Origin of the sequence: Sphingomonas aurantiaca (genome assembly GCF_003050705.1) — a bacterium.
Lineage (GTDB): Bacteria > Pseudomonadota > Alphaproteobacteria > Sphingomonadales > Sphingomonadaceae > Sphingomonas > Sphingomonas aurantiaca.
Genome location: NZ_QAOG01000001.1, coordinates 223,873 through 417,006 on the forward strand (window position 1 = coordinate 223,873; position 193,134 = coordinate 417,006).

Consider the following 193,134-nt stretch of genomic DNA (forward strand, 5'->3'; position numbering starts at 1 on the left):
AGCTGCGGCTTATCGACCGCGTGATCGATCCGACCGATCGACGGCGTGTCGAAATCTCGCTGAGCTACGATGGCGAGCAGGCGATGCGCGGTTATCTCCGGGCCCTGCTCCTTCGCTGACAAGTTCATTCTGGGGCAAGCCTGGTCTCGACTGCCGAGATCCGGTTGATGCCGGTCGCATGGCAAATCGGATCAAATGTTAGTCACGAAGACACTATAACCGGTTTAGTATCAAATCTGCAATTTTTGCTATTAAAACATACCGTTACGATTTTGTAGCATTTGATTAAGCTCGAATGCTCGATTTGTTCCCCCAACAACAAGTGGGGGGCACATTGCGTTCAGACGTCGTCTTGAAGGTCCGTGACACCGCACGCCGAGCATGCGCCGACGTCGCCGCGCCGGTTGCGATCGTCATGGCGGCGAGCGTCTTCGCCGTTGCGGTTCGCCCGTCTATAGTCCGTGCGGAGACGCTGGCGGGCACGCCGATCCTCAACACCGCCAATCTTCGCTACGATCTGGAGGGCGCGTCGCGCTCCATCGCGTCGAACACGGTCACGCTGATCGTTGCCGAGCGGCTCGACACCCGGCTGGTCCGCGAAGGGCAGGGGGCGGTCGTCGTTGCGCCGTCGCCCGCGGCGCCGACGATCGTTCCGTTCGTGTTGACCAATGCCGACAACGGCACCGAATCCTTCGTCCTCGAAACGCGGCTGTCGTCCCCGGCGATCACGCTGCAGGCGCTCGCGATCGATGCCGATGGCGACGGACGCTATGATCCCGCGGTCGATACGGCGCTGGTCGACGCGACGGTGCCGGCGCTCGCCCCGGGCCGGTCGATCACCGTGTTCGCGATCCTTGCCGGCACCGCGGAGCGCCCCGCGGCGGATGCCACGCTGACCGTTACCGCGCGCGCGCTGACCGGATCGGGCGCGCCCGGCACGGCCTATGCGGGACTCGGCGACGGTGGCGGCGACGCAGTCGTCGGGCCGACCGGGGCCAGCGCCAGCGTCGTCGTGCCGCTGACCAGCGCGATTGCCGGCCCCGTGCTGGTCAAGTCGCAGTCGGTCCGCGCGACCGACGGATCGCAGACCGCGGTGCGCGATTCGGTCATCACCTACACGCTCGAGGCGCGCTTCACCGATGCGGTCAGCGGCGCGCGGATCGCCGATCCGATCCCGGCCGGCACCGCCTTCGTCCCCGGCAGCCTGACGCTCGACGGCGCGCCGCTCAGCGACGCCGCCGACGACGATGCGGGCCGCTTCGACGCCGCCGGCGGCACTGCCCAGGGCCCGGGCATCGCCGTCGCGCTGGGGCAGGTCGCCGCCGCGTCGGTCCACGTCGTCCAGTTCAAAGCAAAGATCCAATGAGGAGCAAAGTCATGATTACGCGTCCGATGATTGCCGCCGTCCTGGTGGCCACCACGGCGGTCGCTTCCGCCGCGGCGGGGCCACTGCAGGTGACCAGCAGCATCCTGGTCGAGGCGCGCGCCGCCGCCGCCGACGGCACCACGCGGATCGCGCTGGTGAAGCCGTCGAAGGTGACGCCGGGCGACAAGGTGATCTTCGTGGTCAGCTACCGCAATACGGGCACGCAGCCGCTGGGCAACGTGGTGCTCGACAACCCGCTGCCGCGGCAGGTCGCATATCGCTCGGCCAATCCAGGTTCGCCCGCGCCCGACGTGTCGGTCGACGGCAAGACTTTCGGCTCGCTCGAAACCCTCCGCGTCCGCAGCCTCGACGGCAGCACGCGCGCGGCGAGCCCGAACGATGTCACCAGCGTCCGGTGGCGCCTCGCAAGCCCGTTGGCGGCCGGTTCGCAAGGTCAATTCGCGTTCCAGGCCGTGCTCAAATGATCGCGTCTCCCACCACCACCACCACCACCACCACACCACCCACACCAACCACCTAAGAGGTAGATTTAGACATGCATGCAAAAGGGGTAATTCGCACGCTGATGGCCGGTACGGCCGCCGTCGTGGCAATCGGCATCGCGACCGGCACGGCGAGCGCACAGGCGCAGGCACCGGGGCCCGCGGGCACCGCGGCCGGCACGACGGTCACCAACACCGCGCAGGCCAGCTATTCGGTCAACGGCGTCCAGCAATCGGCGACGTCGAACGCGGTCAACTTCGTGGTCGATCGCAAGGTCAACCTGACCGTCACCGCCAACCAGCCCGCCAACACACCGGTCTCGATCGGCCAGACCGCGGCGGTGACGACGTTCAAGGTGACCAACAACACCAACGGCACGCAGGATTTCCTGCTCTCGCCGACCCAGCTGCCGATCCAGAACCTGTTCGCCGGCGACAATTTCGACGTGGAGAACATCAAGATCTTCGTCGATTCGAACGGCAACGGCACCTATGACGCCGGTGTCGATACCGCGACGTACATCAACGAACTCGGGGCCGATCAGTCGGCGATCGTGTTCATCGTCGCCGACATACCCAACAACCAGGCCAATGTGCTCGCCGGCGTCACGCTGATCGTACAGGTCGCGGCGGGTGGCGATGCGGCGGCGCAGGGGCTGCCGCTGGCGGTCAGCGTCGGCGCGAACAACGACACGGTCGTCGACGTGGTCTTTGCCGACAATGATTCGGACGGTCTCGGTCTCGACGTCGCGCTCAACGGACAGGGCCGCGCGTCGCTCGGCTATGAGATCACCACGCGCAACGTCGCCTTGACCGTCGCCAAGTCGCAGCTGGTGCTGTCCGATCCGATCAACCTGGCCATCGCGCCAAAGGCGATCCCGGGCGCGGTCGTGCAATATTGCCTGATCGTCAACAACGGCACGGTCGGCACTCCGGCGTCCAACGTCACGCTGAGCGACGTCATCCCCGCCAATACCACCTATGTCGCCAACTCGATTTCGATCGGCGCGCTCGCGCTCGGCCAGACGTGCCTGCTGACGGGGATCGTCGGCGGCGTGCCGCTGGCGGACGATGGAACGATCACCGTGCCGGTGCTCAACTTCACCGGTTCGTACAATGCGAACACGAAAACGGTGAATGCGACGATCCCGACGCTGCTCGGCGGTACGTCGGTCGCGGCGACCTTCCGGGTCACCATCAACTAAATCCCACCCCTCGCGAACAAGGAACGACCGATCCCGGCGCGTGGCGACGCGTGCCGGGAAAGGGGCCCTTATGTCCAGCTCCCGTCGCCTCTTGCGCCTGTGCGCCCTCATTCCGACGCTGTTGCTCGGCCCCGCCCTTGGTGTGGTCCCGGCGACGGCGCAGACGATTCGTGTCCAGAATACCGCAACGCTGTCGTTCGACGACGCGGCCAGCGACTCCGGGATACGAACCGTCCCGTCCAACACGGTTTCGCTCGACGTGAACCGCGGCAAGCGTCCGACGACGCTCTCCTTCCGGCTGGCACCGCCCAATTACGCGTTCACCGGGGCAAAGTGTCAGACCGCGCCGACCTATGCCTTCACCCCCGCGCCGATCGACGGGGCCACCTTCGCGGCGGCGCCCCGGGTCGCGGCGCTCGACGTCAAGGCGGACATGATCCTGGTGCTCGACAACCAGGCCGGCAACCGGGATCCCGCGGTCCGTGAAACGTCGATGATCACCGCCGATATCGGCGAGAACAAGGTCATGCTGACGCTGACCGAGACCACGCCCGACAGCGGCATCTTCGCAGGCGGCGTTCCCTCGACCGAAACCGGCCGATACCCCGAACTCGAACCCTGCGAAGTGCGCACCCGCGGCGCAAAGATCACGCTCAGCTTCACCGAGGACGAGTTCAGCTTCGGCTCGACCGCGTCGATCCTGATCGATCCGGCCGGCTATACCTTCGATTCACGCACCGGCGCGCTGGTCGACGGCGCGACCGTGACGCTGGTCGACGAGGCCGGGCAGCCCGCCACCGTGTTCGGCGACGACGGCGTCAGCCGCTATCCCTCGACGATGGTGACGGGCGAGAGCGTCACCGATGCGAGCGGGCGAGTCTATCCCGGCGAAACCGGGCGCTATCGCTTTCCGCTGACCGCACCCGGCCGCTATGCCCTGAAGGTCGCGCCACCCGGCACCTATATCGCGCCCTCGACCGCCGATCGCGCGGCGCTGGCGGCGCTCAGGGACCCGAAGGGCGCCGCGTTCATCCTCAAGGACGCCAGTTTCGGCGAGATATTCACGCTGTCGACGCCCGAGCCCTTTTCGGCGGACATCCCGCTCGACGCCCCCGGCAGCGGCGCGCTGCTGCTGACCAAGATCGCCTCCGTCCGCGAGGCGGCGCCGGGCGATTTCGTCCAGTATCTGCTGCGCATCACCAACCGCGATTCGGTCCCCGCGCGCGGACTCCGCGTCGCCGACACGCTGCCGCGAGGGTTGCGCTACGAGCGCAGGTCCGCGCGCGGCGGTGACGAGCCGACCGTCTCCAGCGACGGCCGCACCCTCGATTTCGCGATCCCCGTGCTCGCCGCGGGGGCCACGACCGAGCTGAAATACGTCGTCAGCATCGCCCCCGGCGCCCCCACCGGCGAAGCGCTCAATCGCGCGCGCGTCATCGGGCAGGGCAGCGTCGCCAGCAACGAGGCGGCGGCATCGGTCCGCCTGCGCCCGCTGCTGTTCACCGACGCGATGACGATCATCGGCCGCGTGACCGAGGGGAATTGCGGCGATCCGGTCGACAAGCGCAAGGGCGTGCCCGGAATCCGCCTGCTGATGGAGGACGGCACGTTCGTCTCGACCGATCGCGACGGGCTGTACCATTTCGAGGGCGTCCGCGCCGGCCGTCACGTCGTCCAGATCGACACGTCGAGCATCCCCGCGACGCACGAACCGGTCGCCTGCGACATCGATACGCGCCAGGCGAACAGCCCGATCTCGCGCTTCGTCGAGGGCGATGGCGGCCTGCTCAAGCGCGTCGACTTCCAGCTCAAGCCGACCGGCAAGGTCGCCGCTGCGAACGCCGCGCTCCCCGTCGCGATCCTCGACGACGCCACCGCCGCGGGCAGCCGCGACTGGCTCGGTGCCGGCCAGACTCCGGGAATCGACTGGCTGTTCCCCGCCGCCGACCACAACCCGCGCGCGCCGATCGTCCGTGCGGTCGTCAAGCACATGCCCGGCCAGCGTGTCGCGCTCACGATCAACGGCAAGCCGGTCGAGCCGCTCGCGTTCGACGGCACCGACCTGCGCGACGGGACCGAGATCGCGGTCTCGCGCTGGACGGGTATCCCCTTGATCGATGGCGACAATCGCATCCAGGCGCGCGTGCTCGCCGCGGACGGCAGCGTCGTCAAGACGATCGACCGCAGCGTCTATTATGCGGGTGCAGGCGTCCGCGCGGTGGTCGACGCGGCCAGCAGCCGCCTCGTCGCCGATGGCCTCACCCGCCCGCTGATCGCGGTGCGAGTCACCGACAAGACCGGCCGTCCGGTCCGCGCCGGTACGCTCGTCCCGTTCACCGTCGACCAGCCCTATACCGCCGCGGTCGAGGCCGAGCTCGAACAGGGCCGCCAGCTTGCCGGTCGCGAACGGTCGTCGACGACCGCACAGGTGGTCGGCGATAACGGCCTGGCCTTCATCGCGCTCCAGCCGACGACCCAGGCGGGCGCGGTCCACGCGATCGTCTCGCTGACCGAAGACAAGGTCGTCCACCGCAACGAGATTCGCGCCTGGCTCGCCGCGTCTGCGAAGGACTGGGTCGTGGTCGGGTTCGGCGCGGGCTCGATCGGCTATGACATGCTCAGCAAGCGCCAGTCGGGCCTGCCGCGCGCGCAGCGCAACAGCGTCGTCACCGACGGCCAGCTCGCCTTCTACGCCAAGGGGCGCGTCAAGGGGTCGTGGCTGGCGACGATCGCCTATGACAGCGACCGCAAATACGACCCCGATCGCGGGCTGCTCGGCACGATCGACCCCGATCGCTATTACACCGTCTATGGCGACGGTTCGCGCCAGGGCTATGACGCCGCGACCCGGCGCAAGCTGTACCTGCGGCTCGAGCGTCGCGAATTCTACGCGCTGTTCGGCGATTTCGAGACCGGCTTCACCGACGCGCAGCTGACCCGCTACAACCGCACGCTCAACGGCGTGAAGACCGCCTATGAAGGCAAGCGGGTGCGCGCGACCGGGTTCGCCGCCAACACCGACACGCTGTATTCGCGCGACGAGATCCAGGGCAACGGCCTGAGCGGTCCGTATCGCCTGTCGGGGCGCAACATTGTCCCCAACAGCGACAAGCTGCGGCTCGAGACGCGCGACCGCTTCCGCTCCGAGCTGATCGTCGCGACGACGCAGCTCACCCGTCACATCGACTATGACATCGACACAGGCATGGGCACGGTCCGCTTCCGCCAGCCGATCCTCAGCCGCGACAGCAATCTGAATCCGGTCTTCATCGTCGCGGATTACGAGGTCGAGGGCGGCCGTTCGGCCAAGCTGGCGGCCGCCGCGCGCGTCGCGACCAAGCTGGCCGAGGGCCGGGTCGAGGTCGGCGTCGCCGCGATCCGCGACGAGACCGCCGGCACCAACGCGACCGTCCTCGGCGCCGACATCAAGGCGCGCGTCGGCGCGGGCACCGAACTGCGCGGCGAGATCGCCAAGGGCGGACGCGGCGGGCTCGGGCAGGGCTTGGCGTATCTCGCCGAGGTCGATCATCACGGGACCAGGCTCGACCTGCTCGCTTATGCCCGCCAGCAGGATGCATCCTTCGGCGTCGGCCAGCAGAATCTGGTCGAGGCGGGCACGCGCAAATTCGGGCTCGACGGCCGGTTGCGGCTGACCGACCGGATCAGCGTGACGGGTCTCGTGTGGCACCAGCAGCAGCTCGCCAGCGCGGGTAACCGGACCGCAGGCGATGTTCGGATCGAATATCGCCGCGACACGGGTACGATCTTCGTCGGCGGGCAATATGCGGCGGATCGTGGGCTCGACGGCAAGGACCGCGACAGCCGGTTGCTCACGCTCGGCGGTACGCAGCTGCTGTTCGGTGACAAGGTGACGCTGACCGGCCAGACCCAGTTCGCACCCGGCGGGGATGCCGACAGCGTCGATTTCCCGGTTCGCCACCAGATCCAGCTCGCCTACCGGATCAAGCCCGGCATCCGCCTGATCGGCGGGTATGAGATCGCCAATGGCGACGGCTATGTCGCGCATACCAAGCAGTTCGGCGTCGACGTCGCGCCCTGGACCGGCGCCAAGCTGATGAGCACGCTCAACCAGCAGGCGATCGGCGAGAATGGCGCGCGGACCTATGCGCAATACGGGCTCAGCCAGTCGGTGCCGCTCGGCAAGAACTGGACGGTCGACGGGACGCTCGACGCCAGCAACACGCTCAAGGGCGCGATACCCGAGGGCGCGGTCGTCAACGCGTTCCAGCCGGTCACCTCGGGCGGCTATGTCGGCCAGGACCAGACCAATGGTGATTATGCCGCGGTGACGCTGGGGGCGACCTATCGCCAGGCGCGCTGGTCGGTGAATGGCCGGCTCGAATATCGCAACGCCGACAGCGGCGATCGCTGGGGGCTGACCACCAATTTCCTGCGCACGCTGGGGCAGGGCAAGACGCTCGCGTCGAGCATCAAGGCGTACACGATCACCGACCGGAGCGGCGCCGTCGCGACCTATGCCACCGCCGACGTCGCGCTCGCCTTCCGGCCGCTCGACAGCCGCTGGTCGCTGCTTGAACGGCTCGAACTGCGGCATGAAAGCGCGGATGCGGGGTTCTCGGACTCCAACGTGCTGGGCGTGCCGGCCTATGGCGGCGGCCAGCAGGTGACGTCGCGGATCATCAACAACCTCGCGGTGAACTATCGCACCGGCCCCGAAGGCCTCGGCCATGGCACCGAGGCGACGCTGTATTACGGCGCGAAATACGTCGCGGGGCGGTTCGCCGACGACACCTATGACGGGTATATCGACGTCACCGGGTTCGAACTGCGCCACGATATCGGCACGCGGTTCGACGTCGGCGTCAGCGGATCGGCGCAGCATGCCTGGTCGCGCGGCGCCTGGTCGTGGAGCGGCGGGCCGTCGGTCGGCGTGTCGCCGGCGCAGAACACGTGGATCAGCGCGGGCTACAACGTGTCCGGCTACCGCGACCGCGATTTCGAGGACGACCGGTACACGCGGCAGGGACCGTACGTCACGATGCGGCTGAAATTCGATCAGGCGACGATCGGCGGCGCGACGCGCGCGCTGTTCGGCGGACGGCGATGATCCACAGGGAGAGAGACAGATGACGCCACCGCGCGATTTCGCCGATCACGGCCCGTGCGTCGAGGAGCTTGCCCGCGAATTCGCCAAACAGGATGCGGCGAGCAGCGAGGCACTGATCGAGACGCTGGCGACCCAGGCGATCCGGCAATGGCGGCTCGACGATGCGACGTTCTGGCAGCGAGTGAAGTTCCAGGCCCGGATGATTCGCGCACGGCATGGGTCGGGGGCTGCGATAAGCCGGCACTAGATCCTCCCCCTTGCGGGGGAGGATTGCAGCGCGACCTAATCTTGTCGGTGGTAAGCTTTACTGAGGCCTCCGTCATCCTGACGAAAGTCAGGACCCAGGGTTCCAGGCGTCGTCCTTCACGACACTGGATCCTGACTTTCGTCTCGATGACAGTCGTTTGAACCGAGACCGCCACTCTACCGCGCCGTCTACGTCCCGTCGGTGGTGAGCTTCACCGTGCTATCCGTCATCCTGACGAAAGTCAGGATCCAGAGTTTCGAGGCGTCGTCCTTCACCGCCCCGGATCCTGACTTTCGTCAGGATGACGGTGGCTTGGAACGAGGCCGCCGCCCTACCGCGCGACCTACACCTCGTCGGTGGTCAGCTTGACCGTGCTCTCCGTCATCCTGACGAAAGTCAGGATCCAGAGTTTCAGGCATCGTCCTAACGGCTCTCGGTCCCGACTTTCGTCAGGATGACGGTGGCTTGGAACGAGGCCGCCACCCTACCGCGCGACCTATACCTCGTCGGTGGTCAGCTTCACCTTGTTGGGCAGCTTCTTCCCCTTGGTCCGGCGCGAGGGCAGCTGGACGGGGTTCTTCTTCTTCCACTGTGCGAACGTCATCGGGCCCTCGGGCGTGTCGATGATCGTGTCGTCGATCGAACTCATGGCTGTTCTCCTCCCGAGACCGGAACGAAACGGGTGGCCCTCGAAAGGGATGCTCTATCTGTCAGGAAAAATGGTGCGGCCAAGAAGACTCGAACTTCCACGGGCTTTCGCCCACAACGACCTCAACGTTGCGCGTCTACCAGTTCCGCCATGGCCGCCCATGAAACATAACCGGGCGGACCCGGCAGCTGGTAGGCGAGCGCCACTAGCAAGGCTTTCGGGTTCACGCAACGGCCTTTGCGCGCGCTTTGCGATAAAGTCCGCATCCGGTACCGCAAACCATGCCCAACGTCCTTTTCTCGACCGATACCAGCGCCGAAACGCGACGTTTGCTGGCGCTCGCCTGGCCGGTGATGCTGACCAGCCTCAACTGGACGATCCTGCATGTCACCGACGTGATCGTGGTCGGGCTGGTCGGCGCGCATGAGGTGGCGGCGCTCGGCGCGAGCCGCTCGCTGACGTTCATCGCGATCGTCACCGGGCTGGCATGGCTGTCGGGCGTGCTCGTCCATGCCGCGCGCGCCGATGGCGCCGGCGATCTGCCGCGTACCGGGCAGGTGCTGCGCGAGGGCCTCGTCCTCGGGCTGCTGCTGGGGCTGGTGGTGGGCGGCGTCATGCTCGCCTTCGCGAACGCGATGCTGGCCGGGATCGGCGTCGCGCCCGCACTGGTCGCGCCGGCAGGGCGAGTCGTGCGCGTGATGGCGCTCACCTATCCGCCGCAATTGATGATCGTCGCCGCCAGCTTCTTCCTGGAGGGTGTCAGCCGGCCGCGCCGGGTCGCGGTGGTCAACCTCTCGATCCTGCCGCTCAATGCGCTGCTCGCCTGGGCGATGTCGGGCGGGCATCTCGGCTTTTCGCCGATGGGCGCGGTCGGTGCCGCGACCGCGACCGCGATTGCCTCGGGTCTCGGCGCGGTCGGGATGATCGCCGCCGCCCTGAGCGTGCCGCGCGCGACTGAGCGCGGCGTCCGGCGGCTCGACCTGGCGGCGTGGCGCGGTGTGCCCGCCGGGATCGTCGCGCTTGCGGTGTTCGGGATCGTGCCCGCGATCGCCTCGGGGTTGGAGCTTGCGGGCTTCTCGATCCTGATCGCGCTGTCGACCCGGTTCGGCGACGATGTCGCGCATGCGTTCCAGATCGTCTTTTCGGTCCACAACGTGACGTTCGGGTTGGCGTTGGGGCTCGGCTCGGCCTGCGGGGTCCGCGTCGGCAACGCGGTGGGCGAGGGCGATCCGAAGGCTGGGATCGTGCGCGCGCTGATCGCCACCGGCCTGTCGATGCTCGCGCTGGGGCTGTGCGGGATCGTCCTGGTCGTCGCGCGCGGGCCGATCGTCGCGGCGTTTCCGGCCGATCTCGCCACCCACGGCGTCGCGCTGGCGATGCTGCCTTTATGGGCGCCGTTCATCCTGTTCGACGGCGCGCAGGTCGTGCTGGTCTATGCGCTGCGCTCGCTCGGCGATCAGGTGGTGGCGGGCGCGAACAGCATTATCGCCTATTTCGTCGTCACCGGCGGCGCGGGCTGGTGGATGGTGCATGCGGGCGTCGGACCGATGGCGCTCGTCTATGCCTCGGGGCTGGGCATGGTCACCGCCGCGCTGCTCCACGCAGCCCGGTTCTGGATTGTCCGCCGCCGACTGCACATCGACTAGCGGGTCGCCTCGCCCGCAAAACTCAGCTCCAGCCGCTTCGAATTTGCGGGAACATTCAGTGTCGCCGAATTAAAATCAATCGCCCCACCCGGCGCCAGCGTCCGCTGCTGCGGAGTGATCGTCCAGCTGTACACGAGCCTGCCCTGCGCATCGCGGAGTTCCGCGCGGATGTCGGGGACTCGCTGGCGCTGGTCCGAAGGATTGGTGACCTGCCCACTTACCGCGAACAGTTCTGAGCCATTGTCCAGCTCGCGCCGTTCGATCGGGTTGTCGCGAAGCCGGAGCGGCGTTTCGTCGCTCTGGCTGCCGAGGCCCAGCTTGGCCGCAACGCCCGGTGCGCCGAGATAGACGATCGCCGACGCCGCAATCAGCATCAGCAACCCGGCGAGCACCGCGACGATCGTCCAGCGCCGCGTGATATTGCGGCGCGGGCGGAACGCAATCTGGTCGGAAATCGGCGGGAATGTCGGCGCGTCATAGCTCGGTGCCGCAAAGGCCGGCGCTTCATAGGACGGAGGCGTAAAGGCGGGCGGGGTGGCAGGAGCAGGCGTCACCGGCGCCGCGGCCACGGGCGTAGCGGCGCCGAATGGCACGAATCGGTCAGCAGGCTCGGTCACCGACGCGCGCGGCAGAGGCGCCAGCGGCGGCGGTGCGGGCGCAAGCGGGGTTGGTTCGGGCAGGTCGAGCGCATCCTCGGCCGCCGGCGTGGCGGCCTGGAACCAGCTGTGCCGGCAATTGGCGCAGCGTACGGTCCGACCCTCGGTCCCGATCGCGCTGTCGGGCACCAGATAGCGGGTGCTGCACTCGGGACATTGGAGGATCATGGATACGCTTCACCAGCGGCCGCCGGAGCGCGACCGTTCTTGTGCCGAATAAGCACGCTGTCCGCATATGTGGCAAGCTTGAAGCGGCGCGCGCTTTCATGCGAAAGCGCCGATACGGGCATTGGCACGGGCATCAAGCGGGCGAGAGCGGGCGCAACCACGTCATGGCGAATATCGTCCAATTCGAAAATGTCGGGCTTCGCTACGGCACGGGACCGGACGCTGGGCCGGAGACGCTGTCGGACGTCAGCTTCACTCTGCGCAGCGGCGCGTTCTATTTCCTCACCGGTGCCAGTGGTGCCGGCAAGACCTCGTTGCTCAAGCTCCTGTACCTCGCGCAACGCCCGACCCGTGGCGTCATCCGGCTTTTCGGCGAGGATGCGGTGGTGTTGTCGCGCGATCGTCTGCCCGGATTCCGGCGACGGATCGGCGTGGTGTTCCAGGATTTCCGGCTGGTCCCGCATCTGTCAACCTGGGACAATATCGCGCTGCCGTTGCGCGTGGCGGGGATGCCCGAGGCGGATATCGAGCAGCCGGTGCGCGAGATGCTTGCCTGGGTCGGGCTCGGCGATCGTGCCGATGCGCGCCCGGCGACGCTGTCGGGTGGCGAGCAGCAGCGGGTCGCGATCGCGCGCGCGGTGATCGCGCGGCCCGAGATCCTCGTCGCGGACGAGCCGACCGGCAATGTCGATCCCGATATGGCCGAGCGGCTGCTGCATCTGTTCGAATCGCTCAACAAGCTGGGCACGACCGTGGTGGTCGCGACGCACGACTTCCACCTGCTCGGGCGGATCCCGGGCGCGCAGATGATGCGGCTCGATCGTGGGCGGCTCCTCGATCCGACGGGCTCGCTGCGCTATCCGCCGACGCGGCCCGATCCATGAGCGGCGCCACCAAGGCACGGTCCTCGGCCGAACGGCGCGTGCTCGACGAAGCGGGCGGGCTGCGCGCGATGACATGGGTGATGGCGATCATGCTGTTCCTGACGATGCTCGCCGCGGCGCTGGGGCTGGCGACTGCGGGGGCGGCGCGGCTGCTGGATCGGCAGCTGGCGGGGCGGTTGACGGTGCAGATCGTCGAGGGTGATCCGGTGCGACGGGACGGTGCCGCGGCGCGGGTGCTCGCGGCGTTGCGGGCGATGCCCGGGGTGGCACGCGCCGTGCCCGTCGACCGCGCGGACCTCACGCGGTTGCTGCAACCCTGGCTTGGCGCGGACGGCGCCGATCCGCAATTGCCGGTGCCGGCGATGATCGATGTTGACCTTGGCGATTCGGGTGAGGCGGCGGCCGTGCGCGTCGCCGCCGCATTGCGCCGGTTCGGGCCGGCGATCCGAGTCGATCGCCACGAAAGTTGGATGTCGCCGGTCAACGACGTGATGCGCACGCTCACCTTTCTCGCGCTCGCGCTGGTGATGCTGATGGCAAGCGCGACGGCGGCGGTCGTCGTGCTCGCCGCGCGCGCGGGGCTCGAGACGCACCGCGCGACGATTGGGGTGATGCACATGCTCGGGTCGACCGATCTTCAGGTCGCGCGGCTGTTCCAGCGGCGGATCGCGCTCGACGCGATGATCGGCGGCGTCGGCGGCGGGCTCGCCGCGTTGCTGGTGGTCGCGTTCATCGGCGTCCGGCTGCACGGCCTTGGCTCCGAACTGCTCGGCGGGGTGACGCTCGGCGGGATCGACTGGATCGCGCTTGCGCTGCTGCCGGTCGCGTTCGTCGTGCTGGCGACGCTCGCTGCGCGCGTGACGATCGTCCGCGCGCTGAGGCATATCCTGTGATCGTCCGGCTGCTTGGCATCATGGGGCTTGCCTGGGCGTTCGGTTTTGCCGTGTTCATGCTGATGCTGCCCGAGCCGCTGAACGGCTTCACCTCCGACGCGATCGTCGTGCCGACCGGCGGGCCGGGGCGGATCGACCGTGGCCTCGCGCTGTTGCGCGATCACCAGGCTAAGCGGATGCTGGTTACCGGCGTCGCGCCCGGCGTGAGGCCGATCGACCTCGCGCTCGAATATCGCACGTCGCCGGCGGTGTTCGATTGCTGTGTCGACCTGGGTCGCGAGGCGGTCGATACGCGGTCGAATGCCGAGGAGACCGCGCGGTGGGTGCGCGTGCACAAATACCGTTCGGTGCGGCTGGTGACGTCGGACTGGCACCTCGCGCGGGCGCGAATGGAGTTGGCGGCGGCGCTTGACACGTCGGTGGTGATCCTTGGCGACGGGGTGCCCGGCACGCCTCGGCTGGGGACGCTGGTCAACGAATATAACAAGTTGATCCTTCGCCGGATCGCGTTGTGGATTGGATTTGGCGGATGATTTGGCTGCGCAACTGGGCGTTCATGCTCGTTTTCTACTCAGGATCGGTGCCGATCGTGGTGAGCGTGCCGATCTCGGCGCTGTTCGGGTCGCGCGCGGTGATCGTGCATTCGACGATCTGGACTCGGTTCCACCGCTGGTGCGCGCGCGTGATTCTCGGCGTGCATGTCCGGATCGAGGGGACCAGGCCGACCGAGCCGGCCTTTTATGCCTGCAAGCACCAGGCGATGTTCGAGACGCTCGAGCTGCAGCGAATGCTCGACGGCCCGGCGATCGTGCTCAAGCGCGAGCTCGCCGATATTCCGGCCTGGGGGTGGGCGGCGCGGCGCTACGGCGCGATCGTCGTCGACCGCGAGGCGTCGGCCAAGGCGATGCGCAGCATGATGCGCGAGGCGACCGCGGCCAAGGCGACGGGCCGCTCGATCCTGATCTTCCCCGAAGGCACGCGGGTATCGCCGGGGGAGCATCCGCCGCTCAAGCCCGGCTTTGCGGGGCTGTACCGCGCGCTGAAGATGCCAACGGTGCCGATCGCGTGCGACAGCGGGCTGGTGTGGCCGAAAAAGGGGCTGAAGCGGCCCGGGGTGATCACCTTCCGCTTCGGCGAGGTGGTGCCGCCGGGCCTGCCGCGCGAGGAGGCGGAGGAGCGGGTCCATGCGGCGATGAACGCGCTGGATTAACATCCCACCACCCCGGCGAAGGCCGGGGCCCAAATGGGGGACGTGGCGAACGGGCGTTGCGCGTCGTTACATGGGCCTACCCAATTGGGCCCCGGCCTTCGCCGGGGTGGGGAATTTCACTCGTGCGTGCGGCCGAAATCCTGGACGTCGTCGTCCTGGCCCTGTTCGACGATGCTCCGGCGGATCGCGCGGGTCCGCGTGAAGAGGTCGAACAGCGCGTCCCCGTCGCCCCAGCGGATCGCGCGCTGGAGCTGGCTCAGATCCTCCGAGAAGCGCTGGAGCATTTCCAGCACCGCCTCGCGGTTGTTGAGGAAGATGTCGCGCCACATCGTCGGGTCCGACGCCGCGATCCGCGTGAAATCGCGAAAGCCGCCCGCGGAATATTTGATGACCTCCGACTGAGTCACCTCCTCGAGGTCACCCGCGGTGCCGACGATCGTGTAGGCGATCAGATGCGGCAAATGGCTGGTGACGGCGAGGACGCGGTCGTGATGCTCGGGCGCCATCGTCTCGACCTGCGCGCCGAGCCGGCGCCAGAATTCGGCGACGCGCTCGACCGCGACCGCATCCGCGCCTTCGGGGGGCGTGACGATGCACCAGCGGTGGCGAAACAGCGTCGCAAAGCCCGCTTCGGGGCCGCTCCGTTCGGTACCGGCGACCGGATGCGCCGGGATCACCGTCGCGCCCGGCAGCGCGTCGGTCAGCGCGCGGACGATCTCGGCCTTGCAACTGCCGACGTCGCTGACGATCGCATCCGTTGGCAGTTCGGCCACGAACTCGCGCGCGACGTCGCCCATGATGCCGACCGGCACGCAGAGGATCACGAGGTCCGCGTCGATCACCGCGGCCCCCGCCGAGTCCGCGACGTCGTCGCAGAACTGCAACCGGTCCGCGGCTTCACGCACGCCCGCATCGGCGTCGTAGCCGGTGACGCGGACCGTCGGCATCGTTTCCTGCACCGCGCGCGCCACCGACGAGCCGATCAGCCCCAGCCCGATGATCGTGACGCGCGCGAACGGCAGCATCAGGCCCGCTCGACCAGGTCGCGCAGCGCCGCGGTGACGCCGCGCGTCTCCTCTTCGGTGCCGATCGTGATGCGCAGCGCGTTGGGCAGCCCCTGGCTTGGCAGCCAGCGGACGATGTACCCCGCCTCCATCAGCCCGTGATAGGCGGCGTCGGCGGTCAGGTTGCCCTCGAACAGCACCAGCACGAAGTTCGCCTTCGACGGCACGCAGCGCAGCCCCGCATTGCCCATCTGGCCGATCTGCTCGACGAACCAGCCGCGCCACGTGTCGTTGTGCGCGCGGGTCGCATCGACGAAGCCGGTGTCGGCGAGCGCGGCGACCGCGGCGGCCTGGCCGGCGGTGGTCACGTTGAACGGCGCGCGAATGCGGTGCATCGCGTCGATGATCGGCGCGCAGGCATAGCCCCAGCCGATCCGCTCGGCGGCCAGCCCGTGGATCTTCGAGAAGGTCCGCGTGACGAGCACGTTTGCCTCGGTCATCGCCAGCGCGAGCCCCGCATCGTCCTCCTCGGGCGACAGATATTCGGCATAGGCCTGATCGATCACCAGCAGCACCGACCGCGGCAGCCCGGCATGCAGCCGCGCGATTTCCGCGCGCGGCGTGAACGTGCCGGTCGGGTTGTTCGGGTTGGCGACGAACACGACGCGGGTGCGCTCGGTGACCGCGGCCAGGATCGCATCGACGTCGGTCGCATAGTCGCGGTCGTCGACGATGACGGGCTCGGCGCCGACGCGGCGCGTCGCGATCTCGTACACCGCGAAACCATAGCGGACATGGATGATCTCGTCGCCGGGGCCCGCATAGGCGCCCGCGACGAGATGCAGGATCTCGTCGGAGCCGGTGCCGTAGATGACGCGCGCCGGATCGAGGTCGTACTGCGCCGCCAACGCCTCGCGCAATTCGACCGCGCCCGCATCGGGATAGCGTTCGAGCGTCCGGTCGGCGCCGTCGAACGCGGCCTTCGCGGCGGGGCTGGTGCCGAGCGGATTCTCGTTCGACGACAGCTTGATCACCTTGCGGCCATCGTCGGTCGTCGAGCGGCCGGGCGTGTACGGCGCGATCCCCATGATCCAGGGCTTCGGCGCGGGTGCGGGCATGATGTTTGTCATGGCCGCGGGGCATAGCGGGCACGGTGCCGCGGTGGCAAATGCTTGTGTGTCCCGGTGGCCTCGCGGACGCGAGGTTTCGCTCCCGTCATCCTCTCTCCACGGGGAGGATCGCGGATCTGGACGCCGCGCTGGTGTGACAGCCGCCGCTTATGGTAGCGCGCGGCATGCTCGATCCTGCGACCATCGACCCCGTGACCGACCGCCGCTTCGGCCTCGCGCGCCGCGTCACTTTGCCGGGGCCGCTCAGGCTCGATGGCGGCGTGCTGCTGTCGCCGGTCGATATCGCGTACGAGACCTATGGCACGCTGAACGCCGACGCCTCGAACGCGATCCTGATCTGCCACGCGCTGACCGGCGACCAGCACGTCGCCTCGAACCACCCGCGCACCGGCAAGCCCGGCTGGTGGACGCGCATGGTCGGCGAGGGCAAGCCGATCGACCCCGCGCGCCATTTCGTCGTCTGCGCCAACGTGCTCGGCAGCTGCATGGGCTCGTCCGGCCCCGCGACGGTCAACCCGGCGACCGGGCGGCCCTGGGCGATGGCGTTTCCGGTCATCACGATCCGCGACATGGTCCGCGCGCAAGCCATGCTGCTCGATCATCTCGGCGTCGGCGTGCTCCACGCGGTCGTCGGCGGATCGATGGGCGGCATGCAGGCGCTGAGCTGGCCCGCGACTTTCCCCGAGCGCGTGAAGGCGTGCGTCGTGATCGCCTCGACCGCGCGCCACACCGCGCAGAACATCGCCTTCCACGAGGTCGGGCGCCAGGCGGTGATGGCCGATCCCAATTGGCGCGGCGGTGACTATCACGACGATTCGGCGCCGACCGCGGGGCTCGCGGTCGCGCGGATGGCGGCGCACATCACCTATCTGTCCGAAGCCGGCCTGACCGAGAAATTCGGCCGCCGCCTCCAGGCGCGCGACGCGAAATCGTTCGGGTTCGATGCCGATTTCCAGGTCGAGAGCTATCTGCGCCACCAGGGCCTCGCCTTCACCGACCGGTTCGATGCGAACTCGTACCTCTACATCACGCGCGCGATGGATTATTTCGATCTCGCCGAGGAGCATGGCGGGCTGCTCGCCAACGCCTTCCGCGCGACCAGATCGCGGTTCTGCCTCGTCAGCTTCGACACCGATTGGCTCTATCCGACGGCGGAGTCGCGTGCGATCGTCCAGGCGCTCAACGCCGCCGGCGCGCCGGTCAGCTTCGTCGAACTGTCTAGCCCGTATGGCCACGACGCATTCCTGCTCGAGGCGCCCGATCTCAACCGGGTCGTCGACGGATTTCTAAGGGCGGGGCGATGACCATCATCCTTTCGGACGACGCGAGCCGGTTGCAGATCGACCGCATCCACGGGTGGCTGGCGAGCAGCTACTGGTCGCCGGGGATCGAGCGCGCGCTCGTCGAACGCGCGATCGCCGGATCGCACTGCCTCGGCGCGTACCGCGACGACGAACAGGTCGCCTTCGCGCGGATGATCACCGATCATGCGACGTTTGCATGGCTGGCGGACGTCTGGGTTGAGGAATCGGTGCGCGGGCAGGGGCTGGGGCGGCGGATGGTCGGCTGGTTCCTCGATCATCCGTTATTTGCCGGGCTGCGGCGGATCGGGCTCGTCACCGCGGATGCGCACGGCGTCTATGCGGGGCTCGGCTTCCACCCGCTGGTCCGCGCCGATCGCTATATGGAGCGCCTCGCCCCCGGGCTTGCCGATCAGTTACGGACCGCACCATGACGTTACGCACCGATCTCGCCGTCATCGCCGAGCATGTCGCGCAGGGCAGCCGCGTGCTCGATATCGGCTGTGGCGACGGCGCGCTGATGGCGGCGCTGCGCGACACGCGCGGCGTCGACGCGCGCGGGCTGGAGCTCGACGCGCGTAACGTCGCCTCCGCGGTCGCCCGCGGGCTGTCGGTGATCCAGGGCGATGCGGACATCGATCTGGCGGGCTATCCCGATGCGAGCTTCGACTATGCGATCCTCAGCCAGACGCTGCAGACCGCACGCGCGCCCGATCTGGTGCTCGATCATCTGCTGCGGATCGGACGGCGCGCGTTCGTCAGCTTCCCCAATTTCGCGCAGTGGCGAGTCCGGCTGTCGCTGCTGTGGGGGGGCCGGATGCCGGTGACGCGGCAATTGCCCGAAAGCTGGTACGACACGCCCAATATCCACCACGTCACGATCGACGATTTCCGCAGCTTCGTGAAGGCGCGCGGCATCATCGTCGAGGACGCGTGGTTCCTGTCGGGCGAGACGCGCACCGGCGCGGGCACCGCCAATCTTCTGGCCGAGCACGCCGTCTTCCTGCTGCGGCGGTGAAACCGCTGCGGCAAAAATGTAACACGCCGCCGGTAAATACTGACTTATGTTAAGATTGACAGGGAACTCATCGGTTAGCGACTGGTTACCTCGCCGATGACCAACACCGCCCTCATTGTCGAAGACGAGATTTTCGTCGCACTCGACCTCGAGAGAATCCTCACCGACGCCGGGTACGACGTCGCGGGAATTGCGGCTGACCGCGAGAGCGCGATCGCGGCGGCGCCCGGGTGCAGCTTCGCCTTTGTCGATATCAATCTGCGCGACGGACCCACCGGTCCTGAAATCGCCAGGCGGATGGCGGCGGATTACGGCGTCAAAGTCGTGTTCGTGACGGCCAACCCCTCGCAGATCGGGGATGCGGAATGCCTTGGCTATATCCGCAAGCCGTTCAGCGATGCCGCGATACTCGCCGCCGCCGCGCTCGCCTGCGACGAGGAGAGCGTCGTCCATGACGACGTCATCCGCATCCTCTAACGGCTGAACGCCGCCTTCGGGATATCCAGCGCGACGGTCAGGCCCGACCCGTTCCACCGACGCTCGATCGTGCCGCCAAGCTGCCGCACCGCGCTCATTTCGATGAGCTGCGTGCCGAAACCGGCGGGCGTCGTCGGTTCGGTCACGACCGGCCCACCCTCCTCGCACCAGGTCAGCGTCACGGTGGCGTCGTTCGCGGCCACGGTGATCCGTACCCTGCCGAGTTCGGTGGCGAGCCCGCCATATTTGGTCGCGTTGGTCGCCAGCTCGTGGAACAGCAAGGCGAGCGGCGTGGCCGAGCGATCGTCGATCGTCACATCGTCGCCCGATACCGTCACGCGCCGGCCATCGACACGCTGATAGGGCTCGAACAGCTCTTCGAGCAGCCCGTGCAGGCTGTTCTGCGCAGCGGTGGGACGCGAGTTCGCGCTGTGCGGCCGGACGAAGTCGTGCGCCCGGCCCAGCGCGGTGATGCGGTGGCGCAGGTCGGTCGCGATCGGTGCGAATTCGGGCTTCCCGCGCGCGGCGAACGCGATCAGCCCGGCGATCACCGCGAAGATGTTCTTGATGCGGTGGCTCAGCTCCTGGCTGATGACCTCGCGCTCTTCATAGGCGAGCTTCTGTTCGTGGATGTCGGTGCACGTCCCGAACCAGCGCAGGATCGCGCCGCTCTCGTCGCGGACCGGCAGCGCGCGGCCCAGCACCCAGCGATAGGTCCCGTCGAAATGCCGCAACCGGTATTCGATCGCATAGGGCGCGCCGGTGTCGAGCGACTGGCGCCAGATCGACCATGCGCGATCCTGGTCTTCGGGGTGGAACATGCCGTTCCATCCCTCGCCGTCGGTGGTGCCCGCGGGCGCACCGGTAAACTCGTACCAGCGCGCGTTATAATAATCGTGGAAGCCGTCGGGCAGCGTCGACCACACCATCTGCGGCATGGTGTCGGCCAGCGTGCGGAACTTCAGGTCGCTCGCTTCCAGCGTGCGCCGCGCCTCGGTCTCGGCAAGGGCTTGCTCGCGTGCGGTGCGGCGATCGTCGAGCCGCCCCATCGCCGCCTTGGCGAGTAAGGTCAGCCCATCGCGCTGGAACCGCGTCAGCCCGTCGCGGGCGTCGGGCGCCAGCACGCACAGGGCCCCGAGCGGAACGCCTTCGCTCGAGACGAGCGGCGCACCGGCATAGAAGCGGACATACGGCGCGCCGGTCACCAGCGCGTTGTCGGTGAAGCGCGGATCGGTGCGCGCGTCGGGCACCTCCATCACGTCATGATGGTGCATCGCGTGCGCACAGAACGACATGCTGCGCGGCGTCTGTTCGAGATCGGTGCCGGTGCGCGAGAGGAACCGCTGATATTCCTCCTCGACGAGGCTCAGCAACGCAACCGGTGCGCCGCACAATTCGGCCGCGAACGACACGATGTCGTCCAGCTGGCCTTTGGCACGCGCACCGGCGATGTCGTAGGCCGAGATCACGCGGGAGCGCTCGGCCTCGTCGAACAAAGCGGTCGTTGGAACGGAATACGGCGTCGTCACGGACCTTAGAACGGCACGTCGTCGTCGAGATCGTCCGAGAAGCCGCCGGTCTGGCCGAAGCTGCCGCCGCGCGCGCCGCCACCGCCGCCCGAGGGTGCGCTGCCGCCACGGCCGCCGCCGCCGTAACCGCCGCCGCCGCCCGACGAACCACCGCCGAAGTCGTTGCCGCCGCCACCACCGGCCCAGTCGTCGCCGCCGCCGCGGCTACCGCCGCCACCGCCGCCGCCGCCGCCCTGGCCGCCGTTCGGGCCGTCGAGCATCGTCAGCACGCTGTTGAAGCCCTGCAGCACGATCTCGGTCGAGTATTTGTCCTGGCCCTGCGCGTCCTGCCATTTGCGGGTCTGGAGCGCGCCCTCGATATAGACCTTGGAGCCCTTGCGCAGATACTTTTCCGCGACGTTGGCGAGGCCCTCGTTGAAGATGGCGACCGAATGCCATTCGGTCTTTTCCTTGCGCTCGCCCGACATCTTGTCCTTCCAGGACTCGGACGTCGCGATGCGCAGGTTGACGACCTTGCCGCCGTTCTGGAACGCCTTGCTTTCCGGATCGCGACCCAGATTGCCGACGATGATGACCTTGTTGACGCTGCCTGCCACGAACCCAGGACTCCACTAGTAAGGTTTGATTGCTCCAACGAGCATGAACGCATAGAAGGTAACGGCGTAGGACCTGGGTGCAAATTACCCGATGGATTGGGTGATCGCTTCTGGGGAGAAGGACCAGGACCTACGCCTTGAACGGATTTGGACTCCGCTCAGTGCATCACCTACAAACCAGCGGCTACCGCTAACCAGTATGTGATACCGGCCATGATGTACGCGGCGGCGAACAAATAGCCAACCATGAACGCCGGCCATTTCCACCCGTTTGTCTCGCGGCGGGTGACGGCGATCGTCGAAATGCACTGCGGCGCGAACACGAACCACATCAGGAAGGCGAGCGCGGTGGGCAGGCTCCAGCGGCCGCGGAGGTTCTCGACCATCGCCTTGCCGCCCTGGTTGCTGTCGGGATCGTCGATCGCATAGACCGTGCCGATCGCCGCGACCGCGACCTCGCGCGCGGCCATCGCCGGGATCAACGCCAGCACGATGTCGCGATTGAAACCGATCGGTGCGAACACGGGGGCGATGCCGTTGGCGATCCGGCCGGCGATCGAATAATCGACCGCGGAGATCTTCGGCGCACCCGCGGGCTGTTCAGGCGGCTTGGGGAAGCTCAGCAGCACCCACAGGATGATCGTCGAGGTCAGGATGATGCCGCCCGCGCGCTTCAGGAAGATCTGCGCGCGGCTCCACAGCCCGATGCCGACGTCGCGCCACTGCGGCCATTGGTATTTGGGCATCTCCATCATGAAGCCCGACGACACGCCCTTGGTGACCGTCCGGCGCAGCACCAGTGCGGCGACGAACGCGCCGACGATCCCCATCACGTAGAGCCCGAGCATCACCAGCCCCTGCAACCCGACGAAGGGGAGGACCTGCGTGTTGGGAATGAACGCGCCGATGATCAGCGTGTAGACGGGCAGCCGCGCGGAGCACGTCATCAGCGGCGCGATCAGGATCGTCGTCAGCCGGTCCTTCTCGTCGTCGATCGTCCGAGTCGCCATGATGCCGGGGATCGCGCAGGCAAAGCTCGACAGCAGCGGGATGAACGCACGCCCCGACAGCCCGACGCTCGCCATCACGCGGTCCATCAGGAACGCCGCGCGGACCATGTAGCCGCTCGCCTCGAGCACGAGGATGAAGAGGAACAGGATCAGGATCTGCGGCAGGAACACGATCACCGCGCCGACCCCCGCGATCACGCCGTCGACCAGCAGCGAGCGGAGCAGCGACGGGGCGAGTTCGGCCGTCAGGAACGCCTGCAACGCGGTGAACCCTGCGTCGATCGCGTCCATGAACGGCTGTGCCCAGCTGAACACCGCCTGGAACATCAAGAACATGATCGCGAGCAGCAGGATCGGCCCGGCGACGGGGTGCAGCGCGACCGCGTCTAGCATGTGCGTCCAGCGGCGGACGGTCGTTTCTGATACGGTCGCGGCGGTTGCGATCTGGCGCGCGCGGCGCTGGAGCGTGACGATGTCGTCCTGCACGCTGCCGTCGGACTTGCGCAGCCGCATCGGGCCGTTGATGACGATGCCGGAGAGCGCGGCCTTGAGTTCGTCGAGGCCCCGTTTGCGCACCGCGACGGTCGGGATCACGCGCACGCCAAGTTCGCGTTCGAGCACCTTGGGATCGAGCTTCAGGCCGTCGCGCTCCGCGAGATCGACCATGTTGAGCGCGACCACCACCGGCAGGCCGAGCGCGATCAGTTGGAGCGTGAAGCGCAGGTGATTGTCGAGATTGGCGGCGTCGACGACGACGACCAGTGCGTCGGGCAGGCGCTCGCCATCCTGCGTGCCCGTGACGACGTCGCGCGTGACGCGCTCGTCGGGGGAGGAGGGCTCGAGGCTGTACGCGCCGGGCAGGTCGACCAGTTCGACCGGCCGCCCGTCGTCGAGCATCAGCCGCCCGACCTTGCGTTCGACCGTGACGCCCGGATAATTGCCGACCTTCTGCCGCGCACCCGTCAGCGCGTTGAACAGCGCACTCTTGCCGGCGTTGGGATTGCCGACCAGCGCGACCAGCGGTGCTGCGTTCATTCTAAAGGATTATTCGGCCGCGGCAGGCATCGGAGAGACCTGGATCGCGCCCGCGACGGCGCGACGCAGCGCGACGGTCATGCGGCCGATCCGGCAGGCGATCGGGCCCTGGCCCAGCGTCGCGCGGTGCAGCACCTCGACATCGACACCCTCGTCGAAACCGAGTTCGCGCAGGCGGCGCGCCTCGGGCCCTGCGAGTCGCGCCCATTCGATGGCGGCGACAATCGCATGCTGCTTGCGCGGCAGGGTTTCGAGGCTGACGGATCGATCGGGGCGCATGTCCATGATGCGAGTGATTATCAGTAACGCTCGGGGAAGGGAAGCCCTAACCGCCGCTGGTTACCATCGCCTCGCCGTCCCGCCATCCTGACGAAAGTCAGGACCCAGAGCCACTTAGCGCACCCTTCGGGGTTCTGGGTCCTCGGTCGAGCCCAGGATGACGGGGTTCGGTACCGCGCTCAAGCCGTCGGATAGCGCAGGCGACCGACGAATCGCGACAGGCTGAACCCATGCTCGGTTCGCTTGAGGAAACCGGACTTGGCCTTTTCGAACTGCATGATCCCATTGATGCGGCGTCCGAGGAAGGCACGCGTTTCGGCGAGGCCTTCGCTCTCGTCGTCGAGGAAGATCGTGATCGTCGAGGCGTACACGCCGAGCAGGATCGTCCGCTTGGTGTAGTAATTATAGTCGGTCGCGACGTCGCCCGCCGCGTGCCAGATCGTGTCGACCGTCCGCCAGCCGAGCCGCGTCGCCTTTGCCAGGTTCTGCGGGAGCGCGAGGATCGCGAGCGCGCGCCGCAGCGATTCGCGATCCGCCGACGTCGCATCGAGCCGCGCCTCGACCAGTACGGTGATCTTTTCGCGGACCTTCATCAGCGCGAGACGTTCGGGGGGCACCGCGGCGAGCATCACGCCGTCGATATGCGCGAACCACGCGTCGATCATGTCGACCGGCCCGTCCTTGAACGCGAGCGCGGCGATGTCAGTATCGACCCGCTCGGCCTGCGCGGCCATGTCGCGGGCGGCGTCGCTCCAGCCATCGAACGCCGCGTTGGCGGCGATGCCGGGCGCGAGCAGGGCGCGGATTTCGTCGAGCGTAAGGTCCTGGGTCATACCGTCTCCTGCCGTTCAAAATCAGGCGTATCAAGCGTGTCTTCAAGAGGGGCGCCTCGCCGGACGAGCACCAGCGCCGCCGCGACCATCACCACCCCGACCAGATCCGCGGTGCCGAGGCGCTCGCCATAGACGAGCCAGCCGACGATCCCCGCCACCACGGGCTGGATCAGCAGCGCGATGCCGATCACCAACGGCGTGAAGCGACCGAGCGCGTAGATCATCAGGCCTTGCCCCAGCACCTGGCTGCACAGCGCTAGCCCGATCAGCGGGGTCCAGTGAGCCGGCAGCACGCGCTCGCCCATCGCCAGCGCGAACAGGAGCAGCGGCGCGATGCCCGCCAGCGTCGACAGCGTCAGCGCCGAGACCGGCGCGAGCGTCGCACGCGCGCGCGCCATCAGGATGAAATAGACCGTGTAGAGCACGCCCGCGAGCAGGCAGAACAGATCGCCGGCAAGGTTCTTCGCGTCGAGCTGATACGAGCGGCCGAGCAGCAATGCGCCACCCGCCGCCGCCAAGGCCAAAGCGAACGCCTGGGTCCGCGTCGGCCAGCTGCGCGCGATCAGGAAGCCGTAGATCGGGAAGATCAGCGTCGCGACGTTACCGAACAGCGTCGCATTGGCGAGTGTGGTGCGCAGGATCCCGAGATGCCAGGTGCCGAGATCGGCGGCGAAGCACACCCCGCCCGCGAGCAGCCCGGCCCACAGCTTCCAGCCAAGCCGCATCGGCCGCGCGCCTTGCTGGACTGCGAGCACGACCAGGAACGGCACCGCCAGCGTAAGCCGCCAGAACCCTGCGGCGACCGGCCCCACCTCGGTCGCGCGGACAAACCACGGCCCGAAAGCGAGCGCGACGTTGGCCACCACCAGCGCCGCGAACGCGATCAGGCCGGGTGCGGCGATGGCCGGCGCAGCAGGCACACCGTGTGGCGTATCGGGCGGCGTATCGGGCACGCTAGATAATCTTTGCGGGTCAGGGCGATGCATGCCGCGCTGTAGCCTCCTATCTTTGCCCCGTCAGGCCAATAAGGAGCTTCCATGCCTAGCCTTTTCGATCCGATTACCCTTGGTGCCGTCGACGCGCCGAACCGCATCCTCATGGCGCCGCTCACGCGCGGCCGTGCCGACCGCGACGCCGTCCCGAGCGACATGATGGTCGAGTATTACACGCAGCGTGCGAGCGCCGGGCTGATCATCTCGGAGGCCACCGGCATCAGCCGCGAAGGTCTCGGCTGGCCGTTCGCGCCGGGTCTTTGGACCGACGCGCAGGTCGCCGCCTGGAAGCCCGTCACCGACTCGGTTCATGCCGCGGGTGGCCGCATCATCGCGCAGCTGTGGCACATGGGTCGTCAGGGCCATTCGTCGGTGTACGAAACGCAGCCGGTCTCGTCCTCGGCAACCAAGACCGAAGGCCAGGCGCACACCTTCGAAGGCAAGAAGGACTTCGAGGTCGCGCGTCCGCTCGAGCTGAACGAGATTCCGCGCCTGCTGAACGATTACGAGCTGGCGACGAAGAACGCTCTCGCCGCGGGCTTTGACGGTGTCCAGATCCATGCCGCGAACGGCTATCTGATCGACCAGTTCCTGCGCGACAACGCGAACAGCCGCACCGACGAATATGGTGGCTCGATCGAGAACCGCATCCGCCTTCTCCGCGAAGTCGCCGAGCGCGTCATCTCGGTCGCGGGCGCGGATCGCACCAGCGTCCGCCTGTCGCCAAACGGCGATTCGCAGGGTGTCGACGACAGCAACCCGGAGCCGCTGTTCACCGCCGCCGCCAAGGCGTTGTCCGATCTGGGGATCGCGTTCCTCGAACTGCGCGAGCCTGGCCCCGATGGCACGTTCGGTAAGACCGACGTACCGAAGCTCAGCCCGGCGATCCGCAAGGTGTTCACCGGCGTGCTTGTCGTGAACTCGGATTACGACACGCCCGAGAAGGCGCAGGCCGAACTCGACACCGGCATCGCCGACGCGATTAGCTTCGGTCGTCCGTTCATCGCCAATCCCGATCTGCCCAAGCGGCTCCGCGACGGTGCGCCGCTGGCGAAGGATGACGCCAAGACGTGGTACAGCCAGGGTCCCGAGGGCTATATCGACTACCCGGCGCTGCAGACCGCCGACACGTAATCGGGTGAGCGCAGGCTGATTGTCACCGGTGACGCCATCGCCTAGCAGCGCGCTTCCGCGCCGCTGAGGGCGCACCGGTGACGACAGGATGACGCATGACCGACGGTTGGCCGAGCGGGGGCAGGGGAACGGGGCCGCTGATGCCGGGCACCGCCGACCGTGCCGCGCGGCGTGCCGAGGAGCGCGCGAAGGACCGCGAGCAGCGCGCGAAGGAGCGGCTTGCCGCCTCCGAACAGCGATCCGAATCCCGCGCCGCCCAGCGTGACCTCCAGTCGCAGGAGCGCGAGCGCGCGCGAGAGACGCGGCGGATCGAGGAGGGACAGCGTATTCAGGCGCGGCTCGATGCACCGCCGACCAACGACGTCGAGGCGCTGAAGATCTCCAAGCGCCGCAGCTCCGGCGCGCTCGCCCGCAGCGGTGAGGAGACGAAGAAGGAGCGCGATACCCGCAGCTACAAGACCATCGTCGACACCGCACGGATCCGCACGCTCGCCGATCGCGGCGCGTCGGTATCGGGGCTGGCCGGCGCGTTCGGCATCACGGTCGAGGAGGTCGAAGCGGCGTTGCGGGAAACGGCCCCGCAGGACTAGGCTTCGTCAGGCGGGGTGGTCGTCGCTCGCCAGCCAGGCGCGCGCTGCGTCGATATCGAGGAACGTCCGGCAGTTCGCCGCCTTCAGATAGCGTTCGGTCTGAAGCTTGGCCAGATGCGAGGCGACGACCGCCGCGATCGGCGCGGACGTCACCTTCAACGCCTTGGGCATCATCGCCTCGAGCGCATCGACCACCTTCAACGGCTGGATCGACGCCTTGCGCAGATCGGCGAGCACGACGAACCGTCCGTGATATAACCGCGCCGCGGTGCCGCGCGCGAGCAGTTCGGCGGAGAACGCTGCGGTCGTCGCGATCGACCAGAATCCCTCGGTAACGATCGTCAGGGTCTTGCTCGGGACGTCGAAACTGATCGTGTACATACAGCCCCCTAGCATCCGCGCCTTAACAATCCGCTATCGGCTTGCCTCAATCGGTCCCGGGCAGGTCGACATGGAGCCGGCGAAAGCGCGCCTCGATGAGCGAATAGGCGCCGAACAACGCCAGACCGAGCCCAGTCAAGGCGAGCAGCCATTTGCCGCCCGGCTGCGATTGCAGCTTCTCCAGCGCGTCGGCCACACCGCCTGCGTCGCTGGCATGCGCGCTCCATGCGGCAAGGCCGAACAATCCGGCGACGATCAGGAACACGAGCGCGCGCGCGCCGTAGCCGATCCGGCCCATCGTGCAGACATAGCCGGGGGCAGGCGCGTCGCCGCGCAGGTCGCGGATGAAATCGCCGCGCCACGCCTTTTGTCCCTGCTGGAACGCCGCGACCAGCACGCCGATCGCGACCGCGCCGACCAGCAGCCGTCCGGCCGGCTGGTCGAGCAGCAACGCGGTCCAGTCGCGCGCGCTCTCGTCGCCGGGTGAGACCGCCGCGTCGCGTGAGCCGGTCTTCAGCGCGAGCTTGGCGGCGGTCCAGGCGAGAATGAGGTGCGCGATCCCGCTGACGACATGGCCGATCCGCTTGAGGCTGCCCTTGACGTCGCGGCCGATCTGCTCGGGGTTCGCCGCGGCCTCGGTCAGCCGCCACACCGCATAGCCGAGCAGTCCGGCGGCGATGATCGCGAGCAGGACCGGCCCGAACGCCTCGTCCGCCATCGACCCGATCGCGCCCTGGTTGTCCGCGACCTCGCCACCGCGCAGCGCAGCATCGACCGCGAACCATCCGACGAGGATGTAGACCACGCCGCGCGCGGCAAAGCCGAGCTTTGCGAGCCATGTCGCATTTGCATCCGAGATCATGAGAGCCCCCTTGTTACGCAGGCACAACAGTTCGTCGGGCGGGACGTTCCTGTGGAGGGCGCGATGAGGCGCCGGCGGGGGATGAGGCTTAGAGGATTGCACTATGTTCTACGGCCGATCCGGCACGCATGCGATCCTCCCCCGCCAGGGGGAGGTGGCGCCGTAGGCGACGGAGGGGGCGGACACGGGACAGGCGTTTCGCCTTCCTCCCCCTCCGTCAGGCTGACGCCTGCCACCTCCCCTGGCGGGGGAGGATTTCGGGGTTTTGCGAAGTACCAGCGAGCTCGACAAATCGCGCCTCGCTACCGATGGGGGAGGGACGGGGCCCGCCGCGGGAAGCGTCAGCGTGCGGCTATTGAACGGGGTTGTCGGGCTCGGGAGTTTCGAGTCGCGCGCCGTCAAGCGTCGCCTCGATCCGCGCGTGCTCGGCTGCATCCCTTGTCTTCTCCGCCGCCGTCCGGCCAAACAGCTGCCGGTTCTGGTCGGCGCGCGCGGAAGCCTCGGCCCGCGCCCGCTGCTTGCGCGCGCGCCGCAGGTTGATCACCTCACCCACGCACGTACCTCATGCGAGGAAGCGGTCCTTCAGCGCCAGCATCGCCAGCGCCGCGTTCGCCGCGCCACCACCCTTGTCGCCTTCGGTCGGCTTTGCCCGCGTGAGCGCCTGCGCCTCGTTCTCGGTGGTGAGGATGCCGTTGCCGATCGCCAGGCCGTCGATCGTCAGCTGCAGGATACCGCGTGCGCTCTCGCCCGCGACGATCTCGAAATGATAGGTCTCGCCGCGGATCACGACGCCCAGCGCGACGTACGCGTCGAACGTCTCGCTCTCGGCCGCCAGCGCGATCGCACCGGGGACTTCGAGCGCACCGGGCACGGTGATCGTCTCGTGCGTGTGGCCCGCGGCTTCGATCGCCGCCTTCGCGCCCTCGACCAGCAGGTCGTTGAGGTGATCGTAGAACCGGGCTTCGACGATGAGGAGATGGGCCATCAGTTTGAACTCTCTTCGGTATCCAGGGACGCGATCCGCCGCTCGCCGACGATCGACAGGCCATAGCCATCGAGCCCGACCAGCGTGTGATGCGTGTTGGTGATCAGCACCATGTCATGCACGCCGAGCTCGGTCAGGATCATCGCGCCGACGCCATAGTCGCGCAGTTCTTCCATGTCGGGCGTGATCTCGGCACCGGCCTTTTTCAGGACCGCCGAGGTGAAGGTGTTGCTGCGCGGGCGGTTGATGACGACGATCACGCCGGCGCCTTCGTCCGCGATCATCTGCATCGAGCGCGCCAGGATACGGCCGCGATCGCCCGATTCGCCGAAGATGTCGGCGAACGGCGACAGCGCGTGCATCCGGACGAGCGTCGGCGTGGCGGGGTCGATCCTGCCCTTGACCAGCGCGACCTGTTCGGTGCCGGTCGCCTTGTTCCAGAAGGTCAGCGCGGTCCAGTCGCCACCCCATTCGGAGGTGAAGCTGGCCTCGGCGCGCTTCTCGACGAGATGATCGTAACGGCGGCGATACGCGATAAGGTCGCGGATCGTGCCGATCTTGACGTTGTGGAACTGCGCGAAGGTGACGAGATCGTCCATCCGCGCCATCGTGCCGTCCTCGTTCATGATCTCGCAGATCACGCCCGAGGGGTTGAGCCCGGCGAGCCGCGCGACGTCGACCGCCGCCTCGGTATGCCCGGCGCGGACCAGCACGCCACCGTCGCGCGCGACCAGCGGGAAGACGTGGCCCGGGGTGACGATGTCGGGCTTGCCCTTGGTCGCATCGACCGCCACCGCGATGGTGCGCGCGCGATCCGCCGCGGAGATCCCCGTGGTGACGCCTTCGAGCGCCTCGATCGACACGGTGAACGCGGTTTCGTGGCGGGTGCCGTTGTTGCGGCTCATCAGCTCGAGCCCGAGCTCCTCGGTGCGGTCCTTGGTCAGCGCAAGGCAGATCAGGCCGCGACCGTATTTGGCCATGAAGTTGATCTTCTCGGGCGTCGCCATCTGCGCGGGGATGACCAGGTCGCCCTCGTTCTCGCGGTCCTCGTCGTCGACCAGGATGAACATACGGCCGTTGCGCGCCTCGTCGATGATCTCTTCGGGGCTGGAGAGATAGCCGTGCTTCAGACGGGCAAGCTCAGCGGGCAGAGGCACGGTAATGCTCCATTCTTTGGAGGTAGCGGGCGAGGACGTCGATCTCGATATTGACCGACTGTTCCACGTGGATCGTTCCGAGCGTCGTGACCGCCCAGGTATGCGGGATGATGTTGAGCCCGAATTCGACCTCTCCATCGACGTCGCGAACGGTGTTGACGGTGAGCGAGACGCCGTCGATCGTGACCGACCCCTTGGGGGCGATGAACGGTGCGATGTCGGCGCCGGCGCGGATCGTGACGCGGTGCGAGCCGCCTTCCTCGCTCACCGCAACAACGGTGCCGAGGCCGTCGACATGCCCCGTGACGATATGCCCGCCGAGTTCGTCGCCGAGCTTCATCGCGCGTTCTAGGTTGAACTGGCGTCCCTGCGTCCACTGATCCGTGGCGGTGCGGCTGATCGTCTCGCCCGAGACGTCGACCGCGAACCAGTTCGGTCCCTTGTCGACGATGGTCAGGCAGACGCCCGAGCACGCGATCGACGCGCCGAGATCGACGGTGGCGGTATCATAGGCGGTCGAGACGACCACGCGCGTATCGCCGGGCGATTCCACGGTGGTGACGGTGCCGATGTCGGTGACGATTCCGGTAAACATTATCCCTCGTTTCGTTCGCGCTCGTAGACCTCGAGCCGGTCGCTGCCAAGTTGCCGCGAGTCGAGCTGTGTCCAGCGTTGGTGCGCCTCGGCCAGGTCGGTAAGGCCGATGTCGCGGAGTGCGTGGCGGCCGCTGCCGATCAGGATCGGCGCGCGGTAGAGCAGGAGCCGATCGACCAGATCGTCGGAGAGGAACGCCGACGCTACGGCCGCGCCGCCTTCCACGAGGATGTGATCGACGTGGGGGAGGGTGGCGATGGCGCCCGGCTCGGCGATGACGGTCCAATTCCCAATTTCGTCAGCCCAGCGAAGGCTGGGGTCTTCCGGTGAGGCTCCGTCGGGGGCTTCAACCGAGATATTCCAGCTTTCGTTGGAATGACGGGGGGAGGGGGACGGAGGCGGGGACGGGGCGGCAGCGAGGGTCGTGGATAGCAACACGCGGAGAGGCGCGCGATCTTCCAGACCTGGCACGCGCACGTCGAGTCGCGGCGCGTCCGCCTCGTACGTTCCGCGCCCGACGAGGATCGCCTCGTGCCGGCTCCGCTCGAGATGCGCATGCGCGCGGGCTTGCGGGCCGGTGATCCAGCGGCTCGATCCGTCCGCCATGGCGATGCAGCCGTCGAGTGAGGTCGCGAGCTTCAACGTGACATGGGGGCGGCCGAGCGCCTGCTGGGTCAGGAACCCGGCCATCGAGCGTCGCGCCTCGGCCGAGCGGATGCCGCGCGTCACGGTGATGCCAGCCGCCTCGAGGCGGGCAAACCCCTGGCCGGCGGTTCGGGCGTCGGGATCTTCGAGCGCTGCGACGATGCGCGCGACGCCCGACTCGACCAGCAGGTCGGTGCAGGCGGGGCCGCGGGGCGACTGGTGCACACAGGGTTCGAGCGTCACGTAGGCCGTTGCACCGTTCGCCTTCGCGCAGGCCTCGGCCAGCGCCATCGCCTCGGCATGCGGTCGCCCGCCTGCTTGCGTCCAGCCGCGTCCGACGATCCGATCGTCCGCGACAATCACGCACCCGACATTGGGATTGGGTGCGGTCCGCCCGCGGGACCGCTCGGCCAGCGCCAGCGCGGCACCCATCCACCGCGCATCGCGAGCGTGCGTCAGATCCCCATCGCCTTCAGCTTGTCGTCGAGCCGCTTGAACGAGGCGCGCTGCGCGTCCTCGCGCGCCTTCTGCTCGGTGAGCGCCTTGGCCTTGATCGGGGCGTCGATCTTCTGTTGCGCGATGATCTGCGCATCGGTGCGATCGGCGGGCCATTGTTCGACATAGATGATCTTCGGGCGATATTCCTGCTCGACGTACGAATCCTTCATGAACGCGTAGATCAGGAAGGTGGTGACGCAGAGCGCGGCCGCGAGGAAGAAGAACTCGTATGGCTGGCGCTGGCTCAGGAAGAGCCGCAAGTCGCGATAGGCGACGATCGGTGAGAAACGACTGAATAAGCCCATGCGCGCCAAGATAGGGGGGCAGGGCCGCCTAGGCCAGCCCTGCCCCGCGAAGGTTTAGTTCTGCAGCACGAACGTCAGCGCCATCGATCGCCATGCCTCGACCGGAACACCGTCACGCGTCGCCGGCTTGAACCGCCACTTCGCCAGCGCGCGGTCGAGCGTGGCGCGGTAGAAGGTGTCGGTGGTCGCGCTGACCCGCTCGACCTGCTTCACGCGCCCGTCGATCCCGACCAGCACGCGCACCACGACCCTGCCCTCGCGCTCGGCACGGCGTTCCTCCGACGGATAGCTTGGCTGGAAATCGGCGGCATAGCGCGGGTCGATGCCCGGCTGGACGAACACGGGCGCAGGCTTTGGTGGATCGACCGCGACGGTGCCGGTCCCGCTGCCCTCGACCCCGATCGGCGGTGTGACGGGGAGCGGATCGGGCGTGACGGCGAAGCCGGAGTCGGTGGACGTCGGCACCAGCGGGATCGGTGCATCGGGACGCGGTGCGGGGCGCGGTTGCTGGCGGACCAGCGGATCAGTGGGCGGGACCGGCTCGGGCGGGGGCGGCGGTGGATACGGCACATAGGTGATGAGCGGCCCGTCGGGCGGCGTGAATGGCAGCAGTTTCGGCGCTGCGAAGAACAATGCTCCGATCACGGCGCCGTTGACCAGCAGCGCAATGCCAAGGCTGCCGGGATTGAATCCGCCGGTCCGGTTTGGTCGATCCGCGTACATGTCCGTCTCCCGTTCGTCTCCTCGAGGATGGCGGCGCGATAGATGCCGCCGATAGTTATGGTACATCATCACATTGCGAGGGCAAGAGAGTTTGAGGGGAGGCAGCGACGTTCGCGTTGGGACGGACATAGCGGATTGGGCTGACGTATCGGTCCGGCCAGTTCGGCAGCCTCTCATCGTCGACATATCGACCACCCCGGCGAAGGCCGGGGCTCAGTTGGGAGACGTTGCTAACGTAGAGAGGCGCTTTATAACTGCGACCTTTCCAAATAACTGCGACCTTTCCAACTGGGCCCTGGCCTCCGCCGGGGTGGTGTTTGGGGGGAGGGCGGTGCTTCTCTTGGCTGCCGCGAATATCAGGCCGGTTGGTCGACCGCTGGCCGGCCTCTTGTTCTCCCGCGAAGGCGGGAGCCCAGACTGGACTCCCGCCTTCGCGGGAGAACATACTGTTCGCGAGACGGCGGGGTTCCCGGGGGGGCGCCGTTACCGCGCTGCCAGTCGCTCCAGTGCCCGCTCCCGGCCGATCAGCGGCAGCAGCGCCGCCATGTCGGGCCCGTGATCGCGCCCGGTCAGCGCACGCCGCAGCGGCAGGAAGAGCGCCTTGCCCTTGCGCCCCGTCTCGTCCTTCAACCGAGCGGTCAGCGCGTGCCAGGGGTCGCTCGACCAGTCGATCGCCCGAGCCACAGCCACGGCGCTGTCGAGATACGCGACGTCCGTATCGCCCTCGACCGCGATGGGGCCTTTGATCACGCCCCACCAGTCCGCGGCGTCGGCCAGCGTCACCAAATTGGGCCGCACGGCCTCCCACGCCGCCGCGCCCATCCCCGCCGGCAACCGCGCGGCGACATCGTCATACGGCAACGTGTGGAGGATCCGCGCGTTCAGTTGTGCGAGCTCGGCTTCGTCGAACCGTGCCGGCGCGCGTCCGAACCGGGCGAAATCGAACCCGGCGATCAGCGGCGCGGCGTCGGCGATCGGCTCGACCGGATCGCTCGTCCCGATCCGCGCGAGCAGCGCACGCACCGCCTGCGGCTCGATCCCGACTTCACGGAAATGATCGACGCCGAGCGAGCCGAGTCGCTTCGACAGCTTGCCCTCCGCCCCCGTCAGCAACGCCTCATGAGCGAACCGCGGCGGCGCGACGCCGAGCGCGGCGAACATCTGTAACTGGAGCGCGGTGTTCGAGACGTGATCTTCGCCGCGCACGACATGCGTGACGCCCATCTCGGCATCGTCGATCGCCGAGGGGAGCATGTAGAGCCACGACCCTTCCGCGCGCCGCACGACCGGATCGCTCATTGTCCTGGCCTCGAAATGTTGCGGTCCCCGGATCAGATCGTCCCAGTCGATCGCCGAGTCGTGATCGAGCTTGAACCGCCAATGCGGCCGCACCCCATCCGCCTCGAGCTTCGCGCGCGCGGCGTCGTCCAGCGCAAGCGCCGCGCGGTCATAGATCGGCGGCAGCCCGCGTCCGGCCTGGATCTTGCGCTTGAGGTCGAGTTCCTGCGTCGTTTCATACGCCGGATAGACATGACCGCTCGCGACCAGCGCGGCGAACCGCGACTCGTATAGCGCGAACCGGGCCGACTGCCGCTCCTCCGCATCGGGCGTCATGCCGAGCCAGTCGAGATCCGCGCGGATCGCATCGACGAACCGTTCTTCGCTGCGTTCGGGATCGGTATCGTCGATCCTGAGCACGAACTTGCCGCCGTTCGCGCGCGCGAACATCCAGTTGTGGAGCGCGGTGCGGATGTTGCCGACATGCAGCCGGCCGGTGGGCGAGGGGGCGAAACGGGTGATCACGGTCATGCGGATCGCTGTAGGTAGCCGCGCGCCGACGGGCAAACGCTTCCAGGCCATCCGGCCTATGTGCTGGCCCGCCGCCCCGGCCCACCACCCCGGCACGCAACGCTTCCAACCGGCGATTCGTGCGCCTAAGGGGTGCGCGTGATCGAGCGGGGAAGACTTTCATGAAACTGATGACCGGCAATTCGAACCTGCCACTCGCGCAGGAGATCGCCGCCTATCTCGAGACGCCGTTGACCGACGTCAGCGTCCGGCGCTTCGCCGACGAGGAGGTCTTTGTCGAGATCAACGAGAATGTCCGCGGCGAGGACGTGTTCGTGATCCAGTCGACCGGCTACCCGGCCAACGACAACCTCATGGAACTGCTGATCATGATCGACGCGCTCAAGCGTGCGTCGGCGCGCCGCATCACCGCGGTAATCCCGTATATGGGCTACGCGCGGCAGGACCGGAAGCCGGGCCCGCGCACGCCGATCTCGGCCAAGCTGGTCGCCAACCTGATCACCGTCGCAGGCGCGAACCGCGTGTTGTCGGTCGACCTGCATGCCGGGCAGATCCAGGGCTTCTTCGATATCCCGACGGACAATCTGTATGCCGCGCCGGTGATGTCGGCGGACATCCTGGCGCGCTTCGGCGGCAAGAACCTGATGGTCGTGTCGCCCGACGTCGGCGGCGTGGTGCGCGCGCGCGTGCTGGCCAAGCGACTCGACAACGCGCCGCTCGCGATCGTCGACAAGCGTCGCGAGCGCGCGGGCGAGTCCGAGGTCATGAACATCATCGGCGAGGTAGAGGGTCGCTTCTGCATCCTGGTCGACGACATCGTCGATTCGGCGGGGACGCTGTGCAACGCCGCTGCTGCGCTGATGGAGGCGGGAGCCGAGGGCGTCGTCGCCTATGTCACGCATGGTGTGCTGTCTGGGGGCGCAGTCGCGCGGGTCGAGGGCTCCGAGTTGCGCGAGCTGGTGATCACCGATTCGATCGGCAATCACGACGTCATCAAGGGCGCGCATGGCAAGATCCGCCACCTGCAGATCGCGCCGCTGCTCGGCGAGGCGATCAAGCGGATCGCGGACGAGACGAGCGTGTCGAGCCTGTTCGACTGAGATCGGGGGCAGGGTGTTTGAACGCGAAGGCGGTGACCCGGACCGGGTTTCCGTCTTTGCAAGAGACCGTCGTGCTTAGCGCTGCGACAGTGCGACGATGTGGTCGAACACCGCGGGATGCAGCGGCTTGGCGAAGGCGCACCCGTATTTGAACTTGTCGCGCCATGCGACCACCGCCTCGAGCGCCGCGAGCCCGGGCAGCGTCAGCCAGACCACCGTTCCGGGCCACAAGGTAAAGCTCGTCTCGGCGCGGAAGCCGGAGAGCGAGAGGTCGGTGACCTCGATCTCGAATCGCGTCTGGCCACGGTCGCGCAGATGCGCGCGCATCTTGACGGCCTTGCGGAACGCCTGACGAAGCTCCTCGCCGGTCGAGTCGGCAGGGGGAATGGGGACGGGCTGTGTCATGTCCGGGACACTGCTCCCAAAAGGGTTACTTTTTTCCGAATCCATCATGATTCGACCGCTGGAGCGTGCGTACCGGCCTGCGTCTCACGCGGCCGTGCAGGCGCCCGGATGCCGGCACGCGCGCGCCGCTTAAGTTCGGCCTTGAGCATCTCCGGCTTCGGGGCGACGAGGAAGCCGAAGCTGACATTGCCCTCGCGCGTCTCGACGACGTGGTGCAGCCGGTGCGCCTGGACGATGCGTTTCATGTATTTGGACTTGGGCAGATACCGGTTCGGGATGCGCTGGTGCACGATGACGTCGTGGAACCCGAAATAGATCATGCCGTAGGTCGCGACCCCCGCGCCAATCCAGGCAAAGCCCGGCCACCAGCCGAGGTTCAAGCCGCCGAACACCAGCACGAAGGACGGTACCGCGAAGATCGCCGCGTACAGGTCGTTCAATTCCCAGTGGCCGCGGCGTGCGCGATGGTGGCTTTCATGCAAAAACCAGCCAAAGCCATGCATGATCCAGCGGTGCGCGGCATAGGCAAACGCCTCCATGCCGATCACCGTGCCGAGAAACAGGAGAAGGCCGAGCCAGATCGCCATTTCCACCATATAGAGTCGCGAAGGCTGCACGGCAAAAGGCGAATTGTCCTAGCAGCGCTTTCGCGGAACCCCTGAAAAACCAGTGCGCGACACGCTCTATTGAGAACGAGACGCAAGTGCAAATGCCTTAAGGGTGGATTTGCGACCCGCCCTGTGCTTTACGCCGACCAATTCCCGAGTTTCCTAAAAATTGCGTGGAGCCTTCCCGATGAACATCCATGAATATCAGGCCAAGGAACTGCTGGCCAAGTTCGGCGTCCCCGTCCCCGCCGGTTTCGCGGCGCTGACCGTCGAGGAGGCCGTCGAGGCCTCGAAGAAGCTCCCCGGACCGCTCTATGTCGTCAAGGCGCAGATCCACGCCGGCGGCCGCGGCAAGGGCAAGTTCGTCGAGCTCGGCCCCGACGCCAAGGGCGGCGTCCGCCTCGCCAAGACCGAGGACGAGGTTCGCGCGGCGGCGACCGACATGCTCGGCAACACGCTCGTCACCATCCAGACGGGTGACGCGGGCAAGCAGGTCAATCGCCTGTACGTCACCGACGGCGTCGACATCGACAAGGAATTCTACCTCGCGCTCACGCTCAACCGCACCACCGGCCGGGTGATGATGGTGGCCTCGACCGAAGGCGGCATGGACATCGAAGCGGTCGCGCACGACACGCCCGAGAAGATCCAGTCGATCGACATCGACCAGGCGACCGGCTTCATGCCGCATCACGGCCGCGCCGTTGCCGCAGCACTCGAGCTGACCGGCGATCTCGCCAAGCAGGCCGCGAACACCGCGTCGAAGCTGTATGACGCGTTCATCGGCACCGATGCCGAGCAGATCGAGATCAACCCGCTCGCGGTCACCAACGACGGCAAGCTGATGGTGCTCGACGCGAAGGTCGCGTTCGACGGCAACGCGCTGTTCCGCCACAAGGACCTGCTGCAGCTGCGCGACGAGACCGAGGAAGATCCCGCCGAGCTCGAAGCGTCGAAGTACGACCTGGCGTACATCAAGCTCGACGGCGACATCGGCTGCATGGTCAACGGCGCGGGCCTCGCGATGGCGACGATGGACATCATCAAGCTGAACGGCATGTTCCCGGCCAACTTCCTCGACGTCGGCGGCGGCGCCAACAAGGAGAAGGTCACCGCGGCGTTCAAGATCATCCTCGCGGATCCGAACGTGAAGGGCATCCTGGTCAACATCTTCGGTGGCATCATGAAGTGCGACATCATCGCTGACGGCATCGTCGCGGCGGCGAAGGAAGTGAACCTGTCGGTCCCGCTGGTCGTCCGCCTCGAGGGCACGAACGTCGAGAAGGGCAAGGAGATTCTCGCGAACTCCGGCCTCGCGATCGTTCCCGCGAACGACCTTGGCGATGCCGCCAAGAAGATCGTCGCAGAGGTGCAGAAGGTCGCGGCGTAACCGCTGCCCACTGCATACTGATTCTGCGAAAAACGGGGCTCGGACGGAAACGTCCGGGCCCTTTTTCGTTGGTGTCGCGACTGGTCCGGTTGGTTGCCCGCCGTGACGCTACGGCAAGGCGATGTTTCCATACCGGACTTGCGAAAACGGCGCGAAACCGCCATCTGTCGCGCCAACGCCGTCACGCTGTGACCCATAGCGCGACGGTGATCGAATTATGAGATTCACCTTGGAAGGAACCCCGATGAAGGTGCTGGTGCCGGTCAAGCGCGTGCTCGACTACAATGTGAAACCCCGCGTGAAAGCGGATGGAACGGGCGTCGATCTGGCGAACGTCAAGATGAGCATGAACCCGTTCGACGAGATCGCGGTCGAAGAGGCGATTCGCCTCAAGGACAAGGGCGTGACGGAGATCGTCGTCGTCTCGATCGGCGAGCAGAAAAGCCAGGAAACGCTGCGCACCGCGCTCGCCATGGGCGCCGACCGTGCGATCCTCGTCGTCAGCGAGACCAAGGTCGAGCCGCTGGGCGTGGCCAAGATCCTCGCCAAGATCGTCGAGGAGGAAAAGCCTGACATGGTCATCCTCGGCAAGCAGGCGATCGACGACGACAACAATCAGACCGGGCAGATGCTCGCCGGACTCCTGAACTGGGGCCAGGGCACGTTCGCGTCGAAGGTCGAGATCGCCGACGGCTCGGTCCACGTGACCCGCGAAGTCGATGGCGGCGCGGAGACGGATACGCTCAAGCTGCCTGCGATCATCACCACCGATCTTCGCCTTAACGAGCCACGCTATGCCTCGCTGCCCAACATCATGAAGGCCAAGTCGAAGCCGATGGCGCAGAAGACGCCGGCCGATTTCGGCGTCGACGTGACGCCGCGCCTGACCACGCTGAAGGTCGTCGAGCCCGCCAAGCGCTCGGCCGGGATCAAGGTCGCCGATGTCGACGCGCTGGTCGGCAAGCTCAAGGAAATGGGAGTCGCCAAGTGAAGACGCTCGTCTGGGTCGAACATGACGGTCAGGCCGTCAAGGATGCCACGCTTTCTACCGTAACTGCGGCGAGCCAGCTCGGCGAAGTCCATCTGCTGGTCGCCGGCCAGGGCGTCGACGGCGTCGCAGCCGAGGCCGCCAAGATCGCCGGCGTCGGCAAGGTGCATGTCGCCGACGACGCCGCGTTCGCGCATGCGCTCGCCGAGAACGTTGCGCCGCTGATCGTTGAGTTGATGGGGCATCACGATGCGTTCGTTGCGCCGTCGACCACGCACGGCAAGAACATCGCGCCGCGCGTCGCCGCGCTGCTCGACGTCATGCAGATCAGCGACATCCTGTCGGTCGAGAGCGAGGACACGTTCACGCGCCCGATCTATGCGGGCAACGCCATTGCAACCGTACAGTCGTCGGATGCCAAGAAGGTGATCACGGTGCGTGGCACGGCGTTCGCCAAGGCTGTGACCGAGGGTGGTTCGGGCGAGATCGAGGTGGTCGCGTCGACCGGCGACAAGGGTTTGTCGACCTTTGCCGGCTCGGAAATCGCCAAGAACGAGCGTCCGGAGCTGACCAGCGCGAAGATCATCGTGTCGGGCGGCCGTGCGCTGGCCTCGAGCGATCAGTTCCATTCGCTGATCGATCCGCTCGCCGACAAGCTGGGCGCGGGCGTCGGTGCCTCGCGCGCCGCGGTCGACGCGGGCTATGCGCCGAACGACTATCAGGTTGGCCAGACCGGCAAGATCGTCGCCCCGGAAGTGTATGTCGCGGTTGGCATCTCGGGGGCTATCCAGCATCTTGCGGGGATGAAGGACTCGAAGGTCATCATCGCGATCAACAAGGACGAGGACGCGCCGATCTTCCAGGTCGCGGACATCGGCCTAGTCGGCGATCTGTTCAAGATCGTGCCGGAGCTGACGGAGAAACTGTAAGCCCGAGCGAGGCGTGCGAAAGCGCGCCGCTGCGAACCAGCGCAGCGCAGGTTCGCACGCGACGGGCCGGCCGGCGGCTCTCCAGCGCCGACCGACGCCGCGGGATTTACTCCCGCGGCGCGCGCCAAGTACGGGCGGTGTGACTACGGTCGCACCGCCCGTTCTCGTATCATCGCCAGCGCACCGCCCGCCCAATCACGCCAAGCGCGTTCCGGTATCCACTGTTCCGCACCAACCCGACATAGGTCTCGGGGGAACAATAGCCCCCGACCCCGTCATTGCTTGTCGCCGTCACGAAAGGTCCGGCCGCGATCGAGCGACAGTCCGCTCCTCCTTGTTCTCCCGCGAAGGCGGGAGCCCAGTCTGGGTCCCCGCCTTCGCGGGGAAACAAGGCTACCGTTGTTCCTGGGGAATAAGGGGCGAGCAAGTCCGGGGGCAGCAGCCCTTGACTGAGACGTATCGCAAGTGCCGGCGGCCCAACCCCAATTCGCGGAGTTGTCGCCCACCGTCGCCCTCCCCAATTAGCCGGGATGTACGGTGTCCATCCGAACCCGCGCGATCGCCTGATATCCGCGGGCGGTGCCACGATCCTGTGTGGCGTCTTGGGCTACGCGCTGATCCTCGGTCTCGGTGTGTGCATGCCCGTCGCCATCCCCGACGCGCTGAAGACGTTCGCAATCGGCCCCGCCCCGCCCCCGCCCCCGCCGCCGCCGCCGCCGCCGCCCGAAACGATCATCCCTCGGCCGGCGACACGCCATCGTCCCGAAGGCGCGGCGGCGCCCGCCAACCTGCGCGCGAACGCCACCGACACCGTCGTACCCACGCCGATCGTGCCGCCGCCCGTTCCACCGCCGCCGGTCATCGTCGCGCTGAAGCCCGGCCCCGGCAGCGAGGCCACCACCGGGGCCGCGCCCATCCTAGGCCCCGGAACCGGCGCGGGTGGCTATGGCGACGGCAGGAGCAGCGGCCGCTCCGGGTATGGCGACGGCGATGGCGGCGCCGAGACCCCGCCAAAGCTGCTCAACGGCCGTTTCAAGACCAAGGACTTCCCCAATGCCGAGGCGGTGATCGGCGCGGGCGGGATCGTCGGCGTGCGCTACACGGTCGAGACCGACGGCAGCGTCACGCACTGCGCGATCATGCGCTCGAGCGGCAATGCGGTGCTCGATGCGACCACCTGCCGCCTGATCGAACTGCGCTTTCGCTATCGCCCGTGGCGCGATGCGGCGGGGCGGCCGGTCCGCTCGACCGTCGTCCGCAACCAGTCATGGGTCAACCAGCGCGGACCGCCGTCGCGCGGCGACTGATCGAAGCCTCTACCGCCCGAGCCGTCCCCCGCTCAGGACCCGCGCGGCGGTTGGTGAAACCGCCATCAACGCGCGTCCCAGACCGATCGTGACGGCGAACACCAGCAAAGGCTGGACCAGCAGATACGCCGGATACAGCCCCGCGCCGAGCGCGCCGGTCACCAGCCCGATCACTGGCCCGAACAGCCACAACAGCACGAGATGATCGCAAAAGGCGAGAAATCCGTAGCGCTCGATTCCCCGCAAGCCCTCTGCGCAGCGGCTCCCCGCCAACGCCCACGCCACGCGCCAGAAGAGCACCGCGGACGCCAGGCGAAACACGATATCGAACGCTGCCATCGCGTGCGGATGTGCGTCGAAGAAGACATTTCCCAGCAACGCCGTCCAGAGCCGCGGCGCGATCAGCACCACGAACGGCAGCGCGCACAGCGCGACCGGCCACCGCGCGACCGCCTCCGGGACGCCGAACCGCCGCGCGGCGATGCCCGCGGTAAAGAAGAGCAGGATCTGCGGCCGCAACAGCAAGGGCACGTGCACCCCGGATACACTCCACGCGACGACTATGATCGAAACCACCGCCAGCCATCGACTCGACGCCCGGACCAGGAGCGGCGCGATCATCATCGCGACGAACAGGTCGCGCAGGAACGGCATCTGCACGTTGATATCATTGGCATGGACGAGCGGAACGAGTTCGTTGATCGTCCAGCCGATGCTCGACGGCGTCGGCGCCTTCAGGTTGCCGAACGTCGCCGCGGCACCGACCAGCAGGATCGCGATCGCGTTCCACAGCAACATCGGGAGCAGGATCGTCCGCGCCTTGCCGCGCAGGAACGTGCCGTAGGGCTGGCGCATCGCGGTCGAGACGACCAGCCAACCCGAGATCATGCCGAGCAGCGGCACGGCGCTGCGTCCGAACACCTCGCCCAGCACGGTGCGCAGGATCGCCTGTCCGGCGAACGCCACCGCCGCGAGCTCCTCGGCGGTTCGCCCGGTCCAGGCGTGGACATAGACGATCCCCATGATCCCGATCAGCCGCGCGATCGCGATCGCGGTGGAAAGTCGGCTCTCCGCGCCGCGTGCCGGTTCGGCGGTCCCCATGTTCAAATGCGCCCCTCCGCCTGCGTGTTGCGCGCGCCTTACCCGGCTTGTCGCGCGCGAACACTGTGTTCAGGATGGAGCGGACGTTACGGGGGACAAAGACATGATCGCCGCTTTCCTGCTTATGGCTGCGCAGGCGGGGCCCGACGCGGTCCTATCCCGCCGAGTCGAGCGCGTGCTGAAGCGGAGCCCGGTCATCGACGGTCATAACGACCTAGCCTGGGAGATCCGCGAGCTGCACGACGCGAAGGTCGAGGCGGTCGATCTGTCGGTGGACACCGCGCAGCTGCCCAATCCGCTCCAGACCGACATTCCCCGTCTGCGCAAGGGCCATGTCGGCGGCCAGTTCTGGTCGGTCTACATCCCCGCCGACGCGCAGCGCGCGGTGGAGATGACGCTCGAGGAGATCGATATCGTCCGCCGCTTCGTCGCGGCGAACCCGGCGACGTTCGAACTGGCGACCACCGCCGCCGACATCCGCCGGATCGAGAAGGGCGGGCGGATCGCGTCGCTGATCGGGGTCGAGGGCGGGCACCAGATCGACGGTCGGCTCTCTGTGTTGCGCCAGTACCACGCGCTCGGCGTCGCCTATATGACGCTGACGCACGGCAAGAGCCTGAACTGGGCGGACAGTGCAACCGACGCACCGCGCGCCAACGGGCTCAGCGACTTCGGGCGCCAAGTGATCGCCGAGATGAACCGGATCGGGATGATCGTCGACGTCAGCCATGTCTCGGACGCGACGATGGCCGCGGCGCTCGCCGCGACCAGGGCGCCGGTGATCGCCTCGCACTCCAGCGCGCGCGCGATCGCCGATGCACCGCGCAACATTCCCGACGCCCTGCTCCGCGCGATCGGCGCGAACGGGGGCGTGGTGATGGTGAACTTCTACCCGTCGTTCCTGTCGGGTGCGTGGCGGGGCTGGGACGGCGCGCGAACCGCCTATGCCAAGGGCATCGGCGTGCCGGCGGGGGTGTATGGTTCCAAGTCGCCCGCGCCTCTTGTCGCGTGGGACGCCGCGCATCCCGAACCGCATGTCACCGCCGCGACGGTGGCCGATCATGTCGAGCATATCGCGCAAATCGCTGGCCACGATCATGTCGGGATCGGGGGCGACTTCGATGGCATCCAGGGCACCGGGCCGATCGGGCTGAAGGGCGTCGACGGCTATCCGCTGCTGTTCGCCGAACTCGCGCGGCGGGGGTGGAGCGATGGCGATCTGGCGAAACTGTCGGGGGGCAACGTCCTGCGCGTGATGGAGGCGGTGGAAGGCGTTGCGAAGGCGATGGCCGGGCTACCGCCCGTCGATGCGACCGATGTGGCGTCGCGATAGGGTCTTGGCCTTCGCGCAAGCCGCAACCGTGACGGCCAAACCTCGTCGCCCCAGCGAAAGCTGAGGTATCCTTCCGTATCAGGCAACGCGTACTTAACGGAGATATCCCAGCGTTCGCTGGGATGACGGTGGGAGGAGTGTCAGGGATCCGGCATTCGCTGCGGCACCGGCGGCTCCACCACCAGCGGCGGTACGGTGCGCAGGACCAGCCCGATCACCAGCGCCGCCACGCCGAGCACCAGGCAGAACGCGGTCACCCCCGGCCAGCCGGCATGCGTCCACGCGACCCCGCCGGCGGACCCGAGCACGCTCGACCCCATATAGTAGAAGAACAAGTAGAACGCCGCCGCCTGCCCGCGCGCGGCTTGCGCGCGGCGGCCGACCCAGGCGCTGGCGATCGAATGCGCGCCGAAAAAGCCGATCGTCACCACCGCGATCCCCGCGATCACCAGCGCCAGCGGAGTCATCGCAGTCAGCGCGACGCCGACGATCAGCAGCACCACCGGGATCCAGAAGATCGTCCGCCGCCCGCGCCGCCCGGCGAGCGTGCCGAACTTCGCCGAGCTGACCGATCCCAGCACATAGAGCAGGAACACCGCCCCGACTGCCGCCTGGCTGAGGCCGTACGGCGCGCGTATCAACCGGAAGCCGGCATAATTGTAGATCGTGACGAACACGCCCATCAGCAGGAACGCCTCCAGATACAGCAGCGGCATCGCGCGGTCAGTGAACAGCGATCCGGCACTGCGCAGCAACGCCCCCGGCCGCCCCACGCTCGGCGTGAAATTGCGCGAGGGCGGAGACAGCCGGCGAAACGCCTCCGCCATCGCCAGCCCGGCGATCCCCACCGAGGCGAGCGCCCAGCGCCAGCCTTCGAGATCGGCGACGACGCTGACGACCAGCCGCCCCGCCATCCCACCAAGCGCACTCCCCGCGATATACAGTCCCATCGCCGCGCCGACCGCGCCCGCATCGACCTCCTCCGCGACATAGGCCATCGCCACCGCGGGCACGCCTGCCAGCGCGACGCCGGTCAGGAAACGCAGCACGAGCAACCCGCTCCACCCCGGCACGACCGCCGCCGCCACGGTCAGCGCACCCGCCGCGAACATCGCCGCGATCATCAACGGCCGCCGCCCGACCCGGTCCGAGACGAACCCGGCAAACAGGATGCCGATCGCCAAGGGCCCGGTCGCGAGCGACACCGCCAGCGAGGCGGCCTCCGCGGTCAGGCCATATTGCGCGGCGAACAGCGGCAGCAACGGCTGCACCGAATAGAGCAGCGAGAAGGTCGAAAAGCCTGCAAACAGCATCGCCAGCGTCAGCCGGCGATAGGCGGGTGTGCCCAGAGAAATTGGCGCCTCAGAAGCCACTCAGGAAACTCGCGACGTTGTGGCCCAGCGCGTCGACCGCATAGCCGCCCTCCATGACAATGACGCTCGGCCAGCCACGGGCCGCGATATCGGCGGCGAGCACGGCATAGTTGGGCGTGGTCAGCGCGAAGTGCGAGATCGGATCGCCCTCCCACGTATCCGCGCCGAAGCTCACGACCAGCAGGCCCGGATCGAAGGCCGCGATCGCGTCGAGCGCGGTGCTCTGTGCGGCGCGAAAGGCCTCGATCCGCGTGCCGTGGGGCAAGGGCAGGTTCAGCGTCGTGCCGAGCCCTTCACCCTCGCCGGTCTCGTCGGCATGGCCCCAGTAGAAGGGATAGTCGGTCTTCGGATCGGCATGGACCGAGGCATAGAAAACGTCGCCCCTGCCCGCGAAGATGTCCTGCGTGCCGTTGCCGTGGTGATAATCGATGTCGAGGATCGCGACGCGCGCGATCCCGGCGTCGCGCGCAGCCTGCGCGGCGATCGCGGCGGTGTTGAGATGGCAGTATCCGCCGCAATAATCGGCACCCGCATGATGACCGGGCGGACGGCACAGCGCGAACGCGGCGCGCTCGCCGTCGAGCACCGCGTGCGTGGCGGCGAGCGCGGACTGCGCGCTGCCGTACGAGGCGGCCCAGGCTTCGGCGGTGATCGGCGTGGTGGCATCGAAGCTGTGCGCACCGATCAGCGCGTCGATCCGCGTGAGATCGAGCGGACGGCGGCCGCGAACCGGGAACGCGTAGGGGATCGCATCGCCTTCGCGCCCCGCGTCGCGCCACAGCCGCGCGGCATCCTTGAGGAACGCGGCATAGGCTTGCGTATGCACCGCCAGGATCGGCGCCTCGCCGCGATCCTCCGGCGCCTCGACCGGGCCGATCGCGCGGAGGATCGCATCTATGCGCGCGGGCGTCTCCGCATAGGCGGTGAACGCGCCGTTGTGCAGTTCGCGGGCTGGCGCATGGGTCCGCTGGGCATCGTCGAAGAACAGCCGCATGTTTGCTCCTTGGTGCGCGGTCACGAGGGAAGAACCAACCGATCGCGCTGTGGGTCCTACCGGGTCCCGCGCGTTCGACCAATTCGACAGCCTAGAACAGCGCCAGCTGCCGATCGTCCACGCCGTTCAGGAGCCAGCGACCGATCACGTCGTGCCGCATCTGGCCGACCCGGCTGTGGACCAGCACGAACGCGTCCGCGGTCCAGCCGATCGGCGCGATGTCGTGCGTGAACGGCGCGCCGTCGCGGTAGCCGAGCGTCATCCGCGGACTGGACCGGTGGCCTGCGCGCGCGGACAGCCCCGCCGCCTCGCGCGCCACCGCGATCCGCTGCCGCAGTGCGTCTAGCGAGGCGTTCGGGTGGCGCGAACACAGCGCGACGGATCGCTCGGTCCCGACCGCGATATCGAACCGTAGCGCGAACGGTGCGGCCTCGACCGCATCGCCGATCGCCTTGAGGTCGCGCTCGAGCGCGGTCGACACGCGGTCATGGTCGTCGAGGATGTCGATCGTGACGTGGAGATGGTCGGGGCGCCGCTTCTGCCCCTCGGTCTCGAACCATGACGCCGCCTCGTTGATCTGGCGCGCGAGCGGTAGTGGCGGGCGGATCGCGAAGAACAGGCTGTGACGGGCGATCGGTCGATGAAACATGGCCACTTTCCGGGTCGGGTGAAGGTGATCCTGTTGCTATTATGTTCTATAATTCTTGTCGAGATCGGATGCGAGATGCCTGATCGAAGTACCACCCCGGCGGAGGCCGGGGCCCAGTTGGAAAGGTTGCAGTAACGAAACGCCGCACGCCGTTATGCAGGTTCCCCAACTGGGCCCCGGCCTCCGCCGGGGTGGATGGCTGTCGGGAGGTACGCCCTTACCGCGCCAAGGCCTCCGCGATCAGTTTGCGCGAGTTCGCCACGCCGTACAGCGCGATGAAGCTGCCCATCCGCGGCCCTTGCTCGGAGCCGAGCAGCGTCTCGTACAGCGCCTTGAACCAGTCGCGCAGGTTTTCGAACCCGCCGGTCTTGCCGATCTCGTAGACGATGTTCTGGATGTCCTCGGCACTCGCCTCAGCGGGCAGCGCGGCGAGTTCGGCGTCGAGCCGCTCGAGCGCCGCAACCTCGTGCGCCACGGGCGCGCGGCGGTTGAGCGTCGGCGCGACGAAATCGCGCCCATAGGCCAGCGCGTGATCGATCAGCTTGTCGAGCTCGGGATAGCTCTCCGCCGACGCATCGGGGACGTAGTTCGCCAGATACCCCCAGACCTGCGCCTTGCTCGCATCGCCCATCACGCCGACGAGGTTGAGCAGCAGCCCGAACGTCACCGGCAGCTCGCCCTCGGGCAGCTTGCCGTCATGGATGTGATGCACAGGATTGCCGAGCTTCTGCTTCAGATCCTGGGCCGCATAATTGCCGCGGAACTGCCAATATTCGTCCACCGCGCGCGGGATCACGCCCATGTGCAGCGACTTGGCCTTTTTGGGCTCGCGATACGCGTAGAACGCCAAGCTCTCCTGCGGGCCATAGGTCAGCCACTGGTCGAGGCTGAGACCGTTGCCCTTGGACTTCGAGATCTTCTCGCCATTTTCGTCGAGGAACATCTCGTAGTTGAAGCCCTCGGGCGGGCGGCCGCCGAGCACGCGCGCGATCTTCGACGACTGCGTCACCGAATCGATCAGGTCCTTGCCCGCCATCTCGTAATCGACGCCGAGCGCAACCCAGCGCATCGCCCAGTCGACCTTCCACTGGAGCTTGGCCTTGCCGCCAAGCACCGACTGCTCGATCCGCTGGCCCTCATCCTCAAACGCGATCAGTCCGGCCTCGGCATCGATCACCTCGATCGGCACTTGCAGCACGATGCCACTGGTCGGCGAGATCGGAAGCACCGGCGAATAGGTCGCGCGGCGCTCGGCGCGCAACGTCGGCAGCATCACGTCCTGGATGCCCTGGAAATGCCGGAGCACGCCCTTCAGCGCCTCGTCGAAGCGGCCGCTGGTGTAATATTCGGTCGACGACGCGAATTCGTAATCGAAGCCGTAGCGATCGAGGAATTCGCGCAGGATCGCGTTGTTGTGCGCGGCAAAGCTCGAATGCGTGCCGAACGGATCGGGGATCTGCGTGAGCGGCTTGCCGAGATGCTCGCGCAGCATGTCGCCGTTGGGAACGTTGTCGGGCACCTTGCGCAGCCCGTCCATGTCGTCCGAAAACGCGATCAGCCGCGTCGGCGTGTCGCTCAGCGCGTGGAAGGCGTTGCGCACCATCGTCGTGCGCAAAACCTCGTTGAACGTGCCGATATGCGGCAGCCCCGACGGCCCATAGCCCGTTTCGAACAGCACCGGCGCGCCCGTTTTGCCGCTCGGATACCGCTTGAGGAGCTTGCGTGCCTCCTCATACGGCCAGGCTTTGGACTCAAGGGCGGCGGTGCGGAGTTCATCAGTCATACCGCATCGCGATTAGCGCGTGCGCCGTTGCCCGTCACCCCCACACCGCCGCATGGGTCTCAGCGGCAACGATCCTTCGCGGTGATCGTCCGGTCGATCGCGCGACCGCCAAGTGCACCCGCTGCACCACCGGCGAGCGTGCCGAGCAGGCCACCACCGACGGCATTGCCGAGCACCGCGCCACCGACGCCGCCGGCAACCAGACCGGTCGTGCCGCTCGAATGGCGGCAGCGCCGCGCCTGATAGCGGCGGTTGTGGCCGCGATATTCATGCCGCGAGCGCGCTTCGGCCTTGCCCGTGGGGATCACGGCGGCGGCGGGAATGGCGAGCGAGAGCGCGCTGAGCGCCATGAGAAACTTCTGCATGATCATCGTCCCTGTTGATGTAGGTAAAGCTCGGTATCGATAGGGGCGCAACGCACGTAAACCGTACCGGTTGCGTAACGGCGACCTAGGATGATGAGATCGCTGAAAAGTCTCTCTCAAACCCTCCCGTCGTCCCAGCTTTCGGTAGGATGACGGAAGAGCGGAGATTGTCCAGCCACCGCACAAAAGGTTGCCCTTTCGTTCTTCGTGCAGCAAGGTCGTGCAGTGCTTCCCTATCCCGCCCTCCACGCCAGCCACGCCGGCATCTGGATCGCGAATGCGGAGGGCGCGCGGCCGATCGGGCGGGGCGAGGCGATCCGGATCGCCGCCGATACGCCCGTCATCATGCTCAACGCGCCGCTGATCGGGCAGCGGCTCGGCTATCCCGATCTGTCGGGGCTCGACCTGCTCGAACTTTACGCGTTCCTGCGGCCTGGGCAGTTCGCCGTACCGACGCCGAAGGGGATCGCGCGAGTCACCGGTCTGGACGTCCCCACCGAGGATGCCGAGGTCGCGTCGTTCCTGCTGCGCGCGGCCGAGGCGATGCTCGCGCTGACCGATAGCGACTGGCCCGAGCGCGAAGGCGCGTGGACCTCGGCGCAATCGCTGTTCCGCCTGCGCTGGCCCTGGGCGCCGGTCGTCGCCGAGCGGCTGAAGAAGCCGTCCGTCAACGAACGCTGGCTGTTCTCGGTGCTGCCCGAATGGGAGGAGCATGCCCCGCGCCCCGCGCCGCGCGCCGTCACGATCGAGCCCGGCGATGCCGAAGCGCGGCTCGTCGATCTTACCGGGCACGGCGCGGAGGAACGCCCCGGCCAGCGCGCCTATGCCGGCGCCGCGACCGCCGCCTTCGCGCCGCGCGCGATGCGCGACACGCCTAATCTCGTCCTCGCCGAGGCGGGCACCGGGATCGGCAAGACGCTCGGCTATCTCGCGCCCGCGTCGCTCTGGGCGGAGAAGGCGGGCGGCGCGGTGTGGATCTCGACCTACACCAAGACGCTGCAACGTCAGTTGGGGCAGGAAACCGCGCGGCTCTATCCCGACGCCGCGATCCGCAAGGCCAAGGTCGTCACGCGCAAGGGTCGCGAGAATTACCTGTGCCTGCTCAACCTCGAGGACGCGCTGCAGGGCGGGTTCGCGGGCCGCGCGGCGATCCTGGCGCACCTCGTCGCACGCTGGGCCGCGTATAGCGCCGACGGCGACATGGTCGGCGGCGACCTGCCCGGCTGGCTGCCGACCTTGTTCCGCCGCAACGGCTCGACCGCGCTGACCGACCGGCGCGGCGAATGCGTCTATGCCGGCTGCCCGCATTACCGGAAATGCTTCATCGAGCGCGCCGCGCGCGCCTCGTCCGACGCGGATATCGTCATCGCCAACCACGCGCTGGTGATGGTCAACGCCGCGCGCGGGCGCGAACTCGCGACCCGGCCGACACGCTATGTGTTCGACGAGGGCCATCACATCTTCGACGCCGCCGATTCGATGTTCGCGACCGCGCTGACCGGTGCGGAGACGATCGAACTGCGCCGCTGGATCCTCGGCCCCGAATCGGGCGGGCGTGGCCGGCGGCGAGGCCTTGCAGCACGGCTGTCCGATCTCGCCAGCTATGACGAACAGGGCGCGCGCGCGATCAGCGACGCGGTCACCGCGGCGGGGGCGCTGGCGAGCGACGGCTGGCTGCAACGGCTTGGCGAAGGCGCGCCGTTCGGACCGATCGAGACGCTGCTCGCCGCCGTCCGCGGGCTCACCTACGCGCGCGCCGAGCAGCCCGGCGATGCGGGCTACGGGCTGGAGACCGAACTCGCCGAACCCGACGCGACGCTGATCGAGGCCGCCGCCCCCGCCGCCGCGGCGCTCGACGCACTGGTCCGCCCACTCGTCACGCTCGGCCGCCGCCTCGAAGCGGTGCTCGCCGAAGCGCCCGACTGGATGGACGGCCCCGCCCGCGCGCGCGTCGAGGGCGCAATCGCCTCGATCGGCTGGCGCGCGGAGACGGTCGCGGCGTGGCTGTCGCTGCTCGCGCGCGTCGGCGGCCCCGTCGACGGCGATTTCGTCGACTGGCTCGCGGTCGACCGGATCGAGGGCCGCGAATTCGACATCGGCCTTCACCGCCACTGGCTCGATCCGACGCGCCCCTTCGCCGAGATCGTCCTCAAGCCCGCGCACGGCGCGCTCGTCACCTCGGCGACGCTAACCGGCGGTGGCGACTGGGAGGTCGCCGAAGCGCGCAGCGGCGCCCCGCACCTGCTGCGCCCCGCCGCGCGGTTCGAGGCGAAGAGCCCGTTCGACTATACCCGCCAGGCCGAAGTGCTGATCGTCACCGACGTGAAGCGCGGCGACATCGGCGCGCTTGCCAACGCCTATGCGCAGTTGATCGTCGCCAGCCGCGGCGGGACGCTCGGGCTGTTCACCGCGATCCGGCGGCTGCGCGGCGTGCACGGCCGAATCGCCGATCGGCTCGCGCGGGAAGGCCTGCCGCTCCACGCGCAGCACGTCGATCCGATCGATACCGGCACGCTGGTCGACATCTTCCGCGACGATCCCGGCGCGTCGCTGCTCGGCACCGATGCGCTGCGCGACGGCGTCGACGTGCCCGGTGAGTCGCTGCGGCTCGTGGTGATGGAGGGCGTGCCCTGGGCGAAACCGTCGGTGCTGCACGCCGCGCGGCGGCTTGCCGGCGGCGGCTCGGCCTATGACGATCGGCTCGTCCGCGCGCGGCTGGCGCAGGCGTTCGGCCGGCTGATCCGCCGCGCCGACGATTCGGGCGTGTTCGTTATGCTGTCGGCAGCGATGCCCTCGCGCCTGCTCGCCGCGTTCCCGCCGGGCGTGCCGATCGCGCGCGTGACGCTCGAAGAAGCGGTGGCCCGAGTGGCGAGCCGGCTTTCCTCAAGGGCTCCGGTAGGGCATGAAAGCCGCGAACCGGCTTGAGGATCGCCATGAAGACGCTGACGCTGTTGCGCCACGCCAAATCCGGCTGGGACGATCCGGTCGCCCGCGATTTCGATCGCCCGCTCAATGCCAAGGGCAAGCGCGCGGCGGCGATGGTCGGCCGGCACATGCGGACGCTGGAGCTGGCGTTCGACCATGCGATCGCCTCGCCCGCGGTGCGCGTGGTCGAGACGCTCGCACAGATCGAATCGGGCTACGGGCGGACGATCGCGCCGGCGATGGATCGCCGCGTGTATCTGGCCTCCGCGGTGACTTTGCTCGACGTGGTGCACGGCTTTCCGGCGGAGGCGGCGCGCGCGCTGCTGATCGGCCACAATCCCGGCCTCGAGGATCTCGTGCTGATGCTCGTCGCCGACGGTGCGGACCCGCTGCGCGATGCGGTGGAGGACAAATACCCGACCGCCAGCATCGCCGAACTCCAGTTCGAGGGCGACTGGTCCGATCTGGCCACCGGCACCGCCCGGCTGACCCGCTTCGTCCGCCCGCGCGACCTCGATCCGACGCTGGGTCCCGACGCGGACTGAGACGACGCGACTCCGCGTGGCGGGCGCGCTTACGCCGCCGTCATTTGCCTTGTGCGCGCCACCGCTGGATCGTTCGGCCGATGATCTGATCCTCGCCGCCGATATCGCGCCACAGTTCGGAGAACAGCGGATCGGTCGACGCGGGCTGCTTGGCCTCTTCCAGCGTGTCGAAGGCAACGCGGATCGGAATCGTCACGCCTTCGCCGCAGATGATGCATTCGCGGTTGCGCAAGGCCGGGATCGAATCGAGAAAGCCGCGCGCGCCTTCGGGCATGGCGGCGCGGACCAGCGCCTGGTCGCGCTCGTTGTTGAGGCGCATCGCGATGATCGTGCCGCACTGCGACAGCACGCCCTCTGCAAGATCCGACGGACGCTGTGTGATCAGGCCGAGCGACACGCCGTATTTGCGGCCTTCCTTGGCGATCCGGCCGAGAATGCGGCCGACCGCGCTGGTCGCTTCCTGGCCTGCGGGAATGTAGCGATGCGCCTCCTCGCACACGAGCAGGATCGGGCGTTGCGGTTCGTTGCGCGACCAGATCGCGAAATCGAACGTCATCCGTGCGAGCACCGCGACGACCACCGCGGTGATGTCCGACGGCACGCCCGAGACGTCGATGATCGAGATCGGCTTGCCGTCGCCGGGCAGGCGGAAGATGCGGGCAAGGAAGCTCGCCATCGTGTCCGCGACCAACATGCCTGAGAACATGAAGCCATAGCGCGGATCGGCCTTGATCTCGTCGATCTTGGTCTTCAGCCGCAGATATGGCGCGGTATCGCCGGCACGATCCATCTTGCCCATCTCGGCGTTGATGATCGTCGTCAGATCGCTCAGCAGATACGGGACCGGCGCGTCGACCGTCAGCTTGGCGATCTCCTGGCCTAGCCGGCTCTTGGCCTTGGCGGCGAGCAGGCATTTGGCGAGGATATCCGCATCGAATTGCCGCGCGGAGCCGCTGCTGGTCAGGAAGACCTCGCAATGCTCCTCGAAATTCATCAGCCAGTACGGCATCTGCAGGTTCGACACGTCGTACAGCGCGCCGTTCGATGCGAATGCCGCGGCATATTCGCCGTGCGGATCGATCATCACGACATGGCCCTGCGGCGCCAGTTCGCAGATCCGGTGGAGGATCAGCGCGGCGGCGGTCGATTTGCCCGTGCCGGTCGACCCAACGAGCGCGAAATGCTTGCCGAGCATGGGATCGACATACAACGCGGCGGGGATGTCGGTGGTCGGGTACACCGTCCCGATCGTGATGTTGGCGCGATCCTCCGCTGCGTAGACCTGTTGCAGATCCGCGGTCGTTATCGGGAACACCTCGCAGCCCGGCATCGGATACCGGGTCACGCCGCGCCGGAACCGGTCGAGATTGCCGGTCAGCGGCTCCTCGTCGCCCTCGCCGAGGAAATCGATCTCGGCGGCGATGCAGGTGCCGGCATTGTCCTCGAGCTTGAGCGACCGGACATTGGCGACCAGCCACGTCGTGCCGACGCGCATCTTGACCTGGCTGCCGACCTGGCCCGCCGCCGCGACGACGCTGTCCGGATCGTCGCACAGCGCACCGATCGAGGCACGATCGAGCAACACGCGGCTGCTCGACCCGGCGATCGCGTACACGACGCCGATCGGGGCAGGCGGCGCGGCAAAGCCCGCGATGCCACCGGTTAGTGGTACGGCGCGCAAAAACGCATCGGGTCCCGGCATTTCACTCATTCTGGCAAGATCCCCAGTCATTTACCCGACCTCTTGCGCGCAAGAGCGTAAACATCCGGTGACGATGGTGAACCGACGCTAAACCCTGCGCGCGATCCAGCCAGCGGCCCAGCCGAGAAACACCGACAACGCGACCGCGGCCAGGCCATAGACCACCGACGAGCGATCCGCCGCGCGCGCGACGAATCGCTCGAAGCCCGATTTACGGATGTCGATGTCGCGCACCGCCGCCGCCAGCACGCGCCCGTCGCGGATCAGGAACGTCTCTGCAGTGAAGCGACCGACCGGGACGCGCGCGGGGATCGACACGCGCGCGCGGTAGAGGACGCCGTCGGTGATCTCCACCGCGCGCGGCGCTTCGTAGTAGAGGCCGGCATTGCGCTTCAGGTCGACGAGTCCTTTCTGGAACCGGTCCTGCGTGTCGGCGGGCGCGCTGGATGCGGGCGACAATTGCAGGCTGTCGAGCCCGAGTTCGTAGATCGCGCGGGTCCGATCGTCGACGAGCCGGGCGATCGGCTTCGACGAGGCGATCGCGTAGAAGCTGGGGGCGGAGCGATAGCGCAAGCGCGAGGCGTTGACCCAGATCCCGGCGACCTTCTCCTTCTCGCGCATCAGGATCGACTGGGTGGGGCCCTTCACGACGACGACAATGTCGGTGGGCTGCTCGCCGGTCGGCAGCCGGCCGCCGGGATACAGAATCGCGCCGAACAGCAGGAGCTCGGCGCCGGTGAAGCTGTAGGCGATCTCGATATTGCGCTGCGACACGTCGGGGACGAGCACGGGCTTGGCCTGCGCCATCAGCAGCGGGGCCAGCAGGACGAGCCAGGCCCTCACGACAGCGTGACCGAGAAGATTTCCTCCGGCCGCCAGACGAGGCCGAGCAGGATCCGCACGCCGATCAGCAGCACCATCGTCGCCAGCGCCAGCCGCAGATATTCGGGGCGGAACTTGGTCGCGAACCGCGCACCGATCTGCGCGCCGACGACCGAGCCGAGCAGCAGCAGCCCGGCCAGCACGATATCGACCGCCTTGGTCGTCGTCGCATGCACCATCGTCGCGACCGCGGTGACGAACAGCGTCTGGAACAAGGACGTGCCGACCACCACCGAGGTCGCCATGCCGAGCAGGTAGATCATCGCGGGCACGAGGATGAAGCCGCCGCCGATGCCGAGCAGGATCGTCAGGATGCCGGTGAAGAAGCCGAGCAGCAACGGCGCCAGCGGCGAGATATACAGCCCCGACGCGTAGAAGCGCGTCCGCAGCGGGAGTGCGGCGACGAGTGGGTGATGGCGGCGTTTGCGCGCCTTGGGCGGGCGCCCGGTGCGCGCACGACCGATCGTGCCGATCGATTCCTTCGCCATCATGCTGCCGATCGACCCGAGCATGACGACATAGACGATCGCGATCACCGTATCGATCTGGCCGCTCTGCTGGAGCAGCCGGAACAGCCAGGCGCCGAAGAACGAGCCGAGGATGCCGCCCGCCACGAGCACCCCGCCCATCTTGGTATCAACGCCCTTGCGGCGGAAATGCGCGAACACGCCCGAAACGCTCGCGCCGGTCACCTGGCTTGCCGAGGAGGCGGCGGCGACGGTCGGCGGGATACCGTAGACGATCAGCAGCGGCGTGGTCAGGAAGCCGCCGCCGACCCCGAACATCCCCGACAACAGCCCGACGCCGCCGCCGAGCAGGATGATGACGAGCGCGTTGACCGACAGGTTGGCGACGGGGAGATACAGATCCACGCGTGCAGCGTTACACCGGATTGCGCGCGCGGGGCTAGGCTCGACTCGGTACCGATCGCGTTGTTGGGGAAAGGCCTCAGAAGTCGCTGCCGATCGAAAGCGCCGGGCCCGATCCGGGACGCGCATTCCCCGCGACCCGCTCTCGCCAGTCGAGCGTCAGGCGAAGTGATTTGCGCGCGATCGGCACCGTCGCGACGACCGATGGTCCGACATCGAACCGCGCCGCCGCACGTTGCGCACTGCCCCATGCACCGATTCCCATATCGATGCGCGCCTTGCCGATCGCGCCGAGGGGATGGGTAACGCGGGCCGATGCGTCGATGAATCCCTCAAGCCCCTCGCGAAGGATCGCGCCGCCCTGGCCATACGCCTCGATCCGGATGCCCGGCGCGATGTCGGACGGACCATAGCCGGCGATCGCGCCGATCGTCGGCCCGCCGCGGCCGCCGTCGAGGACGAAGCGCTGCTCCGCGACGAGGTGGATCGGCAGCCGCGCCGGCTGCCAATCCACTCCGAGCGCGGCTTCGCGGCCGCGGCCCTTGAGCGGGGTGGCGAGCCGTGCGGACAGCGCGAACCGGCGCGCCGCGTCGATCGCATAGGTGATCCGCACACCGGCCTGCGACGCGCCAAGCTGGCCGCCCGAGACGGTGCCGGCGGGGCCACCGCGCACCAGCATCCACGCACTCGCGTTCAGCCGACCCCCGCCGCGGACCGTGAACGGCCGCGCGATCAGCAGCGGCGGTGCGTCGGGTCGACCGGGTGGTTCGCGCCACACGTGAGGCGACGTGACGAATGCTGACCGCGTTGCGGGAAGCGCCGCATGGTGCTGGGGCGGGACGAGTGGCTTGCGCGGCTGTGCGAACAATACGGCCGGGTGCGGGATGGCAATCGCGACCGTTTCGATCGGAGTCGGGCCGGCGAATGCCATCCGCGCAGGAGGGGGGTGGGGATCGGACGAAGGCGCCGCGGCGGCAGGCGGGACGATGATCTTGGCGAGGGCCGGGAGGTCGGCAGCGGGGGAAGGGGGCTCGAGCTCGGACAACAGCACTGCGATTCTGACCAGGATCCAGCCGCCGAGCGTCAGTGCGAGGAAGCGCAGCGGCCGGCCGCCACTCATCCCGGTGACGAAACGCTGGGATCCAACGCGCGACAGGTACCGACCGGCACCGCACGTAGATCGGGGGGCAGATCGGGAAATTCGTGACGGGTCTTGTCCCATACCGGCGCTGCGCCGCGCAGCATGCCGATGTAATGCACAACCGCGCAGGGGGCGACGATCAGCGCGACCCAATTGCCGACCACGAATCGCGGCAGTGCCCAGACCGCCTCGGCAAGCCCGTAGCTCCTGCCGGTGAAGAGCATCCGCAAGGCCAGTCGCCATGCCAACAGCGCGGAATTGGCGATGAACATCCCGGTTGCGATCGGGCGGGGCGGGGCGAGCGGTGGCGCTGCCGGGCCCGCCCAGTGATGCGCTGCGGTCGACACGGCCCAGGCCAGTATCCCGACATAGGCGACCGCAAGGACCACGACCGCCAGTGGCGCCCGCCGATCGCGCATCCGCATCCAGTGATCGGCATAGGCGCGCGGGCGTGCCCATCCGGTCCGATCCCATCCGGCAAGCGCGATGCCGTTCATCCACCGCGTCTTCTGGCGGATCGACTCGCGGATCGTTCCCGGGAAATAGGCGCGGACGGCAACGACCGACCCGGCATTGTCCGCCGCCACCCGCGCGAAGATGCCCCGGGCGCCGAGGTCCGCCAGCCGCAGGCCCAGCTCGTAATCCTCGGTGAGGCTGGTCGCGTCGAACGGATCGCCGCCGCGCGCGGCTGCGATCCGGGCGAGCATGGCGGGGGCGATCGCGCAGCCGGTGCCGGCGAGCGGCATCGCTGCACCCAGCGCGGTGCGGACGACGATTTGCTTCGCGTGCGATTCGGCGAACTCGTCGGCATAATGGCCCGACACCAGCCGCGCGCCGTGATGGACCAGTGGCAGCACGGGCAGCTGCACCACGTCGTATCGGTCGATCAGGCTGTCGAAGACGCGCAATTCATGCGGATGCACGACGTCCTCGGCGTCGTGCAGCACGATCGCCTTGGTCTGCCGGCCCTCGTGCGCATCGTCGCGGGTCAGCGCATGCCACAGCGTATTGAGGCAATCCGCTTTGGTCGTGGGGCCGTAGCGCGGCCCTATCACCATCCGGACGCGGTCGTCCTGCGCGACGATCGCGGCGACCGCTTCGATCGTACCCTGGTCGTTGGGATAGACGCCGACATAGATCCGGTACGCGTCGTGACGATAGCGATCCAGCGCGGTCGACAGCATGCCGCCGATCACCGCCACCTCGTCCCACGCCGCCACGAACACCGCGATCCCCCCGTGCGATCGCGGCGGCGGCAGCGTTGCCAGCGTCAACCGGGGGCGTTCGCCCTTCCAGAGCCTGTGGACGATGAAGACGATGTCGACCAGCAGGTCATCGATGCCGCCGAGAAACAATCCGACGCCGGCAAACAACAGGGTCTCGCGCGCCAAGCCGTCGATGATCCAGAACGACTCGACCATGATGCACCCCCGACGATGGGGTACAGGAGCGTCTGTCCATTTCGGAGTCTGTCGGATCCGAAACGGATGTTTGGCGGGGCGTTGCGAGCGAACGCCCCCCTCGATCCGTCACCGCATCCGGGGGTTACGGCCGGTCGCGCCCGCCGCCGCCGGTGTTGCCGCCAGCGCCGCCGCCGCCGGCCCCTGCCGCACCGACGGTGCCGATGTTGCCGAACAGATCCTGGAAGAACCCGCGTTCGCGACCCAGCGTCGGCGTCGTCTTGCTGTACGGCTTGACCGCGGCGACCTGGTCAAGCCCCCCGCGACGGATCGCGGTGACGGTGCCCTGCTGGTCGAAGCTGATCTGCAGCGTGATCTGTGCGTTGGGCCGCGGGTTGCGGAACGCCAGGTTGCGGCTGTCGCGCGCGAGGTAATACCAGTCGCCCTGGTCGAACTGGCCCGCCAGCGTCGGCTTGCCCAGCGTCTGGAGCACCGACTGGCGGTTATCCACGCCCGGCTGGACCGAATTGACGAGGTCGGTATCGACGACATAGCCCTGGTGCGAGCGCAGCTGGGTGCAGCCCGCGCTGGCCAGCGTAACGACCGCGAGGGCGGCGGCGAGACCCGTACGGGCGGAAAACACGCTCATATAAACTCCCAACCGGGGCACGCGAAAACACGTGACGGTTTCGATGCGATTGCATCGGCCGCCGATCGCCTCGATATGCGAGGATGCGCGGGCAAACAAGCCAGAGCGCGGTCGATGGTCGAAGGACGACGTATTGAGCTGGTTGGGAAGACTGTTCGGCGAGAAGCCGGACGAAGCGCTGCCGCTGTATAATGCCGTCGTGATGCGGGCGCGGGCGGCGCATTGGTATCAAGCGGGCGCGGTGCCGGACACCGTCGACGGCCGGTTCGACATGATCGCGACTCTGCTCGCGATCGTGATGCTGCGACTCGAGTCGGAGCCCGCCGGCGGCGATACCGCTGCGCGGCTTGCCGAACGCTTCGTCGACGACATGGACGGCCAGCTGCGTGAAATCGGGATCGGCGACATCATCGTCGGCAAGCATATCGGCAAGATGATGAGCATGCTGGGCGGTCGGCTCGGCGCGTACCGCGACGGACTGACCGCAGGCGATATCGCGCCGGCGCTCGTGCGCAACCTGTACCGCGGGGCCGCGCCCGATGCTGCCGCGCTGGCGCATGTGCGCGAGTCGCTGATGGCGTTCCATGCCGGACTGACGACCAAATCCCTTCCCGATCTATTTGCTGGAGACCTGCCGTGAGCCCCGAATTCAGCCGTCCGGAACGTCTCGACACGATCGGCGAGCGCGAGCGGATCGTCGAGATCGCCGCCACCGAGAGCGAGCGCGCCGCGCTGGCGGAGCGGTTCTCGCTCGTCTCGATCTCCCGGCTGGAGGCGCGGCTCGGCATCAAGCGCAACGACCGGGGCATCGTGGTAAAGGGCCGCGTGACCGGCGCGGCGGTGCAGGCCTGTTCGGTGACCGACGAACCGCTCGACACGCGGATCGACGAACCCGTCGAGCTTCTTTTCGTCGAGCGGCTGGTGGCGGAGGGCGACGAGGTCGAACTGTCCGACGACGCGCTCGATACGGTCGCGATTGAGGGCGGCACGATCGATCTGGGCGAGGCGGCGGCGGACACGCTGGCGCTGTCGGTCGATCCGTTCCCGCGCGGGCCCAATGCGGCGGCCGCGCTGGCGGCGGCGGGCGTGATCAGCGAGGACGAATTCCGCCCCGCCAATGCGTTTGCGGATCTCCAGGCGCGGATGGCGGGCAAGTCGTAAGGCGGGCGCGCGCGCCGGCCCTGGCGGCGTGCCTCAGCCGCCCGGGCGGACGGCCAGCAGCGTCGCCACCTTCGCCTTGAACGCGCGCAGCGATGCGCCCGACAGTTGCGCGACGCCCGCGAACGATACCGCGCGCGGATTGATCGCCGTGCCGTTCTTCCACACTTCCCAATGCAGATGCGGGCCGGTCGACAGGCCGGTCGAGCCGACATAGCCGATCACCTGCCCCTGCCGCACGCGCGTGCCCGACGACACCGCGATCCGGCTCATATGGCCATAGCCGCTCGCCATGCCGCCACCGTGGGTCAGCTTGACGAAATTACCATAGCCACCGGTCCGCCCCGCGAACGCGACGACGCCGTCGGTCATCGCGTGGATCGGCGTACCATAAGGCGCGCCGATATCGAGCCCCTTGTGCATCCGCGTGAAGCGCAGCAGCGGATGCACGCGCAACCCGAAGCTCGAGGTGATGCGGCCCGATACGGGCAGGCCGGACACTGCGCGCCGCTCGGTCTGGCCGTTGGCATCGAACCAGCCGTCCGTCCGCGACGCGCCGGCCCCGTCGCGCTCGCGCTCGCTCTCCGCACCGTCGGGCCCGAAGCGCACGAGCTGCACCTTGCGGCGGCCCTGATCGATCCCGGCGAACAGCAGCTCGCCGATCTGCGTCTCGCCCGTCGCGGCGCGCTGGCGTTCAATGATCAGGTCGAAACTGTCCGCGGCGCGGACATCGCGACCGATCGACAGGCGAGTCGCGAGCGCCTTGATATAGGATTCGACGGCCTTGGCGGGCACGCCTGCCGCGCGCATCGACCGGTACAGGCTCGATCCGACGAGGCCCTGGATCCGCAGCGGCGTCGCGTCGATCGCGATCGGCTTGCGGTGCATCGCCAGCCCGCCCGCGGTGCGCATCAGCGCGAGCCCGAGATCGAACCGCGCACGCAGATCGAGCGCTTCGAGCGGCCGGGCGACGGTGCGGTCGGGGCGACGACCGAGCGTCAGCGCGATCCGCGTGCCCGCGGCGATGGAATCGAGCGGCACCGCCTGCGCAACCATCGTGGCGGCGGCATTTGCATCGGCGCGCCCGACGCCGGCGCGCATCAGCACGCGGTCGAGCCGGTCGCCCTCGCCGAGCGTCGCGGAGAGGGTTACGGTCGGCCGCTCGGGGGCTTCGGTCAGCGGCGCGACGAGGTCATTGGCGGCCATTCGCCGGCCGGTCGCCGCACCTTGGCCGATCGCGGTGATTCCCTGCGCGCGCGCCTCGTCCCATTCCGCCCCGGCAAGCGGCGGGGGCACCGCACCGACCAGCGGTTTGATGCCCGGCGCCAACGCCCATGTCGCCACGCACAGCGCGGTGCACGTCGCAACGCCGCGCCACCAGTCTAGGCTGCCAATCTGTGCACCCAGGTCCGGAACCCAGTCGATCGACGTCGCCGCGGTGCGCAGCGGGGCGCGCGGGCTCGGCGTTGAAGCGGACGACGGCATGCGCAGGCCGCGAGGCCCCTGCATGCCAGCCAGTCCATATTCCGGATCGTCCCGTAGAAACACGCGCGCTGCCTTGGTGGTTGAAGAACATGGTCGAAGCGGCAAGCGGCGTCGTTGACGTGGAGTCACCGACCTGGTTCGCCGTACAAGGGACAGAGGAAACCCCTCTGCCGTAAAATAGGTGAAAGTCGACTTAAGTGGCGCCTTTTGGACCTGTGGTCGCGACGAAACGGTGGCGCGTCGCGGCGAGGGCTAGTCGAGCAGCAGGAATGCGGTGATCGTCAGGCGCCCGAGCAGCGGATCGTTGCTCAGCACAGTGTCCGATGCGATCACGCCGCTGTGCAGCGAGGCGCTGCGATAGATGACGGCCCGGTTATACCGCGCCTCGACCTGCGCGATCTGCTCGAACAGCGGCGTTGGTCCGGCGATATAGGAGCGCGCTGGCGGTGCGCCCTGCGCCAGTTCGGCGTTGAGCCGCGCATAATAGTCCGCCGCCCGCGCGGCATCGACCGTCTCGGTACCCGTTGCGCGATGGCGATAGAACGCGGTGCCGTCGCGGCTTTCGGGGCTGAGATAATGGACCAGCGCGATCCGCCCCGGATCGACCGCGTCGACATGCGGCAGCCGCTGCGCCAGCGTCAGGCGATCGGCGGGCGTCGTCACCATCGCATAGCTCGCGTCGATCAGCGCGGCCGCGGCATTATGGTAGAACACGCCCGACAGCACCGCGGCGAGGGCAGGCCCGACCTCAGCGAGATAGTCCGGCGGCAACGCAGCCCGCAGCCCGGGATAATGGTTGCGCCCCGGCTCGAACGCCTGCGTCGCCGCGAAAGCACGCAGCGCATCGGGATCGGGGTGGAAGTTGTCGACGATCGCGAGCGGCTGCGCCTGGGTGCCGATCTGGCGCGCGGAAATGGCCGGGCGGATCATCCGCCGCGGCTGCTTGGGCTGATGGCTTTTGGTATGTGCGGGTTTCGGCTCGATCGGGCGCAGCTCATGCTGCCGGATACCCCAAGCGTTACCGTACAGCCAACCGATTGCTCCATAACTGATTGGTTTTGTCATCCTTGTTGCCGTCAGGCACGGCGTCTCTATGCTGCCCCCCAACAGACAGACTGGGGTGATGAGCGCAGATGGTTTCGAAGATTTCCGTATTCACCGGCGTGTCGGTCGCCGCGCTTCTGGTCTCCGGCGCGCAGGCGCAGCGTTCGACGCCCGCGGCCCAGGCCGCACCGGTCGCCGCCCTCGTGAAGTCGGTGGATATCCCGTACCAGCAGTTCACGTTGAAGAACGGCCTGCGCGTCGTGGTGCATACCGATCGCAAGGCGCCCGTCGTCGCGGTGTCGGTCTGGTATAATGTCGGGTCGAAGTTCGAACCCAAGGGTAAGACCGGGTTTGCGCATCTGTTCGAACATCTGATGTTCAACGGCTCCGAGAACGCGCCCGGCGATTTCTTCGAGCCGCTCAAGCAGGTCGGCGCGACCGACTTCAACGGCACCACCTATTTCGACCGCACCAATTATTTCGAGACGGTGCCGACCGCGGCGCTCGATCGCGCGCTGTTCCTCGAATCGGATCGCATGGGCTATCTCACCGGCGCGATCACGCAGGGCGTGCTCGACGAGCAGCGCGGCGTCGTCCAGAACGAGAAGCGCCAGGGCGACAACCAGCCCTACGGCTTGACGCAGTACAAGGTCACCGAGGGGCTGTTCCCCGCGACGCATCCGTACGGCCACACCACGATCGGCTCGATGGCGGATCTCGATGCCGCGTCGCTGCAGACGGTGAAGGACTGGTTCAAGGATCATTACGGCCCGAACAACGCGGTGCTGGTGCTGGCCGGCGACGTCGATGCGGCGACCGGCAAGCGCCTCGCGGAGAAGTATTTCGGCGGCATTCCGAAGGGGCCGGCGAGCGTCGTGCCGGCCGCACCGATCCCGACGCTGCCCGCGCCGGTCAGCGAAACGATCAAGGACCGCGTCGCCGCGGTGATGATCAGCCGCAACTGGGTCGTGCCCGGGCTGAACGACAAGGACGGCACCGCGCTGGACGTCGCGGCGGGCGTGCTGGGCGGCCTCGCCAGCAGCCGGTTCGACACCGCGCTGGTCAAGAAAGAGAAGCTGGTCACGCGGATCTCCGCCGAGAATAGCAGCTTCAGCCAGCTCGGCATGTTCGAGATCCAGGCGATCGTGCGCGAGGGCGTCGACCCGGCGGTCGTGACCAAGCGGATCGACGAGATCCTCGCCGATTTCCTCAAGAACGGCCCGACCGCCGACGAGGTGAGCCGGGTCGCGACCACGACGGCGGCGCGCCGGATGGAGGGGCTCGAATCGGTCGGCGGCTTCGGCGGCAAGGCGGTCGCGCTGGCCGAGGGCACGCTCTATTCGAACGATCCCGGCTTCTACAAGAAACAGCTCCTCCAGCTCGCCGCGGAAACGCCGGCGAGCGTGCGGGCGGCGGCAGCCAAGTGGCTGTCGCGGCCGGCCTATTCGCTGACCGTCGTGCCCGGGGCGCGCGATGCCTATGCCAATGCGGTCGTGCCGCCCAAGGCCGTCGTCGTGCCCGCACCCGAGGCGCCGCCAAAGGGCACGCGTGGACCGCTGCCCGCGGTCGGCCAGATCGCGGGGCTCAGCTTCCCGACGGTCGAGCGCACGCGGCTCGCGAACGGGATCGAGCTTGTCTATGCGCAGCGTGACGCGGTGCCGGTGACGCAGGCGGTGCTCAGCTTCGACGCCGGCGTCGCGGCGGATGTCCCGGGCAAGCTTGGTACGCAGAAGCTGACTCTGTCGATGATGGATGAGGGCACCGCGACTCGCGACTCGGTCGCGCTGGCCGAGGCCAAGGAGCGGCTCGGCGCGGAGATCGGCTCGGGTGCGTCGAACGACCGGACCTTCCTGTCGCTCCAGGTGCCGAGCGCGAACCTGGCGCCCGCGGTCGATCTGTTCGCCGACATCGCGCAGAACCCGGCCTTCGCCGATGCCGAGGTCGCGCGCGTCAAGAACCAGCAGCTCGCGCAGATCGCGCAGGAACTGACCAGCCCGCAGGGACTGGCGACGCGCGTCCTGCCGAAGCTGCTCGGGCCGACCTCGCCCTATGCCAAGGCGCAGGGCAGCGGCGACCCCAAGGCGGTCGCGGCGCTGACCCGCGCAGACCTTGTTGCGTTCCAGCAGGCATGGCTGCGCCCCGACAAGGCGAAGATCTTCGTCGTCAGCGATCGTCCGCTCGCCGAGGTGAAGGCGGCGCTCGAGGCGCGGTTCGGGACATGGCGGCCGACCGGTGCGGCGGGCACCAAGGTCTTCCCGGCGACCGTGACGCCGTCCGCGCCGAAGATCGTCCTGATCGACCGACCGGACAGCCCGCAATCGGTGATCATCGCCGGCGTGCCGACCGGATTGAAGGGCACGCAGGACCTGTTGCCGATCGCGACCGCGAACGACGCGCTCGGCGGCAGCTTCCTCGGTCGCGTCAACATGGACCTGCGCGAGAGCAAGCACTGGTCCTACGGCGTGTCGGGGCGGTTCCAGCCATCGGAAAACGCCGCGCCCTATATCCTGTCCGCGCCTGTGCAGGCGGACCAGACCGGCCCGTCGATCGCCGCGCTGCGCAGCGATATCGGCGCGTTCCTCGGCAAGGAGCCGATGACGCAGGCCGAGTTCGATCGCGCCATCAACGGTGCGATCCGATCGCTGTCGGGCAATTTCGAGACGTCGGACGCGGTGTTGGGGGCGATGCAGCAGAACGATCTGCTCAAGCGCCCCGACGATTACTATGCGACGATTACCCGGCGCTATCAGGGGCTTAACCTCAATCAACTTAATAGTGCGATCCAGCAGGCGCTCGACCCGAAGAAGACGATCTGGGTCGTGGTCGGCGACGCGAAGACGGTGCGGCCGCAGCTTGACAGCATCGGCCTGCCGGTCGAGGTCATCCCCGCGGCGTCGGTTGCCGGCGCCCAGTAATCAGAGCTGTGATTCAGGAGAGAAATATAATGGCGAACGTCGATGGCAGCTGGGATTGCGTGGTCAAGTCGCCGCTGGGTGACCAGAAGATGACGCTGACCGTGAACAGCGCGGGCGACACGTTCACCGGTGCGGTGTCGGGTGCAATGGGCGGAATGGACGTCACCGGCGAGGTCGAGGGCGACACGATCACCTGGAAGCAGAGCATGACCGTACCGATGCCGATGACGCTCGACTGCAAGGCGACCGTCGAGGACGACATGCTCAAGGGCAGCGTCGCGGCCGGCGCGTTTGGCAGCTTCCCGCTGACCGGCACGCGAACCGCCTGATGCGCCCGTACGGCGATCAAGGCCCGTACGACGATCAGGGATTGTGAAACCGTGCCCCCCGGCAACGCCGTCATCCCAACGAACGCTGGGATCTCCCGGTGCGGCGGGTGGCATCTGCCAATTGGGTGACCCGAGCGTTCGCTGGGGTGACGGCTTTCAAATACGGGTGATCGCGCGTTCGGCGTGGTGATCCAAGCTATGAGAGGGGCCTGTCTTTCCGACCCGGAAAGGCGGGCCTTTTCTTTTTCGGTCCGGGAGGGAAGGAAAAAGACAATGATATCGATGCCCCGTTTGCTCACCGCCTGCGCGCTGGCCGCGCTCGTCGCCGCTACAACCGCCCCCGCCACCGCGCAGAATTACGACGAACGCCCCGCCAAGATGGCGCCGCGCGACGTCGGCTACGACTATGTCCGCAAGGTCGTCGAGATCCCGATGCGCGACGGGGTGAAGCTGCACACCGTGATCATCGTGCCCAAGGGTGCGAAGGACGCGGGCATCCTGATGACGCGCACGCCGTACGACGCCGATGGCCAGACCAAGGTCGACAGCGGCACCTATGCGGGGATCCTCGAGCATGGCGACGGCGCGGGCGACGTGATCGCCGCGGCGGGCTATATCCGCGTGATCCAGGACGTCCGCGGGATGCACGCGTCGGAGGGCATCTACATGATGAACCCCGCGCGCGCCGGCACCGCGCAGAACCCGACCAAGACCGACGATTCGACTGACACCTACGACACGATCGACTGGCTGGTGAAGCACGTCCCCGAATCGAACGGGCGTGTGGGGATCAGTGGGATCAGCTATGACGGCTTCCTGCCGTTGATGGCGCTGATCAATCCGCACCCTGCGCTCAAGGTCTCGGTGCCGATGAACCCGATGGTCGATGGCTGGCGCGGCGACGACTGGTTCCACAACGGCGCATTCCGCGAGGGCATGATGCCCTACATCCTCGGCCAGGAAGCGACCAAGGACGCGGGCACGCCGTGGATCACCGATACCGCGGACGATTACGACTATTATCTCAAGGGCGGCTCGGCCGGCGCGATTGGCAAGGCGCAGGGGCTCGAGCAGCTGGGTTTCTGGCGCAAGATCACGCAGCATCCGGCGTATGATTCGTTCTGGTCGAGCCAGGCGATGGACACCGTGCTCGCGGGCCAGCCGCTCAAGGTGCCGACGCTGATCGTCGGCGGGCTGTGGGATCAGGAGGATATCTACGGCGCGCCCGCAGTCTACCGTGCGCTCGAGCCCAAGGACACCGCCAACGACATGGTCTATCTGTCGATGGGCCCCTGGTATCACGGGCAGGAGGTGCGCGACGGCAGTGCGCTGGGCGCGGTCAAATGGGATGCGGACACCGCCAAATGGTGGCGGTGGCACGTCCTTGCGCCGTTCCTCGCGCATTATCTGAAGAGCGACCAGCCCGCGATGGACGTCGCCCCCGTCACGATGTTCCAGTCGGGCCGCAACGAGTGGCAGAAGCTCGATAAGTGGCCGACCGCACCCGCCGCGGGCACGCCGCTGTATCTCAAGCCCGGCGGCGCGCTCGGCTTCCAGACGACGGGCGGCGCGGCGACCACTGCGGACTATATTTCCGATCCGGCGGCCCCGGTCAGCTACCGCGTGCGCCCGACGCTGCCGACCTATGCGAGCGGATCGACGTGGAAACAGTGGCTGGTCGACGATCAGCGCGCAGTTTCGGGCCGTCCCGACGTGCTCACCTTCACGACGGATGCGCTGACCACCCCGACGACGGTCGCGGGCGTGCCGGAAGTGAACCTCACCGCGTCGACCAGCGGCACCGACAGCGACTGGGTCGTCAAGCTGATCGACGTCTATCCCGACGTCAATCCGGGTGACAAGGCGATGGCGGGCTATCAACTCTCGGTCGCGATGGACATCTTCCGCGGGCGCTACCGCGAAGATCTGGCGGTCGCCAAGCCGATCGCCGCGAACGTGCCGCTGAAATACAAGTTCGCGCTGCCGACGACCAACCACGTGTTCCTGCCGGGGCACAAGATCATGGTGCAGGTACAGTCGAGCTGGTTCCCGCTCTACGATCGCAACCCGCAAACCTTCGTCCCGAACATCTTTTTTGCACAACCAAAGGATTATGTGCGGGCGACACAGAAGGTGACCGTCTCGGGTGCTGACGAGAGCTTCATCAGCCTGCCGCTGGTCAGGTGACACTTCTACATCACCCCGGACGGAATCCGGGGTGATGTAAGAAAAGAACTGTCCTGCGTATATTGGCGTTTGACGACGTAACTGGTTCTTAGGAGGCGCTGCGGCATACAGCCGTCGCACCAACAGACCGGATCGCCGATGAAACGCCTCCCCCTGATCGCGCCGAACCCGCCGCGGCTGAGCGAGCATCTCGACGCGCTGCGCCGGGTCGAGGCATCGGGGGTGTTCAGCAACAACGGCCCCGAGGTCCGCGCGTTCGAGGCGGGAGTCACTCAGGCGCTGTTCGGCGGCCATGGTGCCTGCCTCGCGGTCGGCAACGCGACGCTCGGGTTGATGCTCGCGATCCGGCATGCTTCGGGGATGCGGACCGGGGGGCTGAACCCCAAGCAGGGCACGCTCGCGCTGATGCCCGCGCTGACCTTCGCGGCGACCGCACAGGCGGCGGCGTGGGCAGGGCTCACCCCGCTCATCTGCGACATCGATCCCGACGACTGGGCCGCGTGCGCGCTGGAGGAGGAGCGGTTGCTCGCCCGGCATGGCGAGCGGGTCGGCGTGGTCGTACCCTATGCGACGTTCGGCAACGCGATCGATCTGGAGCGGTACGTCTATTTCCAGCAGCGATACGGCGTTGGCGTGGTGGTCGATGCGGCGTCGTCGCTCGGGACGCTCGACGATGCGGGGCTAGGCTTTGGCGCCTGCGCGCCGTTCGCAGTGGTCCATTCGATGCACGCGACCAAGACGTTCGCGGTGGGCGAGGGCGGGCTGATCCATAGCGGCGACGTCGATCTCATCGCGACGCTGCGCTCGATGGGCAATTTCGGGTTCGAAGGCAGCCGCAATGCGACGCTCCCGGGGATCAACGCCAAGCTGCCCGAGATCACCGCGATCATTGCGCAGGCCAAGCTCGCCGAGATCGATTCGGTGGCGGACCACCGCGCCGCGCTCGAACAGGCCTATCGCGCGGCCTTGCCCGGTTTCCAGTTTCAGTCGGTGTCTGGCCAGCGCCGCGCGATGCAGTTCATGCCGGTGCTGCTGCCCGAGCGGCTCGCGCATCACCGCGATTCGATCGTCGAGAGCATCGAGGCGTCGGGCGTGGGCTGCGGTCGCTATTTCAGCCCGCACCTTGGCGAACAGCCCTGGTTCCAGGCCACCGCGATGATCGAGCCGACCCCGGTCGCGGACAAGATCGCGGGGCGGATGCTGTCGTTGCCGATCACCGATGCGATGTCGGTCGACGATGCGCGCCGGGCGGCGGCGGCGCTGGCGGATGCGTGCGCGGCGATCCTCCGCCCGCTCGATCGGCGCGCGTCGGTGCGCGGGCCTGGCGCCGCCGTGGCGTCGGTGATCGTGATCGGCGGCGGTCCCGCGGGCACCGCGATGCTCACCGCGGCGACCAAGCGCGGCCTGCTTCCCGACTTTGCCGCATCCGGACTGATGGTGATCGAGCGCAGCGGCGCGATCGGCGGCGGCCGGCTCGGGCGCTATGCGATCACCTCCGATTCGACCGCGCAGACGTTCCTGACCGCGGTGCGCGACAACACGCACCCCGAACTCGCTCGGCTGGTCGATCATCCCGCGGGGCGGGCGGTCGCGGCGCATATCGACGCGCTCGGCGTGCCGCTGACCGAGGTCGGGCCGCTGTTGCGCGCGACCGGCGACCGGCTGACCGACATCGTCCGCGCGAATGGCGGCGTCGTGCTGACCGGGCACGAAGCGTTGGGCGTCCGGCGGGTCGGCGAAGGGGTGTGGAGCGTGCAGCTGCGCCGCTTGTCCGACGGGCATGTGTTCGATCAGCTGGCGCGCAACATCGTCGTCGCGACCGGCGGTCATCAGCCACTCGACCGGCTTGCGACCCAGCGTGTCGCGGGGGGGCAACTGGCCGATCTCGCAAGCGGGCGGCTGATCCAGTCGGACGACGTGCTGACGGTCGGCGGGTTCGAAAAGGTTGCCGATATCCTGACCGGCAAGCGCAACCCGAGGATCGCGGTGATCGGCGGGTCGACCAGCGCGCTGACGACGATCGCGCTGCTGCTGAAGCGCCAGCCGGGGCTGCCGCTGGGGGCAGGGGCGATCACCTTGCTCCACCGGCGGCCGCTGCGCCCCTTTTATCATTCGGTCGAGGCGGCGCATGCCGAGGGGTTCACCGATTTCGGTCCGGACGACATCTGCCCGGTTTCGGGGTTCGTCTACCGGCTCGCGGGCTTTCGCCTCGAGGCGCGCGACCTGGTGCTGCGGATGCTGCGCGTCGACGGTCGCGCGCCCGATCCTCGCGTGGCGCTGCACCGGATCGCGGGCGACGACGACGCCGCCGCGCGGACGATCATCGAAGAGGCGGACCTGGTCATCGCGGCGCTCGGTTATCGACCGATCGCGGCGCCGATCGCCGACCGCGACGGGCTGCCGATCCCGCTTGCCGCGCAGGGCGGGAAACCGATGGTCGATCGCCATTGCCGGATCGTCGATGGCGACGGCGCACCGATTGCGGGACTATACGGGCTTGGCCTCGCTGCGGGGTTCGTCCCCTGGGGCCCGCTTGGCGGCGAGCCAAGTTTCTCGGGCCAAGCCAATGGCTTATGGCTATGGCAGAATGATGTGGGCCTTATGATCGTCGATCAGGTGATGGCGTCGCAGGTCATGGCGGCAGCGTGAGTTAGACGGGAATGCAGAAGGATATGCGGCAGGATGCGCCCATGGACATGGGGGTAGGCGCGCCGGGGGCCGGCCCGGCGGCCAACCCCGCGGTCAGTGTCGTGATGGCGGCGTATAATGGCGCGGGACTGATCGAGGAGACGCTCGCCAGCCTTCAGGCGCAGACCTTTACCGATTTCGAGGTGATCGTCGTCGACGACTGCTCGACCGATAACACGCGCGACGTGGTGCGGGCCTGGCCCGATCCGCGCGTGCGACTGGTCGAGATGGCGCGCAACGGCGGCCCGGTGCTCGCGCGCAATCGCGGCTTTGCGGAGGCGCGCGGGCGCTACATCGCCGCGCTAGACCATGACGATATCTGCCGCCCCGATCGCTTCGCGCGACAGGTGGCGTATCTCGACGCGCATCCCGACACCGTATTGCTGGGCACCGCCGCCGACCTGCTGACCGAGGGCGTGGTCGGCCCGTCGCGCTATGCGCCGTCCACCACGCCCGCACTGGTCGCGTGGCTGACCTGCATCGAAAATCCGCTGGTCTGGTCGTCGACGATGATGCGCACCGCGACTGCGCGGCGGCTCGATCCGGTGACCCGGCCCGAACTCCTCTATGCGGAGGATTTCGACCTGTATCAGCGGATCCAGCATTTCGGCGCGGTCGCGCGGCTCGATGCGGCGCTGGTGCTGTACCGGGTCCATCCGGGCGGCGTCTCGAAGCGGTTCGTCGATACGATGGAGGCGGCATCGGTCCGTGTGCTGACCGAGCGCTACGCACGGCTGTTCGACGATCGCGCGGAGCGGGTCGCGACGCTGATCATGCTGCACAACATGGCCAGGCGCCCGGTGCCCGATCGCGCCGCGCTGGCGACGCTGGGGAGTGCGCTGAGCGTGATCCAGGCGGATTTCCTGGCGACGCACGATTGCTCGCCGCACGATATCCGCCTGATCCGCTGGGAAACTGCGCGACGCTGGGGTGATATCGGCCGCGCGGCCCTGCGGGCGGGGACGGTAAGGCTTGCCGACGTACTGGCGGTCAGGCCCGATCATCTCGGGCTCGGCTATGCCGGGCTGGAGGCGTTGCTCTGGTCGGGACTCATCGGCGGCGTGCGGCGCGCACGCCAGCGGATGGAGCAGAGCCGGATGGCGCAGACTGCGGGCTAGCCCACGAGTCCGCGCCTGTCAGACCTTGGCGGCGTAGATCATCCGGCCCGCACCGAGGCGTGCGAACACCTGGTCCAGATCGCGCTCGCCGACCGCGAAGCAGCCCTGGCTGCGACCGAGCATGCCATGGCTCTCGATCATGTCCTTGTTCGCGTACCAGGCCGAATGCACGACGATCGCGCGATCGAGCGCGTTGTCGTTGGTCGGATCGAGGCCGATCAGGCGCTGCGACCGGCCATGCTTGCCGACATAATAATCGTCGGTGACGAATGCGCCCTCGGACGAGGCGTTCGAGCCGAAGCGGTTCGAGAAGCGCTCGAGATAGCCGGTATGCGCCGGATCCGACCCACTGCCATGCGCGACCAGCAACGACGTGCTGCGCCCGCTTGCCAAGTCGATAAAGTGGAAACGCGGCTTGCCCGACGGCGCCGCGAAATCGGCAATTGCGATCCGGTCGCGGTTCGGGATGCGGCTACCGTGGCGGCTGAGCGATGCCATCGCCTGGCGCAACAGATCGGGGCGAACGACTCGCGGCGAGGTCACCGCGACCGTGGTGCGTGGCAGCGGTGGCTGCGTCATCGGCTTGAGATCACGCGCCGTCAGCGGACGTCCGAGTCGCGTCGTTGCGGATACCGCCCCCGGTACCGCCAGAGCCCCCGCCAAAACCAAACCGTTCTTCAGAAGCGCGCGTCGTTCGCGCACAAGACCTTGCTCGTCGTGCATCGATTTTCCCGAAATTGCCCCAGTTCCCGTAGGCATGGCTATAACCGATTTTCGGTGAATATTCTGCAACCATTTCCACTGGTTGTGGGTCCGTTCCTTCGAACTACCCCGGCTTGGGGTCGGTTCGTCGACTCATCGCATCGGCACATTCCCCGCGGTCGGACGTTGACTGGCGGATCGAGACTCGGGAACGGATGGACAGATGAGCGGGATGGTGCGGTCGTTGAAGGCATGCGGGTTGGCAATCGTGCTGGGCGCGGGCGCCACCCCGGCGTTGGCCTCGTCCGCTGCGGCCATCGCCGCGATGCCGATCGAGCAGGCCGCGACCGAGCTGTCGCCGAACCAGTTCGTCTGGAAGGATAATGGCTCGGGCGAGCCCGTCAGCATCGTGATCAGCCTGATCGAGCAGCGTGCCTTCGTCTATCGCGGGTCGACGATGATCGCCACGACGACCATTTCCAGCGGCAAGGATGGCAAGGACACGCCGCTTGGCACCTATCCGATCCTGCAGAAGAACGCCGTCCACAAGTCGAGCCTGTATAATGATGCATCGATGCCGTTCATGCAGCGGCTGACCTGGGACGGCATCGCGATCCATGCGGGGCGGAATCCGGGCTTTCCCGATTCGCACGGCTGCATCCGCGTGCCGCTCGGCTTTGCGAAACAGCTGTTCGGGGTGACGACGCTGGGGACGACCGTGACGGTCACGGACGATTTCGAGGGCGGGGTGACGTTGGCCGAGCCCGTCGTGGATCAGGAGACGGCGGTGGCGAATCTTGCCCAGTCGGTTTCGTTGCAACAATAAGGGCTAGCGCACCGTCATCCAGACGCTCGTCAGGATGAGTGCTGTTTCGCGATCGGCAGTCCGAGCGCGACCAACCGCGCGCGGAAATCTGCCGCGGTCGTGAACAGCACCGATTCGATGCCCAGCGCCTGCGCGGCCGCCACGTTCGCCGCATTGTCGTCGACGAACACCGCGTCCTCCGCGGCCAGACCGAATCGATCGAGCGCCAGCCGATAGATCGCCGCGTTCGGCTTCACCATCTTCTCCTCGCCCGACACGACGATGTCGCGGAATCGGTCGAACAGCTTCGCTTCGCGCGCGCGGAAGGGTGGCCAGAACTCGTGGCTGAAGTTCGTGATCGCGAACAGCGGGACGCCGGCCGAATCGAGCTCTTCGACGATCGCATGCATGCCAGCGATCCCCGCACCGATACTTTCGTTGAATCGCGGCCCCCAGGCGGCAATCAACGTAGCATGCTGCGGATACAACGCGACAAGCTCCGCCGAGGTGTCGGCGAAGTCGCGGCCAGCATCGTGCTGGAAATGCCAATCGACCGTCACGACGTCGCGCAGGAACGCGTCGAGCGCCCGATCGTCGTCGATCAGGCGCTCGTACAGGATCCGGGGATCCCAGTCGTACAGGACACGACCGACGTCGAAGATGACGGCGGTAGTCAGGGCGTTAGCCCTGGCGTGCCTTGAAGCGACGGTTGGTCTTGTTGATGACGTAGGTACGGCCACGACGACGGATCACGCGGTTATCGCGGTGACGATCCTTGAGCGACTTCAGGGAATTGCGGATCTTCATGATCGATTCGCTTCTTTTCAAATCTAGGTGTGCGGAAAGACGGGATCGCCTAATGGCGGGGTGTGTCCAAGTCAAGCAATGGACACGCTCAAGCCATCCGGGAACCCACCCGGCTGGTCCGAGCGTTACTATGGCGCAACATTCTAAGGAAGTCCCGATGGCGGTTCGTTCGATCCTGGTCCTGGCGCTGGCAGGCGCATCCCTCACCGCGTGCGCGACCGGCCCGTCGCTGCCGCCGACCGAGGTGCTGCGCTATCACCTGGGCGAACCGATCGACCGTGGCACGATCGCGGTACAGCCGCTCACCGGTGGCGGCCCCGCCAGCCTCGAGTTCAAGACTTATGCCGCAGCGGTCCAGGGCGAACTGCTCAAGGCTGGCTATAGCGTGCCGATGGCCGGCGCGAAGCCGTTGCTGGTCGCGACCGTCGGCTTCACGCGGACGACGCAGGCCGGGCCGCCCAAGCGGTCGCCGATCAGCATCGGCCTCGGCGGCGGCGGCTTCAGCGGCGGTCGTGGCGGCGGCGGTGTCGGGCTTGGCGGCGGCGTCGGCTTCCCGATCGGTGGCGGCGGGAGCACCGCGATCCTAGTGTCCGAGCTGTCAGTGACGATCAAGCGCACCGCCGACCAGTCGCCGGTCTGGGAAGGCCGTGCCCAGTCGTTCGCCGATGCGCGCAAGGACGACGCACGGACCAATATCCAAGCCGACAAGCTCGCCCGTGCGCTGTTCATGGGGTTCCCCGGCGAGTCCGGTCGCACTATTCAGGTGAAATGAACGCAAACGCCATGAACCCGACCATCAACGCCGCTTTCGATGGCGGCAACATTCGCGTTGTCGCCATCGACGGAGACCGAATCGATCTGGAGATCGTCACGGACCACCAGTCCGACTTTTTCCAGTGGTTCTATTTCCGGGTGGCGGGGGCGGCCGGACGGACGCTGACCTACCGCATCCTCAATGCTGGCAAGTCGGCCTATCCGTTCGGTTGGCCGGGCTACAAGACGCGCGCCAGCACCGATCGGCAGGCGTGGCGGATGATCGAGACTCGCTATGAGGGCGGCGTTCTCGAGTTCGACTTCACCGCGGATAGCGATCTCGTCTGGTTCGCCTATTTCGCGCCGTACACGATGGAGATGCACGAAGCGCTGGTGGCACGCACCGCGTTGCTGCCGGGCGTAGCGCACCGCGAACTCGGCCAATCGCTCGACGGGCAGGCGATCGACTGCTTTACGATCGGGTCGGGGCCCAAACAGGTCTGGATCTATGGTCGCCAGCATCCCGGCGAATCGATGACCGAATGGTGGATGGAAGGCGCGCTCGAGCGGCTGACCGACTCGGCCGATCCGATCACCGCCGACCTGCTGGCAAAGGCGACCTTCAACGTCGTCCCCAACATGAACCCCGACGGCACGCGGCGCGGTCATCTGCGCACCAACGCGGTCGGCGTGAACCTCAATCGCGAATGGCACACGCCCAGCCTCGAGAAGAGCCCCGAAGTCCTGTGCGTGCGCAACGCGATGGACCTGACCGGTGTCGACGTCGCGATGGACATACATGGCGACGAGGCGATCCCGGCGAACTTCATCGCAGGCTATGAGGGCATTCCGTCCTGGACCGACGCGCACGGCGAGAAATTCTACGACTACGGCCGGCGTCTCGCGGCGCACACACCCGATTTCCAGACCGAGAAGGGCTATCCCAAGTCCGCACCCGGCACGGCCAACCTGTCGATGTCGACCAACCAGCTTGCCGAGCGTTTCGGCGCGGTATCGATGACGCTTGAGATGCCGTTCAAGGATCACGACGCGAACCCCGATGCCGAGTATGGCTGGTCGCCTGAGCGGTCGAAGCAGCTTGCGCACGCGATGCTCGAGACGCTCGCCGACATGATCGACGAGATTTGACGTTCGCGCGCCCGTCGTCCTGACGAAAGTCAGGATCCAGGGTAACCGACCGCTGGCCCTCTTGGCTCTGGATCCTGACTTTCGTCAGGATGACGGATAGGGGGCAATCGCCGCATTATCGTTTCATCCTCCCATGTCGCAGGAGCCCGCATGCCGACCCTCGTCCTGATCCGCCACGGCCAGTCCACCTGGAACCTCGAAAACCGTTTCACCGGCTGGTGGGACGTCGACATGACCGCCAAGGGCGAGGCCGAGGCCAAGGCCGCGGGCGAGCTGATGGCCGCCAAGGGGCTCGACTTCGACCAGACCTTCGTCAGCCTCCAGACGCGCGCGATCAAGACGCTCAACATCGCGCTCGAGGCGATGGGGCGGCTTTGGCTCCCGGTCGAGAAGGACTGGCGCCTGAACGAGCGGCATTATGGCGGCCTGACCGGGCTCGACAAGGCCGAGACCGCGGCCAAGCATGGCGACGCGCAGGTCCATATCTGGCGCCGCAGCTTCGACGTCCCGCCGCCCGTGCTGGAGGATGGCAGCGAATTCGACCTGTCGAAGGACCGGCGCTACGACGGCATCGCGATTCCCCAGACCGAAAGCCTCAAGGACACCATCGCACGCGTCCTGCCTTATTGGGACGCACGCATCGCTCCCGCGCTTAAGGACGGGCAGCGCGTCCTGATCTCCGCGCACGGCAACTCGCTCCGCGCGCTGGTGAAGCATCTGTCGAACATTCCCGACGACGAGATTACGAGCCTCGAAATTCCGACCGGCCAGCCGATCGTCTATGAACTCGACGCCGATCTCAACGCGACCGATCGCTATTACCTGAGCGAGCGCTGAGCCACCCATAGCCCGTCATCCTGACGAAGGTCAGGATCCAGAGCCAAAGGCGTCGGCGTCCGTGGCTCTGGATCCTGGATCGAGCCCAGGATGACCGGTAGTTGCCCTAGCCCCCTCCCGTCGCTAGGCACGGCGCTCCTTGGATCAGGGGACGATCGTGGCTCTAGTCGGCATCATCATGGGCAGCACCTCCGATTGGGAGACGATGCGCCACGCTGCCGAGGCGCTCGACACGCTCGGCGTCGCATACGAGACCAAGGTCGTCTCCGCGCATCGTACCCCGCAACGCCTTTACGACTATGCGACGACCGCCGCCGACCGCGGGCTCAAGGTCATCATAGCGGGCGCGGGCGGCGCGGCGCATCTGCCCGGAATGGCGGCGTCGATGACGCATCTCCCCGTGCTCGGCGTGCCCGTCGAATCGAAGGCACTCAAGGGCATGGATAGCCTGTTGTCGATCGCGCAGATGCCCGGCGGCATCCCGGTCGGCACGCTGGCGATCGGCAAGCCCGGCGCGATCAACGCAGGCCTGCTCGCCGCTGCGATCCTCGCGACGTCGGACGATGCGCTCGCCACCCGCCTCAAGGCGTGGCGCACCGCACAGACCGACGCCGTCGCCACCGACCCCGCCTGAAGGACCAGAGCATGACGCCGCTTCCCCCCGGATCGACCATCGGCATCCTCGGTGGCGGCCAGCTCGGCCGCATGCTCGCCACTGCCGCGGCACAGCTCGGCTATCACACGCACGTCCTCGCCCCCGACCAGGAGAGCGTCGCGGCGCAGTCTGCCTCGACGATGACGCGCGCCGACTATCACAACCGCATCGTGCTGGCCGACTTCGCCGACGCCTGCGACGTCGTGACCTACGAGTTCGAGAATATCGACGTCGAGCCGGTCGAATGGCTCGCCGACCGGGTCCCTGTGCACCCGAGCCCGCGCGCGCTGCGCGTCGCGCAGGAGCGGATCGGCGAGAAGCGCTTCGTCGAGAGCGTCGGCGGGCGTCCGGCGCCTTGGGCGGCGGTCGACAGCCTCGAAAGCCTGCGGGCAGGGCTGGCGGCGGTCGGCACCCCCGCCGTGCTCAAGACCGCGCGGTTCGGCTATGACGGCAAGGGGCAGGTCAAGATCGAGACGCCCGACGCCGCGCAGGCGGCTTGGGACGCGATCGGTGGCCCCGCGGTGCTCGAGGCGTTCGTACCGTTCGAGCATGAATTCTCGATTCTGATCGCGCGCGGTCTCGATGGCAGCGTCGCGCGGTACGATGCGCCGCTCAACGTCCACCGCGACGCGATCCTGCGCCATTCGACGGTCCCCGCGCCCGCCGCCGTGCTGGCACAGGCCGGCGAGGCCACAGCGCTCGCCGAACGGATCGCCGCCGAACTCGATTATGTCGGCGTGCTGGCGTGCGAGTTCTTCGTCGGCGCCGACGGTCCGGTGTTCAACGAAATGGCCCCGCGCGTCCATAATTCGGGCCATTGGACGATCGAGGGCGCCGAATGCTCGCAATTCGAAAACCACATCCGCGCGATCTGCGGCCTGCCGCTGGGCACGACGACGCTGACGGCGGGCGCGGTGGCGATGGAAAACCTGATCGGCGACGACGCGGATCGCTGGGCGGATCTGCTCGCAGAGTCCGGCGCCCACCTCCATCTCTACGGCAAGGGTACGGCACGACCGGGCCGAAAGATGGGCCACGTCACGCGCGTCGTCCGCTGAGGCTGGTCGGGGTCGCCGACCGTTTCACGAAGGCAGCGACGTCGCGCATCGAAGCGCATGCCTACTCCGGGGCAGCGGACGCGCCAGATCGGCGGCGACGCACGAGTCCTGCTCTTACGTCAAGTTGAGTGAGGGGCGGCAGTATCGCGCTTTCATCGGCAAAGCCGACTAGTTCCGGGCAACCATTGCTTCGCTACCAACGCTCGCTCTTCGTGATCGAGCTCGCATCGTATCAGGGACGCTGGATTTCGTGGCAGATATTGGCGGAGACGGAGGGATTCGAACCCTCGGTACCAGTAAACCCGGTACGGCGGTTTAGCAAACCGCTGGTTTCAGCCACTCACCCACGTCTCCGGTTGCAGCAGATGCGAGCCTATAGCGAGGGTCGGCGTAGGGAGCAACGGCTGTAATGATGTCCCGCGCGAATTGCATCGGACCAGCCAGGGGCGAACTGCAAAGTCGGGAAATCGGTCGCTCGTCCCGAATTTACCCGAATTCGACATGCAAACCCCGCTCGTTCATAGCGCGGTAACGTGAACGTCGGTTACTCTACCGGCGGCAGGGTGCCTTGGTAGTGGGGATCGATCGACATGCGTAGCGTCTGGCTTGGCCTGGGTGCCCTAGCGGCAGCCATTTGCGGGGGGGGCGCATCGGCGCAGGTCCGTACGATCGACCCCAATCAGGCGATCGACGGCGATATTTCCGCGCAGGCTTATTCGACGCCGCCGCGCGCACAGGCGTCGACCCAGCCATCGCGACCAGCCTATCCGCAAACAGCTGTCCAGTCGGAGCCCGTCCCTGCGCCGCCGCCTCCGGCAAGTCCGCAGGCGCCGGAAACACGCGCCGAGGCGACGATGCAGGCCGCGGATACCTATGAGCGTGACGATCTGCTCGCGGCGGGCGAAGGCGTCTTCGGCAAGGGCGCGGCCGGACTTGGCGGGCTGCTCGAAAAGATCCTCAAGGATCAGGGACAACCCAATGCCTATATCGCGGGCCGCGAGGCATCGGGGGCGTTCATCCTGGGCGTACGCTATGGGTCGGGCATCATGAGCCACAAGGTCGAGGGCCAGCAGCCGGTCTACTGGACCGGGCCTTCGGTAGGCTTCGACGTCGGCGGCGACGCGAACAAGGTCTTCGTGCTGGTCTACAATCTTTACGACACCGAGGAGCTCTACAAGCGCTTCCCTGCGGTCGAGGGGCGGCTTTATCTCGTGGGGGGCTTCGCTGCGACGTACCTGCGCCGTGGCAATGTCGTGCTGATCCCGATTCGCCTCGGCGTCGGCTGGCGCGCCGGCGTGAACGTCGGGTACATGAACCTCACGCATAAGAGCCGCTGGCTGCCGTTCTGAACCTGCCCTGCGGTTCGTAAGACGAAGCCGTTCTGACGCCCGAGTACGGGGCGGTGCCTGTCCCGGCTGCGCTGGACAAGGGCTGTAAAGGCCGGAAATCTTGGGCGGACGGGTTGGCCGGGGCGCATCGTCCACGGTTCGACGCGTCCCGTCCAACCCGGCAAACAGGATCGACGCTGCGCCACGATCGACCCTCGAGCTCTAGGCGCTGGCATCCGGCGGCGTTGCCCGCGTTCACACCCTCCGACGCTCCGTCATGGAAGAGTTCTTCCAAGTCGCCCGGCCGTATGATTGGGTCGGGCAACCGGGGGTCGCGACAGGCGGTGACGAAATCGTCATGGTCGGGATGTCCCGGCACGAAGGCAGCCTTTTGGACGTATTCGGCCGGCCCGAACGTGCCCCAGTTCGTCACACTGCCAAAATAGACGTGGCTTGCGCCAATCTGGCGGGCAGATCGACAGCGTCGCCCATCTCACGGTAATTGCCGGCCTGGACGGCGAACGTGTTCATGAAATCGTCGATCAGGCCGTCTGCAAGCAAGGCCGCTGCAAACTTCAAATTCTGCTCCATGACCGGCCAGCGGGCGCCGCGGCGAAGGCTTGCGTCGCGGCAGTAGCGGCGGGGGTGATCAGCATTTGGCGAGGTGCTCGAGGAAATTCTTCAGTTCAAGCCTACGGCATTCTTCCTCCGCAAACCGATGGTCTATCCCCAGCGCCCAAAGTGCCGTCGTTCGGCCTGCGTCGTGCTGCAACACATCAAGCTGGTCGGCGCGGCGTTCGACATCGTCCACGGTCTCCGCCAGCCCGGCATCGACGATATCCGACGCCTGACGGCGCAGCGCCACCGCAATCTCGCCCGGCGCCAGTTCCGGATGATACTGAACACCCCAGAAGACGCCGCCATCATGGCGTATCTCGACGGCCTGCACTTCGCTGACCGCGTTGCTCGCCAGCAGCGTTGCGTCGGCCGGCAGCGTTTCGACCTCGTCGCCGTGGATCGCAGGAGCGTCCCAGCATGGCCCTCGTCCTCTCAGGAGCGGGTGGCTGCGGCCTTCTTCGGTAGGGGCGATGCGGCGCGAAATGCCGGCCTCCATCCGCTCCATCTTGCGCACGGTTCCGCCAGCGGCAGCGACCGCGAGTTGCAGCCCGGCACATGATCCAAACGATGGCGTCCCGGACGCAAGGACGCTCGCCATGAACGCCAATTGACGACGAACCTCGGGGCTGTCCTGGTAGACATGTAGCGGGGCACCGGTGACGAACACGGCATCGTATCGCGCGAGATCGGCGAGCGTGAGTTGCGTCGCATCGGCATCCGCCGGAGCAACGATCGTGATGTCAGCCCCTGGCCGCAACTGGCCGAGCGTCGCAGCGTAGGTTTCGCCCGCGCTTTTGCCGGCATGCTGGCGACGCTCGTCGCGTTCGGTTGCGGTCTCGCTCTCGGCTACCAGGAATTTGGGCAATGGACATCCTTACGGGTCGGGCTAGCTTGAACGCGCGGCACGACGCATGTCTTCGCACTTGCCGTAAATATCTGCGGGACTCCGCCACCGGCGTCAGTGCTTCGTGCGGCTGGCATCGGCCACGGCGTTCAGGCAGTCGGCTAACACCTCCCATTGCCGGAATTGCTCGGGCTGCCCTGACGGCGTCTTCTGCATACCGGACGCCACGATCTGGCAGGCGCCCCTTTGTCCATGGTCCGCCATCAGCGCGAAGGCCTGCTTCCAGGCGTCCTGCATCACGCGGACAACCAGTCGGACTCGGCGTCGTCGACGGCAGCGAACATGTCGCCTTCGGCCTGCATGGCACTGAGGTGCTTGCGCACGGCCTCGGGGTCCCCGTTGCGTGGGAAACGGCGATCGGCGGCTGCTCCGATCGCAAGCTGACCGACAAGGTCGCTCCGGTCCTTCTGCGTGACAAGCCACTGCCCGAACGCGGGCTTCGGCTCCTGCTGCTCGTCGTCGTGATCGGTCATTCTCGCGTCCTCGATTCGGTCATCTCCAATCGCATCAGGCGCGCGTTCTTGCAATGTTCTTCTCGGGCCTAATTTGCGGCACGCCACGACCGGTGACGTGTAGAAATGCAGTATGATCTGCGGCTGTGAGCGAGGGGAGGGGGTCGCTACCGTATGACGCCAACGAGCGCTTCACAGCTGGCCCATCTGCTGTCTGACGACAAACGGTGATAACGCGGAGTACGCTTGCATGTGCGCGATGCAACACCGCTGCATTATGCGACATCGGTCGCTAGATGCCGTGCTGCCAAACTGCGTCTGTACTCTCCAAACCCAATTGGAAAGTGGTGCCCGGAAGAGGACTCGAACCTCCACGACCTTGCGATCGCCAGCACCTGAAGCTGGTGCGTCTACCAATTCCGCCATCCGGGCACGGGGTAGGAGGGCGCCTCTAGTGGAGGGTGCGGATGCTTGTCAACACGCCTCTTGCTGGGGCAAGGGGTTATTCGCGAATGAGCAGGCAAACTAAAGTGGACGGACGGGCGATGAACGACAAACTGGTGACGTTGATCGGGGGCGGCGGTTTCGTCGGCCGCTATGTCGCGCAGGCGCTGCTGGCGACGGGCGCACGCGTCCGCATCGCGCAGCGCGATCCGCGGCAGGCGTTTTTCTTGAAGCCGCTCGGCGGGCTCGGCCAGACTCAGTTCGTCGGTGCCGACGTTACCAAGCCCGAGACGATCGCGCATGCGGTCAGGGGCTCGGACGTGGTCGTGAACCTGGTCGGCGTGCTCGCAGGGGATTTCCAGCGCGTGCAGGCGCTGGGAGCACAGACCGTCGCGCAGGCCGCGGCCAAGGCGGGTGTCGGCGCGCTGGTGCATGTCTCGGCGATCGGGGCGGATCCGGAGTCCGCCTCGGCCTATGGCAAGTCGAAGGGGCAGGGCGAGGCGGCGGTGCTGGACGCGTTCCCGACCGCGACGATCCTGCGGCCCTCGATCGTGTTCGGTCAGGAAGACCAGTTCGTGAACCGCTTTGCCGGGATGATCGCCAAGGCGCCGGTCGTCCCCGTGCTCCGCGCAGGGGCGAAGTTCCAGCCGGTGTTCGTCGGCAACGTCGCTGATGCGATCGTTGCGGCGGCGGCGGCGCCCGAGGCGTTCGGCGGGCAGACGCTCGAGCTCGGCGGACCCGACATCATCACGATGGGCAATCTGATCCGCTGGATCGCCAGCACGATCGGTCGCACGCCGTCGATCATCGAGCTTCCCGATTTTGCGGGCGCGCTGATCGCCAGAGCAGGGTTCCTGCCGGGCGCCCCGATCACCAAGGACCAGTGGGCGATGCTGCAGAGCGATAATGTCGTCACCGGCGTCGATGGCCTAGCCGCGCTGGGGATCGACGCGACGCCGCTGTCCACGGTCGCGCCGGGGTGGCTGGTGCGGTTCCGCAAGGCTGGACGGTTCGGTCGGCGCGCCGAAACGCATGCGGAAGTCCACGCAGGTGGATCGAACTAGGCTAAGCCTGCCCTAACCCACCGCGCCGGAGCCTTGCTTGACCGAACTTCTGACCGTCATCCTCCTCGGCATCGTCGAGGGGATCACCGAATTCCTGCCCGTCTCCTCGACGGGCCACCTGATCCTCGCCACACGGCTGCTTGGCTATGATGCCGGGCGCTGGGAGGTGTTCAACGTCGTGATCCAGCTGGGGGCGATCCTGGCGATCGTCGTGCTGTACTGGCGCACCTTCTGGGCGGTCGGCATGGGCCTGTTCCGCCGCGAGCCGAAATCCTGGTTGTTTCTGCGCAACCTGGTGGTGGCGTTCATTCCCGCTGCGGTGATCGGGCTGGCGCTCCACAAATATATCGAGGCGCTGCTCGGCAATGCCGAGGTCGTGACGATCGCGCTGGTCGTCGGCGGCTTTGCGATCCTCGCGGTCGAGCGGTTTGCGCCGCGCAGCGACATCAGTGGCGTCGCCGACATTCCGCTGAAGACGGTGATCGGCATCGGCTTCCTCCAGTGCCTCGCGATGATCCCGGGCGTCAGCCGTTCGGGGGCGACGATCCTCGGCGCGCTGGCGTTGGGCGTCGAGCGGCGCACCGCGGCGGAGTTCAGCTTCTTTCTCGCGATCCCGACGATGCTTGGCGCGAGCGCGCTCGAGCTGCTCAAGAACCGCGATGCGATCGCGAGCGGCGGCGGGGTTGGGCTGGGCGCGATCGCGATCGGCGCCGCCGTATCGTTCATCGTTGCGTTGCTGGTGGTGAAGTGGTTCGTCGGCATCGTCACGAAGCATGGTTTCGTGCCGTTCGCGCTCTACCGCGTCGTCGCCGGCTCGGCCGCGCTGATCTGGTTGCTGAGCAAGTAAGTCCGATGCGGAACTAATAACGTTAATCGGAGAGGATTGGTCGGAAACGACGCGGATTTCATCCGATTTTATGGCAGCTAGGCTGACGCAAGCGCGTTTTTAGCAGTGACAAGCCCCTGACAGCGCAATAACGCAGCTGTCGGAGGCATGTATGGCGAACGATTCGATGCTAAAGTTTGTCGGGAGGGAGCAATCCTACCCGGCGAAGCGCACCGCGGACGAGCGGCAGGAGGATTTCCGCGAGATCGCGCAGCGATACGCGGTCGAGCCCGCCGAGGAACAGGCCGGGCGCTGCTCGCAGTGCGGCGTGCCCTATTGCTCGGTCCATTGCCCGTTGCACAACCATATCCCCGACTGGCTGCGGCTTACCGCCGAAGGCCGATTGCGCGAGGCGTATGAGCTGAGCAACGCGACCTCGACCATGCCGGAGATTTGCGGGCGCATCTGCCCGCAGGACCGGCTGTGCGAAGGCAATTGCGTCATCGAATTCACGGGGCACGGCGCCGTTACCATCGGCTCCGTCGAGAAGTTCATCACCGATACCGCTTGGGAAAATGGCTGGGTCGAGCCGCTCGTCCCCGGCAAGTCGCGTGGCCAGTCGGTCGGCGTGATCGGGGCGGGCCCGGCGGGTCTCACCGCGGCGGAATATCTGCGCGGGCACGGCTATGACGTTCATGTCTATGACCGCTACGATCGTGCGGGCGGGTTGCTCACTTATGGCATCCCCGGCTTCAAGCTCGAAAAGCCTATCGTCATGCGCCGCGTCGAGCGGCTGAAGGCGGCGGGCATCGTCTTCCACGAGGGCTTCGCGGTCGGCCATGACGCGAGCCTCGACGATCTGCGCCAGCGCCACGACGCGATCCTGGTCGCGACCGGCGTGTACAAGGCGCGCGCGATGGACCTGCCTGGCGGCGGGTCGAACGGCGTGGTCGCCGCGCTCGACTTCCTCGTCGCGTCGAACCGCAAGGGTTTCGGCGACGCGGTCCCCGCGTTCGACGACGGCAGCCTCAATGCCGAGGGCAAGGACGTCGTCGTGATCGGCGGCGGCGATACCGCGATGGACTGCGTGCGCACCGCGATTCGCCAGGGCGCGAAGTCGGTGAAGTGCCTTTACCGCCGCGACCGCGCGAACATGCCCGGATCGCAGCGCGAGGTCGCCAATGCCGAGGAGGAGGGCGTCGAGTTCGTCTGGCTGTCGGGACCGCAGAGCTTCGACGGCGGTGACACCGTGTCGAGCGTCAAGGTGCGGAAAATGCGGCTCGGCGCGCCCGACGCGAGCGGTCGCCGTGCGCCCGAGCCCGATCCCGCCGGTGACTATTCGGTCGACGCGGACCTAGTGATCAAGGCGCTCGGCTTCGACGCCGAGGATCTGCCGACGCTGTTCGCGACGCCCGAGCTTGGGGTCAGCCGCTGGGGGACTGTCCTGGTCGATGGCAAGACGCTGATGACCTCGCTCGACGGCGTGTTCGCGGCGGGCGATATCGTTCGCGGGGCGAGCCTGGTGGTTTGGGCGATCCGCGACGGCCGCGACGTGGCGGCGACGATGCACAAGTGGCTTAAGACCAAGGCTGCAAACGCGAAGGTCGCGGCATGAGGCACGCGTTTCTCGGGGTGGCGTTGCTGGCGGGCGCAGTCGCGCCGTCTGCGGCGCATGCGCAGGGATCGGCTGCTGCCGTCGCGGCCCCCGATCCTGCTCGCCTCGCTGCGGCGCGCGAACTGATCGACGTCCTGATGCCGCCCGAATCACGAGCGCGGATGATCGAGGGCATGATCGCGCCGATGCTGGGCAATCTTCAGCAGGGCATGGCGCAGAGCCCGATGTTCAGTAGCGCGATGGCGCAAGATCCGCAGATGCAGACTCAGTTTGCCGCCTTCATGGACCGGCAGCAGACGCGCACGATGACGCTGATGCGCGACGGATTGCCGAGCATGGTCGACGCGATGGCGCGCGCCTATGCGCGCCGCTTCGATGTCGCCCAATGCCGTGACATCAAGGCGTTCTTCGCGACGCCGAGCGGCCGCGCATACATGCAGCAATCGCTGACGATCATGGCCGACCCCGATGTCGCTGCCTGGCAGCGGTCTATGATGGAATCCTCGATGGCGCACATGCAGGCCGATGTCGCCGAATTCGCCAAGCAGGCTGCCACGCCCGAGCAAAAGAAGAAGTGACGATGACCGATTTCACCACCGATCAACGCGCCCGTCTCGCCGAAGAGGGCATGTACCGCCCCGAGTTCGAAGGCGATGCGTGCGGCGTCGGGCTCGTCGCCGCCACCGATGGCCGCGCGTCGCGGCGCGTGGTGCAATCGGCGGTCGATGCGCTGAAAGCGGTCTGGCATCGCGGCGCGGTCGATGCGGACGGCAAGACGGGCGACGGCGCCGGGCTGCATATCGACCTGCCGCTGCGCTTCTTCGACGATGCGGTTGCCGCGTCGGGGCACAAGGTGCGGCCGAACCGGCTCGCGGTCGGCATGATCTTCTTGCCGCGTACCGACCTGGGCGCGCAGGAGGATTGCCGGACGATCGTCGAGAGCGCGATCATCGAGGCGGGCTATACCATCTATGGCTGGCGCCAGGTGCCCGTCGACGTGTCGGTGATCGGCCAGAAGGCGCAGGCGACGCGCCCCGAGATCGAGCAGATCATGATCGCCGGGCCGCTGCCCGACGAGCAGGACGCCGCCGAATTCGAAAAGACGCTCTATCTGGTCCGCCGCAGGATCGAGAAGCGCGTGATCGCGGCGCAGATCCAGGGCTTCTACATCTGTTCGCTGTCGTGCCGGTCGATCATCTACAAGGGGCTGTTCCTCGCCGAATCGCTGTCGGTATTCTACCCCGATCTGTGCGACCAGCGGTTCGAATCGCGCGTCGCAATCTTCCATCAGCGCTATTCGACCAACACCTTCCCGCAATGGTGGCTGGCGCAACCCTTCCGTTGCCTCGCGCATAACGGCGAGATCAACACGATCCGCGGCAACAAGAACTGGATGCTCAGCCACGAGATCCGGATGGCGAGCCTCGCGTTCGGCGACAATTCGGAGGACATCAAGCCGGTGATCCCCGCCGGCGCGTCCGATACCGCGGCGCTCGACGCGGTATTCGAGGCGATCTGCCGCTCGGGCCGCGATGCGCCGACCGCCAAGCTGATGCTGGTGCCCGAGGCCGCGGCGCCCGACATGCCGGCCGGGCATACCGCGATGTACCAGTATCTCGCCTCCGTCATGGAGCCGTGGGACGGCCCCGCCGCGCTGGCGATGACCGATGGCCGCTGGGCGGTCGCCGGGATGGACCGCAACGCGCTGCGTCCGCTGCGCTATACGCTGACGTCGGACGGTCTGCTGATCGTCGGGTCGGAGAGCGGGATGGTCGTGGTCCCGGAATCGACGATCGTCGCGAAGGGCCGGCTGGGGCCGGGCGAGATGATCGCGGTCGATCTCGACGAGGGCGTGCTGTTGCAGGACCGCGCGGTCAAGGATCGCATTTCGGGCGAGGCGGATTACGCCGCAATGATCGGGGAATTCCACACGCTCGCTGACCTCCCCTCGGTCGAGGACGCGATCGTGCGCTACGACCGCGCCGAGCTCGCACGCCGTCAGATTGCCGCGGGACAGACGATGGAGGACATGGAGCTGATCCTGTCGCCGATGGTCGAATCCGCCAAGGAAGCGATCGGATCGATGGGCGACGACACGCCGCTTGCCGTGATCTCGGACAAGCCGCGGCTCATCAGCCAGTTCTTCCGCCAGAATTTCAGCCAGGTGACCAACCCGCCGATCGATCCGTTGCGCGAGCGTCACGTGATGTCGCTCAAGACGCGGTTCGGCAACCTCGCCAACATCCTCGACGTCCGCGACCAGCGCGAGCGCGTGCTGGTGCTCGATTCGCCGGTGCTGACAGGCGAGCATTGGTCGCGGCTGAAGGCGCATTTCGGCAGCGCGGTCGCTGAGATCGACTGCACGTTCGAAGTCGGCGGCGGCCCCGAGAAGCTGCGCGCAGCGATCCAGCGGATTCGCAACGAGGCCGAACAGGCGGTGCGGCAGGGCAAGAGCGAGATCTTCCTCACCGACGAGGCGATCAGCGAAGACCGCGTCGGCATCGCCGGCGTGCTCGCGGTGGCCGCCGTCCACACGCATCTCGTCCGTCGCGGCCTGCGCTCCTACGCGTCGATCAACGTGCGGACCGCGGAATGCCTCGACACGCATTATTATGCGGTGCTGATCGGCGTCGGTGCGACCACCGTGAACGCGTATCTCGCCGAGGCCGCGATCGTCGATCGCCAGTCGCGCGGGCTGTTCGGCGAGCTCGACCTCGCCGAATGCCTGCGTCGCCACCGCGTCGCGGTCGAGGAGGGGCTGCTCAAGATCATGTCCAAAATGGGCATCGCGGTGATCTCGTCCTACCGCGGCGGCTACAATTTCGAAGCGGTCGGCCTATCGCGCAGCCTGGTCAACGACCTGTTCCCCGGCATGCCCGCCAAGATCAGCGGCGAGGGCTACAAGTCGCTCCACGTCAACGCGACCGACCGCCACGAAGCGGCGTTCGATCCGGCCGTGGCGACGCTGCCGATCGGCGGCTTCTATCGCCAGCGCCACACCGGCGAGACGCACGCCTATTCGGCGCAGCTGATGCATCTGCTCCAGACCGCGGTCGCGACCGACAGCTATACGAGCTACCTGCAATTCTCGCGCGGCGTGTCCGACCTGCCGCCGGTGTACCTGCGCGACCTGCTCCAGTTCAACTTCCCCGCGGAAGGCGTTCCGGTCGACCAGGTCGAGGCGATCACCGAGATCCGCAAGCGCTTCGTGACGCCGGGCATGTCGCTCGGCGCGCTGAGCCCGGAGGCGCACGAGACGCTCGCGATCGCGATGAACCGGATCGGCGCGAAGGCGGTGTCGGGCGAGGGCGGCGAGGATAAAGCGCGCTTCGTGCCGTACGCGAACGGCGACAATGCCAACTCGACGATCAAGCAGATCGCGAGCGGGCGGTTCGGCGTCACCGCCGAATATCTGAACGCGTGCGAGGAGATCGAGGTCAAGGTCGCACAGGGCGCCAAGCCCGGCGAGGGCGGCCAGCTGCCCGGCTTCAAGGTGACCGAGTTCATCGCCAAGCTGCGCCATGCGACGCCCGGCGTGACGCTGATCTCGCCGCCGCCGCACCACGACATCTACTCGATCGAAGATCTGGCGCAGCTGATCTACGACCTGAAGCAGATCAACCCACGCGCGCGCGTCTGCGTGAAGCTCGTCTCGTCGGCGGGGATTGGCACGGTCGCGGCGGGGGTGGCGAAGGCGCATGCCGATGTGATCCTGATCGCGGGGCATGTTGGTGGCACCGGTGCGTCGCCACAGACCTCGATCAAATATGCCGGCACGCCGTGGGAGATGGGGCTGTCGGAGGTCAACCAGGTGCTGACGCTCAACGGCCTGCGCGGTCGCGTGCGGCTGCGCACCGACGGTGGGCTTAAGACCGGGCGCGACATCGTGATCGCGGCGATCCTTGGTGCCGAGGAATACGGCATCGGCACGCTGAGCCTCGTCGCGATGGGCTGCATCATGGTGCGCCAGTGCCATTCGAACACGTGTCCGGTCGGGATCTGCACGCAGAACGACGCGCTGCGGCAGAAGTTCGTGGGGACGCCCGAGAAGGTGATCAACCTGATGACCTTCATCGCCGAGGAGGTGCGCGACATCCTGGCGCGGCTGGGCGTGAAGAGCCTCGACGACGTGATCGGCCGCACCGAACTGCTGCGCCAGGTGAGCCGCGGGGCGGAGCATCTCGACGATCTCGATCTCAACCCGATCCTGGCGAAGGTCGATGCCGACGATTCGCAGCGGCGGTTCTCGCTGTCGACCTGGCGCAACGCGGTGCCCGACAGCCTGGATGCGCAGATCATCAAGGATGCCGCCGCGGTGTTCTCGCGCGGCGAGAAGATGCAGCTGACCTATTCGGTGCGCAATACGCACCGCGCGGTGGGAACTCGGCTGTCGAGCGAGATCACACGGAAGTTCGGAATGTCGACGCTCGCCGACGATCACGTCACGATCCGGTTGCGCGGCTCCGCGGGCCAGTCGCTCGGTGCGTTCCTGTGCAAGGGGATCACGCTCGAGGTGTTCGGTGACTCGAACGACTATGTCGGCAAGGGTCTGTCGGGCGGCACGATCATCGTCCGGCCCGCGGTGAGTTCGCCGCTGGCCAGCCAGGACAACACGATCATCGGCAACACCGTGCTCTACGGCGCGACAAGCGGTCGGCTGTTCGCGGCGGGGCAGGCGGGCGAGCGGTTCGCGGTGCGCAATTCGGGCGCGATGGTCGTCGTCGAGGGCTGCGGTGCGAACGGGTGCGAATATATGACCGGCGGCATCGCGGTGGTGTTGGGCAAGGTCGGCGCGAATTTCGGCGCGGGGATGACCGGCGGGATGGCGTTCATCTACGATCCCGACGGCACGTTCGAAACGCGGGCGAACCCGGAGAACATCACCTGGGACCGGGTGCGGTCGCTCCACTGGGCCGACGTGCTGCTCGACCTCGTGCGCGACCATGCTGATACGACCGACAGCGAATGGTCGAAGGGCCTGCTCGAGGACTGGGACCGCGTGGCGCCGTATTTCTGGCAGATCGTGCCGAAGGAAATGCTGACGCGGCTAAGCCATCCGCTCGACGACAGCGCGGAGTTGGTCGCGGCGGAGTAAGCCAAACCCACACACCACCCCGGCAAAGGCCAGGGCCCAATTGGCAAGGCCACAGTTGCGGAGCGCTATCCTCCGGTAGCGACGTCCCCCAATTGGGCCCCGGCCTTCGCCGGGGGGAGTAGGAGGGGTCCCGCGGAGACGCGGAGGCGCGGAGCTAGATACTGCCTCTCTTTTCCCGTGATCGGTTCTGAAAGAGCTTCGCGTGCTGCGAACGCACCACCTCCGCGTCTCCGCGCCTCCGCGTGAACCAAATCTTCTTACCCACCGCCCAACCGGCGCTAGTGACACACCCGCCCCCCACCGCCTAAACGATAGGCATGTGGCAGCTTTATCAATTCCCCCTGTGTCCCTTCTCGCGAAAGGTGCGCCTGCTGCTGGGCGAGAAGGGGGTCGGCTACGAACTCGTCCGCGAATCGCCGTGGGAACGCCGCGACGAGTTCATGGACATGAACCCCGCCGGCCAGACTCCGGTGATGGTCGACGCGTCGCGCGGCGTCGCGCCGCTGATCGATTCGATGGCGATCTGCGAATTCTTCGAGGAAACCGTCGAGAAGGCGGCGATGATCAACGGTACCGCGACCAATCGCGCGGAGATCCGCCGTCTGGTCACGTGGTTCGATACGCATTTCTATCGCGACGTGACCGGCCCGCTGCTCCACGAGCGGATGGTCAAGCGGCTCGCGCACCGCGCCGCGCCCGACGCAAAGGGCCTGCGCGAGGCGATGAAGGCCGCGGTCGGGCATCTCGATTATATGGATTATCTGCTCGATCACCGGAACTGGCTCGGTGGCGCGACGATGAGCCTCGCCGATCTGGCGGCGGCGGCGCAGATTTCGGTCACCGACTATCTCGGTGGGATCGACTGGAAGGGCCACGACCAGACCGCGCGCTGGTATCGCGGGTTCAAGAGCCGCCCGAGCTTCCGCCCGCTGCTGTCCGAACGGATGGAGCTGATCTCGCCGCCGGCGCATTACGACAACGTGGATTTCTGAGATGCCCACCGCTGAAATCGCCTTCCCCGACTTCGAGAAGGTCGACATCCGCGTCGGCACGATCGTCGAAGCCGAACCCTTTCCCGAGGCGCGCAAACCCGCCTTCAAGCTGCGGATCGATTTCGGCGACGCGATCGGCGTGAAGCGCTCGTCCGCGCAGATCACCGAGCATTATACGCCCGAGACATTGGTCGGTCGCCAGGTCGCGGCGGTGGTCAACTTCCCGCCGCGCCAGATCGGCCCGGTGCGCTCCGAGGTCCTGACGCTCGGCTTCCCCGACGCCGACGGCAAGGTGGTCCTGATCTCGCCGAGCGTGCCGGTCCCGAACGGCGGCAGATTATTCTAAAGGTTTATCCTCCCCTTTGCGGGGGAGGATAAGCCAGGCGCCTCTTACTGGCGCAGGTCGTTCTGCGTGATCGGGACGATCTTCACCTCGACGCGACGGTTTGCCGCGCGGCCGGCATCGGTGTCGTTCGATGCGATCGGCTGCGTCTTGCCGTAGCCGCGCGTGCCGATGCGGGCCGCCTGCACCCCGTGGCCCGACAGATAATCCGCGACAGAGCGTGCGCGGCGCTCCGACAGAGCCTGGTTATACTGGTCGCTGCCGGTCGAATCGGTGTGGCCGTACACGTCGACATAGGTCTGGTTGTACTGAGACAGCGTATCCGCGACCTGATCGAGCGTCCGCTGGAACTGCGGCTGCACGTTGGCACTGTCATAGGCGAAGGTGATGCCCGACGGGATGTTGAGCACCAGATCGTCGCCTTGGCGGATCACCTGCACGTCGGTGCCGGCGGTGCGTGCGCGCAGATCGCGCTCCTGCTTGTCCATGTACGCGCCGACGCCTGCCCCGGCGAGGCCGCCAATGCCCGCGCCCAACAGCTTTTCGGTACGATCATGGCGTCCGCCGACCACGTCGCCGAGCAGATAGCCACCAAGCGCACCGCCGATGCCGCCAAGCGCGGTCTTCGAAATCGTCTGGCGACCCGTCTCTGGATCGGTGGTGCACCCGCTGGTGGCGATCAGTGCGGCGAGTGCTGCGCCCGCGAACATCTTGGTTTTCATAGATAATCTCCCTGAGACACGACAAGTGACGGCTTCATGCCCGATACGGCCGATAACCCGGTGTCGCGACGATTGTTCCGCCTGCGCACTGAACCGAGCATGACCATAGTTCGCGTCCCCCTGTCGAGTATCCGCGACTCCCCGTGCAAGGGCGGTTGTGCGAACCGGCGTTGTCCTGCAAAGAGGCGCAGAGCCAATGGCACCGCTTCCCCCCTTCCCCTGGATCGACGTTGCGATCATCCTCGCGCTGGTCGCGTTGAACGGCGTATTCGCGATGAGCGAACTCGCGATCGTCTCCGCACGCAAGGCCCGGCTCGAGGCGATGGCGCGCGCTGGCAAGAAGGGTGCGCGCGCCGCGCTCGTGCTCGCCGCCGACCCCGGCAAGTTCCTGTCGACCGTCCAGATCGGCATCACGCTGATCGGCATCCTCGCCGGCGCCTATTCGGGATCGAGCCTGGGCATGCCGACTGCGGCGCGGTTGCAGGCGCTTGGCCTGTCCGCCTCGACCGCCGAGACCGCCGGGTTCGCGATCGTCATCGGCCTCACGACCTATGCATCGCTGATCATCGGCGAGCTGGTCCCCAAGCAGTTCGCGTTGCGCGCGCCAGAGGCGATCGCCTCGTTCATGGCGCCGGTGATGCGCTGGCTCGCGATCGGTACCGCGCCGATCGTGTGGGTGCTCGATTCGACCAGCGCGCTGATCTTCCGCCTGCTCCGCCTCAACCGCGAATCAGAGGAGCACGTCACCGCCGAGGAACTTCACCTGATCGTCGCCGAGGCTTCGAAGTCGGGTATCATCGAGGAGCATGAACGCTCGATCATCTCGGGCGTCGTGCGGCTAGCTGATCGCCCGGTCCGCGAGGTGATGACGCCGCGGACCGACATCGACTGGCTCGACTGCAACTGGGGCCCCGACGAGATCCGCGAGACGTTGCTCGCCTCGCAGCATACGCGGCTGCCGGTCGGCGATGGTTCGATCGACGCGGTCAAGGGCGTCGTCCAGGCGCGCGACATCGCCGCCGCGCTGTTCCGTGGCGATCCGCTCGACCTGCGCGCGCTGATGCGCAAGGCGCCGGTGGTAATCGACCAGATCGACGCGATGGACGCGCTGCTCGCGCTGCGGGAGGCCGAGGTGCCGATGGCGCTGATCCATGACGAATATGGGCATTTCGAGGGAATTGTGACGCCTGCCGACCTGCTCGCGGCGATCGCCGGCGAGTTCAAGTCGGACGCTGACCCCGACGACGCGCCCTCCGTCGTGGTGCGCGACGACGGGTCGCTGCTAGTGGCCGGCACGATGGCGGCGGATTCGCTCGCGGACCGGCTCGGCATCGACCTTCCCGAGGACCGCGACTACGCGACCGTCGCGGGACTCGCGCTGTCGGTCTTCCGCCACCTGCCAGGCGAGGGCGAAAGCTTTGTCGAGCAGGGCTGGAAGTTCGAAATCGTCGATCTCGATGGCCGCCGGATCGACAAGCTGCTGGTCAGCGAAGTCTGAGGCAGGCGTCTCCTGCGAAGGCAGGGGACGGGGCGGCGCAAGCGCCCACAACTCACACGAGCGCGAACGGCGACCGACCGGATTGGTGCCTTGACGCTCCTTTAGTCGGCCGTTGCGGGCACCGTGGCGGAGTTCTCGGTCGCCGGCGCATTGACCACAGGCGCCTCGGCTGCGGGGGTGCCCATAGCAGGGGTCTCTGGAACCGCCCGCGCACCCGGTTCCAGATCCTTCGGCACGAACGGCACGACGCTGGGCGGCGGCCCCGACATGCCCGCGGGATCGCCCTCGGCGCGGCCATGGAGATGGTCGATCTCCGCCTGGCGCCGGTTGAGATAGAAGGACCGGGTCGCCGCATAGGGATCGGGCGAATTGTCGTGCAGGTCCTTGAGTGTCTGGTCGAACTCGGACCGGTGGTCGAGCGCGCCGAGGATCCCTGCCGGGATCGTGTAGGTCGCGCTGGTAAATGGCTTGCCGATGCCGACCGGCAGGATCAGCCGATCGATCGCACCGCCGAACAGGTCGCGGATCGTGGTCGGGCCGACCAGCGGCAGGAACAGGAACGCGCCGTTCTTGACGCCGTAATAGCCCAGCGTGTTGGCAAACCCGTTCGAGCGGCGTGGCAGGTGGAACGGCTTGCGCTTGGCGATGTCGATCACGCCGACCGCGCCGATCGTGGAATTGATCGCGAACCGGCCGACCGTTTCTGCCGCCTTGCCCGGCTTGAACTGCAGCAGGAAGTTCAGGAAGACGATCGGCTCGCGCAGATTATAGAGGAAATTGTGGATGCCGCGCCGGATCGGGCTCGGCACGGTCTTCTTGTAGGTTCGCGCGACCGGGCCGATCACCGCGTCGTCGACCTTCTGCGTCACCGCAAACGACTCGGCATTGACGGCGCGCAGCGGATCGCCTGCGGTTTCCTTGCGTCCGGTAACGACGATATCGCGTCCGGTCGTCGGCGTGTTCAGCGGCGCCGGACCGACCGGCGGGATCGTCTGGGTCGGAACCCCCTGCGGCTCGAACGTCACCGCAGGAAGCGACGCGACCAGCGCCAAGGGTGAAACCGCCATCGACAGCGGCATCAGTACCGGCAGCGAAGCGCTATCGGGAAAATCCCCGGCAAACGGCGACGGCGTCGCACCAAGCCATGCGACCGGCGCTGCCGGTCCATGCACCGGCGTTGCGGTCAGCAGCATCGCGCTCATCATTGCCAGCATGTGCACTCATCACCCTGTCTAATGCCGGCCTCATACTTCGAGGTCCGCCGCCGCGTGGCATGCCCGTCGCCGCGAGCCCAGCATAGAGCCAATCGACATCCGTCGCGCATGACAACTGCCAAAGGTCGCCGGGGCTTACAGCTTCCCGAAGATCGCCTCGAAGCCGGCCTTGTCGCCGGCCGCGAGCAGGCGCGCCTGTTCGACCCAGCGATCGCGACCCATCCGCCCGGTGAAATTGCCAAGTTGTGCATCGATCGACTGCGCCTCGCTTTCGGACAAAGCGGCCATCTGGCCGACCGTCGTGACGCCGAGCGCGCCGAGTTGCGTGGCGACCTTGGGGCCGAGCCCCTTCAGCTGCGTGACCGGGCCATCGGCAAAGGCAGGTGCCGATACGGGGGTGGCAATCTTCGCAGGCGGCGCCGTGATTTCGGCGTGCGGCTGGGCAGTCGGAATGGTGGTCGGGCTGAGATCTGCCGGCAAGATCGGCGTCGTCGATTCGTCGGCGACCCGCGGTGGTGTTGGTGTGGCCTCAACAGGGGACGCGCGCTCGATCGGTGGCGGCGGTGATGCCGGCGCTGGAGCAACCGTCAGTGTCTGGGTCTGGGTCTGCTCGGCCTTGCGCTGCTCGACTGGTGTGGGGGCCGGGATTGTAGCACGCTGATCGTCCGAGTCGACGGGCGCGGGGGGGACGCCGGCTTCCTCGGCATTGGCGATCACGTCGCGCGACGCCTTCACCCTGCTGCGTTTCGCCTTGATGCCCCAGAGCAGCCCGATCACGACCAGGATGGCCACCACGGCGATGATCGTGAAGTGGATCGCGGTCAGCGTCGCAATGCCGTCGGGCAGCAGGCTGAGGCCCGAGGCGGAAGTCGCGGAAGTTTCGTTCATTCTCTATCAGTAGCGCTGCGCGAGAAATGCGGCGAGAGCTAAATCGGGGGCCTCGTCGCGATAGAACGCGGCACGATCGGCTGACGGGCGGGCCGCGTCAGGACGCGCGCGCAATCTCGCGCCAGCCGATGTCGCGCCGATAGAAGCCTTCCGCGAAATCGATCGCGTCGACGCCGCGATAGGCGTTGGCCTGCGCCGCCGCCACGTCATCGCCGGTGGCGGTCACCGCCAGAACGCGACCGCCTGACGCGACCAGCCCGCCATCCTCGAACCGGGTGCCGGCGTGAAACACCGTGGCGCCAGCGGCCCGCGCCGAATCGAGGCCGATGATCGACCCACCCGCCTTGGGCGTCCCCGGATAGCCATCGGCCGCCATCACCACCGTCAAGGCGGTCTCATCGCTAAACGTCGCCGCGGGCATCTCGCCGAGCCGTCCCTCGGCCACCGCCAGCATCGTCGCAAGCAGATCGCCCTGAAAACGCATCACTAACACCTGCGTTTCTGGGTCGCCGAATCGCGCATTATATTCGATCAGCTTGGGGCCCTGCGGCGTAAGCATCAGCCCGGCATAGAGCACGCCGCTGAATGGCATGCCGTCTGCGGCCATCGCCGCCACGGTCGGCGCGACGATTTCGTCGATGGCGCGCTGTTCGAGCGCGGGCGTCAGGACTAGGGCGGGGCTGTATGCGCCCATGCCGCCGGTGTTCGGGCCGGTATCGCCTTCGCCGACGCGCTTGTGATCCTGCGCGGAGCCGAACGGCATCAGCGACACGCCATCGGTCAGGACAAAGAGGCTGGCCTCCTCGCCTTCCAGGAATTCCTCGATCACCGCCTCGGCTTCCCCGTCGGCGAACAGCGCATCGAGCGCCGCATCGGCTTCGGCCGCACTGAACGCGATGACGACGCCCTTGCCCGCCGCCAGCCCGTCCGCCTTGATGACGACCGGCAGCGAAAACGTGCGGGCGAGCGCGGTTTCAGCCTCTGCGCGACTCTTCACCCGGACATAGCCTGCGGTCGGAATCCCCGCGCGCTGACACAGATCCTTGGTGAAGCCCTTCGAGCCCTCCAGCTGCGCCGCAGCCCTGGAGGGCCCGAACACGGCAATGTCCGCGGCGCGCAATGTGTCGGCCAGCCCGTCGACCAGCGGCGCCTCAGGCCCGATCACGACCAGCCCGATCGCATGCTCGCGCACGAACGCGGTGACGGCGGCGTGATCCGTCGCATCCAGCGGGACGAGCGTCGCGAGTTGCGCGATCCCGGGGTTGCCCGGCGCGGCATACAGCGTATCGAGGCCGCGAGATTGCACCAGCTTCCACGCGAGCGCATGTTCGCGCCCCCCCGAGCCCAGCAGCAGGACGTTCATGCCCGATCCCTTTTCCGATGACGTGTCGAGTGACATGGGGCGGCTGGTAGCCGAGCCGGTCGCCGGCGACAACGCACTCGCCATGTCGGTCGGCGAACTCGCGTTCAAGCTGAAGCGGATGGTCGAGGGCGAATTCGGTCATGTCCGCCTGCGCGGCGAGATATCCGGCTGGAAACGCGTCGCCTCGGGGCATTGCTACATGTCGCTCAAGGACGACCAGGCAGTCATCGACGGCGTCATCTGGAAGGGCAATGCGTCGAGCCTCGCCTTCGTGCCGCAGGACGGCATCGAGGTGATTGCGACTGGTAAGCTCACCACCTATCCCGGCCGCTCGAAATATCAGATCGTCATCGAGCGGATGGAGCTGGCCGGCGCGGGCGCGCTGATGGCGCTGCTCGAGAAGCTCAAGGCGAAGCTCAGCGGCGAGGGGCTGTTCGACCGGGCGCGCAAGCAGCCGCTGCCGTTCATGCCGCGCGTGATCGGGGTCGTGACGTCGGGCACCGGCGCGGTGATCCGCGACATCCTCCACCGCCTGGAGGATCGCTGCCCGACGCACGTCATCGTCTGGCCGGTCAAGGTGCAGGGCGAGGGCTCCGCCGCGGAGATCGCCGCCGCGGTCGGCGGGTTCGACGCGATCGTCCCCGGCGGTCCGGTACCGCGCCCCGATCTCGTCATCGTCGCGCGCGGCGGCGGCTCGGTCGAGGATCTGTGGTCGTTCAACGAAGAGGTCGTGGTGCGTGCGGTCGCCGCCTGCACGATCCCGATCATTTCCGCGGTGGGCCACGAGACCGACACGACGCTGTGCGACTTCGCTGCCGACCTGCGTGCGCCGACGCCGACCGCGGCGGCCGAAATCGCGGTGCCGGTGCTTGCCGACCTGCGGCTGACGATCGACAGCCACCGCAATCGGACCGAACGCTGCGCCCGCCGCCATGTCGAGCGCGGTCGCGAGCGGCTCGACGCGCTGGCGCGGTTGCTGCCGAAGCGTGATCAGTTGCTCGGGCCGCAGCGCGAGCGCGCCGACGATTTCGGCCAGCGGCTCGATCGCGGGCTGGAGCGGCGTTTGACCATGGCACGCGCCAACCTCGATCGATCGGGAGCGGCACTCCGTCCGGCCACGCTCGATCGCAAGCTCGAGGCGAAACGCGCGCAGCTCAACGCGACGTGGCGGCTCGTCCAGTCGCTCAACCCCGACACGATCCTCGAACGTGGCTATGCCCGCGTCACCGTCCGCCCCGGTGGCGAAACGCTCGCCTCGGCCAAGTCGGCACAAGCGGCAGGCGCACTGACCCTTCACTTCCGCGATGGCGTCGTGGAGGTGGTGACGGATGCCGGCCTTGAGCGACCCGCCGCCAAAACCTATGCTGCCCCCAAGGCAAAGCCCGCGCCGGACGCCGCGGCCCGCCAGCCCACCCTTCTATAGAAGAGCCCGATCATGCTGATGTCCAACTCCGACCGCGCCGCTCGCCTCCATTATATGGCCAATGGTTTCCGCGTGCTCAGCCCGGGCGACCATGTCGCCTGCGCGGCGACCGGTCACCGCATCGCGCTCGAGGACCTACGCTACTGGAGCGTCGCGCGGCAGGAGGCCTATGCCACCGCCGCCGCCGCGAGCGAAGCGATGGCGCCACGATGATCCGGGCGGCGGTGCTCGCGCTGTTGGTCGCAACCAGCGCAACCGCCCAGCAAGCGCCGCCCCCGACCACCGCAAGCGCATCCGCATTACGCTGGACCGGCACGCTGAGCCAGGGCGGGTTGATCCTGGGTACGGCCCCCACCGGTACGCGCGCCCTCACGCTCGATGGCAAACCGATCGCGTTGTCGCCCGATGGCCGCTTCCTTGCCGGCTTCGACCGTGACGCCGGCCCGCAGGCGGTCCTCGCGGCGACATTGGTCGATGGCCGCATCGTCACGCAGCCGCTGACGATCGCGCTCCGGGCCTGGCGCATCGAGCGCCTGAACACGCTGCCGAAATTTCCCGCGCCCGACCCGGTCTTCGCCAGGCTGCGTCCGCCCGAACTCGCGCAGATCGTCGCCGCCCGCGCCCGCAACTCCGACGCGCAAGGCTGGCGACAAGCCTTCGCCTGGCCCGCCACCGGTCGCATCTCCGGGCTGTTCGGGGCGCAGCGCATCTACAAGGGCGAGCCCGGCAGCTATCATTCGGGAGCCGACATCGCCAAGCCGACCGGCGCGATCGTCACGGCGCCCGCCGACGGCGTCGTGATCCTGGCAGCCGATCACCCCTTCACGCTGGAGGGCAACCTGCTGATGCTCGACCACGGCATGGGGCTGAACAGCGCGTTCCTGCATCTGTCGCGGATCGACGTGAAGGTCGGCGATCACGTGACGCAGGGGCAGCCGATCGGTGCGGTCGGCATGACCGGCAGGGCGACTGGCCCGCATCTCCACTGGAGCCTGCGCTGGAACGACGCGAAGCTCGATCCGATGCTGGTGGCGGACGCGGTGCGGTAACCGCTCTGCCTGATTTTGTTACAACGTGGCGGTCGAGTGATTAAAAACAACGCATTCGTTGCCGCAGCAACCAGCGTTTGTGTCATTTCGGACACTATTTCTGTCCAAACCGCGCAACGTGACATGACGGATCTTTACACGAGAATGCCGTGGCTTCATCCCTGTGTCATATCTTCGGCACTCGTTTGACGATGGCCGAAGTGAATTCCGCAGTTGATCGTCAAAGCGGCAATTGCGGGCTGAAAAGGGGAATTCGCTTGGTTACCACGTCTCGTTTCACGTCCAGAGCTTTGCTGCTTGCCGCCGCGACGCCGCTGGCACTCGTCCTGTCCATGGCGCCCGGTTATGCGCAGGATGCGGCGCCAGCCGCCGGGTCGCCGGCTACCGCCGCCCCGCAGACGCCCGCTTCCGCAGATGAATCCGGGCAGGATATTGTCGTTACCGGTTCGATCATCCGCGGCACCGATCTCGGGATCTCGCCGACTACCACGCTGACCACCGAGAACCTCGACGCACGCGGTATCACCACTGTTCAGGCGGGCATCCAGGCTCTGTCGTCGAACAATGGTCCTGCGCTGACCAACTCGTTCACCGCAAACGGTGCTTTCGCAGCCGGCGCCTCGTCTGTCTCGCTGCGTGGCCTGTCGACCAACTCAACGCTCGTGCTGTTCGACGGCCTGCGCGCTGCCTATTATCCGCTGTCGGATGACGGTTCGCGTAACTTTGTCGATCTGAACACCATCCCCGACGACGTCGTCGAGCGTATCGACGTTTTGCGCGACGGTGCCTCGTCGAGCTACGGCGCCGACGCGATCGCCGGCGTGGTCAACGTGATCACCAAGCGCAAGTTCACCGGCATTTCCGGTCGCGCCGAAGCTGGGATCTCGCAGGATGGCGTCAACGCCAACCAGCGCCTCACGCTGACCGCTGGCACCGGCGATCTCGATGAGAAGGGCTACAACGCCTATATCAGCGGTTTCTATTACCGTACCGAAGGCGTGTACCAGCGCGACCTGCCCGCTCCGTTCAATTCGGATAACCTGACCGGTCTTTGCAGCAGCCGTACCGGCAGCCAGCAGTGCGGCCCGAACAATATCTCGAACGCTATTCAGCCAGATGGCACCCTCAACGGCTTCGCCATTGGCACGGCGAACTACTATGTTCGTCCCGCGAACGCTGCGAACACGGTGTCGACCGGCCGCTACCAGTTGCTCAACCCGGCTGCAGGCTGCCTCAACGGCACGCCGTACAATCCGACGGCTGCGCAGTTAGCTGCAAACGTAACGGCGCCGACCACGGTCTGCCAGGTCGACAACACCAACAAGTACGACATGGTGACGCCGAACAACGAGCGCTTCGGCGGTTCGGCACGCTTCACGGCGAAGGTAGGCGACAATTCGGAAGCGTACCTGATGGTAAACTTCCAGCAGTCGTCGAGCAACTACACGGGTCGTCCTGCCGTTATCCGCGGCAATGCGCCTGCCGGTATCCTCTTCCCGCAGTTCTCGACCTCGCAGGCTGCAACGCCTGCGCTCGCAGCCGGCTCGAGCATCCTGGCACTGCCGGTCTATGTCTGCGCTGCTCGCGTGAACTGCACCGCAGCCAACGGCACGCTTAACCCCAACAATCCGTTCGCAGCACAGAATCAGGTCGCTCGCCTCGTCGGTGCGCTGCCGGACACTGTGACGCAGAACGCGACACGCAGCCGCGTGTATCGTGCGGCCTTCGGCATGAAGGGCACCGTGCTCGACGATGTCGAATACGACTTCAACGCGACCGCGATGCATACCGACCTGCGTATCAAGACCAACGGCTATGTGTACATTCAGCATCTGCTCGACGTCATTGCCGACGGCAGCTACAACTTCGTCAACCCGGGTCTCAACACCCAGGCGGTGCGCGACTATCTGTCGCCTGAGAACATCACCGACACGACGTCGGATCTCTACCAGGCACAGCTGACGTTGCAGAAGTCGCTGGCCACGCTGCCCGGCGGCGACCTTCGCCTCGCGGTCGGTGGGTCGATCTTCTACGAAGCCGTCGATGCACCCAGCGCCAACGACGATTACAACGGCGCGACGCAGCGTTACTTCACGCTGAACGCGTTCGGCACCAAGGGTAATCGCACGGTCAGCTCGGCATTTGCCGAAATCAACGCGCCGATCCTGAGTGTGCTCACGCTCAACGGTTCGGGCCGCTACGATCATTACTCGACCGGCCAGAGCAACTTCTCGCCGAAGGTCGGCGCGATCTTCACGCCGGTCAGGGAGGTCACCGTCCGTGGTACCTATTCGCGCGGCTTCCGTATCCCGAGCTTCGGGGAGGCGAACGCGCTGCCGACGACGGGCTATGTGACGCAGTCGGTCAACGCGATCCCAAACGCGTTCCTCGCTCAGTACGGTGCTGGTTGTTCGCAGGCGACGCCAAACGGCTGCCCCGCGTACATCACGGCCTATTCGATCGGTCAGACGACGCTGGCATCGCCCAACCTGAAGCCTGAAAAGTCGCGCAGCTTCACCGGTGGCGTGAAGTTTGATCCGGTTCGCAACGTGTCGTTCACGGTCGATTACTACAACATCAAGAAGACTGGTGCGATCACGACCGCGAACAACGCCCCGGCGATCGCGGCCTATTATGCCGGGCAGGCCATCCCGACCGGGTTCGAGGTCATTGCCGACGCGGTTGACGTCAACAACCCGAACGCACGGCCGAAGATCGCATTCGTCCGCTCGCAGCTGATCAATGCCGACACGATCAATTCGTCGGGCATCGATTTCGGTATCAACGGTGCGTACGACTTCGGTCCGGTCAAGTGGACGTCCAACCTTAACGCCAGCTACATTCTCGAGCTGAGCACGACGGTCGACGGCGTGAAGCAGCGCTACGAAGGCACACTCGGCAACTTCAACCTGACGGCAGGTTCGGGCACGTTCGAGTGGAAGGGCAACTGGCTCAACACCTTCGACTTCGGCGACTTCGCGCTGAGCACGACGGTGAACTACACGTCAGGTTACGACCTGTCCGCCACCGATCAGGGTGACGCGTATAAGGATTGCGGGCAGGCACAGGTGTACACCGACTGCCACGTGAAGAAGTACATCACGGTCGATGCGAACGTGAACTTCAAGGTTACCGACCAGTTCAGCTTCTACGTCAACGCGCTGAACATCCTCAACGATCTGCCGCCGGTCGATACGGTCACCTATGGGGCCTATCTGTACAACGCCATCCAGGGCGGCGATGGCATCTTCGGTCGTCAGTTCCGCGCAGGCGCGAAGTTCAAGTTCTAAGCCTTAGTCACCTGCAAAAACGAGGGGCGGTTCTGAAAGGAGCCGCCCCCTTTTTGTTTGTGGAATCGACGGGCTCGCGTTGCCGTTAGGCGACTGCCAGGACCAGCTTGCCGTCGCCTTCGTCGACCCGGACGGTCGAGCCGTCCTTTACCTCGCCGCGCAGGATCATGTCGGCGAGCGGGTCTTGCAGATAGCGCTGGACCGCGCGCTTGAGCGGCCTTGCGCCGTAGACGGGGTCGTAGCCGACGCGGCCGAGCCACGCGCGTGCGGCTTCGGTGAGGTCGAGCGTGATCTTTCGGTCCGCGAGCAGCTTGTCGACGCGCGACACCTGGATGTCGACGATCGGCGCCATGTGCGACTGGCCGAGGCGGTGGAACAGGATCACCTCATCGAGACGATTGAGAAATTCCGGGCGGAAGTGCGACCGGACGATCTCCATCACCTGCGGCTCGACCGACGATACGTCGTCGCCCTCGGCCATGTTGGCGAGATACTGGCTGCCGAGATTGCTTGTCAGGATGATCAGCGTGTTGCTGAAATCTACCGTCCGCCCCTGGCCGTCGGTCAGGCGGCCGTCGTCGAGCACCTGCAACAGCACGTTAAACACGTCGCCATGCGCCTTCTCGACCTCGTCGAACAGAATCACCTGATACGGCCGCCGGCGGACCGCCTCGGTCAGCACGCCGCCCTCCTCATAGCCGACATAGCCGGGAGGCGCGCCGATCAGCCGTGCGACCGCGTGCTTTTCCATGAACTCGCTCATGTCGATGCGGACCATCGCCGACGGATCGTCGAACAGGAACTCGGCGAGCGCCTTGGTCAGCTCGGTCTTGCCGACGCCCGTTGGCCCCAAGAACAGGAAGCTGCCCAAGGGACGGTTGGGATCCTGTAGCCCCGCACGCGCACGACGGACCGCGGTCGAGACGGCCTTCACCGCATGCGCCTGGCCGATGACGCGTTTACCGATCGTCGCTTCCATCGCGAGCAGCTTGTCGCGCTCGCCTTGGAGCATCCGCTCGACCGGGATGCCCGTCCAGCGGCTGACGACGCCGGCGATGTCGTCCGCGGTGACCTCCTCGCGCAGCATCGCGCCCTTGGTCGCGCCCGCCGCCTCGTCGAGCTGGCGTTGCAGGCCGGGGATCGTGCCGTAGGAGAGCTCGCCCGCCTTTGCGAGATCGCCCGAGCGCTGCGCCTGATCGAGTTCGAGCCGCGCGGCGTCGAGCTGTTCCTTCAGCCGTGCCTCGGCATTGATCTTGTCCTTCTCGCCCTTCCAGCGTGTCGTCAGCTCGGCGGACTGCTCCTCAAGATTGACGAGATCGCCCTCGAGCGTGTCGAGCCGGTCGACCGACGCGTCGTCGGTCTCGCGCTTTAAAGCCTCGCGCTCGATTTTCAGCTGGATGATGCGGCGGTCGAGATTTTCGATCGCTTCGGGCTTCGATTCGACCTCCATACGGATCCGGCTCGCAGCCTCGTCCATCAGGTCGATCGCCTTGTCGGGGAGGAAGCGGTCGGTGATGTAGCGGTTGGACAGCGTCGAGGCAGCGACGATCGCGCCGTCGGTGATCCGGACGCCGTGGTGGAGCTCGTATTTCTCCTTGAGGCCGCGGAGGATCGAAATCGTGTCCTCGACCGTCGGTTCGCCGACCATGACCGGCTGGAACCGGCGCTGGAGGGCGGGATCCTTTTCGACATATTTCCGGTATTCGTCGAGCGTGGTCGCGCCGACGCAGTGGAGCTCGCCGCGCGCAAGGGCTGGCTTGAGCAGGTTGCCCGCGTCCATCGCGCCTTCGGATTTGCCCGCGCCGATCAGCTGATGCATCTCGTCGATGAACAGGATGACGTCGCCCTCGGCGGCCTTGACCTCGTCGAGCACGCCCTTCAGCCGCTCCTCGAACTCGCCGCGATACTTTGCGCCCGCGATCAGGCTGCCCATGTCGAGCGACATGAGACGGCGGTCCTTGAGCGTGTCGGGGACGTCGCCATTGGCGATGCGCAGCGCCAACCCCTCGGCGATCGCGGTCTTGCCGACGCCGGGTTCGCCGATCAGCGCGGGGTTGTTCTTGGTGCGGCGCGCGAGGATCTGGATCGTGCGGCGGATCTCCTCGTCGCGGCCGATCACGGGGTCGAGCTTGCCGTCGCGTGCCGCCTGGGTCAGGTCGCGCGCGAATTTCTTGAGTGCGTCATAGCGGTCCTCGGCGCCCGCGGTGTCGGCGGTGCGGCCCTGGCGGACGGTGTTGATCGCGGTGTTGAGCTCTTCGGGGGTGACGCCGCCGGCCTTCAGCGCCTTGCCCGCGGCGGTGTTGAGCGACAGAGCGAGCGCGACGAGCAGCCGTTCGACGGTGACGAAGCTGTCGCCCGCCTTGGTCGCGATCTGTTCGGCCTGGTCGAGCACGCGCACCGCGTCGTTGTCGATGCCCGGCGTGGTCTGCGCGCCCGAGCCCGAGACGACGGGAATCTTGGCGAGTGCTAGATCGGTTTCCGACGTCGCGCGCTTGGCGTCGCCGCCTGCCGCCTTGATCAGCCCGGCGGCCATGCCCTGCTCGTCTTCGAGCAGCGCCTTCAGCAGATGCTCGGGGGCGATCCGCTGGTGGTTCATACGGATCGCGACGGTCTGCGCGGACTGGAGAAAGCCTTTCGCGCGGTCGGTGAATTTGTCGATGTTCATGACGAATCCCTGTGGATTTGCTCGGTGTTGCCCAAAAGATGGTGTTGTATTTGGGCAACACAAGAGGCGGCGCGGCTGCAGCATGGAGTGCCGGCGGCGAAGTTACAAATCTCGCGCACCGCAACCAGCGCAAGCCGTCGTCCGCGTAGCGCCTACTCGGGGTGGTGTCTGGTGGGGAGGTGGGTGCCCTCCGCATCGCGCTTTCATCAAAGCGTCCGATGCGGAGGCACAACCAAAAAACTGGTGCTGCCGGTGAGGATTGAACTCACGACCTCAGCCTTACCAAGGATGCGCTCTACCACTGAGCTACGGCAGCACTCGCTGGCATCGCTGCCGGCGGAGAGGGGCTAAGAGACGAGGGCGGGACGATTGTCAAGGCATCCCGCCAGGATGTAGGGCGGATTTATGGATGATCGGGATCGAAAGGCGGCAGAGAAGGCCGAACGCATGGCCGCCGCGCTGCGCGAGAACCTGCGACGCCGGAAGGCGCAGGCGCGGGCAGCGAGTGCCGCGCCTGCCACTGAGGACGAGCCGCTCAAGTAAGCGGTGCGCATTTGGCGGCGAGCCAGGCGCGATCCGCCTCGTCGGTCATTTCCGGGGTCAGGACCGCCAGCACCTTTGCGTGATAGTCGTCGACCCAGGCGCGCTCCTGCGGCGTCAGCAGCGAGGGCTCGATCAGCGTGCGTTCGATCGGGCAGAAGGTGAGCGTCTCGAAGCCCAGCATTTCCCGGTCGGCGCCCGGGATCGTGCGCGGTTCGATCAGGATCAGGTTCTCGATGCGGATGCCGTATTCGCCCGCCTTGTAATAGCCGGGTTCGTTGGACAGCATCATGCCGGCACGCAAAGGCTCCAGCGCCGCGCCGCCGGGATAGTTGGGCGCGGCGATACGCTGAGGCCCCTCATGGACCGCGAGATAGGCGCCGATGCCGTGGCCGGTGCCGTGCGCGAAATCGAGCCCGGCCTCCCATAGCGGTCGGCGCGCGAAGGCATCGATCTGCCCACCCATCGTGCCGTCGGGAAAGACCGCGGTGGCGATCGCGATGTGGCCCTTCAGGACGCGCGTGAAGCGGTCGCGCATTTCGGGCGTCGGTGCGCCGATCGGCATGACTCGGGTCACGTCGGTGGTGCCGTCGGCATATTGGCCGCCCGAATCGATCAGATAGAGTTGGCCCGGCTCGATCGGCGCGCTCGATTCCTCGGTGACGTGGTAGTGCGGGATCGCGCCGTGTGGACCGGTCGCGGAGATCGTGTCGAACGACGTGCCCTTGAGGACGCCGGTCTCTTCGCGGAACGCCAGCAGGCGTGCGGCGGCGCTCAGTTCGGTCTGTCCGCCCTTGATGCATTCGATCTCGACCCAGCGCAGGAACCGCGCGAGCGCCGCGCCGTCGCGCGCCGATGCCGCACGGTGGCCACCGATCTCGACCGGGTTCTTGATCGCCTTGGCGAGCACGACGGGATCGCGGAGCTGCAGTGTCCTGGCGCCACCCGCCTGCAACGCCTGCGTAATCGCGGCGACGGTGCGCTCGGGATCGGCGGCGACCCGCTTGCCCGCATAGCCTCCGAGCGCGGCGGCGAAGGCGGTGCGGTCGTGGAGGCGCACCGCGTTGCCGAGATGCTGGCGCACGCTGTCGTCGATCTTGTCGGGCGCGACGAACAGGTCGGTCGTGCCGTCCGCGGCCACGATCGCATAGGACAGTGCGACGGGGGTGTGGTCGACGTCGCCGCCGCGGACGTTGAGCGCCCATGCGATCGAATCGAGCGCGGTGAGGACCACCGCGTCGGCCTTGTGATCGGCGAGCCAGTCGGCGATCGCGGCGCGCTTCTCGGCAGACGAGGCGCCGGTGAACTGGTCGGGCTGGACGGTCAGCGGCGCGGGCGACGGGGCGGGACGGTCAGTCCAGATCACATCGACCGGATTGGCGTCGACCGCGACGAGCGTGGCGCCGCGATCGGCGAGCGCGGCGGCGGCGGCGGCGACCCAGGTTCCGGTGTGCAGCCACGCGTCGTAGCCGATCCGGCCGCCGTCCGGCGCGTGCTGGCCGAGCCATGCGGCGGGGCTGGTCTGGGGAACGTCGGCATAGTCCCAATGCGCGCCGTCGACCTGCTCGCGCACCTGGATCGTGTAGCGGCCATCGGTGAAGATCGCGGCGCGGTCGGCGAGGACGACGGCGGTGCCGGCGGATCCGCCGAAGCCGGTGAGCCAGCCGAGCCGCTGCGCGTAGCCGCCGACATATTCGCTCATGTGCTCGTCTGTCAGCGGGATGACGAAACCGTCGAGATTATCGGTGGTTAGCTGGGCGCGGAGGGCGGCGAGGCGGGCAGCGGGGCGGGCGTTCGGGGTCATCGGTTCAGGCTCTCGTCAAAAGTGAAGTAGAGAAAGTGCAGACGCTCGCGCGGGTGTGGTGCGCGCTCGATATGGCCTCTGCAGCGGGGGGCGGCGGCGGAGATGCGGGGGCGGATCTGACTGTTTTGGGCCATGCAGGGGGTTTTGGCAGAAAGGGGATGGGTAGGACAGCGGGCTTGGGCGCGCGCAGTCTAGCCGGTGAACTCTCCCCACCCCCACCTCCCCGGCGGAGGCCGGGGCCCAGTTGGGGGACGTTGCTAACTGGGGGCATCGCGTCGTTACTGCGGCCTTCCCAACTGGGCCCCGGCCTTCGCCGGGGTGGTGGACTGCTCGGGTGGTGGAATGATCGAGCGTTGTACTACAATTCTTGTTCTCCCGCGAAGGCGGGAGCCCAGACTGGGTCCCCGCCTTCGCGGGGAAACATTGGAGTGGGGCCTCCACCCAATGGGACGAGCGTTGGCTTCCACCCTTCGCACGGCTAACACATCGGCATGACCACTCCCCCTATCGCCGACCAGCGACCGCATAGCTTCACCACGCACGGCGTGACGATCGAGGATCCCTATGCGTGGCTGAAGGATCCGAACTATCCGGAGGTCGATGACGAAGACGTGCTGGCGTATCTCAAGGCCGAGAACGCGTATTTCGAAGAGCAGATGGCGCCGCATACCGCGCTGGTCGACACGATCTACGAAGAGATGAAGGCGCGCATCAAGGAGGACGAATCCTCGGTGCCGCAGAAGGATGGCGATTGGCTGTACTGGACCGCGTACGAGACCGGCGGGCAGTATAAGAAATGGTGGCGCAAGCCCGTTGCGGGCGGGGACGACGAGCTGTTGCTCGACGAGCCGGCGCTGGCGGAGGGGCATGAGTATTTCCGGCTCGGCGCGTTTTCGGTCAGCAATGACGGGCGGTATCTTGCCTATGCGATCGACGATAACGGGAGTGAAAGGTTCGAGGTTCGGGTCAAGGACCTGGATACCGGCGAGCATCTGCCCGACGTGATCCCGGGGATGCTCAGCGAGATTGTGTGGACCGCGGACGATGCGGGCTTCCTCTACGGTCTGGCGAACGAGCAGTGGCGGACGGACAATGCACGCTTCCACCGGTTGGGGACGCCGATCAGCGACGACGTCGTGCTGTTCCACGAGGAGGACGAGGGCTTCCGCGTCGGCGTCGGTGAGACGAGTTCGCGCAAGTGGATCGTGATCGCGACGAGCGACCATGTGACGAGCGAGATCTACCTTCTGCCCGCGCATGAGCCTTTGGCGGTGCCGATCCTTGTGTCCGCGCGGAAGGTCGGGCGCGAATATGACGTGGACGAGCATGACGGGACGCTGTTCATCCACACCAACGACGCCGACCCGAATTTCCGGCTGTGCACCGCACTGGTCGAGGAGCCGGGCGCGTGGAGCGAGCTGATCCCGGCGTCGCCGCATTTCTACATGACGGGGGTGGAGTGCTATCAGGACTTCTTCGTGGTCGATGGGCGCGAGGACGGGCTCGATCAGATCGCGATCCACCGGTACGAGACGCCGACCGAGGGCAAGCGGATCGACTTCCCCGAGGCGAGCTATGTCGCGGGGCTGGGCGACAACCCTGAGTATGACATGACCGTGCTGCGGCTTGGGTATGAGTCGATGGTCACGCCGGGGACGGTGTATGATTACGACGTGGATACCGGTGAGCGGACGATGCTCAAGGTGCAGGAGATCCCGAGCGGCTACGACGCGGCGAGCTATGCGACCGAGCGGCTGAAGATCGTCGCGCGGGACGGGACCGAGATTCCGGTGTCGATCGTGTATCCGGCCGGGTTCGTGCGCGACGGCTCGGCGCCGTTGTTCCTCTATGCCTATGGCGCGTATGGCTATGCGATCCCGCCGGGCTTCTCGACGGGCCGCATGAGCCTGCTCGATCGCGGCTTTGCCTATGCGATCGCGCATATCCGCGGCGGCGATGACCTTGGCCAGCAATGGTATCTCGACGGCAAGCTGGAGAAGCGCGCGAACACGTTCAACGATTTCGTCGATGTGGCCAAGGCGCTGGTCGACGCGCAGTGGACGTCGGCGGGCAGGATCGCGATCGCGGGGCGCTCGGCGGGCGGCGAGCTGATGGGGGCGGTGGTCAATTCGGATCCCGAACTCTGGGGCGCGGTGATCGCCGATGTGCCGTTCGTCGACGTGCTCAATACGATGCTCGACGCCGAGCTGCCGCTGACGCCGGGCGAATGGCCCGAATGGGGCAATCCGATCGAGGACAAGGCGGCGTTCGAGTTGATCCGGTCGTATTCGCCGTACGACAACGTCAAGGCGCAGGCCTATCCGCCGATGTTCATTAGCGGAGGGCTGAACGATCCGCGGGTGACCTATTGGGAGCCCGCGAAATGGGCGGCCAAGCTGCGGCTGATGAAGACCGACGACAACGTCCTGCTGCTCAAGACCAACATGGGCGCGGGGCATGGCGGCAAGTCGGGGCGGTTCGAGTCGCTGCGCGAGGGCGCGGAGGAGCATGCGTTCGTGCTGTGGCAGCTGGGCGTGGCGGGATGAGCCGGTTCACGCTCTCGATCACCGCCGAGGACGGGGATATCGACGAGCTCGGGCATGTGAACAATGCGGTGTGGGTGCAGTGGATCCAGGCCATCGCCACCGCGCATTGGGAAGCGGTCGCCCCGCCTGCGCACAAGCTGGCCTATGTCTGGGTCGTGACGCGGCATGAGATCGACTATCGCGGGAGTGTGGTCGCGGGGGAGACCGTCATGGGCGAGACGTGGGTCGAGGGTGGGCCCAAGGGGGCTCGGTTCGATCGGCATGTGCGGTTCGTCGGGGATGACGGGCGGGTGAAGCTCGAGGCGGTGACGACCTGGGCTTTGCTCGATCGCGCGACGGGGCGGCTGATGCGGGTCCGCGAGGATATCGCCGCGCCGTTTTATGATGATCCCTCTCCCCTTCGGGGAGAGGGAGGGAGCGACGCAGTCGCGGAAGGGTGAGGGGTGTTGGGATGGGCGTCCCTAGCCTCATGCCCCTCTCCCTTCCCACCGCAAGTGCGGCGGGCCCCTTCCCTCTCCCCGGAGGGGCGAGGGAGCAGTTTTAGCCGCTGTTGCGTAGCGCGGTGGCGATCGCGTTGATCGAGAGGAGGATGCCTTCGCCGATGCGGGGGTCGTCCTCGCCGGCGCGGCGGCGTTTGATGAGTTCGATCTGGAGGAGGTTGAGCGGCTCGATATAGGGGAGGCGGAGGCGGATCGAGGCGTCGAGCGCGGGGTGCTTTTCGAGCAGGCGCGACTGGCCGGTGACCTGCAGAAGCCCGTCATGCGTCTGGTGCCAGCCGTCGCGGATCGTCGTGAAGATCTCGCGGAGTGTATCGTCCTCGACCAGCCCGGCGTAGCGTTCGGCGATGCCGATGTCGGACTTGGCGAGCACCATTTCGAGGTTGGCGAGCGCGGAGGCGAAGAGCGGCCAGCCTTGCGCCATGTCCTTCAGCAGCGCCTTGTCCTCGAAATCGGCGATCGCGCGGCCGACGCCGTACCAGCCGGGCAGCATGACTCGCGCCTGTGCCCAGCTGAAGACCCAGGGGATCGCGCGGAGGTCTTCGATTCGATCGGACTTGGTGCGGCTGGCGGGACGGCTGCCGATCTTGAGCCCGGCGATCTCGGCGATCGGCGTCATCTGGCGGAAGAAGGTGCTGAAGCCCTCCGTCCCGTAGACCAAGTCGCGGTAGCTGTGGAACGCGGTGGCGCTGAGCGTGTCCATCGCCGCGGAGAAGCTGGCATTGTCGGCGTTGGAGAGGCGTTCGGGCTCGAGGCTGGCGAGCAGCGTGGCCGAGGCGATCGCCTCGAGATTGGTCATCGCGGCGTCGCGCGTGCCGTATTTGGCGGCGATCACCTCGCCCTGTTCGGTGATGCGGATGCGGCCCTGGACGGTGCCGGGCGGCTGCGCGCGGATCGCGCGGAACGCCGAGCCACCGCCGCGTCCGACCGCGCCGCCGCGGCCGTGGAACAGCTGCATGCCGACGCCCGCCGCCGCGAACACCGGCTTGAGCGCGGTCGAGGCTTTCGAGAGCTGCCAGGTGGAGGTGAGATACCCGCCATCCTTGTTGCTGTCCGAATAGCCGATCATCACTTCCTGATGCCCGCGCGCGGTCGAGATGGTGGCGATTTCGGGGAGCGCGAACCACGCGGTCATGACGCCGGGAGCGGCTTCGAGATCGCCGATCGTCTCGAACAGCGGGACCGCCATGATCGCGGCGGTCGGGGTTTCGGCACCCATCAAAGTATTACTTTGATGGGACCCTGTACCGCCGGGGCGGTAGAGGCCGACTTCCTTAAGCAGCAGATTGACCTCGAGCAGGTCGCTGACCGACTGCGCCATCGAGACGATGTAGTTGGTGATGCACGCGGGGCCATAGGCGGCATGCGCGTCGGCGGCGGCCTGGACGATCGCGAGTTCGCCTGCGGTTTCGTCTGTGTATGCGGCGAAGCGCGAGGTGAGCGGGCGTGCGTTGGCGAGTTCGCGGCGGAGGAGGGCGACGCGCGCGTCTTCGTCGAGCGCGAGGTAATCGCCCTCGACGCCCGCGACGTTGAGCAGTTCGGCGACGACGCGTTCGTGGACGGCGCTGTTCTGGCGGAGGTCCAAGGTGGCGAGGTGGAAGCCGAACGTCTCGACCGCGCGGATCAGCCGGCCGAGCGCGCCGCCGGTCTTCAGCGCCGAGCCGAGGCCGTGCGCGAGCGTGACGAGATCGGCGCGGAACTCGGCTGGGCTGGCATAGGGTTCGCCGGTGAGACGGCCGGGGCGGGGCGACGGCTTGCCGGTCAGCGTCTCGTGCGTGGCGGCGAGGCGCGCGTAGATGCCTGAGAGCGCGCGGCGATAGGGTTCGTCGCTGCGGCTGGCGGCGTTGTCGCCGCTGGCGTCGGCGAGCGCCTGCACCGCGGCATCGGCGGGGGCGTGTTCGGTCGAGATCGACAGCTCGGCGCCGAGCGCGTGGACTGCCTCGCAATAATAGCCGAGCACTGCTTCGCTCGCCTTCGACAGCGCGGTGCGGAGCGAGTCGGCGGTGACGTAGGGGTTGCCGTCGCGGTCGCCGCCGATCCAGCTGCCGGGGCGCAGGAAGCTGGGGGTGCGTTCGCCGAGTGCGCGGTCCCAGCGCTGGTAGAGCGCGGGGAGCGCGGGGAGGAATACGTCGCGCAGGTAGCTGAGCGCGGTGTCGACCTCGTCGGTGACGTAGAGCCGGTCGCGGCGCAGGACGCGCGTCTGCCAGAGGAGCGCGATCTGGCGTAGGATGGCGTCGTCGACGCTGTCGCCATCGGGGGTCGTGTCGCGGCCGAGATCGCGCAGGCCCATCAGCTCGGCGATGCGGTTGCGGTGGTCGATCATGCTCTTGCGGCGGACTTCGGTCGGGTGCGCGGTGAGCACGGGGGCGATCAGCGCGTGATCGAGCAAGGCACGGATCTGCGTGCGGTCGATGCCTTCGGATTCGAGCTGGGCGATCGCGGAGGCGAGGTCGGCGCCGTCCTCCGCGGCGATTCCCTGGCGATCCTCGGCGAGATTGGCGAGCATCGAGAACAGCATGAAGCCGCGGACGAAGTCGAGCGTCTCGTCGAGGCTGAGCTTTTCGAGGCTGAGATCGACCGCGCGATCGTCGCCGGGCTTGCCCTCGGAGGCGTCGCGGTGGCGCTCGACCGAGGCCTTGCGGATCGTCTCGGTGGCCTCGAACAATCGCTCGCCGCCATAGGCGCGGATGACGTCGCCGAGCAGTTTGCCGAGGAAGCGGATGTCGGAATTGTTCGCGATTGCGGGAAGACTAGCCATGATTCCCTGCTGCGCTGCGGCAGGGATCAGGTCAACCTCGTACGGCAGATTTGTCGCGCGGGAGCGCCTCCGTGCGAAAGATAATTTCGCTTATTGGCGCTTGCGCGACTCCGCGCGCTCTTCGGACGTGACGGTGCCGTCGTGGTTCAGGTCCATCCGGTCGAACCAGGCGAGCGTGCCTTCGCTCCACTCGATCGCGGTGATGACACCGTCCTTGTTGCGGTCGAACGCCTTGATCCGCGCGTTGGGCGAAGGCAGCTCGTCCTTGGTGACGCGATCATCGGCGTTGCGATCGAGCGTGCGGAAGCGGCGTTCCATGCTGGCGCCGAAATCGAGCCGCGACGTCACCGACGGCGGCACGAAACCCACCGCATTGGCATCGGCCTGGGCGCGCTGCGCATCCTTGTCGCCACAGGCAGACAGCAGTGCGCTCGACAGTATTAGCCCTGTCGCAGCAAAAGCTGCCCCGAGTCCGATCCGCATAGTATCTCCCGTTGATGAAAAGCCCTCAGGCTTCGAGTTCAACGTCCCAATACAGCCAGTCGTGCCATGTGTCGTGCAGGTAGTTGGGCGGGAAGCTGCGGCCGTGTTCCTGCAAGTGCCAGTTGGTCGGGCGGATTGGTTCGATATGGAGCGGCATCGCTGCCTGTTTGGGCGTGCGCCCGCCCTTTTTGAGGTTGCAGGGGGAGCAGGCGGTGACGACGTTCTCCCATGTGGTGCGACCGCCTTGCGCGCGCGGTACGACATGGTCGAAGGTGAGATCGCGCAGCTTGCCGCAATATTGGCAGGTGAACCGGTCGCGCAGGAACAGGTTGAAGCGGGTAAAGGCGGGAAATTGCGACGGTCGGACGAACTGCTTGAGCGCGATCACCGAGGGCAGTTTCAGCGCGAAATTGGCGCTGCGGACTTCGCGTTCGTAGGTGGCGACGATGTCGACACGGTCGAGGAACACCGCCTTGATCGCGGTTTGCCACGGCCAGACGCTGAGGGGATAGTAAGAAAGCGGCGTGTAATCGGCATTCAGCACGAGCGCCGGACAACCATCCGGGTGGCGTATCAGGTCGGGGTGAAACACGGCTCCTCCCACTCAGGCTTCGCGAAACGCCCTATGGACGACAGCGATGACAAGGACATGACAGCACGGCGCATGGCGTCAGGTCAAGCATCGTGACCGTTATCACGCGGTTCGCGCCCAGCCCGACGGGGCGGTTGCACGAGGGCCATGCGGTGTCGGCGATCCGCGCGCACGACTTTGCACGCGACCGCGCCGGGCAGTTCGTCCTGCGGATCGAGGATATCGACGGGACGCGGAGCCGGCCCGAATTCGTCGCCGGCATTATCGAGGATCTGGCGTGGCTTGGGCTGCGCTGGGATGCGCTGGTGTTCCAGTCGGCGCGGTTGGCGACTTACGACGCGGCGCTGGAGACGCTGAAGACTCGGGGGCTGGTCTATCCGTGTTTCTGCACGCGCGCCGAGATCGCAGCGAGCGCGTCGGCGCCGCAGGGCGACATCGGGCCAGCCTATCCGGGGACGTGTCGGGGGCTTTCGGCCGAGGCGATCGCGGCACGGACGGATGCGCGGTGCTGGCGCCTGGATATGGGCAAGGCGCTGGCGGAAACGGGCGCGCTGGCGTGGCATGATGCCGAGGCAGGCCGCGTCGTCGCCGATCCTATGCAGCAGGGGGACGTGGTGCTGGCGCGCAAGGATGCGCCGGCGAGCTATCACCTCGCGGTGACGATCGACGATGCCGCGCAAGGCGTGACCGACGTGGTGCGCGGGGTGGATCTGTTCGCGGCGACGCACGTGCACCGGGTGTTGCAGGCGCTGCTTGGGTTGCCGGTGCCGACCTATCATCATCATCCCCTGGTGGTGGACGCGGAAGGGCGGCGGCTGGCGAAGCGGGACGGGGCGCCGGCGCTGGCGGCGATGCGCGCGGCCGGAGAGGACGGGCTGGCGCTCGCGGCCCGGGTGCGGCAGCGACTGCTGTAGCAACGCGGCGGGGGCGGTTACGCTGCTACAGCTGGATCCCGAGGCGTGGCGCGGCCCAGGTCATCGCCGCGTAGAGCCCGATCGTCAGCATGCAGCCCGCAAGCAGCGACAGCCAGAACGGCACGCCGTGACGGAGCATCATCGGGATCAGCAGGAACATCGGCAGCGAAGGCAGCACGTACCAGAAGGTGGCGCCGGCGTGCGCGGCCATCGTTCGCGGGTCCGGCTTGTCGTGCCAGAGCCAGATCATGCCGAGGACCGAAACGAGCGGCAGCGAGGCGACCAGCGCACCGACGCCGGGATAGCGCTTGGCGATCTCCGATGCCGCGGCGATCAGGATGCCCGAGATCAGGGCTTTCAGCGTCAGGTATAACATAGGGTATTTGCGCGCATCAGGCGGTCCCTCACAATATGCTACGCGGCATTGCTAGCGTTGCCGCGCGCGCTTACATTCGATCCATGAACACTTTCCTCGTCATCCTCCTGATCGCGGCCATGATCGCGACCGTCGTGGCTCTGGTGCGGGGCGTCGTGTCGTTCCTGCAGGAGGGCAGCGCGCAGGTCCGCGACGGCAACGGGCCGAGCGCCGCGTCGCTGAAATCGAATCGGATGATGCAGCAGCGGATCTTCTTCCAGGCCCTCGCGATCCTGATCGTGGTGGTGATCCTGTTTGCTGCCGGGCGTACCTGAGGCGCTTTTTCCATCGCTCATCCCCTCCTAGTCGTTCCGGCTCTCGTTGGGATAGCGAGGAGGGTGCGGTAGCTTCGACCGCGGCATGGCTCGAACCGAAGACCCGGCGGTCCCGCAAATCGATCGCACTGAAGGAAACGACCGGTGGTCAAGCTCAACACGATTTACACGCGCACGGGTGATGCCGGGACGACCGGTCTGGTCGACGGCTCTCGCGTGTCGAAGGCCAGCGCGCTGATCCAGGCGATCGGCGACGTCGATGAGGCGAACTCCGCGATCGGCGTTGCCGCGGTCGCGTTGGGGGAACATCCGTTGGCCGCCGCGCTCGCGCGGATCCAGAACGACCTGTTCGATCTCGGCGCGGATCTGGCGACTCCCGCCAGCGAGGGGGCGGACGACGACGCGTTCGCGCCGTCCGAGATGGTGTTGCGGATCGTGCCGTCGCAGGTCGCGCGGCTGGAGCGCGAGATCGATGCAATGAACGATCACCTTGCGCCGTTGCGCAGCTTCATCCTGCCCGGCGGATCGGCGCAGGCGGCCGCACTGCATCTGGCACGTGCGATCACGCGGCGTGCCGAGCGATCCGCCGTCGCGGTCGAGTCTCGGCTAAATCCGGCAGCATTAGCGTATGTTAACAGGCTGTCTGATTTCCTGTTTGTTGCATCGCGGGCGGTGAACCAAAACGGGGCTGGCGACGTTCTATGGCAACCGGGGGCTATGCGCGACTAGGTGTGCGCCTCCGTTCGAGCGCTGCGCGGAAAGTGCCGGATAGAAGGAAAGCCGATGCCGGATCCCGTTCGCTCCACAGTGTCCCCGTCGCAGCAGTCCGAATTGGCGGACCGCTTCGCCAAGGTTCGTGCGCTATCGCTGGACCTGGCCGCGCCACTGTCGGATGCAGATGCGACGGTGCAGTCGATGGCCGATGCGTCGCCGACGAAATGGCATCTGGCGCATACCACATGGTTCTTCGAGACGTTCGTCCTGCGCGATCATGTCGCGGGTTACGCGCTGCACGACGATCGATTCCCGTTCCTGTTCAATAGCTATTACGAGGCCGAGGGCCGTCGGCATGCGCGCGATCGGCGCGGGATGGTGACCCGGCCGTCGCTGGACGAGGTGCGGGCGTATCGCGCGCATGTCGACGCAGCGGTGCTGGCGGCGCTGCCGGACCTGTCGGCGGACGCGCACGCGCTGGTCGCGCTCGGCTGTCATCATGAGGAGCAGCACCAGGAATTGCTGGTGACGGACATCCTCCACATGTTCTCCGAAAATCCGCTGGAGCCTGCGATGTGGCCGGCGGCGCGGAAGGTGCCGGTCGAGATGCCGGGCGCGATCGGCTGGATCGCGAACGATGGCGGGATCGTCGAGGTTGGGCATCGGGGCGACGGGTTCGCGTTTGATTGCGAAGGGCCGCGGCATCAAGCGCTACTGGCACCGCATGCGATCGCGGACCGGACGGTGACGAACGGCGAATGGGCCGCGTTCATCGCGGACGGCGGCTATACCGAAGCACGGTATTGGCTGGCGGACGGTTGGGCCTGGGTGAAGGCCGAGGGCATCGTCGCGCCGCTCTATTGGGAAGAAGGCGAGTCGGGCTGGACCCGGTTCGGGCTGGACGGGCGTCGCGCGATCGATCCGGCGGCGCCGGTGACGCATGTCAGCTTTTTCGAGGCGGATGCGTATGCGGCCTGGGCCGGCGCGCGGTTGCCGACCGAGTTCGAATGGGAGGCGGCGGCGGCCTCGCACGATGCGGGCGGTGGAAACCAGATGGATGTCGCTGGGCCCGTCGAGCCAAGGCCATCGACCGGCGGTCCGGGATTCTTCGGTGATGTCTGGGAATGGACCGGCAGCGCGTATCGGCCTTATCCGGGGTTTGTCGCGGCGGCGGGTGCGGTCGGCGAGTATAACGGCAAGTTCATGACGTCGCAGTTCATCCTGCGCGGTGGCAGTTGTGCCACCCCACGCGGCCATGCGCGCGCAAGTTATCGCAATTTCTTCTATCCGCACCAACGGTGGCAGTTCACCGGCGTGCGCCTCGCGAAAGATATCTGATGTTGAAGCCTGAGATCGAGGACGGCCAGCAGACGCTCGCCGACCCGCAATTCCGTGCGGACGTGCTGGACGGGCTGGCACGGCGGCCGCGTGCGATCCCGGCGCGGTGGTTCTATGACCGGCGCGGGTCGGAACTGTTCGAGGCGATCACCGACCTGCCCGAATATTATCCGACACGGACCGAGCGTTCGATCCTCGAGACGGCGTGCCCCGAGGTGGCGGTGATCGCCGGTACGGGGCGGGCAGTCGTCGAGTTCGGCTCGGGATCGTCGACCAAGACGCCGATCCTGCTCGAGGCGGTCGCGCCATCGGTCTATGTGCCGATCGATATTTCGGGCGACTTCCTGCGCGAATCGTCGAAAGCGCTGGGCGAGCAGTTCCCCGACCTGCTGGTGCTGCCGTTCGAGGCGGATTTCATGCGGCCGCTCAGCCTGCCCAAGACGATCGCCGACACGCCGAAACTGGGGTTCTTTCCTGGGTCGACGATCGGCAACATGATCCCGCTGATGGCGGTCGACCTGTTGCGCGCGATGCGCAGCTCACTCGGCGTGGGCGCGATGCTGTTGATCGGGATGGACCGGATCAAAGGCGCGGACGTGCTGGTGCCGGCCTATGACGATGCACAGGGCGTGACGGCGGCGTTCAACATGAACTTGCTCGAGCGGATCAACCGCGAACTGGGCGGCGACATCCCGCTCGACGCGTTTGCGCACAAGGCGGTGTGGAACGACGATCGCGCGCGCGTGGAGATGCATCTGGAGGCGGTGCGTGACGTCGCCTTCACGGTCGACGGGCGGTCATTCGAAATGTCTGCAAGTGACACTATTCACACGGAGAATTCGCACAAATATGGCGCGCGGGATGCGCGGATTTTGTTGCGGTCGGGGGGGTGGACGCCGGTGGCGGCGTGGACCGACCCCGAGGGGCTGTTCGGGGTGTATCTCGCCGAGGCGCAGGTGGAGCGGCCGGCGCCGTAAGCTAGCGCACCACCTTGGTGCGCCAGGTGGTGATGTAGTCGATGTTGCCGCGGCATTCGCCCATGTCGGCTTGCTCGGACAGGCGGAAGCGGGTGCCGTCCCAGACGAAGCTCTGGTGCGAGCCGCAGTCGCCGAGGCCGCGGCCCTTGGCGTAGCTGGTGAGGACGCCGTTCTCGAACGCGCCGTTGACGACGCTCTGGACGGAGGTGCCCGAGTCCGCGCCGGTCGCGTCGAAGCCCGCGGGCGCGTCGGTGCGCGCGGGGGTGACGACCGCGCCCTCGACGATGAACAGCGCGCCGATCAGGTTATACGCGCCGGTCGAGCAGGGCAGGAGCACGAGCGACTTGCCGTCGCCGAGCGCGTGGACCTCGGGCGCGAACAGCGTCGGGTCCCCGCCACCCTCGGCGCCACCGAGATCGCACTCGCCGCGCTTGCGCATCGTCGCGATCTGCGCGGGGGTCAGGTTGACGGCGGCGCCGCTGGGGGTGATCGCGGCGATGACGGGGAGGGCCGGCGTAGGCGCGCGCGACGGGGCGGGGCCTTTCGCGACGATCGCATCGACGCTGCCCGCGCGGCCCTGTTGCGCATCGACGTAGCGCAGCGCGGCGGCGGCGCCCTTCAGCGACAGCGTGGCGAGCGTGCCGCCTTTCGCGTCGAGGATCTCGAGCGACGCGGCGTTGGCGATCCGGGCGGCGAGCGTGGCGGCGTCGCGCAGCGCCACGGGCTTGCCGTCGACGGCGAAGCTGGCGGGCGGGCGCGTGGTGGCGGCCTCGTCGTTGCGGGTCTCCAGCGCGAGCGAGACCGTGCCGCCGCCGCGCGCCACCGGGCCGGGCTCGCGCATCAGGTTCAGCGTTATCATGTCCTCGCTAAGCCCCTGCTCGGGGAGCAGCGAGGCGAGCGTGCAGCGCAGCGTGGTGTCGCAGCCGACGGTCCAGTCGGCGAAGGTCTTCAGCGTGCCGGGCGTCGGCTTGGCGTGCGAATCGGTCGCGGGTGCGGGCGGGCGCGGCGTGGCGGGGGTTGCCCTTGGTGCTGGTCCGGACTCCGGCCCGGACTTCTGCACGGATTGGGGCGTGGGCTGGCTTGGCGAGCAGGCCATCAGCGGCAGCACGAGGGCGGCGGCCAGCGCGGAAAAGATCGGTTTGCACGACATGGCCACAGCCTAGCGCGGTGGCAGCGCAGGGAAAAGCCGCTAGGGAGGGCGCAACAAAGCAGGAGAGAGACATGAGCGGGACCGGGCAGACGATCGGCGTGATCGGCGCAGGGCAGATGGGCGCGGGGATCGCGCAGGTGTCGGCACAGGCTGGCTTCCACGTACTGCTGGCGGACGTGTCGCTGGAGCAGGCCGAAAAGGGCAAGGCGGGAATCGCTAAGGCGCTCGCGCGGCTGGTCGAGAAGGAAAAGATCGGGTCGGACGCGCGTGACGGCGCGCTCGCATTGATCGAGCCGGTCGCGAGCGTGGCGGACATGGGCGACTGCGCCATCGTCGTCGAGGCGGCGACCGAGCGCGAGGCCGTCAAGCGCGCGATCTTCGCCGAGGTCGGCAAGGTGCTCGGGCCGGACGCGATCCTGGCGTCGAACACATCGTCGATCCCGATCACGCGGCTGGCGCAGGCGGCCCCCGATCCGTCGCGGTTCATGGGCGTGCATTTCTTCAACCCGGTGCCGGTGATGCGGCCGATCGAGCTGATCCGCGGCCTCGCGACGTCGGACGCGACGGTGGCGGCGGTCGAGGCCTATGCCGAGCGCCTCGGCAAGCAGGTGGTGCACGCCAACGACGCGCCGGGCTTCATCGTCAACCGCGTGCTGATGCCGATGATCAACGAGGCGTGCTTTGCGCTGGGCGAGGGCGTGGCGAGCGTGCGCGACATCGATCTTGCCTGTCAGCTGGGGCTGAACCATCCGATGGGGCCGCTGACGCTGGCGGATTTCATCGGGCTGGACACGTGCCTGGAGATCACGCGCGTGCTGTTCGAGGGCACAGGCGATCCCAAGTTCCGGCCCGCGCCGGTGCTGGTGAAATATGTCGAGGCCGGCTGGTTCGGGCGCAAGACCAAGCGCGGGTTCTATGACTATTCGGGTGTGGAGCCGGTGCCGACGCGGTGAGAGCGGGGCGGATGTGTCGGGGGGGCGACACATCCGCCCAATGTCAGACGTTGCGGCTTGTCGCGGTGTCACCCGAAAGCGGTCGTTCGCAAGGCTGATCAGGCGCGCCCTGTTGGTGACCAGCCTTCCTATTCGGTTGCCGATCAACGCGCCTTACCCTGAGCGTTCCTTTCAACTTTCGGGTCGTCTTCTCAATATCGCCGGATACGACCATCCCGAACTCACAAAGGCTTATGTCCGCAGTGGATGCCGGTTGAATGACTTTTTCGGCAATCTTGCAGCTTTGGCAATCAGGATCAAAAACCACACCGTAAAGGCCGGGTTTTCCCTCAATGCGGGCCAGCGCACCGTCGTCGCCATAGTGAACTATTTGGACGGGTTGCTGGGTCAGCCAAGAACCTACCTCCGGCAAGCTATCAGCGCGTCGGCATGCGTATAGCGATGACACGGCGACGGATGCCCACAAGGCGGCTGGCTTGAACTTCATTCCCAGAGGTTTGCAGACCAGGACTATTCAAGCAATGGCCGCTTTCCGAACTCCAACACCTAAAGCAGCCTGACCGCTTTCCACCACTTGCAGACATTCGCCAGAGAAGCCTAGCGTTAGGCATGACAGCGCCTATCGACCGCAACCGGACTTTCATCGGTCCTGTAATCGCAGGAATAATCCTGATCGTCCTCTTTGGCGGCTATGTGCTCTTCGCGTGGCTGGCAGGCGACGTTTGACGTCCGTTTTCCACCATCTGCGATCCAAAGCGGACAGTCTGCTTTCCTGCCCAACCCGGACATTCCCGAAATTCGATCCTAGATGGGAAGCAGGCGTTGGCTCGACGTCCGGATTAGGGCAGCGTCGCCGGATGCCTCAGCGCTTGAACCTGACCGCCCTCCTCGTTGACGAGTATGACACCGCCATCTCCTTCTTCGTCGGGAAGCTTGGCTTTGAGTTGCGTGACGACACCGCGTTGACAGATGGCAAACGGTGGGTGGTGGTCGCGCCCCACGGCACAGCGAGCGGATTGCTACTGGCGCGGGCTGTTGGCGACAGGCAACGTCAAGCGATCGGTGATCAGAGCGGCGGTCGAGTGTTCCTGTTTCTCGAAACGGATAACTTCGTCCGTGACCACTTGGCTTACACGCAGCGGGGTATCATCTTTGTCGAGCCTCCTCGCCATGAACCGTATGGCATCGTGGCTGTCTTCGAGGACCTCTATGGCAACCGATGGGATCTGATCGAACCTATCGCCGGCGAGCAATGATTCCCGATTGAGCATCCTTTTGAGAAGGACCGCAGAGTCAGCGGATGTCCGGTAACGCCATCTGCGTTCCCAATTACGGACCTTCCGCTTTCCTTCCCAATCTCGGCCATTCCGCTGTTGCCCACAAGCGGCCACAAGACGCATAATTCGATGCCGTGCTACAATGCCGACGGGGGAGGGGGAGTGCGGACGGTGAAGACACCAGATGACTTGATCGAGTGGGCGAACGAGCAGCGCGAAGACGCTTTGCGATAGGTCGGTCTCTTCAGTAGCGGCGGCGTGAAGGCGCAGCTTGTCATGCCGGATGGAACGACGCAGGACATTACTGCCGGGGTGCTTTCGCATCAGAAAGCGAACATAGACGCTTTCACGCGTCTCGTGTCGGCTTTGAAGAGTTGATGTCCGCTTTCCTCATAGCAGCGGACAGTGCGAGACCGTAGTCTTTGGATTGTGCGAAGCGGTAGCGGGGTCGGGTAAGCGTTCTCGCACTTCTCAATCGCCCGGCAGGAATCCCGAGTGCATATTCTGGGTCTCTTCCTGGGCATGGAGATATTGCATCTGCCACTGCGCGCGCGTCAGGCAGATGCGCGTGCTGGCGATGAGCGAACCGGTGGTCGCCTGCGGGCGGCAGATCTTCCGGTTCGGATCCGCCGATTTCGTATTGAGCGCCAGCGTCGTGGCGGGCTTGGCGATCGGGCCCTTATAGTCCTTCGGCAGCGCCCAGATGATCTGGCCTTGCTGGCGCGTCACCACGCCGCCGCCATTGGGCGCGAGCCAGGGCTTCATCTTCAGGTGAGAAATGAGGAGGTCGCACGTCGCCTCGTCCAGCGCGGGAAAGCCGCTGCTCTTCGATACCGCGCAGGATCGTAGCCGACCTTGCCGGTCGGTCGTGACGTCGATGCCGACGGTCCCCTGTTCGCCGCGCGCGAGCGAGCCGCGCGGGTAATTGGCGAACTGGATTTCGCCGTTGGTTCGCCGGGTGACCTCCTGCGGAGTCTCCTGTGCCGTCGCGGCGCCCGCCAGCAGCACCAGGGCAAATAGAGCCGGGATCCCTTGCATGCTAACCCCTGTCTTTGTCACAAGTTGGTTCAGGCTGTTGGGAGTATGTCTTGTCAGCCCATCGGTACAGGTGTGATTCTTACTGTCGAATACTACTCAAAACTGCGGTGTCTCTCAAGTGTAGCGCACGTGTTGGGGAAGATCGCTTGCAGGCGTAGGGTTGCAGCGACGGTCTAGAACCAGATCGGTTAAAATGCTTGACATCGTCACGCTCGTTTGGTACATAACAGGAACGCTGAAGAATTGCGAGTCGGGCCGGGACGGTCGGGGTGAGAGCCTCGGGTGTCGCCGGCCCTTTTGCGGTCTGGCGGGTCCTGTCGGGGGGAGAGCGGGGATGGTGCGGCTGGTGGCGGGGGAGAAACGGATCGTGCAGTGCGCCGCGGTGCGCAAGGATGGCTGGACCAAGGCGCGGCGCGCCGGGTTCTTCGCGATGCTGAGCGCGACGTGCAACGTGCGCGCCTCGGCCGCGGCGATGGGGATGACCGATTGCGGCGCCTATTATCTGCGGCGGCGCGATCCGGTGTTCGCGGCGCAGTGGCAGGAGGCGCTGGCGGAGGGCTATGGCCGGCTCGAACAGGGGTTGATGGCGCTTGCGCTCGAGGGGATCGACCCGTCGCCTGCGATCGAGGCGGGGATCGCGCAGGCGCGCGACGCGACGGGCGCGCATGCCAAGACCGAGGGGTATGGCGCGGCGCGGCGGAAGGCCGCCTCGGATGCGCGCGCTGCCGAGGGGGCGGGGGATGCAGTGGTGCCCGATGCTGGTGTCGGCGGGGTCGGGGTCGGGGTCGGGGGCGGGGTCGGCGGCGGGGGCGTGCGGTCGGCGGGTATCACGTCGGTCGATCTGGCGTTGCGGTTGCTGGCGCGGAATGCGGACCGGGTCGCGGGGACGGCGGGCGGACGCGGGCGGAAAGCGCGTGCGTCGGCGGAGGAGACCGATGCGGCGCTGATCAAGCATCTCGACGCGCTGGCGAAGCGGATCGCGGCGGCGGAGGTCAAGCGGGTGGGGGGCAAGGTGATCGAGCATGATGCGCACGAAGAGCCTTCGGCATGAGCGGGGCGGGGTCGCGCGATCCGGTGGCGGAGCTTGCGCTGTTGCCGCGGAGCCGGGCGGACTGGGTGCTGGGCGCGCTGACCACGGCGCAGCGGCGCGAGCTGCAGGAGCGCTGGGCGGTATGGGCGCATCCGGGGCAGCATATCGGGGCGGGGTCGGATGTGGCGGACTGGCGGATCTGGGTGATCCTGGCGGGGCGGGGGTTCGGCAAGACCCGCGCCGGGGCGGAATGGGTCAGCCAGATCGCGCGGGACAATCCGGGCGCGCGGATCGCGCTGGTCGGGGCGACCAGCGAGGATGTCCGGCGGGTGATGATCGAGGGCGAGAGCGGGTTGCTGGCGGTCGCGCGCGACGACGAGGATCCGGTCTGGCGGTCGGGCGCGGGCGAGCTGCGCTTTGCGAACGGGGCGCTGGCGTCGGCCTATTCGGCAGAGGCGCCCGAGAGCCTGCGGGGGCCCGAGCATCATGTCGCGTGGTGCGACGAGGTGGCGAAATGGCGCAACGGCGATGCGACATGGGACAATCTGATGATGGGGCTGCGGCTGGGGACTCTGCCGCGGATCGTGGTGACGACGACGCCGCGACCGGTGGCGCTGCTGCGGCGCATCCTGGCGCTGCCGGGGGTGGTGCGGTCGCAGGGGCGGACTCGCGACAATGTGCATCTGCCCGCGAGCTTCGTCGAGGCGGTCACCGCGAGCTATGCGGGCACCCGGCTGGGGCGGCAGGAGCTGGACGGCGAGCTGATCGAGGACGTCGCGGGGGCGTTGTGGACGCGGGACCTGCTGGAATCGCGGCGAGTGGCGTGCGCGCCGGCGGTGGCGCGCGTCGTGGTGGGGGTGGACCCGCCCGCGGGCAGCGTGACCGGCGGGCCGGGCGATGCGTGCGGGATCGTCGCGGTGGCGCTGGGCAACGATGGCTTCGGCTATGTGCTCGAGGATGCGAGCGTGGCGGGGGCGAGCCCCGAGGGCTGGGCGCGCGCGGTGGCCGAATGCGCGGCGCGGCACGGCGCGGACCGGGTGATCGCTGAGGCGAACCAGGGCGGCAAGATGGTGGCGAGCGTGCTGGCCGGCGCCGACCGCGCGATGCCGGTGCGGCTGGTGCATGCGTCGCTGGGCAAGAGCGCGCGCGCCGAGCCGGTGGCGGCGTTGTACGAGTGCGGGCGCGCCTGGCACGTGGGCGCGTTCCCGGCGCTGGAGGACGAGCTGTGCGGGCTGATCGCGGGCGGCGGCTATGAGGGGCCGGGGCGGTCGCCGGATCGCGCGGATGCGCTGGTGTGGGCGATGACCGAGGTGATGCTGGGGCCGCGGGCGCGGGTTTCGGTGCGGGTCTTGTAGGGCGTTCGGGGCGGATCGTTCGAGCCTCACCGCCCCTCACCCTCCCACGCGCGAGAGCGCGTGGGCCCCTCCCTCTCCCCGGCGGGGAGAGGGGACGTTTCAGGAGAGCGACATGAAATTGTTCGGGTGGAAATCCGGACGCGATGAGTCGCGTCCGGTGTTGTCGCGGTCGGCCACGGGCGTGGTTCGTGCTGCGGCCCGACCAGGCGGCGCAGTGGGGGCTGATCGAGGCGGCGGCCGAGGCGGCGCGCGCGCGCGGCGTGGCGGAGACGTTCCTGTGGGCGCTGCCCCAGGTGATGCGCGACGGGTTCGTGCATTTCGACACGATGGGAGACGAGGCCGTGGATGCGTTCGACGACGTGCTGTTCCCGCTCGAGCTGGGGCGCGAGGCCGAGGTGGCGCCGGGATTTTCGACCGCGATCCTGACGAGCGCCGGGGGGCGCGAGGCGCGCAATGCGGGCTGGGCGGAGGCGCGGACCTCGTACGACGTGGGGCCGGGATTGCGCAGCGAGGCGGATATCGGCGTGCTGCTCGCGTTCTTCCGCGCGCGGATGGGCGCGGCGCGGGGGTTCCGGTTGCGCGATCCGTTCGATTTCGCCGCGGCGGGCGAGGTCGTCGGGGTCGGCGACGGCGTGGCGCGGCGGTTCGCGCTGGTGAAATGCTATGGCGCGGCCGAGCGACGGATCACGCGACCGGTTGCGGGAAGCGTCGTGGTGGCGGTGGATGGCATCGCCACCTCGGCGTTCTCGGTCGAGGCGGGCGGCTGGGTGGTGCTGGACGTGGCGCCGGCCGCCGGCGCGGTGGTGACCGCGGGGTTCACGTTCGATGTGCCGGTGCGGTTTGCCGAGGATCGGCTGAGCGTGGCGCGGGCGACGTTTCTGGCGGGGGTGGCGGCTTCGGTGCCGTTGATCGAGGTGCGTGAGGGGTGAATTGGCCTGGGGCACGCGTTCCGAGCCTCACGCCCCTCACCCTCCCACGCGCAAGGGCGCGTGGGCCCCTCCCTCTCCCCGTGGGGGAGAGGGGTTTAGGAGAAAGCCATGTTTCTGGACGGTGAGCTTGCGACGGTTGCGCTGTGCTGGCGGATCGAGCGGCGTGACGGGGTGACGGTGGGGCTGACCGCGCATGATCGCGACCTGGTGGTGGCGGGGCTGGTGCACCGGGCGGCGCCGGGGATGACTCCGTCGGCGATTCAGCGGTCGGACGGGCTGGAGGCGGATACGATGGATGTTGCAGGCGCGCTGACCTCGGCCGCGATCGGTGAGCGCGATCTGCTCGGCGGGCGGTGGGATGGTGCGCGGGTGATGCTGTTCGCGGTGGACTGGACCGACCTCGGCGCGCGCGTCGCGCTGGGCGAGGGGATTATTGGCGCCGTCGAGCTGGGGGAGGCGGGGTTCACCGCCGAGCTGCGCGGGGCGAGCGCGGCTCTGGAGCGGCCGGTGGTGGAGGCGACGTCGCCGGAATGTCGCGCGGAGTTGGGCGATCGGCGGTGCCGGGTGGCGATGGCGGCGCGGCGCAGGTTCGCGCGGGTGGTCGCGTGTGCGGGCGCGCGGGTGACGCTCGATGCCAGCGCGGCGGGGCTTGGCGGCGGGCTGGTGCGCTGGTTCGCGGGTGCGAATTGCGGGCTGGAGAGCGCGGTCGCGCAAGGCGACGGGATGACGGTCACGTTGCGCGCGGCGCCCGCGTTCGTGGTCGAGGCGGGCGTGCTGGTCGAGCTGGTCGAGGGGTGTGACAAGAGCCTGGCGACCTGCGCGGGGCGGTTTGGCAACGCGGTGAATTTTCGCGGGGAGCCGCATCTGCCGGGGATCGACCTGCTCACGCGGTATCCCGGCGCGTGAGCGCGGTGGCGGATGCTGCGTTGCGGGCGGTTGGTACGCGGTTTCGGCTGCATGGGCGGGGGGCGGACGGGCTCGATTGCGTCGGGCTGGTCGCGGTGGCGCTGCGGGCGGGCGGTTACGCGGGCGCGGTGCCGACCGGGTATTGCCTGCGTGGCGGCGACTGGGGTGTGCTCGACCGGGTGCTGGTGCGAGTCGGAACCGCGGCGCCCGGCGACGTGCTGCTGATGGCGGTGGGGCCGGGCCAGGGGCATCTGGGAATCCGGACGGCGGCGGGGTTCGTGCATGCGGATGCGGCGCTGCGGCGCGTGGTGGAGCGACCGGGGCTGCCACCCTGGCCGCTGATCGGGGTCTGGCGAATGGAGGTGTGACATGGCGACCTTGGTACTGACCGCGGTGGGAAGCGCGGTGGGCGGGCCGGTCGGCGGCGCGATCGGCGCGCTGATCGGGCAGGCGGTCGATCACACGGTGTTCGCGCCGGCGCGGCGCGAGGGGCCGAGGCTGGTCGAGCTGGCGGTGCAGACATCCTCCTATGGCAGCCAGATCCCCAAGCTGTTCGGGACGATGCGCGTGGCGGGGACGGTGATCTGGGCGACCGACCTGATCGAGAGCCGCGCTACGTCCCGGTCGGGCAAGGGGCAGCCGAGCGTCTCGACCTATTCCTATGCGGCGTCGTTCGCGGTGCTGCTGTCGGCGCGCGCGGTGCTGGGGGTGGGGCGAATCTGGGCGGAGGGCAAGCTGCTGCGCGGGGCGGCGGGCGACTTCAAGACCGCGACGGGGTTCCGGCTGCACCTGGGCGGCGAGGACCAGGCGGTCGATCCGCTGATCGCGTCGGCGGAAGGCGCGGCGACGCCCGCCTATCGGGGATCAGCCTATGCGGTGTTCGAGCTGTTGCAGCTGGCGGATTTCGGCAACCGCATCCCGTCGCTGACGTTCGAGGTGATCGCCGACGACGGCATGGTGTTCGTGTCGACGATCGCCCGCGCGCTGGCGGCGGAGGTGTCGGGGACGACGGCGCTGGCGGTGGGCGGCTTTGCTGCGGCCGGCGGGAGCGTCGGCGCGGTGCTGGCGATGCTGGGGGAGGCCGGCGGGGCGTGGTTTGCGCCATCGGGTGCTGGGCTGGTGATGCGCGATGCGGCTGCGGCCACCGTCGTCGTGGCCGATGAGGGGTTTGCGGCGTCGGGGAAGACGAGTGCGCGGCGGGCGCGTGCGGTGGCGGCGATCGAGACGGTGCCGCGGACGGTGAGCGTCGGCTATTATGATGCGGCGCGCGATTACCAGGCGGGCGTACAGCGCGCGCGTCGGCCGGGGGCGGGCTTGCGCGACGTATCGGTCGAGGTGCCAGCGGTGCTGGAGGCGGGGGCGGCCAAGACGGTGGCGGAGGCGATGCTGGCGCGTGCCGAGGCCGGGCGCGTGCGCAGGACGCTTGCGGCCGGGTTCGCGGCGATGGGAATAGCGCCCGGCGACTGCGTGGAAATCGCGGGCGAGAGCGGCGTCTGGCGGGTGGCGGATAGCAGCATCGAGGGGATGGTGACGACGCTGGGGCTGGTGCCTCTGGTACCCGCGTCGCTGCCCGCCAGCGCGACGAGCGGGCGCGTGTCGGGCGCGGTCGATGCGGTGATCGGCGTGACGATCCTGCACGCGTTCGAGGTGGCGGGGCTGGAGGATGCGGGGTTGAGCGCGCCGCGGATGACGGTGGTCGCCGCGGGCACGGGCGCGGCGTGGCGGCAGGCGGCGCTGCTCTACAGCATCGACGAGGGGGTGAGCTGGGTCGCGGCGGGGGCGACGGCGGCGCCCGCGGTGCTGGGGACGATCGCGGTGGTGGCGCCGGGTGCGTCGACGACGCTGGTCGATCTGCGCGGCGCGTTCGAGGTGATCCTGGCGCAGGCCGACATGGAGCTGCGCGATGCGGATGCCGCAGCGCTCGACCGCGGCGTCAACCTGGCGGTGCTGGGCGACGAGCTGGTGCAGTTCGCGCGCGCGGAACCGCTGGGCGCTGCGCGGTGGCGGTTGAGCGGGTTGCTGCGCGGGCGGCGGGGGAGCGAGGCGGCGGCGGGTGCGCAGGCGATCGGCGACCGCTTCGTGCTGATCGAGGCGGATGCCGCGCGGACGTTCGACCTGCCGGTGTCGGTGCTGGGGCGGACGGTGCGCGTGATGGCGTCGGGGGTGGGCGACGCGACGCCGGTCGAGACGCGGTGCCTGATGACGGGTGCATCGGTGGTGCCGCCGTCGCCGGTGCATCTGGTGTGCGCGGGCGAGGTGGACGGGAGCGCGACGGTGCGCTGGACCCGGCGCAGCAGGGCGGGGTGGCGGTGGATCGACGGAGTCGACTCGCCGCTTGCCGAGGAAGCCGAGGCGTACCGGGTGACGGTCGCAGCCCCCGGGGGCACGCGCGACGTCGATGTCGTCGTGCCGACGGTGTCGGTGACCGCGGCCGAGCGGGCCGCCGGCGCGGTCGTGACGGTGCGGCAGCGCGGCGTGTTCGGCGAGTCGCTGGCGGCGGACCTGATCGTACCGGCGTGATTCACCAACGGGGGAACGAATTATGAGCGACGAACGCACATCGCGGCTGGCATTGCCGTTGCTGCAGCCTGGCCAGGCGCAGAAGGAAACGACTCACAACGAGGCGCTCGCGCTGCTCGACCTGACGGTGCAGGCGAGCGTACTGACCGCGGGAACCAATACGCCGCCGGGCGCGCCGGTGGCGGGAAACGCCTGGATCGTCGGCACCGCGCCGACCGGCGGCTGGACCGGGCAGGCGCGGGCGATCGCGGGGTGGACGAGCGGCGGGTGGCGGTTCGTTGCCCCGCGCGAGGGGATGACGGTGTGGAGCATCGCCGACGGGCAGCCGATGCGGTTCGGCGGCGGCGCGTGGACGGTTGGCGTGCTGGCCGGGACTCGCGTCTCGATCGGCGGAGTCGACGTGGTCGGCGCGCGGCGTGCGGCGATTCCCGACCCGACCGGCGGCACCGTCGTCGATAGTCAGGCGCGGGCCGCAATTGGCGCCATATTGGGCACTTTACGCGGTCACGGGCTGATTGGCGGCTGAAACACCCCAAAAACTGTGTCGTTCCAGCAACACCTCTAACTTTTGTCAGCTTGCGTGGAAACAAGCCCGAGGATAGGGAGTTTGCGATGTCCGTGTGACACTCATGAAAGGGGATTAGTATGCGGAAGCTTGCCGTCGTTCTGGCACTCGCCTCCACCGCACTCGCCACTCCCGCCCTCGCCCGCGACAAGTCGTGGTACGTAGGCGTCGAAGGCGGTGCGATGATCGTTGAAGACATCGACTATGATATCGGCGCATTGAACAATGCCGGTTCGGTCGATCATAACTATGGTTACGATGTCGACGCCGTAATGGGCTACGACTTTGGCGGTTTCCGCCTCGAAACCGAAGTCGGCTACCGCAAGGCAACCGTGGACGGCTATTCGTCGACCACGACCACGCCTTTCTTCCAGGGTACCGCTCGCGGTAACGCAAACCCCGGTAACTACGACTATGCTGGTGGTTCGTCGTCGGCGCTCAGCTTCATGCTGAACGGCCTTCTGGACTTCGGTCCGGACGATGGCATCCAGGGCTTTGTCGGCGGTGGTGTTGGTGTTGCTCGCGTCAAGGCGCAGTATGCACTCAACAACAGCGGCGACTTCCTGAACGACTCGGACACCGTGTTCGCGTATCAGGGCCTGGCCGGTATCCGTGCACCGCTGACCGACCACATCGACGCAACGCTGAAGTATCGCTTCTTCAACGCTGAGAACGTCAAGCTGGTCGACATCTCGAACCGCGTGTTCGACGGTCGCTATCGTTCGCACAGCATCCTTGGTGGTGTGACGTACAACTTCGGCGAGCCTGCTGCACCTCCCCCGCCGCCGCCGCCGCCGCCGCCGCCGCCGCCTCCTCCCCCGCCGCCCCCGGCGCCGGTTGAAGTCGTCTGCTCGCCTGGTCCGTTCATCGTGTTCTTCGAATGGGACAAGTCGGACATCACGCCAGAGGCAGCGTCGATCCTCGACAACGCGATCACGCAGTACCAGTCGTGCGGCAACGCACAGGTCATGCTCGCAGGTCACGCGGACAAGTCGGGTTCGGCTTCGTACAACGTTGGTCTGTCGCAGCGCCGCGCAGATGGCGTGAAGGCATATCTGTCTTCGCATGCCATCCCGGACAGCGTGATTTCGACGGAAGCATTCGGCGAGAGCCGTCCGCGCGTCGAGACCGCCGATGGCGTTCGCGAAGTGCAGAACCGTCGCGTGGAAGTCACCTACGGTCCGGGTTCGGGCCAGTAAGACTTTCGCCAGTCGATCCTCGGATCGACTACGGAATGAAGATCGGGGAGGTCGGCGCAAGCCGGCCTCCCTTTTCTTTTGTCTGCCGTACGCGGCTTTTCGCGGGGGGAGCGTGCTGTGCGGCGGTGAGGGTTCGCGCGGAGGCGCGGAGGCGCGGATACGGTCCGTTCGGGGGAATCGCACCCGCCCTGCCGGCGGCATCGATTTTCCGAACCGTAGATGGGCTCACGCGAAGGCGCGAAGGCGCGAAGATAGCTTTGGCGGCGCGGCGTTGCCCGGCTTCCAGATATCGCGGAGCAGTGGCGTGCGTGGTCGTGGATTGGATTCGGACGCTGGCGCGGGCGCAACATCTTCGCGCCTTCGCGCCTTCGCGTGATATCTACTTGTGGGCGAAGTGCAGCGGCTACGCCGCGCTTGGGTCGCTCTCTGCCAAAGCCGCGGCAAGCCAGGTCGGGATGAGCGCGTCGCCGAGCGCCTCGACGCGGCGGAGTTCGATCATCAGGGCGCGTTCGGGATAGGTGGTGCGGGTACGGTTGCTCGGCTCGGTGAAGGGCGCGACGACGAGGCGGCGGTTGACCTTCGAGCGGTGGTGCATCCTGGCGGTGTTCTCTTGCCCGACATAACAGCCCTTGGTGAAGCTGACGCCGTTCAGTTCGCGCGCGTTGCATTCGAGCCACAAGGTCTCGCCGGCGCCGAGCTCGGCTACGCCTTCGCAGACGCCGAGCGACAGTCGGTGCGTGTGCCAGTCGGTCGCCGGTTCGCCCGCCGGGGCGAGCCAGCGCCTACCGAGCGCTGCAAGACGGGGGTCGGGAACGCCCTGATCGCCGGTCGGGGACCAGTGGACTTTCGTGTCGTCCGGCTGGAGCGTGATCTTGCGGCGCAGGCGGTAGAGCGTGAGGCGTTTCGTCAGTGGCTCGGCCTGCGTCGCCTCGGCGTCGATCAGCACGTCGTCGCCGTCCGCCCAGAGGATGAAATCGAACAGCACCTTGCCTTGCGGCGACAGCAAAGCGGACCAGGCGGGCGCGCCGGGGGTTAGCAGCGCGGTGTCGGCGGTGACCAACCCCTGTAGGAAGCCGCGCACGTCTTCGCCTGCGACGCGGATCACGCTGCGGTCCGCGAGCATCGTTCCGGGAATATGCTGGTCCATCCCCACCACCTAGTGCGCGCGTCGCGATTTCCAAGCACCGGGCGTCTGGCGCTGCCGGCTGCGCGCCGATAGGAAGGCGGCATGACCGACCGCCTCACGATCCGCCGCCCCGACGACTGGCATGTCCACCTGCGCGATGGCGCGATGCTGGAGGCGGTGGCGCAGCATAGCGCGCGGCAGTTCGCACGGGCGATCATCATGCCCAATCTGACTCCGCCGGTGACCTCGATCGAGGCGGCCACGGCGTATCGGCAGCGGATCATGGCGGCGCTTGGCGAGGGGGCGACCTTCACGCCGCTGATGACGTGCTATCTGACCGACGGTACCGATCCGGCCGAGCTCGAACGCGGCCATGCCGAGGGCGTGTTCACCGCGTGCAAGCTGTACCCCGCGCATGCGACCACCAATTCAGCGCACGGCGTCACCGACATCCGCGCGCTGACCGGCGTGCTGGAGACGATGCAGCGGATCGGCATGCCGCTGCTGATCCACGGCGAGGTGACCGACAAGTCGATCGACATCTTCGATCGCGAGGCGGTGTTCGTCGAGCGCGTGCTGACGCCGCTGGTGCGCGACTATCCGGGGCTGAAGATCGTGCTGGAGCATATCACGACCGCGGAGGCGGCGGCGTTCGTGGCTGAGGCGGACCACCCGATCGCGGCGACGATCACGCCGCAACATCTGCTGATCAACCGCAATGCGCTGTTCGACGGGGGGCTGCGGCCGCACGCCTATTGCCTGCCCGTGCTCAAGCGCGAAAAGCATCGGCTTGCGGTGCGGCAGGCGGCGGTGTCGGGGTCGCCGCGGTTCTTCCTGGGGACGGATAGCGCGCCGCATGTTGTCGGGGCGAAGGAATCCGGCTGCGGGTGCGCGGGGATCTTCAACGCGCCGTTCGCGCTGGAGGCGTATGTGCGCGTGTTCGACGAGGAGGGCGCGCTCGACACGTTCGAGGGGTTTGCGTCCGAGCATGGCGCGCGCTTCTACGGGTTGCCGCTCAATGAGGGCACAGTGACTCTGGTGCGCGACGATGTCGAGGTGCCGGCGTCGATCGGTACGGGCGAGACCGCGGTGGTGCCGTTCCTCGCGGGGACGAACGCCGGGTGGCGGTTCGAGGGGTAATCCGGGGCGGCTGTTTTGCCCCCCTACCGGTCCACCTGCCCCCCGCTAGTGTCATCCTGACGGAAGTCAGGACCCATAGCCACGCACCGCGCCGCCTGTAACCCTGGATCCTGACTTTCGTCAGGATGACGGCGTCGGTTGGCAGAATGACGGCGTGGATCATCAGGATGACGGCGTGGGAGGCGTTGCGGTTACCCCAGGAACCGCGCCGCTACCGCTTTCGTCAGGACGGCGGCGCGTTGAGCCGGTCGAGCCACAACCGCGCTTCCTTCTGTTCGCCGACCGCGCTGGCCTTGACCAGGCCGCGCGCGGCGAAGAAGTCGCGGTGGAGCGCGAACGGCTCCATCATCAGGCGCTCGCGCATCGCGGCGATGTCGGCGCCCATCTCGGCGAGCGAGTCGATCGTCGGGGCGATCGCGGCGCGGACGCGGCGGTCCGTGCTGCGGTCGAACAGGCCGAGCGAACCGGCGGCGGTCTTTTCCAGCGCCGCGACGAGCGTGTCGCGATAGTCGGTTTCGAGGTCCTCGCGCTGGGCGTCGAGACGGGCGAGGCGGTCGGGTTTTGCCATTCCCCCGACGTAGCGCGCCCGGCGGGGCGGTCAACGCATGTGGCGATGTCCGCGGCGAACCGCGCGCGCCGAGTAGGGCCAATCGGGCGACCGCCGATCACGCAATTGCGTACAGGTCATTGCACCGGCGCGGTTTACCCCCGATGTTGTCTGTCATGAGCGACGACGCGTCCGGTGGTATCACCGCGGTCCTGGGGCCGACCAACACGGGCAAGACGCACCTCGCGATCGAGCGGATGTGCGCACATTCCAGCGGGATGATCGGTTTCCCGCTGCGGCTGCTGGCGCGCGAAGTGTATGACCGCGTGGTTGCGATCAAGGGTGCGAACCGCGTCGCGCTGGTCACCGGCGAGGAGAAGATCGTCCCGCCCGATGCGCGCTGGTTCCTGTGCACCGCGGAGTCGATGCCCGACCGCGACGTCGCCTTTGTCGGTCTCGACGAAGCGCAGCTCGGCGCGGATCCCGAGCGCGGCCATGTCTTCACCGACCGGTTGCTGCGCGCGCGCGGCCGCGAGGAGACGATGATCCTGGGGTCGGAGGCGCTGCGGCCGATGATCAAGGCGCTGGTGCCCAAGGCGGAGATCGTCAACCGGCCGCGCTTTTCGACGCTGACCTATGCGGGCGCCAAGAAGATCAGCCGGCTGCCCAAGCGATCGGCGATCGTCGCGTTCTCAGCCGAGGAAGTCTATGCGGTCGCCGAGATGCTGCGGCGGCTGCGCGGCGGTGCCGCGGTCGTCATGGGCGCGCTGTCGCCGCGGACGCGCAACGCGCAGGTCGCGATGTTCCAGGCGGGCGAGGTGGATTATCTGGTCGCCACCGACGCGATCGGGATGGGGCTCAACATGGACGTCGCGCATGTCGCGTTCGCCAGCCTCAACAAGTTCGACGGCAAGCGGCAGCGGCGCCTGACGGTGGCGGAGATGGCGCAGATTGCGGGGCGCGCGGGGCGGCACCAGCGCGACGGTACGTTCGGCGCGCTGTCCGACGACGGGCCGGGCGCGTTCCTGCCCGAAGAGGTGCTCGCGATCGAGGAGCACCGGTTTCCGCGGCTCGAAAATCTGTACTGGCGGCAGGGCGCGCCCGATTTCGCGAGCATCGACGCGCTGGTCGCGAGCCTCGAAGCGCGTCCGCCCGCGGGTGTGTTGCGCGCCGCGCCGCAGTCGCTCGATCTGGGCGTGCTCAAGCGCTTGGCCGAAGAGGGCTGGGTGCGCGAGCGCGCGCGGCATCCGGCGATGGTCGCGCGGCTGTGGGCGGCGTGCGGCGTGCCCGATTTCCGCAAAGTCGGGCTCGATCCGCATGCGCGCTTCGTTTCGCGGGTGTTCGGGCATCTGAGCGAGGGGCGGGGGCATATCCCGCACCAGTGGTTCGCCGACGGGATCGCGCGGCTCGATACGGTCGCCGGCGACGTGCCGGTGATCGCCGGGCGGATCGCGGCGACGCGGATCTGGGCGTATATCGCGCAGCGTGCGGACTGGCTGGCCGAACCGACCTTGTGGGCCGCGCGGACCGCGGCGCTCGAGGAGCGGCTGTCGGATGCGCTGCATGCCAGCCTGACGCAGCGGTTCGTCGACAAGCGCACGACTGCGCTGATGCGGCAGATCGGCGCGGATGCGGGCGCGCTGCCGGTGGTGATCGGCCCCGAGGGCGAGGTGATGGTCGAGGATCATCCGATCGGGCGGCTCGACGGGTTCCGCTTCACGGTCGCGGCGGATGCGCGCGCGAGTGACAAAAGGCTGCTGCTCGCGGCGGCGGAAAAGCGCCTGGCGGGCGAGCGGTCACGGCGCGGGCAGGCGCTGGTCGACGCGGCCGATGCCGATATCGCGCTCGACGATGCCGCGCAGATCGTCTGGGCGGGGCATCCGGTGGGCAAGCTGGGGGCGGGGCCATCGTTCGCACGGCCCAGGCTGATCCTCGACCGGTCGCTCGACTGTCTCGACAAGGCGGCGCGCGAGCGGATCGAGGCGCGGCTGGTGCGGTGGCTCGCGACGATGCTCAAGCGACGGGTGGCGGTGCTGGTCGAGCTTGCCGAGACGAGCCGCGACGCGACCGCGACGCCAGCGTTGCGCGCGGTGGCGAGCGCGATCGAGGAGGCTGGCGGGATCCTGCCGCGGCTGCCGATGCGGCTGGCGCTCGACGCGATCGATCCCGATGCGCGCAAGCGGTTGCGCAAGACCGGCATCACGATCGGCGCGCTCGATTTGTTCGATGCGCGGTTGCTGAAGCCCGAATCGGCGCGCTGGCGGCGGGTGCTGGCGGCGGCGCGGGGGAGCGTGATCGCGGCGCCGCGCGATGGGGCGACGGTGCTGGCGCGCGGCAGCGACGGCGCGACGCTCGACGCCGGGTTCCGCCCGCTCGGGCTGCAGGCGGTGCGGGTCGACCTGATCGAGCGGATCGCGCGCGCCGCGCATGATTCGCGGCAGGGTCGTACACCGTTCGCGCCCGATCCGGCGCTGGCCACGTCGATCGGGGTCGATCCGGCGTCGCTCGAGCGGTTGATGGCCGAGCTCGGGTTCAAGGCGCTGGCGGGCGACACGCCGCGCTGGGTCTGGCGCGGCCGTCCGCCGGCGCGCCCGGCGGCGCCGGTTGCGATCGATCCGTCGCGGCAGAACGCGTTTGCCGGGCTTGCCGCACTGGTTCGCCATGGGTGAAGGCGCGATGCGGATCGACCGGTTCCTGTGGTTCGTGCGGCTCGCCAAGACGCGCAGCGCGGCGCAGGCGATCGCCGAGAAGGGGCGCCTGCGCATCGACGGGCGTCCGATCGACCGGGCGCATTGCCCGGTACGGATCGGCAACGTGCTCACCTTTGCCGCGTACGACCAGGTTCGTGTCATTCGCGTGGAGGCGCTGCCGACGCGCCGCGGGCCGGCTCCGGAGGCGCAGGCCTGCTATCAGGATCTGGTCGCGGGTAGCACGCCTGTCGGGGCGATGCGTGATCCGGCGCGCGTTGCGCTGGGCGAGGCAGCGCTCGAACCAACCATCCGTCATCCTGGCGAAAGTCAGGACCCAGAGCCAAGCCGGGCAGCCCTTCGCAACTCTGGGTCCTGACTTTCGTCAGGATGACGGTGGAGGGGGGAGGATCAGCGGGATAGCTTGATAACGTCTCGCAGAAGGCTTGCTATGATTGACGCGAGGGGCAGGCGGGCATAGTCGCTGCCGCATTCGTCGCCGGAAAGGAATCCGGCCCAGGAGTTCTCATAATGACCTACGTCGTCACCGACGCCTGCATCCGCTGCAAGTACATGGACTGCGTGGAAGTGTGCCCGGTCGATTGCTTCTACGAGGGCGAGAACATGCTGGTGATCAATCCCAGCGAGTGCATCGATTGCGGCGTGTGCGAGCCGGAATGCCCCGCCGAAGCGATCCTGCCCGACACCGAGAGCGGGCTTGAGCAGTGGCTCGAGCTCAACACGACCTTCTCGGCGCAATGGCCCAACGTCACGCGCAACGACAACCAGACGCCCCCCGACGCGGACGCGATGAAGGGCGTCGAGGGCAAGTTCGACAAATATTTCTCGCCGGAACCCGGCGCAGGCGACTGATATCGCATGCGAATTGCCCGATGGGGCAAGCCGTCTGCCATGTTCGGCTGGTAATTTTGTTGCAAAGCTGCTATTCGGGTCCGTGACGGGTGCGATGACGATAGTCGTGCGCCTGGCGTGAGTTAGACCTATCCCTCCCCCCGATGCAGCAGCGACGAGCCCTTCGTCGAGGCGTCGCGTGGAGGCCTGATCCGGAAAGGCCCCAAATGGCTGCCAAGGCACTGTCCTTCGATGTCGGTGATTTCGTCGTTTATCCAAAGCACGGGGTCGGCCGTGTGATCGAGCTCCAGCGCTCGGAAATCGCCGGCATGACACTGGAACTCTACGTCCTGCGGTTCGAGAAGGAGCGCATGACGCTCCGCGTGCCGACCAACAAGGCCGAAAGCGTCGGCATGCGCAAGCTGTCGTCGGACAAGACGATGCGCGAGGCGATGGACACGCTCAAGGGCAAGCCCAAGGTCAAGCGCACCATGTGGTCGCGCCGTGCGCAGGAATATGAGGCGAAGATCAATTCGGGCGACCTGGTGTCGATCGCCGAAGTGGTCCGCGACCTGTTCCGCGCCGACGACCAGCCCGAGCAGAGCTATTCCGAGCGCCAGATCTTCGAAGGCGCGACCAGCCGCCTCGCACGCGAACTGGCCGCGATGGAAGAGATTGACGAGCCCAAGGCGCAGGAGAAGATCCTCGACATCCTTCGCGCGGCGGCTGCGATCTACAACAAGGACAAGGTGCCGGCGTAACGCCCGCGCATCTTGCCAAGACGAAAGGGCGGTCCTGCGGGGCCGCCCTTTTTCGTTGTCGGCGGCTCTTGGAAGCAGTGGCGCGGGCCGGGGTGGCATATTCAAGTATATGTTCCGCTTGGCGAGTCGAGAACTACTTATCTGAACCTAAGCTTGCTATAGGCAAAGAAAGCAACTGCCAGACTCGTTGCACCTGCAATGCTGTCCTAGATGCCGGTGCCGACCAACTCTCACCGCACGGTACGAACGTCTCGCCGGATATCGATTGTCATTCCGCCGACTCTCCGCTGACTGACGCCATCCAGTTTTGGAAGGATAAGTTTATGCGTTCGAATCTCCCGAAATACCCGACGGTTGCCCTGATCCTGATCGCCGGGATCGGCCTGAGCGGTTGCGCCACCAAGGGCTTCGTCCGTGAGCAGATCGCCGTGGTCAACACGCGCATCGACGGCCTGGACGGCCAGCTGCGGACCGTCGAGGGCACGTCGGGCCAGGCGCTCGCCCAGGCCCAGGCGGCTGCCGGCCAGTCGCAGCAGAACGGCCAGCGGATCGACCAGATCAACAGCCGCGTCGATGGCCTCGACCAGCAGATGCAGATGCAGGCCAAGCAGCGCCAGCGCAAGCCGCGCGGCTAAGCCATCATCGCGCACGCCTGCATCGACGGACGGCCCGGTTGGACATTCGCATCGTGATGTCTGCCGGGGTGTCCCGTCGCGCGTGTCGTACAGGCTTCGGCCTGGCGCTATCGCTCGCCCTCGCCGCGCCGCAAGTGGCGTCGGCGGGGGCAGTGATTGCCGCGACCAAGTCGCGCAAAGCCAAGCCGAGCGCGCAGCCAAAGCGCGCGCGCGCCAAGACCGCCAAGGTTGTGGCGCCGCCGCTGGTGTTGCCGCCGCAATCGGAGCCGGCGAGCCGCATGATCGCCTGGATCGCAGCCGAGCATGACAATGGCGGGCTGCCTTATGTCGTGATCGACAAGCAGGCGGCGTCGTTGCTGCTCTTCAGCGGCAAGGGCGACTTCATGGGCGTGACACCGGTCCTGCTCGGCGTCGGCATCGGCGACGACTCGTCGCCGGGTATCGGTGCCAAGGACCTGGCCGATATCGGTCCGGCCGAGCGGACGACGCCCGCGGGGCGGTTCGTCGCGAAGTTCGGGCGCGCCTTTGGTCGGCAGCGCGTGATCTGGGTCGATTATTCGAATTCGGTGGCGCTGCATGCGGTGATCACCACGCACAAGAGCGAGCACCGGGTCGAACGGCTGTTGTCGCCGTCGCCAGACGACAACCGGATCAGTTTCGGCTGCATCAATGTCGGTACCAAATTCTATACCGGCACGCTGACGCCGGCGTTCCAGAAGAAGGGCGGGGTCGTCTACATTCTGCCCGACACAAAATCGCTCGACGACGTGTTCCCACGCGTGCGCCTGCTGCCCTATGTCAGCGCTGCCGTCGCGCGCTGAAGTGCGGTCCGGCGCGAAGGGAAAACGATGATCCTGCTGATGCTTGCCGCACTCGTCGCGGCCGATCGAGTTCCTGCTCGCAAGACAGATAGGGCGCCCGATCGACCGGTGGTGGTGAGTTCGCTCACGACCCAACAGCTGCTGGAATTCTGCCAGGGCAAGGACAGCGATCCGAGCGCAAATTTCTGCACCGGGTACATCCTCGGCGAGTTCGACGCACTGTCGCTGGCGGGCGACATCTGTCCGTTGCCGGCCAGTGTCTCGAACATCAAGGTCGCGGCCACCGTGCGCGGCTATCTGCGCGCGCGGGCCAAGAAGACGGGCACCGGTGCGCCGTCCTTCGTCGTGCGCGATGCGCTGCGCGACGCCTATCCGTGCAAGCGCAAATAGCGCGACGATCGGTCCTGGCATCACGCCACTGACTCGGGCGTATCGTCACCATTCCCTATAAGCCTCGCACGCAAATCCGCTTGGCACCGCTTCCGATCAGGTGTATTGTTTAAGCAACACACAGGAGGATGCGATGAACTTTCTTGCGCTCGGGCTGATCATTCCTCTCGCGGCCTGCTCGTTCGGCTGGGACAGCGACTCGGAAGGGTCGGGTGTCGCCGCCTCGGGGTCGGGCACCACGCGCACCTTCCAGATCGCCGATTTCGACCAGATCGACCTGCGCGGCTCGGACGATGTCGACGTTCGCGTCGGCACGGGTTTCTCGGTCCGCGCGGAGGGGCCGACCGAGCAGCTCGACCGGCTGCGTATCGCGCGCGACGGCGCGACGCTCGATATCGGCCGCAAGAACGGGACGGGCTTCGGCTGGAGCAAGGGGCCCAAGGTCAAGGTGTACGTCACGCTGCCGCGGCTGAGCGAGGCGACCGTCTCCGGCTCCGGCAACATGGCGATCGACCGGGTTGAGGGGAGCGCATTCGAGGGCGGGATCGCGGGCTCGGGCAATCTGACGATCGCCGCGGTGCAGGTGGATGCGGCGAAATTCTCGATCGCGGGCTCGGGCACCGCGCGCGCCAGCGGCACCGCGCGCGACCTGAACGTCGAGATTGCGGGCTCGGGCGATGTCGACGGCACGCGGCTGCAGGCGAAGTCCGCCAAGGTCGAGATCGCAGGCTCGGGCAGCGTCCGCGCGGTCGTCGACGGCCCCGCCAAGGTCGACATGATGGGGTCGGGCGACGTCGACCTCGGCCCACGCTCGCGCTGCACGATATCGAAGATGGGCACGGGCAGCGTGCGCTGCGGGAGCTGACTTGCGTGATGCGGCGGGAGCGGCGACGGTGTGGGCATGAGATATCTGCTCGCGCCGCTGCTGCTGCTTCTGTCTTCGCCGGCGTTCGCACAGCCCTCCACCGCCAGCCGGACCGAGTCGGTCGGCAGTTTCGACCGGGTGCGAGTCGAGGGGCCGTTCGAGGTCCGCGTCACGATCGGCTCGCCGCGCGCGACGATCACCGGCGATCCCCGCGCGACGCAGGCGGTGGCGGTGCGAGTCGACGGTACGACGCTGTCGGTGCGCAAAGGTGCGGGTGGCTGGGGCGAACAGCCGCGGGGTGAGCAGGGGCGGGGGGCAGGACCGATCGTGGTCACGCTGTCGACGCCCGGGCTAACCTCGGCCAGCGTCGCGGCGGGAGGGCGGCTGACGATCGCGAAGATGCGCGGCATGCGGGTCGACGTGACGGTCAGCGGCAATGGCAGCCTGTCGGTTGCTGCCGCCGACACCGACCAGTTGAACGCGACGCTGATCGGCACGGGGCAGATGACGCTCGCGGGTCGTGCGGCGCGGGCGCGGTTGGTGACGAGCGGGCCGGGTGCGATCGACGCATCGGGGCTGGCGGTCAACGACCTGACCGTTCATCTCGACGGGGTCGGCGAGACGAAGGCGGCGGCGCGCTACACCGCGCAGGTAACGAACAGCGGGTTGGGGACGGTGACGGTGACCGGAGCCGCGAAATGCCGGGTGGATGCCGCGGCGGGCGGCCCGGTCGTGTGCGGTAAAGCGGGCGCGCCTTCCTGAGACCAGACGGGCGGGCCGCTCAGATCAGCGCGAGTTCGGCCAGTTTCGTCATCAGCGCGGGTGGCATCACATCGAGCCCGCTCGCATCGCCCCCCAGATCGAGCGGCGCGTCCGCATCCTCCAGATAGCGCCAGCCCTGATGCGCGCGCTTGGGGCGGGCCTGGACGAGTACGAGCTTCGGATCGATCAGAATCGCGACACGACCACCCTCCGCCTCGCCGAAGCCGAGGATCGGCGAGCGCGCGATCAGCTGGTGCTTGAGGATCCAGAACATTGATCCTTGTCCCGCGACCTCCTCGTGCCGCTTGGGCAGATAGCGAGTCGTCAGGAACACCGGCCCCTCCTCGCCGCGCAGGCGGAGTCGCTCGGCGAGATGGTCGACGCTGTCCGCGCCGAACGCGACTTTGGTGAGGTGAAGCAGCATGGCGTTGGAAATGGGCCTTAAACCGCCTCAATCAACCGTGCAGCCCCCATAAGGACGCGAGGCCGAGGAACGAGAAGAACCCCATCGTATCGGTCATCGTCGTCACGAACACCGCCGACGACACCGCGGGATCGATCCGGAACTTGTCGAGCGTCACCGGCACCAGCACGCCGCTAAGCCCCGCGACGATATTGTTGGTCAGCATCGCCGCCGCGATCACGATCGACAGATTGGGGTTGTGGAAGATCACATAGGTGCCGCAGCCGATCAGCGTCCCCAGCATCACGCCGTTCGCCGCGGCAATGCGGAACTCACGGCCGATCATCCGCGCGGTGTTCGAACTCGTCAGCTGGTTGGTCGCCAGCGCACGCACGACCACCGCGAGCGTCTGCGTACCCGCATTGCCGCCCATCCCCGATACGATCGGCATCAGCACCGCGAGCAGCGCGAAGCTCGCGATCGTCCCCTGGAACAGCCCGACGACCGACGACGCGACCATCGCGGTGCCCAGATTGACCACCAGCCAGGTGAAGCGCGTGCGCACGGTCAGCCGGATCGGCTCGTTGATGTCGCCATCGCCGGCTCCTGCCAGACGCAGCGTATCCTCGCCCGCCTCTTCGGAAATGATGTGGACGATGTCGTCGACCGTGATCATGCCCACCAGCCGGCCGCCATGATCGACCACCGCGGCGGAGATCAGCGCGTATTTCTGGAAGCGCAGCGCCACCTCTTCCTGGTCCATGTCGACCGGGATCAGCGTCTGCTCGCGCTTCATCACGTCGGCGATCGCGATCCCGCGCGGCGTGCGCAGCATCCACGACAGCTGGCATGTGCCGATCGGCTTGTGCGCAGGGTCGACGACGAAGATCTCCCAGAAATCGGTCGTCAGTTCCTCGTGGCCGCGCAGGTAATCAATCGCGTCGCCGACCGTCCAATGCTCGGGCACCGCGATCAGTTCGCGCTGCATCAGGCGGCCGGCGGATTCCTCGGCGTAGCTCAGCGCCTCCTCGATCGCCGCGCGATCGTCCGGGTCGAGCGCGCGCAGCACCGCGCGCTGCTCGTCCTCGTCCATGTCCTCGATGATCGCGACCGCGTCGTCGGTATCGAGTTCGGACGCCAGATCGGCGACCTGGTGCGGCTCGAGCGCGTCGATCAGATCCTCGCGGACATAATCGTTCATCTCGGCGAACACGTCGCCGCCGAGCAGGTCGGTGACCGCGCGCGCGAGCGCGGCGCGATCCTCCTGCGGGGTCAGCTCGAACAGATCGGCGATGTCGGCGGGGTGGAGCGGCTCGACGAGCGCGCGCGCGGCCTCGTCGTCGCCGTCCTCGACCGCGTCGAGCACCGCGCGGACGAATTCGGGGCGCAGATGATCGTCGCGATCGAGCTGCGTTTCGGGTTGGGTGTCGGTTTCGACCTCGGGAAGCTCGAGTTCGCTCATGGCTGCCTCCCTTAAAAGATATGCGCTTGGGCCCTAACGCGACGCGCGTGCATTTGCCAGTCGGAGTGCGGCTCCCTATCTGCGCCTCATCAATTCAGGAGAACATGAATGGCTGACACCCCCGAAACGCTCACGCTGACCCTCGATGGCGGCGACGTCACGATCAAGTTCCGCCCCGATCTCGCGCCCAAGCATGTCGAGCGGATCGCCGAACTCGCGAACGAAGGCTTTTACGACGGCGTGCCGTTCCACCGCGTGATCCCGGGCTTCATGGCGCAGGGCGGTGACGGTGGTCGCGGCGACGGCACCGGCGGGTCGACCAAGCCCAACCTCAAGGCGGAATTCTCGGCCGAGCCGCATGTCCGCGGCGTGTGCTCGATGGCGCGCACCAACCAGCCCGACACGGCGAACTCGCAGTTCTTCATCGTGTTCGACGACGCGCGCTTCCTCGACAAGCAGTACACCGTGTGGGGCGAAGTCACCGACGGCATGGACCTGATCGACGCGCTCCCCAAGGGCGAGCCGCCGCGCGCACCGGGCAAGATCGTCAAGGCCCGCGCAGCCTGAGCTAAAGGCTGCACCGGCGTAGCCAAGGCTGCGCCGGAGACAGCCGAAGCCGGCCGGCGGAGTGAAACTCCGTCCGACGGCGCGGCTTAGCCGCGACGCGCTTCGGGTCAGAAGCGCGTCGCGGTTGCTGTGTTATCTTTCCTCCAACCCACCACCACCATCAACCCAAACCCCACCCGTCATCCCAGCGAACGCTGGGATCTCCCGGTTCGAGCCTCGCCGCTTCCCAACGGGGAGACCCCAGCTTTCGCTGGGGTGACGGGCGGGGGGCTCGCAGCTCGGGGCTGGAGCTCGGGACGAAGGCGTTGGGTAAGCATATTCCCCTCCCGCTCGCGGGAGGGGCTAGGGGAGGGCACGACGTACGTACTGGCGTCCGGCCGGTGAGGCACGCCCCTCCCCCGCCCCCTCCCGCAAGCGGGAGGGGAGTAGCGGTCAGACTTCCGCCAAGGTCCGGATCAGCCAGTCGTGGAACAGCTTGACGGGCTTGGTCTGCAGCGCGCGCGGGCGGCAGACGAACCAATAGCTGTACGGACTCTCCACCTCGATATCGAACAGCCGGACCAGCCGCGGATCGTTGGCGTCGGCGAAATGGCTCGCGTGCATGAACGCGACGCCCAGGCCCTGCGCCGCGGCCTCGAGCATCAGCGCACCCGAATCGAAATGGTCGATCGCCAGCGGCTCGATCTCGTCGAGCCCGGCCGCCGTCCGCCACGCCGTGAAGGTATCCGTCATGTCGCGGTGCACCAGCGCGGTCAGCGTCGCGAGCTGTTCGGGCCGCGTGACCGGGTCGGCACGCTCGAGCAGGCTGCGCGCGCCGATCACATAGACCGAGTTGCGATCGAGCCGCCGCGCATAGAGCGACGGATCGATCTCGCGCGACAACGCGATCACCGCATCGAGCCCGTCGCCGAGCCGCGACACCAGATGCGCGGCGGTATCGATGTCGAGATGGAGCTCGGGGTGCGTGGTCCGCAACTCGCCGAGCCGCGGGAAGAGTTTCTGCGAGGCATAGAGCGGCAGGATCCCGAGCCTGAGCCGCAGCACCTCGGTGGTGCTGGTCAGCGATTCCACCGCATCCGACAGCGAGTCCAGCACCGGCGCGATCTGTGCCAGCAACCGCTCGCCATCCGCGTTCAGCACCATCGCCTGATGCCGGCGCGCGAACAGCGGCTTGGCGATGAAGCGTTCGAGGCTCTGCACGCGCCGGCTGAGTGCGGGGGCCGACAGCGCGAGATCCTCGGCCGCGGCCTTGATCGACCCCAGCCGCGCGACCTGCACGAACGCCTCGATAGCCCCCAATGGCGGCAGCCTGCGCATGATCCCTCTTTCGACTCGACGAGTGTGACAACAACCGCTGGACGCATTCAGACATACGATTGCAGTTAGCGCAATCGTAGCTGATCCCTTCGCACTTGCAACATCAACCGTCCCGACGCAAAAAGACCTCGCCTTTCAGGCATCCTCTCCTAAAAACTTTCATGGGCTGGCCTTCATTGGCCGGCCCTTTTTTTGTGTTTTCAAGTCCTCGAACCATCGGAACCGGCGCCCTATCTCGGGCGCTAGGAATGCGAATGGAGTCGACATGGCCGATAGCGAAATCCCCACGCGAAAAATTCAGGTCGCCAATGCGCGGCCCGAGGATAGCGGCCGCGGCCTGGCGCATCTGCCGCGCGCGCTGATGGCGACGCTGGGCATTGGCGAGGGCGATGTGATCGAAATCCTCGGCAAGCAGAACACGCCCGCGCGCGCCGTCGGGCCGTATCCCGAGGACGAGGGCCTCGACATCCTGCGCATCGACGGTTTGCAGCGCGCGAACGCCGGTGTCGGCTCGGGCGATTTCGTCGAGGTGCGCAAGGCCGAGTCGAAGCCCGCGACGCGCGTCGTCTTCGCGCCCGCACAGCAGAATCTCCGCCTCCAGGGATCGACCAACGCATTGAAGCGCACGTTCCTCGGCCGGCCGATCTGCCAGGGTGATATCGTCGCGACCGCGGGGCATCAGCGCGTCGGCAACATGCCGCCGGGCGTCCAGCAGTTCATGAACGCGCCGGCGTATGCGTTGCAGGAAATCCGCCTCGCGGTGATCGCCGCCAGCCCCAAGGGCGTGGTGCATATCGACGAGAATACCGAGATCGAGCTGCGCTCCGAGTACGAGGAGCCGCAGGCCGCGCGTCGTGCCGACGTCACCTACGACGATATCGGCGGCATGGCGCAGACGATCGACCAGCTGCGCGAGATGGTCGAACTGCCGCTGCGCTATCCCGAACTGTTCCAGCGGCTGGGCGTCGATCCGCCCAAGGGCGTGTTGCTGCATGGCCCCCCCGGCACCGGCAAGACGCGCCTCGCGCGTGCGGTCGCGAACGAATCCGATGCGCAGTTCTTCCTGATCAACGGGCCTGAGATCATGGGCTCGGCCTATGGCGAGTCCGAATCACGCCTCCGCGAAGTGTTCGAAGAGGCGGCGAAGTCCGCGCCGTCGATCGTGTTCATCGACGAGATCGATTCGATCGCGCCGAAGCGGGGGCAGGTGTCGGGCGAGGCTGAAAAGCGGCTCGTCGCGCAATTGCTGACGTTGATGGACGGCATCGAATCGCGCGCGAACCTTGTCGTGATCGCGGCCACCAACCGTCCCGAGGCGATCGACGAGGCGCTGCGTCGTCCCGGCCGTTTCGACCGCGAGATCGTGGTCGGCGTCCCCGATGAACGCGGCCGCCGCGAAATCCTCGGCATCCACGCGCGCGGCATGCCGCTCGGCGACCGGGTCGATCTCGATGAGCTGGCGCGTACCACCTACGGCTTCGTCGGCGCTGATCTCGCAGCACTGGCGCGCGAGGCGGCGATCGAGGCGGTCCGGCGGATCATGCCCAAGCTCAACCTCGAGGAGCGGACGATTCCGCCCGAAGTGCTCGACGAATTGTCGGTCACGCGCGAGGATTTCCTCGGTGCGCTCAAACGCGTCCAGCCCTCGGCGATGCGCGAAGTCATGGTGCAGGCGCCGACGGTGCGCTGGGCGGATGTCGGCGGGCTCGACGATGCGCAGATGCGGCTGAAGGAAGGCGTCGAACTGCCGCTCAAGAACCCCGACGCGTTCCGCCGTCTGGGGATCCGGCCTGCCAAGGGCTTCCTGCTCTACGGTCCGCCGGGGACCGGCAAGACGCTGCTGGCCAAGGCGGTCGCGCGCGAGGCGGAGGCGAACTTCATCGCCACCAAATCGTCCGACTTGCTGAGCAAATGGTATGGCGAGAGCGAGCAGCAGATCACCCGGCTGTTCCAGCGCGCGCGTCAGGTCGCGCCGTGCGTGATCTTCATCGACGAGCTCGATTCACTGGTGCCCGCGCGCGGCAGCGGTGCGGGCGAGCCGCAGGTGACCGAGCGAGTCGTCAACACGATCCTCGCCGAGATGGACGGGCTGGAGGAGCTGCAATCGGTCGTCGTGATCGGCGCGACCAACCGGCCGAACCTGATCGACCCGGCGTTGCTGCGGCCGGGCCGGTTCGACGAGCTCGTCTATGTCGGCGTCCCCGACAAGGCTGGCCGCCGGCGGATTCTGGGTATCCAGACCGAGAAGATGCCGCTCGCGTCCGACGTCGATCTCGATCGTCTGGCGGAGCGGACCGACCGCTTCAGCGGTGCGGATCTGGAGGATGTCGTCCGTCGCGCCGGCCTGGTCGCGTTGCGACGGTCGATCGATTCGACCGACGTGACGATGGCCGACTTCGACGGCGCGCTAAAGGAGTCGCGGGCGAGCGTCACCCCTGAGACCGAGCGCGAATATGAGCAGATGGCCGCGCGGCTGAAGCAGGATGCCACGGCGATCCAGCCTCTGGGCTTTGCGTTCCCCAGCAAGACCGACGACTGACGGTGTCCCCCCTCTCCCAGCCGGGAGAGGGGGCATGCCGACGCTATTCGTCCGGGTTGGTGACGCCGAGATCCGTGAAGGAGAGGCGACCCGCGCCCGCCTGCAGCCCAATGCGGATCAGTTGAGCGGTGCTGCTGGCGCCGGTCTTTTTCAGCAGCTTGGTACGATAGGTCTCGACGGTGCGCGGGCTGATATCGAGCTCGCGCGCAATCTCCTTGCTCGTCAGGCCGGAGACCACGAGTTCCAGCACCTGACGTTCGCGAAAGGGGAGCTCCTCGGCGAGGACGTCGGTCTGGTGGAGCGGCGGCCAGCACCGGGCGGCGGCGATAGCGCTCAGGATCGTGGATGCCTCGAACGGCTTTTCGATAAAGTCGATCGCGCCCGCGCGCATGGCTTCGACCGCGAGGGGGATGTCCGCGTGCCCGGCAATCATGATCACGGGATCGGTGCGGCCGCGCTTGACCACCGTGCGCGTGACTTCGATCCCCGAGATACCGGGCATCATGACGTCGCAGACCAGGATGCCGGGCGGCAACTGATCGAGCGCATCGAGAAACAGCTCGCCACAGCCAAACGATCGCGCGGGGACTCCATCGGTCGAGAGCAGCAGCGACAGCGAGCGGCACATCTCGGGCTCGTCGTCGATGATATAGACGGGGCGTTCAGGCAGCATGCGTCGTGCCTCCTATCGCGGTGTGTGGCACGGTGAACAGGAATCGCGCACCGCCCAATTCCGTGTCGTCGTCGCACCAGATACGCCCGCCATGCCCCTCGATGATCGTCCGGCAGAGCGCGAGGCCGATGCCGACGCCATCGGTCTTGGTCGACTGGAAGGGGGCGAAAACGTCGTGCCGAAGCTTTGGGGGAAGGCCCGGGCCGCTGTCTTCGACCGCGAAGGTCGCGTCCCCCGTCGCGGTGCGCCAGGCCTGCAGGCGGATGCGCCGATCGTCGCACCCGCGCAGCGCATCGGCGGCGTTGATGACAAGGTTGAGAATGACCTGTTGAAGCTGGATCGCATCCGCCGACACGTCGAAATCGACATGGGACAGATCGGTCAGGAGCTCGGCGCGAACCCCCTTGGCGGCGAGTGATCCCAGCTTCGCGGACTCTTCGAGCAACGTGCGAACATCGACCTGCTGCAGGATGGGCGGCTTGCGGCCGATGAAGTTGCGCAGCCGCTTCAGCATCGTCGCGGCGCGAAACGCATGCGCCAGCGTATCGTCGATCGCTTCGCGCGCGGCGGCAAGGTCCGGCGTGTCGGCGGCCAGCACCGCGCGCGCCACGCCCGCGTAATTGGCGATGATGGTGAGCGGTTGGTTGAGTTCGTGCGCGATCGACGATCCGAGTTGCCCCAGCGCGGTCGCGCGGGAGATCTGGTACAGCTCGCGTTGCGCCATCGCGAGCCGTTCGGAGGACAGGACGGCCTTGGTCTCGTCGCGGACGTAGACGATCCTGAAGCGATGCGTACCGATCAGCAGCGACGTGTCGCGAATGTCGAGGCGCAACCGTTTTGCGCTGGGCAGGATGACCGTGTGAAGCGCGTTCGTCTTGAGCGCATGCGTCGGCACGAGCCGTTCGAGTCGCTCCCCCATGAACGCTTCGCGCGGTCGCTCGAACAGGCTGCACGCGGCCTCGTTGGCATCGACGATATCGCCCGACGAATCGATGATGAGCATGACCGCGGGCGAACCATCGAAGATGATCCGGAGGATGCGCTCGCGTCGGCAGGCGTTGATCGCGGCATATTGTTCGCGACGCCGCAATCGCTTCATCGTTTCTCCGCCGATCGAGACGATGACGCAGAACAGCGATACGAGTGCGACGCTGCGCGGGTTGACCAGCGCATGGCTCCATTCCGCGATGAGCATCGTGCCGGCGAGCGACAGCACCGCGGCGACAAGGCCCGCGATCAGGCCGCGTCGTGCGGCGTTGGCGATGACGGCGGCAACACAGAATAGGAATGGCAGGTTCACGGCGATCAGGGTGTGCGCCAGCCAGGTCGCGCTCAGCGCGGCAACGCCCGAGGCCGCCGCTACCAACCACCCCGTTTCGGGATCGGCAAGCGCGGCGTCATCGTCGATCATCTCCCAGAAGCGCTGCATTGCCCACCTTGGTCCATTTCGGTTCTATTCTGTGCTTAACGCGTGGTTAGTCAATAACGTCGGTGGGCGGCGTCATGTCTAAAACGTTCAGATTTGGGGCAAACGAAAAAGTTCGACGCGCGCGCGGCCGGGGCGATCCCCTCATTTTGGGGGAATAGGGACGTGATTATTGACTTTGGTTAAGTCATGGGCGGCGAGTAAAGCCTCCAATACTGTGCGTATGGACAGGCTTGCGCGGCGTTGCTTGCTGCTCGGCCCGACCCGCGCGGCTCCGGGCTAGGCGTCCCTAGCGTCCTTGAGCGCTACATAGGCGTAGCCGATCATCACGACGCACGCCGCGCCCGCGACCAGATAGGGCAGCGAATGCTGGGCCTCGTACAGACCGACGCCGATCGACGGCCCCAACACGAAGCTTGCGCCGTTGATCGACGTCACCTTGCCCGCGACCGAGCCCTGCGCATTTGCGCCGACCGCGAGCGACGAGCCAGCGGTGAAGCCAGGTCGCGTGAAGCCGAAGCCGAGGCTGGCCAGCGCATAGGCGGTCGCGATCGTGTAGAGCGACGTCGCGATTCCGGTCAGCGCGGTGCCGACTGCGGCGAGCACCAGCCCGGTCAGCACCAGTTGTCGCGGCGTCATGTTGAGCCGGGGGATGATGCCCCATTGCGCAAGCAGCGCCGCCCCCGCGCCCATCATCAGGACGATGCCGGTCGGCTCGAGCGCCAGCGCGGGCGCGAGGTGGAGGCGGTCGATCACGAGGAATCCGATCGCCTGCCCCGTCATCGCCTGAGCGTGGCCCATCACCAGCCCGGCGATCATCCACGCACGGATGCGCGGATCGGTGTAGCCGACATGCTCGACATGCGATCCGGTCGCGGCGGCGACCGACGCCCCCGTCGGCGCGCCGCCGATCGAGGGATAGGCCGAGCTCGCGCCGTGCGTCTCGTGCGGGGGCACGATCTTGTCGTCGGGGAGCATCCGCCGCACCGTGATCCAGACCGCCACGCCGAACAGCGCGAACAGGAAGGCCGGACCGGCGAGCCCGATCTCGACGCCGCCGATCGAGCCGAGGATCAGATAGGGTGCGATCGCCGGGCCGAGGATAGTGCCGAGCCCGAAGGCGGAGGCGAGCAAGGTCAGCGCCTTGGTCCGTTCCTCGCGAGTCGTCTCGCCCGCGACCAGCGCCTGCACCGCGGGTGGCGCGGCGGCGCCGAACGTCCCGTAGATCAGCCGGCCTCCGATAAAGCACAGGAACGCCGCCGTGCCGCCGATCCAAGCGTTGATCCCGGCGAGCAGGAACACGCCGCATAGCGCGAGCGAGACGCTGAATCCGCCGACGCCGAGCAGGATCATCGCGCGCCGGCCGTGGCGATCCGATCGATTCGCCCAGAACGGCGCGGCGATCACCCACAGCAGCGCGGAGACCGAGAACGCCGCCGCGACCGCGCTGTCGGCGACGCCCAGCGATCGGCCGAGCGCGGGCAGCACCGATTGCAGCGCGGTGTTCCCCGCCGCGATCGTCAGCATCACGAGGAACATCAGCGCGAATCGCCGGTCGATCTTCGGTGTGTCGGCAGTGGGCCCTTCGGCCGACATCCCGGTCATGATCGCGCCCAGGCATAGGCGCGCTCGACCCGCGCGACGGTCACCGTATAGCGATCGTACCAGAGCGCGCGGCCGCGGTCGCGAATCGCGGCGTGGTCGGGATGGTCGCGCCAGGCGAGCGCGGCTTCGTCGTCCGCCCAGTAGCTGACGGTGATGCCCATGCCATCCGCCTCGCGCGCGCTGTCGACTCCGCGATAGCCCGGCTGCTCCGCGGCGAGCGCGTCCATCGCCGCGGCGGCGTCTGCGTAACCGGTCATGTCCGCATCGTTACGGAACGACACGAAAACGACGGCGACCTGTCCTGTCCGATCGTCCTGCATGACCGGTGTTTAGGGTAAGCGCGGCGCTTGGCAAATCCGCAGAACCGATTGGCGAACCATGACATCCGGTGCGGTTCGTCGCCCGATGCAACCCGCGGCCCTTGAAACGCGTTCGGAATTCGTGCGACGGGAGGGCCAAAGCCTCGCCAACGTGCGGGACCCCTGACCGTAAGGAACGCGATGCCCAGTTCGACCACCGCCACCCGGCGTGCACGCAGCCGACCCGCCGGCGTGCCGTCCCCGTGGCAGATGTTCTTTTCAGGGTTCCTGAAACATCCGGTCATGGTCGGATCGATCGTGCCCTCGTCGGACAAGCTGATCCGCAAGATGCTCGACCCGGTCGACTGGGCGAATTGCAAGCTGTTCGTCGAATATGGCCCGGGCGTCGGCACCTTCTGCCGTCCGATCCTCGACCGGATGGCGCCCGACGCCAAGCTGGTGGTGATCGATACCAACCCCGAGTTCATCCAGTATCTGCGGCACACGATCACCGATCCGCGTTTCTTCGCGGTGCTCGGCTCGGCCGATGCGGTCGAGTCTATCGTTGCCGATCATGGCTTCGAAAAGGCCGATTACGTTCTGTCGGGGCTTCCCTTCTCGACGCTGCCCCCCGGCGTCGGCCCGGCGATCGCGACCGCGACGCATGCGGTGCTGCGGAGTGGTGGTGCGTTCCTGGTCTATCAGTTCTCGCCCAAGGTGAAGGACTTCCTCACGCCGCACTTCGAGTCGATCGATCACGACATGGAGTGGTGGAACGTGCCGCCGGCGCAGCTCTACTGGGCCTGGAAGGACTGACGCAGCCGCGCCCACGCCCGCGCCGGTGCGCGAAGCGCAGCGTCAGGCCCGGCCGGCGGGTCGGCTAGAATAGTCGAACCCGTCCGACGGCGGCTTTGCCGTCGGCGCTGCTATTGCTCGAAGTTCGGCTGTCATCCTGACGAAAGTCGGGATGACGTAGGGGGACGGAAGTCCTTCGACTCCGGCCGTGCCTATTCGTCGATCCCGAAGTTCAGCCCGCGCGACAGGCTGGGGTCGACCACCGCGACGGCGAAATAGGCGGCGAACTGCTTGATCCGCTGCATCCACCCGGTGTTCGCGCGGTAGAGTGCGGCAGTCACCTCGGTCGACTTGGCGATCTCGCCGTCGACATAGCGGCGGACATGCGCGGCGAACGCGGCATCCTCGATCCGCAGCATCAGCTCCATGTTGATGAACAGGCTGCGCATGTCGAAATTGGCCGAGCCGATATGGACCGCGTCGTCGATGACGTAGAGCTTCGTGTGGAGCTTGGTCGGCTGATATTCGAACAGGCGTACGCCCTTGCGCAGCAGCCCTGCATAGGTGAACCGCGCGGCGGCGATCGTCGCGTTGTTGTCCGATTTGCTCGCGGTGACGATGCGGACCTCGGCCTGTCGCCGGCCGGCCTTGTCGAGGCGCCGCAGCAAGGTGGGGCTCGGCGTGAAATAGCCCGCGATCACGTCAATCCGCCGGCCGCGCCGCATGTCGTCGCGCACCGCGCGCGCCCAGGGGGACAGCTTGCGGGTCGGTCCGCCGATCAGCCAGCGTGTCGCGCCGCGCGTCTCGCTCCAGTGCGACAGCGCGGCGTTCAGTTTGCGCAGCTTGCCCTTGGGTTCGTGGATCCAGTCCTTCAGCGCATCGAAATAGCCGGCGAGCCGCCCCGCCGCCGGCCCTTCGACGAGCAGCCCGAGATCGCGCCAGGCCTGGTCGGCGGCGGTCCCGAAATAATCGTCCTCGATATTGAAGCCGCCGATGATGATCCGGGCTTCGTCGGCGAGCGCGAGCTTCTGGTGGTTGCGCAGCAAGTAGCGGCGGCCGAACCGCGCGGAGAAGCGGCATACCGAAATGCCGGCGGCCTCGAGCGGTTCGAAAAAGGCATGTGGCGCGTCGTCGCTGCCGAAGCCGTCGACGATCAGCGCGACCGCGACGCCGCGGCTTGCGGCGGCGATCAGCGCGGCGTTGACGCGTTGGCCGGACTCGTCGTCGGCATAGATATAGTAGAGCACGCGCAGCGACCGCTCGGCGCCGTCGATCAGGGCCAGCACCGCGTCGAGCCGCCGGGGGCCGGTGTCGAGCAGGGTCATCTGGTTGCCGTCGACGGCAAAGGTCGGCTGGTCTGCGGGATCGTCCATGACGGCTGTGATGACCACGCGGGGGCGGCGGTGGCAACCCGCGGCGGATTTCTTGACTTTGCAGGCCATCGCCCGTAGGCGACGCATTCTCATTCTATCGTTGTTACGAAGGAAGCCGCATGGCGCGCGTTACCGTCGAGGATTGTGTCGACAAGATCCCCAACCGGTTCGACCTGGTGTTGTTCGCGGCCCAGCGTGCGCGCCAGATCTCGGGCGGCGCCGAACTGACGCTCGACCGCGACCGCGATAAGAACCCGGTCGTCGCGCTGCGCGAGATCGCCGACGAGAACGTCAAGCCGGCGCATCTCAAGGAACAGGTCATCCAGGGCCTGCAGAAGGTTCGCGTCGACGACGACGACGAGGTCGATGCCGTCGGCAGCCTGGCCGCGTCGGCCGAGGCGCTTCGCCTGACCGCCGCTGCACCGCCGCGGAACCAGAATCTGGGTGCGGATTACGAGGGTTGAGGCAGCGGGATTAGCGAAAGCTAATCCGCGGCTCGGCCGAAACCCCGGCGTGCGAAATAGAGAAAAGCCCGTGGACCCAGGTCCGCGGGCTTTTTCTTTGAGTGGTTTCCGTAGAGGGACGCACCGTTCACCTTGGAAAGGGGAGGGCAGGCGGTACGCGAGTCCCGGCTCCCTTGTTCTCCCGCGAAGGCGGGAGCCCAGGCTGGGTCCCCGCCTTCGCGGGGACACAGGCTTTTGTGACGAGGCGCTGCGGTTGGTATCACCCTGAGGCAGAGCGCCGCGGCGAAGCCGCGTCGTCAGTCGTCGCTGCGCGACGCTGGCCGGGGTCGGTCCGCGACGCGGATCAGCGGGGCTGATCCGCTGACCGCCCCTTAAACCCCTGCGCCACCACGAACCACTCGACCGAGCCCTTACGGCTCGCCGGCGGCTTGGCGTGCTTCACGGTCTTGAAGTTCCGCTTCATCTCCGCGACCAGCTCGGAGTCCGCACCGCCCGCGAACACCTTCGACACGAATGTGCCGCCGGGCTCGAGCACTTCGCACGCAAAGTGCAGCGCGGTTTCGACCAGCGCCATCGTCCGGAGCGCATCGGTCTGCGGATGGCCGACGGTGTTCGCGGCCATGTCCGACAGCACCAGGTCGGGCGCGCCGCCCAGCGCTTCGATCAGCTTGCCGGGCGCTGCATCGTCGAGGAAGTCCATCTCGAAGATCGTCACGCCGTCGATCGGATCGACCGGGAGCAGATCGATCCCGACCACCGCCGCCTTGGGGATCCGCCGGCGGATGACCTGCGCCCAGCCGCCCGGCGCGATCCCCAGATCGACCACGCGCTTGCATCCGCGGATCAATTCGAACCGCTCGTCGAGCTCGATCAGCTTGTACGCCGCGCGGCTGCGATAGCCGTCGGCCTTGGCGCGCTTCACATAGGGATCGTTCAACTGGCGTTCGAGCCAGCGGGTCGACTGCGCGGTGCGCTTGCGTGCGGTGAGGACGCGGACATGCCCGCCAGAGCCACCCCGGCTCATGCCGCGACGCTCGATGCTTTGCCGGGCTTGCCACCGGGGCGGGGTGCCCCCATCAGCCGGCGCAAGATCCCCTCGCGAATACCGCGGTCGGCGATGCCGAGCCGTTCGGCGGGCCACAAATCCATGATCGTCTCCAGAATGGCACAGCCCGCGACCACCAGGTCGGCGCGCTCGTTGCCGATGCACGGCAGCTTGGCGCGCTCCGTGATCGACATATGGGAAAGGTCGGCGCTGATCCGCCGCATTGCCGACGCAGGCACGATCAGCCCGTCGACCACCGAGCGGTCGTAATGGCTGAGCCCGAGATGCACGCTGCCCAGCGTCGTCACCGTGCCGCTGGTGCCGAGCAGCCGCGGTCGCGCGATATTGCGCGGCAACCGCGCGGCGAACCCGGCAAAGCTGTCCGCGACGACGGTGCGCATCCGCGCATAGGCGGCGCGGCGACCGGCCTCGCCTTCGCCGCCGCCGGCATGCTCGGTCAGCGACACCACGCCCCAGGGCGCCGAATGCCAGTCGAGCACGGTCGGGATCGGCGTCGAGGTATCGACCAGCACGAGTTCGGTCGATCCACCGCCGATATCGAACACGAGCGCGGGGTCCTCGCCGGGCTCGATGAGCGCGTGGCAGCCGAGCACCGCCAATCGCGCCTCTTCCTCGGCGGAAATGATGTCGAGATGGATGCCCGTCTCTGCCAGCGCGCGCGCGATGAAGGCAGGCCCGTTCGACGCCTGCCGGCACGCCTCGGTCGCGACCGACCGCGCCAGCGTGACGTTGCGGCGCTGCAGCTTGTCCGAACACACGCGGAGCGCCGCGATCGTGCGTTCGATCGCCGCGTCGCTCAGCTCGCCGGTCGACGCCAGCCCTTCGCCGAGCCGGACGATTCGCGAGAACGCGTCGATCACCGCGAAGCCGCCCGCCTGCGGTCGCGCGATCAGCAATCTGCAATTGTTGGTGCCGAGATCGAGCGCGGCAAATGCCTGCGCATCGGCCCACCGCCCACGACTGGGTCGGGTCGCCGCCGGACGGGCAGGACTACCCTGCCGGAACGGCATTCGGGCGGAAACATCCCCCATCGCCGTAAAACTCGCTATCTATGTCTGCCGCCGCGGGAAAATACCCGCCCGGTGCTTGGACACGAATGTAGCGCAGCGGCGCGATTACGCAAGCGACGTGGCACATCGGCAACATCTTGGCGTTGACAGCGGCAAACCGCCCGCCTAGAGCCCGCCCTCGCTGATGCCCCGTCGTCTAATGGTAAGACTGCGGTTTCTGATACCGCCTATTGAGGTTCGAATCCTCACGGGGCATCCAGCGCTCTATCCTTTGACACCGAAACCGGACCTCTGTGACAAGAGTACGCCTTGGGCGTGCTTCCCCTTGTTGGCTCGAGATCGCCGCGTTTCTCTGGGATGTGGGGCTGAGATGGCTGGTAAGAGGTAAAGTCGCTGGGATGAAATGCGCGCTTCGCCCCGAGAGAGATTCCTACAAGATCATATGCGGCGGATTAGGGAGCTGTGCGCCTAAGACCCACTTTCGGCCATTCACCGGCCAATTTACTACACCCAACTCCGGCCGTTTGTTCATGTAGGCACATCTGCGCTGACGGCGCCGCGTGGAACGGCGAGAATTGGGACGAAGCCGTCGTTCCCGCCTAACCGCTGAACGCCGGCTCATGCCCAGACCTGCCATTCACAAGCAGGAGGAACTTCCGAATCACGGCATCGCCGTCAAAAGTCAGGGGTACCGCCTAGCTTGGAGGGGCGCTTTTCCCTCCGATATCTGCGCACATCGAATGTCTCCGTCTTAATCTTGATCCTCTCGACATGATGGACCTGCAGAGTGTCGATGGCGACCGCCAGCGCTGGTTGGCGATCGTCGTCCGGCTCGGCAAAGGGATCAAGGTAGCGCGGCGGCCAAAAGGTGCCACCTGGCGCAGGCTTCGGCGGTTCGGGAGGTGGCACCTCTTCCGAGACCCAGTAGTCCGGAGACGGACCGTCTTCGTCGAAGGAGCCGAGCATCGCTGAGACGGTCGAGCCTTCCGGCAAATCGACGTTCTTGACCCGAGAGGCGCGCCGGAACAGCACCACATTCTGATGATCACCGCGCTGCTGCACCGAGGGATATAGCAGCCCGTCGATGTTCAGCGCCTCATTTGCCGCCAGATAGTCCGCGATGACCTGGGTGATCAAATACTCAGCTGGTTCATCGTCGGGCATCACCGGCATCGTCATCCGCGCGCTGAGACTCCCCATGAACTTTGCAAGCTCGAGACGGCCCATATAGTCAGGATCGAAAATGCTGCCCTCGACATAGACCGACTGGAGCGCGTCGATATCAAGAAGGCGCAGCGGTCTGATCACATCGAACTTGCCGACCAGGGCGCGACTGCCGACGGGTGGCCGGACCTCGGACAGAGCGGCCTCGTCGCTGGTCGCGCCATAGAATAAGGAGACGCCATGGGCATTCATGCGGCCCCCGAGAGCGATACTGGGAGACGGCGGTCCGAGGTCTCGATCGGGCCGCTCAAGCGCGGGACCTAGCTTCAAATCGGAATGGAAAACGCGTGCTCGGCTAAAGCGCTCTAGCTGGGTCAGAGGCCCGGCGTGGCGGATCACCCCGCGTCTGTCGCGTGTGCCATAGCCGTCTATCCCGGTGAAGATGCGATCGAGGAAGGATTTTGCGAGCTTGTTGAAATAGCGTGTCTCGCCCTTCAGAGACCGCTCTAGATTGCGCCATTCGAGCTGGAACTCGATGTCATTAGGCCTTTTCCGCTCGTAATAGCTGTCCGGATCAAATTCACACTCTCCGTCGGCCGCCTGGTAGTCCCAGTCCCCGTGCTCATCCGCGAGAATATCAAGGATTTCCTGCGCGACCGCATCGTCGATCGAGGCAGCTTCCTGTATCACTTCTAAAACCGGTTCGCCCTCGCGCTCCCATTCGTAGGAACTCTCGCGGTCGCCAAGCATAGCGGACTGGAATGCATCTGGCTGATTGGAGGTGCGGAAATAGTGGGTCTCGAAGGCGGTCCCAACCTTCTGAGCCAACTCAGCAACAGGTATGACAAAGCCTTCATGCTCGCAAAAAAAACACACGCGTTCATCGCCGCACGCGGTGATTTCTGCCTTGAGATAGGCATTGCCCACGCAATCGGCGCACACAACACGCTCCTCGTCATCGTCGATCATTGACCACCTCGTTCGGGTTTTGGAAGATTGAACGCCGTCGCTGGCACCGCTTGCCGCCTATTATCCTAGCGGCCGCAATCTGTCTGCTGCACTGAAGGCGTTCATCAGTCTCGCGCATGATCATGCCGGCACTGCTTCCTGAAGTCAGCTTACGTTGAAGGTCCCGCCCGTGAGTCTTAACATGCCGGCAAAATGGCGTTTCGGATCGCCGGGCGAACTGGATCAACAGGGCGTAAATGCCTTCAACTCGCTCATCCACACTATCGCAGCGCAGGCCGAATCCAGTTGGGAAATCCTCGAGCTTTTCAAGGCGAAGTTCAATGGCGGCGCCAGCTGGAGCTCCAACGAAAGCTGGGCGATAGGCGATCTCCAGAACGCCATGAGCAACTCCGCCGACAATGCCGCGACCTTCATTGCGGCATTCTGGGACGGCTGCGAGCAAGTCCATCGCGAACATCCCACTATCGGCCTGCCCGACGTCGACATCATAAACCAGATATTGTTCGACCACGGCGCGCCCTTTGAAGTGCGGCCGCCCGACCTCGTGCCTCGCAATCCTCAAATCCCGATTCCGGTCCTAACGCCGCAGCGGTCCATTGGCGAGCAGGCCGTAGAATTGATCAACGCATCACTTGATCAAGCGGACCGGCTGCTTCTCGAGCAGCGGCCGCGACCGGCGGTCCAAGAGATCCTTTGGCTGCTGGAGACGGTCGCCACTGCCTTCCAGGGACTGGATACCGGGACCGGCACCATCGAGGGCAAGTATTTCAACGAAATCGTCCGCAACCTGCGCAATCACCACCGCGGCGGCCCGCTCGCCGAGGCCTTGGGCTGGATGACCAAGATGCACGGCTTTCTCTCGTCGCCCACCGGCGGCGGGGTGCGCCACGGCACCCAATTGGCCGCCGACGTGTCTCCCACGCTCAAGGAAGCGCATCTCTACTGCAATCTCACGCGCAGCTATATCAACTACCTGCTCGCCGAGGCAGCGGATGCCATGCCAGTTGCGACCGTAAGAAAGTCGCCATTCGGCACGTCGGTGTAGTTAAAAGCGGTCGTCAGTTCTTGCGGCTTGTGAGGGACGAAAGGTAGGACATTCTTGCCGGTCGGTGCCGCGACCGGGAACGTCCGGTTACGCTGACACTAGCCACTTATTGATCCGCCTATCCGCTAGTAGTGTAGTCGCGTCGCGACTACATTCGCAGAGCTATGCCACAACATATCTTCTTCTCCTGGCAGATCGATCGATTGCCCCTGACCGGTCGCAATCTGATCGAGCGCGCGCTCGGCGACGCGATCTTGGCGATCCAGGCCGATGCCGAGATCGATCCGGCGTACCGCGAACTGGCGATCGACCGCGACACCAGTGGCGTGCCCGGTTCGCCGCCACTGGTCGAGACAATCTTCGCCAAGGTCGATGTCGCCACCGCCTTCCTGTCCGACCTGACCTATGTCGCCACCCGCGCTGATGGCCGGCTCATGCCCAACCCCAATGTCCTGCTCGAACATGGCTGGGCCCTGCGCGCGCTCAGCTGGCGGCGGGTCATCTCGGTGATGAACGTCGCTTATGGTTCGCCCGAAAACCATCCGCTGCCGTTCGACCTGCAGCATTTCCGGCGTCCGATCCTCTACAACTGCCCCGATGATGCCGACGAGGCGGCACGGCGCGCGGCCCGCAATGCTCTGGCAGCAGCGCTTAGAGATGCCCTGCGCGCGATCTTGAATGATGAGGTGGCCGTTGCGCCAGCGGCAGCTCCGGCCGAACCGCATCCGCTCGATGTCGAACTGCTGGACAAGGTCCGCGGCCAGTTTCCGGTCGGGCTGCAACGCTTCTTCCACGATCATAATTTCGGCGAGCCGTTCCGCCGCGACATGCTGAACCCGCTCTATGAAATGAACGAGGACTGGCGCGGCGCCAGGTTCGAGTTCCATGATGGCGCGCTGCAGGCCGCTTGGGCGGAAGCCCGCGCACGGGCGGAGGCGCTTGGCAATCTCACCGGCAAATATCTCTTCGTGCTCGACGCGAACATTGCACTCTGCTCGCCCAAAACCGACGAGGACCGTCGCCGTGGCACCCAGCCATCGACCGTCCGCGCGGTGGGCGAAATGAATGAGGCGGCGACCGCCTTCGCCGCCGCGCTCGACGCTTTTGAGCGCGTCGCTAGAGATCGCGTGCGGGTCGCTGCCGTGGCGGTTGCTGCTCCACCCGCTGCGGCTGCCGACCCATGGGAAGCGGCGAAAGCGTTGCTCGAACGGCTCGGCAATGACGGCGCGAGTGGGCGCGTGCCCGGCATCGTCAGCAAGCCGAGCGTGACGATCAGACTGGTGCCGGCGGTCGTCGCCGAACGCCCGCGTCTTGTGCCGGCGCAGGTCGCCAAGGCGCAGATGCGGTTTGCGCCCGACGTCCACGCGCGCGTTGTGACCGATGCCGATGGCGATCAATGGTGGAGCGCCGAGGTGCCGCGCGATGTCGGCAAGCCCAATGGCGAGTCGCGCTGGCGCACGCGGCTCGTGCGCCCGGGCGCGATCGAGTTCGAGGCGACGATCGGATCGCGGATCGATGACGATCCCCATATCATGGTTAATGGCCGCGACCTTGAAGGCCGCATCGTCGCGAGCATCGAGCAATTGGCGGCATGCCTGACGGAAGTGGGGCTTGGCGGCCCGGCTCTGCTGGCGATCGGCTTTGAAGGCGTCGAGGATGTTGAGCTGACCCGCGCGCGTGGCGGCGGTCGCCCGATACGGCAGCCTGGCTTTTCGCTCCCCGTCGTCGAACTGGCAGCCCCCCTCGCGCAGCCCGGCAATCAGCTGAACGAGGTCTTCGACATATTGTGGCAGACGTCGGGTTGGGGCGATGGATCGCCGTCTTTCGGTCGCGAGATCTGGGACGGCTATGCCGGCGACGAAGCCGCAGCGCGCTGAGCGAGATGAACGAGGTTCCACTCGGCAGGTTTGACATCTACGCGCTCGCGCTGCCGCGCGGTCATGGTTTTGGCGACCAACTTCCGCATGAGGCTTGGGAAACCGACGACGGCAAGGCCTTGGCAATCATCACGCGCCACACCGATCATGGCGATCTCGGCCTCATTGTTATGCGCCGGCGGACGGACGGCGTCTGGGCAACGACCTGCGATCTGCTAGGTCTTGTGGACGCCGACGCGGCGCGAGATCGTGCGCGTGTAGAGCTGCGCGAGGGTGAGCCGCCCGAACCAGTCCCACCCGGCGTCCAGCGGCGGACAGCGCTCTATGATCTGGAGGGCCGCGAGCCGAGTGAGACTTTCAAGATGCTGACGGCGAACAGTCATCGCAATGTCGCCTGGCTGCTCAACCAGCTCTATCTTTCGCTACCCCGCCCCGACCGCAACTGGGCCGCCGACTGCCAGACCGAGAACTTTCATACCCGGCTCTGGGAAGCGCAGCTCCTCGCCTCGTTTCGTGAGCAAGGACTGCTGGTGACGCAGCCCTGCGAGTCTCCGGATTTTCTCATCGAGAACCGCAAAGGCGGGACCGCGTGGGTCGAGGCGGTCACCGCCAATCCGCAGGCGCGATTCGAGCCAGTCGGTGCAATTCCGTCGAGCCAGCCCGAGCAGAATGAAGAGCTGTTCTTCGGGGCTGCTGCCCTTCGCTTCGCGAAGACCATCGGCAGCAAGCTGCAACGCCGTTATGCGGATATGGACCATGTCGCAGGACACCCCTTTGCGATCGCGCTGGAGGATTTCCATGCCCCGTCATCGATGGTGTGGAGCCGCGAAGCGCTGCTCGGTTATCTCTATGGCTTCGGCGCGGAGGCGATCGAGGTCGACGGGAAACGCGTCGCCGCTGGCTATGAGGTCGATCGGCTGCTCGGCTCCTCGCAGTTCCCGGCCGGGATGTTTCGCGACGAGGCCCATGCCGAGCTGTCGGCGGTCATTTTCACCAATGCCTGTGCGCTCAGCAAATTCAATCGCGCAGCGCTGACCCGGGGCATGCAGTCCCATGTCGGCCGCTATGTGCGATACGGGCGTTTTTATGACCGCAACCCCGGTGCGCTTGATGGCATTCCCTTCTGCCTCGATGTGCTCTCGCACGAGTATCGCGCGCTCTGGCCGCAGGGCTGGGAACCATGGTGCGCGGAACTGGAGGTCTTCCATAATCCGTTCGCGCGACATCCATTGCCTACCCAGTTGCTCCCCGAGGCCTCCCACTGGCTTGAGATCGATGGCGCGATGGACTGTCGCCATTACTATGACACCGGGATTCTATGGTCGCGCTCGCTCATCATGGCCGCCGACGATCCGATGCCGACCTACGAGACCTTGCCCGCCTGGTTCGATCCGCGAGTCCGCAACAAGCGTTCGTTTACGGAAATCGTCGACAATATCGCTCAAGTCGGGCTCAAACGACCGATTACTGTCACGCGTCGAGTGGAGGCAGACGGGCCCTTCTACGATCTCGTTTGTGGTCAAGGACGCCTTGAAGCGTATCAGGAACTTGGACAGATCGAGGTGCCTGCCCTCGTCGTGTTAGCCGATCCCGAGGATTGTCTGATCGCCAGCCTGGTCGAGAATTGTGCCCGGCGCCAGCACAGTGCGATTGACTTGCTCCAGGACATCGGCGGCATGCGCAAGCGCGGGCACAGCTTGCCCCAGATTGCTCGCAAGACCGGCCTCACGCTCGAATATGTAAGTGGCGTCGGTCGCCTCCTCGAAAAAGGCGAACAGCGCTTGCTACGTTCGGTCGAAGCGCGGACTATTCCATTAAGCGTTGCCGTTGATATCGCTGAGGCGGAAGATCACGACGTACAGCGTGCTCTCCAACTGGCTTATGAAAAGGGAACGCTGCGCGGACGTAAGCTGATGGCGGCAAAACGCATCGTCGAAGAGCGGCGCCGGCGTGGTAAGCACCTAAGACAGCAGACCGGTAAGCCGCCAGTTAACCAGAAACTGTCGCCGGCAGCGCTGATCCGTGCATACCAGGAGGACGTCGATCGGAAGCGCGGCCTGATCCGAAGGGCTAACGTTGCACGTGACCGACTTCTTCTTGTTACCGAGGCGCTGCGCCGGCTTAGTCTCAGCGAGCAGTTTACGGCCCTAATCGAGGATGAGGGGCTCGGGACCATGCCCGAGAATCTCGCATTGCACCTTGATCGCATGGAAGCCTCGTCGTGAGCAGTCGGCACACGGCCATCCCAGTCAAGCTGGCTTTTGAGGAGGCGAGCCTTCGCATTCCTATTGACTGCATCATGCCGCTTCGCACGATCTCCGCGTCGGTGAAGAAGTCGGTAAAGTACGGGCAGATCGCCGCTTCCATCGCCGAGGTCGGTATCATCGAGCCGCCCGTGGTCGCTCGAGATGCAACCGATCCCGAACGCTACCATCTGCTTGATGGACATCTGCGTGTTGAGATCGTGCGGGAGCGCGGCGACACTGAGCTCGTATGCCTAGTTGCGACCGACGACGAAGCCTTCACCTATAACAAGCGAGTCAGCCGGATCGCGACCATTCAAGAGCATCGGATGATCCTGAACGCGGTCAAGAAGGGGGTATCTGAGGAAAGGCTCGCGCGGGCGCTGAACGTCGACATTGCCAGCATTCGAAAGAAGCGGAACCTGTTGGTTGGGATTTGCCCTGAGGCGGCTGAGCTACTTAAAGACCGGCACGTGCCCATCCACGTGTTCACCGAGCTTCGTTTTATGAAGCCCGTCCGCCAAGTCGAAGCCGCCATGGCTATGGTCACTATGAACCGGTTCTCGGTAAGCTATGCCCGTTCGCTAGTCGCCTCCACACCCGATGATCAACTCGTCGCCGGCAAGCCGCGGCGCATGGCCGGCCTAACCGAGGATCAGGTGGCGACGATGCAGCGCGAAAGCGAGAACGTCGACCGGCAGCTGCGCGCGGTTGAGCAGACGTACAGCTCTGATCAGTACGACCTGATGCTTGCAGCCGGCTACGTGAACCGATTGCTTGGTAACGTCCGCATAGTCCGCTACTTGGCGCAGCATCACGCCGACATTCTCACAGAGTTTCAAAAATTGAGCGATCTGCAGAAGGCAGCGTAGCCGAAGCCTCGCCCTTCATAGCGGAGTTAAGAGAGGCGGCGACAGCTTTGGCCCGCATCGGGCGTGCCTAGGTGAGCGTCTTGCCAAAAATGGTAAGGGCGGCACCCGACTCGGCCATCGCACGATCATCAGGATGATACGGGGCCGTGTCATGTCTCAGCATGCTCTGGCGGAAGATCGGAATGGCAAGCGCGATCAGGTGCCGTGCGTTAGCTACGGGCTTCAACCTCGGTCAGCGATAAATCGCGGCCATGTTATTTGTTGGTGAGCGAGAGTACATCGGGGCGCGAAGCCGCCGGGTAGTCAATTGCCACCACGCCGCTCGTACCAGGCGCTGCTTGCTACTGCTTCGACCCCATAATTCGCCAATCCGCCACGCGAGATGCCGGAGGGGCAGGGGCTTGGGTGATCGTCTAGGACAAAATCTTGTCAAAAAATTGCGTGATCGGTCAACAATTCTGTCAGCTGGTTTTGACAGATCATGTTCTGTTCTGACGTGAGCGGTCAGGTTTATGTGTCAAAGGACACGCTCCCTAAATTTCCTGCAGGAAGTGCAGCATCATCGTCAGCGCGTCGTCGGTCAGGCCGAGCGAGCGGCGGGACAGTGGTTCGCTTTGCGGCCAGCAGGTGATCAGCCCCCGATGCTCGAGCGTGAGCAGCCAACGCCGGATCGTGACCTCGGACAGCCCGGTGGCGGCGCGCACCGCGTCGATCGTCAGCGGTGCCCCCTCCTCATAGGCGACGAACAGCGCGAGCAGGATGTCCCATGCAGGATCCTGGAACAGCGCCTGGACCGAGGCAAAGGCGGTCGATCGCGCCTGCTGCTGATGCATCAACGCGCGTGCACGATCGAGTTCGGGCGGCGACGACGGATCGACATCGGTTTCGGTGCCGACGCCGCAAGCACTTGTTTCAGGCGGCATCTGCAGTGGCGTGGTCTCCGCCGGTACAGCGTTGGGCGAGGATGGCTCGGTCGGGTAGCGCAGGCGAAGGGGGGCGCTCATCGGCGTCGTTCCATATATTGAAGGCGGTGTGGGTATCGTGACCGCAGGGGCGGGGTCAGGGCGATTTCAACACGCTCGACCAGTCCGGGTCGCAACCATAGGACCAGCGGCGCCTGCGGTGGCGCTCGGTGCCGACGATCAGCACGGCGAGCATCGGATAGGCGATCTTGCTGATCGCGGCGGCGTACATCCAGGGCACCAGCGTCGGATCATAGGCCCGCACGCCGTGGACCGTGATCGCCAGCAAATGCAGCGCGCTGATCCAGATCGGCCAGAACCGGTTCGCGAACATCGCGACCGCGACCAGCCCGGCGAGCAGGGCGAGATCGACCGACAGCAACGCGCCGTCGACCGACCGGAAGGCGGGCCGCGCCGAGAACGCCAGCCCACTCGACGCGATCGCGGCGAGCAGGAACGCGGCCGCGACGAGTCGTTCGGGCCGCCCGCCATGGCGGAACGCGAACCAGCACGTCGCCAGCGCGATGACGTAATAGACCAGGACGTGGATCATGTCGCGCGCGCCGGAGTCGCGTCAGGCCGCCGCGGCGACGATCGAGAGATGGCTGGTATCCGCACCGGTGAAGAATGCCTGATCCGGTTTGGGCAGGCCATCGCCGAAACCGACGAACTTGCCGATCCGTTCGGCGCTGCGGTGCGCGGCGATGACATGCCCCTGCGCCTGCGCGATCGCGGCCATCGCGCCGCCGAGCTCCTGGACGACGGGCTGGGCGATACGGGGGGTGACGCCCGCGGTGCTGCCAAAGGTGGCGCTGGCGACGGCGAGGTGCGAGCAGATCGCAAAGGCCTCGGCCAGTTGGGCTTCGAGCCGGTTCAGCAGGATGCCGATCTCGGTGCCGGTCGTTGCAAGCTGCGTGTCCATGGACGTGTCCGCCGGGGGCGGCCTTCTCGATCGATTATCCAGACAGGTGTCCCAGCCGTTCGATCAGGTCGGCGAGCACCTTGAGACCGCTTGCGAGCATGCCGAAACCGACCGCAAGGATCACTGCGATGGCCGGTATCCAGAGCAGGCGAAGCGCGACCGGAAGGTCGTTGCTGCGCTGCCCCGTGCGCCTGATCGGAAGCAGCCCTGCGAGCGAGCCCATGCTGTTCGCACGGGTATCGTGGGATGCGTCCGGTTCGGCGACCGGCTGGCCGATCTGTGTCATCGGTGGTGGCGGCGCGGCCACCCATGGAGATTGCCCCCCTGATTGCCCGGGGGCGGCAGCCGGGGTCTCCGATAGCGGGTCGGCGCGTTCGTGCCGGGCGAGCATGCGCGCCGCATCGCCGCGATCGGTCGCGCCGAGGATGCGGACCGCCTCTGCGATGTAGCCGTCGACGGTGCCAGGCGCGATGCCGAGATCCGCGGCGATCTGCTTGGTCTTGCGCAACGCGGCCACGCCGCGCAGCACGTCGCGGTGCCGGTTCGACAATCGATCGATGCGGGGTTCTTCCATCTCGTCCCCCTTTCACCGGGCCGGCGCCGTCACGGCCGCCAAAGCGTGCTTGGTCCTACCGGGCCAGTGCCCGCGCGGGCAACCACCTGCGGCCAGCGCATACAGGCGCGTCGGGCCCGACGGTACGCGCATGGCCGCGTCTTCCAACTCGGCTCATCGCATTTGGATCATTCTTTGCCCGTTCTGCAGTTTTTCGCACGGTCATGCGTTAGGACAGTTGTGCCGGCCCGCCATCAACCTTTGGCTCGTCACCAAGGCGGGTCGGCACAATATCCAGCGTTGTTCGCGCCTTACGATGCCTCGGCGATCAGCTTGGCAGCCGCGGGGGTGTTCCATTCATACCCGCCGGTCATCCGCCAAACTTCCTTGCCCGCCGAATCGTACAGGATCGTGGTCGGCAGGTTCGCCTGATAGGCGAGGCTGAGGCCGAGCTTGGGATCGAGATAGGGCTTCAGCGTCGTGAAGCTCTTGGCGGCGAAAAACGGGGTCACCTTCTCCGCGCCCTGCAGGTCCTGGCTGACCGCGATGACCTGGACCTTGCCGGCGAGCGACTTGGCGGCGGCATCGAGCGTCGGCATCTCGGCGACGCACGGCGCGCACCACGTCGCCCACAGGTTCAGCAGCAGCGGCTTGCCCTTGAACGAGGCGAGCGTCACCGGTTTGCCGTCGGGCGCGGTGAAGGCGACGGTCGGGCCGGTCTCGCCCTTGTGGCTGCGGTCGAGCTTTTCGGTGCTGGCCGAGGGGCCGGTGGCTTCGTCGGGGGCAGGGCCGGGCGCGACCTCGTCGGCAGACGCCGTATTCGCCGCGGCGACGTTTGCTTGCTCCGGCGCGGGCGATTTCCTATCGCAGCCGGCGACCAGCAGGCCCATTCCAACCAGACAGATGATTGGGCGCGACGTGAACACAGGACGCAAGACCATGGACGGTTCCAATTCGATGTGGGGTGGGCGGTTCGCCGAGGGCCCGGCGGCGGTCATGCGCGAGATAAACGCCTCCATTCCCTTCGACAAGCGGCTCTGGCAGCAGGATATTGCGGGCTCCAAGGCGCATGTCGCGATGCTCGGCAAGCAGGGCATCGTCTCGGCCGAGGATGCGGCCACGATCGCGGCGGGGCTCGATACGGTCGCGGCGCATTATGCCGAGCACGGCGTCGAGGAGAATCTGGTCCTCGAGGATATCCACATGCAGACCGAGGCGCGGCTCGCCGACGCGATCGGCCCGGTCGCCGGGCGCCTGCACACCGCGCGGTCGCGCAACGACCAGGTCGCGACCGATTTCCGGCTGTGGGTGCGCGACGCGATCGATCAGGCGCTGGCGGCGCTGGCTAGCTTCCAGGCGGCGCTGCTGGCACGCGCCGAAGAGCATGCGGCGAGCGTCATGCCCGGCTTCACGCATCTCCAGTCCGCGCAGCCGGTGACGCTCGGGCATCATCTTATGGCGTATCACGCGATGATATCGCGCGACGTAGGGCGGTTCGCGGACGCTCGCGCACGGATGAACCGGTCGCCGCTGGGCTCGGCCGCACTCGCGGGCACCGGCTTTCCGATCGACCGTGAGATGACCGCCGCCGCGCTCGGCTTTGACGGACCGATGACCAATTCGCTCGACGGTGTCAGCGACCGCGATTTCGCGATCGAGTATCTGACCGCGGCGACGCAGACCTCGCTGCACCTGTCGCGGCTGGCCGAGGAGTTCGTGCTGTGGGCGTCGCAGCCGTTCGGCTTTGTCGCGCTCAGCGATCAATGGTCGACCGGCAGCTCGATCATGCCGCAGAAGCGCAACCCCGATGCGGCCGAGCTGGTGCGCGGGCATGCGGGGCGTATCCTCGGTTGCATGACCGCGCTGATGGTGACGATGAAGGGCCTCCCGCTCGCCTATTCGAAGGACATGCAGGACGACAAGCCGCCGGTATTCGAGGCGCACGACCTGCTCGCGCTGTCGATCGCGGCGATGACCGGGATGGTCGAGAGCGCAACGTTCCGGACCGATCGGATGCGCGGGCTGGCCGAGTCGGGCTTTGCGACCGCGACCGATCTCGCCGACTGGCTGGTGCGCGAGGCCGGGCTCCCGTTCCGCGAGGCGCATCATGTCACCGGGCGTGCGGTGAAGCTGGCGGAGGAGCGGAAGGTCGCGCTCGACGCGCTGCCGATCGAGGACCTGAAGGCAATCGATGCGCGGATCGACGAACGTGTGTACGGCGTGCTCTCGGTCGACGCGTCGGTCGCCAGCCGGACGAGCTTTGGCGGCACCGCGCCCGACAATGTGCGCGCCGCAATCCGCGCGGCGCGCACCAAGACGGCGGGGGGAGAAACGGCATGAAACGGTTACTCGCACTTTCGGGGTTGGCGCTGACACTGGCCGGCTGCGGCGCGGCGGACGGGTTGGTGCCCGCGGAGGGCAAGACTCTCCCGGTCGCGCCTTATGGTGCCAAGACCCAGCCGACCGCCGCGCAGCTGCTCACGCCCACCACGCAGCAACGCCCGCAGCGCAGCGATGAGCTGCTGACCAAATCCGACGAGCGCCGCAGCGACGAATTCGACCTGCCGCCTCCCAATTGAAGACCTGATCCATGAACCATTTCGCCTATCGTGACGGTGTGATGCATGCCGAGGATGTCGCCCTGCCGGCGATCGCCGAGGCCGTCGGTACCCCCGTCTATGTCTATTCGACCGCCACCTTCCGCCGCCATGCACAGGTATTCCGCGATGCGCTGAAGCCTGCGGGCCGAGTCCATCTGGCCTATGCGATCAAGGCGAACCCCAATGTCGCGGTGCTGCGCGTGCTGGCCGACGAGGGCTATGGCGCGGACGTCGTCTCGGCGGGCGAGATGCAGCGCGCGCTGGCGGCGGGCATCCCGGCGTCGGACATCGTGTTCTCGGGCGTCGGCAAGACGCGGCGCGAGCTCGCTCAGGCGCTCGATGCCGGGATCGGCCAGTTCAACCTCGAGCTCGAGGAGGAAGGCGAGGTTCTCGCCGCACTCGCGCATGCGCGCGGCGAACGCGCACCCGCGGTGCTGCGCGTGAACCCCGACGTCGACGCGGGGACGCACGCGAAAATTTCGACCGGGCGCAAGGAGAACAAGTTCGGCGTCGCGATCGACCAGGCGGTCGCGATGTTCGACCGGTTGTCGAAGCATGACGGGCTCGACCTGCGCGGTGTCGCGATCCACATCGGCAGCCAGCTGGCCGACTTGGTACCGCTCGAGGCCGCCTATGCGCGGATCGGCGAGCTGGTCGCCGAACTGCGCGCTGCCGGGCACACGATCAGCCGCGTCGATCTGGGTGGCGGCCTGGGCGTGCCGTACAAGCCCGAGGACGTGCTGCCGAGCCCGGCCGACTATGGCGCAATGGTCGCGCGCGCGACCGCCGATTGGGACGTCGAACTGATGTTCGAGCCCGGCCGCGTGATCGCGGGCAATGCGGGCGTGTTGCTGACCGAGGTGATCTGGGTGAAGCCGGGCGTCGTGAACCCGTATGTGATCGTCGATGCGGCGATGAACGACCTCGCGCGCGTCGCGATGTACGATGCGTATCACGACTTCGTCGCGGTCGCGCCGACCGGCGAGCGGATGACTGCCAACATCGCCGGGCCGGTGTGCGAGACCGGCGACACCTTCGCGATGGGGCGCGATATCGACGTCGTGAAATCGGGCGACCTCGGCGTGTTCCGCACCGCGGGCGCGTATGGCGCGACGATGGCGTCGACCTATAACAGCCGTGCGCTGGTGCCCGAAGTGCTGGTCGACGGCGACCGGTTCGCGGTGGTCGCCGACCGGATCCAGCCCGAGACGATCCTGGCCGCCGAGCGTGTGCCGGAATGGCTCAAGCGGTGAATCCCGCGCCGCCCCCCTCGCTACAGAGCCTGCCGCTGTTCGTGCGGCTGGCGGGGCGCCCGGTGATCCTGCTGGGGGACGGCGAGGCGGCGGATGCGAAGCGGCGGTTGCTCGACCGCGCCGGCGCCGATGTGGTCGGCGAGGATGCCACAGCCTCGCTCGCGATCGTCGCGATCGACGAGGAGGACGAGGCGCTGGCGGCGGTCGCGCGGCTGAAGGCGCGCGGGATCTTAGTCAATGCGGTCGACCGCTCGGCGCTGTGCGACTTCACGCTGCCGGCGATCGTCGACCGCGCGCCGGTGTTGATCGCGATCGGGACGAGCGGCGTGTCGGCCGGGCTTGCCGCGGCGTTGCGGCAGCGGCTCGAGGCGCTGGTGCCGGGCGATCTGGGTAAACTAGCGCTGGCCTTGCAGGCGGCGCGCAGCGCGTTGCGCAAGCGTTGGCCCGACATGGGCGAGCGCCGTCGCGCGCTGGCGACCGCAATGGCGGCGGGCGGGCTGCTCGATCCGCTGTCGCCGACGCACGATGTCGATGCGTGGCTGGCGCCGACGGGCGCGCCTGCTGCGACGCGCGACGTGGCGATCACGCTGGTGCTGCTGTCCGACGATCCCGAAGACCTGACGTTGCGGCAGGCGCGCGCGCTGGCGAGTGCCGACCGCGTCTATCATGGCCCCGACGCTCCTGCGGCGATCCTCGACCGGGCGCGTGCCGATGCCGCGCGGCTGTGCGCGCCGATGCCCGCGGATCCCGGTACCGGGCTATCGATCGAGATCGAGATGGCGCTTTGAGCGGGTTCGGCTTTCGCATCACCGACGGCAAGGCGGCGCGGATCGACGTGCAGGACGCGCTGGGCTGTACGGCGGATCTCGTCTGGGTGCATCTGTCGACCACTGCCGAGCATGCGCAGACCTGGCTGCGCGACGAGGCCAAGCTGCTCGACTATGTCGTCGACGCGCTGACCGCAACCGAGACGCGGCCGCGGTGCGAGGCGGTTGGCGAGGGCGCGTTCCTCAATCTGCGCGGGCGATCGAAGGAGGAACTCGACACCTCCGATCTGCTCGCCTCGGTGCGGATCTGGGCGGTGAAGGGGCGGGTATTCTCGGTCACGCGCAAGCCGCTGATCGCGGTCGCCGAGGTCGAAAAGATGGTCGAGCGCGGCGAGGTCCGCGATCCGGGCGACCTCATCGCGGCGTTTGCGACCGCGATCACCGCCGATCTCGATCCCGACGTGGCGACGCTCGGTGACGAGCTCGACGATTGCGAGGAGCAGCTCGACGCCAACCGCGTGTTCGAACTGCGCCGCGCGGTGAGCAAGGTGCGCGTGGCGGCGATCGGCTATAAACGCTTCCTCAGTCCGCAACGCGCCGCGCTGGAGAAATTGGCGGCGTTGCCCGGCGACTGGCTCGCCGACGACGACCGCCTTCATCTTGCGGCGGCGGCGGATCGCGCGGCGCGGATGGCGGAGGAGCTCGAATCGATCCGCGAACGTGCGGCGCTGATCCATGAGACGCTCACCGACATGCGCGCGGAGCAGATCGACAGTCGCTCGCTGATCATCTCGATCGCGGCGATGGTGTTCCTGCCGCTGACGTTCCTCACGGGGCTGTACGGCATGAACGTCAAGGGGCTGCCCTATGCCGAGGAGCCCTGGGCGTTCGACGCGATCGCGGCGGCCTGCGTGCTGATCGCGGTGGGGGTCGTGGCGTATTTCACCATGCGCCACTGGTTCCGCCGCTAGCCGTCAGGCGGCGCTGGCGGTCCGCCAGGCCTGGGCGATCTCGTCGAGCATGTCGGCGGAGTCGCGGAACGGCTTGGGGTCGTGGCCGAGCGAGGCGTTGATGACGGTCTTGCGCGCGCCGCCGTACAGCCGGGCGAGCGTCTCCGAGACCTGCCCGCCCTTCTCGAAATCGAGGCCGGCCTCGAGCGCGAACAGGATCGCGGTGGCGCGCGTGATCCGCTCGCTCTTGACCGCGAACTTGCGCTTTTCGCAGGCCCAGGCGGCGGCGCGCAGCGCCGCGACGAGTTCCTTGTAGAGCAGCTGGACGAGCGCCGGGCCGTCCGCAGTCGCGGTGCGGCCGACCGCGTCGATCTGGCGATAGGTGGCGAACGGGTCGCGCGCGAGCGTGGAGGCGTAGGTCACGAGGTCTTGTTCCACTGGGCGATCTGGCCGGTGAGGAAGGTCTGCGTCGATTTATACGCCGACACGCGCGAGTTCATGCTGGCATATTGCTGAGTCAGGCGCGTGGTGAGCTGCGCCGTCTGGTCGGCGACCTTGTCCTGCTGCTTGGTCACGTCCGACTGCGCCGCGGTGTAGCGCACGGTGGACGCGCCGAGCCCGGTCAGCGTGCTGGTCGCACTGGTGGTCAGCGCGGTCAGCGCCGCGGACAGGCCGAGCGCGTTGGTGCCCGACGGCGCGAACATCGATTCGATCGTGTCGGGATAGGCGGCAAGCTGCTTGGCGAGCAGCGTGCTGTCGACGCGCAGCGTGCCGTCGGTGTTGGTCGCGACGCCCAGCTCCGACAACGTCCGCGGGAGGCCGGCGACCGCGCCGCCGACCAGCGGCTTCGACGTCAGCGCCTTCAGCGAACTCAGCAGCGACTTGGCCGCCGGATCGGCGCGCAGGTTGCCGGTGATCGGATCGGTCTGCGCGGTGACCGTCGCGAGGACTTCGTTATAGGTCGTGACGACGTCGTTCACCGCCTGGGTCAGCGCGTCGGTCGGCGCGGTGCTGGTCAGCGATACGGGCACGGTCGACACCGCGTTCAGCTGCAGCGTCACGCCCGAGACGAGATCGCTGACGGTGTTGCCGGGGCGCTCGACGGCGATCCCGTCGACGGTGATCTGCGCGTTCTGCGCGGTCGAGACCAGGCTCGTCTTGGTCGCGGTGCCGCCGATGTCGAGCGCGTCGTTGTTGGCTCCCTTCAGGGTGAAGGCGTTGTCGCTGCCGGTCGCGCCCTTGACCGACAGGAACGCGCGCCCCTGCGCATCGGTGACGACGGAAGCGGTGACGCCCTTCTTCGACGCGTTGATACCCGCCGCGATCGCATCGATGCTGCCGTCGCCAATATCGATCGCGACGTCCTCGCCGGTGCCGATCTTGAGCGTCAGCGCACCGGTGCCGAGCGAGGTCGCACGGTCGGCGGCGGCGACGGGGGTGTTGGTGCGCGCGACCTGGCCGGTGGCGAGGCGCGTGACGGTGACGCTAGCGGACAGGCCCGACAGCTTTGCGCCCGACTGCGCGGTGGCGGACAGGACGGCGGCGTTCGAGCTGGTCGGCTGGGTCTGCAGGCTGCCGCCCTTCACCAGATTGGCGAGCGCGGTGGAGAAACCGGTCATCGTGCTCTTGAGCGAGGCGACGCCCGAGATCTGCGACGTGAGCGTGTCGGACTTGGATTTCAGCGCGGCGGTGCGCGCGGCGAACTGCGCTTCGACGAGCGAGGTGACCAGCGTGCCGGTATCGACGCCCGAGCCCGCGCTGAGCCCGGTCAGCAGCGCCTGCGTCGCGGCGTTGACCGCGCTCTGGGCGGTCGGCGTGGGCGTCGGTGTCGGCGTGGCCGTCGTGCTGCTGGTCGATGTTACCATGGCAAATTCCCTGCACGTGCGCGCGCATCTGTAAGAACGACCGTTCGCGGCCGATCTTTAGGTCTGTTTCATGCCGTTTTCGTCGAATCGTGCGTCCTTGGGCACGGTGACGAACGGCTGGACGCCCGCGGCCGTACCGCCGGCCGCCGCGTTCAGCCCGAACACGAAGGCGAGCACCGTCGCGATCGCCATGTACAGGTCGTCGCGAACCTCCTGGTTTTCCTTGCTCGTGTAATAGATTGCACGCGCGAGCATCGGATATTCGAGCACGGGAACGCGCCCCTCCGCGGCCAGTTCGCGGATCGCCAGTGCGGTCGCGCCGCGGCCCTTGGCGACTACCACCGGCACCTGATCTTTTCCGCGATCATAGCGGAGGGCGACGGCGAAGTGCGTCGGGTTGGTCAGCACGACATGCGCCTCCGCGACCGACTTGCGTAAGCCCCCGCTCGCCATCGCGCGCATCTTGGCGCGCATCTGGCCCTTCGCCTCGCCATTGCCCTCGGTCGACTTGTGCTCGTCCTTCACCTCCTGCTTCGACATCCGCATCTTGCCGAGGCGGCGGATGATCTGGATCGGCAGGTCGATGCCCGCGATCGCGCACAGCCCGAACGCCATCGCGATCAGGATGCCCTTGAAGATCCCGCCGAGCGTCGACAGCGCCTGGTTGAGATCCGCGGACGAGGCGAGCCCCATCGTCGAATGCGCCGCGTTCCACAGCATCCAGCCGCCGATCGTGCCGAGCAGGATCACCTTCAGCAGCGACTTGCCGAGCTCGATCCAGCCATTCGCGCCGAAGATCCGCTTGAGCCCCGCGGCGGGATCGACGCGGCTGTATTTGGGCGCGAGCAGACCGCCGTTGAACCCGAGCGACCCGAGCCCCGCCTGGCTCAGGATCGCCGCGCCGATGCTGACGATGAACAAGGTGACGAGCGAGGGGGCGAGCTTGCCACCCGCCTCCATCAGCGGGCGCCAGGGCGCGAAATCCTCGACATCGGCATGCGTGAACTGGAAGCTCGAGCTCATGATCGCCTTGCACGCGGCGATCAGCGTCGGGCCGGCGTAGATCAGCCAGGCGACGCCGGCGAGCATGCTCAATGCGGTGGCGAAGTCGCGCGACTTGAGGATGTCGCCCTTCTCGACCGCATCCTTCTTGCGCTTTGCGGTTGGGGCTTCGGTTTTTTCGCCCGAATCTTCAGACATGGGCACCCTCCCACATCAGCCGAGCACCAGGTTCTCGGTGGCGGACAGGCCTTCGCGGACGATGACGAGCATGTAATCGCCCATCGTCGGGAACGCGATCGCCAGCGTGATGACGCCGACCGCGAGGCTGGCGGGCAGGCCGACCGCGAACAGGTTGAGCGAGGGCGCGGCGCGGCTCAGCATGCCGACGACGATGTTGAGGCAGAGCAGCAGGAAGCCGACCGGAAGCGCGAGCAAGAGCCCCGCGAGAAACGCATAGCCGCCGAAGAACGCGATCGCCTTGAGCCGCTCGACGCCGATCCATGCGGCGCCGGGCGGGAGCACCTCATAGCTCTTCACGATCATGTCGATCAGGATCAGGTGGCCGTCGACCGACAGGAACAGCAAAGTCAGCATGATCGAGAAGAACTGGCCGAGCGCGGGCGACGACTTGCCGTTCTGCGGGTCGATCGAGGAGGCGAAGCCGAGCCCCATCGCGCCGCCGATCACCTCGGCGGCGATGACGGGAGCTGCGAACGCGATCTGTAGGACGAAGCCGAGCGCCAGGCCGACGAGCGCCTCGGCGGCGGCGGACAGCACGGTGGTCACCGAGAAGATGCTCGCCGGCGGCACGATCGGATGGACCGCGAGCACGAGGAAGCCGATCGCGCCCGACAGCGTGACGCGCACGGTCAGCGGCACCGCGACCGCCCCGAACACGGGCGCGGCGATGAACGTCGCGCCGATGCGGATCATCACGAACACGAGCGCCCAGAGTTGCGGCTCGATCGAGAGCCCGAAGCCCAACACGACTAAATCCCCATCCCGCTTGCGGGAGGGGTCAGGGGAGGGCGCGACGTACGTACTGGCGTCCGGTTGGTGGTGCACGCCCCTCCCCCGACCCCTCCCGCAAGCGGGAGGGGAGCAGAAGGGACGGTCGCGTGTTCGGCGTGCCAGCGCCGCGGCACAGCCGCGTCGTCGGTCCTTGGCTGTGCCAAGGCCGGCCGGGCTTGCGCTAAGTGCGCGGACGTCGCCGCGCTGGCGCTGCGCCTCACTTAACGAGATCCGGAATACGTTCGAAGATCCCGATCGTGAAATCGCTAAGCAACCCGAGGATCAGGCTCCCGAAGATCAGGATCGACACCGCGACCACGACCAGTTTCGGCACGAACGACAGCGTCTGCTCGTTGATCGACGTCGCCGCCTGGATCATGCCGAGGATCAGCCCCGCGAGCAGCGCCGGGATCAGGATCGGCGCGCTGGCGAGTGCCAGCACCCACATCGTCTGGTTGGCGACGGTCAGGAAATATTGGGCGTCCATCGCCTCAGGTCGCGAACGAGTTGGCGAGGCTGCCCATCGTCAGCGCCCAGCCGTCGACGAGCACGAACAGGAGGAGCTTGAACGGCATCGAGATGATCGTCGGGCTGAGCATCGCCATGCCGAGCGACATCAGCACGGTCGCGACGACCAGGTCGATGACGATGAACGGCAGGAAGATCAGGAAGCCGATCTGGAACGCGGTCTTGAGTTCCGAAGTGACGAAGGCGGGCAGCAGGACCGAGAAGGGGATGTCGGTGGAGGACGCGTACGGGCCGGACTTGGCGATCTGCGCGAACATCGTCACGTCCTTGATCCGCGTCTGCTTCACCATGAAGGCGTGGAGCGGCACGCCCGCGGTGGTGATCATCTGCGTGCCCGCCAGCTGCCCGGCGGCATAGGGCTGGATCGCGGTCGTGTTGATCTGGCTGATCGTCGGCGCCATGATGAAGAACGACAGGAACAGCGACAGGCCGAGCAGCACCTGGTTCGGCGGCGTCTGCTGGAGCCCGAGCGCCTGGCGCAGGATCGCGAGCACGATGATGATCCGCGTGAAGCTGGTCATCATCAGCAGGATGCCCGGCAGGACCGTGAGCAGCCCCATGATGATGAGGACTTGCAGCGACAGCGACAGCGAGCCGCTCTGCCCGGTATTGCCCGCGGCCTGTCCGCCGAGCTGGCCGAGCGCGCGATCGACCGCGTCGCCGACCGCGGGGTTGGTCGGGGCGGGGACGGCTTGGGCGAAGGCGGGCATGGCTAGGAACAGGGCGAGAACTAGAGCCAGGATGACCCACACCCACCCGTTTCCCCGCGAACGCGGGGATCCAGGACCAAGCAGCGCGCCGTTCGTGGCTCCTGGATTCCCGCGTTCGCGGGAAAACGGTTTGGCGGTCGACGCGGCAAACAAGGCCGGGCCCGAGCCCTTGCGGGTCACCGTTGGACGAACAGCGGCGGTCATGCGTCGACCTTGTCGATCAAATGCACGCCGCCACGGCCGACCGAGACGAGCAGCCGGCGGCCCTCGAAATCGATCACCGCGAGGCGCAGGCCCGGCGAGATCATCATCGTTTCCTTGACGCCGATCAGCCGAGTCGACGGCTTGCCCGGCATCCGGCTCTCGAACTTGCGCCACAGATACAGGCAGCCGAACATGAGGCCGCACACCAGTGGCAGCAGAATGACGAGCTTGAGAATGTAGGTCCAGAGCATCGGGATCAGCCGCGCTTGTCGGGCGATACGAGCTCGGTCATCCGCACGCCAAAGCGCTCGCCGACCGTGACGACCTCGCCGCGACCGATCAGCGTGCCGTTGACGAACACGTCGAGCAGTTCGTTGGCCTGGCGATCGAGCTCGATCACGCTGGATTCGCCGAGTGCCAGCAGTTCGCGCAGCGTCAGGCTGGTCGAGCCGATCTCGACGGTCAGCTTGACGTCGACATCCTGGAGCAGCCGGAAATTGGCGGCCACCGCGGCATCAACAGGGAAGCCTCCGGTCATGTCGTTCATGCTGCAAATCCTTCGTCGAAACGGGTAATCGAGGTGAGCTGGATGGCGGCAAAGCCATTGGACGTGCCGACCGTGCCGCAGCCGAGCCGGTTGTTGCCGACCATCACGGGCACGTCGCCCGAGATGGTGATCGGGATCACGTCGCCGGGTTTCAGGTCCATCAGCATCGTCAGCTTCACGACCGGTTCGGCGAGGACCGAGCGGATCGGGAAGCGCACGTTCATCGCGGCGCGGGTCAGCTCGTTGCGCCACGCCGGATCGGGCTCGGCCGACTTGCCGACGACCTTGGCGGTCAGCGACGGCGCATGCGGCTTCAGCGCGGAGACGGGGTAGACGAGATCGAGGAACACCGGCTTGGCGTTCCCCGCGGCGATGCCGAAGCGCGTGACGATCATCGCGTCCTCGCCGTCGAGATCGACGATCATCGCCGGGTTCACCTCGACGCGCGTCGGCAGGAAATCGAACCGTGCCATCGGCTCCCACGCGGTCTTGAGCGGGGTCGCGATCATCTGGCCGATCCGCGCGACCATCGCCTCTGCGGCGGGCGAGAATTCGCTCGGCAGGACGTGCGGCGCAGCACCGGTGCCGCCGAAGAACATGTCGAGCATCTCGAGCACGAACTTGCCGTCCATGATGCACAGCGCCTGCGCCATGCCCGGCGTCATGATCAGCGGCAGCCACGCGGTCAGCGCGTCGCTGCGCTCGGCACGGTAGTCGGTGAAGCGCTGGACGACCAAAGGCTCGGCCCAGCAGCGGACCTCCTGGCGCAGCAGCGGCTCGAACACGCCGCGCAAGCCGCGCGCGAACCGGGCGGAGAGATGCTGCAACGTATGCAGGTCGCCGAACGGATTGAGCTTGGCCCCGCCGAGCACGCCCTGATGCAGCACGCCCTGTTTGGGGGCGGTGGAGCGATCCCGGTCGCGCCGTTCGCGCGTCTTTGCTGAGCCCTCGTTAACCATGCCTCACTGAACGACGAAACTGGTAAAGTAAACGTTACCGATGCCGCCGAATCCTTCCTTCTGCTTGAGCGTATCGTTGATCGCCTTGGCGAGGCGGACCTGCAATTGGCGCTTGCCCTCGCTGCTCATCACCTGCTCCTCGGTGGTGTCGCCGAGCGCCATCAGGATGGCCGAGCGGACCGCGATGTCGTTGGTTTTCAGGTTGGTGATGACGGTGTCGTCATAGGGCGTGGAGACCGCGACGCCGACCTGGACGAAGTGCGCCGAGTCCTGGAGATTCGAGGTGAAATCCTTCTCCAGCGGGTAGTAGGTGGAGGCGTATTTGTCGCCGCCCTCGCCTGCGGGGGGCTTCATCCCGTGGTTTTCGGGCGCAGCCTCGTCGCCGCCGTGGCCGCCGCCTTCGCCGCCCTCGGTGGCATGTTTCTGCTCGCTCTTGGGGACGAGCTTGGGCTTGCCGTCGTCGGCCGCCGCCGCGTGACCGCCGCCAAGCAGCCCGGCGTTCGACGCATAGACGCCGGCGCCGACGCCACCGCCGACCAGCACCAGCAGCGCCACGCCGCCGATCAGGATCGTCTTCATCTTGCCCTTTTTCTTGGGCGCGGCGTCTGCGGTATCAGTCTTCTCAGCCATGTCGGGTCCTTCGGTTCAGGCGATTCGGGTATCTTCGGGCGCGGCGACGATCGTCGCGGACGCTTGAGGGGATGGGGTGCGGTTGGATGCTTGCGGCGTGGCTTGCGCGCGCGGCTGGCCGTTTCCGGCGCTGTCACCGAGCCCGCCCTGGCCGAGCTTAAGCCCGCGCGCTTCGGCCAGCTCGACGAGCCGGGGTTGGGCCTCCTGGATCAGGGCCCGCGTCGCGCCCTGCTCGGCGTGGAAGTGAACATGGACGGTATCGCCGTCCTGCTTCAGCGCGACGTCGATCGCGCCGAGCGCGTCGGGGACCAGGCGGATCCGCGTGTCGCCCGCATCGGCGGCGTCGCGCAGGATCTCGATCCGCTCGATCATCGCGTGCGGCCACCGCTCCTGCCGCATGTCGAGCGGGGCCTGCTGCGCCGCCGCGGTCGCGATCGTCGGGGCCGATACGGGCGCGCCGGCGGTCGGCGAGACCATGCCGGGGTCGGCGGCGTCACGCTCGTCGCGGGGCTTGGTCGCAGCGCGGATCGCGGCGCCGAACACCTGGCTTGCCGACGCGACGGTACCGGGCTGCGGCTGGACCGCGGCGGGCATCGGCACGGCGAGCGCGACGGGCGTGGTGGCTCCGGTCGAAACCCAGCGCGGCGTGGAGATCGGGGTGTCGGGGCTGACCGGCAGTGCGGTCGCTTCGCGCTGCTCGAGCAAGCCAGGCGTGGCCGGTCGAGCCGTCTCTACGGTTCCAGCGAGGGGCGGGGCGACGGCTGGCGGTGTCGCCGGGGCGGGCATCGTCGGCTCGGCCGCCATGGCGGCCGGCGCGGTCTGCGCGAGGCCGACGGGTGGCGTCTGGTCGAGCGGGAGTCGCGTATCGGCGGTCTGCGGCGGCGTCGGTAGCCGCACGAACGGCGTTCGCGGAGCGGCATTGCCGGTCGCGGGGGTGAGCGCGGCATCGGCTTGCCCTGCGACAGGCAGGGCGAGCGTGGGCGATACCCCCGGGGCCGGGACTGGCGGCGTCTGGATGGGGCTGGCCGCGACGGTAGCCGTAGCGGTTGGCCGGAGCGGGGCGGGGCTGTCGGGGAGCATTTGGCCGGGTGTGACCGCAGGCGGCACACGCCGATCGGCGCCCGGCGCCGGCGCGGGTGTCTCGGCGATCTGCGGCTTCGCTTCGGCCAGCCCGGCGAGGGATGGTGACAGCACGGCGGGCGCTGCCGCGCTTGCCGCGCCATCGTCCGGTTTGACCGTATCGACGATGGCCAGGGAGGTGATCGGCGAGGCGGGTGGGGCGGTCGAGAGTATGACCGGCATGTCCACGGACCTGGCGACGCTTGGGGCCGCGTCGTCCGTATCGGCCTCGCTCGTATCCGCCTCGGTCGTAGCGGTGCCGTCCGTTGCGCTCTGGTCCTTCGCGCGGGCGCCGCGGGTCGGGCCCACGAACGGGGTCGGCCGGGCGATGCGGGCGACCGGGGTGGCGATGGCGGCAGGGTTTGCGGTGCCGAACGGCGGATCGGCTTCGACTGCGTCCGGCGTCAGGGCGTTTGCCGGGAGCAGCAGCGATTTCTGCGCGGCAACCGCTAAAGCGGGCGCTTGCGGCGCGATTCCGGGCTGCCATGCTGCTGGCGGGTCAGCGGCGGGCGTCGCGATCGGCAAGGCGTTGCCGGGGGCGGCGGCGTTCTGCAGGACTGTCGCATCGGGCTTGGCCGCCAGCAAGGGCAGGACGGGAGCCAGGACAGCATCGGGGGTCTGCGCCTGCGCGAAGGAGCCGGCGAAATCGATCGCCCCCCGTCCGCCCTGTACGGCCGGCGAGCGTGTCTGCGCGGGTAGAACGGGGGACAGGGAGGCGGTCAGGATCATGCAGGATACTCGTTCGGGCGCGCGGCGCGAAGCCGCATGCCGCACCCTCAGCAAGGATCGTGCCGAACCTTTCGGAAGACGGGAGACTCTTCCATCGCGCGGATCGCCTTCAACACCGCATCGGCATCGGCGCGCGCGAGGAGCTTCTCGACCGCGCTCTGGTCGCGCTTGGCGGCGCGGGTGGCCTCGGCGGCGCGCTCGACATGCTGTTCGGCCGCCTGGACGCGTGCGACGGCGGCGTTGGCGGATTGCTGGAGGCGCTCGCGGTAATGCGCGGCGGCACCGAGCGACACCGCCACCCGAGTCTCGTTCATCGGCGCGACCGCTTCGGCGAGCAGCGCGATACGCCCGGACAACGCCTGTTCGCTCGCGAACTTGTCATGCGCGCGCGCCTCGTCGGCGCGCGTCAGCCCGAGCTGGAGCGTGCGGACGCGGTGGATGCGCGCGAGCGTCTTGCCACGCGCCATGTCAGCCGCCGAACACGCCGGTCAGCTCGGCGACCGCATCGGCGAGCGAGACATTATCGTCGGCGTCCTGGCGGATATATTCCATCACCGCCGGGTGGCACGCGATCGCCGCGTCGATCGCCGGATCCGCACCGTGGCGATAGGCGCCCATCAGCACCAGATCGCGGTTCTCCTCGTACGTGGCGAGGTGGCGGCGCAAAGTCCGCGCGGCCCTGGCATGGGCTGCGTCGACGATGTCGGTCATCACGCGGCTGACCGACGGGCCGATATCGATCGCGGGATAGACGCCGCGCTCGGCGAGATGGCGGTTGAGGACGATATGGCCGTCGAGGATCGAGCGCGCCGAATCGACCACCGGATCATTGCCGTCATCGCCGTCCGCCAGCACCGTGTAGATCGCGGTGATCGACCCGCCGCTATGGACGTCGACGCCGGCGCGCTCGATCAGGTTGGGCAGCATCGCAATTGCGGAGGGCGGATAGCCACGCGCGGAGGCGGGCTCGCCGAGCGCGAGGCCGATCTCGCGACCGGCATGCGCGACTCGGGTCAGCGAATCCATGATCAGCAGGACCTTCTTGCCCTCGTCGCGGAAGGATTCGGCGATCGCATGCGCACGCAGCGCGCCGCGGATCCGCAGCACCGGCGAATGATTGGCCGGCACCGCGACGACGACCGAGCGCGCGCGCGCGGCGCCCGCGACCTTGGTTTCCAGGAAGTCGGCGACTTCGCGGCTGCGCTCGCCGATCAGGCCGATAACGATCACGTCGGCCTGCGCGGCGCGGACGATCATGCCGAGCAGCACCGACTTGCCGACGCCCGAGCCCGCCATGATGCCGACGCGCTGGCCCTGGCCGATCGTCAGCAGGCCGTTGATCGCGCGGACGCCGACGTCGAGCGGTTCGCGCACGCGGCCGCGATCGAGCGGCGACTGGAGTTTCCCCGCGAGCGGCCAGCGGCCTGCGCCACGGATCGGGCCGAGCCCGTCGATCGGCTTGCCCGCGCCATCGACGACTCGGCCGAGCATCGCAGCGCCCACTTCGGCCTCGCCCGGCGCGCCGATCGGCTTGACCGGCGCGCGCGGGAGGAGCGCGGCGGGGCCGCCGAGGTTCATCATCAACGTGCGGCCGTTGCGGAAGCCGATCACCTCCGCCTCGACGCTCGCCGCGCCCTCGCCGACCTGGCAGACGGTGCCGACCGGCAGCGTCAGCCCGACGGCTTCCATCAGCAGCCCGTCGAACGAGGCGAGACGGCCGGAGACTTTGGGCTTGGCGACGAAATCGGTGTTGGAGAGGGTTTCGAGATAATCGGCGGTGAAGCGATTGAGCATCAGCGGGGCACCGGGACGCGGTCGATCGCCTGCGCCAATTGGTCGAGCCACAATTCGGGGCCATCCTCGACGATCGTCGAGGCGCTCTCGAGCACGAAGCTGCCGCGCGCGACGCCCGGATCGCCGGCGGCGAAGATCGATTTCGGCAAGCGGCCTTCGAGCAGCGCGACGTCGTCGGGATGCACGCGGAGCAGCGCGGATTCAGCGCTGTCGGCAAGCAGTTCGGCGGCGTTCTCGATCCGGCCGGCAAGCACGTCGGGCGCGATGCCGACTTCGCCGACCACCTTGGACACGAGGAACAGGACGGTCTGGCGGAGCTGTCCGGCGATGCGCTCGCGGTCGATCCGATCCGCGCCCAGCGCAGAGGCGAGATCGCCGAGCAACGTCGCGTCACGCGCCGCGGCATCGCGCGCGGCCGTAGCCGCGGCGGCGAGGCCTTCCTCGTAGCCCGCGGCATGGGCAGCCGCGAGCGGATCGATGAACGACGATTCGCTGACCGGATCGAGCGGATCCCAACCGGCGGTCGGGTTCGCGTTCTTGTCCGCCGGACTAAAGTGGCGCGGCGTGCCGGTATCGGCGGCGGCGTCGCGGACGGATTCGGCGGTGAACGCCTGGCCGAAATCATTGGCAGGCCGGATCGTCGCGCGCGCGCGGATATCCGCGGCGGCGAAGCCCGATGGCGGCGCGAACGCACTGGCGAGGACGTTGGCGCTGGTGGTGTGGCGCGACGCGAAGCCGGCGGTGAACCCGTTAGACATAATCGTCCTCGCCTCCGCCCATCTGGATCGTGCCGTCCTTCGCAAGGCCGCGTGCGATCGCGATCATCGCCTTTTGCGCCTCGAGCACTTCGGCGAGCTTCATCGGCCCGCGTGCTTCCATCTCGTCGCGGATGCCATCGGCGGCGCGCGCCGACATGCAGCCGAGGAAACGGTTGCGGATCGTCTCGTCGACGCCCTTGAGCGACTTGGTCAGGATTTCGCTGTCGACGTTGCGGATCAGCGTACCCAGATTCTTGTCGTCGAGGTCGAGCAGGTTGTCGAAGATGAACATCGCCTCCTCGATCGCCTTGGCGACGTCGCGGTCGATCTTGAACAGCTTCGGCATCACGCGCTGCTCGGTCGCCTTGCGCGCGCCCGAGAGAATCTTGGCGGCTTCGCGCGTGCCGCCGAGCGTGACGCCGGCGCCGGCCGACGCGGTGCTGGTGCGGTTGGCGAGCAGGGTGCGCAGCGTCTCGACCGCCTCGGGCGTGATCGGGCCGAGCCGGGCAATGCGGTGGAGGATGTCGGGCTGCACCGCGTCGGGCAGCAGTTCGAGCACCTGGCCGCCGATCGACGCGTCGAGGTTTGCGATCAGCACCGCGGCGATCTGCGGATGCTCCTTCTCGATCATCGCGGCGATCTCGGTCGCGTCGAGCCAGTCGAGCAGCTCGAGTTCGCACGCGGCCTCGGGCGGGGTTATCCGCGCGAGCACGCTCTCGGCCTTTTCGGGGCCGAGCGCGCGGTTCATCACCGCCTCGATCTGCGGGCGCGGGTCGAACCCGATCGCGGTGCGCTCGCGTGCGCGGCCGACGAAATCGTCGAGCACGTCCTCGACCTCCTGCTCGGACACGTCGGCGACCTTGAACATCGCCGCGCCGAGCTGGCGGACCTCCTCGGGCTCGAGCTTCTGGAGGATGGCCGCAGCCTCCTCCTCGCCGACGAGCATCATCAGCACCGCGGCGCGCTCGACGCCGGTATAGGTACGGATCGCGACGTCGCTCACTTCGCGTCCGCCTTGATCATGTCGCGGACCGCGAGCGCCGCGCGCGTCGGATTGTCACGGGTGAAGCCGCGGACCGCGCCGATCCGGTCGTCATAGCCGCGCGTATTCTCGAGCTGGTCGAGGCTGACGGGGGCGGCGACGGTCATGCCGTCCTGATCCGCCGCACCGATCGGCTGGCCGAGCGCGGGGCGCGTGCCGGCGTCCTCGCGCTTCTTCATCAGCGCCTTGGCGATCGGGCGGACGCCGAGCAGCAGCACGAGCAGCGCGATCAGGATCGCGGTGCCGTTGCGGGCGAGCACCGGCAGCCACGCATTGTCGTACCAGGCGGGCCCTGCCGCCGCGTCGGTGGCGCCTGCGAACTTGCGGCTGATCACGGTGACATTGTCGTTGCGCGCCTGGTCGAAGCCGACCGCGCTCTTCACGAGATCGGTGATCTGGTTGATCTCCATCGCGGTGCGGCGAGTCTTGTCCGGATCGCGCAGCAGGACGGCGACCGACAGCCGCTTGACGCCGCCGGGCGTGGCGCGCGTGACCGACACTTCGCGGCCAAGATCATAGGCGCGCTGATACTGGTCGGACTGCTTCATCGCGTCGGGTGCCGGGCCGCCGGCGACGGGCTGCGCGGCGGGCGTGCCGGGGTTGCCGGTCGCGGCCTGCGGGGTGGACAGCGTGCTGGCGGCGGGCGGCGTGTTGCTGAGCGCACCCGGGATCCCGCCTGGCGCGCCTGCGCCGCCGTCCTTCTGGTTGCCGGTCCAGTTGCCCGTCTCGGCACGCAGCACGCCCTGCTTTTCGTAGCTTTCGCGCGTCGCCTGGCTCTCGTCGAGATTGACGTCGGCCTGCACCTCGGCGGTGAAGTTGCCCGCGCCCACGAGCGGGGTGAGCAGCGCGATCAGCTGCGTGCGGTACTTGTCCTCGATCCGGCGCTGGATATCGATCCGAGCGTCGCTAGCCGCGCCCGCGCCATCGCTGCCGCCGGCCTTGGTGAGCAGCGCGCCCATCTGGTCGACGATCGTCACCGCCTCGGGCTTCATGCCGGGCACCGACGAGGCGACGAGGTTGATGATCGAGGCGACCTGCGCCTCGCTGAGCGAACGCCCGCCCTGGAGCTTCAGGATCACCGAGGCCGATGGCGCGGCGTTGTCGCGGACGAATACCGAGGCTTCGGGCATGGCGAGGTGCACGCGCGCCTCGGCGACCGCGTCGATCTCCTCGATCGACTTCGCCATCTCGGATTCGCGCGCCTGGCGAAGGCGTTCGCCCTCGACCGCACGGCTGACGCCCATCGGCAGCTGGTCGAGGATCGCATAGCCGCCCGGTGCCGCCTTGGGCAGGCCCTGGCCCGCCAGCAGCATCTTGGCACGGCTGTAATCGTCCTCGCCGACGGTGAGCGCGCCGGTGCCTTCGTCGATATGGCTCTTGATGTTGGCGGTGGTCAGCGCGGAGGTGACCGCAGCCTTGTCGGAATCGGGCAGGCCGCTGAACAGCGTCTTCTGCGTCGGCGTCGACAGGCTCATCCATGCCAGCGCGGCGGCGGCGATCAGCCCGACCATCAGCGCCATCGGCAGCGAGCGGCGAACCGCGGGCTGTGCGAACACGCCCTTGATCTGCTGGAGGGGGTTGGCGAACCGTTCGGTGCCGCCGGGCGAGGTGGGGATGAGTGCGGTGCTCATGTCAGACCGGCATGCTCATGATATCCTTGTAGGCGGACAGCAGCTTGTTGCGGACCTGCAACGTCGCCTCGAACCCGACCGATGCCTGCTGGCGCGCGAGCATCACTTTTGCGATGTCGACCGTCTCGCCGCGCTCATAGCTTTCGCTGAGCTTGGCGGCCTGGGTCTGGCCGTCGTTGACGCTTTTCAGCGCGGTTTCCATCGTGTCGGCAAAGCTGGTCGGCTTGACCGTTTCGGTCGGCGCGACGGTGCCGCTCGCCCCCGCGCGCGACAGCGCCTGGTTGCGTTCGAGGATCTGCGAGCGCAGCGCCATGACGCGGTCGACGCTCATCGCGCCGCCACCGATGCCCGAGACGCCGCTCATGCCGAGGCGGCCCAGTTATGGACGTTGCCGATATCGTCGCCCTGCTCGCGCGCCTTGGCGAGGCGATAGCGCAGCGTGCGTTCGGAAATGCCGAGGCGCTTGGCGGTCTCGATCCGGCTGCCGTTGCACGCCTTGAGCGTCTCGCGGATTGCGGCGAACTCGCTCATCTGGACGATGTTGCCCAAGGTCCCGGGGGGCGTTTCCGGCTCCGCTGCAACCGGCGTGATGGGCGTGACTACCGCGGTACGCTGGAACGTCATCGATACCGGGCGGTCGAACACGATGTGGTTCGCCTCGATCGTGTCGCCGTTGCAGAACAGCAGCGCGCGCTGGATCACGTTTTCGAGCTCGCGGACGTTGCCGGGCCAGTCGTGCTGCATCAGCTGCTCGATCGCCGCATGGCTCGGCCAGGGGATCGAGGTGCGCGTGCCGGCGTGACGCAGGATCAGCGTGGCGGCGAGCGCAGGGATATCCTGCGGGCGTTCGGCCAGCGACTTGGTCGCGAGCGGGAACACCGCGAGGCGGTAATAGAGATCGGCGCGGAACCGGCCCGCGGCGACTTCGGCGTGCAGGTCGCGGTTGGCGCAGGCGATCACGCGGACGTCGATCGGCTGCGGCACCGATGCGCCGAGCGGCACGACCTCGCGCTCCTGCAGCACGCGGAGGAGCTTGGCCTGCAGCTGGAGCGGCATCTCGGCGATCTCGTCGAGCAGGATCGTGCCGCCGTTTGCCGCGCGGAAGAAGCCGTCGCCGCCCGACGATGCGCCGGTGAACGCACCCTTCTGGTGGCCGAACAGCAGCGCCTCGAGCATCGATTCGGGGAGGGCTGCGCAGTTGATCGCGATGAACGGCTTGTCCTTGCGTGCCGACCCATTGTGGATCGCGCGGGCGAGCACTTCCTTGCCGGTGCCGGTCGGGCCGTTGATCAGGACGGTGATGTCGGCGGCGGCAACGCGTTCGGCCAGTGCGAGCAACGCGAGCGATTCGGGGTCCGCGGCGGTCGGCATGTCGGGGCCGCCGATCAGCGCGCGCGCGAACCCGTTGCCGACCGCAGTGTCTTCCGCGGCAAAGCTGATCCGGGCGGGCGAACCGTCGCGCGACGGGGTCACCTGGCGGCCTTCGCAGCCGATCACGACGGTGCGGGCAGGGGCGGCGATGCCCTCGCCTTCGACGACCAGGAACAGATCGTTCGGGCCCGGCTGCGCCGTTTCGAACGAGCCTACGGCAAATCCCTGCGCCCGAAGCGACGAGACCAGCGCATATTTCCGCGAAGTGACTGCGGCCGATGGAAAAATAGAACGCATTGAGTTCCCCCTGAACGATTCGGGGAATGCGCCATTGGTGGTAAATTTGCGGTTAAACGGTGCCGGCATGCGGCAGATTATTTCCGGGCGCGTCCGCGTGGACACATGCGGACGCGTCTACGCGCGCGCGTAGGAGGGCGCGCACCGGGGGCGCTCGCAGGCGAGGCGATTTTTTCCTCTAAAGTTCGCGCCGAGGCGGCCGTTACCCCCTGTGACGGATCGGCACTTCGCCATGGGGGCGGCGCGGATCGTCGAAGATCACGGAGATTCTCATGACTGTCATCGGTACCAACATCTCGGCACTGCGCGCGACCAACGCCTCGACCAAGGCCTCGAACATGCTGGCCACGTCGATGGAGCGCCTGTCGACCGGCAAGCGCATCAATTCGGCCAAGGACGATGCCGCCGGTCTGGCGATCTCGTCGTCGATGACGTCGCAGATCAAGGGCATGAACCAAGGCGTCCGCAACGCGAACGACGGCATCTCGATGGCGCAGACCGCCGAGGGCGCACTCGACGAGGTCAGCAACAACTTGCAGCGCATGCGCGAACTCGAAGTTCAGAAGTCCAACGGCACCTATTCGCCGAGCGACATCGCGAACATCAAGTCGGAGCAGGATGCGCTGTCGAAGCAGATCACCAACGTCCTGACCAACACCAAGTTCAACGGCGTCGCGCTGTTCGACGGTACCGCCGGTACCGCCGGCGTCGTAAAGATCCAGGCGGGCGCGAACGCCAACGACTCGATCGACCTCAATCTTGGCGGTGACTTGAAGGGTGCAGGCGGCGTCGGCACGGTCGTCACGGCAACCGGCGCAGGTGCGACCTCGGCGACGATCCTGGCCGACTACGACACGGCGCTGTCCAACGTCTCGAACCGCCGTGCTTCGCTCGGCGCGTCGCAGAACCAGCTGCAGTCGGCGGTCAACAACCTGACCTCGAACGCGACCAACCTGTCGGACGCCAAGAGCCGCATCGAAGACACCGACTTCTCGTCGGAAACGACTGCGCTCGCCAAGGCGCAGATCCTGAGCCAGGCATCGACCGCGATGCTGAGCCAGGCCAACCAGAGCCAG

At 67.2% G+C, this 193,134-nt stretch carries 183 protein-coding genes, 5 tRNA genes and 2 pseudogenes (1 of these 190 only partly in view); 95 read left to right on the forward strand and 95 right to left on the reverse strand.

What is annotated here, in order from left to right; all coding sequences use genetic code 11:
* The 6 genes from C8J26_RS01060 to C8J26_RS01085 form a co-directional block, all read left to right on the forward strand.
* On the forward strand, positions 1-119 hold the 3' end of the coding sequence (locus C8J26_RS01060; RefSeq protein ID WP_234422499.1) for a helix-turn-helix domain-containing protein. 325 nt of this gene lie to the left of the window's left edge; 119 of the gene's 444 nt are visible here — the last part of the coding sequence; its start codon lies beyond the left edge, outside the window; it ends in the stop codon at positions 117-119.
* A gap of 233 nt (positions 120-352) precedes the next feature.
* Positions 353-1,366, forward strand: coding sequence for a hypothetical protein (locus C8J26_RS01065; RefSeq protein ID WP_167398756.1), 1,014 nt, complete (start codon positions 353-355; stop codon positions 1,364-1,366).
* Between the two features lie 11 nt (positions 1,367-1,377).
* Complete coding sequence (locus tag C8J26_RS01070) at positions 1,378-1,851, forward strand: DUF11 domain-containing protein (protein WP_107956390.1); 474 nt, start codon at positions 1,378-1,380, stop codon at positions 1,849-1,851.
* A 71-nt stretch (positions 1,852-1,922) separates the two neighbouring features.
* A complete protein-coding gene (locus tag C8J26_RS01075) occupies positions 1,923-3,074 on the forward strand; it encodes a DUF11 domain-containing protein (protein ID WP_056419177.1) in 1,152 nt (383 codons plus the stop codon).
* Positions 3,075-3,144: 70 nt separating this feature from the next.
* Positions 3,145-8,163, forward strand: a complete 5,019-nt coding sequence (locus tag C8J26_RS01080; protein ID WP_107956391.1) for a DUF11 domain-containing protein — start codon at positions 3,145-3,147, stop codon at positions 8,161-8,163.
* Positions 8,164-8,182: 19 nt separating this feature from the next.
* The gene (locus C8J26_RS01085) at positions 8,183-8,410 is read left to right on the forward strand and encodes a hypothetical protein (RefSeq protein WP_056419170.1); all 228 of its coding nucleotides are present in this window, start codon (positions 8,183-8,185) and stop codon (positions 8,408-8,410) included.
* Positions 8,411-8,906: 496 nt separating this feature from the next.
* Here the strand turns inward: C8J26_RS01085 and C8J26_RS20325 are convergent, their stop codons facing one another.
* Both C8J26_RS20325 and C8J26_RS01090 read right to left on the reverse strand, forming a co-directional pair.
* On the reverse strand, positions 8,907-9,059 hold the full coding sequence (locus tag C8J26_RS20325) for a hypothetical protein (RefSeq protein ID WP_165391702.1): 153 nt from the start codon (positions 9,057-9,059) through the stop codon (positions 8,907-8,909).
* A gap of 71 nt (positions 9,060-9,130) precedes the next feature.
* Positions 9,131-9,217: transfer RNA gene (locus C8J26_RS01090), tRNA-Leu, on the reverse strand.
* 123 nt (positions 9,218-9,340) lie between these two features.
* Between C8J26_RS01090 and C8J26_RS01095 the strand changes: the two genes are divergently transcribed.
* Positions 9,341-10,705: an MATE family efflux transporter gene (locus C8J26_RS01095; RefSeq protein WP_425275386.1), complete on the forward strand. Its 1,365-nt coding sequence runs from the start codon at positions 9,341-9,343 to the stop codon at positions 10,703-10,705.
* Here the strand turns inward: C8J26_RS01095 and C8J26_RS01100 are convergent.
* Complete coding sequence (locus C8J26_RS01100; protein WP_107956392.1) at positions 10,702-11,529, reverse strand: MJ0042-type zinc finger domain-containing protein; 828 nt, start codon at positions 11,527-11,529, stop codon at positions 10,702-10,704. The two genes, C8J26_RS01095 and C8J26_RS01100, sit on opposite strands and share 4 nt — an antisense overlap.
* Before the next feature lie 164 nt (positions 11,530-11,693).
* Here C8J26_RS01100 and ftsE point away from each other — a divergent pair, with 164 nt between their 5' ends.
* The 4 genes from ftsE to C8J26_RS01120 are packed head-to-tail and all read left to right on the forward strand — an operon-like array spanning position 11,694 to position 14,516.
* On the forward strand, positions 11,694-12,413 hold the full coding sequence (ftsE, locus tag C8J26_RS01105; RefSeq protein ID WP_107956393.1) for a cell division ATP-binding protein FtsE: 720 nt from the start codon (positions 11,694-11,696) through the stop codon (positions 12,411-12,413).
* A complete protein-coding gene (locus C8J26_RS01110) occupies positions 12,410-13,306 on the forward strand; it encodes a cell division protein FtsX (RefSeq protein WP_107956394.1) in 897 nt (298 codons plus the stop codon). The genes ftsE and C8J26_RS01110 overlap by 4 nt, the downstream gene beginning before the upstream one ends.
* Positions 13,303-13,839, forward strand: a complete 537-nt coding sequence (locus C8J26_RS01115) for a YdcF family protein (RefSeq protein ID WP_056419155.1) — start codon at positions 13,303-13,305, stop codon at positions 13,837-13,839. The genes C8J26_RS01110 and C8J26_RS01115 overlap by 4 nt, the downstream gene beginning before the upstream one ends.
* Entirely contained in the window at positions 13,836-14,516 is a 681-nt protein-coding gene (locus tag C8J26_RS01120; RefSeq protein ID WP_107956395.1) for a lysophospholipid acyltransferase family protein, read from the forward strand. Before C8J26_RS01115 ends, C8J26_RS01120 begins: the two co-directional genes overlap by 4 nt.
* Positions 14,517-14,632: 116 nt before the next feature.
* Here the strand turns inward: C8J26_RS01120 and C8J26_RS01125 are convergent, their stop codons facing one another.
* Both C8J26_RS01125 and hisC read right to left on the reverse strand, forming a co-directional pair.
* Complete coding sequence (locus C8J26_RS01125; RefSeq protein ID WP_107956396.1) at positions 14,633-15,541, reverse strand: prephenate/arogenate dehydrogenase family protein; 909 nt, start codon at positions 15,539-15,541, stop codon at positions 14,633-14,635.
* Complete coding sequence (hisC, locus tag C8J26_RS01130) at positions 15,541-16,638, reverse strand: histidinol-phosphate transaminase (RefSeq protein ID WP_107957000.1); 1,098 nt, start codon at positions 16,636-16,638, stop codon at positions 15,541-15,543. Before hisC ends, C8J26_RS01125 begins: the two co-directional genes overlap by 1 nt.
* Before the next feature lie 176 nt (positions 16,639-16,814).
* Between hisC and metX the strand changes: the two genes are divergently transcribed.
* The 4 genes from metX (at position 16,815) to C8J26_RS01150 (ending at position 19,446) form a co-directional block, all read left to right on the forward strand.
* Positions 16,815-17,954: a homoserine O-acetyltransferase MetX gene (gene metX / locus C8J26_RS01135; RefSeq protein ID WP_107957001.1), complete on the forward strand. Its 1,140-nt coding sequence runs from the start codon at positions 16,815-16,817 to the stop codon at positions 17,952-17,954.
* Positions 17,951-18,385 carry a GNAT family N-acetyltransferase gene (locus C8J26_RS01140; protein WP_107956397.1) on the forward strand — a complete coding sequence of 145 codons (435 nt, stop codon included), beginning with the start codon at positions 17,951-17,953 and terminating at the stop codon, positions 18,383-18,385. The genes metX and C8J26_RS01140 overlap by 4 nt, the downstream gene beginning before the upstream one ends.
* A complete protein-coding gene (gene metW / locus C8J26_RS01145) occupies positions 18,382-18,969 on the forward strand; it encodes a methionine biosynthesis protein MetW (protein WP_107956398.1) in 588 nt (195 codons plus the stop codon). The genes C8J26_RS01140 and metW overlap by 4 nt, the downstream gene beginning before the upstream one ends.
* A gap of 96 nt (positions 18,970-19,065) precedes the next feature.
* Positions 19,066-19,446, forward strand: a complete 381-nt coding sequence (locus C8J26_RS01150) for a response regulator (protein WP_107956399.1) — start codon at positions 19,066-19,068, stop codon at positions 19,444-19,446.
* On the opposite strand, the gene C8J26_RS01155 is transcribed toward C8J26_RS01150, so the two are convergent.
* From C8J26_RS01155 to C8J26_RS01180, 6 genes are all read right to left on the reverse strand, one after another.
* The gene (locus C8J26_RS01155; RefSeq protein WP_107957002.1) at positions 19,443-20,942 is read right to left on the reverse strand and encodes a sensor histidine kinase; all 1,500 of its coding nucleotides are present in this window, start codon (positions 20,940-20,942) and stop codon (positions 19,443-19,445) included. The genes C8J26_RS01150 and C8J26_RS01155 overlap by 4 nt on opposite strands.
* Before the next feature lie 38 nt (positions 20,943-20,980).
* Positions 20,981-21,571, reverse strand: coding sequence for a single-stranded DNA-binding protein (gene ssb / locus C8J26_RS01160; protein ID WP_107956400.1), 591 nt, complete (start codon positions 21,569-21,571; stop codon positions 20,981-20,983).
* Positions 21,572-21,741: 170 nt separating this feature from the next.
* Positions 21,742-23,616 carry a ferrous iron transporter B gene (gene feoB, locus C8J26_RS01165; RefSeq protein WP_107956401.1) on the reverse strand — a complete coding sequence of 625 codons (1,875 nt, stop codon included), beginning with the start codon at positions 23,614-23,616 and terminating at the stop codon, positions 21,742-21,744.
* A 9-nt stretch (positions 23,617-23,625) separates the two neighbouring features.
* The gene (locus C8J26_RS01170; RefSeq protein WP_416354520.1) at positions 23,626-23,895 is read right to left on the reverse strand and encodes a FeoA family protein; all 270 of its coding nucleotides are present in this window, start codon (positions 23,893-23,895) and stop codon (positions 23,626-23,628) included.
* Positions 23,896-24,074: 179 nt separating this feature from the next.
* Entirely contained in the window at positions 24,075-24,728 is a 654-nt protein-coding gene (locus C8J26_RS01175; RefSeq protein WP_107956402.1) for a COQ9 family protein, read from the reverse strand.
* A complete protein-coding gene (locus C8J26_RS01180) occupies positions 24,725-25,681 on the reverse strand; it encodes a DMT family transporter (RefSeq protein WP_244185104.1) in 957 nt (318 codons plus the stop codon). The genes C8J26_RS01175 and C8J26_RS01180 overlap by 4 nt, the downstream gene beginning before the upstream one ends.
* Positions 25,682-25,765: 84 nt before the next feature.
* Here C8J26_RS01180 and C8J26_RS01185 point away from each other — a divergent pair, with 84 nt between their 5' ends.
* The gene (locus C8J26_RS01185) at positions 25,766-26,854 is read left to right on the forward strand and encodes an alkene reductase (protein WP_107956404.1); all 1,089 of its coding nucleotides are present in this window, start codon (positions 25,766-25,768) and stop codon (positions 26,852-26,854) included.
* Between the two features lie 95 nt (positions 26,855-26,949).
* Positions 26,950-27,444 carry a hypothetical protein gene (locus C8J26_RS01190; protein WP_244185105.1) on the forward strand — a complete coding sequence of 165 codons (495 nt, stop codon included), beginning with the start codon at positions 26,950-26,952 and terminating at the stop codon, positions 27,442-27,444.
* 6 nt (positions 27,445-27,450) lie between these two features.
* On the opposite strand, the gene C8J26_RS01195 is transcribed toward C8J26_RS01190, so the two are convergent.
* The 10 genes from C8J26_RS01195 to C8J26_RS01240 all read right to left on the reverse strand — a co-directional run bounded on the left by C8J26_RS01195 (position 27,451) and on the right by C8J26_RS01240 (position 35,403).
* Positions 27,451-27,825, reverse strand: a complete 375-nt coding sequence (locus tag C8J26_RS01195) for a hypothetical protein (RefSeq protein ID WP_107956406.1) — start codon at positions 27,823-27,825, stop codon at positions 27,451-27,453.
* Positions 27,826-27,871: 46 nt separating this feature from the next.
* A complete protein-coding gene (locus C8J26_RS01200; RefSeq protein ID WP_107956407.1) occupies positions 27,872-28,687 on the reverse strand; it encodes a DUF1206 domain-containing protein in 816 nt (271 codons plus the stop codon).
* A gap of 352 nt (positions 28,688-29,039) precedes the next feature.
* Positions 29,040-29,240 carry a DUF4169 family protein gene (locus tag C8J26_RS01205; protein WP_107956408.1) on the reverse strand — a complete coding sequence of 67 codons (201 nt, stop codon included), beginning with the start codon at positions 29,238-29,240 and terminating at the stop codon, positions 29,040-29,042.
* 9 nt (positions 29,241-29,249) lie between these two features.
* On the reverse strand, positions 29,250-29,672 hold the full coding sequence (gene ribH, locus C8J26_RS01210) for a 6,7-dimethyl-8-ribityllumazine synthase (protein ID WP_107956409.1): 423 nt from the start codon (positions 29,670-29,672) through the stop codon (positions 29,250-29,252).
* Positions 29,672-30,829 (reverse strand): 3,4-dihydroxy-2-butanone-4-phosphate synthase, encoded by a 1,158-nt coding sequence (gene ribB / locus C8J26_RS01215; protein WP_107956410.1) that lies wholly within the window; start codon positions 30,827-30,829, stop codon positions 29,672-29,674. The genes ribH and ribB overlap by 1 nt, the downstream gene beginning before the upstream one ends.
* On the reverse strand, positions 30,813-31,424 hold the full coding sequence (locus C8J26_RS01220) for a riboflavin synthase (RefSeq protein ID WP_107956411.1): 612 nt from the start codon (positions 31,422-31,424) through the stop codon (positions 30,813-30,815). Before C8J26_RS01220 ends, ribB begins: the two co-directional genes overlap by 17 nt.
* Positions 31,424-32,500, reverse strand: coding sequence for a bifunctional diaminohydroxyphosphoribosylaminopyrimidine deaminase/5-amino-6-(5-phosphoribosylamino)uracil reductase RibD (gene ribD, locus C8J26_RS01225; protein ID WP_107956412.1), 1,077 nt, complete (start codon positions 32,498-32,500; stop codon positions 31,424-31,426). Before ribD ends, C8J26_RS01220 begins: the two co-directional genes overlap by 1 nt.
* Positions 32,501-32,523: 23 nt before the next feature.
* Positions 32,524-32,871 (reverse strand): hypothetical protein, encoded by a 348-nt coding sequence (locus C8J26_RS01230; protein ID WP_107956413.1) that lies wholly within the window; start codon positions 32,869-32,871, stop codon positions 32,524-32,526.
* A 54-nt stretch (positions 32,872-32,925) separates the two neighbouring features.
* A complete protein-coding gene (locus tag C8J26_RS21045; protein ID WP_107956414.1) occupies positions 32,926-33,594 on the reverse strand; it encodes a TonB family protein in 669 nt (222 codons plus the stop codon).
* A gap of 483 nt (positions 33,595-34,077) precedes the next feature.
* Entirely contained in the window at positions 34,078-35,403 is a 1,326-nt protein-coding gene (locus tag C8J26_RS01240) for a glutamate--tRNA ligase (protein ID WP_107956415.1), read from the reverse strand.
* Positions 35,404-35,564: 161 nt separating this feature from the next.
* On the opposite strand from C8J26_RS01240, the gene C8J26_RS01245 reads away from it, so the two are divergent.
* A complete protein-coding gene (locus tag C8J26_RS01245) occupies positions 35,565-36,503 on the forward strand; it encodes a ribose-phosphate pyrophosphokinase (RefSeq protein ID WP_056419089.1) in 939 nt (312 codons plus the stop codon).
* A 75-nt stretch (positions 36,504-36,578) separates the two neighbouring features.
* On the opposite strand, the gene C8J26_RS01250 is transcribed toward C8J26_RS01245, so the two are convergent.
* The gene (locus tag C8J26_RS01250) at positions 36,579-36,908 is read right to left on the reverse strand and encodes a PilZ domain-containing protein (RefSeq protein WP_056419086.1); all 330 of its coding nucleotides are present in this window, start codon (positions 36,906-36,908) and stop codon (positions 36,579-36,581) included.
* Positions 36,909-36,952: 44 nt separating this feature from the next.
* Positions 36,953-37,495 carry a sterol desaturase family protein gene (locus C8J26_RS01255; protein ID WP_107957003.1) on the reverse strand — a complete coding sequence of 181 codons (543 nt, stop codon included), beginning with the start codon at positions 37,493-37,495 and terminating at the stop codon, positions 36,953-36,955.
* A 208-nt stretch (positions 37,496-37,703) separates the two neighbouring features.
* Between C8J26_RS01255 and sucC the strand changes: the two genes are divergently transcribed.
* From sucC to C8J26_RS01275, 4 genes are all read left to right on the forward strand, one after another.
* Positions 37,704-38,906, forward strand: a complete 1,203-nt coding sequence (gene sucC / locus C8J26_RS01260; RefSeq protein WP_055874762.1) for an ADP-forming succinate--CoA ligase subunit beta — start codon at positions 37,704-37,706, stop codon at positions 38,904-38,906.
* 244 nt (positions 38,907-39,150) lie between these two features.
* Positions 39,151-39,897 (forward strand): electron transfer flavoprotein subunit beta/FixA family protein, encoded by a 747-nt coding sequence (locus C8J26_RS01265; RefSeq protein ID WP_107956416.1) that lies wholly within the window; start codon positions 39,151-39,153, stop codon positions 39,895-39,897.
* Positions 39,894-40,823 carry an electron transfer flavoprotein subunit alpha/FixB family protein gene (locus C8J26_RS01270; protein ID WP_107956417.1) on the forward strand — a complete coding sequence of 310 codons (930 nt, stop codon included), beginning with the start codon at positions 39,894-39,896 and terminating at the stop codon, positions 40,821-40,823. Before C8J26_RS01265 ends, C8J26_RS01270 begins: the two co-directional genes overlap by 4 nt.
* A gap of 530 nt (positions 40,824-41,353) precedes the next feature.
* Entirely contained in the window at positions 41,354-42,130 is a 777-nt protein-coding gene (locus tag C8J26_RS01275) for an energy transducer TonB (RefSeq protein WP_244185107.1), read from the forward strand.
* Positions 42,131-42,139: 9 nt separating this feature from the next.
* Here C8J26_RS01275 and C8J26_RS01280 read toward each other — a convergent pair whose 3' ends face one another.
* On the reverse strand, positions 42,140-43,231 hold the full coding sequence (locus C8J26_RS01280; RefSeq protein WP_107956418.1) for an acyltransferase family protein: 1,092 nt from the start codon (positions 43,229-43,231) through the stop codon (positions 42,140-42,142).
* 103 nt (positions 43,232-43,334) lie between these two features.
* On the opposite strand from C8J26_RS01280, the gene C8J26_RS01285 reads away from it, so the two are divergent.
* A complete protein-coding gene (locus tag C8J26_RS01285; protein WP_107956419.1) occupies positions 43,335-44,564 on the forward strand; it encodes a dipeptidase in 1,230 nt (409 codons plus the stop codon).
* Positions 44,565-44,704: 140 nt separating this feature from the next.
* Here the strand turns inward: C8J26_RS01285 and C8J26_RS01290 are convergent, their stop codons facing one another.
* The 5 genes from C8J26_RS01290 to C8J26_RS01310 all read right to left on the reverse strand — a co-directional run bounded on the left by C8J26_RS01290 (position 44,705) and on the right by C8J26_RS01310 (position 49,728).
* Positions 44,705-45,937, reverse strand: a complete 1,233-nt coding sequence (locus C8J26_RS01290) for an MFS transporter (RefSeq protein WP_244185108.1) — start codon at positions 45,935-45,937, stop codon at positions 44,705-44,707.
* The gene (locus C8J26_RS01295) at positions 45,927-46,931 is read right to left on the reverse strand and encodes a histone deacetylase family protein (RefSeq protein WP_107956421.1); all 1,005 of its coding nucleotides are present in this window, start codon (positions 46,929-46,931) and stop codon (positions 45,927-45,929) included. The genes C8J26_RS01290 and C8J26_RS01295 overlap by 11 nt, the downstream gene beginning before the upstream one ends.
* Positions 46,932-47,022: 91 nt before the next feature.
* Complete coding sequence (locus C8J26_RS01300) at positions 47,023-47,580, reverse strand: 2'-5' RNA ligase family protein (protein ID WP_107956422.1); 558 nt, start codon at positions 47,578-47,580, stop codon at positions 47,023-47,025.
* A 217-nt stretch (positions 47,581-47,797) separates the two neighbouring features.
* Positions 47,798-49,363: a lysine--tRNA ligase gene (locus C8J26_RS01305; protein ID WP_107956423.1), complete on the reverse strand. Its 1,566-nt coding sequence runs from the start codon at positions 49,361-49,363 to the stop codon at positions 47,798-47,800.
* 59 nt (positions 49,364-49,422) lie between these two features.
* On the reverse strand, positions 49,423-49,728 hold the full coding sequence (locus C8J26_RS01310; protein ID WP_056419695.1) for a hypothetical protein: 306 nt from the start codon (positions 49,726-49,728) through the stop codon (positions 49,423-49,425).
* A 225-nt stretch (positions 49,729-49,953) separates the two neighbouring features.
* On the opposite strand from C8J26_RS01310, the gene C8J26_RS01315 reads away from it, so the two are divergent.
* Positions 49,954-52,653, forward strand: coding sequence for an ATP-dependent DNA helicase (locus C8J26_RS01315; RefSeq protein ID WP_107956424.1), 2,700 nt, complete (start codon positions 49,954-49,956; stop codon positions 52,651-52,653).
* Between the two features lie 8 nt (positions 52,654-52,661).
* A complete protein-coding gene (locus C8J26_RS01320) occupies positions 52,662-53,198 on the forward strand; it encodes a SixA phosphatase family protein (protein ID WP_107956425.1) in 537 nt (178 codons plus the stop codon).
* 40 nt (positions 53,199-53,238) lie between these two features.
* On the opposite strand, the gene C8J26_RS01325 is transcribed toward C8J26_RS01320, so the two are convergent.
* The 6 genes from C8J26_RS01325 to C8J26_RS01350 form a co-directional block, all read right to left on the reverse strand.
* The gene (locus C8J26_RS01325) at positions 53,239-54,909 is read right to left on the reverse strand and encodes an ATP-binding protein (RefSeq protein WP_107956426.1); all 1,671 of its coding nucleotides are present in this window, start codon (positions 54,907-54,909) and stop codon (positions 53,239-53,241) included.
* Between the two features lie 78 nt (positions 54,910-54,987).
* Positions 54,988-55,707 carry a TIGR02186 family protein gene (locus C8J26_RS01330; RefSeq protein ID WP_056419693.1) on the reverse strand — a complete coding sequence of 240 codons (720 nt, stop codon included), beginning with the start codon at positions 55,705-55,707 and terminating at the stop codon, positions 54,988-54,990.
* A gap of 32 nt (positions 55,708-55,739) precedes the next feature.
* Positions 55,740-56,654, reverse strand: coding sequence for a sulfite exporter TauE/SafE family protein (locus C8J26_RS01335; RefSeq protein ID WP_056419048.1), 915 nt, complete (start codon positions 56,652-56,654; stop codon positions 55,740-55,742).
* 76 nt (positions 56,655-56,730) lie between these two features.
* On the reverse strand, positions 56,731-57,771 hold the full coding sequence (locus C8J26_RS01340) for a hypothetical protein (RefSeq protein WP_107956427.1): 1,041 nt from the start codon (positions 57,769-57,771) through the stop codon (positions 56,731-56,733).
* Entirely contained in the window at positions 57,768-59,213 is a 1,446-nt protein-coding gene (locus C8J26_RS01345; RefSeq protein WP_107956428.1) for a glycosyl transferase family protein, read from the reverse strand. Before C8J26_RS01345 ends, C8J26_RS01340 begins: the two co-directional genes overlap by 4 nt.
* Positions 59,214-59,337: 124 nt before the next feature.
* Positions 59,338-59,841, reverse strand: coding sequence for an outer membrane protein assembly factor BamE (locus tag C8J26_RS01350; protein WP_107956429.1), 504 nt, complete (start codon positions 59,839-59,841; stop codon positions 59,338-59,340).
* A gap of 133 nt (positions 59,842-59,974) precedes the next feature.
* Between C8J26_RS01350 and C8J26_RS01355 the strand changes: the two genes are divergently transcribed.
* Complete coding sequence (locus C8J26_RS01355) at positions 59,975-60,481, forward strand: ubiquinol-cytochrome C chaperone family protein (RefSeq protein WP_425275387.1); 507 nt, start codon at positions 59,975-59,977, stop codon at positions 60,479-60,481.
* Positions 60,478-61,002 carry a DUF177 domain-containing protein gene (locus tag C8J26_RS01360; RefSeq protein ID WP_107956430.1) on the forward strand — a complete coding sequence of 175 codons (525 nt, stop codon included), beginning with the start codon at positions 60,478-60,480 and terminating at the stop codon, positions 61,000-61,002. Before C8J26_RS01355 ends, C8J26_RS01360 begins: the two co-directional genes overlap by 4 nt.
* Positions 61,003-61,035: 33 nt before the next feature.
* On the opposite strand, the gene C8J26_RS01365 is transcribed toward C8J26_RS01360, so the two are convergent.
* The gene (locus C8J26_RS01365) at positions 61,036-62,547 is read right to left on the reverse strand and encodes a M23 family metallopeptidase (RefSeq protein ID WP_244185109.1); all 1,512 of its coding nucleotides are present in this window, start codon (positions 62,545-62,547) and stop codon (positions 61,036-61,038) included.
* A 189-nt stretch (positions 62,548-62,736) separates the two neighbouring features.
* On the reverse strand, positions 62,737-63,414 hold the full coding sequence (locus tag C8J26_RS01370; protein WP_107956432.1) for a DUF6445 family protein: 678 nt from the start codon (positions 63,412-63,414) through the stop codon (positions 62,737-62,739).
* A 203-nt stretch (positions 63,415-63,617) separates the two neighbouring features.
* On the opposite strand from C8J26_RS01370, the gene C8J26_RS01375 reads away from it, so the two are divergent.
* The 5 genes from C8J26_RS01375 to C8J26_RS01395 all read left to right on the forward strand — a co-directional run bounded on the left by C8J26_RS01375 (position 63,618) and on the right by C8J26_RS01395 (position 72,765).
* A complete protein-coding gene (locus C8J26_RS01375; RefSeq protein WP_107956433.1) occupies positions 63,618-66,443 on the forward strand; it encodes a M16 family metallopeptidase in 2,826 nt (941 codons plus the stop codon).
* A 29-nt stretch (positions 66,444-66,472) separates the two neighbouring features.
* Complete coding sequence (locus C8J26_RS01380) at positions 66,473-66,772, forward strand: hypothetical protein (protein WP_056419020.1); 300 nt, start codon at positions 66,473-66,475, stop codon at positions 66,770-66,772.
* A 282-nt stretch (positions 66,773-67,054) separates the two neighbouring features.
* Complete coding sequence (locus C8J26_RS01385; protein WP_107957006.1) at positions 67,055-68,959, forward strand: CocE/NonD family hydrolase; 1,905 nt, start codon at positions 67,055-67,057, stop codon at positions 68,957-68,959.
* Between the two features lie 138 nt (positions 68,960-69,097).
* Positions 69,098-71,608 (forward strand): DegT/DnrJ/EryC1/StrS family aminotransferase, encoded by a 2,511-nt coding sequence (locus C8J26_RS01390; protein WP_107956434.1) that lies wholly within the window; start codon positions 69,098-69,100, stop codon positions 71,606-71,608.
* A gap of 41 nt (positions 71,609-71,649) precedes the next feature.
* Positions 71,650-72,765 (forward strand): glycosyltransferase family 2 protein, encoded by a 1,116-nt coding sequence (locus C8J26_RS01395; RefSeq protein ID WP_244185110.1) that lies wholly within the window; start codon positions 71,650-71,652, stop codon positions 72,763-72,765.
* Positions 72,766-72,783: 18 nt separating this feature from the next.
* Here C8J26_RS01395 and C8J26_RS01400 read toward each other — a convergent pair whose 3' ends face one another.
* Entirely contained in the window at positions 72,784-73,488 is a 705-nt protein-coding gene (locus C8J26_RS01400) for a murein L,D-transpeptidase catalytic domain family protein (RefSeq protein WP_056419014.1), read from the reverse strand.
* 202 nt (positions 73,489-73,690) lie between these two features.
* Here C8J26_RS01400 and C8J26_RS01405 point away from each other — a divergent pair, with 202 nt between their 5' ends.
* Positions 73,691-74,293 carry a L,D-transpeptidase family protein gene (locus tag C8J26_RS01405; protein ID WP_244185111.1) on the forward strand — a complete coding sequence of 201 codons (603 nt, stop codon included), beginning with the start codon at positions 73,691-73,693 and terminating at the stop codon, positions 74,291-74,293.
* 29 nt (positions 74,294-74,322) lie between these two features.
* On the opposite strand, the gene C8J26_RS01410 is transcribed toward C8J26_RS01405, so the two are convergent.
* Together C8J26_RS01410 and ykgO are read right to left on the reverse strand one after the other, a co-directional pair.
* Positions 74,323-74,949, reverse strand: a complete 627-nt coding sequence (locus tag C8J26_RS01410; protein ID WP_107957009.1) for an HAD-IA family hydrolase — start codon at positions 74,947-74,949, stop codon at positions 74,323-74,325.
* A 4-nt stretch (positions 74,950-74,953) separates the two neighbouring features.
* On the reverse strand, positions 74,954-75,079 hold the full coding sequence (gene ykgO, locus C8J26_RS01415; RefSeq protein WP_003046794.1) for a type B 50S ribosomal protein L36: 126 nt from the start codon (positions 75,077-75,079) through the stop codon (positions 74,954-74,956).
* Positions 75,080-75,236: 157 nt separating this feature from the next.
* Between ykgO and C8J26_RS01420 the strand changes: the two genes are divergently transcribed.
* The 5 genes from C8J26_RS01420 to C8J26_RS01440 all read left to right on the forward strand — a co-directional run bounded on the left by C8J26_RS01420 (position 75,237) and on the right by C8J26_RS01440 (position 79,531).
* Entirely contained in the window at positions 75,237-75,851 is a 615-nt protein-coding gene (locus tag C8J26_RS01420) for a DUF4136 domain-containing protein (protein WP_107956435.1), read from the forward strand.
* 11 nt (positions 75,852-75,862) lie between these two features.
* Positions 75,863-76,981 carry a M14 family metallopeptidase gene (locus C8J26_RS01425; RefSeq protein ID WP_107957010.1) on the forward strand — a complete coding sequence of 373 codons (1,119 nt, stop codon included), beginning with the start codon at positions 75,863-75,865 and terminating at the stop codon, positions 76,979-76,981.
* Positions 76,982-77,131: 150 nt separating this feature from the next.
* A complete protein-coding gene (gene gpmA, locus C8J26_RS01430; protein ID WP_107956436.1) occupies positions 77,132-77,818 on the forward strand; it encodes a 2,3-diphosphoglycerate-dependent phosphoglycerate mutase in 687 nt (228 codons plus the stop codon).
* 178 nt (positions 77,819-77,996) lie between these two features.
* Positions 77,997-78,452: a 5-(carboxyamino)imidazole ribonucleotide mutase gene (gene purE, locus C8J26_RS01435; protein ID WP_107956437.1), complete on the forward strand. Its 456-nt coding sequence runs from the start codon at positions 77,997-77,999 to the stop codon at positions 78,450-78,452.
* An 11-nt stretch (positions 78,453-78,463) separates the two neighbouring features.
* The gene (locus C8J26_RS01440) at positions 78,464-79,531 is read left to right on the forward strand and encodes a 5-(carboxyamino)imidazole ribonucleotide synthase (RefSeq protein WP_107957011.1); all 1,068 of its coding nucleotides are present in this window, start codon (positions 78,464-78,466) and stop codon (positions 79,529-79,531) included.
* A gap of 261 nt (positions 79,532-79,792) precedes the next feature.
* Here C8J26_RS01440 and C8J26_RS01445 read toward each other — a convergent pair.
* Positions 79,793-79,885 (reverse strand) — tRNA-Ser (locus C8J26_RS01445).
* Between the two features lie 236 nt (positions 79,886-80,121).
* Here C8J26_RS01445 and C8J26_RS01450 point away from each other — a divergent pair.
* Entirely contained in the window at positions 80,122-80,880 is a 759-nt protein-coding gene (locus C8J26_RS01450; protein WP_107956438.1) for a DUF1134 domain-containing protein, read from the forward strand.
* A gap of 408 nt (positions 80,881-81,288) precedes the next feature.
* On the opposite strand, the gene C8J26_RS20330 is transcribed toward C8J26_RS01450, so the two are convergent.
* The 5 genes from C8J26_RS20330 to C8J26_RS01470 all read right to left on the reverse strand — a co-directional run bounded on the left by C8J26_RS20330 (position 81,289) and on the right by C8J26_RS01470 (position 83,265).
* The gene (locus C8J26_RS20330; protein ID WP_167398758.1) at positions 81,289-81,438 is read right to left on the reverse strand and encodes a hypothetical protein; all 150 of its coding nucleotides are present in this window, start codon (positions 81,436-81,438) and stop codon (positions 81,289-81,291) included.
* 70 nt (positions 81,439-81,508) lie between these two features.
* Positions 81,509-82,342: a type 1 glutamine amidotransferase gene (locus tag C8J26_RS01455; protein ID WP_107956439.1), complete on the reverse strand. Its 834-nt coding sequence runs from the start codon at positions 82,340-82,342 to the stop codon at positions 81,509-81,511.
* A 93-nt stretch (positions 82,343-82,435) separates the two neighbouring features.
* Positions 82,436-82,621, reverse strand: coding sequence for a hypothetical protein (locus C8J26_RS01460; RefSeq protein WP_146168755.1), 186 nt, complete (start codon positions 82,619-82,621; stop codon positions 82,436-82,438).
* The gene (locus C8J26_RS01465; RefSeq protein ID WP_056418978.1) at positions 82,618-82,854 is read right to left on the reverse strand and encodes a YozE family protein; all 237 of its coding nucleotides are present in this window, start codon (positions 82,852-82,854) and stop codon (positions 82,618-82,620) included. The genes C8J26_RS01460 and C8J26_RS01465 overlap by 4 nt, the downstream gene beginning before the upstream one ends.
* A 324-nt stretch (positions 82,855-83,178) precedes the next feature.
* A tRNA-Leu gene (locus tag C8J26_RS01470) sits at positions 83,179-83,265 on the reverse strand.
* Positions 83,266-83,378: 113 nt separating this feature from the next.
* Between C8J26_RS01470 and C8J26_RS01475 the strand changes: the two genes are divergently transcribed.
* The 7 genes from C8J26_RS01475 to C8J26_RS01505 all read left to right on the forward strand — a co-directional run bounded on the left by C8J26_RS01475 (position 83,379) and on the right by C8J26_RS01505 (position 93,215).
* Entirely contained in the window at positions 83,379-84,341 is a 963-nt protein-coding gene (locus C8J26_RS01475) for a complex I NDUFA9 subunit family protein (protein ID WP_107956441.1), read from the forward strand.
* 37 nt (positions 84,342-84,378) lie between these two features.
* Positions 84,379-85,188, forward strand: a complete 810-nt coding sequence (locus C8J26_RS01480; protein WP_107956442.1) for an undecaprenyl-diphosphate phosphatase — start codon at positions 84,379-84,381, stop codon at positions 85,186-85,188.
* 151 nt (positions 85,189-85,339) lie between these two features.
* Positions 85,340-86,782 (forward strand): NAD(P)-dependent oxidoreductase, encoded by a 1,443-nt coding sequence (locus C8J26_RS01485; RefSeq protein ID WP_056418968.1) that lies wholly within the window; start codon positions 85,340-85,342, stop codon positions 86,780-86,782.
* Positions 86,779-87,360 carry a DUF2059 domain-containing protein gene (locus C8J26_RS01490; protein WP_107956443.1) on the forward strand — a complete coding sequence of 194 codons (582 nt, stop codon included), beginning with the start codon at positions 86,779-86,781 and terminating at the stop codon, positions 87,358-87,360. The genes C8J26_RS01485 and C8J26_RS01490 overlap by 4 nt, the downstream gene beginning before the upstream one ends.
* A gap of 2 nt (positions 87,361-87,362) precedes the next feature.
* On the forward strand, positions 87,363-91,877 hold the full coding sequence (gene gltB / locus C8J26_RS01495; RefSeq protein WP_107956444.1) for a glutamate synthase large subunit: 4,515 nt from the start codon (positions 87,363-87,365) through the stop codon (positions 91,875-91,877).
* Positions 91,878-92,194: 317 nt separating this feature from the next.
* On the forward strand, positions 92,195-92,869 hold the full coding sequence (locus tag C8J26_RS01500; protein ID WP_056418961.1) for a glutathione S-transferase family protein: 675 nt from the start codon (positions 92,195-92,197) through the stop codon (positions 92,867-92,869).
* Between the two features lies 1 nt (position 92,870).
* Complete coding sequence (locus C8J26_RS01505) at positions 92,871-93,215, forward strand: tRNA-binding protein (RefSeq protein ID WP_107956445.1); 345 nt, start codon at positions 92,871-92,873, stop codon at positions 93,213-93,215.
* A 44-nt stretch (positions 93,216-93,259) separates the two neighbouring features.
* On the opposite strand, the gene C8J26_RS01510 is transcribed toward C8J26_RS01505, so the two are convergent.
* Positions 93,260-93,934 (reverse strand): YiaD family glycine zipper/OmpA-like lipoprotein, encoded by a 675-nt coding sequence (locus C8J26_RS01510; protein ID WP_107956446.1) that lies wholly within the window; start codon positions 93,932-93,934, stop codon positions 93,260-93,262.
* A 196-nt stretch (positions 93,935-94,130) separates the two neighbouring features.
* Here C8J26_RS01510 and C8J26_RS01515 point away from each other — a divergent pair, with 196 nt between their 5' ends.
* Entirely contained in the window at positions 94,131-95,432 is a 1,302-nt protein-coding gene (locus C8J26_RS01515; RefSeq protein WP_107956447.1) for a hemolysin family protein, read from the forward strand.
* A 101-nt stretch (positions 95,433-95,533) separates the two neighbouring features.
* Here the strand turns inward: C8J26_RS01515 and C8J26_RS01520 are convergent, their stop codons facing one another.
* From C8J26_RS01520 to purD, 3 genes are all read right to left on the reverse strand, one after another.
* The gene (locus C8J26_RS01520) at positions 95,534-96,646 is read right to left on the reverse strand and encodes an MlaA family lipoprotein (protein ID WP_244185112.1); all 1,113 of its coding nucleotides are present in this window, start codon (positions 96,644-96,646) and stop codon (positions 95,534-95,536) included.
* Positions 96,647-96,781: 135 nt separating this feature from the next.
* Positions 96,782-97,534 carry a hypothetical protein gene (locus tag C8J26_RS01525; protein ID WP_107956448.1) on the reverse strand — a complete coding sequence of 251 codons (753 nt, stop codon included), beginning with the start codon at positions 97,532-97,534 and terminating at the stop codon, positions 96,782-96,784.
* Positions 97,535-97,631: 97 nt separating this feature from the next.
* Positions 97,632-98,897 (reverse strand): phosphoribosylamine--glycine ligase, encoded by a 1,266-nt coding sequence (gene purD, locus C8J26_RS01530; RefSeq protein ID WP_107956449.1) that lies wholly within the window; start codon positions 98,895-98,897, stop codon positions 97,632-97,634.
* Between purD and xseA the strand changes: the two genes are divergently transcribed.
* The 4 genes from xseA (at position 98,896) to C8J26_RS01550 (ending at position 104,659) form a co-directional block, all read left to right on the forward strand.
* Positions 98,896-100,320 carry an exodeoxyribonuclease VII large subunit gene (gene xseA / locus C8J26_RS01535; RefSeq protein ID WP_107956450.1) on the forward strand — a complete coding sequence of 475 codons (1,425 nt, stop codon included), beginning with the start codon at positions 98,896-98,898 and terminating at the stop codon, positions 100,318-100,320. The genes purD and xseA overlap by 2 nt on opposite strands.
* Positions 100,321-100,332: 12 nt before the next feature.
* The gene (locus tag C8J26_RS01540; protein ID WP_055881745.1) at positions 100,333-100,533 is read left to right on the forward strand and encodes a DUF2093 domain-containing protein; all 201 of its coding nucleotides are present in this window, start codon (positions 100,333-100,335) and stop codon (positions 100,531-100,533) included.
* Positions 100,530-101,369: a M23 family metallopeptidase gene (locus C8J26_RS01545; protein ID WP_107956451.1), complete on the forward strand. Its 840-nt coding sequence runs from the start codon at positions 100,530-100,532 to the stop codon at positions 101,367-101,369. The genes C8J26_RS01540 and C8J26_RS01545 overlap by 4 nt, the downstream gene beginning before the upstream one ends.
* A gap of 332 nt (positions 101,370-101,701) precedes the next feature.
* Complete coding sequence (locus C8J26_RS01550) at positions 101,702-104,659, forward strand: TonB-dependent receptor domain-containing protein (protein ID WP_235516982.1); 2,958 nt, start codon at positions 101,702-101,704, stop codon at positions 104,657-104,659.
* Positions 104,660-104,744: 85 nt separating this feature from the next.
* On the opposite strand, the gene clpB is transcribed toward C8J26_RS01550, so the two are convergent.
* Positions 104,745-107,324, reverse strand: a complete 2,580-nt coding sequence (clpB, locus tag C8J26_RS01555) for an ATP-dependent chaperone ClpB (protein ID WP_107956452.1) — start codon at positions 107,322-107,324, stop codon at positions 104,745-104,747.
* Between the two features lie 241 nt (positions 107,325-107,565).
* Positions 107,566-107,640: transfer RNA gene (locus C8J26_RS01560), tRNA-Thr, on the reverse strand.
* Positions 107,641-107,729: 89 nt separating this feature from the next.
* On the opposite strand from C8J26_RS01560, the gene C8J26_RS20335 reads away from it, so the two are divergent.
* Positions 107,730-107,867 carry a hypothetical protein gene (locus tag C8J26_RS20335; RefSeq protein WP_167398759.1) on the forward strand — a complete coding sequence of 46 codons (138 nt, stop codon included), beginning with the start codon at positions 107,730-107,732 and terminating at the stop codon, positions 107,865-107,867.
* On the opposite strand, the gene C8J26_RS01565 is transcribed toward C8J26_RS20335, so the two are convergent.
* Entirely contained in the window at positions 107,860-109,668 is a 1,809-nt protein-coding gene (locus C8J26_RS01565) for an aminopeptidase P family protein (protein WP_107956453.1), read from the reverse strand. The genes C8J26_RS20335 and C8J26_RS01565 overlap by 8 nt on opposite strands.
* Positions 109,669-110,159: 491 nt before the next feature.
* Between C8J26_RS01565 and C8J26_RS01570 the strand changes: the two genes are divergently transcribed.
* Together C8J26_RS01570 and C8J26_RS01575 are read left to right on the forward strand one after the other, a co-directional pair.
* The gene (locus C8J26_RS01570; RefSeq protein WP_107956454.1) at positions 110,160-112,214 is read left to right on the forward strand and encodes a S9 family peptidase; all 2,055 of its coding nucleotides are present in this window, start codon (positions 110,160-110,162) and stop codon (positions 112,212-112,214) included.
* Entirely contained in the window at positions 112,211-112,654 is a 444-nt protein-coding gene (locus tag C8J26_RS01575; RefSeq protein ID WP_107956455.1) for an acyl-CoA thioesterase, read from the forward strand. Before C8J26_RS01570 ends, C8J26_RS01575 begins: the two co-directional genes overlap by 4 nt.
* Before the next feature lie 100 nt (positions 112,655-112,754).
* On the opposite strand, the gene ppc is transcribed toward C8J26_RS01575, so the two are convergent.
* The 3 genes from ppc to C8J26_RS01590 all read right to left on the reverse strand — a co-directional run bounded on the left by ppc (position 112,755) and on the right by C8J26_RS01590 (position 116,544).
* The gene (gene ppc / locus C8J26_RS01580; RefSeq protein WP_107956456.1) at positions 112,755-115,469 is read right to left on the reverse strand and encodes a phosphoenolpyruvate carboxylase; all 2,715 of its coding nucleotides are present in this window, start codon (positions 115,467-115,469) and stop codon (positions 112,755-112,757) included.
* A 90-nt stretch (positions 115,470-115,559) separates the two neighbouring features.
* Positions 115,560-115,952: an EF-hand domain-containing protein gene (locus tag C8J26_RS01585; RefSeq protein WP_107956457.1), complete on the reverse strand. Its 393-nt coding sequence runs from the start codon at positions 115,950-115,952 to the stop codon at positions 115,560-115,562.
* A gap of 25 nt (positions 115,953-115,977) precedes the next feature.
* Positions 115,978-116,544: an HNH endonuclease gene (locus C8J26_RS01590; protein ID WP_107956458.1), complete on the reverse strand. Its 567-nt coding sequence runs from the start codon at positions 116,542-116,544 to the stop codon at positions 115,978-115,980.
* 89 nt (positions 116,545-116,633) lie between these two features.
* Here C8J26_RS01590 and gluQRS point away from each other — a divergent pair, with 89 nt between their 5' ends.
* A complete protein-coding gene (gluQRS, locus tag C8J26_RS01595) occupies positions 116,634-117,458 on the forward strand; it encodes a tRNA glutamyl-Q(34) synthetase GluQRS (protein ID WP_107956459.1) in 825 nt (274 codons plus the stop codon).
* 25 nt (positions 117,459-117,483) lie between these two features.
* On the opposite strand, the gene C8J26_RS01600 is transcribed toward gluQRS, so the two are convergent.
* Positions 117,484-117,834 (reverse strand): DUF3147 family protein, encoded by a 351-nt coding sequence (locus C8J26_RS01600; protein WP_107956460.1) that lies wholly within the window; start codon positions 117,832-117,834, stop codon positions 117,484-117,486.
* A gap of 83 nt (positions 117,835-117,917) precedes the next feature.
* Between C8J26_RS01600 and C8J26_RS01605 the strand changes: the two genes are divergently transcribed.
* The 4 genes from C8J26_RS01605 (at position 117,918) to egtD (ending at position 121,177) form a co-directional block, all read left to right on the forward strand.
* Positions 117,918-118,148: a twin transmembrane helix small protein gene (locus C8J26_RS01605; protein WP_056418893.1), complete on the forward strand. Its 231-nt coding sequence runs from the start codon at positions 117,918-117,920 to the stop codon at positions 118,146-118,148.
* 144 nt (positions 118,149-118,292) lie between these two features.
* The gene (locus tag C8J26_RS01610) at positions 118,293-118,877 is read left to right on the forward strand and encodes a cob(I)yrinic acid a,c-diamide adenosyltransferase (RefSeq protein ID WP_056418890.1); all 585 of its coding nucleotides are present in this window, start codon (positions 118,293-118,295) and stop codon (positions 118,875-118,877) included.
* 54 nt (positions 118,878-118,931) lie between these two features.
* On the forward strand, positions 118,932-120,200 hold the full coding sequence (gene egtB, locus C8J26_RS01615) for an ergothioneine biosynthesis protein EgtB (RefSeq protein ID WP_082445383.1): 1,269 nt from the start codon (positions 118,932-118,934) through the stop codon (positions 120,198-120,200).
* Entirely contained in the window at positions 120,200-121,177 is a 978-nt protein-coding gene (gene egtD, locus C8J26_RS01620; RefSeq protein WP_107956461.1) for an L-histidine N(alpha)-methyltransferase, read from the forward strand. The genes egtB and egtD overlap by 1 nt, the downstream gene beginning before the upstream one ends.
* 1 nt (position 121,178) lies before the next feature.
* Here the strand turns inward: egtD and C8J26_RS01625 are convergent, their stop codons facing one another.
* Entirely contained in the window at positions 121,179-122,327 is a 1,149-nt protein-coding gene (locus C8J26_RS01625) for a DUF1176 domain-containing protein (RefSeq protein ID WP_107956462.1), read from the reverse strand.
* A gap of 71 nt (positions 122,328-122,398) precedes the next feature.
* On the opposite strand from C8J26_RS01625, the gene C8J26_RS01630 reads away from it, so the two are divergent.
* From C8J26_RS01630 to C8J26_RS01635, 3 genes are all read left to right on the forward strand, one after another.
* A complete protein-coding gene (locus C8J26_RS01630; RefSeq protein ID WP_107956463.1) occupies positions 122,399-123,280 on the forward strand; it encodes a 3-hydroxyacyl-CoA dehydrogenase NAD-binding domain-containing protein in 882 nt (293 codons plus the stop codon).
* Between the two features lie 112 nt (positions 123,281-123,392).
* The gene (locus C8J26_RS20005; protein ID WP_146168756.1) at positions 123,393-123,719 is read left to right on the forward strand and encodes a hypothetical protein; all 327 of its coding nucleotides are present in this window, start codon (positions 123,393-123,395) and stop codon (positions 123,717-123,719) included.
* Positions 123,720-124,149: 430 nt separating this feature from the next.
* Complete coding sequence (locus C8J26_RS01635) at positions 124,150-124,536, forward strand: VOC family protein (RefSeq protein WP_333998474.1); 387 nt, start codon at positions 124,150-124,152, stop codon at positions 124,534-124,536.
* A gap of 492 nt (positions 124,537-125,028) precedes the next feature.
* Here C8J26_RS01635 and C8J26_RS01640 read toward each other — a convergent pair whose 3' ends face one another.
* Entirely contained in the window at positions 125,029-125,595 is a 567-nt protein-coding gene (locus C8J26_RS01640; protein ID WP_107956465.1) for an energy transducer TonB, read from the reverse strand.
* Between the two features lie 334 nt (positions 125,596-125,929).
* On the opposite strand from C8J26_RS01640, the gene C8J26_RS01645 reads away from it, so the two are divergent.
* From C8J26_RS01645 to C8J26_RS01680, 8 genes and pseudogenes are all read left to right on the forward strand, one after another.
* The gene (locus C8J26_RS01645; RefSeq protein ID WP_107956466.1) at positions 125,930-126,646 is read left to right on the forward strand and encodes a hypothetical protein; all 717 of its coding nucleotides are present in this window, start codon (positions 125,930-125,932) and stop codon (positions 126,644-126,646) included.
* Positions 126,643-127,980, forward strand: a complete 1,338-nt coding sequence (locus C8J26_RS01650) for a DNA-packaging protein (RefSeq protein ID WP_107956467.1) — start codon at positions 126,643-126,645, stop codon at positions 127,978-127,980. Before C8J26_RS01645 ends, C8J26_RS01650 begins: the two co-directional genes overlap by 4 nt.
* A gap of 179 nt (positions 127,981-128,159) precedes the next feature.
* Positions 128,160-128,909, forward strand: a pseudogene (locus C8J26_RS01655) (DUF2460 domain-containing protein); the annotation flags it as partial.
* Positions 128,910-129,017: 108 nt separating this feature from the next.
* Positions 129,018-129,815, forward strand: a complete 798-nt coding sequence (locus C8J26_RS01660) for a DUF2163 domain-containing protein (protein ID WP_107956469.1) — start codon at positions 129,018-129,020, stop codon at positions 129,813-129,815.
* Positions 129,812-130,183 (forward strand): NlpC/P60 family protein, encoded by a 372-nt coding sequence (locus C8J26_RS01665; protein WP_107956470.1) that lies wholly within the window; start codon positions 129,812-129,814, stop codon positions 130,181-130,183. Before C8J26_RS01660 ends, C8J26_RS01665 begins: the two co-directional genes overlap by 4 nt.
* 1 nt (position 130,184) lies before the next feature.
* Positions 130,185-132,335, forward strand: coding sequence for a phage tail protein (locus tag C8J26_RS01670; protein WP_107956471.1), 2,151 nt, complete (start codon positions 130,185-130,187; stop codon positions 132,333-132,335).
* Between the two features lie 22 nt (positions 132,336-132,357).
* Complete coding sequence (locus C8J26_RS01675; RefSeq protein WP_056418860.1) at positions 132,358-132,861, forward strand: DUF2793 domain-containing protein; 504 nt, start codon at positions 132,358-132,360, stop codon at positions 132,859-132,861.
* A 119-nt stretch (positions 132,862-132,980) separates the two neighbouring features.
* Complete coding sequence (locus C8J26_RS01680) at positions 132,981-134,099, forward strand: OmpA family protein (protein ID WP_056418855.1); 1,119 nt, start codon at positions 132,981-132,983, stop codon at positions 134,097-134,099.
* 403 nt (positions 134,100-134,502) lie between these two features.
* On the opposite strand, the gene ygfZ is transcribed toward C8J26_RS01680, so the two are convergent.
* On the reverse strand, positions 134,503-135,246 hold the full coding sequence (gene ygfZ / locus C8J26_RS01685) for a CAF17-like 4Fe-4S cluster assembly/insertion protein YgfZ (RefSeq protein WP_244185113.1): 744 nt from the start codon (positions 135,244-135,246) through the stop codon (positions 134,503-134,505).
* 81 nt (positions 135,247-135,327) lie between these two features.
* Here ygfZ and pyrC point away from each other — a divergent pair, with 81 nt between their 5' ends.
* Positions 135,328-136,365 carry a dihydroorotase gene (pyrC, locus tag C8J26_RS01690; protein ID WP_107956472.1) on the forward strand — a complete coding sequence of 346 codons (1,038 nt, stop codon included), beginning with the start codon at positions 135,328-135,330 and terminating at the stop codon, positions 136,363-136,365.
* Between the two features lie 223 nt (positions 136,366-136,588).
* Here pyrC and C8J26_RS01695 read toward each other — a convergent pair whose 3' ends face one another.
* The gene (locus tag C8J26_RS01695; protein WP_107956473.1) at positions 136,589-136,933 is read right to left on the reverse strand and encodes a hypothetical protein; all 345 of its coding nucleotides are present in this window, start codon (positions 136,931-136,933) and stop codon (positions 136,589-136,591) included.
* 155 nt (positions 136,934-137,088) lie between these two features.
* On the opposite strand from C8J26_RS01695, the gene C8J26_RS01700 reads away from it, so the two are divergent.
* From C8J26_RS01700 to C8J26_RS01740, 9 genes and pseudogenes are all read left to right on the forward strand, one after another.
* Positions 137,089-139,581 carry a helicase-related protein gene (locus C8J26_RS01700; RefSeq protein WP_107956474.1) on the forward strand — a complete coding sequence of 831 codons (2,493 nt, stop codon included), beginning with the start codon at positions 137,089-137,091 and terminating at the stop codon, positions 139,579-139,581.
* 7 nt (positions 139,582-139,588) lie between these two features.
* Positions 139,589-139,843 (forward strand): annotated as a pseudogene (locus C8J26_RS20770) (RNA-binding S4 domain-containing protein); the annotation flags it as partial.
* A 287-nt stretch (positions 139,844-140,130) separates the two neighbouring features.
* Entirely contained in the window at positions 140,131-140,472 is a 342-nt protein-coding gene (gene fdxA / locus C8J26_RS01710) for a ferredoxin FdxA (RefSeq protein ID WP_031393648.1), read from the forward strand.
* Positions 140,473-140,678: 206 nt separating this feature from the next.
* Positions 140,679-141,212, forward strand: a complete 534-nt coding sequence (locus tag C8J26_RS01715; protein ID WP_056018441.1) for a CarD family transcriptional regulator — start codon at positions 140,679-140,681, stop codon at positions 141,210-141,212.
* A 323-nt stretch (positions 141,213-141,535) separates the two neighbouring features.
* Entirely contained in the window at positions 141,536-141,847 is a 312-nt protein-coding gene (locus C8J26_RS01720) for a hypothetical protein (RefSeq protein ID WP_055882210.1), read from the forward strand.
* 38 nt (positions 141,848-141,885) lie between these two features.
* Positions 141,886-142,668, forward strand: a complete 783-nt coding sequence (locus tag C8J26_RS01725; RefSeq protein ID WP_234422583.1) for a hypothetical protein — start codon at positions 141,886-141,888, stop codon at positions 142,666-142,668.
* A 27-nt stretch (positions 142,669-142,695) separates the two neighbouring features.
* Entirely contained in the window at positions 142,696-143,058 is a 363-nt protein-coding gene (locus tag C8J26_RS01730; RefSeq protein WP_146168757.1) for a Rap1a/Tai family immunity protein, read from the forward strand.
* A 133-nt stretch (positions 143,059-143,191) separates the two neighbouring features.
* Positions 143,192-143,923 carry a head GIN domain-containing protein gene (locus tag C8J26_RS01735; protein WP_107956476.1) on the forward strand — a complete coding sequence of 244 codons (732 nt, stop codon included), beginning with the start codon at positions 143,192-143,194 and terminating at the stop codon, positions 143,921-143,923.
* 36 nt (positions 143,924-143,959) lie between these two features.
* Complete coding sequence (locus C8J26_RS01740; protein WP_107956477.1) at positions 143,960-144,685, forward strand: GIN domain-containing protein; 726 nt, start codon at positions 143,960-143,962, stop codon at positions 144,683-144,685.
* Between the two features lie 19 nt (positions 144,686-144,704).
* Here C8J26_RS01740 and C8J26_RS01745 read toward each other — a convergent pair whose 3' ends face one another.
* Together C8J26_RS01745 and mgtE are read right to left on the reverse strand one after the other, a co-directional pair.
* Positions 144,705-145,109, reverse strand: coding sequence for a DUF1489 family protein (locus tag C8J26_RS01745; RefSeq protein WP_208631306.1), 405 nt, complete (start codon positions 145,107-145,109; stop codon positions 144,705-144,707).
* Positions 145,110-145,140: 31 nt separating this feature from the next.
* Positions 145,141-146,550 carry a magnesium transporter gene (mgtE, locus tag C8J26_RS01750; protein WP_056418832.1) on the reverse strand — a complete coding sequence of 470 codons (1,410 nt, stop codon included), beginning with the start codon at positions 146,548-146,550 and terminating at the stop codon, positions 145,141-145,143.
* A 108-nt stretch (positions 146,551-146,658) separates the two neighbouring features.
* Between mgtE and C8J26_RS01755 the strand changes: the two genes are divergently transcribed.
* Positions 146,659-147,117, forward strand: coding sequence for a peptidylprolyl isomerase (locus C8J26_RS01755; RefSeq protein ID WP_107956478.1), 459 nt, complete (start codon positions 146,659-146,661; stop codon positions 147,115-147,117).
* A 432-nt stretch (positions 147,118-147,549) separates the two neighbouring features.
* Here the strand turns inward: C8J26_RS01755 and C8J26_RS01760 are convergent, their stop codons facing one another.
* Positions 147,550-148,434, reverse strand: a complete 885-nt coding sequence (locus C8J26_RS01760; protein WP_056418825.1) for a LysR substrate-binding domain-containing protein — start codon at positions 148,432-148,434, stop codon at positions 147,550-147,552.
* A gap of 265 nt (positions 148,435-148,699) precedes the next feature.
* Here C8J26_RS01760 and C8J26_RS01765 point away from each other — a divergent pair, with 265 nt between their 5' ends.
* A complete protein-coding gene (locus C8J26_RS01765) occupies positions 148,700-150,973 on the forward strand; it encodes a CDC48 family AAA ATPase (RefSeq protein ID WP_056418822.1) in 2,274 nt (757 codons plus the stop codon).
* 43 nt (positions 150,974-151,016) lie between these two features.
* On the opposite strand, the gene C8J26_RS01770 is transcribed toward C8J26_RS01765, so the two are convergent.
* The 4 genes from C8J26_RS01770 to C8J26_RS01785 all read right to left on the reverse strand — a co-directional run bounded on the left by C8J26_RS01770 (position 151,017) and on the right by C8J26_RS01785 (position 154,934).
* Entirely contained in the window at positions 151,017-151,646 is a 630-nt protein-coding gene (locus tag C8J26_RS01770; protein WP_107956479.1) for a response regulator transcription factor, read from the reverse strand.
* The gene (locus tag C8J26_RS01775) at positions 151,636-153,075 is read right to left on the reverse strand and encodes an ATP-binding protein (RefSeq protein ID WP_107956480.1); all 1,440 of its coding nucleotides are present in this window, start codon (positions 153,073-153,075) and stop codon (positions 151,636-151,638) included. The genes C8J26_RS01770 and C8J26_RS01775 overlap by 11 nt, the downstream gene beginning before the upstream one ends.
* Before the next feature lie 276 nt (positions 153,076-153,351).
* The gene (locus tag C8J26_RS01780; RefSeq protein WP_107956481.1) at positions 153,352-154,677 is read right to left on the reverse strand and encodes an MFS transporter; all 1,326 of its coding nucleotides are present in this window, start codon (positions 154,675-154,677) and stop codon (positions 153,352-153,354) included.
* Positions 154,674-154,934 (reverse strand): antibiotic biosynthesis monooxygenase family protein, encoded by a 261-nt coding sequence (locus C8J26_RS01785; protein ID WP_321163346.1) that lies wholly within the window; start codon positions 154,932-154,934, stop codon positions 154,674-154,676. The genes C8J26_RS01780 and C8J26_RS01785 overlap by 4 nt, the downstream gene beginning before the upstream one ends.
* 243 nt (positions 154,935-155,177) lie before the next feature.
* On the opposite strand from C8J26_RS01785, the gene C8J26_RS01790 reads away from it, so the two are divergent.
* On the forward strand, positions 155,178-155,792 hold the full coding sequence (locus C8J26_RS01790; protein WP_056418806.1) for a class I SAM-dependent methyltransferase: 615 nt from the start codon (positions 155,178-155,180) through the stop codon (positions 155,790-155,792).
* Between the two features lie 191 nt (positions 155,793-155,983).
* Here C8J26_RS01790 and C8J26_RS01795 read toward each other — a convergent pair whose 3' ends face one another.
* Positions 155,984-157,144, reverse strand: a complete 1,161-nt coding sequence (locus C8J26_RS01795) for a phospholipase D-like domain-containing protein (RefSeq protein ID WP_107956482.1) — start codon at positions 157,142-157,144, stop codon at positions 155,984-155,986.
* A 119-nt stretch (positions 157,145-157,263) separates the two neighbouring features.
* Here C8J26_RS01795 and rpoZ point away from each other — a divergent pair, with 119 nt between their 5' ends.
* Positions 157,264-157,608 (forward strand): DNA-directed RNA polymerase subunit omega, encoded by a 345-nt coding sequence (gene rpoZ / locus C8J26_RS01800; RefSeq protein WP_055882033.1) that lies wholly within the window; start codon positions 157,264-157,266, stop codon positions 157,606-157,608.
* A 343-nt stretch (positions 157,609-157,951) separates the two neighbouring features.
* Here rpoZ and C8J26_RS01805 read toward each other — a convergent pair whose 3' ends face one another.
* Both C8J26_RS01805 and C8J26_RS01810 read right to left on the reverse strand, forming a co-directional pair.
* Entirely contained in the window at positions 157,952-158,632 is a 681-nt protein-coding gene (locus C8J26_RS01805) for an RlmE family RNA methyltransferase (protein ID WP_107956483.1), read from the reverse strand.
* Complete coding sequence (locus C8J26_RS01810) at positions 158,629-159,684, reverse strand: Ppx/GppA phosphatase family protein (protein ID WP_056418799.1); 1,056 nt, start codon at positions 159,682-159,684, stop codon at positions 158,629-158,631. Before C8J26_RS01810 ends, C8J26_RS01805 begins: the two co-directional genes overlap by 4 nt.
* A 185-nt stretch (positions 159,685-159,869) precedes the next feature.
* On the opposite strand from C8J26_RS01810, the gene C8J26_RS01815 reads away from it, so the two are divergent.
* A tRNA-Gln gene (locus tag C8J26_RS01815) sits at positions 159,870-159,943 on the forward strand.
* Positions 159,944-160,359: 416 nt separating this feature from the next.
* Here the strand turns inward: C8J26_RS01815 and C8J26_RS01820 are convergent.
* On the reverse strand, positions 160,360-161,817 hold the full coding sequence (locus C8J26_RS01820) for an RES family NAD+ phosphorylase (protein WP_107956484.1): 1,458 nt from the start codon (positions 161,815-161,817) through the stop codon (positions 160,360-160,362).
* Positions 161,818-161,998: 181 nt separating this feature from the next.
* Between C8J26_RS01820 and C8J26_RS01830 the strand changes: the two genes are divergently transcribed.
* The 4 genes from C8J26_RS01830 to C8J26_RS01845 all read left to right on the forward strand — a co-directional run bounded on the left by C8J26_RS01830 (position 161,999) and on the right by C8J26_RS01845 (position 167,854).
* Complete coding sequence (locus tag C8J26_RS01830; protein WP_107956485.1) at positions 161,999-162,862, forward strand: hypothetical protein; 864 nt, start codon at positions 161,999-162,001, stop codon at positions 162,860-162,862.
* A 164-nt stretch (positions 162,863-163,026) separates the two neighbouring features.
* Positions 163,027-164,739: a hypothetical protein gene (locus C8J26_RS01835; RefSeq protein WP_107956486.1), complete on the forward strand. Its 1,713-nt coding sequence runs from the start codon at positions 163,027-163,029 to the stop codon at positions 164,737-164,739.
* A 5-nt stretch (positions 164,740-164,744) separates the two neighbouring features.
* Entirely contained in the window at positions 164,745-166,964 is a 2,220-nt protein-coding gene (locus C8J26_RS20780; protein ID WP_244185115.1) for a ParB/RepB/Spo0J family partition protein, read from the forward strand.
* Entirely contained in the window at positions 166,961-167,854 is an 894-nt protein-coding gene (locus C8J26_RS01845; protein ID WP_056409630.1) for a plasmid partitioning protein RepB C-terminal domain-containing protein, read from the forward strand. Before C8J26_RS20780 ends, C8J26_RS01845 begins: the two co-directional genes overlap by 4 nt.
* Before the next feature lie 533 nt (positions 167,855-168,387).
* Here the strand turns inward: C8J26_RS01845 and C8J26_RS01850 are convergent.
* The 5 genes from C8J26_RS01850 to C8J26_RS01870 all read right to left on the reverse strand — a co-directional run bounded on the left by C8J26_RS01850 (position 168,388) and on the right by C8J26_RS01870 (position 171,232).
* Positions 168,388-168,858, reverse strand: coding sequence for a response regulator (locus tag C8J26_RS01850; RefSeq protein WP_107956487.1), 471 nt, complete (start codon positions 168,856-168,858; stop codon positions 168,388-168,390).
* Between the two features lie 55 nt (positions 168,859-168,913).
* Entirely contained in the window at positions 168,914-169,369 is a 456-nt protein-coding gene (locus tag C8J26_RS01855; RefSeq protein WP_107956488.1) for a hypothetical protein, read from the reverse strand.
* A gap of 21 nt (positions 169,370-169,390) precedes the next feature.
* Complete coding sequence (locus C8J26_RS01860; RefSeq protein ID WP_107956489.1) at positions 169,391-169,738, reverse strand: hypothetical protein; 348 nt, start codon at positions 169,736-169,738, stop codon at positions 169,391-169,393.
* A gap of 34 nt (positions 169,739-169,772) precedes the next feature.
* Positions 169,773-170,312 carry a helix-turn-helix domain-containing protein gene (locus tag C8J26_RS01865; RefSeq protein WP_107956490.1) on the reverse strand — a complete coding sequence of 180 codons (540 nt, stop codon included), beginning with the start codon at positions 170,310-170,312 and terminating at the stop codon, positions 169,773-169,775.
* A gap of 290 nt (positions 170,313-170,602) precedes the next feature.
* Entirely contained in the window at positions 170,603-171,232 is a 630-nt protein-coding gene (locus C8J26_RS01870) for a TlpA family protein disulfide reductase (RefSeq protein ID WP_107957017.1), read from the reverse strand.
* A gap of 16 nt (positions 171,233-171,248) precedes the next feature.
* Between C8J26_RS01870 and argH the strand changes: the two genes are divergently transcribed.
* Genes argH through C8J26_RS01895 form a run of 5 tightly spaced genes read left to right on the forward strand, consistent with a single transcriptional unit; the run spans position 171,249 to position 175,882 of the window.
* The gene (argH, locus tag C8J26_RS01875) at positions 171,249-172,631 is read left to right on the forward strand and encodes an argininosuccinate lyase (RefSeq protein ID WP_107956491.1); all 1,383 of its coding nucleotides are present in this window, start codon (positions 171,249-171,251) and stop codon (positions 172,629-172,631) included.
* Positions 172,628-172,870 carry a hypothetical protein gene (locus C8J26_RS01880; protein WP_107956492.1) on the forward strand — a complete coding sequence of 81 codons (243 nt, stop codon included), beginning with the start codon at positions 172,628-172,630 and terminating at the stop codon, positions 172,868-172,870. Before argH ends, C8J26_RS01880 begins: the two co-directional genes overlap by 4 nt.
* 11 nt (positions 172,871-172,881) lie before the next feature.
* A complete protein-coding gene (gene lysA / locus C8J26_RS01885; RefSeq protein ID WP_107956493.1) occupies positions 172,882-174,144 on the forward strand; it encodes a diaminopimelate decarboxylase in 1,263 nt (420 codons plus the stop codon).
* Positions 174,141-174,932: a precorrin-2 dehydrogenase/sirohydrochlorin ferrochelatase family protein gene (locus C8J26_RS01890; RefSeq protein WP_244185117.1), complete on the forward strand. Its 792-nt coding sequence runs from the start codon at positions 174,141-174,143 to the stop codon at positions 174,930-174,932. Before lysA ends, C8J26_RS01890 begins: the two co-directional genes overlap by 4 nt.
* Positions 174,929-175,882, forward strand: coding sequence for a CorA family divalent cation transporter (locus C8J26_RS01895; RefSeq protein WP_107956495.1), 954 nt, complete (start codon positions 174,929-174,931; stop codon positions 175,880-175,882). Before C8J26_RS01890 ends, C8J26_RS01895 begins: the two co-directional genes overlap by 4 nt.
* 3 nt (positions 175,883-175,885) lie before the next feature.
* On the opposite strand, the gene C8J26_RS01900 is transcribed toward C8J26_RS01895, so the two are convergent.
* From C8J26_RS01900 to C8J26_RS01985, 18 genes are all read right to left on the reverse strand, one after another.
* Positions 175,886-176,284, reverse strand: coding sequence for a flagellar export chaperone FliS (locus tag C8J26_RS01900; protein ID WP_056412994.1), 399 nt, complete (start codon positions 176,282-176,284; stop codon positions 175,886-175,888).
* Positions 176,281-177,726 (reverse strand): flagellar filament capping protein FliD, encoded by a 1,446-nt coding sequence (fliD, locus tag C8J26_RS01905; RefSeq protein WP_107956496.1) that lies wholly within the window; start codon positions 177,724-177,726, stop codon positions 176,281-176,283. The genes C8J26_RS01900 and fliD overlap by 4 nt, the downstream gene beginning before the upstream one ends.
* A gap of 57 nt (positions 177,727-177,783) precedes the next feature.
* A complete protein-coding gene (flhB, locus tag C8J26_RS01910; protein WP_107956497.1) occupies positions 177,784-178,926 on the reverse strand; it encodes a flagellar type III secretion system protein FlhB in 1,143 nt (380 codons plus the stop codon).
* A gap of 15 nt (positions 178,927-178,941) precedes the next feature.
* The gene (fliR, locus tag C8J26_RS01915) at positions 178,942-179,715 is read right to left on the reverse strand and encodes a flagellar biosynthetic protein FliR (protein ID WP_082445078.1); all 774 of its coding nucleotides are present in this window, start codon (positions 179,713-179,715) and stop codon (positions 178,942-178,944) included.
* 241 nt (positions 179,716-179,956) lie between these two features.
* Positions 179,957-180,226, reverse strand: a complete 270-nt coding sequence (gene fliQ, locus C8J26_RS01920; RefSeq protein WP_055874447.1) for a flagellar biosynthesis protein FliQ — start codon at positions 180,224-180,226, stop codon at positions 179,957-179,959.
* A gap of 4 nt (positions 180,227-180,230) precedes the next feature.
* A complete protein-coding gene (fliP, locus tag C8J26_RS01925) occupies positions 180,231-181,181 on the reverse strand; it encodes a flagellar type III secretion system pore protein FliP (protein ID WP_107956498.1) in 951 nt (316 codons plus the stop codon).
* Positions 181,178-181,432, reverse strand: coding sequence for a flagellar biosynthetic protein FliO (locus tag C8J26_RS01930; RefSeq protein WP_055874442.1), 255 nt, complete (start codon positions 181,430-181,432; stop codon positions 181,178-181,180). The genes fliP and C8J26_RS01930 overlap by 4 nt, the downstream gene beginning before the upstream one ends.
* Positions 181,433-181,437: 5 nt before the next feature.
* Positions 181,438-181,728 carry a flagellar motor switch protein FliN gene (gene fliN, locus C8J26_RS01935; protein WP_056054132.1) on the reverse strand — a complete coding sequence of 97 codons (291 nt, stop codon included), beginning with the start codon at positions 181,726-181,728 and terminating at the stop codon, positions 181,438-181,440.
* On the reverse strand, positions 181,725-182,687 hold the full coding sequence (locus C8J26_RS01940) for a flagellar motor switch protein FliM (RefSeq protein WP_107956499.1): 963 nt from the start codon (positions 182,685-182,687) through the stop codon (positions 181,725-181,727). Before C8J26_RS01940 ends, fliN begins: the two co-directional genes overlap by 4 nt.
* A 3-nt stretch (positions 182,688-182,690) precedes the next feature.
* Positions 182,691-183,317, reverse strand: coding sequence for a flagellar basal body-associated FliL family protein (locus tag C8J26_RS01945; RefSeq protein WP_056412979.1), 627 nt, complete (start codon positions 183,315-183,317; stop codon positions 182,691-182,693).
* Between the two features lie 15 nt (positions 183,318-183,332).
* The gene (locus C8J26_RS01950; RefSeq protein WP_107956500.1) at positions 183,333-185,165 is read right to left on the reverse strand and encodes a flagellar hook-length control protein FliK; all 1,833 of its coding nucleotides are present in this window, start codon (positions 185,163-185,165) and stop codon (positions 183,333-183,335) included.
* A 47-nt stretch (positions 185,166-185,212) separates the two neighbouring features.
* Positions 185,213-185,632 (reverse strand): hypothetical protein, encoded by a 420-nt coding sequence (locus C8J26_RS01955; RefSeq protein WP_107956501.1) that lies wholly within the window; start codon positions 185,630-185,632, stop codon positions 185,213-185,215.
* A gap of 1 nt (position 185,633) precedes the next feature.
* Positions 185,634-186,959 carry a FliI/YscN family ATPase gene (locus C8J26_RS01960; RefSeq protein WP_056412971.1) on the reverse strand — a complete coding sequence of 442 codons (1,326 nt, stop codon included), beginning with the start codon at positions 186,957-186,959 and terminating at the stop codon, positions 185,634-185,636.
* Positions 186,959-187,717 (reverse strand): FliH/SctL family protein, encoded by a 759-nt coding sequence (locus C8J26_RS01965; RefSeq protein WP_107956502.1) that lies wholly within the window; start codon positions 187,715-187,717, stop codon positions 186,959-186,961. The genes C8J26_RS01960 and C8J26_RS01965 overlap by 1 nt, the downstream gene beginning before the upstream one ends.
* Positions 187,710-188,720, reverse strand: a complete 1,011-nt coding sequence (gene fliG, locus C8J26_RS01970) for a flagellar motor switch protein FliG (RefSeq protein ID WP_107956503.1) — start codon at positions 188,718-188,720, stop codon at positions 187,710-187,712. The genes C8J26_RS01965 and fliG overlap by 8 nt, the downstream gene beginning before the upstream one ends.
* Positions 188,717-190,390, reverse strand: coding sequence for a flagellar basal-body MS-ring/collar protein FliF (gene fliF / locus C8J26_RS01975; protein ID WP_056412965.1), 1,674 nt, complete (start codon positions 190,388-190,390; stop codon positions 188,717-188,719). The genes fliG and fliF overlap by 4 nt, the downstream gene beginning before the upstream one ends.
* A 1-nt stretch (position 190,391) precedes the next feature.
* Positions 190,392-190,754 (reverse strand): flagellar hook-basal body complex protein FliE, encoded by a 363-nt coding sequence (fliE, locus tag C8J26_RS01980; RefSeq protein ID WP_056412962.1) that lies wholly within the window; start codon positions 190,752-190,754, stop codon positions 190,392-190,394.
* Positions 190,751-192,058, reverse strand: coding sequence for a sigma-54 interaction domain-containing protein (locus C8J26_RS01985; RefSeq protein WP_107956504.1), 1,308 nt, complete (start codon positions 192,056-192,058; stop codon positions 190,751-190,753). The genes fliE and C8J26_RS01985 overlap by 4 nt, the downstream gene beginning before the upstream one ends.
* A 272-nt stretch (positions 192,059-192,330) precedes the next feature.
* Here C8J26_RS01985 and C8J26_RS01990 point away from each other — a divergent pair.
* On the forward strand, positions 192,331-193,134 hold an 804-nt coding region (locus tag C8J26_RS01990), incomplete at its 3' end, for a flagellin N-terminal helical domain-containing protein (RefSeq protein ID WP_107956505.1).

Excerpts from the sequence above, each read along its gene's own strand:
- C8J26_RS01860 (WP_107956489.1), bottom strand. The coding sequence starts at position 169,738 with ATGGACACGCAGCTTGCAACGACCGGCACCGAGATCGGCATCCTGCTG.
- egtD (WP_107956461.1), top strand. The coding sequence starts at position 120,200 with ATGTTGAAGCCTGAGATCGAGGACGGCCAGCAGACGCTCGCCGACCCG.
- C8J26_RS01790 (WP_056418806.1), top strand. The coding sequence starts at position 155,178 with ATGCCCAGTTCGACCACCGCCACCCGGCGTGCACGCAGCCGACCCGCC.
- C8J26_RS01585 (WP_107956457.1), bottom strand. The coding sequence starts at position 115,952 with ATGCGGATCGGACTCGGGGCAGCTTTTGCTGCGACAGGGCTAATACTG.
- C8J26_RS01300 (WP_107956422.1), bottom strand. The coding sequence starts at position 47,580 with ATGTTTCATCGACCGATCGCCCGTCACAGCCTGTTCTTCGCGATCCGC.
- feoB (WP_107956401.1), bottom strand. The coding sequence starts at position 23,616 with ATGAACGCAGCACCGCTGGTCGCGCTGGTCGGCAATCCCAACGCCGGC.
- C8J26_RS01540 (WP_055881745.1), top strand. The coding sequence starts at position 100,333 with ATGCTGATGTCCAACTCCGACCGCGCCGCTCGCCTCCATTATATGGCC.
- C8J26_RS01450 (WP_107956438.1), top strand. The coding sequence starts at position 80,122 with ATGCGTAGCGTCTGGCTTGGCCTGGGTGCCCTAGCGGCAGCCATTTGC.
- C8J26_RS01835 (WP_107956486.1), top strand. The coding sequence starts at position 163,027 with ATGCCACAACATATCTTCTTCTCCTGGCAGATCGATCGATTGCCCCTG.
- ppc (WP_107956456.1), bottom strand. The coding sequence starts at position 115,469 with ATGGCTAGTCTTCCCGCAATCGCGAACAATTCCGACATCCGCTTCCTC.
- C8J26_RS01600 (WP_107956460.1), bottom strand. The coding sequence starts at position 117,834 with ATGTTATACCTGACGCTGAAAGCCCTGATCTCGGGCATCCTGATCGCC.
- C8J26_RS01740 (WP_107956477.1), top strand. The coding sequence starts at position 143,960 with ATGAGATATCTGCTCGCGCCGCTGCTGCTGCTTCTGTCTTCGCCGGCG.
- C8J26_RS20325 (WP_165391702.1), bottom strand. The coding sequence starts at position 9,059 with ATGAGTTCGATCGACGACACGATCATCGACACGCCCGAGGGCCCGATG.
- C8J26_RS01275 (WP_244185107.1), top strand. The coding sequence starts at position 41,354 with ATGTACGGTGTCCATCCGAACCCGCGCGATCGCCTGATATCCGCGGGC.
- purE (WP_107956437.1), top strand. The coding sequence starts at position 77,997 with ATGGGCAGCACCTCCGATTGGGAGACGATGCGCCACGCTGCCGAGGCG.
- C8J26_RS01280 (WP_107956418.1), bottom strand. The coding sequence starts at position 43,231 with ATGGGGACCGCCGAACCGGCACGCGGCGCGGAGAGCCGACTTTCCACC.
- C8J26_RS01625 (WP_107956462.1), bottom strand. The coding sequence starts at position 122,327 with ATGTCGTGCAAACCGATCTTTTCCGCGCTGGCCGCCGCCCTCGTGCTG.
- C8J26_RS01070 (WP_107956390.1), top strand. The coding sequence starts at position 1,378 with ATGATTACGCGTCCGATGATTGCCGCCGTCCTGGTGGCCACCACGGCG.
- C8J26_RS01785 (WP_321163346.1), bottom strand. The coding sequence starts at position 154,934 with ATGACCGGTTACGCAGACGCCGCCGCGGCGATGGACGCGCTCGCCGCG.
- C8J26_RS01695 (WP_107956473.1), bottom strand. The coding sequence starts at position 136,933 with ATGGCAAAACCCGACCGCCTCGCCCGTCTCGACGCCCAGCGCGAGGAC.
- C8J26_RS01880 (WP_107956492.1), top strand. The coding sequence starts at position 172,628 with ATGAAACGGTTACTCGCACTTTCGGGGTTGGCGCTGACACTGGCCGGC.
- C8J26_RS01420 (WP_107956435.1), top strand. The coding sequence starts at position 75,237 with ATGGCGGTTCGTTCGATCCTGGTCCTGGCGCTGGCAGGCGCATCCCTC.
- C8J26_RS01150 (WP_107956399.1), top strand. The coding sequence starts at position 19,066 with ATGACCAACACCGCCCTCATTGTCGAAGACGAGATTTTCGTCGCACTC.
- C8J26_RS01720 (WP_055882210.1), top strand. The coding sequence starts at position 141,536 with ATGCGTTCGAATCTCCCGAAATACCCGACGGTTGCCCTGATCCTGATC.
- C8J26_RS01515 (WP_107956447.1), top strand. The coding sequence starts at position 94,131 with ATGGCACCGCTTCCCCCCTTCCCCTGGATCGACGTTGCGATCATCCTC.
- C8J26_RS01575 (WP_107956455.1), top strand. The coding sequence starts at position 112,211 with ATGAGCCGGTTCACGCTCTCGATCACCGCCGAGGACGGGGATATCGAC.
- C8J26_RS01505 (WP_107956445.1), top strand. The coding sequence starts at position 92,871 with ATGCCCACCGCTGAAATCGCCTTCCCCGACTTCGAGAAGGTCGACATC.
- mgtE (WP_056418832.1), bottom strand. The coding sequence starts at position 146,550 with ATGAGCGAACTCGAGCTTCCCGAGGTCGAAACCGACACCCAACCCGAA.
- fliF (WP_056412965.1), bottom strand. The coding sequence starts at position 190,390 with ATGAGCACCGCACTCATCCCCACCTCGCCCGGCGGCACCGAACGGTTC.
- C8J26_RS01570 (WP_107956454.1), top strand. The coding sequence starts at position 110,160 with ATGACCACTCCCCCTATCGCCGACCAGCGACCGCATAGCTTCACCACG.
- C8J26_RS01095 (WP_425275386.1), top strand. The coding sequence starts at position 9,341 with ATGCCCAACGTCCTTTTCTCGACCGATACCAGCGCCGAAACGCGACGT.
- egtB (WP_082445383.1), top strand. The coding sequence starts at position 118,932 with ATGCCGGATCCCGTTCGCTCCACAGTGTCCCCGTCGCAGCAGTCCGAA.
- purD (WP_107956449.1), bottom strand. The coding sequence starts at position 98,897 with ATGAACGTCCTGCTGCTGGGCTCGGGGGGGCGCGAACATGCGCTCGCG.
- C8J26_RS01765 (WP_056418822.1), top strand. The coding sequence starts at position 148,700 with ATGGCCGATAGCGAAATCCCCACGCGAAAAATTCAGGTCGCCAATGCG.
- rpoZ (WP_055882033.1), top strand. The coding sequence starts at position 157,264 with ATGGCGCGCGTTACCGTCGAGGATTGTGTCGACAAGATCCCCAACCGG.
- C8J26_RS01110 (WP_107956394.1), top strand. The coding sequence starts at position 12,410 with ATGAGCGGCGCCACCAAGGCACGGTCCTCGGCCGAACGGCGCGTGCTC.
- C8J26_RS01650 (WP_107956467.1), top strand. The coding sequence starts at position 126,643 with ATGAGCGGGGCGGGGTCGCGCGATCCGGTGGCGGAGCTTGCGCTGTTG.
- C8J26_RS01820 (WP_107956484.1), bottom strand. The coding sequence starts at position 161,817 with ATGATCGACGATGACGAGGAGCGTGTTGTGTGCGCCGATTGCGTGGGC.
- C8J26_RS01295 (WP_107956421.1), bottom strand. The coding sequence starts at position 46,931 with ATGCGGCTGTTCTTCGACGATGCCCAGCGGACCCATGCGCCAGCCCGC.
- C8J26_RS01125 (WP_107956396.1), bottom strand. The coding sequence starts at position 15,541 with ATGCTGCCGTTCGCGCGCGTCACGATCATCGGGCTGGGGCTGATCGGC.
- C8J26_RS01960 (WP_056412971.1), bottom strand. The coding sequence starts at position 186,959 with ATGCTCAATCGCTTCACCGCCGATTATCTCGAAACCCTCTCCAACACC.
- C8J26_RS01940 (WP_107956499.1), bottom strand. The coding sequence starts at position 182,687 with ATGGTTAACGAGGGCTCAGCAAAGACGCGCGAACGGCGCGACCGGGAT.
- C8J26_RS01325 (WP_107956426.1), bottom strand. The coding sequence starts at position 54,909 with ATGAGTGAAATGCCGGGACCCGATGCGTTTTTGCGCGCCGTACCACTA.
- C8J26_RS01425 (WP_107957010.1), top strand. The coding sequence starts at position 75,863 with ATGAACCCGACCATCAACGCCGCTTTCGATGGCGGCAACATTCGCGTT.
- C8J26_RS01380 (WP_056419020.1), top strand. The coding sequence starts at position 66,473 with ATGGCGAACGTCGATGGCAGCTGGGATTGCGTGGTCAAGTCGCCGCTG.
- C8J26_RS01485 (WP_056418968.1), top strand. The coding sequence starts at position 85,340 with ATGGCGAACGATTCGATGCTAAAGTTTGTCGGGAGGGAGCAATCCTAC.
- sucC (WP_055874762.1), top strand. The coding sequence starts at position 37,704 with ATGAACATCCATGAATATCAGGCCAAGGAACTGCTGGCCAAGTTCGGC.
- hisC (WP_107957000.1), bottom strand. The coding sequence starts at position 16,638 with ATGCCCGCACCCGCGCCGAAGCCCTGGATCATGGGGATCGCGCCGTAC.
- C8J26_RS01245 (WP_056419089.1), top strand. The coding sequence starts at position 35,565 with ATGAAACTGATGACCGGCAATTCGAACCTGCCACTCGCGCAGGAGATC.
- C8J26_RS01865 (WP_107956490.1), bottom strand. The coding sequence starts at position 170,312 with ATGGAAGAACCCCGCATCGATCGATTGTCGAACCGGCACCGCGACGTG.
- C8J26_RS01780 (WP_107956481.1), bottom strand. The coding sequence starts at position 154,677 with ATGACCGGGATGTCGGCCGAAGGGCCCACTGCCGACACACCGAAGATC.
- C8J26_RS01120 (WP_107956395.1), top strand. The coding sequence starts at position 13,836 with ATGATTTGGCTGCGCAACTGGGCGTTCATGCTCGTTTTCTACTCAGGA.
- C8J26_RS01500 (WP_056418961.1), top strand. The coding sequence starts at position 92,195 with ATGTGGCAGCTTTATCAATTCCCCCTGTGTCCCTTCTCGCGAAAGGTG.
- C8J26_RS01715 (WP_056018441.1), top strand. The coding sequence starts at position 140,679 with ATGGCTGCCAAGGCACTGTCCTTCGATGTCGGTGATTTCGTCGTTTAT.
- C8J26_RS01630 (WP_107956463.1), top strand. The coding sequence starts at position 122,399 with ATGAGCGGGACCGGGCAGACGATCGGCGTGATCGGCGCAGGGCAGATG.
- C8J26_RS01220 (WP_107956411.1), bottom strand. The coding sequence starts at position 31,424 with ATGTTTACCGGAATCGTCACCGACATCGGCACCGTCACCACCGTGGAA.
- C8J26_RS01310 (WP_056419695.1), bottom strand. The coding sequence starts at position 49,728 with ATGCAGAAGTTTCTCATGGCGCTCAGCGCGCTCTCGCTCGCCATTCCC.
- C8J26_RS01320 (WP_107956425.1), top strand. The coding sequence starts at position 52,662 with ATGAAGACGCTGACGCTGTTGCGCCACGCCAAATCCGGCTGGGACGAT.
- xseA (WP_107956450.1), top strand. The coding sequence starts at position 98,896 with ATGCCCGATCCCTTTTCCGATGACGTGTCGAGTGACATGGGGCGGCTG.
- ribH (WP_107956409.1), bottom strand. The coding sequence starts at position 29,672 with ATGGCCCATCTCCTCATCGTCGAAGCCCGGTTCTACGATCACCTCAAC.
- C8J26_RS01305 (WP_107956423.1), bottom strand. The coding sequence starts at position 49,363 with ATGACTGATGAACTCCGCACCGCCGCCCTTGAGTCCAAAGCCTGGCCG.
- ftsE (WP_107956393.1), top strand. The coding sequence starts at position 11,694 with ATGGCGAATATCGTCCAATTCGAAAATGTCGGGCTTCGCTACGGCACG.
- fliQ (WP_055874447.1), bottom strand. The coding sequence starts at position 180,226 with ATGGACGCCCAATATTTCCTGACCGTCGCCAACCAGACGATGTGGGTG.
- C8J26_RS01670 (WP_107956471.1), top strand. The coding sequence starts at position 130,185 with ATGGCGACCTTGGTACTGACCGCGGTGGGAAGCGCGGTGGGCGGGCCG.
- C8J26_RS01545 (WP_107956451.1), top strand. The coding sequence starts at position 100,530 with ATGATCCGGGCGGCGGTGCTCGCGCTGTTGGTCGCAACCAGCGCAACC.
- C8J26_RS01950 (WP_107956500.1), bottom strand. The coding sequence starts at position 185,165 with ATGATCCTGACCGCCTCCCTGTCCCCCGTTCTACCCGCGCAGACACGC.
- C8J26_RS01965 (WP_107956502.1), bottom strand. The coding sequence starts at position 187,717 with ATGTCTAACGGGTTCACCGCCGGCTTCGCGTCGCGCCACACCACCAGC.
- C8J26_RS01170 (WP_416354520.1), bottom strand. The coding sequence starts at position 23,895 with ATGCGCCCCGATCGATCCGTCAGCCTCGAAACCCTGCCGCGCAAGCAG.
- flhB (WP_107956497.1), bottom strand. The coding sequence starts at position 178,926 with ATGTCTGAAGATTCGGGCGAAAAAACCGAAGCCCCAACCGCAAAGCGC.
- C8J26_RS01775 (WP_107956480.1), bottom strand. The coding sequence starts at position 153,075 with ATGCAGCGCTTCTGGGAGATGATCGACGATGACGCCGCGCTTGCCGAT.
- C8J26_RS01465 (WP_056418978.1), bottom strand. The coding sequence starts at position 82,854 with ATGACCGATCACGACGACGAGCAGCAGGAGCCGAAGCCCGCGTTCGGG.
- C8J26_RS01795 (WP_107956482.1), bottom strand. The coding sequence starts at position 157,144 with ATGGACGATCCCGCAGACCAGCCGACCTTTGCCGTCGACGGCAACCAG.
- C8J26_RS01730 (WP_146168757.1), top strand. The coding sequence starts at position 142,696 with ATGATCCTGCTGATGCTTGCCGCACTCGTCGCGGCCGATCGAGTTCCT.
- C8J26_RS01930 (WP_055874442.1), bottom strand. The coding sequence starts at position 181,432 with ATGCTCTGGACCTACATTCTCAAGCTCGTCATTCTGCTGCCACTGGTG.
- C8J26_RS01855 (WP_107956488.1), bottom strand. The coding sequence starts at position 169,369 with ATGATCCACGTCCTGGTCTATTACGTCATCGCGCTGGCGACGTGCTGG.
- C8J26_RS01075 (WP_056419177.1), top strand. The coding sequence starts at position 1,923 with ATGCATGCAAAAGGGGTAATTCGCACGCTGATGGCCGGTACGGCCGCC.
- argH (WP_107956491.1), top strand. The coding sequence starts at position 171,249 with ATGTGGGGTGGGCGGTTCGCCGAGGGCCCGGCGGCGGTCATGCGCGAG.
- C8J26_RS01565 (WP_107956453.1), bottom strand. The coding sequence starts at position 109,668 with ATGACCCCGAACGCCCGCCCCGCTGCCCGCCTCGCCGCCCTCCGCGCC.
- C8J26_RS01755 (WP_107956478.1), top strand. The coding sequence starts at position 146,659 with ATGGCTGACACCCCCGAAACGCTCACGCTGACCCTCGATGGCGGCGAC.
- C8J26_RS01550 (WP_235516982.1), top strand. The coding sequence starts at position 101,702 with ATGGCGCCCGGTTATGCGCAGGATGCGGCGCCAGCCGCCGGGTCGCCG.
- C8J26_RS01985 (WP_107956504.1), bottom strand. The coding sequence starts at position 192,058 with ATGCGTTCTATTTTTCCATCGGCCGCAGTCACTTCGCGGAAATATGCG.
- fliN (WP_056054132.1), bottom strand. The coding sequence starts at position 181,728 with ATGAACGACATGACCGGAGGCTTCCCTGTTGATGCCGCGGTGGCCGCC.
- lysA (WP_107956493.1), top strand. The coding sequence starts at position 172,882 with ATGAACCATTTCGCCTATCGTGACGGTGTGATGCATGCCGAGGATGTC.
- C8J26_RS01475 (WP_107956441.1), top strand. The coding sequence starts at position 83,379 with ATGAACGACAAACTGGTGACGTTGATCGGGGGCGGCGGTTTCGTCGGC.
- C8J26_RS01870 (WP_107957017.1), bottom strand. The coding sequence starts at position 171,232 with ATGGTCTTGCGTCCTGTGTTCACGTCGCGCCCAATCATCTGTCTGGTT.
- C8J26_RS01810 (WP_056418799.1), bottom strand. The coding sequence starts at position 159,684 with ATGCCGTTCCGGCAGGGTAGTCCTGCCCGTCCGGCGGCGACCCGACCC.
- C8J26_RS01250 (WP_056419086.1), bottom strand. The coding sequence starts at position 36,908 with ATGACACAGCCCGTCCCCATTCCCCCTGCCGACTCGACCGGCGAGGAG.
- C8J26_RS01240 (WP_107956415.1), bottom strand. The coding sequence starts at position 35,403 with ATGACCGTGATCACCCGTTTCGCCCCCTCGCCCACCGGCCGGCTGCAT.
- C8J26_RS01265 (WP_107956416.1), top strand. The coding sequence starts at position 39,151 with ATGAAGGTGCTGGTGCCGGTCAAGCGCGTGCTCGACTACAATGTGAAA.
- gltB (WP_107956444.1), top strand. The coding sequence starts at position 87,363 with ATGACCGATTTCACCACCGATCAACGCGCCCGTCTCGCCGAAGAGGGC.
- C8J26_RS01660 (WP_107956469.1), top strand. The coding sequence starts at position 129,018 with ATGTTTCTGGACGGTGAGCTTGCGACGGTTGCGCTGTGCTGGCGGATC.
- C8J26_RS01185 (WP_107956404.1), top strand. The coding sequence starts at position 25,766 with ATGCCTAGCCTTTTCGATCCGATTACCCTTGGTGCCGTCGACGCGCCG.
- C8J26_RS21045 (WP_107956414.1), bottom strand. The coding sequence starts at position 33,594 with ATGTACGCGGATCGACCAAACCGGACCGGCGGATTCAATCCCGGCAGC.
- C8J26_RS01830 (WP_107956485.1), top strand. The coding sequence starts at position 161,999 with ATGCCGGCAAAATGGCGTTTCGGATCGCCGGGCGAACTGGATCAACAG.
- metX (WP_107957001.1), top strand. The coding sequence starts at position 16,815 with ATGCTCGATCCTGCGACCATCGACCCCGTGACCGACCGCCGCTTCGGC.
- C8J26_RS01955 (WP_107956501.1), bottom strand. The coding sequence starts at position 185,632 with ATGGCGCGTGGCAAGACGCTCGCGCGCATCCACCGCGTCCGCACGCTC.
- C8J26_RS01700 (WP_107956474.1), top strand. The coding sequence starts at position 137,089 with ATGAGCGACGACGCGTCCGGTGGTATCACCGCGGTCCTGGGGCCGACC.
- C8J26_RS01140 (WP_107956397.1), top strand. The coding sequence starts at position 17,951 with ATGACCATCATCCTTTCGGACGACGCGAGCCGGTTGCAGATCGACCGC.
- metW (WP_107956398.1), top strand. The coding sequence starts at position 18,382 with ATGACGTTACGCACCGATCTCGCCGTCATCGCCGAGCATGTCGCGCAG.
- C8J26_RS01100 (WP_107956392.1), bottom strand. The coding sequence starts at position 11,529 with ATGATCCTCCAATGTCCCGAGTGCAGCACCCGCTATCTGGTGCCCGAC.
- C8J26_RS01945 (WP_056412979.1), bottom strand. The coding sequence starts at position 183,317 with ATGGCTGAGAAGACTGATACCGCAGACGCCGCGCCCAAGAAAAAGGGC.
- gpmA (WP_107956436.1), top strand. The coding sequence starts at position 77,132 with ATGCCGACCCTCGTCCTGATCCGCCACGGCCAGTCCACCTGGAACCTC.
- C8J26_RS01080 (WP_107956391.1), top strand. The coding sequence starts at position 3,145 with ATGTCCAGCTCCCGTCGCCTCTTGCGCCTGTGCGCCCTCATTCCGACG.
- C8J26_RS01370 (WP_107956432.1), bottom strand. The coding sequence starts at position 63,414 with ATGATCCGCCCGGCCATTTCCGCGCGCCAGATCGGCACCCAGGCGCAG.
- C8J26_RS01490 (WP_107956443.1), top strand. The coding sequence starts at position 86,779 with ATGAGGCACGCGTTTCTCGGGGTGGCGTTGCTGGCGGGCGCAGTCGCG.
- C8J26_RS01675 (WP_056418860.1), top strand. The coding sequence starts at position 132,358 with ATGAGCGACGAACGCACATCGCGGCTGGCATTGCCGTTGCTGCAGCCT.
- C8J26_RS01330 (WP_056419693.1), bottom strand. The coding sequence starts at position 55,707 with ATGGCGCAGGCCAAGCCCGTGCTCGTCCCCGACGTGTCGCAGCGCAAT.
- C8J26_RS01195 (WP_107956406.1), bottom strand. The coding sequence starts at position 27,825 with ATGTACACGATCAGTTTCGACGTCCCGAGCAAGACCCTGACGATCGTT.
- C8J26_RS01255 (WP_107957003.1), bottom strand. The coding sequence starts at position 37,495 with ATGGCGATCTGGCTCGGCCTTCTCCTGTTTCTCGGCACGGTGATCGGC.
- C8J26_RS01400 (WP_056419014.1), bottom strand. The coding sequence starts at position 73,488 with ATGCACGACGAGCAAGGTCTTGTGCGCGAACGACGCGCGCTTCTGAAG.
- C8J26_RS20780 (WP_244185115.1), top strand. The coding sequence starts at position 164,745 with ATGAACGAGGTTCCACTCGGCAGGTTTGACATCTACGCGCTCGCGCTG.
- clpB (WP_107956452.1), bottom strand. The coding sequence starts at position 107,324 with ATGAACATCGACAAATTCACCGACCGCGCGAAAGGCTTTCTCCAGTCC.
- C8J26_RS01680 (WP_056418855.1), top strand. The coding sequence starts at position 132,981 with ATGCGGAAGCTTGCCGTCGTTCTGGCACTCGCCTCCACCGCACTCGCC.
- fdxA (WP_031393648.1), top strand. The coding sequence starts at position 140,131 with ATGACCTACGTCGTCACCGACGCCTGCATCCGCTGCAAGTACATGGAC.
- C8J26_RS01640 (WP_107956465.1), bottom strand. The coding sequence starts at position 125,595 with ATGCAAGGGATCCCGGCTCTATTTGCCCTGGTGCTGCTGGCGGGCGCC.
- C8J26_RS20335 (WP_167398759.1), top strand. The coding sequence starts at position 107,730 with ATGGATGATCGGGATCGAAAGGCGGCAGAGAAGGCCGAACGCATGGCC.
- C8J26_RS01805 (WP_107956483.1), bottom strand. The coding sequence starts at position 158,632 with ATGAGCCGGGGTGGCTCTGGCGGGCATGTCCGCGTCCTCACCGCACGC.
- C8J26_RS01175 (WP_107956402.1), bottom strand. The coding sequence starts at position 24,728 with ATGACCCAGGACCTTACGCTCGACGAAATCCGCGCCCTGCTCGCGCCC.
- ribD (WP_107956412.1), bottom strand. The coding sequence starts at position 32,500 with ATGGGTGCCGCGCTGGCGCTGGCCGAGCGGTCCCGCGGGCGGACCGCA.
- fliP (WP_107956498.1), bottom strand. The coding sequence starts at position 181,181 with ATGACCGCCGCTGTTCGTCCAACGGTGACCCGCAAGGGCTCGGGCCCG.
- C8J26_RS01645 (WP_107956466.1), top strand. The coding sequence starts at position 125,930 with ATGGTGCGGCTGGTGGCGGGGGAGAAACGGATCGTGCAGTGCGCCGCG.
- C8J26_RS01345 (WP_107956428.1), bottom strand. The coding sequence starts at position 59,213 with ATGGTCGAGTCGTTCTGGATCATCGACGGCTTGGCGCGCGAGACCCTG.
- C8J26_RS01520 (WP_244185112.1), bottom strand. The coding sequence starts at position 96,646 with ATGCTGGCAATGATGAGCGCGATGCTGCTGACCGCAACGCCGGTGCAT.
- C8J26_RS01850 (WP_107956487.1), bottom strand. The coding sequence starts at position 168,858 with ATGAGCGCCCCCCTTCGCCTGCGCTACCCGACCGAGCCATCCTCGCCC.
- ygfZ (WP_244185113.1), bottom strand. The coding sequence starts at position 135,246 with ATGGACCAGCATATTCCCGGAACGATGCTCGCGGACCGCAGCGTGATC.
- fliD (WP_107956496.1), bottom strand. The coding sequence starts at position 177,726 with ATGGTAACATCGACCAGCAGCACGACGGCCACGCCGACACCGACGCCC.
- C8J26_RS01395 (WP_244185110.1), top strand. The coding sequence starts at position 71,650 with ATGGACATGGGGGTAGGCGCGCCGGGGGCCGGCCCGGCGGCCAACCCC.
- C8J26_RS01405 (WP_244185111.1), top strand. The coding sequence starts at position 73,691 with ATGAGCGGGATGGTGCGGTCGTTGAAGGCATGCGGGTTGGCAATCGTG.
- C8J26_RS01340 (WP_107956427.1), bottom strand. The coding sequence starts at position 57,771 with ATGAGTGGCGGCCGGCCGCTGCGCTTCCTCGCACTGACGCTCGGCGGC.
- C8J26_RS01200 (WP_107956407.1), bottom strand. The coding sequence starts at position 28,687 with ATGATCTCGGATGCAAATGCGACATGGCTCGCAAAGCTCGGCTTTGCC.
- C8J26_RS01605 (WP_056418893.1), top strand. The coding sequence starts at position 117,918 with ATGAACACTTTCCTCGTCATCCTCCTGATCGCGGCCATGATCGCGACC.
- C8J26_RS01385 (WP_107957006.1), top strand. The coding sequence starts at position 67,055 with ATGCCCCGTTTGCTCACCGCCTGCGCGCTGGCCGCGCTCGTCGCCGCT.
- C8J26_RS01085 (WP_056419170.1), top strand. The coding sequence starts at position 8,183 with ATGACGCCACCGCGCGATTTCGCCGATCACGGCCCGTGCGTCGAGGAG.
- C8J26_RS01525 (WP_107956448.1), bottom strand. The coding sequence starts at position 97,534 with ATGAACGAAACTTCCGCGACTTCCGCCTCGGGCCTCAGCCTGCTGCCC.
- ykgO (WP_003046794.1), bottom strand. The coding sequence starts at position 75,079 with ATGAAGATCCGCAATTCCCTGAAGTCGCTCAAGGATCGTCACCGCGAT.
- pyrC (WP_107956472.1), top strand. The coding sequence starts at position 135,328 with ATGACCGACCGCCTCACGATCCGCCGCCCCGACGACTGGCATGTCCAC.
- C8J26_RS01770 (WP_107956479.1), bottom strand. The coding sequence starts at position 151,646 with ATGCTGCCTGAACGCCCCGTCTATATCATCGACGACGAGCCCGAGATG.
- fliE (WP_056412962.1), bottom strand. The coding sequence starts at position 190,754 with ATGAGCGGCGTCTCGGGCATCGGTGGCGGCGCGATGAGCGTCGACCGC.
- C8J26_RS01375 (WP_107956433.1), top strand. The coding sequence starts at position 63,618 with ATGGTTTCGAAGATTTCCGTATTCACCGGCGTGTCGGTCGCCGCGCTT.
- C8J26_RS01745 (WP_208631306.1), bottom strand. The coding sequence starts at position 145,109 with ATGCTGCTTCACCTCACCAAAGTCGCGTTCGGCGCGGACAGCGTCGAC.
- C8J26_RS01390 (WP_107956434.1), top strand. The coding sequence starts at position 69,098 with ATGAAACGCCTCCCCCTGATCGCGCCGAACCCGCCGCGGCTGAGCGAG.
- C8J26_RS01440 (WP_107957011.1), top strand. The coding sequence starts at position 78,464 with ATGACGCCGCTTCCCCCCGGATCGACCATCGGCATCCTCGGTGGCGGC.
- C8J26_RS01285 (WP_107956419.1), top strand. The coding sequence starts at position 43,335 with ATGATCGCCGCTTTCCTGCTTATGGCTGCGCAGGCGGGGCCCGACGCG.
- C8J26_RS01350 (WP_107956429.1), bottom strand. The coding sequence starts at position 59,841 with ATGAGCGTGTTTTCCGCCCGTACGGGTCTCGCCGCCGCCCTCGCGGTC.
- C8J26_RS01190 (WP_244185105.1), top strand. The coding sequence starts at position 26,950 with ATGACCGACGGTTGGCCGAGCGGGGGCAGGGGAACGGGGCCGCTGATG.
- C8J26_RS01510 (WP_107956446.1), bottom strand. The coding sequence starts at position 93,934 with ATGAAAACCAAGATGTTCGCGGGCGCAGCACTCGCCGCACTGATCGCC.
- C8J26_RS01735 (WP_107956476.1), top strand. The coding sequence starts at position 143,192 with ATGAACTTTCTTGCGCTCGGGCTGATCATTCCTCTCGCGGCCTGCTCG.
- C8J26_RS01230 (WP_107956413.1), bottom strand. The coding sequence starts at position 32,871 with ATGGGCTTATTCAGTCGTTTCTCACCGATCGTCGCCTATCGCGACTTG.
- C8J26_RS01760 (WP_056418825.1), bottom strand. The coding sequence starts at position 148,434 with ATGCGCAGGCTGCCGCCATTGGGGGCTATCGAGGCGTTCGTGCAGGTC.